This window comes from Lewinellaceae bacterium (genome assembly GCA_020636105.1).
Taxonomy (GTDB): domain Bacteria; phylum Bacteroidota; class Bacteroidia; order Chitinophagales; family Saprospiraceae; genus BCD1.
The window spans coordinates 1,445,344-1,676,029 of record JACJYL010000002.1; the positions used below are offsets into that span (position 1 = coordinate 1,445,344).

At 44.5% G+C, this 230,686-nt stretch carries 166 protein-coding genes, 1 tRNA gene and 1 pseudogene (1 of these 168 cut by a window edge); 100 read left to right on the forward strand and 68 right to left on the reverse strand.

Annotated features, from left to right (window positions below; genetic code table 11):
- Positions 1–223 precede the first annotated feature (223 nt).
- Positions 224–1,075, reverse strand: coding sequence for a mechanosensitive ion channel (locus H6571_22900; GenBank protein ID MCB9326595.1), 852 nt, complete (start codon positions 1,073–1,075; stop codon positions 224–226).
- Positions 1,076–1,709: 634 nt separating this feature from the next.
- Positions 1,710–3,491: an ABC transporter ATP-binding protein gene (locus tag H6571_22905; protein ID MCB9326596.1), complete on the reverse strand. Its 1,782-nt coding sequence runs from the start codon at positions 3,489–3,491 to the stop codon at positions 1,710–1,712.
- A 343-nt stretch (positions 3,492–3,834) separates the two neighbouring features.
- Between H6571_22905 and fbp the strand changes: the two genes are divergently transcribed.
- Together fbp and H6571_22915 are read left to right on the forward strand one after the other, a co-directional pair.
- A complete protein-coding gene (fbp, locus tag H6571_22910) occupies positions 3,835–4,833 on the forward strand; it encodes a class 1 fructose-bisphosphatase (GenBank protein ID MCB9326597.1) in 999 nt (332 codons plus the stop codon).
- A gap of 242 nt (positions 4,834–5,075) precedes the next feature.
- Positions 5,076–5,885 carry a carbonic anhydrase family protein gene (locus H6571_22915; GenBank protein ID MCB9326598.1) on the forward strand — a complete coding sequence of 270 codons (810 nt, stop codon included), beginning with the start codon at positions 5,076–5,078 and terminating at the stop codon, positions 5,883–5,885.
- A 352-nt stretch (positions 5,886–6,237) separates the two neighbouring features.
- Here the strand turns inward: H6571_22915 and H6571_22920 are convergent, their stop codons facing one another.
- From H6571_22920 to H6571_22930, 3 genes are all read right to left on the reverse strand, one after another.
- Positions 6,238–6,516 carry a hypothetical protein gene (locus tag H6571_22920; GenBank protein MCB9326599.1) on the reverse strand — a complete coding sequence of 93 codons (279 nt, stop codon included), beginning with the start codon at positions 6,514–6,516 and terminating at the stop codon, positions 6,238–6,240.
- A gap of 59 nt (positions 6,517–6,575) precedes the next feature.
- Positions 6,576–8,030: a GWxTD domain-containing protein gene (locus H6571_22925; GenBank protein ID MCB9326600.1), complete on the reverse strand. Its 1,455-nt coding sequence runs from the start codon at positions 8,028–8,030 to the stop codon at positions 6,576–6,578.
- A 271-nt stretch (positions 8,031–8,301) separates the two neighbouring features.
- Positions 8,302–8,688, reverse strand: coding sequence for a hypothetical protein (locus H6571_22930; GenBank protein ID MCB9326601.1), 387 nt, complete (start codon positions 8,686–8,688; stop codon positions 8,302–8,304).
- Positions 8,689–8,773: 85 nt separating this feature from the next.
- Between H6571_22930 and H6571_22935 the strand changes: the two genes are divergently transcribed.
- Positions 8,774–9,100 (forward strand): hypothetical protein, encoded by a 327-nt coding sequence (locus H6571_22935; GenBank protein ID MCB9326602.1) that lies wholly within the window; start codon positions 8,774–8,776, stop codon positions 9,098–9,100.
- Entirely contained in the window at positions 9,096–9,863 is a 768-nt protein-coding gene (locus H6571_22940; GenBank protein MCB9326603.1) for an MBL fold metallo-hydrolase, read from the forward strand. Before H6571_22935 ends, H6571_22940 begins: the two co-directional genes overlap by 5 nt.
- Positions 9,864–10,046: 183 nt before the next feature.
- Here the strand turns inward: H6571_22940 and H6571_22945 are convergent, their stop codons facing one another.
- The 4 genes from H6571_22945 to H6571_22960 all read right to left on the reverse strand — a co-directional run bounded on the left by H6571_22945 (position 10,047) and on the right by H6571_22960 (position 13,627).
- On the reverse strand, positions 10,047–11,840 hold the full coding sequence (locus H6571_22945) for a DUF4153 domain-containing protein (protein ID MCB9326604.1): 1,794 nt from the start codon (positions 11,838–11,840) through the stop codon (positions 10,047–10,049).
- A 76-nt stretch (positions 11,841–11,916) separates the two neighbouring features.
- A complete protein-coding gene (locus H6571_22950) occupies positions 11,917–12,402 on the reverse strand; it encodes a hypothetical protein (GenBank protein ID MCB9326605.1) in 486 nt (161 codons plus the stop codon).
- A gap of 122 nt (positions 12,403–12,524) precedes the next feature.
- On the reverse strand, positions 12,525–13,091 hold the full coding sequence (locus tag H6571_22955) for an NAD(P)H-dependent oxidoreductase (GenBank protein MCB9326606.1): 567 nt from the start codon (positions 13,089–13,091) through the stop codon (positions 12,525–12,527).
- 8 nt (positions 13,092–13,099) lie between these two features.
- Entirely contained in the window at positions 13,100–13,627 is a 528-nt protein-coding gene (locus tag H6571_22960; protein ID MCB9326607.1) for a class I SAM-dependent methyltransferase, read from the reverse strand.
- A 222-nt stretch (positions 13,628–13,849) separates the two neighbouring features.
- Here H6571_22960 and H6571_22965 point away from each other — a divergent pair, with 222 nt between their 5' ends.
- The 3 genes from H6571_22965 (at position 13,850) to fdhD (ending at position 15,810) form a co-directional block, all read left to right on the forward strand.
- Complete coding sequence (locus tag H6571_22965; protein ID MCB9326608.1) at positions 13,850–14,263, forward strand: DUF3276 family protein; 414 nt, start codon at positions 13,850–13,852, stop codon at positions 14,261–14,263.
- A gap of 120 nt (positions 14,264–14,383) precedes the next feature.
- Positions 14,384–14,878, forward strand: a complete 495-nt coding sequence (locus H6571_22970; protein ID MCB9326609.1) for a DUF1572 family protein — start codon at positions 14,384–14,386, stop codon at positions 14,876–14,878.
- Positions 14,879–14,955: 77 nt separating this feature from the next.
- Complete coding sequence (gene fdhD, locus H6571_22975; GenBank protein ID MCB9326610.1) at positions 14,956–15,810, forward strand: formate dehydrogenase accessory sulfurtransferase FdhD; 855 nt, start codon at positions 14,956–14,958, stop codon at positions 15,808–15,810.
- Here fdhD and H6571_22980 read toward each other — a convergent pair.
- A pseudogene (locus H6571_22980) lies at positions 15,805–16,313 on the reverse strand (GNAT family N-acetyltransferase). The gene fdhD and the pseudogene H6571_22980 sit on opposite strands and share 6 nt — an antisense overlap.
- 1,633 nt (positions 16,314–17,946) lie before the next feature.
- Here H6571_22980 and tnpA point away from each other — a divergent pair.
- The 6 genes from tnpA (at position 17,947) to H6571_23010 (ending at position 24,182) form a co-directional block, all read left to right on the forward strand.
- The gene (tnpA, locus tag H6571_22985; GenBank protein ID MCB9326611.1) at positions 17,947–18,426 is read left to right on the forward strand and encodes an IS200/IS605 family transposase; all 480 of its coding nucleotides are present in this window, start codon (positions 17,947–17,949) and stop codon (positions 18,424–18,426) included.
- 929 nt (positions 18,427–19,355) lie between these two features.
- Positions 19,356–21,062 (forward strand): Ig-like domain-containing protein, encoded by a 1,707-nt coding sequence (locus H6571_22990; GenBank protein ID MCB9326612.1) that lies wholly within the window; start codon positions 19,356–19,358, stop codon positions 21,060–21,062.
- A 195-nt stretch (positions 21,063–21,257) separates the two neighbouring features.
- Entirely contained in the window at positions 21,258–21,611 is a 354-nt protein-coding gene (locus tag H6571_22995) for a hypothetical protein (protein MCB9326613.1), read from the forward strand.
- 132 nt (positions 21,612–21,743) lie between these two features.
- A complete protein-coding gene (locus H6571_23000) occupies positions 21,744–22,388 on the forward strand; it encodes a peptidylprolyl isomerase (protein ID MCB9326614.1) in 645 nt (214 codons plus the stop codon).
- A 21-nt stretch (positions 22,389–22,409) separates the two neighbouring features.
- Entirely contained in the window at positions 22,410–23,306 is an 897-nt protein-coding gene (locus tag H6571_23005) for a peptidylprolyl isomerase (protein MCB9326615.1), read from the forward strand.
- Positions 23,307–23,429: 123 nt separating this feature from the next.
- On the forward strand, positions 23,430–24,182 hold the full coding sequence (locus H6571_23010) for an ROK family protein (protein ID MCB9326616.1): 753 nt from the start codon (positions 23,430–23,432) through the stop codon (positions 24,180–24,182).
- A gap of 11 nt (positions 24,183–24,193) precedes the next feature.
- Here H6571_23010 and H6571_23015 read toward each other — a convergent pair whose 3' ends face one another.
- The 4 genes from H6571_23015 to H6571_23030 all read right to left on the reverse strand — a co-directional run bounded on the left by H6571_23015 (position 24,194) and on the right by H6571_23030 (position 27,550).
- Positions 24,194–25,597: a tetratricopeptide repeat protein gene (locus tag H6571_23015; GenBank protein MCB9326617.1), complete on the reverse strand. Its 1,404-nt coding sequence runs from the start codon at positions 25,595–25,597 to the stop codon at positions 24,194–24,196.
- Between the two features lie 364 nt (positions 25,598–25,961).
- Positions 25,962–26,414, reverse strand: a complete 453-nt coding sequence (locus H6571_23020; protein MCB9326618.1) for a hypothetical protein — start codon at positions 26,412–26,414, stop codon at positions 25,962–25,964.
- Between the two features lie 53 nt (positions 26,415–26,467).
- On the reverse strand, positions 26,468–26,995 hold the full coding sequence (locus H6571_23025) for a hypothetical protein (GenBank protein ID MCB9326619.1): 528 nt from the start codon (positions 26,993–26,995) through the stop codon (positions 26,468–26,470).
- A gap of 15 nt (positions 26,996–27,010) precedes the next feature.
- The gene (locus H6571_23030; GenBank protein MCB9326620.1) at positions 27,011–27,550 is read right to left on the reverse strand and encodes an RNA polymerase sigma factor; all 540 of its coding nucleotides are present in this window, start codon (positions 27,548–27,550) and stop codon (positions 27,011–27,013) included.
- Positions 27,551–27,714: 164 nt separating this feature from the next.
- On the opposite strand from H6571_23030, the gene H6571_23035 reads away from it, so the two are divergent.
- The gene (locus tag H6571_23035) at positions 27,715–28,167 is read left to right on the forward strand and encodes a hypothetical protein (GenBank protein ID MCB9326621.1); all 453 of its coding nucleotides are present in this window, start codon (positions 27,715–27,717) and stop codon (positions 28,165–28,167) included.
- 4 nt (positions 28,168–28,171) lie between these two features.
- Here H6571_23035 and H6571_23040 read toward each other — a convergent pair whose 3' ends face one another.
- Positions 28,172–29,077 carry a hypothetical protein gene (locus H6571_23040; protein ID MCB9326622.1) on the reverse strand — a complete coding sequence of 302 codons (906 nt, stop codon included), beginning with the start codon at positions 29,075–29,077 and terminating at the stop codon, positions 28,172–28,174.
- 268 nt (positions 29,078–29,345) lie between these two features.
- Here H6571_23040 and H6571_23045 point away from each other — a divergent pair, with 268 nt between their 5' ends.
- Positions 29,346–29,942 (forward strand): transferase hexapeptide repeat family protein, encoded by a 597-nt coding sequence (locus tag H6571_23045; protein MCB9326623.1) that lies wholly within the window; start codon positions 29,346–29,348, stop codon positions 29,940–29,942.
- Between the two features lie 126 nt (positions 29,943–30,068).
- Here the strand turns inward: H6571_23045 and H6571_23050 are convergent, their stop codons facing one another.
- A complete protein-coding gene (locus H6571_23050; protein ID MCB9326624.1) occupies positions 30,069–31,127 on the reverse strand; it encodes a VOC family protein in 1,059 nt (352 codons plus the stop codon).
- Positions 31,128–31,318: 191 nt separating this feature from the next.
- Here H6571_23050 and H6571_23055 point away from each other — a divergent pair, with 191 nt between their 5' ends.
- The 10 genes from H6571_23055 (at position 31,319) to H6571_23100 (ending at position 40,865) form a co-directional block, all read left to right on the forward strand.
- Positions 31,319–31,786: a cytochrome c gene (locus tag H6571_23055; GenBank protein MCB9326625.1), complete on the forward strand. Its 468-nt coding sequence runs from the start codon at positions 31,319–31,321 to the stop codon at positions 31,784–31,786.
- Positions 31,787–32,058: 272 nt separating this feature from the next.
- The gene (locus H6571_23060; protein MCB9326626.1) at positions 32,059–32,637 is read left to right on the forward strand and encodes a fasciclin domain-containing protein; all 579 of its coding nucleotides are present in this window, start codon (positions 32,059–32,061) and stop codon (positions 32,635–32,637) included.
- Between the two features lie 43 nt (positions 32,638–32,680).
- Positions 32,681–34,648, forward strand: a complete 1,968-nt coding sequence (gene nosZ, locus H6571_23065; GenBank protein MCB9326627.1) for a Sec-dependent nitrous-oxide reductase — start codon at positions 32,681–32,683, stop codon at positions 34,646–34,648.
- Between the two features lie 111 nt (positions 34,649–34,759).
- The gene (locus H6571_23070; GenBank protein MCB9326628.1) at positions 34,760–35,356 is read left to right on the forward strand and encodes a hypothetical protein; all 597 of its coding nucleotides are present in this window, start codon (positions 34,760–34,762) and stop codon (positions 35,354–35,356) included.
- A gap of 123 nt (positions 35,357–35,479) precedes the next feature.
- Positions 35,480–35,929, forward strand: coding sequence for a nitrous oxide reductase accessory protein NosL (locus H6571_23075; GenBank protein MCB9326629.1), 450 nt, complete (start codon positions 35,480–35,482; stop codon positions 35,927–35,929).
- A gap of 292 nt (positions 35,930–36,221) precedes the next feature.
- Positions 36,222–37,457 carry a nitrous oxide reductase family maturation protein NosD gene (gene nosD / locus H6571_23080; protein MCB9326630.1) on the forward strand — a complete coding sequence of 412 codons (1,236 nt, stop codon included), beginning with the start codon at positions 36,222–36,224 and terminating at the stop codon, positions 37,455–37,457.
- Complete coding sequence (locus H6571_23085) at positions 37,451–38,158, forward strand: ABC transporter ATP-binding protein (GenBank protein MCB9326631.1); 708 nt, start codon at positions 37,451–37,453, stop codon at positions 38,156–38,158. The genes nosD and H6571_23085 overlap by 7 nt, the downstream gene beginning before the upstream one ends.
- Before the next feature lie 25 nt (positions 38,159–38,183).
- Complete coding sequence (locus tag H6571_23090) at positions 38,184–38,966, forward strand: ABC transporter permease (GenBank protein MCB9326632.1); 783 nt, start codon at positions 38,184–38,186, stop codon at positions 38,964–38,966.
- A 50-nt stretch (positions 38,967–39,016) separates the two neighbouring features.
- Positions 39,017–40,249 (forward strand): MFS transporter, encoded by a 1,233-nt coding sequence (locus tag H6571_23095; GenBank protein ID MCB9326633.1) that lies wholly within the window; start codon positions 39,017–39,019, stop codon positions 40,247–40,249.
- A 10-nt stretch (positions 40,250–40,259) separates the two neighbouring features.
- A complete protein-coding gene (locus tag H6571_23100; GenBank protein ID MCB9326634.1) occupies positions 40,260–40,865 on the forward strand; it encodes a TlpA family protein disulfide reductase in 606 nt (201 codons plus the stop codon).
- 17 nt (positions 40,866–40,882) lie between these two features.
- Here the strand turns inward: H6571_23100 and H6571_23105 are convergent, their stop codons facing one another.
- Positions 40,883–42,916 (reverse strand): gliding motility-associated C-terminal domain-containing protein, encoded by a 2,034-nt coding sequence (locus H6571_23105; protein ID MCB9326635.1) that lies wholly within the window; start codon positions 42,914–42,916, stop codon positions 40,883–40,885.
- 428 nt (positions 42,917–43,344) lie between these two features.
- Complete coding sequence (locus H6571_23110) at positions 43,345–46,038, reverse strand: hypothetical protein (GenBank protein ID MCB9326636.1); 2,694 nt, start codon at positions 46,036–46,038, stop codon at positions 43,345–43,347.
- Between the two features lie 270 nt (positions 46,039–46,308).
- Between H6571_23110 and H6571_23115 the strand changes: the two genes are divergently transcribed.
- A tRNA-Val gene (locus H6571_23115) sits at positions 46,309–46,383 on the forward strand.
- Positions 46,384–46,819: 436 nt separating this feature from the next.
- On the opposite strand, the gene H6571_23120 is transcribed toward H6571_23115, so the two are convergent.
- The 3 genes from H6571_23120 to H6571_23130 all read right to left on the reverse strand — a co-directional run bounded on the left by H6571_23120 (position 46,820) and on the right by H6571_23130 (position 49,662).
- A complete protein-coding gene (locus tag H6571_23120; protein MCB9326637.1) occupies positions 46,820–47,461 on the reverse strand; it encodes a YceI family protein in 642 nt (213 codons plus the stop codon).
- A gap of 74 nt (positions 47,462–47,535) precedes the next feature.
- Positions 47,536–48,870: a hypothetical protein gene (locus H6571_23125; GenBank protein MCB9326638.1), complete on the reverse strand. Its 1,335-nt coding sequence runs from the start codon at positions 48,868–48,870 to the stop codon at positions 47,536–47,538.
- A gap of 201 nt (positions 48,871–49,071) precedes the next feature.
- Positions 49,072–49,662 carry a YceI family protein gene (locus H6571_23130; protein ID MCB9326639.1) on the reverse strand — a complete coding sequence of 197 codons (591 nt, stop codon included), beginning with the start codon at positions 49,660–49,662 and terminating at the stop codon, positions 49,072–49,074.
- A gap of 675 nt (positions 49,663–50,337) precedes the next feature.
- On the opposite strand from H6571_23130, the gene H6571_23135 reads away from it, so the two are divergent.
- The 17 genes from H6571_23135 to H6571_23215 all read left to right on the forward strand — a co-directional run bounded on the left by H6571_23135 (position 50,338) and on the right by H6571_23215 (position 67,446).
- Positions 50,338–51,195, forward strand: coding sequence for an ATP phosphoribosyltransferase (locus H6571_23135; protein MCB9326640.1), 858 nt, complete (start codon positions 50,338–50,340; stop codon positions 51,193–51,195).
- A 10-nt stretch (positions 51,196–51,205) separates the two neighbouring features.
- Positions 51,206–52,483 (forward strand): histidinol dehydrogenase, encoded by a 1,278-nt coding sequence (hisD, locus tag H6571_23140; GenBank protein ID MCB9326641.1) that lies wholly within the window; start codon positions 51,206–51,208, stop codon positions 52,481–52,483.
- 35 nt (positions 52,484–52,518) lie between these two features.
- Positions 52,519–53,553, forward strand: a complete 1,035-nt coding sequence (gene hisC / locus H6571_23145) for a histidinol-phosphate transaminase (protein ID MCB9326642.1) — start codon at positions 52,519–52,521, stop codon at positions 53,551–53,553.
- The gene (hisB, locus tag H6571_23150) at positions 53,546–54,640 is read left to right on the forward strand and encodes a bifunctional histidinol-phosphatase/imidazoleglycerol-phosphate dehydratase HisB (protein MCB9326643.1); all 1,095 of its coding nucleotides are present in this window, start codon (positions 53,546–53,548) and stop codon (positions 54,638–54,640) included. The genes hisC and hisB overlap by 8 nt, the downstream gene beginning before the upstream one ends.
- Positions 54,637–55,215 carry an imidazole glycerol phosphate synthase subunit HisH gene (gene hisH / locus H6571_23155; protein ID MCB9326644.1) on the forward strand — a complete coding sequence of 193 codons (579 nt, stop codon included), beginning with the start codon at positions 54,637–54,639 and terminating at the stop codon, positions 55,213–55,215. Before hisB ends, hisH begins: the two co-directional genes overlap by 4 nt.
- Entirely contained in the window at positions 55,212–55,925 is a 714-nt protein-coding gene (gene hisA / locus H6571_23160; GenBank protein ID MCB9326645.1) for a 1-(5-phosphoribosyl)-5-[(5-phosphoribosylamino)methylideneamino]imidazole-4-carboxamide isomerase, read from the forward strand. The genes hisH and hisA overlap by 4 nt, the downstream gene beginning before the upstream one ends.
- Positions 55,926–55,971: 46 nt before the next feature.
- Complete coding sequence (gene hisF, locus H6571_23165) at positions 55,972–56,730, forward strand: imidazole glycerol phosphate synthase subunit HisF (protein MCB9326646.1); 759 nt, start codon at positions 55,972–55,974, stop codon at positions 56,728–56,730.
- Positions 56,721–57,308 (forward strand): bifunctional phosphoribosyl-AMP cyclohydrolase/phosphoribosyl-ATP diphosphatase HisIE, encoded by a 588-nt coding sequence (locus H6571_23170; protein ID MCB9326647.1) that lies wholly within the window; start codon positions 56,721–56,723, stop codon positions 57,306–57,308. The genes hisF and H6571_23170 overlap by 10 nt, the downstream gene beginning before the upstream one ends.
- Positions 57,309–57,391: 83 nt before the next feature.
- A complete protein-coding gene (gene kduI / locus H6571_23175) occupies positions 57,392–58,228 on the forward strand; it encodes a 5-dehydro-4-deoxy-D-glucuronate isomerase (GenBank protein ID MCB9326648.1) in 837 nt (278 codons plus the stop codon).
- A 59-nt stretch (positions 58,229–58,287) separates the two neighbouring features.
- Complete coding sequence (gene uxaC, locus H6571_23180; protein ID MCB9326649.1) at positions 58,288–59,694, forward strand: glucuronate isomerase; 1,407 nt, start codon at positions 58,288–58,290, stop codon at positions 59,692–59,694.
- 180 nt (positions 59,695–59,874) lie between these two features.
- Entirely contained in the window at positions 59,875–60,912 is a 1,038-nt protein-coding gene (locus tag H6571_23185) for a sugar kinase (protein ID MCB9326650.1), read from the forward strand.
- Between the two features lie 19 nt (positions 60,913–60,931).
- On the forward strand, positions 60,932–61,603 hold the full coding sequence (locus H6571_23190) for a bifunctional 4-hydroxy-2-oxoglutarate aldolase/2-dehydro-3-deoxy-phosphogluconate aldolase (GenBank protein ID MCB9326651.1): 672 nt from the start codon (positions 60,932–60,934) through the stop codon (positions 61,601–61,603).
- Between the two features lie 3 nt (positions 61,604–61,606).
- Positions 61,607–62,584, forward strand: coding sequence for a TRAP transporter substrate-binding protein (locus H6571_23195; GenBank protein MCB9326652.1), 978 nt, complete (start codon positions 61,607–61,609; stop codon positions 62,582–62,584).
- Position 62,585: 1 nt separating this feature from the next.
- Positions 62,586–63,050, forward strand: a complete 465-nt coding sequence (locus H6571_23200; GenBank protein ID MCB9326653.1) for a TRAP transporter small permease — start codon at positions 62,586–62,588, stop codon at positions 63,048–63,050.
- A complete protein-coding gene (locus H6571_23205; GenBank protein MCB9326654.1) occupies positions 63,047–64,345 on the forward strand; it encodes a TRAP transporter large permease in 1,299 nt (432 codons plus the stop codon). Before H6571_23200 ends, H6571_23205 begins: the two co-directional genes overlap by 4 nt.
- Before the next feature lie 24 nt (positions 64,346–64,369).
- On the forward strand, positions 64,370–65,815 hold the full coding sequence (locus H6571_23210) for a tagaturonate reductase (protein MCB9326655.1): 1,446 nt from the start codon (positions 64,370–64,372) through the stop codon (positions 65,813–65,815).
- Positions 65,816–65,835: 20 nt separating this feature from the next.
- Positions 65,836–67,446 carry an altronate dehydratase gene (locus H6571_23215; protein MCB9326656.1) on the forward strand — a complete coding sequence of 537 codons (1,611 nt, stop codon included), beginning with the start codon at positions 65,836–65,838 and terminating at the stop codon, positions 67,444–67,446.
- On the opposite strand, the gene H6571_23220 is transcribed toward H6571_23215, so the two are convergent.
- Entirely contained in the window at positions 67,447–68,475 is a 1,029-nt protein-coding gene (locus H6571_23220) for a LacI family DNA-binding transcriptional regulator (GenBank protein MCB9326657.1), read from the reverse strand.
- Between the two features lie 205 nt (positions 68,476–68,680).
- Between H6571_23220 and H6571_23225 the strand changes: the two genes are divergently transcribed.
- The 3 genes from H6571_23225 to H6571_23235 are packed head-to-tail and all read left to right on the forward strand — an operon-like array spanning position 68,681 to position 69,632.
- Positions 68,681–68,887, forward strand: a complete 207-nt coding sequence (locus tag H6571_23225) for a hypothetical protein (GenBank protein MCB9326658.1) — start codon at positions 68,681–68,683, stop codon at positions 68,885–68,887.
- Entirely contained in the window at positions 68,863–69,315 is a 453-nt protein-coding gene (locus H6571_23230) for a hypothetical protein (protein MCB9326659.1), read from the forward strand. Before H6571_23225 ends, H6571_23230 begins: the two co-directional genes overlap by 25 nt.
- Complete coding sequence (locus tag H6571_23235; GenBank protein MCB9326660.1) at positions 69,312–69,632, forward strand: hypothetical protein; 321 nt, start codon at positions 69,312–69,314, stop codon at positions 69,630–69,632. Before H6571_23230 ends, H6571_23235 begins: the two co-directional genes overlap by 4 nt.
- 111 nt (positions 69,633–69,743) lie before the next feature.
- Here H6571_23235 and H6571_23240 read toward each other — a convergent pair whose 3' ends face one another.
- From H6571_23240 to H6571_23265, 6 genes are all read right to left on the reverse strand, one after another.
- On the reverse strand, positions 69,744–84,368 hold the full coding sequence (locus tag H6571_23240) for a T9SS type A sorting domain-containing protein (protein MCB9326661.1): 14,625 nt from the start codon (positions 84,366–84,368) through the stop codon (positions 69,744–69,746).
- 619 nt (positions 84,369–84,987) lie between these two features.
- Positions 84,988–85,437, reverse strand: a complete 450-nt coding sequence (locus H6571_23245) for a hypothetical protein (GenBank protein MCB9326662.1) — start codon at positions 85,435–85,437, stop codon at positions 84,988–84,990.
- 804 nt (positions 85,438–86,241) lie between these two features.
- Complete coding sequence (locus H6571_23250) at positions 86,242–87,267, reverse strand: c-type cytochrome (GenBank protein MCB9326663.1); 1,026 nt, start codon at positions 87,265–87,267, stop codon at positions 86,242–86,244.
- 79 nt (positions 87,268–87,346) lie between these two features.
- Positions 87,347–88,381 carry a hypothetical protein gene (locus H6571_23255; GenBank protein MCB9326664.1) on the reverse strand — a complete coding sequence of 345 codons (1,035 nt, stop codon included), beginning with the start codon at positions 88,379–88,381 and terminating at the stop codon, positions 87,347–87,349.
- Between the two features lie 31 nt (positions 88,382–88,412).
- Positions 88,413–90,179: a hypothetical protein gene (locus H6571_23260; protein MCB9326665.1), complete on the reverse strand. Its 1,767-nt coding sequence runs from the start codon at positions 90,177–90,179 to the stop codon at positions 88,413–88,415.
- Positions 90,180–91,022: 843 nt separating this feature from the next.
- Positions 91,023–92,579, reverse strand: a complete 1,557-nt coding sequence (locus tag H6571_23265) for a hypothetical protein (GenBank protein MCB9326666.1) — start codon at positions 92,577–92,579, stop codon at positions 91,023–91,025.
- 458 nt (positions 92,580–93,037) lie between these two features.
- On the opposite strand from H6571_23265, the gene H6571_23270 reads away from it, so the two are divergent.
- From H6571_23270 to H6571_23290, 5 genes are all read left to right on the forward strand, one after another.
- Entirely contained in the window at positions 93,038–94,057 is a 1,020-nt protein-coding gene (locus H6571_23270) for a FecR domain-containing protein (GenBank protein ID MCB9326667.1), read from the forward strand.
- Between the two features lie 47 nt (positions 94,058–94,104).
- Positions 94,105–95,679, forward strand: a complete 1,575-nt coding sequence (locus H6571_23275) for a hypothetical protein (GenBank protein ID MCB9326668.1) — start codon at positions 94,105–94,107, stop codon at positions 95,677–95,679.
- A 215-nt stretch (positions 95,680–95,894) separates the two neighbouring features.
- Positions 95,895–96,485, forward strand: coding sequence for a hypothetical protein (locus H6571_23280; protein MCB9326669.1), 591 nt, complete (start codon positions 95,895–95,897; stop codon positions 96,483–96,485).
- 145 nt (positions 96,486–96,630) lie between these two features.
- Positions 96,631–97,371, forward strand: coding sequence for a DUF2807 domain-containing protein (locus tag H6571_23285; protein ID MCB9326670.1), 741 nt, complete (start codon positions 96,631–96,633; stop codon positions 97,369–97,371).
- Between the two features lie 202 nt (positions 97,372–97,573).
- Positions 97,574–98,305 carry a zinc-dependent peptidase gene (locus tag H6571_23290; protein MCB9326671.1) on the forward strand — a complete coding sequence of 244 codons (732 nt, stop codon included), beginning with the start codon at positions 97,574–97,576 and terminating at the stop codon, positions 98,303–98,305.
- A gap of 30 nt (positions 98,306–98,335) precedes the next feature.
- On the opposite strand, the gene H6571_23295 is transcribed toward H6571_23290, so the two are convergent.
- Together H6571_23295 and H6571_23300 are read right to left on the reverse strand one after the other, a co-directional pair.
- Complete coding sequence (locus tag H6571_23295; protein MCB9326672.1) at positions 98,336–98,920, reverse strand: phosphohydrolase; 585 nt, start codon at positions 98,918–98,920, stop codon at positions 98,336–98,338.
- Positions 98,921–99,006: 86 nt separating this feature from the next.
- Entirely contained in the window at positions 99,007–99,525 is a 519-nt protein-coding gene (locus H6571_23300) for a DUF4920 domain-containing protein (protein MCB9326673.1), read from the reverse strand.
- A gap of 561 nt (positions 99,526–100,086) precedes the next feature.
- Between H6571_23300 and H6571_23305 the strand changes: the two genes are divergently transcribed.
- Positions 100,087–101,727 carry a caspase family protein gene (locus tag H6571_23305; protein MCB9326674.1) on the forward strand — a complete coding sequence of 547 codons (1,641 nt, stop codon included), beginning with the start codon at positions 100,087–100,089 and terminating at the stop codon, positions 101,725–101,727.
- A 426-nt stretch (positions 101,728–102,153) separates the two neighbouring features.
- Here the strand turns inward: H6571_23305 and H6571_23310 are convergent, their stop codons facing one another.
- Positions 102,154–102,690, reverse strand: a complete 537-nt coding sequence (locus tag H6571_23310) for a hypothetical protein (protein ID MCB9326675.1) — start codon at positions 102,688–102,690, stop codon at positions 102,154–102,156.
- 113 nt (positions 102,691–102,803) lie between these two features.
- On the opposite strand from H6571_23310, the gene H6571_23315 reads away from it, so the two are divergent.
- Positions 102,804–105,395 carry a zinc carboxypeptidase gene (locus H6571_23315; protein MCB9326676.1) on the forward strand — a complete coding sequence of 864 codons (2,592 nt, stop codon included), beginning with the start codon at positions 102,804–102,806 and terminating at the stop codon, positions 105,393–105,395.
- A gap of 190 nt (positions 105,396–105,585) precedes the next feature.
- On the opposite strand, the gene H6571_23320 is transcribed toward H6571_23315, so the two are convergent.
- Positions 105,586–106,293, reverse strand: a complete 708-nt coding sequence (locus tag H6571_23320; protein MCB9326677.1) for a hypothetical protein — start codon at positions 106,291–106,293, stop codon at positions 105,586–105,588.
- Between the two features lie 273 nt (positions 106,294–106,566).
- Between H6571_23320 and H6571_23325 the strand changes: the two genes are divergently transcribed.
- Positions 106,567–108,018, forward strand: a complete 1,452-nt coding sequence (locus H6571_23325) for an aldehyde dehydrogenase (protein ID MCB9326678.1) — start codon at positions 106,567–106,569, stop codon at positions 108,016–108,018.
- Positions 108,019–108,080: 62 nt separating this feature from the next.
- Here the strand turns inward: H6571_23325 and H6571_23330 are convergent, their stop codons facing one another.
- The gene (locus H6571_23330) at positions 108,081–108,827 is read right to left on the reverse strand and encodes a response regulator transcription factor (GenBank protein MCB9326679.1); all 747 of its coding nucleotides are present in this window, start codon (positions 108,825–108,827) and stop codon (positions 108,081–108,083) included.
- A 252-nt stretch (positions 108,828–109,079) separates the two neighbouring features.
- Here H6571_23330 and H6571_23335 point away from each other — a divergent pair, with 252 nt between their 5' ends.
- The 3 genes from H6571_23335 (at position 109,080) to H6571_23345 (ending at position 119,052) form a co-directional block, all read left to right on the forward strand.
- Entirely contained in the window at positions 109,080–115,391 is a 6,312-nt protein-coding gene (locus tag H6571_23335; GenBank protein MCB9326680.1) for an HYR domain-containing protein, read from the forward strand.
- Between the two features lie 98 nt (positions 115,392–115,489).
- Positions 115,490–118,672 carry a T9SS type A sorting domain-containing protein gene (locus H6571_23340; GenBank protein ID MCB9326681.1) on the forward strand — a complete coding sequence of 1,061 codons (3,183 nt, stop codon included), beginning with the start codon at positions 115,490–115,492 and terminating at the stop codon, positions 118,670–118,672.
- Between the two features lie 53 nt (positions 118,673–118,725).
- The gene (locus tag H6571_23345) at positions 118,726–119,052 is read left to right on the forward strand and encodes a hypothetical protein (GenBank protein MCB9326682.1); all 327 of its coding nucleotides are present in this window, start codon (positions 118,726–118,728) and stop codon (positions 119,050–119,052) included.
- Here H6571_23345 and crcB read toward each other — a convergent pair.
- The 3 genes from crcB to H6571_23360 form a co-directional block, all read right to left on the reverse strand.
- Complete coding sequence (crcB, locus tag H6571_23350; GenBank protein ID MCB9326683.1) at positions 119,025–119,387, reverse strand: fluoride efflux transporter CrcB; 363 nt, start codon at positions 119,385–119,387, stop codon at positions 119,025–119,027. The two genes, H6571_23345 and crcB, sit on opposite strands and share 28 nt — an antisense overlap.
- A 10-nt stretch (positions 119,388–119,397) precedes the next feature.
- A complete protein-coding gene (locus tag H6571_23355; GenBank protein MCB9326684.1) occupies positions 119,398–120,549 on the reverse strand; it encodes an undecaprenyl/decaprenyl-phosphate alpha-N-acetylglucosaminyl 1-phosphate transferase in 1,152 nt (383 codons plus the stop codon).
- 64 nt (positions 120,550–120,613) lie between these two features.
- Positions 120,614–122,308 (reverse strand): M3 family oligoendopeptidase, encoded by a 1,695-nt coding sequence (locus tag H6571_23360; GenBank protein ID MCB9326685.1) that lies wholly within the window; start codon positions 122,306–122,308, stop codon positions 120,614–120,616.
- Between the two features lie 313 nt (positions 122,309–122,621).
- On the opposite strand from H6571_23360, the gene H6571_23365 reads away from it, so the two are divergent.
- The 5 genes from H6571_23365 (at position 122,622) to H6571_23385 (ending at position 127,567) form a co-directional block, all read left to right on the forward strand.
- Positions 122,622–123,203, forward strand: a complete 582-nt coding sequence (locus H6571_23365) for a sigma-70 family RNA polymerase sigma factor (protein ID MCB9326686.1) — start codon at positions 122,622–122,624, stop codon at positions 123,201–123,203.
- Between the two features lie 258 nt (positions 123,204–123,461).
- Positions 123,462–123,917: an excisionase family DNA-binding protein gene (locus tag H6571_23370; protein MCB9326687.1), complete on the forward strand. Its 456-nt coding sequence runs from the start codon at positions 123,462–123,464 to the stop codon at positions 123,915–123,917.
- Complete coding sequence (locus H6571_23375; protein MCB9326688.1) at positions 123,907–124,470, forward strand: PIN domain-containing protein; 564 nt, start codon at positions 123,907–123,909, stop codon at positions 124,468–124,470. The genes H6571_23370 and H6571_23375 overlap by 11 nt, the downstream gene beginning before the upstream one ends.
- A gap of 46 nt (positions 124,471–124,516) precedes the next feature.
- The gene (uvrA, locus tag H6571_23380; GenBank protein ID MCB9326689.1) at positions 124,517–127,339 is read left to right on the forward strand and encodes an excinuclease ABC subunit UvrA; all 2,823 of its coding nucleotides are present in this window, start codon (positions 124,517–124,519) and stop codon (positions 127,337–127,339) included.
- A 3-nt stretch (positions 127,340–127,342) separates the two neighbouring features.
- Positions 127,343–127,567, forward strand: a complete 225-nt coding sequence (locus H6571_23385) for a hypothetical protein (GenBank protein ID MCB9326690.1) — start codon at positions 127,343–127,345, stop codon at positions 127,565–127,567.
- Between the two features lie 1,190 nt (positions 127,568–128,757).
- Here the strand turns inward: H6571_23385 and H6571_23390 are convergent.
- The 3 genes from H6571_23390 to H6571_23400 form a co-directional block, all read right to left on the reverse strand.
- Positions 128,758–130,107, reverse strand: coding sequence for an FAD-dependent monooxygenase (locus H6571_23390; protein MCB9326691.1), 1,350 nt, complete (start codon positions 130,105–130,107; stop codon positions 128,758–128,760).
- 79 nt (positions 130,108–130,186) lie between these two features.
- Positions 130,187–130,705 (reverse strand): 3-hydroxyanthranilate 3,4-dioxygenase, encoded by a 519-nt coding sequence (locus tag H6571_23395; protein MCB9326692.1) that lies wholly within the window; start codon positions 130,703–130,705, stop codon positions 130,187–130,189.
- Between the two features lie 8 nt (positions 130,706–130,713).
- Positions 130,714–131,808, reverse strand: coding sequence for a hypothetical protein (locus H6571_23400; protein MCB9326693.1), 1,095 nt, complete (start codon positions 131,806–131,808; stop codon positions 130,714–130,716).
- A 291-nt stretch (positions 131,809–132,099) separates the two neighbouring features.
- Here H6571_23400 and H6571_23405 point away from each other — a divergent pair, with 291 nt between their 5' ends.
- Together H6571_23405 and H6571_23410 are read left to right on the forward strand one after the other, a co-directional pair.
- A complete protein-coding gene (locus H6571_23405; GenBank protein ID MCB9326694.1) occupies positions 132,100–134,652 on the forward strand; it encodes a PKD domain-containing protein in 2,553 nt (850 codons plus the stop codon).
- Between the two features lie 10 nt (positions 134,653–134,662).
- The gene (locus H6571_23410) at positions 134,663–135,331 is read left to right on the forward strand and encodes a rhomboid family intramembrane serine protease (protein ID MCB9326695.1); all 669 of its coding nucleotides are present in this window, start codon (positions 134,663–134,665) and stop codon (positions 135,329–135,331) included.
- A 223-nt stretch (positions 135,332–135,554) separates the two neighbouring features.
- On the opposite strand, the gene H6571_23415 is transcribed toward H6571_23410, so the two are convergent.
- Positions 135,555–136,790: an O-antigen ligase family protein gene (locus H6571_23415; GenBank protein MCB9326696.1), complete on the reverse strand. Its 1,236-nt coding sequence runs from the start codon at positions 136,788–136,790 to the stop codon at positions 135,555–135,557.
- Between the two features lie 344 nt (positions 136,791–137,134).
- Between H6571_23415 and pheS the strand changes: the two genes are divergently transcribed.
- The gene (gene pheS, locus H6571_23420; GenBank protein ID MCB9326697.1) at positions 137,135–138,172 is read left to right on the forward strand and encodes a phenylalanine--tRNA ligase subunit alpha; all 1,038 of its coding nucleotides are present in this window, start codon (positions 137,135–137,137) and stop codon (positions 138,170–138,172) included.
- Positions 138,173–138,263: 91 nt separating this feature from the next.
- Positions 138,264–139,604 (forward strand): histidine--tRNA ligase, encoded by a 1,341-nt coding sequence (locus H6571_23425; protein ID MCB9326698.1) that lies wholly within the window; start codon positions 138,264–138,266, stop codon positions 139,602–139,604.
- 275 nt (positions 139,605–139,879) lie between these two features.
- Here the strand turns inward: H6571_23425 and H6571_23430 are convergent, their stop codons facing one another.
- Together H6571_23430 and H6571_23435 are read right to left on the reverse strand one after the other, a co-directional pair.
- A complete protein-coding gene (locus H6571_23430; protein MCB9326699.1) occupies positions 139,880–140,530 on the reverse strand; it encodes a class I SAM-dependent methyltransferase in 651 nt (216 codons plus the stop codon).
- A gap of 44 nt (positions 140,531–140,574) precedes the next feature.
- The gene (locus H6571_23435) at positions 140,575–141,732 is read right to left on the reverse strand and encodes a BtaA family protein (GenBank protein ID MCB9326700.1); all 1,158 of its coding nucleotides are present in this window, start codon (positions 141,730–141,732) and stop codon (positions 140,575–140,577) included.
- A 433-nt stretch (positions 141,733–142,165) separates the two neighbouring features.
- On the opposite strand from H6571_23435, the gene H6571_23440 reads away from it, so the two are divergent.
- From H6571_23440 to H6571_23455, 4 genes are all read left to right on the forward strand, one after another.
- Entirely contained in the window at positions 142,166–145,903 is a 3,738-nt protein-coding gene (locus H6571_23440) for a T9SS-dependent M36 family metallopeptidase (protein ID MCB9326701.1), read from the forward strand.
- A gap of 122 nt (positions 145,904–146,025) precedes the next feature.
- Entirely contained in the window at positions 146,026–146,556 is a 531-nt protein-coding gene (locus H6571_23445) for a GNAT family N-acetyltransferase (GenBank protein ID MCB9326702.1), read from the forward strand.
- Positions 146,557–146,582: 26 nt separating this feature from the next.
- On the forward strand, positions 146,583–147,287 hold the full coding sequence (locus H6571_23450; protein MCB9326703.1) for a L,D-transpeptidase family protein: 705 nt from the start codon (positions 146,583–146,585) through the stop codon (positions 147,285–147,287).
- Positions 147,288–147,386: 99 nt separating this feature from the next.
- Positions 147,387–147,845 (forward strand): hemerythrin domain-containing protein, encoded by a 459-nt coding sequence (locus H6571_23455; GenBank protein MCB9326704.1) that lies wholly within the window; start codon positions 147,387–147,389, stop codon positions 147,843–147,845.
- A 186-nt stretch (positions 147,846–148,031) separates the two neighbouring features.
- Here H6571_23455 and H6571_23460 read toward each other — a convergent pair whose 3' ends face one another.
- A complete protein-coding gene (locus tag H6571_23460) occupies positions 148,032–148,409 on the reverse strand; it encodes a RidA family protein (GenBank protein ID MCB9326705.1) in 378 nt (125 codons plus the stop codon).
- 232 nt (positions 148,410–148,641) lie between these two features.
- Between H6571_23460 and H6571_23465 the strand changes: the two genes are divergently transcribed.
- Positions 148,642–150,210: an L-serine ammonia-lyase, iron-sulfur-dependent, subunit alpha gene (locus H6571_23465; GenBank protein MCB9326706.1), complete on the forward strand. Its 1,569-nt coding sequence runs from the start codon at positions 148,642–148,644 to the stop codon at positions 150,208–150,210.
- Between the two features lie 411 nt (positions 150,211–150,621).
- On the opposite strand, the gene H6571_23470 is transcribed toward H6571_23465, so the two are convergent.
- Together H6571_23470 and H6571_23475 are read right to left on the reverse strand one after the other, a co-directional pair.
- Positions 150,622–152,568, reverse strand: a complete 1,947-nt coding sequence (locus H6571_23470; GenBank protein MCB9326707.1) for a glycoside hydrolase family 97 protein — start codon at positions 152,566–152,568, stop codon at positions 150,622–150,624.
- Positions 152,569–152,651: 83 nt separating this feature from the next.
- Positions 152,652–154,148 (reverse strand): hypothetical protein, encoded by a 1,497-nt coding sequence (locus H6571_23475; GenBank protein ID MCB9326708.1) that lies wholly within the window; start codon positions 154,146–154,148, stop codon positions 152,652–152,654.
- A 210-nt stretch (positions 154,149–154,358) separates the two neighbouring features.
- Here H6571_23475 and H6571_23480 point away from each other — a divergent pair, with 210 nt between their 5' ends.
- The 3 genes from H6571_23480 to H6571_23490 all read left to right on the forward strand — a co-directional run bounded on the left by H6571_23480 (position 154,359) and on the right by H6571_23490 (position 167,095).
- Entirely contained in the window at positions 154,359–155,528 is a 1,170-nt protein-coding gene (locus tag H6571_23480) for an NAD-dependent epimerase/dehydratase family protein (protein ID MCB9326709.1), read from the forward strand.
- A gap of 352 nt (positions 155,529–155,880) precedes the next feature.
- Complete coding sequence (locus tag H6571_23485; protein ID MCB9326710.1) at positions 155,881–164,724, forward strand: PKD domain-containing protein; 8,844 nt, start codon at positions 155,881–155,883, stop codon at positions 164,722–164,724.
- 172 nt (positions 164,725–164,896) lie between these two features.
- On the forward strand, positions 164,897–167,095 hold the full coding sequence (locus H6571_23490) for a CotH kinase family protein (GenBank protein ID MCB9326711.1): 2,199 nt from the start codon (positions 164,897–164,899) through the stop codon (positions 167,093–167,095).
- Positions 167,096–167,218: 123 nt separating this feature from the next.
- Here the strand turns inward: H6571_23490 and H6571_23495 are convergent, their stop codons facing one another.
- From H6571_23495 to folE, 3 genes are read right to left on the reverse strand one after another with little or no spacing between them, the layout of a single operon-like run.
- On the reverse strand, positions 167,219–167,824 hold the full coding sequence (locus H6571_23495; protein ID MCB9326712.1) for a heme-binding protein: 606 nt from the start codon (positions 167,822–167,824) through the stop codon (positions 167,219–167,221).
- Positions 167,825–167,828: 4 nt separating this feature from the next.
- Positions 167,829–168,359 (reverse strand): glutathione peroxidase, encoded by a 531-nt coding sequence (locus H6571_23500; protein ID MCB9326713.1) that lies wholly within the window; start codon positions 168,357–168,359, stop codon positions 167,829–167,831.
- A 60-nt stretch (positions 168,360–168,419) separates the two neighbouring features.
- On the reverse strand, positions 168,420–169,109 hold the full coding sequence (gene folE / locus H6571_23505; protein MCB9326714.1) for a GTP cyclohydrolase I FolE: 690 nt from the start codon (positions 169,107–169,109) through the stop codon (positions 168,420–168,422).
- Positions 169,110–169,630: 521 nt separating this feature from the next.
- Between folE and gatA the strand changes: the two genes are divergently transcribed.
- The 4 genes from gatA (at position 169,631) to H6571_23525 (ending at position 176,640) form a co-directional block, all read left to right on the forward strand.
- Positions 169,631–171,067, forward strand: a complete 1,437-nt coding sequence (gatA, locus tag H6571_23510) for an Asp-tRNA(Asn)/Glu-tRNA(Gln) amidotransferase subunit GatA (protein MCB9326715.1) — start codon at positions 169,631–169,633, stop codon at positions 171,065–171,067.
- Positions 171,068–171,400: 333 nt separating this feature from the next.
- A complete protein-coding gene (locus H6571_23515) occupies positions 171,401–173,653 on the forward strand; it encodes a gliding motility-associated C-terminal domain-containing protein (protein MCB9326716.1) in 2,253 nt (750 codons plus the stop codon).
- A gap of 68 nt (positions 173,654–173,721) precedes the next feature.
- Entirely contained in the window at positions 173,722–174,261 is a 540-nt protein-coding gene (locus H6571_23520) for a biotin transporter BioY (GenBank protein ID MCB9326717.1), read from the forward strand.
- A 126-nt stretch (positions 174,262–174,387) separates the two neighbouring features.
- Entirely contained in the window at positions 174,388–176,640 is a 2,253-nt protein-coding gene (locus H6571_23525) for a PKD domain-containing protein (GenBank protein ID MCB9326718.1), read from the forward strand.
- Here the strand turns inward: H6571_23525 and H6571_23530 are convergent.
- The gene (locus H6571_23530) at positions 176,624–177,142 is read right to left on the reverse strand and encodes an N-acetyltransferase (GenBank protein ID MCB9326719.1); all 519 of its coding nucleotides are present in this window, start codon (positions 177,140–177,142) and stop codon (positions 176,624–176,626) included. The genes H6571_23525 and H6571_23530 overlap by 17 nt on opposite strands.
- 77 nt (positions 177,143–177,219) lie before the next feature.
- Here H6571_23530 and H6571_23535 point away from each other — a divergent pair, with 77 nt between their 5' ends.
- The gene (locus tag H6571_23535) at positions 177,220–178,971 is read left to right on the forward strand and encodes a DUF3536 domain-containing protein (protein MCB9326720.1); all 1,752 of its coding nucleotides are present in this window, start codon (positions 177,220–177,222) and stop codon (positions 178,969–178,971) included.
- A gap of 9 nt (positions 178,972–178,980) precedes the next feature.
- Here H6571_23535 and H6571_23540 read toward each other — a convergent pair whose 3' ends face one another.
- From H6571_23540 to H6571_23550, 3 genes are all read right to left on the reverse strand, one after another.
- Positions 178,981–179,916: a sugar kinase gene (locus tag H6571_23540; GenBank protein MCB9326721.1), complete on the reverse strand. Its 936-nt coding sequence runs from the start codon at positions 179,914–179,916 to the stop codon at positions 178,981–178,983.
- A 158-nt stretch (positions 179,917–180,074) separates the two neighbouring features.
- Entirely contained in the window at positions 180,075–181,079 is a 1,005-nt protein-coding gene (locus H6571_23545; protein ID MCB9326722.1) for a membrane protease subunit, stomatin/prohibitin, read from the reverse strand.
- A 776-nt stretch (positions 181,080–181,855) separates the two neighbouring features.
- A complete protein-coding gene (locus H6571_23550; protein MCB9326723.1) occupies positions 181,856–183,238 on the reverse strand; it encodes a hypothetical protein in 1,383 nt (460 codons plus the stop codon).
- Between the two features lie 455 nt (positions 183,239–183,693).
- Between H6571_23550 and H6571_23555 the strand changes: the two genes are divergently transcribed.
- On the forward strand, positions 183,694–183,993 hold the full coding sequence (locus H6571_23555; GenBank protein MCB9326724.1) for a hypothetical protein: 300 nt from the start codon (positions 183,694–183,696) through the stop codon (positions 183,991–183,993).
- Between the two features lie 190 nt (positions 183,994–184,183).
- Here H6571_23555 and H6571_23560 read toward each other — a convergent pair whose 3' ends face one another.
- Positions 184,184–185,062 (reverse strand): mechanosensitive ion channel family protein, encoded by an 879-nt coding sequence (locus H6571_23560; GenBank protein MCB9326725.1) that lies wholly within the window; start codon positions 185,060–185,062, stop codon positions 184,184–184,186.
- 191 nt (positions 185,063–185,253) lie between these two features.
- Entirely contained in the window at positions 185,254–188,178 is a 2,925-nt protein-coding gene (locus H6571_23565) for an FAD-binding oxidoreductase (GenBank protein ID MCB9326726.1), read from the reverse strand.
- A 506-nt stretch (positions 188,179–188,684) separates the two neighbouring features.
- Between H6571_23565 and H6571_23570 the strand changes: the two genes are divergently transcribed.
- Positions 188,685–188,963: a hypothetical protein gene (locus H6571_23570; GenBank protein MCB9326727.1), complete on the forward strand. Its 279-nt coding sequence runs from the start codon at positions 188,685–188,687 to the stop codon at positions 188,961–188,963.
- A complete protein-coding gene (locus H6571_23575; GenBank protein ID MCB9326728.1) occupies positions 188,960–189,262 on the forward strand; it encodes a type II toxin-antitoxin system RelE/ParE family toxin in 303 nt (100 codons plus the stop codon). The genes H6571_23570 and H6571_23575 overlap by 4 nt, the downstream gene beginning before the upstream one ends.
- A gap of 384 nt (positions 189,263–189,646) precedes the next feature.
- Here H6571_23575 and H6571_23580 read toward each other — a convergent pair whose 3' ends face one another.
- Positions 189,647–193,201, reverse strand: a complete 3,555-nt coding sequence (locus H6571_23580) for a tail fiber domain-containing protein (protein MCB9326729.1) — start codon at positions 193,199–193,201, stop codon at positions 189,647–189,649.
- Between the two features lie 737 nt (positions 193,202–193,938).
- Here H6571_23580 and H6571_23585 point away from each other — a divergent pair.
- From H6571_23585 to H6571_23605, 5 genes are all read left to right on the forward strand, one after another.
- Complete coding sequence (locus tag H6571_23585; protein MCB9326730.1) at positions 193,939–195,042, forward strand: hypothetical protein; 1,104 nt, start codon at positions 193,939–193,941, stop codon at positions 195,040–195,042.
- A gap of 12 nt (positions 195,043–195,054) precedes the next feature.
- Positions 195,055–195,900 carry a CPBP family intramembrane metalloprotease gene (locus H6571_23590; protein MCB9326731.1) on the forward strand — a complete coding sequence of 282 codons (846 nt, stop codon included), beginning with the start codon at positions 195,055–195,057 and terminating at the stop codon, positions 195,898–195,900.
- Between the two features lie 636 nt (positions 195,901–196,536).
- Positions 196,537–197,097, forward strand: coding sequence for a hypothetical protein (locus H6571_23595; protein ID MCB9326732.1), 561 nt, complete (start codon positions 196,537–196,539; stop codon positions 197,095–197,097).
- A gap of 200 nt (positions 197,098–197,297) precedes the next feature.
- Positions 197,298–197,456 (forward strand): hypothetical protein, encoded by a 159-nt coding sequence (locus tag H6571_23600; GenBank protein MCB9326733.1) that lies wholly within the window; start codon positions 197,298–197,300, stop codon positions 197,454–197,456.
- A 3-nt stretch (positions 197,457–197,459) separates the two neighbouring features.
- Positions 197,460–198,095, forward strand: coding sequence for a hypothetical protein (locus tag H6571_23605; GenBank protein ID MCB9326734.1), 636 nt, complete (start codon positions 197,460–197,462; stop codon positions 198,093–198,095).
- 203 nt (positions 198,096–198,298) lie between these two features.
- Here H6571_23605 and H6571_23610 read toward each other — a convergent pair whose 3' ends face one another.
- Positions 198,299–198,436, reverse strand: a complete 138-nt coding sequence (locus tag H6571_23610; GenBank protein ID MCB9326735.1) for a hypothetical protein — start codon at positions 198,434–198,436, stop codon at positions 198,299–198,301.
- Between H6571_23610 and H6571_23615 the strand changes: the two genes are divergently transcribed.
- Together H6571_23615 and H6571_23620 are read left to right on the forward strand one after the other, a co-directional pair.
- Positions 198,431–199,501, forward strand: coding sequence for an RHS repeat-associated core domain-containing protein (locus tag H6571_23615; GenBank protein MCB9326736.1), 1,071 nt, complete (start codon positions 198,431–198,433; stop codon positions 199,499–199,501). The genes H6571_23610 and H6571_23615 overlap by 6 nt on opposite strands.
- Entirely contained in the window at positions 199,486–200,127 is a 642-nt protein-coding gene (locus H6571_23620) for a hypothetical protein (protein MCB9326737.1), read from the forward strand. Before H6571_23615 ends, H6571_23620 begins: the two co-directional genes overlap by 16 nt.
- Before the next feature lie 251 nt (positions 200,128–200,378).
- Here the strand turns inward: H6571_23620 and H6571_23625 are convergent, their stop codons facing one another.
- The 3 genes from H6571_23625 to H6571_23635 form a co-directional block, all read right to left on the reverse strand.
- On the reverse strand, positions 200,379–200,960 hold the full coding sequence (locus H6571_23625) for a nitroreductase (protein MCB9326738.1): 582 nt from the start codon (positions 200,958–200,960) through the stop codon (positions 200,379–200,381).
- 527 nt (positions 200,961–201,487) lie between these two features.
- Complete coding sequence (locus H6571_23630) at positions 201,488–202,501, reverse strand: hypothetical protein (GenBank protein ID MCB9326739.1); 1,014 nt, start codon at positions 202,499–202,501, stop codon at positions 201,488–201,490.
- Positions 202,502–202,685: 184 nt separating this feature from the next.
- Positions 202,686–203,390, reverse strand: a complete 705-nt coding sequence (locus H6571_23635) for a hypothetical protein (GenBank protein MCB9326740.1) — start codon at positions 203,388–203,390, stop codon at positions 202,686–202,688.
- Positions 203,391–203,429: 39 nt separating this feature from the next.
- Here H6571_23635 and H6571_23640 point away from each other — a divergent pair, with 39 nt between their 5' ends.
- Together H6571_23640 and H6571_23645 are read left to right on the forward strand one after the other, a co-directional pair.
- On the forward strand, positions 203,430–206,489 hold the full coding sequence (locus H6571_23640) for a M1 family metallopeptidase (protein MCB9326741.1): 3,060 nt from the start codon (positions 203,430–203,432) through the stop codon (positions 206,487–206,489).
- 36 nt (positions 206,490–206,525) lie between these two features.
- Entirely contained in the window at positions 206,526–208,724 is a 2,199-nt protein-coding gene (locus H6571_23645) for a radical SAM protein (GenBank protein MCB9326742.1), read from the forward strand.
- A gap of 121 nt (positions 208,725–208,845) precedes the next feature.
- Here the strand turns inward: H6571_23645 and H6571_23650 are convergent, their stop codons facing one another.
- A complete protein-coding gene (locus tag H6571_23650) occupies positions 208,846–209,244 on the reverse strand; it encodes a DUF1761 domain-containing protein (GenBank protein MCB9326743.1) in 399 nt (132 codons plus the stop codon).
- Between the two features lie 446 nt (positions 209,245–209,690).
- Between H6571_23650 and H6571_23655 the strand changes: the two genes are divergently transcribed.
- Complete coding sequence (locus H6571_23655; GenBank protein ID MCB9326744.1) at positions 209,691–210,857, forward strand: glycerate kinase; 1,167 nt, start codon at positions 209,691–209,693, stop codon at positions 210,855–210,857.
- Positions 210,858–210,953: 96 nt separating this feature from the next.
- Complete coding sequence (locus H6571_23660) at positions 210,954–211,688, forward strand: response regulator transcription factor (protein MCB9326745.1); 735 nt, start codon at positions 210,954–210,956, stop codon at positions 211,686–211,688.
- Between the two features lie 138 nt (positions 211,689–211,826).
- Here the strand turns inward: H6571_23660 and H6571_23665 are convergent, their stop codons facing one another.
- Positions 211,827–212,576 (reverse strand): glycosyltransferase family 2 protein, encoded by a 750-nt coding sequence (locus H6571_23665; protein MCB9326746.1) that lies wholly within the window; start codon positions 212,574–212,576, stop codon positions 211,827–211,829.
- Positions 212,577–212,578: 2 nt separating this feature from the next.
- The gene (gene cysQ / locus H6571_23670; protein ID MCB9326747.1) at positions 212,579–213,367 is read right to left on the reverse strand and encodes a 3'(2'),5'-bisphosphate nucleotidase CysQ; all 789 of its coding nucleotides are present in this window, start codon (positions 213,365–213,367) and stop codon (positions 212,579–212,581) included.
- An 81-nt stretch (positions 213,368–213,448) separates the two neighbouring features.
- On the opposite strand from cysQ, the gene galE reads away from it, so the two are divergent.
- Together galE and H6571_23680 are read left to right on the forward strand one after the other, a co-directional pair.
- Positions 213,449–214,471, forward strand: a complete 1,023-nt coding sequence (galE, locus tag H6571_23675) for a UDP-glucose 4-epimerase GalE (GenBank protein MCB9326748.1) — start codon at positions 213,449–213,451, stop codon at positions 214,469–214,471.
- A gap of 300 nt (positions 214,472–214,771) precedes the next feature.
- Complete coding sequence (locus H6571_23680; protein ID MCB9326749.1) at positions 214,772–215,623, forward strand: outer membrane lipoprotein-sorting protein; 852 nt, start codon at positions 214,772–214,774, stop codon at positions 215,621–215,623.
- Positions 215,624–215,805: 182 nt separating this feature from the next.
- On the opposite strand, the gene H6571_23685 is transcribed toward H6571_23680, so the two are convergent.
- Positions 215,806–216,978 carry a C40 family peptidase gene (locus H6571_23685; protein MCB9326750.1) on the reverse strand — a complete coding sequence of 391 codons (1,173 nt, stop codon included), beginning with the start codon at positions 216,976–216,978 and terminating at the stop codon, positions 215,806–215,808.
- A gap of 180 nt (positions 216,979–217,158) precedes the next feature.
- Between H6571_23685 and H6571_23690 the strand changes: the two genes are divergently transcribed.
- Positions 217,159–217,575: a hypothetical protein gene (locus H6571_23690; GenBank protein ID MCB9326751.1), complete on the forward strand. Its 417-nt coding sequence runs from the start codon at positions 217,159–217,161 to the stop codon at positions 217,573–217,575.
- Between the two features lie 835 nt (positions 217,576–218,410).
- Here H6571_23690 and H6571_23695 read toward each other — a convergent pair.
- From H6571_23695 to H6571_23705, 3 genes are all read right to left on the reverse strand, one after another.
- Positions 218,411–219,481 carry an HlyC/CorC family transporter gene (locus H6571_23695; protein ID MCB9326752.1) on the reverse strand — a complete coding sequence of 357 codons (1,071 nt, stop codon included), beginning with the start codon at positions 219,479–219,481 and terminating at the stop codon, positions 218,411–218,413.
- Between the two features lie 85 nt (positions 219,482–219,566).
- Entirely contained in the window at positions 219,567–222,356 is a 2,790-nt protein-coding gene (locus H6571_23700; GenBank protein ID MCB9326753.1) for an outer membrane beta-barrel protein, read from the reverse strand.
- Positions 222,357–222,418: 62 nt separating this feature from the next.
- Positions 222,419–223,177 (reverse strand): GLPGLI family protein, encoded by a 759-nt coding sequence (locus H6571_23705; GenBank protein ID MCB9326754.1) that lies wholly within the window; start codon positions 223,175–223,177, stop codon positions 222,419–222,421.
- A gap of 171 nt (positions 223,178–223,348) precedes the next feature.
- Between H6571_23705 and H6571_23710 the strand changes: the two genes are divergently transcribed.
- Together H6571_23710 and H6571_23715 are read left to right on the forward strand one after the other, a co-directional pair.
- Complete coding sequence (locus tag H6571_23710; protein ID MCB9326755.1) at positions 223,349–224,893, forward strand: HAMP domain-containing histidine kinase; 1,545 nt, start codon at positions 223,349–223,351, stop codon at positions 224,891–224,893.
- 186 nt (positions 224,894–225,079) lie between these two features.
- Complete coding sequence (locus tag H6571_23715; GenBank protein ID MCB9326756.1) at positions 225,080–225,763, forward strand: response regulator transcription factor; 684 nt, start codon at positions 225,080–225,082, stop codon at positions 225,761–225,763.
- 568 nt (positions 225,764–226,331) lie between these two features.
- Here H6571_23715 and H6571_23720 read toward each other — a convergent pair.
- Both H6571_23720 and H6571_23725 read right to left on the reverse strand, forming a co-directional pair.
- Positions 226,332–227,279 (reverse strand): J domain-containing protein, encoded by a 948-nt coding sequence (locus H6571_23720; protein ID MCB9326757.1) that lies wholly within the window; start codon positions 227,277–227,279, stop codon positions 226,332–226,334.
- 115 nt (positions 227,280–227,394) lie between these two features.
- Positions 227,395–227,844 (reverse strand): Hsp20/alpha crystallin family protein, encoded by a 450-nt coding sequence (locus H6571_23725; protein ID MCB9326758.1) that lies wholly within the window; start codon positions 227,842–227,844, stop codon positions 227,395–227,397.
- Between the two features lie 572 nt (positions 227,845–228,416).
- Between H6571_23725 and pckA the strand changes: the two genes are divergently transcribed.
- Positions 228,417–229,997 carry a phosphoenolpyruvate carboxykinase (ATP) gene (gene pckA, locus H6571_23730; GenBank protein ID MCB9326759.1) on the forward strand — a complete coding sequence of 527 codons (1,581 nt, stop codon included), beginning with the start codon at positions 228,417–228,419 and terminating at the stop codon, positions 229,995–229,997.
- Between the two features lie 411 nt (positions 229,998–230,408).
- Positions 230,409–230,686, forward strand: partial view of an ATP-dependent DNA helicase RecG gene (recG, locus tag H6571_23735; protein ID MCB9326760.1) — the 5' portion only. It continues 1,840 nt past the right edge of the window; the window shows 278 of its 2,118 coding nt (coding positions 1–278); its start codon is at positions 230,409–230,411; its stop codon lies beyond the right edge, outside the window.

Genomic DNA, 230,686 nt, shown 5'->3' on the forward strand with positions numbered 1-230,686 from the left:
TTACCCATTGTTTTACTCAAAATTACAAGAAACAAAGAGTCTGTTTTTTGACTCTTTTTCTCTATTTCAAATTCAAACTTTAAGACCATTTTCTCAAAGCGATTGCAAAGGTAATTCTTTTTTTTAAAATCAAAAATACAATTTGAAAAATTTTGATTTTTTTTTTGATTCTATTTCTCCATTTGAACAGCATCACCCCTCATTAAGTTTCATCGCTTTTCAATTAGCCTTCCTTTCTGACCCAAACATCGCGTTGAGGAAACGGAATGACAATATTATTTTCATTGAACAAACGATATAACTCGAACCGAAGATCACTTTTTACATTTTCAATCCGCATGAGTTCTTTTGACCAAAAATGCAATTCAAAATTCAGGGAGGAATCACCAAAATCGGCAAAACGTACAAAAGGAGTTGGCCGCTGCATAATTTTTTCATGCCCGGCAGCTGCCTGCAACATCAATTGTTTCACCAATTCTACATCAGAACCGTAAGCAACCCCGACAAGCACCCTGAAACGCGACCGCTCCCGGTAATGACTCCAGTTGATGACATATTCCCCCACCAGTTTCGAATTGGGCACTATTACCGTAATATCATCACGGGTTTCTATGAGTGACGTTCTGACTCCTATTTTTTTGACTAGGCCGATCATGCCGTCAAACTCCACCACATCATCAATTTCAACGGTCCGTTCAAACAACAAAATGAACCCACAGGTAAGATCATTGAAGGTCTGCTGAAGTCCAAGCCCTATACCGACCAGCAAGGCTGCTGCCCCACCCCAGATCAGTGTCAGGTTGATGCCCGATGACTCAATAACAAAAAGCAGGGCGATAGTGAAAATAAAATATTTCAATAACTGGTTGGCTGCATACCTCGAACCTATATCTACCTTTTTTCTTTTATAATAATTGGCAAGCACTATCTCTGTAGCCCCCCACATGATCAGCCGGGCGATCAGGAATATCAATATGGCGCCAATGATATTGGAAAACCTGAAGGTTATCTGTTCTCCGTTCCTAGGAAATTTATATAATATGAAATTGAGCTGATCAATATTATGGACGACCATAAGGATCACCAAAGTATAAATGGTCGGACGGACGATATGTTTTGTCTTGCGGGGCCCCTCTGGATCTTCCGCGGATTCTCCTCTGAGATCCGTGTGCTTTTCTGAGGTTTCCCTAGGCAAAAAACTGGTAATTACCACATCCACGAGGTGAGCAAAAACTAGTAACATGCTCCCGGTAATAATGGTGGACGGCTTAATGTAAATCTGGCCCGCCTCGTACAAAACAGGATCCAGTGTTTCTCCTACCAGTAAAATAATGGCCAATACAGCCAACAGAACAAGGCTAATCCACGTCAACCATTGTACCTCAACTTTGGTTTTGTGGGTCAAAACGTCCTTATCCAGATAATTGTGAAGTATCCTGAACACTACCCTTCCTAATGAAAAAAACACGATAAGTATGACCAAAAGACCTATTAAGTCAACCATGTTGAATTCAATGCCTGCTATCGTGAAAAGGATGTTGTCTAAAAACTCACTAAAACTCATTTTTTTCTTTTCAGTATTATTTTTTTTATCTGATGATCTAAGAACAGAAGGAAACAAGGGCAGAAAGAGAATTGCCCCCCCCTTCAATCTCATTCAATCTGACTCAATCTCCTTCAATCTTTATCCCCTTCCCCCACTACAACCTTTACGAAATCAGGGAAGCGTCCTGTTTTTTGTGCAGCTCGGCATAATACCCGCCAAGCTCCAGCAAATCGGCATGTTTTCCTTCTTCCACGATCTCTCCGTCATCCAGGACAATGATCTTATCAAATTCCAGCTGGGAATAAATGCGGTGCGTAATGATAATGGCTGTTTTATCAGCAAGTGCCCCGGAAAAATATCCAAGAATCTGCTTTTCCGTATCTGTATCCACGGCCGAAAGGCAATCGTCAAGGATCAAAACATCCGGCCGTTTGATCAGGGCCCGGGCTATGGAAACCCGCTGTTTCTGTCCGCCGGAAAGGGTTACCCCTCTTTCTCCGACCATCGTATCAAAACCCTGGGGCAGGTCTTTTATATCGTTATAAATGGCTGCATGTTTTGCAAAGGTTTCAACTTCCTCCCGGGTAAATTCATCTTTACCGAATCCGATATTATTGGCGATGGTATCCGAGAAAAGGAAGACATCCTGAGGTACATAACCCAACTTTTGCCGTAAATTATCGAGGTCCATCTCCCGGATATCGGTTCCGTCGATGGTGATCTTTCCCTCCGTAACGTCATACAAACGAAGCATCAAATCACCGATAGAGGTTTTACCTGACCCGGTGCGACCGATGATGGCCATTTTCTCTCCGGGTTTAAGTTCAAAACTCACCTTTTTTAAAGCCTTAATACCCGTATCCGGGTAAGTGAAGGCCACCTTTTCAAACTTGATATGTCCCTTTATATCCACAGGATTATTTACCGGGGAAAGAATTTCCGGTTGAACCTGCAAAAACTCATTGATTCTCTTTTGTGAGGCCGCCGCCTGCTGGTACAGGGAGGCAATCCAGCCAATAGCCGTCACCGGCCAGGTAAGCATATTGACATAAATGACAAACTCAGCAATATTCCCTGCGGTTACCGTTCCTTTAGCCACCTGCAATCCTCCTATATAAACCGTAATTACGGTGCTTATTCCAATCAAAAGCGCCATAAGCGGATGAAAAAATGCTTCCACTTTTGCCAATTCAAGTGATTTTGCTTTGAAGGTTTCGCTTTGCCCTGCGAAAAAATTGCCTGTAGCTTTTTCCTGTACGTAAGACTTTACCACCCTAATGCCGGAATACACTTCCTGTGCCGTGCTGTTCAAACTGGCAATTTGCTGCTGGATGCTTTCACTTTTTTTATTGATGATGCTACTTATATAATAAATCGAAAAGGATAATATCGGGAGTGGCGCCAGGCTATACAAAGTCAGCTCCACATTCACCTTGAGCATGGAATAAATGACCAGTATAAAAAGGGAAACAAGATTGATGCCATACAAAATAGCAGGCCCCACGTACATCCTGACTTTCGACACGTCTTCAGAAATACGGGACATCAGGTCACCGGTATTGTTCCTTTTATAAAAAGCCGTGGTCAATTTTTCATAATGAGCGAAAATCTCCTTTCTCATATCGTATTCCACAAGCCGGGACATCACGATGATGGTCTGGCGCATGAAATACATGAATACCCCCATCAACAATGCAAGACCGAGTACCACTCCTCCGAAATACAATAATTTCTTTCCTATTTCACCGTACAAAGCCTGTTTTTCGGGACCATCCACCATTTTATTATAAGCTCCAAGGTTCTCTATCACAAGATCCAGAGCATCACGAATGATCTGCGGCTGTAAAGAGCGGAAATAATTGGAAGCAAACACAAAAAGAATCCCCAACAGCAGGTGTCTCCTGTATTTATAAAAGAATTTATTTAAGTAGGAAAGGTGGTTCATGCTGGTTACTGGTTGCTCGTTTGCTGGTTACTGGTTGCTGGTTTGCTTGCTGGCAGGCCATTTTAAGCGTTGACAGCATACGGAATGTCTGAAACCCAATTCACGGGCAGACAAAACCTTAACAGTTTTTTAATCTTTTTGTTCGCCCTAAAGATTGCGTTAATCTGAAGGACTTCAAAAGACTCCTGCAAAGATTAAAAAATCTTTTCAGAATGGCGAAATTCAATTTGGTTATCTAAAAAAGCCCCTTTTGATGATCAAAATTAGAATGTTTTAACAAAATAACCCGATATTTACCTTGAAGGAAACATTGATTCCTTCCATCATTGAAACCTAACGAATTATGAGCCAGATTACTACTTTAGATGAATTCATCATCCACCGACAAAAAGATTTTCCATTTGCTTCCGGGGAACTTACCGGATTATTGAGAGATATTGGGGTAGCCGCTAAAATAGTCAACCGCGAAGTCAACCGGGCGGGATTGGTCAATATCCTGGGGGTCGCCAATCACCAAAATACCTCAGGGGATACCGTCCAAAAACTGGATATGTATGCCAATGAAAAACTCATCGACTGTCTCAAAAACAGCGGGGAATGCTGTGGCATTGCCTCTGAAGAAAACGAAACTTTTATCCCCCTGCCTTCCGTTGACGGCAAGAATTCCAAGTATGTGGTTGTTTTTGACCCGCTCGACGGTTCCACCAATATTGATGTGAATGTTTCAGTGGGTACCATTTTTGGAATCTACCGACGATTAAGCGACCCGGCAAATGAATGTATTGAAGCTGATTTTTTGCAAAAGGGAACTGAACTGGTGGCGGCAGGTTATGTGCTTTACGGCACTTCCACTATGCTCGTCTATACCACCGGCCGGGGAGTAAACTGCTTTACCCTGGATCCTTCCATCGGTGAATTTTGCCTTTCTCACAAGGACATTAAAATTCCGGCTAACGGGAAACATTATTCCGTGAATCAGGGATATTACCTTAAATTCGATGTCGAAATGAGGCGTTATATCGACCATTGTTCAGATATGGGACTTGGCTTGAGGTATATAGGATCCATGGTAGCTGACATACACCGAATTTTGTTCCAGGGTGGAATATTCCTTTATCCCAATACCCGCGCCAATCCTTTAGGAAAACTAAGAATATTATATGAATGCAACCCCCTGGCTTTTGTCGTAGAACAAGCCGGAGGAAAAGCCATTACCACCCAACTTGAAAGGGTTTTGGAAGTGGAACTTCAGGAACTTCATCAAAAGGCTACCATCGCCGTTGGCTCCCCTGACATGGTGGATGAGATGAAATCTTTTGTTCGGAAATATAGTGCCCAGTGACTAGGTAGATGAGAGAATGCGTGGATATTACGATATTACGATACCATGATTTTATGATGCTATAATACTTTAGATGCAACGATACAAAGGTTTGCCAATTAACTGTACCAAGGAGTCTCTAATTTTTGATAATCAATAACTTCTAAAAATCCCAAATCATGCGAATCCTTCAATCCTCAAAATCCTGATCCTGACAAGGGAGTGAAAGAGAAATTATTATTTTTAAATAAAAAATAAAAGCAATGCGTAAAATTTCGTTTTTATCCAGCATGGTAATTCTGCTGCTGTTTTCTTGTAAGAATCAGCCGGTTGACAATAGTGGCTCAACAGGACATGATGCCACAGAGGCTGAAAGTCAACACCTGCACTGGAGCTACCAGGGAGAAACAGGTCCGGAACACTGGATGGAGATCGAAAAGGAATCGGACTGTGGTGGACAGCATCAATCTCCGATCAATATTATTGAGGTGGATGCCAGTGCGGTTTCCGGGGAAGAGCTTCTCCTTGAGTTCAGCTATGCAGACAGCACCAGAATCCATGACGTGACCAACAACGGGCACTCTATCCAATACAATTTTGAACTGGGCGATTCTATACGGTTTAAAGGAAAAAAGTACGCCCTTAAACAGATTCATTTCCATGAACCTTCCGAACATTTGATCAATGGTATCCGCTTCCCTATTGAAATGCACATGGTTCATGCCGGAGAAGATGGCGAATTGACGGTTTTGGGAATCATGGGAACAGAAGGGAAAAACAGCGCACCTTTTCAATTTTTGGAAAAATTCCTGCCTGTAGAAAAAGAAGAAAGCAAAATCGTCGATGAAGCGTTCAACCTGAATTTAAACCTGCCGGCCAACCACAAGGATTATTTTCATTACAGCGGCTCACTCACTACACCTCCTTGTTCAGAAAACGTCAACTGGATTGTCTTTAAAGAACCTATTACCTTATCCCTGGAACAAGTGAAGGTGTTACGCTCACTCATGCCCGTGAATAATTACCGGAACGAGCAACCTTTGAATGACCGGGTGGTATTGAGGAGTTTTTGATGGTTTGATTTTGCGAAAAATTTGAAACAGGTTACATTCAACTCTTTCAGAGTTGGTTTTTGTCCCTTTTTGGGCAGTATTTCATACTGCGTTATTGATATTTATCCCCATTCGGGGATAAATTTAATCTTCTTTTTAAAAATTAACTCTATTCTTAATCCATTTCCCGAAGGGAATTAAACAAAAACAATCTCAACTCTACCTGGCGTCGCCGGAAGACAGGTCTGAAGGAGTTGAATATATTGCAGATAAATATTGTTAATATATTTTCATCATCCATTTGAATTAAAAAATTCGGGATGAACTCATGTTTATCAGTGTTCAATGATCTGGCTCTTTAATCTTTTCTCCTTCATTCCAATACAAACCACTTGATCCCGCCCACGATACCGGAATAGATCACCGCAGCCATAATGGGGGCCAACACGGAAACCGCCAGGAAGGAATAATACCACTTGGGCACATTGGATTTTTCGATCCACTCCACAACCAGTGAGGTGAGCAGGATGAGCAGGCAAATGCCGCCCCAGACAAGGCTCAGCATAGTGGCCAGATATTCATCCCAAAGCCATATCAGGAAATAAATGATGATCTGAATGAGCAGTAATTCTACAGGTCTTATTCTTCGCATATCAGGTTACTGGTTCCTCTGGCGCCGGGTTAAAACGAGTAACCGGCACCGGCAGTCAGTTAATAATCCTCAAGGATTTTTTTTGCTTTACGGTTAATGTTTTCCTGTACGCCTGTATCTCCAAAATAATCATCCCCTTCAATCTGGGTAGGAGCATCTCGGTACAGATCGCGTTCCCAGTTGGGATTGTTGTATTCGCCAATGGCATTACTATGCAGGATGATAAAATCTTCCGCAGCAAGAGAAGGGTTGTAAAACAGGAAATGGACATTTCGCTGCCCCGTTTTGGGAAACTCGTAGTAAGACCAAATTTCATAGGGAGGGGCAGACTGTTCCGTTTCTTCCCGCACAATGTCGTTAGGTTGTCCGTATTTGAGATAGGTATATCCCCTGTCGGTTTCAAAACCGAAACGAAACCCTGATCGGAAAGTTTTATCGACCGCAGCAGCGACTTTGATGTAGTCTCCGTAAGCTAATTTTGGATTGATCGGGTTTTTCTTGGCCCAGAAACTAAAAAGATACATACGCTGAGCCTGCTGATTTTTATCTCTTAACATCAGGTTGACCACTTCCACGTCATTATCAGGCAAAATAGGAGTCATCGCCAACAGACTGTATCTCAATTGCTCATCGGTCAGTTCGGAAACAAACTCATCTTCGAGGTTGATATTTTCCAGAGAAATATCCTGTGCATCCAAAAACGGGTTGCTGCGTTGAAAAGGGAGGGAACGTTGGCTCAGCAATCCTTTATCACGATCGCGAACTTCCACCCTGAGCATATAATTTCCCGACCGCAATTTGGAGATATCCATTTGCATGAGCAATGGAATGATGTCTTCCGGGTGTTTTCGCTTATTGACCAAAATTTCGGTTTTTTCTTTTCCATCCTCCATCCTGCTGACGGTACAGCTGAGGATAAAATCTTCCCCGATCACTTTATCCGAATGATAAATTTCATTGTAAAACCAAAGCGTACCGGACTGTCTGGTATAAAAATTACCCGGGAGAGATTCCATAAAAAATCCGTTTTTGACAAAAGGATTAGAAGCATCTTCACTTTTTTCTACGGAGGCCAACAGTTGAATGTCCGATTGTTTGAGTTCATCCTCCGGGAAGTCCAGGGTAACCTTGCTGTTGTATTTTTTGATATTCTTTGCATCATTCAGATCCGTCATCAGGATTTCAAGGTCGTAGGTTCCATCGGGTAACGCATATCGCTGAATCCCTGAGAAATTGATTCTTTTCACCTCTGCCGGACTATTGAGGATAAATTTATCGTAATGGGCAATGGTCTCTCCTTGTTTAAACATCACCAGCACATCCAGTGAGGCCTGTTGCAGGGAATCGTCGATCACCTGATATTTCAATGACCCTCCGGTGATAAAAAAATAAACTTCAACATAGGAGGACTGACCCGGACTCTTAAACCCGGCATAACTCAGGCTGGCCTCCATGGCCTTCATGGTTAAAGCATTAAAAAAAAGTACTGTAAAAAAAAGAATTCTGATATTCATCTTGACGAAAATTAAGGTTAATGTCGCGGTTTTCTTTCACCGGAACGGAATGCTTAATGATGACACGACACTAGAATTTATAAAGCTACGCAAGAATTACAATAATAGCAAGCTATTCATCCCGTTTCCGGAGTTCAAATTATTGTAAAAGTCAGGTTTTAGACGAAAAGAAAAGCAGTTCTTTCCAGGAAGATTGTTGCCCCGGAAAGGAAACAAAAGAGGCATTATTCCACGAATTTAAGCCCGGATAAAAGTGATCTCGCAAAAGCGATCATTCATCTTCCTTCAAGGCCACCTTACTCAGGTTGAACTGGAAAACAGAATTTCTTATTTTTGTGGTAAGTACGAGTGTGGAATCACTCAGAGATTTGATTTCATAATCGACATCAATTCTTCCTTCCCGTTGTTCAATCTTTCCTTCCACAACGTTAAAATTGACGCTTTCCGGACTTCCGGTGACATTGGTTCTTAAGGATCCATCCTGGGAAAAATCAAAAAACAAGCCCGTGAGTAATTCGGTCGGCTTTCCGTTATTAGTTGCCGTTTCCAGCTCCCATCTTCCATAAATTGCATCATAATTTTCTTTGGGTTCTGACACACAAGCCGATTGGTAAAGGACCAAAAGCAATACCAGGCTCCTGAAAAGAAGTTTCTTCATGCTTTGTATTTTTTGTAAAAGTAATTAAATTTTCATTTTTTGATCTTCAGACTATTACTTTTGCTTGAGAAAAAGAAGGATTTTAATGAAATATACAAAAAACAATCTTAAAAAGCTCGAAACCCTTTTCGGTGAACTGGATTATACCATCCGTTATGAAAAGGGAAATTTCCAGTCGGGCTACTGTATTGTGGAGGATCGCAACATGGCAGTGGTGAACAAATTCTTTGATACGGAAGGACGAATGAATGTGCTTTTTGAAATTCTTTCAAATATCGAAGTCCATGAAGAGAAGTTGACAGAAGCTTCCGCTAAAGTGTTAAAAGATATCAGTAAACTCGCTGCTAAAAACGAGGATGAGGCAAACGAGACCGAAACAAACGAGACCGAAACAAACGAGGATGAAAATTAAAGTTACTTTTTTAGGAACGGGCACCTCTGTGGGGACACCGATGATCGGATGTAACTGTGAGGTATGCACTTCCTCCGACCCACGTGATTTCCGACTGCGTAATTCGGCACTTGTCAATATTGACGGCAAGAACATCCTCATTGATTGCGGGCCAGACTTCAGGCAACAGATGCTGAGGGAAAAGGTTACTTCCCTGGACGCCATCCTCATCACCCACCTCCACAACGATCACACCATCGGATTGGATGATATCCGGCCATTTAACTTTATGAGCCGCCAGGACATGCCCGTTTATACAGACGAGTTTACAGCAAATAATTTGATTTTACGCTTCGAATACGTCTTTGGCCCCAGCCCCTACCCCGGTGCCCCAAGTGCCAATCTTATCCTCATTGATAAGGATACGCCCTTCGAAGCTGCGGGAATTCCGATCATTCCTCTGGAAGTGATTCACGGCAAATTGCCCGTTCTTGGATTTCGCTTTGGAAATTTCGCCTACGTTACGGATGCAAAAACCATTGCCGAAGAGGAAATGAAAAAGCTGGAAGGAGTGGGGTATCTTGCATTAAACGCTTTGCAACAAACCCAGCACCACGCCCATCTGACCCTGGAGGAAGCGCTGGAGGTAATTGCGAAAATAAAGCCCCGAAAAGCTTATATCACCCACATCAGCCATAGAATGGGCAAACAATCAGCAGTAGAGCCGACCCTTCCGGAAGGAGTGTACTTTGCTTATGACGGGCTGCAGGTAGAGTGTGGGTAGAAAGAATGTAGTTGACCGGCTTTAAATTGACATTTTGAAAATTTAATCGCTGAAAATAAAAGCAGATGCAGCGCACCATAACTTTTGTTGTCCTGAAAAAATTATATATCCAGGGGCAGAGCACCGCAACCTAAATGCTCCAAAAACCACCTGAATATTTTAAATTGTTTCATTCCCGGTTAATCACTTCTCCTTCACCAACAGCCAAACGGTCCCTCCTAAGTTTTCCACTCCGCCGTTCGCATTAATATCAAAACGGATATCCTCAAAATACAACCGTACCACAAGTTCTTCATTTTCCAGATCCAGCCTGATCTCTTCCGCCTCCTTATATGGATCCAGAGGTCGGTTTTTTGCCAGGTTTTTAGCAAAACCTTCCAGGTCAACCGCTATTGATTTCCCGTTTTGATTCACAGAGAAACCTTCTTTCTTTTTAAATAACAGGCTGGGTTCATCATTTTCGTCACTACTTTCCACAGAAAAGTACTGTTTCCTCATCAGGTTGTATCCTTCAATATCAAATACCTGTAAGTAATTCCCGTAATAAGAGAACCGCTCCAGAGAGTCTTCTGCCGTGGGTTCCATGTTCCATTGGTAACGATAGGTCATACCAAGTTCACTCATCACACCTGCACCCAGCCGCTCCCGGGAATAAGCATTATTGTCTGCCGAATCCTTACGCAGGGTTTTCAGATCAAAAGAAAGATAAGGCTGTAGCCGATCCATATCTTCCCGGTCGTCCAAAAAATCCAAAAAGGAAGACAATTCTTTTTCCATTTCAAGGGTGGGTCTTTGCGTCCCCAGGGTTATCTTTCCATTTTGTAATAATCCATATTTTTCCAACACAAGTTCCATACGATTCAACTGACTGATTCGTGCCACGGGAAAAGCCGTAAAAACAGCAAGCATGGTTAGCAAAAACAAGGAAACAGGGATCACGCGGATATCGTCTTTTTTGCTCAGCAGGAAATAGGCGATAATACCAGTCAGCCAAATGGCCAACAGCAACACGAAGTAGCGCTCTTCAGTTATGCCATATTGTTGTAATCGCTTAAAAATAGCGACATACAACAAAACCGTCAAAGGGATGAGCGCAAAATAAAACCACCGGTTGAAAACGCCGATCCATTTGTCTTCAGGGTTATGCCGCAGGGGATAGATGAGTAAAAAAGAAAAAATTCCGGCTATGGAAAAGCACAATACGAGGATGGCCACCCAGCCTACCGGCCATTCGGCCAGGATGAATATCTTGGCCATATAAGCATATAAAATGACCAGGTAAATAAAAACCAGCGGCAGTAAAACATATTGAGTAAATATTTTCAAGCCTTTGGGATAACTTTCTTCCTTACTCAAAGCTTCGTAATCTTTCGGCACGCCCGAAAGAAAAAATATCGTATTAAACATCCCCGCAATAAAGAAAAACAATCTCAGGTAAGTTTCCTCACTGATATCTGCATTAAATAACTGATCCACCGCGAGGATAGCAATGGAAAGCCCTCCGAAAAGTACGCTTGAATAAATGAACGCAATCAATATCTGTAAAAAAAGCTGTTTATTGTAAGCCCAGAATCCTTCGCGTCGACCGCCCAGCCAGGGCGCAAAAGCAACCATCAAATGAGTGGCCAGAAACAGCAAAAGAAAAACCACCGGGTACTTATATCCCTCCAAGTGATCAAACCGAAAATAAAAAACAGCCACCAGCGCCAGCGCCAGCAGTTTAAGACCCCACAAGACGGCCCCAGGAAGACCTTTGGCTTCAGCAAAAGTTTTAACGGCGATTAGCGCCGGTAGTGCGATAAGGCAGGCCAGCATTCCGCGGATCATATCCTCCTGCACATCCATGCCATCCACATCGATGGTAATAATGACTAACGCCGTTCCTAAAGCAGCAACCAGTATGGATAAAGGAAACCGCAAAAAAGTTTTTGAAAACCGGTCAATTATGGTATTGACGGAAGCAATTTTGAAAGCCATGTGTCATTGTTTTCAGAGGAAAACCATGGGCGACCTGAACCGATTAGTCATTATTTTTTCACCAATACGATCTTTGTCAAAAATCGCCATTCCTCATCATGATTTTAATAATCTTAAAGATAATATAAAGTATAATGAGGTAGGGCCACCTGGAGCGCTTTTTTTCTTCCCTTTCCATGACTTCATAGACTTCTTCCTTTTTGGCATTCAGGATTATCCGGTGGGCATTCAATTTTGAGCTTATCCCCTCGTCTCTGGTAAAAATGGAGGATGCATGATCTACCACCGCTAAAGACAGCTTAAAATCATGCCCGACGATAATCTCCGCCAGTTGAGTCATCAAACGAATAATCTCGTCCCGCTCTTTTGAAAGAGAATCGGGAAGAGCATTCATCCAATTAATGTCGTAGTATTTGCGAAGAAAAAAAGTACCTCGGAGTTCTTTGGCTTCCCTGCCATTTTTATCCATGGTAATGGCCGAATTGAAGTCTTTCAGCCTTTCGATCATGGCTTCCAGATTTTGACGGGTAGGTTCCTGCGTTTCGTTTAAATTTGTTTTCATTTGTCCTTATTTAGTAAAATAATGGCCAAATTATAAAAATCCCCAAAAACTCCAAAGCAAACACTGCCAAGAGTCAAAAAAAGCAGCCCCAGGACATTAACCCCAAGTTTAATTTCGGTGCTTCACACGAGCTCTTTATGATGCTGGATCGCCGTCGCCAGCCAAAGCAGTTCAGCGGCAAAAGCAGGAGCCGATTTTTCAAAATGCTCATCCACCACCTCACCATTATCATCAAAAACACGACCTACATTGCTCACCATCAGCTTTTTGGGCATAGCGTAACCTCCGAGGGCAAGAATGAGTTTTTGGAGATCATGAGAAGCATTTACGCCCCCCAGTCTGCCGTCAGATACCGTTACTACCCCTATTGGTTTTCTTTCAAACTCCTTCCGAAAATAATCGATCGTATTTTTGAAAGCACCGGCATAACTGCCGTTGTATTCAGGGGAAATAAAAACAATGGCATCGGCCCGGTCGAGTGCCTCTCCGAATTCATCCAACCCCGCAGGCGGATTGTCCAGACGACCGCGTCTTTCCTCCATAACGGGGAAGTCGTAAGTTGCCACATCCAACAGGTTGACTTCCTGCACCTCCGGATGTTCTTTGAACAATTTTTCAAGGTAGGCTCCTACCTTGGGCGTCTTCCTTCCCAAACGTTTGGTGCCCGATACAATAGTAATTTTCAACATCAGTTTTTTTATTTTTTTGCTACAAACCTGATCACATCGGAAATACCCTGATGATAAAGGCCTTCTTCGACATGGAGGGTGGCATTTTCTAAAGAAAGTACTTCCAGTCTTTCAAAATCCATGCGCAACATTACTTCATCAAACAGCAGGCTTTCATGCTGAGGACCTCCTGTATTATTTTTCAATTGCTGCTTATTATAGCCTTCCAGCACCAATAGTCCGCCCTGTTTCAGCATGTCCGCCAACCGGGGGTGCAATGCCGACCGAACAGGCGGAGGGAAATGAGCATAGATGAGTACGATGGCGTCAAAGGTCCGGTCCGTAGAAAAAGATTCAGCATCCACCACTTCGTAATGAATAACCACCCCTTGTTTTTGGGCCAGCGCCAAGGCCTTTTTTTGTCCTGATTCGCTGTAATCAAACGCGTAAACTTCCCACCCCAACCGGGCAGCGTAAACAGCATTGCGACCTTCTCCCTCTCCGGGAAACAGTATTGTTCCGGGTGAACGACCGTCTATCCAGTTTTTAAAAAACATATTGGGCTCCACACCGTAGGCATATTCCTCCGCTGCATACCTTTCATTCCAGAATGTTTTCACTTTTTATTTTTTTTATTGCTTTTGTGAATAACAACATTTATCGGTAACATGTTTTTGAAATACAAACTTTCCATTTTGTCGCACTATTTTTTTGATATTTGAGGCAAATATTTACTTTTGTGTAGGACATCCTATTTTTTAACCAAAATGCAATAAAAAGTGGAGTACGAGAGTAATCAAAAGAAGTTTGAGAGTGTATTTTCCAACAAAGTGCGCGCCGGTAAGAGAAGAACCTATTTTTTTGACGTTCGCCGCACAAAAGGAGATGACTTTTATGTCACTTTAACGGAAAGTACCCGAAAGTTTGAGGATGGAGGTTATGAACGGCACAAAATCTTCCTCTACAAGGAAGATTTTAATCGTTTCCTCGAGTCTCTTCAGGAAACCATCGACTATGTCAAAAATGAGTTGATGCCGGATTACGATTACGATGAATTTACTCGCCGTCAGTTGGAATATGAGGAAAACCGTCTTTTAGAGGATGGTGAACATGATGCTCCAGCCAAGGATGCTCTAGCAAAAGATTCCTCAGAAAAAACGGAACCTGGATCAGAAGATGACATGAGTTGGTAGAAGTTGACTTCAGCGATGATCAATAATAAGGAACTCAACGTTCCATGAAAATACAGAGCGAAGTCCGGAAATATCCGGGTTTCGCTTTTTTATTCCCCTAACATTCAAAAAAATAAAGCTATGCGCACCTTTAAGGAAGCCATCATCAGAGAAACACAAAGACGAATCATTGGAGAAAGTATTCCCCGGATCAAACGTTGCCTGTCAGAACTCAATGAACAGGAAATTTGGTACAAACCCAACGAAAACAGCAACAGTGTGGGCAACCTGATCCTCCACCTCTGCGGTAATGTTACCCAATGGATCGGCAGCGGCCTCGGCAAACGGCCAGACCACAGGAGGCGGGATGGAGAATTTGAAGAAAAAGGAACTCTGCCTACCGCCATGCTGATCACCAAACTGGATCAACTCGTCTTACTGATAAACGACGTACTGAAAGATGTTTCAGAAGAAGACTTGTTGCGTTTACACCATGTACAGGTTTACCAGGAAACCGGATTGAGCATCCTCATTCACGTGATCGAACATTTTTCTTACCATACCGGGCAGATCACCTATTTTACCAAATGGAAAAAAGACATGGACATGGGGTATTACCCGGAAGATCTGGGATGAAGATTGGAATAGACCATAAATCTAAATAGCGGTCGATTTGTTATAGATAAGAACTTCCTAACCGAACACCTGATGACATGCACGAAGAACACATTCACAAAATAGCGATTCTTAAGGTCAATGGATTCTCTTCTGTTGAAAAAGAAGACCTGGTCGCCATAGAGGAACCCATGGAAATAAGGCTCATCCACGGTCCTCTTGAGCACAGGCAACGTAAAAGCCTTTCTGTAACCATGCGTACGCCGGGAAACGATTTTGAACTGGCTACGGGTTTCCTGTTCACCGAAGGCATTATCCGGCACCAAAGTGACCTGCTAAAGATAGAGCATTGCCCTAATAGTGAAGATGAAACCTCCGGGAATGTGGTCCGATTGAGCCTGCACCCCGAGCTGCCTCTCGACATCGATAAGTTCAGCCGGAATTTTTATACCAACTCCGCTTGCGGACTTTGCGGAAAGACGAGTATTGAAGCGGTCTTAAATGCCGGCACCCCGGTCTTTAAAAAAAGTATATTCAGGATAACGCCCGAATTGGTTTACTCCCTCACTCAAAAATCCAGGGCACAACAATTGACCTTTGATCATACGGGCGGACTGCATGCCGCAGCGCTTTTTAACAAAACAGGGAAATTACTCCTCATTCGCGAAGATATCGGCCGACACAATGCGGTGGATAAAGTCATCGGGGCTGCCCTTTTAAACGGTCTTGAGTTTCCGCTTACCGATCACATTTTACTCCTTAGCGGAAGAGCCGGTTTTGAACTCATTCAAAAAGCCACTATAGCCGGAATCCCTATTGTGGCAGCCGTTGGTGCGCCGTCAAGCCTGGCCATCAGCCTCGCCGAAGAATCTGAAATGACCCTGATAGGTTTTCTCCGAAACGAGCGGTTTAATATCTATTCCGGAGCCGGGCGCCTGGAGAAATTTTCATAATCCTCCGACATCATTTCGTATTGAATCCACCAGGCATCGTTCTCCCTGAATTCCAATGTCTTTTGCATCCCCAACTTTTGCAATACACGGTGTGAGGCAAGATTTTCTTTCATGGCCCTTCCCACCACTTTAAGAAGTTGATAGTCTTCATAACCAACCTTCAACGCCGCTTTTGCGGCTTCTGTGGCATACCCTTTGTTCCAGTATTTTTTGAAAAACCGAAACCCGAGGTCAGTTTCCTCTTTTTCCGGGGAATATTTCAGCCCACAAAATCCCAAATAAGACCCGTCGTCCTTGCGATAAACAGACCAGCGGCCATATCCCCATTTTTCGTAATGATCGTATTGTTCAATAAAATTTCGGGCCTCGGTTATGTCTCTGAAAGCCTGATCTCCGGTATATTTTATCACCTCGGGGTCTTCATTTAACCCATAAAAACCTTCTGCATCGGAAAGGGAAAATTTTCGCAATTCGAGCCTGTTGGTGGTGGCGATTATAGTCATTTGTGTTGTTTTTAATGAAAATAAACTACAATTTAGGAAAAAAGGTTGCGGTGCGCTGCACCTTGGCTGATTGGGGGATTTTTTTCAACAAAGGTTTCGGTGCGATGCACCTGTTCATCTGGAAAAAATGCAACTATGCAATAAAAGCCTCCGTGGCCGCATCTGCAAAGTTTTTTGATCAATAGGCTAAATATAATTCTTTCAGAGAAATTCCTATTTTCACTGGTGCAGCGCACCGAAACATGGTTTTTATCGAAAAAATGCAAATCAGCAATAAAAGCCTCCGTGACCGCATTCGCAAAGTTTTTTGATCAATAGGCTAAATATAATTCTTTCAGAGAAATTCCTATTTTCACTGGTGCAGCGCACCGAAACATGGTTTTTATCGAAAAAATGCAACTCAGCAATAAAAGCCTCATGGTAACATCCGCAGAGTTCTGGGTTCAATTGCCTAAATATATCCCTTCGGGACAATTCCAATTCAGATGGGTGCAGCGCACCAATATCTTTGTTGCCAAACAAAGATTAGAGGAATCAAGGTGCAGCGCACCGTAATCTCGTTTTTGCCGAAAAATTGCAGCTCAGCAAAAAAGCCTCATGGTAACATCCGCAGAGTTCTGGGTTCAATAACATAAATATATCCTTCCCGGGAAATTCCTATTATCACAGGTGCAGCGCACCGATATCTTTGTTGTCAAACAAAGATTAGAGGAATCAAGGTGCAGCGCACCGTAACCTCGTTTTTGCCGAAAAATTGCAGCTCAGCAATAAAGCCTCATGGTAACATCCGCAGAGTTCTGGGTTCAATAACATAAATATATCCTTTCGGGAGAATTCCAATTCAGATGGGTGCAGCCCACCAATATCTTTGTTGTCAAACAAAGATTAGAGGAATCAAGGTGCAGCGCACCGTAACCTCGTTTTATCGAAAAAATGCAAATCAGCAATAAAAGCCTCCGTGACCGCATTCGCAAAATGCTAAGATCAATTGCCTAAATATATCCTTCCCGGGAAATTCCTATTATCACAGGTGCAGCGCACCAATATCTTTGTTGCCAAACAAAGATTAGAGGAATCAAGGTGCAGCGCACCGTAATCTCGTTTTTGCCGAAAAATTGCAGCTCAGCAAAAAAGCCTCATGGTAACATCCGCAGAGTTCTGGGTTCAATAACATAAATATATCCTTCCCGGGAAATTCCTATTATCACAGGTGCAGCGCACCGATATCTTTGTTGTCAAACAAAGATTAGAGGAATCAAGGTGCAGCGCACCGTAACCTCGTTTTTGCCGAAAAATTGCAGCTCAGCAAAAAAGCCTCATGGTAACATCCGCAGAGTTCTGGGTTCAATAGCCTAAATATATCCTTTCGAGGGAATTCCAATTCAGATGGGTGCAGCGCACCAATATCTTTGTTGTCAAACAAAGATTAAAGGGAGTCAAGGTGCAGCGCACCGTAACATGGTTTTTGCCGAAAAAACCTTCAATTTTCAAAAATATGGCAGATATAGAAATTTTTTCCTTTCAAAAATGTCACATTTTCAAACCTCACGGCTTTTATAATTAAAAGGTTGTTCTTTTTTGAAAAATTCAAGAACAGCTCAATCTAAAACTGATTCAAAAAATCAAAAAAATCATGGCTAACTCCTATACACAATTCTATGTCCATCTAGTTTTTTGCCCAAAGCACAGGGCGGCGCTCATTCAAAAAAACTGGAGAGATAAATTGGAAAAATACATTACTGGTATCGTCCAAACTCAGGGCCACAAGATGCTGGCCATCTATGCTATGCCCGATCATATACATATCTTCATCGGCTACAATGTGAATCAGAAAATACCTGATTTAGTAAATGCTATAAAGACCTCAAGCAGTACCTGGATTAAGGATAATAATTTGTCCCGATTAAAATTCGATTGGCAAAGAGGCTATGGTGCTTTTTCTCATTCCAGATCAAAGGTGGATACTGTGGTAAGGTATGTGAAGAATCAGGAGGCACATCATGCCATAAAATCTTTTCGTCAGGAATATTTGGAAATTCTCAGGAAAAATGATGTTGAATTCAAAGAGGAATATCTGTTTGAATTTTTTGATGATGTTCGAGGTTGGGAATAGGTTTTTTTAAATTTGCAGGGTTAATTATTTCATTCAATGAAAAGGTTGCGGTGCGCTGCACCTTGGCTGATTGGGGGATTTTTTTTAACAAAGGTTTCGGTGCGATGCACCTGTTCATCTCAGGAAAAATGCAACTATGCAATAAAAGCCTCCGTGGCCGCATCTGCAAAGTTTTTTGATCAATAGGCTAAATATAATTCTTTCAGAGAAATTCCTATTTTCACTGGTGCAGCGCACCGAAACATGGTTTTTATCGAAAAAATGCAACTCAGCAATCCGCAGAGTTCTGGGTTCAATAACATAAATATATCCTTTCGGGAGAATTCCAATTCAGATGGGTGCAGCGCACCGATATCTTTGTTGTCAAACAAAGATTAAAGGAATCAAGGTGCAGCGCACCGTAACCTCGTTTTATCGAAAAAATGCAAATCAGCAATAAAAGCCTCCGTGCCGCATTCGCAAAATGCTAAGATCAATTGCTTAAATATATCCTTTCGAGGGAATTCCAATTCAGATGGGTGCAGCGCACCAATATCTTTGTTGCCAAACAAAGATTAGAGGAATCAAGGTGCAGCGCACCGTAATCTCGTTTTTGCCGAAAAATTGCAGCTCAGCAAAAAAGCCTCATGGTAACATCCGCAGAGTTCTGGGTTCAATTGCCTAAATATATCCTTCCTGGGAAATTCCTATTTTCACTGGTGCAGCGCACCAATATCTTTGTTGTCAAACAAAGATTAAAGGAATCAAGGTGCAGCGCACCGTAACCTCGTTTTTGCCGAAAAATTTTGCCATTTATGCAAAATTTTTCTTTATACGCCACCTTAACTACCGAGGGCAACATTCATATCTAAAAAGTTATTCTTTGTTAATATTTCGGTTGCCTTGAGGAAAAACAATATTTTCGCTCCTGTTGATTAACTTTGCCGGATATGCAAATAAATAAAATCCAATTGTTAAAAAAAGGGATTCGTATATTTTTATTGGTGTTCATGACTGCAAACCTATGGTATTGTGCCAATGTCGTGGCACCCAAAGGCGGACCGAAAGACGAAACGCCTCCTCGGCTGTTATTGGACAAATCCTCCCCCAATATGCAAACCAATTTTACCATTCAGGATATAAAATTGGAATTTGATGAATGGGTGGAACTCAATGACGTATTCAACCAGATCGTCATTTCCCCTCCTGTAGACCGAAAAGATTATGAAGTCAAAATCAAGGGTAGATCCATCGTATTCCATTTTAAAGAAACGGCCATTTTACGCGAGAACGCCACCTACACCATCAATTTTGGTGAAGCGGTTCGGGACATCACGGAACGGAACCCGGCAGAAAACCTGCGATATGTTTTTTCGACAGGCAGTGTAATTGATTCCCTCACGGTTAGCGGCCAGGTATTGGATGCCAGGACGAAGGAACCTGTGAAAGATGCCTTTTTTATGCTCTATGAAAACCTGGCCGATAGTGTAGTGCGTACCGAGAATCCGTTTTATTTCGGAAAAACCAATGAAGCAGGAAGTTTCCTCATTCAAAATGTACGGGCCGGAACGTTCAAAGGGTTTGCCATCAAAAGGGTGGACCAGAATTACAAATATGACAATCCAGCAGAGTTGATTGGATTTCCAGATGACTTTATCGTAGTAGGAGACACCACTAATATTGTTCCCGATTCTACCGGCAAACGTACTATGCCTCCCGTTAAGATACCTGCAATTCTTCTTTTCCAGGAAAGGTTACCACTCTACATTTCCAAAGTCGACTCTATGAAGTATGGTTATTTAAACCTAACCTTTAACGGGCCTCCGGGCAACATAACCCTGGAATACTCCGGTTTGAATACATTAAATGATTCCCCTCCCCAAACGAACTACGAAGTGGACAGCTTACATATTTGGTATGACCAATCAGGAGATAATACCTGGCAACTACTCGTTCGTAAAGACAGCCTTCTAAATGATACCATCCCGATTAAGGCACGCGACAGAAGTAACTTCCTGAATTCCGAAACCTTAAAATATATCCCCGGGATATCCACTAAACCCGGCAAGTTAAATCCTTCTTTTCCAATTGAAGCAGGGTTCTCCCGGCCTCTTTCAGCCTTCGATACGGCTTTTATCCGACTGTTAGCCGATACGGCGCTGCAAGTGATCCAACCAATCCTGATTATTGATTCGACAGATCGCAGAAAATTACTGATCAGCTTTCCATGGAAAGCTTCCCTTTCTTATTCACTCAATATTTTCCCAGGAGGGGTGGAAGATATGTTCGGGCTCAAAAACAAGGATACCCTACAAATAAAATACGTTACTGACCTGAAAAAGTCTTACGGTAACATAAAGATAAACATGGAAGGTCTGCAGGACAGCCTTTCTTATCTCGGAGAGCTTTTGGATAAAAATGAAAAGGTAATCCAGGCTTTTTCGGTTACGGGTAAAGAAAATTTTGTACTATCTGTCAACGCACTTCCCCCTGGGGATTATCATATCAAAATAGTCACCGACCTCAATAAAAACGGAATTTGGGATACCGGGAGTTATGATGACAAACGCCAGCCGGAACCTATTTACGAGAAGGTACTGGAAAAATTACGGGCCAACTGGGATGTTGAAACTTCAATTAATCTGGAAGAAGGTTAAATTTAATTGTTTTCCAAAGCAAACATGAGTCATTAATTCCCATAGGAATGCTCAAAATCGAGATTATTTTCATTAGTAAAACAGAAAATTACCCTGTACCGATTATATTTGTGTGTTCTTTAATGCTTAGCGGCCATTGGCGGCCCATTGACCACCTGAGGTCATCGTCGATATAAGAAGAGAAAAAAATTATCTATGGAAGTGTGGGAAAAAGATTTCGAGTGGCAACACTTGAGGCGATGGATCAAAGAAAGATTCAATAAAAAAGGAGTGCCTGATTTGAATAGCATTCTTTTCCTGATAGGGATTCAGGAGCTTGGAAAAATCCAGGAGGCTTTTTCGAAGGAAGAAAAACAAGATCTTATGCATATTGCCATTTGCAGGCTCCTGAGCAGTGACGGGCACTACAAATATCTTGGAAAGGATGTGGATGGATGGCCTCAGTGGGAGCTGTTAAAACCCATTGATCAATCAGGGGTTAAAAACCAGGAAGAGTTGCTCAAAACAAAAATTGTTGAATACTTTCGACCGTTCATCGTTGAAAAATAAACACATTACTAAACCATATTATCCCGTAAGGGTAAACAAAACGATTGGCCCTGTAAATGATTATCGTCAATGCTAACCGAAGTGACAAATTCATTTTTTCTTCCTGGGTTAAAATCAAAACAATCAGACAAAATGAAACGAATTTTTACTTTTTTCATTTTTGCTATTACACTTGCCGCTTGTCAAACAGGGACAAATAAAGGGGTCACTTATGCCGAGATTGATACTGATTTTGGAAAGATGAAAGTGATGCTTTACAATTCCACCCCGATTCATCGGGACAATTTCATCAAACTGGTCAAGGAAGGATATTATGACGGCCTGTTATTCCATCGTGTAAAAAATGCCTTTATGATCCAGGGCGGTGACCCGGACTCCAGAAATGCCGAGCCAGGACAGCGATTCGGTCTGGGGGGCCCAGGTTATGAACTCGACCCGGAAATCGGTGCTCCACACCTCAAAGGTGCCTTGGCGGCGGCCCGCACCCCAAACCCTCAAAAACGCTCTTCGGGATCACAGTTTTACATCGTGCAAGGCATGCCCATTACGGAGGAATACCTCGACCAGTTGGAACAGCAGAAAGGATTGAAATACAATCCTGAGCAGCGAAAACTTTACCAGGAACTGGGTGGAACCCCTTTCCTCGATGGTGATTACACTGTCTTCGGAGAAGTGGTGGAAGGAATGGAGGTTATCGACAAAATAGCCGCCGTAAAGACCGATAATGCTGACCGCCCCTTTGAAGATATTAAAATGAACATTCGAATTCTAAAGTAAATACAGCTTTTATAATTAACAATGATACACACAAAGTCGATCCTTCTTTTTTTATCCCTGTCTTTCTTCCTGCTGGTTTCCTGCGGACGTCCCATCGCCAAATTCACTTATGACGACTCACCCAAAGCTGCCACGCCCATACAATTTGAAAATGAATCCGAAAAAGCGGAACGTTTTGAATGGGATTTCGGAGACGGTAACACCTCTGAGGAGGTTGCCCCTTCACACCGTTATATGTCTTCGGGAAACTACCTTGTACGCATGAAGGCCATCAACAGCAAGAATAAAGTACAGGAAAAGAAAATGCGCATTGTGGTCGATGCCCCCGAATTGTGTCTCATTGAGTTAAAAACGCCCTACGGTAGTATTCTTATTCAGTTATACGATTCTACACCAAAACACCAGGACAATTTTGTCAAACTGGCCGAACAACATTTTTTTGACAGTCTTTTGTTCCATAGGGTCATCCAGGGTTTTATGGTACAGGGCGGTGATCCTCAGTCCAAAAATGCCAGGGAAGGAATGCCCCTGGGCATGGGAGGACCAGGTTATACCATTCCTGCTGAATTTGTAGATTCGCTGGTTCATATCAGAGGCGCTATCGCCGCAGCGCGTCTCCCGGATAATGTTAATCCCAAGAGAAATTCTTCCGGGTCACAGTTTTACATCGTTCAGGGACGGCCAGTTACTGAATCGGATCTGGATAAACTGGAAGCTCAAAAAGGTCAACGCTACAGCCAGGCCCAGAGAGATGCTTATCTAAAATACGGAGGCACTCCTTTCCTGGATCGCGACTACACCGTTTTTGGACGCGTGCTGGAAGGCATGGACATTATTGATAAAATTGCAGCAATCAAAACGGACGGTCGTGACCGGCCCATTGAAGATATATGGATGATCATAAGGCCCATCCACTAATTTTTTAACACCATTTTTTTGAAAGCAGCAAACGACAGTCAAGTTAAAATGACTATAGTATCAAATTATTAAAAGATTTATCAATTGACCTCGGGAACACTCCGGGGATAAAAAAAACAATCTATGGATCGGTATATTCTTGGTATTGATGTAGGCGGGACAGGAATCAAAGGAGGCGTTGTAGATATTGTAACAGGGCAATTACTGGCAGACCGGAAAAGGCTGCTCACTCCAAAGCCCGCCACCCCTGAAAGTGTAGCTTTGGCTTTCGCCGAATTAGTCAGAATGCATGACTGGAAGGGACCTGTCGCCGCAGGTTTCCCTGCTGTGGTCAAAAATGGAATATGCCTTACTGCTTCCAATATTGAAAAATCCTGGATTGGTACTTCTATTGAAAAAATATTCTCCGAGGCATGTGGTTGTCCTGTTACCGCAGTAAACGATGCTGATGCCGCAGGCCTTGCGATGATGAAACTGGATGTCGGAAAAGGAAAAAAGGGACTCGTCATCGTCCTGACTATTGGAACGGGGATTGGTTCTGCCTTGTTCTACGATGGAGAACTCATTGCCAATACGGAATTGGGACACCTGTTTTTTAAGGGAGATATTGCTGAGCGCTACTGTTCCAACATAGTCAGGGAAAGCCAGAATATGTCATGGGAAAAATGGGGTGGGCAGTTAAACGAATACCTGCTGCATCTCAATAAAATATTTTCGCCGAATTGTTTCATTCTGGGCGGTGGGGTGACAAAGGAGTTTGAGCAATTCTCATCATTCCTGGATGACAGTTTGGAAGTTTATGCCACTGAATTAAAAAACGCGGCAGGCACCATCGGTGCAGCACTATACGCAGCGGAAATAAATGCCAAAAAATAAATATTCGCTTATTAAGGTAAATAAGAACTGAGTATGGTCTGGATTTCCTCATCATACTCCAGTTCAGGTACCATATCAAAGATTACCGTATAGTCTTCTCCTCCTTCTTCCATAACCTGCCACAACAAAAGGCTGGCTTCTTTTCTGCGTCCCAGGCTAAACAAACAAGCCACCTGGCCAAATTGAAGGAGCGCGCTATCCGCCGTAATCTCTGCTACCGTCAGTAAGGACAAAGCATCTTCAGTACGGTCAAAACGCACCAAAAATGAGGCGTATTCCATCCAAAATCTGGTTTCATCCGGAGCGATTTCAACGGCTTTGCGAAAATGATCTTCCGCCTCTTCCAATGCCCCCAGTTCAGCTTTTGCCAGGGCGAGTCCTCCAAAATATTCTTCCCTCCCATCTTCAATTTCTACCGCTTTTTTATAAAACCTGGCGGCTTCTTTCCAGTGCCCCTGAAGCGCAAAACACTCGCCCATATGGTAATATACCTCATCATTAAGGGGGTCGAGTTTGAGGGCCTGACGGAAATATTCCACAGCTTTGGCTCCATTACCTAATTGCTGGTAGGATTCTCCTATTTTTTGAAAAAGATCACTATCTGCTTCAGCATCATCCAGCAACTCCATGTAATATTTGATGGCTTTTCTGAATTGATTGGTCTCAAAACAAAGATCTGCACAATCTCTTATGGCGTATTCAAAATTTTCATTGATGACAAAAGAAAATTCATAGGCTTCGATCGCCTCCTCATAGTTTCCCAGGTAAGCATAAGCATGACCAAGGTTATACCAGGCCATATAGGAATATGGATGCTCATTGATGATCTCTTTGTGTAAAGAAATACTTTCTTTATACTTTCGGGAAAGTTCTACGGCGAGCCAAAGGCGTTCAAGGGCCTCATCATTCTCCGGATCCAGTTTAATAGCACTTTTAAGTACCTGGAACATCAGTTCATAATCGTGATTAAACTCATGAACAAGAGATTCCATAAGATAAATCTCGCCAAAGGTGTTTTTGTTAGACAACAATTTTACATCCTCCAGCATTTCAAGGGCTTCTCCTCCTCTGTCCAGGTAAGTCAATGCCTCCGCTTTCAAGAGGGTAATCTCAAGCTGGCCAGGGGCAAAAGCTTCCGCCCGATCCAGGGTCTTGAGTGCTGCCTTTTCTTTGCCTGCATCTATGAGTAATTCTGCTTTCCGAAGATAAAAATCTACAGAAAAAAGATATCGCTCAATGGCCTGGTTGGCTACCTCGATGGCTTTATCCAATCGCTCTTCACGCTCGTAGAACTCTATGAGCTGGAGAAAGGAATTTTCATCAAAAAAAAGTGTTTGCCCACTTTTCGAACTGGATTCGTATTTGATCACCAAAGCATCAATTCCATCTCCATTATTGCCGTTTTTCGCATTCATAAAACCGCGTTTATATCTGTAAAGATATCTGCTAATCAATTGGTCCAAGAGGCAAAGCTACTCAAATTCACTTCCCACCATGGCATTTGCTTAACAAGATATACAATTTTTTTTCAAAAAAACCACTTTATTTTACAATCCTGCCCGATAATTTGAACCACATGGCACCCGTGAAGGTAAAGCAGAATCTCCTTCATTATTTACGCGGAAAATTATTTTTTGTTTGCTTTTCAGACACTTAGTTTTTGATGAAATTGATAGCAATTGACTTTCAAGTGAATAAATATTAAAAGAAATCAATATTCCGGATAAAAAAAGCCCCGACATGAAACCGGATCATGTCGGGACCGCGAAATATGTTCTTTTAATTTCCATTAGGTCGATTATTCGGGGCATTGGGGTTTCGTTTGTTTTGCATCCTGTTGAGCACCATTTTTTTGAACTCCCGCTCGGCTTTGGTTAACATGGCAATTTTACTCGGAGGAATTGCTTTTTTAAATTCCCAATAATAGGCGCGTTTCAGTTTGGTGAGGTCTTCCTCCATCTGCAGGCGGTCAAGCATGGCCTGCTCTGCTTGCGTGTCAGGCATCCAGTCCGGATCATCCTTAACGGAATACTTTTGGTTGATGGCCTTTTTCTCCTCCTCGAACCGATTGTAAATGGGCCAAAAAGCGGCAGATTCTTTTTCCGTAAATTTAAGGCGGTCCGTAATATAGGCCACCTTGGCCGCATTGATTCTCTGTTTTTTATTAGGCTGTGCCAAAAGGCCTGCCGTGGCTACAAAACTTAAAATAGCCAAAATCATCCACTTTTTCATGTGCTTAATTTTATAGTGTAAATCCTGATAATAAAATGTTCATTAAATTTTGATCAAAGTATCTCCTGAAGTTCATCCAGATTAAAGTCATCAATGATGTCATTTATGTATTCTTCAGGGAATTCATCAGAAGATCCGGCCACAGGGGAAAATGAGGAAGGGTCTATTTCTGACACTTCAATCATATCATCCAGCTCAAATTCATCGATATGCTGATTGACGTATTCTGTCACTTCAGCAGGCGTAATATTGGCCAGGTATTCTTTCTCGCTTGTCGCTGATTTTGGAAAAAAAAGATAGATACCCAGGGCAAGTACCAGTCCCAATCCGGCCACTCGCAAAACATATCGCGGTTGAAGCAGCCAATTGATGGTGTGCGCGCTATCCCGGAGCATTTTTTGTAAAAAGGAAGGTGCCGATATAGCCGCTTCCGGCACCGAATTTACACGATGCATGACATCATCCTGTAGTTGAGTGAAATAGTTCTCAGGAACCCGAAAACCATTTTTATCTATTTGTATATCCTTCAGCAATGGAGCTATTTCCTCCAATTCCTGCCTGATCTCATTCTTTTTGTCCATTATGGTATAGTGTAATTACTCTTTTTTTAAAAAGCTTTCAATTTTTTTTGCTGCATGGTGATAAGAAGCTTTTAGCGCTCCCACCGAAGTATCCAGCACTTCGGACATATTTTGGTAACTCATTTCTTCATAATACCTCATATTAAAAACCAACCGCTGCTTTTCCGGCAACTGATCCAGTGCACATTGGAGTTTCAACTGAATCTCATCCCCCTCAAAATAAGGGTCGGCCTTTAACTGGTTTTCCAGGCTATTTGATTCATCCCCAAGCGAATCTGTCCTGTTCTTTTTTTCTTTTTTCAGGAAAGTGATGGCTTCATTCGTCGCAATTCGATACAACCAGGTATAAAGGGATGATTTCCGCTGAAATCCTCCAATACTCCGGAAGACCTTTACAAAACTATTTTGAACCACATCATTGGCATTTTCGTGACTGACCACCATGCGGCGAACATGCCAATACAGGCGTTCCTGATATTTATCCATCAGCAAACGAAATCCTCGTTCCGCAAGTTGCTGGTCTACAAGCATATCCAGTATTTGTTCGTCCGACATAAGGTTTCGTAACGGCTGCAATGGGTAGTTTTTAGGTTCTGGCCTTTTGACTGCCCTGCAGTGAAATGGTTTAAAATGTTTTTTGAAAAATAAAAAATAACTGCTTAAGATGGTTTTTATAGAGATAAAAAATATTTTTGTCCTCAACTTAAACATCCATGCTAATGAAATACATTGTTTCTTTAACCGTTTTTATCCTTTTTTTATTTGGTTGTGAATTGGACCCCGGAGAAACAGGTGCCCTCCAAAAACAAGAGACCGCAGCGCTAAACCCCAATGGCGACAGCGAACTTGCCCTGCTCATGAGAGCGATGGCCGATGAATTTACGGCCGTAAAAAAAGTGATCGAGGAAGGAGGAGAAATAGGGCACATTTCCGACTTTAAGTCCATTTATACAGCGATTCCCACCAAAGAAAGTATGAAAGATAATGGATTCCAGGCTTTTGCGCAGGCTTTCCTGCAGTCAGTGGATGAACTTGAAAATAGCGAAAAAACACAAAGATCCGAAGCCTATAAGGGCGTAGTGAATGCCTGCATGAATTGCCACGAAGCCTCCTGTCACGGACCGATGAGAAGAATAGAAAAAATGTATATCCCTGAATTTGTAGGAGAATAGAATTTTATTCCAGCCCGGGAAGACAATATTGTTTGTATGCCGTTTGAAAGGGAATATCCCTGACCAGCCGTTTGTAGGTCAATTCATTGTGCCGGGGATTGGCTTCCGGTGAACGATCCTGGAAATAGACATCCGCCAGGCCCGGCAAACCGCCAACTCTATAGGCGCATTCCACCCGGCACAAAATTTCCCTTCCGGAAAGATGGGGATTGAATTTTTCTTCCACAATATAAGCCCTGCGCAGGTAATTTGACCACTGCAAACTCGTTGGCTCATTCAGCAAAAGTTTAGAGGAATTCCCCGAAGAATTGTATTCAACGAGAAATTCATCTCCCTTTTCAATGGGAAGGCCTTCCGAATAATAGGCCACCCCTGACCGTTCAAAATGAGTCTGACCATTGCTCAAAGCATCTCCCTCGGGAAAGGTGTAAAAAAAAATCCCCTGATCCCCAGACCACTTTATAGAATCAATGGTCGCAGTAGCCCTCGCCGTTTTACGGGCCATCAAAGTCTCCAATCTTTCCTGTTTTTCCTTTTCTCTTTTGCGTTTCTGATAACTGCCAAACACTAACCCCAAGGTGATAAAAAGGGCCAGTCCGACAAAAAGGGCGATAATCCGGTTACGGTTTACCCGGTTAAAAGCTTTGCGCCTCCTGTTGAGAGGGGTATCGGCATCTTTGTTCAATTTAAACTCATAAGAAAACCGCTCGCCTTTCTTTTCCACACTAACTTCACAAAGTTCTTCATCAATAAAAAAACTGTAAAGTTTATCCTCGAAAACCTTAAAATCTATCTGGACGACTTTAGAATTTACATAGATCATCAAATGGCCGGTACGCTCGCCATGAAATATGCCTACAATGTGACGCTTCCCCTGCGGGCTTAAATATGACCATCTGAATTGTGCCATTTTGCTGGTTGCTGGTTACTCGGTGCTGGTTGCTGGTTACTCGATACTGGTTATTGGGTGCTCTGTGAAAGATGCTTTTTTATAGGGATAACTTTGTTGGGCTACATATTATTTTATTGAACATTTTTTGCTCCTTTCGGGAAAAATTACAGCCCTTGCCGCATTCTCGCATTAAAAAATTCAACAATAAACCCTGCCCGATGTTAAAAAAAAGGATCAAGCCATTAATTTTATGATCCTAAACCATCACAGACCTAAATTTCTGAAAATGATCTACGAATTCAAAGGATTCCGGCCAATAGTTCACGAATCTTCATTCATTCATCCTCAGGCGACCGTCACGGGGAATGTAATCATCGGGAAAGACGTCTATGTGGGGCCGGGGGCTGCCATTCGCGGCGACTGGGGGGAAATCATTATCGAGGACGGCTGTAATGTCCAGGAAAACTGTACCATCCACATGTTTCCGGGCACCACCACCCGGCTGAAAAAAGGGGCCCATATCGGTCACGGCGCCATCATACACGGTGGCACTATCGGTGAAAATGTTTTGGTGGGAATGAACAGCGTCATCATGGATGAGGCAGAGATTGGGGACGAATGTATTATCGGCGCCCTGGCTTTTGTAAAATCCGGGGAAAAAATTCCGGCCAGGAGCCTGGTAGTCGGCAACCCGGCACGTATTATCAAACAGGTAAGCGATGAAATGATCGCCTGGAAAACCAAGGGCACCCAACTTTACCAACAACTACCCAAAGAATGTCATGAAACCTTGAAACCCTGTGAGCCGCTTCGGGAAGTGCCCGAAGACCGCCCTTCTCAGGAGAAGTTGTTTGAGGTATGGCGAAAAGCACAGAAAGACTGAGAAAAACAAGTCTTCCGGCAACCAGTAACCAGCGTTCAGAAACAAGTCTCCCAGTATCCAGCAACCAGTAACCAATATCAAGCAAAGCATCAAGCAACCAGCATCAAGCAACCAGCATCAAGCAATCTAATCCTTAATCCTCCCCCAGGACATGGTTTTTACCATCCAGTTGGGCAAACGTTTGCCAAGTTTACGCTTTTGAATATTCATATACCAACCGATCTTTTCAATAATAGGCAATTTGTGGGTCTCCACAAACTCGATCAGGGTACCGTCAGGATCTTCGATATAGGCAAAGTGACCGGCTGCCACGCCCATATCAAAACTATCCGCACTATCCACCGTAAAAGGAAATCCTTTCGCAGCACATCTTTTTCGGAGTCCGTCCATGCCCTGGATATCAAAACAGAGATGAATAAACCCGGGGTCTCCCCAAATTCTGCCTTCGTATATTTTTTGTGGCGTACGACTTTTTACGCAAATCAATTCAATTTGAGAGGGACCCAACAATTTGGAAAACGGCCCCATTCTTTCCTCCTTATGCCTCAATAAAACACGGCGTAAGGTTTCTTTTCCTCCGGGTAGGCCGGACAAATCATCAAAGACACCTTCCTTATCATAAACCACTTCGTCGTATCCCAAAATATCGCAATAAACAGTGCGGGCCTTTTCAAAATCAGTCACGCCGATCATGGCGCCGTATATGCCTCCGTTGACGGATTTATCCGCCATAAAAACGTGTTCCTCATTGACTACCTGGAAGATATTTCCGTATAAATCTCGGACAAAAAAGTGCATGTTACCTGAAGGATCGGTTACGACCTCACCCAACAGATCGAGTTCTTTTTCGGTAAAATCATGATAGGCGGCCCTGACATCCTTTGATTTCACCTTGGCGATATTGATACCGAGATCACCAATAAGAATGTCAAAACTACAGGGTTCCGGCGTTTTACCGGTATGTTGCCAAATCTCAAATCCGCCTCCTCCCTGCATATTCATGGCCAGGGCGGCATAACGTTTTCTTGGTTGGCCTGCTGTGTGTGGCAACATCAATTCAGCTACCGCCTCATCTTCAAAAACCCGGATATCCATACCAAAATTCTGACGGTACCATTTCCATGCTTCATGCAAATCGGTCACTCCGACCCCCATCTGCTGTATTCCACTGATTAAACTACTCATAAAAAAAAATTTGAGCGAAGATAATATCTTAAATTATAATTTGGAAGATCAAACAATATAAAGGCCATTAATAATCTCAAAATGACAAAAATCACCATACATCCCTGACTTTTGTCATATTTAGACACATTCTAAATAAGCTATCTTTGTTCTGTTCTTTTATCTTTTCAAACTAATAAATTTAATACACAATGAGAATTCAAGCCCTATCCATTTTTAGTCTTATCCTCCTTCTATTCTTTTCCTGCGGAGGAGAGACTCCTACAACCGACGGAACGCCTAAGCCCGCGCCGAAATCCATGATAGCGGATGAGGCGGATCCTATGGACAACTTAGGCATTGGGCCGATCACCGAAGCTATTACGCTTCCTGAAACCATTGACGAAGCCCTTGTCACCAAAGGAATTGAGGTTTACGAGGCCAAATGTACCGCCTGCCATAAACCTGACAAAAAATTCATCGGCCCTGCTCCTGCCGGTATCCTGCAAAGAAGAAATCCAACCTGGATCATGAATATGATCCTCGATCCGGAAAAAATGATCCAGGAAGATCCTATTGCAAAAAAATTGCTGATGGAATATAATGGAGCCCCTATGGCCAACCAGGGCCTTACACAGGAAGAAGCAAGAGCCATCCTGGAATATTTCAGGACTTTATAATACAATAGGAACAATGAAAAAATAAATTGACATCCTTAATCCTGTAAGTCGCTGTAAATCAGCACTTTTCAACCTGCATTCCTGCGTCTGCAGGTAGGTTTTAAATTTATCATTTTAAATTTTCCTTAGTTCCTCTTTCAAACGCTTTTCTGATGTTTTCCCCGAACGTTATATGAATTTCAAGAATGCTCAATTGACTAACCAATAACATACCCAAAAACCAAAATACGAGCCATTATTGCATATTTTAGAACGTTATAAATCAAACATCAATGAAATTCAAAATCCTATTCGTCCTGCTCGTTTCCGGGCTGGTAATTACTGCCTGTAATTCAGGAGGACCACAAAACACAGCCGCCGGAGACGCCTCTGGCAATTACGAAGCCAATACGCCGAAAGGACAGGCATCCGTTCAGGATGATGTCTCAGCCAAAAACATCTTACAAGTCGCTGCCGGCTCTCCGGACCACACCACTTTAGTGGCCGCAGTGCAGGCTGCATCAATCGAACACGTTTTGGTTAATGCAGGCCCGCTGACCGTTTTCGCACCTACAAATGCTGCCTTCGAAAAACTTCCTGAAGGAACAGTAGAAAACCTGTTGAAACCGGAAAACAAAGCTACGTTGGCAAACATTCTTACCCGCCATGCCGCTCCGGGCTCTTACGATCCTGAAGCCCTTAGAAAAGAAGCCCAAAAAGGCAGAAAACTCTACATGGCCACAGGAGATTACCTGGAGGTGACGACTGAAGGTGACGACGTTTTTGTCGATGGCAAAAAGATTCTTGGAACCATCTATACCTCAAACGGTGTCATCAATGTAATCGACGAGGTCATTTTGCCAAAAAAATAACAGAACGAAAAATTTAAAACCTAACAAAAAAAATCACTTTAATATGAGAGTAATATTAAAAACGATCACCTTCGCATTGCTATTTGCAAGTTTATGGACAATGACCAGTTGTTCAAATGGTGGTTCCAATTCCAATAGCGGTGCCATTGGCGGCAGCGCAGCTGAAAAAGCATTTGTTGCTCCTGGAGAGCTCGACGAATTTTATGCTTTTATTTCCGGTGGATTCAGCGGCCAATTAGCCGTTTATGGATTACCATCAGGAAGATTATTCAAAGTTATCCCTGTTTTCTCCGTTGACGGTGAAAAGGCTTATGGATTCAATGAAGAAACAAAACCATTGCTCGAAACTTCTCACGGTTTTGTTCCCTGGGATGATTCTCACCACCCTGACCTTTCCCAGACAGAAGGGGTCATTGACGGCAGATGGTGTTTCATTAATGGAAACAATACCCCTCGTATCGCCCGTATCAGTCTGAAGACTTTCGAAACGGAAGAGATCATCGAGATCCCTAACAGTGCGGGAAACCACAGCTCCTCTTTCGTTACTGAAAATACAGAATACGTGGTTGCCGGTACTCGTTTTGGCGTTCCCGTACCACAACGGGATATGCCTATCGACCAATACAAAGGCAACTTTAAAGGGGCTTTATCCTTCATTAAGGTAGATCCTGAATCCGGACATATGAACATTGCCTTCCAGGTACTGATGCCCGGTTTTAACTTTGACCTGGCCCACCCAGGCAGAGGAAAATCCCACGGCTGGATGTTCTTCTCTTCCTACAATACAGAAGAAGCCAACACCCTCCTCGAGGTGAATGCTTCACAAAACGATAAGGACTTTATTGCTGCCATTAACTGGAAAAAAGCAGAAGAGTATATTGCACAGGGCAAATTCACTACTATGCCTTCGAAATATGCTCACAACGTTTATGATGAAGGTACCCATTCCGCCACTTCCAGCATGATGACCGAAGTCAGAGTTTTAAATCCTGCCGATTTTACGGATTTGGTTTACTTCCTCCCCACCCCTAAATCTCCACACGGTTGTGATGTTGACCCTACAGGAGAATATATCGTGGGTAGCGGTAAATTGGCTGCAGCCCTGACCGTTCACTCTTTCACCAAAATGCTGAAGGCTATCGAAGACAAAGCTTTTGATGGTGATGCTTATGGCATTCCGATCTTAAACTTTGACGCCGTAAATGCCGGTACTGTTGAGCAACCGGGTCTCGGCCCTTTGCATACCGAATTCGATACCCGGGGCAATGCCTATACTACTTTCTTTATCTCTTCAGAGGTCGTGAAGTGGAAACTTGGCACCTGGGAAGTATTGGACAGAAAACCAACCTACTATTCTGTTGGTCACCTGATGATCCCCGGAGGTAACTCAAGAAAACCTTACGACAAGTACCTGGTTGCGATGAATAAGATCACCAAAGACCGTTACCTGCCCACAGGTCCTGAACTTTGCCAGTCTGCCCAGCTGTACGATATCAGTGGAGACAAAATGGAGCTGATCCTGGACTTTCCCACCATTGGGGAACCCCACTATGCAGCCGGTGCTCCTGCTGATTTAATCATACCTAATTCGCAGAAAATTTACAGGCTTGAAGACAACAATCACCCGTTCGCTACAAAATCTGAAAAGGAAGCCAAGGTGGTTCGTGATGGAAAAAATGTCCACGTTTATATGACCATGATCCGGAGTCACTTTGCTCCTGACAACATTGAAGGCGTTAAAGTGGGTGACCGGGTTTACTTCCACGTGACCAACCTGGAACAGGACTTTGACGTACCTCACGGCATTGCCATGATTGGTGCAAATACGTCTGAATTACTGATCATGCCCGGACAAACGGAAACCTTTACCTGGGAACCTAAAGAAGTGGGCGTATGGCCATTCTATTGCACGGATTTCTGTTCAGCCCTTCACCAGGAAATGCAGGGATATGTAAGAGTTTCTGCTCCGGGAGCAGATGTACCCATAAAATGGTCTCTTGACGGAGAATAATTTATAAAGTATTGTGTGAATCATGAGGAAGCAGGTGGGCAAGCTATAAACTAAGGTGGCTTGCCCACTGCTTTAATAACCAGCAAATACACAAACAACAGCACATAAAAAATGAAAAAATCAAAGATTTTAATGATTATCGGGACCTTGTTCCTCCTGGGATTATTTGTTTTTCCACTGTGGAATATTACCCTTGAAGCCCCTCAATATCCTGACCCTATCGGCATGGATATCTGGATCACGAAAATTACGGATCACCAACCCAATGATGTAAAAAATATCAACCTGATGAACCACTATGTGGGCATGAAGGAAATTCCAGAACACATGAAGGAGTTCGAAGTGTTTCCCTGGGTAGTGGGCGCAATGATCGCTTTGGGGTTGATCTTTGCGTTTACAGGAAATTACAAACTCTTCCTGGTATGGTTTATTCTCATGGTTATTTTAGGCATTGCAGGCATGTATGACTTCTACCTCTGGGAGTACGATTACGGACACAGCCTCAATCCTAAGGCAGCAATAAAGTTCACCACTCCGGACGGTTCGCCCATGGCCTACCAGCCGCCTTTGATAGGCTCAAAAGTTATTCTTAACTTTAGAGCGATTTCTTTACCTATGGCAGGGGCTTATCTACTGTTCACCGGAATGGTAATTTCATTGATCGCCTTCTTTGTCGGAAAAAAGGAAGCCTCAAAAGCCCAAGAATAAAGTCATTCATAATTCCGAAACGAATAAATTCAGGCGGCAGGAAACATTCAAACCAGGATCACCCCTCGGTTACTGCTGCCTGAATTTAATTAAAACCTAATGTTTAAAGCCAAAACATTGACCATGAAATTCGAATATTTAATTTATTTAACCGTCGGTTCGATCTTAACATTCTTTGTAAGTTCGTGTGCCGTGGAACCTGTTCCCATCGGTTATGGAAAAGATGCCTGCCATTTTTGCAAAATGACCATCGTAGACAATCAACATGCTGCTGAGATCGTCACAAAAAAAGGTAAAGCCTTTAAATATGATGCCATTGAATGTATGATGCAAAGCAGGTTTGACTGGCAGGAAGCAGAAATCGGCCTTTTCCTCCTGGCGGATTACGCCACTCCGGGGAAACTGGTGGACGCAACCAAAGCGACTTTCCTGATCAGCGAAAGCCTGCCCAGCCCGATGGGTGGCAATCTCTCGGGGTTTGAAAACGAAAGTGAAGCCCGGGAAATACTCCAGGAAAATGGAGGGGAAATTATCCCCTGGGAACAATTGAAGACCCGGTACAGTAAAAAATGATTGCTGCCCGGTTTCTTAGGGATGGTTCAAAAATAAATTTACATTTTTCGGCGATGACTCCACTTTTGGGCCGGGGCGGAGGTGTGGCAAAAGTGTAAATTTATGTTTACCGCGTTTCTTAAATGTTTTTTTTAATCTTTTGTGAAAATCAGATTTCACTGACTTTTGTTAGAATCTATTTTTGCTCCCGCACCTGTCTGCGTCCTTTTCAAGCATAAAGCATGCTTTTAGATTTTTTCAACCTGTACCGCATCAAAAATGAATTAAAAACAACCAAACACCTGATTGAATAATGACCAGAATTTTCCTCATAATCACCTTACAATGCATTGGCCTGCTTTCTTTTGGAAAAACCATCGAAGTTTGCCCCGCCTGCAAAGTCAAGTCAATAAAGGAAGCCATAAACCTGGCCAGCCCTTTCGACACCATCCTTGTCAAAAAAGGGCTTTACAAGGAACATGAGATCAGTATTGCCAAACCCCTGGTATTAATTGGCCTCCATCAGCCTGTTGTTGACGGAGAGGAAAAGGGGGCCATTTTTGAGATCGGAGCCGATAGCGTGACCTTATCCGGCTTTGTCATCAACAATGTGGCCCACAGCCATACGAAAGACTATGCAGCAGTCCATGCTTTTAAAATCGGACATTTCCTGTTCGAAAAAAATACTTTCAACAACCCGTTTTTTGCCTACCTGATCGAAAAGTCTCACGACGGGATCATTCGAAAAAATGTGATCAACGGCAATGCCATTGTAGAACACAACTCCGGCAACGGCATTCATCTATGGCACTGCAACAATATGGAAATACTGGAAAACGAGGTGTACCAGATGCGCGACGGCATTTATTTTGAGTTTGTCAAATCGAGTAAAGTGGCAAAAAACATCAGCAAGCGAAACATCCGTTACGGCCTCCATTTCATGTTCTCCAACAACGACGAATACCTCGACAACCTTTTTGAGAACAATGGCGCAGGAGTGGCCGTGATGTTCTCTAAATACATTTTCATGCGTAATAATACTTTCCGACTGAACTGGGGAACGGCCTCTTACGGACTATTGCTAAAAGAAATTTACGACGCCGAAATAAAACACAATACCTTTGAGGAAAACACCATAGGCGTAAATGCAGATGGCTCGACGAGGGTAAACTTTGAAGAAAACATTTTCCTCAATAACGGCTGGGCCATAAAATTCCTGGGAGCCTGCTACAGCAATAAATTAAAGCAAAATAATTTCCTGAACAATTCTTTTGGAATTGCCTACCAGGGAGGCATGAACGGTAATCTTTTCGACCGCAATTTTTGGAGCGGGTACACCGGTTACGACCTGGACAGGAACGGCATCGGAGATGTTCCCTACAGGCCAATAAACCTCTTTTCCTACGTCGTCAACAAAAACCCTGAAACCATTGTACTGCTGAGAAGTTTATTTGTTGACATCATCAATTTCTCTGAAAAAGTATCCCCCGTTTTCACCCCGGATCAACTGAAAGACGAAAATCCTTTAATGAAACCCGCAAAATGGTAGAAATAAAAAAACTTTACAAAAGCTTTGGTCCGGTCGATGTCCTACAGGGAATAAATCTCTCTATCGAAGATAAGGGAATAATCGCTATCCTCGGGCCCAACGGATCCGGGAAAACTACGCTCATCAAAAGTATCCTGGGCATGGTCATTCCTCAGAAAGGACAGATATTGATCGACGGTAAGGAAGTCATTGGCAAATGGGAATACAGGAATGAAATTTCCTATTTGCCGCAGATTGCCAATTTTCCACAAAACATCAAAGTCAGGGAATTGATCGATATGATCAAAAATTTACGCAGTGAGACCTCCCTGGATGAAGAGTTGATCCAGCTGTTCAAACTCGGTCCGTTCCTCGATAAAAAATTGGGCAACCTGTCGGGCGGAACCCGTCAAAAGGTGAATGTGGTCATGACTTTTATGTTCGACTCTCCCCTCATCATTTTAGATGAACCCACATCAGGGCTGGATCCTGTGGCGTTGATTTATTTAAAAGAATTAATCGCAAAGGAAAAAAAGAAAGGCAAAACGATTCTCATTACCACTCATATCATGAACCTGGTGGAAGAGATTGCCGACCGGGTTATTTTCCTGCTCGATGGCAATATTTATTTTGACGGCACGGTAGGCATGCTTAAACAACAAACGCAACAGTCGAACCTGGAACACGCCATTGCGGAAATTCTGAAGGGTACTTATGCTTAAACGAACCGATAAACTTTAGCAAGAAATGTTTAAAATATTAAAATACAGTTTTTTTGACCTGATGCGTAGCAGATGGAGTTATGTGTATTTCCTGTTTTACCTGGTATTGGGTTTTGTGTTATTTTTTCTGAACAGCGATGTGAACAAAGCGGTCATCACTTTACTGAACATCATCATCGTCCTGACCCCCTTGATCGGGACAATTTTCGGGGTGATGTATTATTACAGTTCAAGAGAATTCGTTGAATTACTGCTTTCGCAACCGCTTAAGCGAAGCACCATTTTTGTAGGGCAATACCTGGGGGTTTCCATTTCCCTTTCACTCAGTCTGATCATCGGGCTGGGAATTCCCTTTGTGGCCTACGGCGTTTTCAGGTCGGGTGATATCTGGGATTTCACCTCGCTGCTGATCACGGGAGGTTTTCTTACTTTTATCTTTGTTGCCCTGGCGTATAACATAGCCCTTTCCTTTAATGATAAGATAAAAGGATTTGGTTTTGCCATATTACTCTGGCTGTTTATGGCCGTCATTTACGATGGACTCATCATGATTATGATGATCAGTTTCCAGGATTATCCTTTGGATAAATTTGCCCTGGGGGCCATGATGTTCAACCCTATTGACCTGTCAAGGGTATTGATCCTCCTAAAGCTTGACATATCAGCGTTACTGGGTTATACAGGAGCTGTTTTTCAACAATTTTTCGGAACATCCAACGGGATGATCATTTCAATGACCGTTTTATTGATATGGATATTGATGCCCCTATGGCGCATGATAAGGGTCTCCAGGAAAAAAGACTTCTGATTGTGACTTAAAACACAAGTAATTCCATAAACAAAGGGTAATTTTGCCCAATGGAACTGAGCCGCAACATATCGAACAGGAATTTTAAATCCTACATATGGCACGCTATTTTTGCGGCGCTTGCGATCAACTTCATGGATGTGGATACGGTGCTGCCTGCTATGCTGATCCATTCGGGAGGGGGCACATTTCTGGTGGGACTGATGTCGGCCATCATGCTGGGTGGTTCCAGGATGTCTCAGCTTTTTTTTACACCTTTCCTGCAAAACAGGCAGCATAAAAAGATATTTTTACTGGTGGGAATTAATTCGAGGATATTTTCCCTACTGGGGCTGGCTCTTTTATTTTACCTGTCGCCTCAAATCACCCAGGAGTGGGTCATCATCTTCATATTTATGCTTATCATAACCTTTTCCATAGGCGGGGCTTTTGCAGAGATTCCCTATACCGATATCATAGGCAAGTCCATTTTCCCTGAAAGCAGGAAACGCTTTTTTTCCCTCAAGCAATTGCTCTCTGGAGTCAGCGTTTTCCTTTCGGCCCTGGCGGCTCAGCAACTGCTTCATCACTTCACCTTTCCTGACAATTACCTGGCCATGTTTTTGCTGGCGGCAGCCTTCCTGGGATTGGCCTCCATCGGGTTTTATTCCATCATCGAATTCATCAAGGAAGAGCACAAAACAGAACGTATTCCCAACCTGAAAGTTTTCGTTCAAAAAATTGTCAAAGAATTAAAAGAACACCAACAGCTCACTTTTTACATCCTTGTGGTGAATACACTGGGGGTCGGCCTGGCCATTTTGCCTTTTATCATCCTTTTTGCAAAAACTAAAATGGTGGTCAATGCTACGGTGGTGGGAGAACTTCTCGTTTTTAAAACCATCGGCCTGGTGTTGACGAGTTTCGTCATTTACCAATTTTCCAATAAATTCAAGTACAAGCAGTTGCTGTATTTTTCCATATCCCTCCTGATTCTCATGGTGATTACCGCCATAATATTCATGGAACACCCCTTTGTTTTTCGGTTGCTCTTTTTATGTGGCGGCATTTTTGTCTCCCTTTTTACCATCACCAAAGCCGGCCTTCTACTGGAAATTTCGACCGATCAAAACCGGGCATTTTATACCGGACTTACCGGTGCCAGCAATCTTTTACTCACTATTTTCCCTCTGATTTCAGGGATAATAATTGGCCTTTGGGGATTTGCCTATTTTTTTGGACTGACGCTATTCCTCCTTCTGTTGAGTGGCTATTTTGCCTACCATCTTAAATGTTATAGTTAAAAAATAAAACATGTTAACGGAAAAAATAAAAAACTACTGGCAAAATAAAAGCAACTGGAACAAAATTTCGGATGCCATTTTCCTTGCATTAATCATCACTTTACTGTTCCCGGGAGGGAGAATGGCCATTGGCGGTTTTGTCAATCGGCTAAAAGCAATGATCATTAGCCCTTCGGTTCAGGCAGATGGCCCTACCCTATCTTCCGACGAATACCAATGGCCACTCTCCAATTTGGAAGGTCAGCCCGTGAACCTGAAGGACTATAAAGGTAAAGTAGTGTTCCTGAACCTTTGGGCGACCTGGTGCCCCCCTTGCGTCGGAGAAATGCCGGAGATCCAAAAACTCTACGACCGTTTTAAGGACAACAATGAGATTGCTTTTTTAATGGTTTCGAATGAACCTCCTGCTAAAATAAAATCATTTATAGACAAACGGGGATTTACTTTCCCGGTCTATTCTACACAATACAATCCGCCCGCGCCTTTTTCCACGCAGAGCATTCCCACCACTTTTGTCCTTTCAAAAAACGGGCAAATAAAAATACGGGAAACGGGAGCCTACAACTGGGGAGGAAGTAAAACAGTTGACATTATTGTAGGCTTACTGGCGGAATAGATTATCCGGAAAGATGATTATCGCACCAAAATTACACTCCCCGTATATTGTTGAAACCAGCCGTCCAGAAATTCCACCTCAACCACATAGGCAAAAACACTTTCGTTTAGATTTTTGCGTCCTAATTTGCCATCCCAGCCAAAAGCAGGGTCATTGGGGGCAAATTCCCTGGTTTCATGCACCATACTTCCCCATCGGTCATAAACGGTAAAAGATCTGATCAGGGCCACATCTTTTCCGGCGTTGATGTAAAAAATGTCGTTTACGCCATCGCCGTTGGGTGAAAAAACATTAGGGATAAAAACGTTCCGGGTTCGGTCGAGGTAAATGGTAATGGCATCGGAAGCCCGGCATCCGTTCACATCCGTATAGGTAAAGTGAAAGGTCTGTGTATTTTCAAGTGGCCGAATGAGCTGATTGAAACAGGAATCACAGGAGAACAGATCTTCCGGTATCCAATTCCAGCCTGCCACCTGTGACTCGTCAATATTGATGAGGGGCACAAGTTCATACTCACACCCCAACGGTAAATAAAAATCTTCTCCAAGATCGGCGATCAGCTGGACTTCGCTTCCTACCGTTACAAGCGTATCCCACTCGCAACCTATGGCATCTTTGATCGTTACCCGGTATTGCCCGGAAGGCAGGTATTCCGCTCTGTTGGTATAAGACAAAATGGTGTCGCCAAACGAATACAAAAACGGAGGAGTCCCTCCAAAAACCGTATCAATGACAATTCGGCCGTTGATCATTTCAAAACAGGGAGCAAAGGCAGCAACTTCGGCACCGTAAGGCTTTTCCTCATTGAGGGTCACCAACACCTGGTCGGCTGCTATGCACCCATTGATGGTATTTAGAACTTCGAGCTGGTAAAGGCCTGGCGCATCCACCACCGGAAAAAGGGTTTGAGCCCCGGAGGTGATGTTCCCTCCGCTGGTCGTCCATTGATAGGTAAAATTATTGCCAAAGGATGAGCCGATCCCGTTGAGTTCAATTTGTGGCGTAACACAATTGAGTTCTCCACCCCCTCCGGTCTTGGCAAAAGGGGTATTGGCGTCGATAAAAACGACAACGGTATCCACTGCCGCACATTGAGTAACCTGGTCTGAGACGGTAAGAAAATAAGCTCCCGGTTCATTGATGGTCGGGGTGGGTGTATTGGCTCCGGAGACAATATTCCCGGAGGAAGTGGCCCATTGATAATTCAAAGCGTTAAATCCAAAGGAATGACTCCCATCCAGCATGATCATCGTATTGTTCAGGCAATTTAAGGTATCAGCGGTGCCTGCCTCCGCAATGGGCAAAGGGGCCTCCTCGACCATCACGAAAGTGGAATCAGTACAACCACTGGCATCCTCTATATATAACTGGTACGTTCCGGGCATATCAATGAGCGCCATGGTTGAATTTTCACCGGAAAGGATGTTCCCGTCAAGGGTTGACCATTCCTGGATCAGTCCTGGATTGCTAGACCATGTAGTGGCTTCAAGGGTAAGGGTTTGACCTTCACATAAATACCCTGGAGGATCGATAACAACTTCCGCCGGAGAAAGCGTTATGCCGTCGAGCAGGGCATAGGAGTAATCACAAACATCTCCCCCTTTGCCGTCCATCATGAGGTAATAAACCTGGCCAATAACGAGATTCGTTGCCAGCATGACCCCGGTTCCGTTGTTGGGCACGGGATCCAGGCAGTTGGATTTCGATATAAAAAAATTGCAATCATCCGTCTCAAAAACGTGGACCTGCAGTCCGTTGCCCTGGTTGCATCCGAAAACAGATACTTCAATTTCAAGTGAGGTTGACCCTGCAATAAAAGAGATCCAGTTGTTGTTTTCCACGACCCCGCAAAAGGCATTAGGCGTTCCTGAATTGGTGGCACCACTGTTATCCGAACAATACCCGTCCAGATCACAAAGTAAAGGTGCATTGGCGCAGGTATTGGCCGGCGGCAACGGGAAGTTGCAATTTTGAGCGAATGAAATGCTCAGGCCAAAGCATGAAAAACAAAAAGTGGCCAACCAAAATTTTAGCATAGCAATGCGGTGCATAGTTTAGGGTGTTTTTTAGTAACCTCAGAAAGATTACGCAAAGATTGGCGATAACGATCTGATTTACAAACGGAAGGTCGGAAAAGTTTGTCGTAAATACGCTGAAAAAAAAATGAATGGGAAGCGAGGATGGTTAGCAGTCGACCGAAAATTGTGCAAAAAACTTCCAGGTGGAGCATATTTCCTGAAATTGAAAGTTCATCCGCACAGCATTCGCAGATTTTCGCGGGTAATGATTCTGCGAAAATCTGCGGTTTCTGCGTGAATATTACGTAAGCTCCTGGAAGGAACATTTTAAAAATAAATTGACCTGTTTTTGGGGATGACTCCTTTTAGTGACTTGGGTGAAGCAGCGGCAAATTGGTCAATTCATTTTCATCAAATCACCAGAAAATGGCTAAAAATCCTGGCCGGGTTATGTCCAGAGATTACTTTCGGTTTCCACCACCACCACTGACTTCAAAATCAAGGAATTCTCCATCATCGTTGCCGCCCCCCTGGACATCAAAATCGAGAAATTCGTCTTTGTTTTTGTTTTTGGCGGAATCTGAGGCCGGCTTACCGAAAACCGGTTCGTCGGTTCCCTCGTCATACCATTCTGAAGGCGTTTGAACGAGATCGATCAGACCAAATTCCTTTTCCAGTTCGCGCTGAATGTCCTGTTTTCTCATTTCACTGAGCCTAAAATCCTCCTTTACCTGTTGTTTCGCTGTTTTGTAATTGAACTGGTCCAGAGTTCCCATGATGGTGTAATACAAATTAAAGAAACCGTTTTGCTTTGCCGGTTGAGCGCTAAGGGATGGATCATGTTTTTTAAACCGGTTGACCAGCACTTGCCCGGCATTAACTTTCAGGTTATACTTGATTTCGTTTTCAAAGGAATGATCCCCGCTGATCGTCAGGTTCATGGCATTACTCTGGATAAACATAGCAGGAATGATCAGCCTGCTTTTCCTGACCTCCATATAATTTTCGAGGTTGGTAAATTTGATGTGTTGAAGGTCTTTTACATTGACCAATGCCGAGAAAGTTTCCAACATTTTGAAATCCTTGATCTCCCCGTTTGTAATCCCTGTACCCACGAGAACATGCAATTTATCCATGAGAAAATTGCCTTCTTCATCCCAGAACACCTCAATGATCATTTTAGCATCCATGGTCCCCGAAATATTGTCCGCAGTAAGCACTTCCTGTGAAAAATTTTCCGACTGCCGGAAGAATTCTTTCAGGTCAATACTTTTACAAACGACCTTCGTCTTGAGCCAGGGTTTTTCTTCAAAGAACAATTTCCCATCGAGAGCAATATTTCCTCCCATAGCATTGGCGGAGCCGTCGATCTTGAGTTCACTATTATCAAAAACAAGTTTTCCGACAAATTCAGTGCCCTCGATTTTGTTGTAATTAAATTCATCAATACGCGCATCAAAGGTGCCTTTGAGGAAACTCGTGGTTTGTTCTCTCTTTTTTATTCTTGTTCCGGCAAGAGAATCCACTTTCACTCCGGCTTCTTCGGCTTCCTCTTCCGAAGCCAGTGACAGGTTGGCCAAACGATCAAGATCCATTTGGGGGGAAGTGAGTTGCATATTAAATTCGAGTTCTGCCCTGTTGCTGTTCAATGAATCCGCAAATAAAACAGGGATAATATTGTAGGCAAAACCTTTGAGATTTATTTCGCTTCCGGCACCATCCAGTTTGAGGTCATCGATGGTCAGTGTATTATTATCCAGGCTCACCCTTCCCCTATCCAGGATCATTTCTTCATTGTTTATGGTCAGGGAAGCATCGTCAAATTCGATATTACCCCCGAGCTCCACCTTCGAAATATTTCTGACACTCAACATATCCTTATAACGACCTTTGAGATGGAGGTTATCAATTTCAATTTCCCCGTCTCCGTTGGAGATCCGCGGGTCAGACATTAATCCATAGACCATTTTAAGAGGAATGACTCCGTCCATATTAAACACCAGCTGGGGGTCATCGAGATTATACAATTTAAAGTCCAATTCGAATAATTCCCGCTTAAAATAGGCCTTGAAATTTTTTATTTCAAACGTAGAGGTCTTACTCAAATGAGAACTCCCATTATCGAAACGTGCAGAAAAAGAAACATCCTTGAGCGCTCCATCCATTCGGGAGCTGGAAATTTTTCCATCAGTGAGGCTCAGCTCCGCAATGATCTCGGGTTCCGTATTTTTATTTGATTCGCCTTTAATGCCTGCCCTGAATTCGAAATTACCTTTGCTTTGCAGATTGCCCATGTTTTCCAGGTATTCCGCAGGTAATATTTCAGCCATTGAAGCCAGGCTAACATCATCTCCTTCAAATAAAAGATCGTAATAAGTCGTATTATTCTTCCGGCTTTCAAGGGCTCCCCTGACTTTAAATACATTGGTACCAATGCGCAATTCCACATCCTGGAATTTGTATTTTTCTTCCTTGAGGTCTACGAAAATGTCCGCATCATAAACGATGTCTTTTCCATTCAGGAAACGTCCCCCGTCCAGTTCAATGAAATGAGATTTGAGGTTGGCCTCACTTTTTAGAGAAAATTTGTCACTGGAGAACTGTCCTGAAAAAATGGCTTTATCTACGGTGAACATCACGTATTGCTGCTCCTTTTCATCCGAATAAATAAGTTCGATGTCGTTCAGTCGCGCCTGGGTTAAATTGATTCCGGGAGTGCTGCCGGGAGTGCTTTTTTCCTCCTCGGGGTCACTGGCTTTAAAAATGTCATAATTCGCTCTTCCTTTGCGGTCTATCTCGACTGTAAGCGCCCCATTGCTGATCACTACAGACTTAACCGAAATATTACTACTCAACAAACTGAATAAACCAAGCCGAAAAGAAACTTCTCCGGCCTCAAGTAAAACCCCGCCCCGATTGTCTTTAAGCAACACACCTTTCAGGTTGGCTCCGAAATTCGGAAAGGTTCGGATGACGGAAAGGTCAAAAGATTTTACGGAAAGCTCCGATTTTATTTGCTTATTGACTTCCGAAATAATTTTCGCTCCGATTTTATCTTCCAAAATACTTGCAAGGGCGGACATTACCGCCAGGGTCACGACAAAAAATATTCCCAGGATAAGGAAAATTCGTTTTAATAATTTTTTTGAATCCATGGATCAAAAGGTGTTGAATAAGATGCAGTTATGGAATAAAAATCTTTTTGGAGAATAATCAAAATCCCAAAAAATCATCCCGTTTAAAATAAAGGCCTGTATTATTATATTAACAAAAAGCTAATTTATAAAAAGCCTAACGATTTTTGATGAAAAAATATTTTTATAAAAAAAGCTAAAAAGGCTTGGACTATAATTTTAATGCATTTATATTTGCACTCGCTAAACAAAACAGCCATAAAGAAGGTTAGTTTTTAGCCAGTATTTCAGGGGCGATTAGCTCAGTTGGTTTAGAGCACCTCGTTTACACCGAGGGGGTCGGGAGTTCGAGTCTCTCATCGCCCACAGATTTAAAAAGGCCTTCCATTTTGGAAGGCCTTTTTTGTTTTACCAAATAAAAAAAACAAAGCTTGATTAGCTCAGTTGGTTTTGAGCATCCCGGCATATCCCGGCACTAACGTGCGCAGGATGATACGATGTATCATGCCCCAAAGGGTCGGGAGCCTGTCTGACTGGCGTCAGCCAGGTAGATTCAAGTCTCTCATCGCCACAAATAAAAAAGGCCTTCCATTTGGAAGGCTTTATTCTTTGTGATCATTGGAAAAACTTTTTATGGAATTCTTCCTTTACTGTCAGGATCAGGATGGTCCGGATGTTAAAATATTCAGGATATTGGGCAGGGAAGGAAGAATACTTTAAGATTAAAACCTGTTGCTCAAACAAGCAATCCTGTTAAACCAATAATCCAGTAAATCCTGATACAGTCAAAAATATTCTACTCTTAGATCAGCGTTGCATCCAGGTTGAAACTGATGGCGAGGTTGTCTTTTACTTTTATCAATCCCATCATAGCCGTAGGAGCCTCCAGATTAAAGTCCTTAAATTCCAATGAAGTAGAGCCTTTGATCTGAAATCCGGTTTCTGAGGTTTTTTTGATATAAACAGGAATATTGACCTTTCGAGTTACCTTGCAAAGGGTAATTTCAGTCACCGCCTGAAATTTGACCCAATTGTTATTTTTCAATTCTTTTGCGCCTTCGGAATTGGAGGCTTGCTTCAAAGTTATGGTGATATAGGGGTATTTATCTGACTGCAGGGTTTTTTGTAAATCCCGGTTCATGGCATTCAATCCACAATCCAGTCGCTGCGTATTTATTTTGAGTTTGGTATTGTCAAAGATGAAAGTAGCTTCATCCTTTCCCATTTCATACCCTACTTTTCCTTTGGGAAACTGCTGCTGGGAAGAGCAGCAAAAAGAATTGACGTTGGTTTCACCGTTGATGGAAAGTGTACTGGCAGGTCCCAGGACATAATCTCTATAGTCATGACTAACCCCTTGTTTATTCACACTGATAAAACTGGTGAGTAATGCGACGAGGACGAGTGTAATCGTAATTCTGAAATAAAAATGAAACCTTTTCATATGACAATAAACTTAGAAAAGGGAAATTGCGCAAAGTGCTGCGCAATTTCCCTCATATTATGAAAAAAGGACTATTAGAAACCTACAACTGCTTCGATCATAATTCCGCTCCATTCACCTCCTTCAAGAAGATCGCCGGCAGGAATATCTTTGTACTGTTGTTTAACGTATTCTGCTTTCAGCAATAAGTTTTTGGTTGGGAACCAACCTGCAGCTACTTCAATTCTATTGATAGAAGCATTAACATAATCACCAGGAGTACCCCATGATTTGTTCAACTCACCACCGATTTGGTTGAATTTACCACCGATGTAAAGCTGCTCGTTAGCCAGGAAGCGGTAAACCACTTCAGCACCCATTTGAGTAACACTTCTCTTTGTATTGTCAAGGAATACATATTCTCCCTTATCATCTACAGACAAGTTATTTCCTGAAGCCATTTCGTAGATACCGAAGATTTCCAATCCTTTGAATTTGATGAAAGGATTAAATTGGATGGCCAAAATTTTGTTAGAGAATCCAGGGTTGAAACGGCCTGAGAAAGCCTTGGAAGTAAGGTCTGCTCCTGTAGCTTCCATTACGGCTCCAAAACGTGAACCAGATCTGTCCCCACCATAAAGGGTATTTCTACCGGAATTGGAGTTAGCTACCATTGAAGCAGACAGTCTGAATCTGAAGTCGCTTGAAAAAGCTTTGTCATAAGCTGCTTTCAGGTAAAGAGATGGTTTCTTTTGTTTACCATCATTATAAGCGTTAATATCACCTTTGATCAATCCTGCAGTCAAACCAGCCATTAAAGTGATTCCATCAACAGGGAACACATAAACTTCACCACCAATTTCAGTGGCAAAAGCATCCATGATGTAATTGCCAACGAATGGGTTGTAGATCGCATTACCGTTGTCAGTACGACGGAATTGCTGGTCACCATAGTTAGGCTGGAAGTGTCCGATTTTTACTCTGAAGTTTTTGTCAAACCAGTCAGAATTGTTGAACATAGGCAGTTTGTCGATCTGGATGTATCCACCTTTTACCCAAAATTCATTGTGGTGGTGTGAAGACATATAGTTTTCCAGACAAACGCGGATACCATCATCCAATTGAACGTCAAAGTTCAGGTTAGCAGTGGCAGTCGTAAAGCCAGGAGACAAGTCATACAATCCACCATCTACTCCTTCACCAGCTGCATTTAAGTGGCTCAAAGATTGGAATTGTTGAGTAAACGCACCACCGACTCTTACTTTTAATCCGTTGAATGGAGTCTCCATATCCTTGGCAGGTTCAAAAACATTGATTCCTGTTTGATCTGTAGGGCGCCAGTTTTGAATTTCCTGTGCAAAAATGCTTGTTGTAAATAACAGTGTAAATAAGCAAGCAATAAGTTTTACAATTGAAAATGATTTTTTCATGATTTATAAGTTTTAAATTTGTTCGTCTGAATCACTGTCTGTTTTTAATTTTTTTGATCCAAACTTAATTAACCTTGTTTAAAAAATAAGTCTTTGTCACATGGCTGAAAAGCAGCCGCCTAGTTCGTTTTTTTCTTTATTTTTAATTTTGCATCGGTATATGATTTTATTTCTCAATAATAGTGTTCGTTTATTCAACCTTTATTTCTGAACCAAAACGGTACGGAAATTAATGGTTACTTCGTCACCGGTGGTCATAGCTCCCATCATAGCGGTTGGAGGATCAATACCATAGGTAGTCATTTTTAATTTTTCAGAACCGGTGATTTCGTAGCTGCCGTCAGCCGTCTCTTTGGCTGCGATATCCAGACCAATAACCTTGGTAACGCCCGCGATGGTCAGGTATCCGTAAACTTTGGCCTTGAAACCATTTGAAGTTTTACTCACCTCTCCCAGACTTTTCATTTTAAATGTAATGGTAGGATGAGCATCTGTATTTAAGGCTTTGTAAATCTTTCCATCCATAATGGATCCCTTGGTACTCTTAATTGATTTTGCATCAATGTTAATTTCGCAATTGTTGATTTTGATCATTCCATCATCACTGAAAGAAAAACTGGCATTTCCTGTCACTTTATTTGCATTGGCTATCCATTCATGTACGTTTGAAGTACCCTCTATGGTAAGGGTTGATTTTGAATCGACTTTATATTCGACTGATTTGAGTTCACTCAACAAAGTGAAAGAAGCAAGAAATGAGCTTAGTACGAAGATTGAAATTAAATATCTCATTATTATTTTAGTTTAGTATTTGTTAATAATTTAAGTTGTTAATCTCTAAGTATGACGCATACTTATACCACATCAATAGCGTCAAGTATGATATAAATCATTTTTTTTAGTGATCTTTATCACAACTCAAGCCTGAAAGATAGTCATTTTTTTAGTCTTAAATAATTTTTAAATTTTTAAAAGTATCCTTAAAATTATCTTTTATTTTGAATTTCGATTGGAATGAAGAAATATTGATGAATAATAAAATAAATTATTCCTCAATATTTTGGTAATAATTTTGAAGATACAGGGACATTTGGTGGTTGATATAAAATTATTTTTTTTGGAAAATATTTTATGTCATTTTTTTTTGCTGGAGCAGATTTTTGGCTCTGGAGAATTGCGAAAATTCGCAGGTAATAATCTGCTGGTTGTTTGCCATTTTATTGGTTAAAGAAAAAACAGGCAAAAAGCTCCGGTTAGTCAATAATCTTTTTACTTTTGTCCTATAAATATTTATTAAAATGAATTTCATTCAATTACATCACCATCATTTTCATCATTGCCCTCAGGCGAAATGGAAGTGATATGTGTAATGTCTAAATAAAATATCAAATCCCGTCTGAGTAACTCTGGCGGGATTTTTTATTTCCTTTCCCGCCGTTTACTCAGGCCATAAATATTATCTTTAAAATGAGTAAACTAAAAATTGCTATCCAAAAAAGTGGCCGCCTACACGAAGACTCTTTAAAATTACTAAAAGACTGTGGCATTTCCATCAATAATGGGAAGGACCAGCTTAAGGTCAGCGTTCCCAACTTTCCCATGGAGATACTCTATCTCAGGAATTCTGACATTCCTCAATACCTGGAAGACGGAGTAGCGGATATCGCCATTATTGGTGAAAACCTGCTGGTGGAACAACAAAAACAGGTGGAAGTGGTCGAAAAACTGGGGTTTTCAAAATGCCGGGTATCCCTTGCCGTGCCCAAAGAAATAGAAACCGATGACCTTTCTTACTTTGAAGGCAAAAAAATTGCCACCTCCTACCCCAATACCCTGCAGGCTTTCCTCCAAAAAAATAAGATCAATGCGGAAATCCACGTCATCTCCGGTTCGGTGGAAATCGCGCCCAACATTGGTCTGGCCGACGGCATCTGTGATATCGTAAGTTCAGGAAGTACCTTATTTAAAAACGGACTTCAGGAAACCCAGGTCATCCTCCAATCCGAGGCAGTACTCGCCAGGTCGCTGAAACTGGACGAGGCACAGGAAGCCATTTTATCCCGTTTGGTCTTTAGAATAAAATCCGTCCTGAGGGCAAAAAACACCAAATATATTTTGATGAATGTGCCGAACGACAAGATTGAAGCCGTCAGCGCCATACTCCCGGTTCTGAAAAGCCCTACCGTTCTGCCACTGGCGGAGGAAGGTTGGAGTTCTCTGCACTCGGTCATCGACGAAGATAAATTCTGGAACGTGATCGACGAACTGAAACAAGCGGGCGCGGAAGGTATTTTAATCATCCCTGTTGACAAAATGGTCCTTTAAAATAAACACAATGAATATTTATAAATACCCGGAAAGAAATGAATGGTCTGAATTGACACAACGTCCCGCCATAGAAAAAATGGCCCTGGAAGATACTGTCAAAGATATTCTGAAAGAAGTAAGATCTTCAGGCGACGAGGCGCTGATCCGCTTTACCGAACAGTTCGACAAAGCAAAACCCGATCAAATTTTCGTTTCGGATAAGGAAATAAAGACGGTAGAAACCAAGGTTTCCGAAGTATTAAAAGCCGCGATCGATATGGCCCGGAGCAATATTGAAAAATTCCACGCCGTACAAAGGGAGGCCATCACCGTTGTAGAAACAACACCAGGTGTCCAATGTTGGCGCAAAAGCGTGGCCATAGAAAAGGTGGGGCTTTATATTCCCGGCGGAACTGCTCCGCTATTTTCTACCATATTAATGCTCGCCATCCCCGCAAAACTGGCCGGATGCCGGGAAATAGTTCTTTGCACTCCGCCGGACAAGTCAGGGAATATCCACCCGGCCATCCTCTATACGGCCAACATTGTCGGCATCACCAAAATATTTAAGGTCGGCGGAGCCCAGGCGATCGCAGCCATGGCTTACGGTACAGAAACCGTGCCCCGGGTAAACAAAATATTCGGACCAGGTAATCAATTTGTCACCAAAGCCAAAGAAATCGTGCAGCAAAGTGGTGTGGCCATCGATATGCCCGCTGGCCCCAGTGAAGTCCTCGTTATTGCCGATGTAACCTGTAATCCAAAATTTGTCGCCGCCGATCTGCTCTCCCAGTCGGAACACGGTACCGACAGCCAGGTGATTTTACTTTCGGACGACCTTACCGTTTTGGAGCAAACCATGGCCGAAGTAAAAAAGCAGCTGCAAAAATTGCCACGAAAAGCCATCGCCACCGAAGCCTTATTATATGGTAGGGCCATTTTATTAAATTCTATGGAAGACTGCATTGACTTTAGCAATCTTTACGCCCCGGAACACCTTATTATTGCAGCCGAAAAAGCAGATGCCTATACGGAGCAGGTCATTAACGCAGGTTCTGTTTTTTTGGGCAACTACAGTTGTGAAAGTGCCGGCGACTACGCCAGCGGCACCAACCATACCCTGCCGACCAACGGATTTGCCAAAAGTTACAGCGGGGTTTCCCTCGACAGTTTTGTCAAAAAGATCACGTTTCAAAAACTGAGTAAGGAAGGATTGGAAAATATCGGCCCGGCTATTGAAATCATGGCCGAGGCAGAAGCATTATTCGCCCACAAAAATGCGGTGAGCATCAGGTTGGAAAAATAACCCGGAATCATTCATAGCATTACAAAACCGTCGATATGTTTAATTTAAATAAAATTGTCAGACCAAACATTCTCTCCTTGAAGCCCTATTCCAGCGCAAGGGATGAATTCAACGGCAGCACAGGCATTTTCCTGGATGCCAATGAGAACCCCTTTGGCACGCTCAACCGTTATCCGGATCCGCATCAAAAGGCATTAAAGCAAAAACTGGCAGCCCTTAAAAATGTTGATCATGCCAATATTTTCGTTGGAAACGGAAGCGATGAAATCATCGATCTGGCTTTCAGAATTTTTTGCGAGCCGGGAAAAGATGTGGCCATGACCTTCTCCCCTACTTACGGTATGTATGAAGTGTCGGCAGCCATTAATAATGTTGGGTTGATCAAATTGCCTTTGAGTACTGACTTTAGAATCGACAGGGCGGTAACGAGAAGACTCCTTGACCAGGAAGATCTAAAACTCATTTTTATTTGTTCCCCAAACAACCCCACCGGCAATACATTCGACCGGAAAGATATTGAAATGATCCTCACACATTTCAGCGGAATGGTCATCATCGACGAGGCCTATATTGACTTTAGTCCGGAGGCTTCCTGCCTTAATCTGATCGGTAAATATCCGAACCTTATGGTGAGCCAGACGTTCAGTAAAGCATGGGGATTGGCGGCTGCCAGGGTGGGTGTCGCTTATGCCCATGAGGCGATCATTGAATTGTTCCGAAAAGTAAAGCCTCCCTACAATGTAAGTGGCTTAAATCAGCAGGCAGCCATAACAGCGCTGGAAAACCAGGCAGAATTTGAAAGGAACAAAGAAATAATTCTTAAAGAAAAAGCAAAGCTGTCGAAAGTCTTGTCCGGGATGGAAATGGTCAAAAATATCTACCCGTCCGATGCCAACTTCATCCTCGTGGAGGTAGAAAATGCCGACAAAATTTATAAATCCCTGGTGGATCAACAAGTAATCACCCGCAACCGGAACAGCCAGGTAAAAAACTGTATCAGGATTTCTATCGGAACCCCTGAGGAGAATCTTCTTTTACTCAAAGCACTTAAAAACTTAAACCATGAATAAGAAAGTACTTTTCATAGACCGTGACGGCACCCTGATCATCGAACCGAAAACGGATTTCCAGGTGGACAGCCTGGAGAAGCTCGAATTTATCCCGGGCGTTTTTCAGTGGCTGGCCCGTATCTTTACCGAACTCGACTACGAGCTGGTCATGGTGACCAACCAGGACGGACTCGGGACCAAATCGTTTCCGGAAGACACTTTCTGGCCCGCCCACAACAAAATGATGCAGGCTTTTGAGAACGAAGGCATCGTTTTTGCCGATGTGCTCATCGACCGCACCTTTGCTGAAGAAAATGCTCCAACCCGAAAACCCGGGACCGGATTGCTCCAAAAATACATCCATGGCCCCTACGACCTGGAAAATTCCTTTGTCATTGGAGACAGAACGACAGATATTGAACTGGCCAAAAACCTCGGAAGCAAAGGCATCCTCATCCGAAACGAACCCTTTGCCGATGCGGCCCTGACCACCGTAAGCTGGGCAGATATTTACCAATTTCTCAAAAGGAAGCCAAGGCAGACAGTAGTGAGGAGAACCACCAAAGAAACGGACATATCCGTCGAACTAAACCTCGATGGCTCAGGTAAAAGCGACCTGGACACCGGGCTGGGATTTTTTGACCACATGCTCGAGCAAATTGCCAAACATGGCCAGATGGATCTATCCGTAAAAGTGAAAGGAGACCTGGAAATTGATGAGCACCATACCATAGAAGACGTCGCCCTGACCCTTGGCGAGGCCTTTCTCAAAGCACTTGGCTCCAAAAAAGGGATCGAACGTTACGGCTTTTTGTTGCCCATGGACGACTGCCTTGCGCAGGTAGCCATCGACTTCGGAGGAAGGCCCTGGCTGGTTTGGGAACCTGTGTTTAAACGGGAAAAGATCGGAGAAATGCCTACGGAAATGTTCATGCATTTCTTTAAGTCTTTCAGTGATGCCGCCAAATGCAATTTGAATATCAAAGCCGAAGGCGACAATGAGCACCACAAAATTGAATCCATTTTCAAGGCTTTCGCCAAAGCCATAAAAATGGCCGTTCGGCAAACCGATAATTTTTCCATCCCCAGTACAAAAGGTAGTTTATGATAGCGATCATTAAATACAATGCCGGCAATATTTCCTCGGTGCAAAATGCCCTCAACCGGCTGGGATATGAAGGCATCCTTACAGATGATCCCAGGGAAATACTACAGGCGGAAAAAGTCATTTTCCCCGGGGTCGGAGAGGCCGGATCCACCATGAAATACCTTAGGGAAAAAGGCCTGGATAAAGTCATCCGCTCCATTGAACGGCCTATGTTGGGCATTTGCCTGGGATTGCAGTTGATGTGTTCCCACAGCGAGGAGGGCGATACAGAGTGTTTGGGTATTTTTGATGCCAGGGTGAAGAAATTTACGGCTGCTGAAAAAGTGCCCCACATGGGTTGGAATAATTTCACCAGTATGGAAGGTCCACTGTTTGAAGGAATATCAATGGAGCAGGACATGTATTACGTTCACAGTTATTATGCAGAGGTCAGTGAAGAAACCATTGCCCGGTGTGATTACATCCTGCCTTTTAGCGCGGCTATGAACAAGGATAATTTTTACGCGACACAGTTCCACCCGGAAAAATCAGCAGATGTGGGGGAACAATTGTTGAAAAACTTTCTATCATTATGAGAATCATACCCGCCATAGACCTTATCGATGGAAAATGCGTCAGGCTTTCCAAAGGAGATTACGGTACCAAAAAGGTTTATAATGAAAACCCTCTGGAAATAGCAAAAGCTTTTGAAGACCATGGCATTGAATACCTTCACCTGGTCGATCTGGACGGAGCAAAGTCCCAACACATCGTCAATCACAAAATACTGGAAGCCATTGCCCTGAAAACCAATCTTAAAATTGATTTTGGCGGTGGACTTAAATCGGAAGAGGATCTAAGGATCGCCTTTGAGTGCGGTGCGGCTCAGGTCACCGGCGGGAGCATAGCGGCCAAAGACCCTGAATTGTTTTTACAATGGCTCGATACCTACGGAAAGGAAAAGATCATTTTAGGAGCAGACAGCCACAACAGGAAGATCGCCACCCACGGCTGGTTGGAAAGTTCTGAACTAGACGTGGTGGCATTCATCAAAAATTACGAATCAAAAGGCATTGCTTATGTCATCTGTACCGATATTGCAAAAGACGGCATGCTCCAGGGCGCTTCCCATGAATTGTATTCGGAAATACTCGAAACAACAAAGGTCAAACTGATCGCAAGCGGGGGAGTCACGACTTTAGATGAACTTTATGAATTAAAGGAAGCAGGCTGCGAAGGAGCCATTATTGGCAAAGCCATTTACGAAGGCCATATTACCTTAAAAGAATTGTCGAAGTGGGTTTGATTTAATTACGAATGAGGAATTAGGGCAGTTAGAAAAATTAAATAAAATGCTAAAAAGAAGAATCATTCCATGCCTGGATATCCGGGACGGCAGAACAGTAAAAGGCATCAACTTCATTGACATCAGGGATGCCGGAGACCCGGTTGAACTGGCTAAAAGTTATGTGGAGCAGGGCGCTGATGAACTGGTATTCCTCGACATTACCGCCACCGTGGAAAACAGGAAAACACTAATCGAACTGGTCAAAAAAATAGCCCGGGAGATCAATATTCCTTTTACCGTAGGTGGCGGCATCAATTCCATTGAAGATGTTTCAAAGATTATCACCGCCGGAGCCGATAAGGTGAGCGTGAATTCAGCAGCCGTGAAGAACCCTCAGCTGGTGGCACAGATCGCCGCACAATTCGGCAGCCAGTGTGCAGTGGTCGCCGTTGACACCAAGTACGTAAACGGCGAGTGGATCGTCTATGTTCATGGCGGCAGAACCTCTACCCCTCTGAAGACCATGGATTGGGTCAGGCAGGTGGAAAATCTGGGCGCCGGAGAGATTCTGCTCACTTCCATGAACAATGACGGTACCAAAGCGGGGTTTGCCATTGACATCACCCGTGAGGTGAGCCGGGCCGTCAACATCCCGGTGATTGCCAGCGGAGGCGCCGGAAGCATGGTACATTTCAAGGAAGTCTTCGAGAAAACAGAGGCCAGCGGGGGGCTGGCGGCCAGTATTTTTCATTTCGGGGAAATCCCTATCCCTGTACTCAAACAATATTTACAAAAAGAAAAAATTTCAGTCAGATGTATATAGATTTCGATAAAGGAAACGGCCTGGTTCCGGCCATCATCCAGGATGATAAGACCTTGCAAGTACTCATGCTCGGGTACATGAACAGTGAAGCTTTCGAAAAAACCAAAACAGAAGGCAAAGTCACTTTTTTCAGCCGCACCAAAAACCGGCTCTGGACCAAAGGAGAATCTTCCGGAAATTTTTTATCGGTAAAAGATATAAGGGTGGATTGTGACAACGATACCATTTTGATCAAAGTCGATCCGGCCGGCCCCACCTGCCATACCGGCTCAACCTCCTGTTTCAAAGAAGAAACTTCAAAGGGTTTTTTGTACCAACTCGAACAAACCATCCATGACCGGATAGACTATGGCGTGGAGGATTCCTATACGAACAAGCTCTTCAACCGGGGCATCAATAAGGTGGCCCAAAAAGTTGGAGAAGAAGCCGTTGAGCTGGTCATCGAAGCTAAAGATAATGACCCCGACCTGTTTAAAAACGAAGCCGCTGACCTGTTATACCATTTCCTGATCCTGCTTAAAGCGAAAGCATTCAAACTGTCTGATATCGAAACAGTGCTGTTGAACCGATCCAAATAAAAAATTACAAAATATCCACCACAGCATTGGAATTTATTTCAATTGTCCTATATTTGTGTAATCGATTACATTGATTTAATATTATGACTCATTCAGAATTTAGATACGCTTCCCATCCTGTTGATGCACGCAGTTATGGCACCGAAGAATTAAGAGCTCATTTTTTAATTGAAAACCTCCTTACAGAGGATCAGGTACAGCTTACCTACTCCATGTACGACCGCTATATCGTCGGTGGGGCCATTCCAGTAAAAAAGGCGTTGAAACTGGAAACCATCCCTTATCTCAAAGCCGAAAACTTTCTGGAAAGAAGGGAGTTGGGCGTCATCAACGTCAGTGGAAAAGGAACGGTTACAGTGGACGGAACCGTTTATGAATTGAGTAAGAAAGAAGCACTTTATGTTGGACAAGGGTGCAAAGAAGTGTTTTTTGCCGCAGCAGATGGGGAACAGCCATTGTTTTACCTGAACTCCGCTCCCGCCCACCGAAAAAATCCTACCAAAAAAGTGGGTCGGGAAGATGCTGAAGTTATCCAGCTGGGGGATGAGAAATACGCCAACAAAAGAATTCTGAACAAGCTTCTCGTAAATGGCATCGTGGAAACCTGCCAGTTGCAAATGGGCATCACAGAATTGCTGCCCGGCAATGTTTGGAATACCATGCCGGTGCATAACCATACCAGACGTATGGAAGCTTATTTTTACTTTGATCTGGAAGAAGGCCAAACGATATGCCACCTGATGGGAGAACCCCAGCATACCCGGCATATTTTCCTGCACAACAACCAGGCTATTCTGTCGCCGGAATGGTCCATTCACTCAGGATCAGGGACTTCAAATTACTCCTTTATCTGGGGTATGGCCGGAGAGAATTTAGATTATGGCGACATGGACGTTTGCCCTCCTGCTGACATGAAATAATTAGCCAATACACCTTAATTTTTATTCTTTTCCTATTTTAACGGTAATTTTTACTGGATATGACAAACCAAGCCAACTACATACACGACAATTTTCTGTTGGAAAACAAATTCGCGGAAAGGCTCTATCACGAGTATGCAGCCAAAATGCCGATCATTGATTACCACAATCATCTGCCCCCCGCAGAAATTGCCGGAAACAGAATCTTTGAGAACATCACCCAGGTATGGATTTATGGTGACCATTACAAATGGAGAGCCATGAGGGCTCTGGGTATCCAGGAAAAGTACATTACCGGGCCGGCCAGCGACGAGGAAAAATTCCGTATGTGGGCCAAAACCGTTCCGTACACCATGCGAAACCCTCTTTATCACTGGACCCACCTGGAGTTAAAAAGGTATTTTGACATCGACGTATTGCTCAACGAAGACAATGCGGCCGAGGTTTACCGGGCTGCCAGCGACAAGCTAAACACTCCCGGCTATAGTTGCCAGAATTTGTTGACCAAAATGAATGCGAAGGTGGTATGTACCACTGAAGATCCACTGGACAACCTGGAGCACCATCAAAAACTGGCGAAAAGCGATTTCAAAACAAAGATCAGCACTGCCTTCCGGCCCGACAAAGCCATCTTCATCCACGATATCGGTTTTAATAACTACGTTGATAACCTCGAAAAGGTTGTCGGTTTTAAGATACAAACCTATGATCATCTGCGGGATGCGCTCAAAAATCGCATTTCCTTTTTCCATGAGAACGGCTGCCGGATTTCAGACCATGGTCTGAACCACATTTTTTTTGAATCCTTTACAGATTCGGAAATAAAGGGCATTTTTCATAAAAAAAGAACACAACAGGAGGTCACCAAGGAGGAAGCGTCAAAATTCCAAAGTGCCGTTTTGCTGTTTTTTGCAGAATCCTACCATGAACTGGGATGGGTGCAACAGTACCACCTGGGAGCATTGAGAAACAACAACAGCCGCATGCTCAGTTTATTGGGCCCCGATACCGGCTGGGACTCTATCGGCGATTTCCAACAGGCAGAAAACCTGTCAAAATTCCTCAATGCCCTGGACAAAAAAGATAAGCTGGCCAAAACCATCCTGTACAACCTGAATCCTGCCGACAATGAGGTCATCGCTTCCATGATCGGCAACTTCAATGACGGTTCCGTAAAGGGAAAAATTCAATTTGGTTCCGGATGGTGGTTCCTCGATCAGAAAGACGGTATCATCAAACAACTGAATGCTCTGTCCAATATGGGTCTGATCAGCGTTTTTATTGGTATGCTCACCGATTCGCGGAGTTTTCTTTCCTTTCCAAGGCACGAGTATTTCAGGCGCGTATTGTGCAATTTATTCGGAACAGAGATCGAAAAAGGAGAATTGCCAAACGATATCGAATGGATCGGAAAACTGGTTTCGGATATCAGTTATAATAATGCGAAGGAGTATTTTGGGTTTTGAGGGAAGTCCAATGATTCAATGATACGATGATTCAATGATTCAATGATACGATGATTCAATGATTCAATGATTCAATGATTCAATGATACGATGATTCAATGTTTCATGGAGAGACTATTTTTAGAATTTTTACAGTAGATTTAGTTTCATAAAAAAACCAACACTTTAAATAATTTACCAATGCAAAAAGTAGTCACTTTCGGAGAAATAATGTTGAGGCTTTCGCCTCCTGGTTTTTTAAGATTCTCCCAGGCCTCGAGCTTTGATGTGGTGTATGGCGGAGGAGAATCCAATGTCGCTGTATCACTGGCCAACTATGGTATACCGGTGGATTTTGTCACAAGACTTCCCAAAAATGACATCGGAGATTGCGCTTTGATGGAAATGCGAAAAAGAGGCGTCAATACAGACCATATTGTATTCGGCGGCGAACGCCTGGGTATTTATTTCCTGGAGACGGGAGCCGTGTCCAGGGGCAGCAAGGTCGTTTACGACAGGGCCCATTCTTCCATCAGCGAGATCAAGCCGGGCATGATCGACTGGGATAAGGTTTTTGAAGGCGCCGACTGGTTCCACTGGACCGGTATCACACCGGCCATTTCCCAAAGTGCGGCAGATGTTTGCCTCGAAGCCCTGGAAGCCGCCAGTGCCAAAGGACTTACCATCTCCACCGATCTCAACTACCGGGCGAAACTTTGGAAATACGGTAAAAAACCCGGAGAAATCATGCCTAAGCTGGTCGACTTTTGCGATGTGATCCTCGGCAATGAAGAAGATGCGGAAAAACATTTCGGCATCCATCCGGAAGGACTTGATGTAACCCAGGGACATGATATTAGCGCCGAGGCGTTCCTCTCCGTTTGCCAGCAAATGATGGAAAAATTCCCAAAAGCCAAGAAAGTAATTACCACCCTCCGGGGTTCCATCAGTGCGTCTCACAATTCCTGGGCCGGTGTGTTGTACGATGGAAAAACCATGTACACCTCTCCTACTTACCAGATCACGGACATCGTTGACCGTGTCGGAGGCGGAGATTCCTTCATGGGAGGATTGATCTATGGTCTTAAGCAGTACGCCGGCGATGACCAGGCAGCATTGAATTTTGCGGTGGCGGCTTCTTGTCTGAAACATACCATCGTAGGCGATGCCAACCTGGTGACCGTTGACGAGGTGGAAAAATTACTGGGAGGCGATGCTTCAGGAAGGGTTTCAAGGTAAAAAATAAAAAATAAAAAAAATGGCACGATATTCAAGATTAGAGGTGGCCTCCGTGATGAAAGACACGGGCATGGTTCCTTTGTTTTTTCATCCAGATGTAGAACTCGGCAAAAAGGTAATCAAAGCCTGCTACGAAGGCGGCGCCCGCCTATTGGAGTTTACCAGCAGGGGCGATTTTGCCCATGAGATTTTCGGAGCATTGAACAAATATGCCCTGGCAGAACTTCCCGGAATGATCCTAGGCGTGGGTTCGGTCACCGATGCAGGTGCAGCCTCTCTTTATATGCAGTTGGGCGCTAATTTTGTCGTCACTCCCGTTCTCAGGGAAGACATTGCCCTGGTCTGTAACCGCCGAAAAGTATTATGGTCACCGGGCTGTGGATCGCTCACAGAAATCGCCAGAGCAGAGGAACTCGGATGCGAAATTGTAAAATTATTCCCAGGGGGAACCTATGGCCCCGGATTTATTAAAGACATCAAAGGACCAAGTCCCTGGACCAGCATCATGCCTACAGGCGGAGTATCGCCTACGGAAGAAAATTTACGGGCATGGTTTGAAGCCGGCGTGACTTGTGTAGGCATGGGATCTCAACTCATTTCAAAAGAAATTCTGGCCAGCCAGGACTTTGAGACTTTAAAAAATAACGTTCGTAAAGCACTGGACATCATCAAGCAAATCCAAAACAAATAAACCATGCGTAACCTGACCCTTTTCGGCTTTCTCACCTTTATTATCGGCCTTTCCGGGTGCGATCAACTGCGGCAAACCAGGCACATAAAACTCGCTCACGGGCTGGATGTGAATCATTCCGTACACAAAGCCATGGTTAAAATGGGAGAAGACCTGTCAGAAATGTCAGGCGGCAAACTACAACTGGATATCTATCCAAGCCAGCAATTGGGTACCGAGCGGGAATGCCTGGAATTGCTCCAGATCGGAAGTCTGGATATGACGAAAGTATCGTCAGGAGTGATGGAAAATTTTGCCCCAAAGATGAAGGTCTTTGGCCTTCCTTTTCTTTTCAGGGACCGGGAACATTCCTTCAAGGTATTGGACGGACCCATTGGCCAGAGTTTACTGGATGAAGGAGAGAAATTTTGGTTAAAAGGGCTCGGTTATTACGACGCCGGAAGCCGGAGTTTTTATACCAAGGACAAACCAATTAATACTCCTGACGACCTTAAAGGTTTGAAAATCAGGGTAATGGAAAGCGTGACCGCCATGGATATGGTCAGAAGCATGGGAGGATCGCCAACGCCCATTTCCTGGGGAGAATTATACACTTCCCTGCAACAAGGCGTGGTAGATGGTGCCGAGAATAACCCTCCAAGTTTTTATTTATCGCGGCATTATGAAGTTTGTAAATATTATTCACTGGATGAGCACACTGTTTTACCCGATGTACTCATCATTGGCACACATCTGTGGAATAAGTTGTCGGAGCAGGAACGTGGCTGGCTCCAAAAAGCTGTCGATAATTCTGTAAAATACCAGCGGAAATTATGGGCCGAAGCCGAAGCCTATGCTTTGGAACAGGTTCAGAAAGAAGGCGTAAAGGTTATCTATCCGGATAAGACATTGTTCTCACAGAAAGTTGGAGAAATTTACGACCAATACAAAAATGACAAAGCCATGTCCAGCATAATTCAGCAAATTCAAGAAACTAAATAATATGACACTTCGAGCAAAAGTAGATAAGGTACTCGGGAATATCCTGATCGTAATCATGGCCGTTATGGTGATCAATGTACTTTGGCAGGTTTTTACGCGCTATGTTGTCGGTACCCCCAGTTCATTCACCGATGAGCTTGCGCGATACCTTATGATATGGATAGGGGTGCTTGGCGCGGCCTACGTTTCCGGAAAAAACATGCATGTGGCCATTGATGTGCTGCCTAAAAGATTTAGCGCATCGACCCAGAAAAAAATATCTATCCTGGTCAGGGTACTCATCATCACCTTTGCCCTTGCGGCTATGGTGATCGGAGGATTCAGGCTGGTGTACATTTCTTATCTGCTGGGTCAACAATCTCCTGCGTTGCGCATTCACCTGGCGGTTGTGTATCTCGTCATCCCCATCAGCGGCATATTGATCATTTATTACAAAGTTTCTGACCTTTTAAACAAGCAACCATGAGTGAATATATCCCGGTAATCATATTGATCCTGAGTTTCATTTCCCTGCTGGCCATCGGTACGCCGGTGGCCTGGAGTATCGCCATTTCATCTGTTCTGACCATGTTGGTCAGCATTCCCGCCCTGCCGGCCTTCACCACGGTATCCCAGCGAATGGGCACCGGGCTGGATAGTTTTGCACTGCTGGCGATTCCATTTTTTGTGTTATCCGGACAGTTGATGAACCGGGGCGGCATTGCCCACCGGCTCATCGCTTTTGCCAAAACACTGGTAGGGGCTATGCCCGGTGGTCTGGCCCTGATCAACATCATCGGTGCCATGCTGATGGGGGCTATTGCAGGATCGGCCATGGCCTCCGCCTCCGCTATGGGAAGCATCCTGGGGCCGGAGATGGAAAAAGAAGGTTATTCCAAAGAATTCGGAGCTGCCGTGAACATTACATCCGCCACCACAGGGCTGGTCATTCCTCCCAGCAATGTACTCATCGTATATTCGCTGGCCAGCGGCGGCGTTTCCATTGCCGCTTTGTTCCTCGCGGGATACATTCCCGGCATCCTGACAGGACTGTTCCTGATGATCGTAGCATCGTTTTGGGCTAAAAAGAAAAATTACAAACTAGGAAAACGCAGTTCCCTAAAGGAAACATTTAAAGCTTTTATCGATGCTGTTCCGGCTCTATTTCTGCTCATTGTTGTAATCGGAGGTATCGTAACCGGGATTTTTACCGCAACCGAAGCTTCCGCTGTGGCTGTTTTATACACCCTGGTCCTCGGCTTTATCTACAAGGAAATTTCTTTTAAAACCCTGCCCGGCATTTTGTTGGAATCTTCTGAAACCACCGCTATCGTAATGTTGCTCATCGGAGCTTCAATGAGTATGTCCTGGGTCATGTCTTTCGAAAATATCCCCCAGGATATCAGTGCTGCACTTCTGGGGATCAGCGACAATAGAATCGTTATTTTTCTCATCATCAATGCTATTTTATTGTTCGTGGGAATTTTTATGGATATGACACCGGCGGTACTCATTTTCACCCCGATCTTCTTGCCTATTGTCACTAAACTGGGAATGGATCCGATTCAATTTGGCATTGTCATGGTGTTGAACCTGTGTATCGGATTGTGTACCCCTCCGGTGGGTTCTGTATTATTCGTCGGGGTTGGTATTGCCAAAACGACCATCGAAAAAGTGATCCGGCCATTGATTCCGTTGTTTGTAGCGATGATCATTGCTTTAATACTGGTCACTTATATTCCACAATTGAGCCTGTGGTTACCAGGTTTATTTGATCTTTAAAAATATCCATAACATTCATTCAAAATGAAACAGTTAAATCGAACCAATACAGGCCTTGAAAAACGAATGCCTGTCAAAATAGTGCAGTTTGGAGAAGGTAATTTCTTACGGGCCTTTGTAGACTATTCCATCCAGGAGCTTAACGACAAAGCTAATTTCAAGGCCGGCGTCGCTGTAGTTCAACCCATCGACAGAGGGTTGATCCAAATGCTCAATGATCAGGATGGTTTGTACACCCTTTTTATGAAAGGCATCCAAAAAGGAGAAGTCATCCAGGAAAAAATGCTTATTTCCAGCATCGTCAAAGGAGTTGACCCGTACGCCAATTTTGAGGATTACATGGCTTTAGCCGAGGGAGAAGACCTGGCCTTTATCATTTCCAATACGACCGAATCCGGCATCGCTTATGTGTCTTCGGATACACCGGATATGGCACCTCCTTCTTCTTTTCCTGCAAAATTGACGGTATTTCTAAATAAAAGATTTACTCATTTCAAGGGCGCACCGGATAAAGGCCTGACCATTATTCCTTGCGAACTGATCAATTATAATGCAGATACCCTAAAGGACATCATTTTAACCTATGCGGAGGACTGGAAACTGGGGGAAGATTTCAATTACTGGATCGAACACCACAATAGTTTTCACAATACCCTGGTGGATCGCATTGTACCGGGTTATCCCAGAGATGAAATTGAAGCCTACAATCAACAACTCGATTATAAAGACAATCTGATCGTCACCGCAGAAAAATTCTTCCTTTGGGTGATCGAAGGGGATGAAAAGCTGAAAGCCAAACTGCCGTTTCACCAGACGGATCTCGAGGTAGCCATTGTGGAGGATATGCAGCCTTACCGGACCCGAAAGGTTCGCATCCTGAATGGTGCCCATACGGCCATGGTGCCCTTTTCCATACTGTTTGGCAATGAGACCGTGGAAGAAACCGTGGATCATCCGTTTACCGGACCTTTTGTGCAAAAGGCCGTGTTCGATGAGATCATCGATACCCTGGATATGGATAAAGCTGAACTGGTGAAATTTGCAGAGGAAGTTTTTGACAGATTCCGAAATCCGTTCATCAAACATATGCTGTCAAGCATTGCCCTGAATTCGATTTCAAAATTTAAGGTCAGGGTATTGCCAAGTTTGTTGGGTTATATTGATTTACACGGAAAACTTCCCCTGCACCTGACATATGCTTTTGCCTGTTTGATCCGTTTTTATAAAGGAAGATGGCAGGGGAAAGTTTTGCCGGTGGATGATGACGGGGAGATCACCGCATTTTTCACCTCCTTATGGAATTCGGGTGATTATGACGAAATTGCCACGACAACCCTGGCCAGGGAAGACTACTGGGGCCAGGACCTTAACCAGGTACCGGGACTGACGGCGGCCATGGCTGCCGCGCTTCAGGAAATTGACGCCAACGGGATCCAGGAAGGATTTACCTGTTTTACAAATTATTTATAAACCACCCGAAAAAATTTACCATGTCAAAAAAATTAATCAAAGTCCATCCTGCCGATAACGTAGCCGTGGCACTGGTTAACCTGCAGGCAAACACCCATGTATCGCTCGAAGAGGAGGATATTTTGGTTTTGTCGGATACCAAAGCCAAACACAAGATAGCGTTGCAAACCTTTGCTCCCGGAGATCGGATCATCATGTACGGTGTCCTGGTAGGAAAAGCCAGCAGCCTCATTGAAAAAGGAAATGCCCTGACTACTGGCAATGTCAAACACGAAAGTGAGAAGGTGTTTCATAAAACCGAAACTTTTGAATGGACCCCGCCTCGGGTGGATCATTTAAAAGACAGAACTTTTTTGGGTTACCACAGGGAAGACGGACAGGTAGGCACTGCGAATGTATGGTTGTTTTTTCCGCTTGTCTTTTGCGAGAACAGGAATATAGAATTGCTGAAAGAAGTCTTTGAAAAAGAGTTGTTACACCAGGAGGTAAACCATCACCGGCTCCTCCTTCGATCTCTCGTATCCGGACAAAGCAATCCTGAACAGGAAGCTGAGGATTCAGTGCGCGTATTTGAAAATATAGAGGTGAAATTTATCACGCATCAGGGAGGGTGCGGGGGAATTCGCCAGGATTCCGAGAGCCTGGCCCGTTTATTGGCCGGGTATGTCAATAATCCCAATGTGGCCGGTGCTACCGTATTGAGTCTGGGTTGTCAGAATTTACAGATAGACATTTTCAAAAAAGCCCTCGATGCCATCAATCCCAACCTAAAAAAACCAGTACTCATTTACGAACAACAGCAAATGGGTACTGTGGATGAAATGCTGAAGGTCATCATCAAGGAATCTTATGAAGCCATCAAGGCGGCAAATGCCATCAAAAGACAACCTGCTCCTTTGTCTAAACTCCGTATCGGACTGGAATGCGGTGGTTCGGACGGATTCTCCGGCATTTCAGCCAATCCCACCCTGGGACACACTTCTGACCTCATCGTTGCCTTGAAAGGAACCGCCATCCTTTCGGAATTTCCCGAACTTTGCGGAGTGGAACAGGAACTGGTCAACCGCTGCGTGGACGAGGAAAAAGGAGTAAAATTCCTGGAATTGATGAAAGCCTATGAAAAATCTGTCGTGGATGCCGGTTCCGGTTTTGATATGAACCCCTCTCCCGGAAACATAAAGGACGGTTTGATCACCGATGCCATGAAATCCGCCGGTGCCGCCAAAAAGGGGGGGACTTCTCCGGTAGTGGATGTGCTGGATTACGGCGAATATATCTCCAAACCTGGGCTGAACCTTTTATGCACCCCGGGTAATGATGTGGAAAGCACTACCGTTATGGGCGGCGCGGGGGCCAATATTATCTTGTTTACTACCGGGTTAGGCACTCCTACCGGAAATCCTGTTGCCCCGGTGATCAAGGTTTCTTCGAATTCAGAACTGGCTGCAAAAATGCCGGATATCATCGATATAGACACAGGGGCTGTCATCAGGGGAGAGAAAAGCATTGAAGAGATGGCAGAGGAATTATTGGAATTTATCATCAAAGTGGCCAGTGGAGAGGTAAAAACCAAAGCCATGCTGCTGAACCAAAACGATTTTATCCCCTGGAAAAGAGGGGTTTCACTATAATCAGGAAAGCCCGGAGCGGGAAGTGGATTTCCGGATAAAAAGTTTAGGCTCCAAAATTACTTTTTGTTGTTGTTCCACGGGCTCCTCCAGCTTCACCTGTTCCAAAAATACCCTGGCGGCACACCGGCCCATTTCGGTCGGAAACTGGTCCACAGAAGTCATGGAGAGTTCCATGAATTTTGTAAAGGGTTCATTGCTGAAGCCGGCCACGCAAAAATCTTCAGGGATTCTGATCCCCCTGGATTTCAATTCCTGGATGGCCCCTAAGGCGGCAAAGTCCCCGGCGGCAAAAATGGCGTCGGGTGGATTGTCCAGTTCCATCAGCTGACGGGTAGAAATTTTTCCGGCTTCAACATCACTCTTCGTTTCAATAACATACCGTTCATCGGGTTCCATCCCGTGATCAACCAGGGCCTGGCGGTATCCTTCAAAACGATCCTGATAAATATCCAAAGACCGGTCGCCCGGCAGGTGGGCAATACGTTTGCAGCCCTCCTCAATGAGGTGTTGGGTAACTATATAGGCTCCTGCAAAATCATTGAGCGTAACCGAACTGACCCCTTTAATGTCCTTTTTTCGATCAAAAAACACTAACGGAACGGATTTCCCCAGCACTATATTAATCTCTTGAAGATCCAACACAGTATTACTCATCGACATCAAAATCCCGTCTACCTGAGCGTTGAGGAGGGTATGAATACTTTCGACCTCTTTCTTTTTTTCATCATGTGACTGGCAAATGATGACGTGATAACCAAAAGGGTATAATTCTTCCTCTATGCCCTGGATAATACTGGCAAAAAAACTCCTGTTGATATAAGGCACGATAACCCCCACATTATTGCTCCTTCCTTTTTTTAGCGCCAGGGCTACACGGTTTTGTTTGTAATTCATTTCGTCCGCAGTCTCCATGACCAATTTACGGGTAGCTTCACTGATCTTTGGGTTGTTGTTCAAAGCTCTGGAAACCGTTGCGGCAGTGATGTTCAGCTTTTTGGCAATATCGTATATAGTGGTCTTCTTATCCATCAGTGTTTACTATAATGATCTGTAAAGAAAATAAAATTTGCTTAAATGTAATGAAATTTCAGTTGGAAGACTTGCATAATCAAAGGTATTTGCCTGGTTTAATGCAATCGATTACATCTTAAGCGGATTTTACCTTATCCGTGGGTAACATTCTCCTAAAAAGGGAATCTATCAATTCAATTTCATAACAACATTTCTCCCGACGATGTATATCTTCCGGTATATTTTACCTTGCGTTCTTTTCTTTCACCCCGGGTTGTGGGGCCGGTTTATGGACCTGGAGGACAACACCCCATTTTTCTTCGACAGGAACAACATAAAAAAATCATCTTATTCCGAAATAGGGTACGAACGCAGAAATGGTTATGCCCGGGATTCGGACGCACCATTGAGCATTCTGGAACAATACTAGACTGGAAGAAAAAACCATCCGCAAATTATGATGTTTTGGTGGCTCTTGATGGCAGCGGGGATTATACGAGTATTCAAAAAGCCATTGATGGAACGAAATCCTTCCCTTATGAACGGATCACCATTTTTGTAAAAAACGGTGTATATAAAGAAAAGGTGGTCATTAATGCCTGGAACCCGAATATTTCGCTGGTCGGCGAAAGCAAAGAAAATACGATCAAAACCTTTGATGACCATTTTAAAAAAATCGATCGGGGTAGAAACAGCACTTTTTTTACCTATTCCCTACTGGTGGAAGGCAATGATTCAAAAGATAAAGACGCTACCCGGTTTACCAATCCGCATACCAGTTACCGGCACAACCTGATGCGTTTTGTCATTGAAAGCCGGGAAAAAGGGGCTTATCCATCCTGTTCACTTCCATTGTGAGAAGTAAATTAAACGAATACGGCGTGCTTATCGACACCCATGGCGATTATCCCGTGGTTACGAGGATGATTGCCCGGGAAATGGATGTACCCCTTATCGACCTTCAATATTATACAGAGCTCCTGGAAATTTCCTATGGCGTTGAAGGGTCAAAATCGCTCCACCTGCATTATGCTCCGGGATCACTTCCTTATTATCCTGATGGCAAGGAGGATGATACGCACCTCTCGGAGAAAGGAGCTACAGAAATTGCCCGATTGGCGGTGGAAGAAATCAGGAAAATGAATATCATGCCCCTGGCCGCAAAAATTAAATAATAAAAAAGGGCGAACATTGCTGCCCGCCCTTCTCTACATTTTCTTTGTAAATAAAACTTTCACCAAACTCATCCGGACGGGCCGAAACCCATCCGGATGATGCTCATTTCATTATTTGACTACGATCATTTTCTTCGTAGCAGTGTATTTGTCGGTCGCAACGGTGTAATAAAGTACACCTGATGCACCGAGTGTCTTAGCGTCAAGCATTACGTTATTGTATCCTTTGAAGCCATTCTGATTCATTACCTTAAGCGTCTTACCGGTCACATCCTGTATGGTGATCGTAACTGTTGCATCCTCAGGGAGATTGTAACCGATCTTCGTTTCACCATTGAATGGGTTCGGTGTATTCTGGTAAACTTCAAACACAGCCGCTGTGGCGTCATTTGTGAAACTGATCGTTACATCCAGCAATTCATTGCCGGTATTGTAAGCTTCGGCTCCTGTAATCCTTGAGCCTATGCTGATCAGATCACTCAGGTCCGCTTCAGTTTGTGCGGTGAAGGTTACGGTGAACAACACCTCATCTCCCGACAAGGAAGTTCCGCCAGGTAAATTCCAGCTGGTCGTGATCATGCCTTCTCCGACATAAACCAAACCAAAGTTTTCTTCCTTGGCCAGACCATACGTCATGCCCTCATAATTCAGCGCCGTTGGGTCGAAGTTAAGCGTAAACTGGTATCCCTGGATCTTCGCCAAATCTGCTGCCGTAAAGCTTACACTGTACTGACGGCCTGATTTGACCTTGATATCCTGAGTCTGAATCGTGAACAATCCATTCACATTACGCTCTTCAACACTCGTCAGGTTCGGCGTTGCCGTTCCGTTCACATCCCCGATCTTGGCAGCAATGAAATCCTCAGCCATCATGTTTGCTGACAAATCACTGATGTTCCTGGATTCAGGGAATTCCTCGTACCATGGATTGGAAGGATCAGGGAATACATAATCTGCATCCACAAATCTCCAGCTCGTATTGTTCGGGAAGTCTGTATAGATACCCAGGATCAACTTACGCAACTGTATCATATCCGCAGTGGTGATGGAGCCTGATGAGTTCACATCGGCTGCGATCATTTTGTACGGACTGTCGAGCAACTGTACGCCCAAAATATGTTTGGTTGCCAGCACCAGGTCAAAGGTAGTTACTCCATTCAAAGGATTGATATCCAAATGAGGAGTCACCGTATAATCATACCCATTTTCGACTACATCAAAGACATAGTTTCCAGTTGAGAGGGTTGTCTCAGAGAAAGAAGTATTTCCACTCAGGATCACTTCTGCTCCTTCCACGCCTTCGGATTCTTCCGTCTGTATCGTTCCTGCGATCATGGACAGTATTGGTGCGGCACAACTTTCGTGGGCCTGTACCAGTACATAAGTTTCGCAGTAATCATAATTCGGTCCGCCTATCGTTCCGTCTGGTTGCAGGGCATACGGGTTGTATGCACTATCCCATGAGTAGATGCGGATCAAAGTCGTTGCATCATCGTTACAATCGAGTACCAAACCGGTTTGGTCCGGAGTTGGAATGTCTGTGCCGTTGGCTACATCTTCCGCTCTGTGGATAGAATACTTGATCGGCTCTGAACAATCGGATACCGGACTTGCTATAAAGTCGGTAGCCCAGATTGCCATCGCACAACATCCGTTTGCCTGTGGCATCAATGTTACGGTAAGCCCGTTGATACATACAGGAGTCGGTGCTTTACAATCCACCACTTCGAATGGAATTTCCAGCCAGGTGATGTTATGACATCCATCTTCGATGTGTACTCCAAAGCTGTGTGCTCCCAGTGGATAATTACCACTGATGGTGTATAACTGATGGGTTGCATCAATGGCTACCGGTCCTGAGATGCTTGCAGATCCGTCCAAAATGCCGTCTGCAAAGGCATCAATGAATCCTTCAACAGTGACTACACTCAGATCGCAATCTTCTTCAACGATGAAGGTAATTTCCACATCTCCGTTACAATCTGCTGATTCACTGCAGAATGCGCCATAGTCAGAAACTACTGCCGTAGGAGCAACAAAGTCATAAACTTTGATCACCTGCGTGTACTGCCAGTGTCCCACACTCTGCAATTCATGGTTGATCGTGCTGTTGGCCCAGTGGCCCTGGGGAGGTGTTCCTCCCTGGCAACGGTTCTTACCTACATACGGATTCGTATTGGTCTCATTATTGTCTCTATCCAGGTAGGACGTAAAGATCGGATTGTTTCCGTTCCACGTCGTACGAACGATTACCCATACGTTTTCATCTCCAGGATTGTTGTCACAATCTTCGTCTCTTCCGATCACGATCGGGTCAGACTCACCGTCCCATTCGCACCAGTTGATGACTTTATAGGTACGTAAAATTTTGTAACATTCGTCGCTGGTAGCTGTGTAAGGAACATCCGTTACGTTAACAGTGATCAGATCACAACCAATCGTATTGTAAGCAATCGTATCAGGACTTGGCGTTCCACATTCTGCCGAAGCATCTTTAGGGAACTTGATCTCGTAATTATGAACTTCGTAAACCGTGATCACCTGAGTACAAGCGTTGGTTGAGGTCAGCCCCCAGTCATCCGTTGCACGGAAGGTACGTACTACAGTACCCCATCCACAATCGTTAAGGTTGTTGTTGACAGAAGTCTGTTCAGCAATGGCATTACAGTTATCTTCAGCCCAGGCTTCTCCGAATACTTCGTTGAGCTGAGCTACATCCGTCCAGTCTATGTGTAACAGTTCGTCGTCATCGCAATGCATACTCACACTGTGCGGAGCATGACAGAACGGTGTGATCTTGTCTTCGATCAATACATCTAACCAACACATATTGGTATTACCCGCTGCATCAGTTACCATCAACTCGATGGTTACGAAGTTGTGTACATCATCACAATCGAAGTCAACCCAAGGACCCCATTCACCTCCTGCGCGACGTACTTTGATCGTCACCTCACTACAGTTGTCATGGCTACCTTCGTCAACATCTTCTGCGTAAACGCGTGCGTAACCTTCACTGCCTATTGAGATGTGCAAATTATCGTCACATATGGCGACCGGCGCAATGTTGTCCACTACTGCAAATGCACAGTCGTAAGCGCTGCTATTGCCACAAACATCCGTTGCTGTATAGTGCAGGTAATGATTGCCGTAAATACTCATCGGTACTCCTGTGGCATAAGGTCCTGCCTGGTCTGCTCCGAATGGTCCGTAGGAAGCGATCGTCTGTTCTACGATCTGTGTTCCTGTGACCTGCCCCCACTGGTCATAAACATTGACCTGTGCATGGATCACCACATCAACTGTCCACGAATAAGTATTACAGTTATCTGTCACAATTGGTGCCGCTATCGGGAAAGTTGCTGCACAGTCGAATGGTCCTGTGGAATATACAGGCATATCGCCTGCGCCGTCCCAGTCCGTATCCGGCCAGTTACAACCGATCACCGGTGGTGTGGTATCTCCTACCTTGATAATCTGAGTATAGTTGGTTACCGGAACAGGATTACACCAGTCCACTACCGTCCATTCTCTGACTACTTTATAGCTGTTCTCACATACATTGATCGGATTGCTATCCACAAAGGCAGCTCCGAGGTTGCAGTAAGTTGCATCAAGATCGTAAGTTCCATAAGCAGTGGTCACGGATGGATAACCGGTCACACTTGGGTGTGGGTATCCGTCTGTTGTCAACACCACTTCATCGCTGCATTCCAGTTCTACTACTGCCAGAGGCATTGCTACATCACCAATATTTGGTTTGCGTACACGAATTTCCTGCGTACAGCTTGCCGTCATCGGTGCGCCGGTACAATCAGAATTGTAACGGTCAGCTACCTGGAAGTGTCTGGTGATCACATCGTAACCACAGCCGTCTTCACTTTCTGTCAAAACGTCCCATACAGAAACCCGTACCTGGCCACAGTTATCACCTACTTGTGGTATGCCTGTCTGGCTCAGTATCCAGCTTAGGGTAGCACTCATAGATCCTGCAACAGTTGTACCGTCTGCATAAGCTGTGTAGTACTGTGTGCCGCTGATCAGGATACTTTCAATATCCGTGCAGATGAACTCCGCACCGCTGGTCAATGACACATCGGTTGGTGCAGGGCATTCGATGGTCGGAGAAGTTTTATCTTCTGCCGTCACCTCTCCCCAGCATACCGTGAAGTTCGCTTCCACGCCGTCGGCGAGGGAAATCATATAACCGAAGGTGCCGCAACCGTCGATGGTCGCGCCGTTTTCAGTATTGTCATCTATTACAGTGATTACAAAGTCTTCTTCTGTCAGACAACCCCATGTACCGTTCAGTACCGTGGAAGCCAACAGTTCAACACTGCAATCTGTACCTAATGTTGCATTGACAAAGGCTTTACAAGCCAGGTTGTCTTCAGGAGCTTCCTCCTGGGTCACTACGATGTGGAAATCTTCAGTGCTTGAATTTCCTGAATCATCGGTGGAGACGATACCAATGGTATGGTCACCAGGACCTACTTCAACGCAGTATTCTCCATCCACACCATTGATCGGTGTTCCGTCGACGGTCACTACCGTTGTTACGTCGTCATCGCAATTATCCGTAGCAGAAACGTAGAAACATACTTCCGTCAGCGGATCATCACATGGATCCAGAGCAACGTTGATATCCTGTGAAGGATGAACGATGATCGGTGCCCAGGTATCGGGCTGTGAGGTCACGTTGATTTGGGCATCCACATAGGTTGTTGCTCCATTACTATCGGTGAACGTTGCGTAAAGCAGGTTGCCGTCATTCTCTGCGGAGAACATCGCTGTGATTTCGAGATAACCTTCCACATAGAACCACTGAAGGTTCAAATCCGGTGCAGGCCCGCCAAGGTAATCCTGGATACCTACCTCCCAATCAAGGGACTCAAGTAAAGTCAGATCATCACAGTCATCACTGATCTGGATGGAGAAGGTCGCCGTCAGTTTGTCTTCACATACAGGAACCGTAAAGTTCAGATTGCCAGGAAGAATTACCATTGGTGCCTGGTTCTGCTGCTGGTTGATCACCATCAGTGGCTCTACGATCTGTCCGTCATATTCTATCTGGAACACATAGGTTCCTGCTGTTACCACACCGCAGGCTTCGAAGAATCCTACATTGGTCTGGCTGTTCATATCTACATAAGTGATCTCAAGGCCTGATCCTCCTCCAAGGAAATGCACCAGGTCTGGGTTCACCGGCTGACAATCATCATAGATCTGGAAGGAGTAACATACTTCTGTTGCTTCTTCACAATATGGAATCGTCAGGTTTTCATCTGCGGCAAGGATCACTGCCGGCATATCGGCTACGGCCTGCTCTACAGAGATCTGTACATCGGCAAAACCTGTGTTTCCATTATCATCGGTGTAACTGGCGCTCCATATGGATCCGTCGTCTCCGGCAGATACCGTGACCAGGTATTCTATGTATCCGTCTCCTTCGAAGTTGACAACTTCCGTGCCGTTGGCATTAAAGTTGACATCAGCGGCGGTAATCGTTTGGTCACAAAGATCACTCACATAAACCGTTACAATGATGTCGCGGCTTTCTGCACAATGAGGAATAGTCACGTTGTTCGCTCCCACGATCGTTACTTCAGGATCGTTGAAATCCAATACTTCCACCACGTAGGTCATGGAGGTCACATTGCCATCAGGATCCTTTACGTTGATCGTCAGCTCTGTCGTTCCGGTGCTGAAGTTCACATCAACAAGGTACACCCCAAATCCGTCGTTGGTCACAATCACCTGCGTACCCGGATCGATGGTAGAAGGAATCATATTCACTTCTGCCCATACAGCTCCGTCAGCGGTGATATCGCCATAACATCCGTCGATGGCCTGAACATACAACTGCTGTTGGTAATGGCAGGCGCCTTCCGGCAAGAAGTATGGTCCCATTTGGGTCACTTCATTACCAAGAATATCGGTTACGAATTTGTCTGGTCCTTCGTTATCAATCGCATTGGGAACCTCCTGTACCATCACTACAGGATTTACCTTTGGACGACATGGACCTGTTTCCAGTACGGATACAGTATATTGTCCGGCATCCAGATCGGTATAAACATAAGTGCCTGCAGGGACATCAATATAAATATCTGTTGCTGCCACAGGAGTCGTTCCTCCTGGTGTACTGTTGTTTACAGGTGTTACGGTTATCGTAAAGGTGGATGGTCCACAACTTGGACTGTCCTCAATCGTTACGGTAAGGGTACCATTGGCTTCGTAATTCTGACTGCCCCATGGGCAATCAGGTGCCGTGGCACTCTTCGTGACGATATGTGGATAGTCAAACGTACACAGTCCGTCAGGATTCACATCTGTTGCCAACAGCGGGTTGCCCAGGATATCGCCGATTTGTGGCGTTCCGGGAGCATTCACCCAGCCTAAAGTTGCCTGTGGAGGAATTTGGCCATTGCAACCTTCCTGTACATATACATCATAACATGTTCCTGGCGCAAGGCCTTCTACCATGTAACTGACCTGGTCGCCGTTGATGACGATATTCGGATCATCAGAACATACCGTGATCAATTGTACGGCTTCGTTATTCCAAGGCTCGAATCCGTTGTTGCCAATGGCGATATTCCAGCAGTGTGCAAAAGTATTTACATCAAAGATCTCATTGTTTGAGGTCCAGTGGATTATCGCTGTGGTTTCCATCACCATATCCACCCAAATATCGGTTGGAGGAAGGCACGGTACCATGATACCACCATCAACGGTCAAATCCTGATCGCCGGAAAGCAGGGTATAGAATCCTGACATGCCTACCGGTGAATCGTAATTTCCTGGATCGACATCACTATCCTCAGGATCAATGGTATTGTCCGGGAAAGTGAACACCAGGTACTGGGCAAACCTTTCCAGCTCTGCTGGTCCTGTGATCATCGAAATATCAAACGTGATCTTATAGGTTCCCGGAGCAAGTCCTGTAAACAGGTATTCTCCGTTCGCATCCGTCATCAGCATCGTTGCAGGGATCGGTTGTCCGTCAGGAACCATCATACCGCCCGGAATGGATTCTCCAATATTATTGGTACCACTCAGGAACAATTTGGCGCCTTCAACAACAGGTTCTCCAGGATCCTGAGCTCCGTTTTCGTTCAGGTCGAGCCACACGAAGTTACCAATGGATACAGGTACATAAACACCCGCATCGATGGTTTCATTGCGCTCGCGGTCCATCATCATCACAGGTTCTGTCATACCATTCACATCCGCATCACTGTCGTTCTCATCCGTGGCATCTGCATTGGGTGAGTCCTTGAAAGTGAATACATAATCATTCGCATTACCATCCGTAGCAGTGGAGGTATTAAAATGCACACAGTATTTTTCCATCGGGATCAAACCGATGAATTCGTAAAATCCTGTGCCATCTGTTGTAGTCGTGGCAAGAAGTACAGGGTTGTTCGGATCGGTACAATCGTGCAACTCAACCGTCGCACCAGGTACACCACTTTCGTTTGCATCCTGCACCCCATCACCATCTACATCATGCCATACATAATCGCCCAATGCTGCCAGTGGCTGGTAAAAATCTTCGATCTCACCAAATGGATAAGAACCGTCAGCGTATGGGTTTTTGAAATCAAGTCCACCCAAATCACTGAAACGGAAACGCATGTGTGTTTCGCGGTTCGGGAAGGTAGCGGTAACAGGAACGGTGAAACAGATTTCTGTAATCACATTCGCTCCAGCAGGCATAGTGGCCTGTGTGGTTGGCGTTACCGTTACACCGCCTACTTTGTTCCACTCTATGGCCTCTCCGGCTCCGAAGTCAAGACTGCCGTCAAAGTCAATCCACGCCTGCATCACACCATCGGCAGGGCCGGTGGTCATCACATCAAAACAGGCTTGATAACCAGGAATCATCTCGGTCTTCAAAATTACACCATTCTCATCATCTTCGCAGGCAACACCAACAGGAAGGCTTGACAATCCCGCAAGATTATCATCTCCTTCATTGGCAGGCTCAGGATTCTGAGGATCCGTAGCACTGTAATATCCGGCGGTGTAATCAGGCTGACCATCCAGTTCAAGGTCCACACAGGCACCCATAAACCACAATGGTGTAAATAAGTGTTTTGGTCCTTCCATGCCCGGCATACCTGTATCCTCTAATGTGGTAAAGGTATTCGGTAAATCTCCATAATCAAATCCTCCATAACCAAAGTCAAACGTAAGGTTATCCTGATTGTCAGGGTAACTATTGCCTGGATTATCAGGGTTCGTCATGCCTGGCATATCGTTGATACCATTTTCTCCTAATGGCTGGTCGGTTACATCTACTATGGTAAACAATTCGCCATTTTCGTCATCACTGTCCACATTTTCATCCGTTCCTACGCCTAATAAAGTCGCAAAACGGTCTGTATTTACGGTCAGTTTATAATCGCCGGGAACAAGCCCTGAGAACATATAAAGTCCATCCTTACCGCCCATATTCGAACTCACGGTGGTATAAGTGACATCATCTAATGTACCCATAATTCCGTCCACTCCGGCCCACATCAACTCTACTTCAAAACCGTTGAGTCCTACATCAAGACCCGGATCCTGAATACCATTGTAATTGCGGTCTTCCCAGATCAGGTTACCTACTTTAGCATCAGGTAATTTGTAGTCTTCGACTTCTCCCTGTGGAATACTGCCGTCCGCGTTGATCCCTGTAGATTCAAGTCCACCATCCGGACTCAAGCGGAAACGCATGAAGCCGTCTCCCATGACGTACATCGCATCGGCTGGCACATCAAAACAGACTTCAAGGCCAGTGACTCCTCCATCAGGAATACTCACTCCGCCTCCTGCGAAATCACCGGTGGTCAATTCCTCCGCAGCCATTGAGCCGTTGCCATCAAAATCTAACCATCCCTGGAGAACAGCTGGTGCTCCTGTGGTGTTCACTACACTAATCTCAATACATGCCTGGTAACCAGGAACGATTGGAGTAGTGAAAGTAACACCATCTTCATCATCGCATCCATTACCGCCCGGGTGTCCGAAGCTACTGCCTGTATTATCATCTCCATCCATCATCAAACCGGCCATCATCTCATCCTGTCCGTCGAGTTCTGCATCAATACATGAACCCAAATAGAGTTGAGGAATAATGATGTGGTAAGGTCCGTCGGAGGCTTCAGTTGTTCCGTAAGAATCCGGAAGGTCTCCAAAGTCAACAGCATAGTATCCAGCGTCAACTGTCAGTACCGTATCCTGAGATTCGATAACATAAAATTCCGTCATGCCGCCCATGGCTGGATCTGCATCACTGTCTTTATCATCTGCAACGCCTGCTTCATTCGCTTTTGTTGGATTGAAGTCTGCAGGGGTGCCAAAAGTAATTTTGTAGGAACCTGGCCACAGGTCTCCGAACATATACATACCATCAGGGCCGGTAGTTTGTACCGGTGCGGTGTATGGATTACCCAATCCGTCGGTTCCACTGATCGTCGCGGTCGCTCCCATAAGTGGAGGTTCGCCGGCATCCTGCTGGCCGTTATGGTTCCAGTCTTCCCAAACAATGTCTCCCAATTTTCCAGGGACAAACATTCCCGCATCTACTGTTGGGATGGTATCTCCTGACATAATCGGATACATGCCTGTCATGCCGCCCATTGCAGCATTGGCATCACTGTCATTGGTATCGTCGCCATTGCTGCTCGGGTCATCTGATGCGGTAAACACATAGGTTGAACCCGCTGGCGTGGTAAACGTAATTTTATAACTGCCCGGAGGTAAGTCACCGAACATATACATGCCATCAGGGCCGGTAGTCTGTACCGGTGCGGTGTATGGATTACCCAATCCGTCCGTTCCGCTGATCGTCGCTGTGGCGCCGTTCACGGTAGGCTCACCCGGATCCTGGACACCGTTACCATTTACATCTTCCCAAACGATATCGCCGATTTTTCCAGGTATATACATTCCCGCATCTACAGTAAGATCCGTTTCACCAGACTCAATGGTGTAAAATGGTGTCATACCCCCCATTGCCGGATTCGCATCACTATCGTTGGTATCATCACCATTGTTGCTTGGGTCATCTGATGCGATAAACACATAATCAGAACCCGCTGGCGTAGTAAACGTAATTTTATAACTACCTGGGGTCAGGTTGCCAAACATATACATCCCATCAGGGCCGGTAGTTTGTACTGGTGCCGTGTATGGATTACCCAGTCCGTCGGTTCCGCTGATCGTCGCTGTCGCTCCGTTCACGGTAGGTTCACCCGGATCAAGGACACCGTTACCATTGGTATCTTCCCATACTATGTCGCCAATCTTTCCAGGTAAAAACATTCCAGCATCCACTGTAAGATCTACATCACCTGACTCGATGGTGTAGAATGGTGTCATGCCGCCCATTGCAGCATTGGCATCACTATCATTGGTATCATCGCCGTTGCCACTCGGATCATCTGGTGCAGTAAACGCATAGTTTGAACCCGCTGGCGTGGTAAACGTAATTTTATAACTGCCCGGAGGTAAGTCCCCGAACATATACATCCCATCAGGACCGGTAGTTTGTACCGGTGCGGTGTATGGATTACCCAACCCGTCGGTTCCACTGATGGTAGCAGTAGCTCCATTAATGGTAGGCTCGCCCTGATCAAATACTCCGTTGCCATTGGTATCTTCAAATACGATATCTCCCAATTTGCCGGGGAGGTACATTCCTGCATCTACCGTAAGGTCTACATCACCGGATTCGATGGTGTAGAATGGTGTCATGCCACCCATTCCGGCATTGGCATCACTATCGTTGGTATCATCGCCGTTGCCACTCGGATCATCTGATGCGGTAAACACATAGTTTGAACCCGCTGGCGTGGTAAATGTAATTTTATAACTGCCCGGAGGTAAGTCCCCGAACATATACATCCCATCAGGGCCGGTAGTTTGTACCGGTGCGGTGTATGGATTGCCAAGACCGTCAGTTCCACTGATCGTAGCGGTCGCACCATTAACGGTAGGCTCGCCCTGATCAAATACTCCGTTGCCATTGGTATCTTCAAATACGATATCTCCCAATTTGCCGGGAAGGTACATTCCTGCATCTACCGTAAGGTCTACATCACCGGATTCGATGGTGTAGAATGGTGTCATACCACCCATTGCAGGATTGGCATCACTATCGTTGGTATCATCGCCATTGTTGCTCGGGTCATCTGATGCGGTAAACACATAGTTTGAACCCGCTGGCGTGGTAAATGTAATTTTATAACTGCCGGGAGGTAAATCACCGAACATATACATCCCATCAGGACCGGTAGTCTGTACCGGTGCAGTGTATGGATTACCCAATCCGTCGGTTCCGCTGATTGTCGCTGTCGCTCCATTGATCATGGGTTCACCCGGATCCAATACGCCGTTACCGTTGGTATCTTCAAATACAATATCTCCGATTTTGCCGGGCACGTAAACACCGGCATCCAAATCTTCATAATTATCTCCTGCCGTCAGGGTAACACTTGGGGTGCAACCTGAGGTTTGATCGGCATCACTGTCATTTGTTTCATTGCCTTCACCCGGGGCAGTAAATTGCATAGTTGCTGCATTCGGATGATTCGCAGTTGCCAGGGCAAAACACACGCAGTACTCCCCGTCAATCAGACCGATAAATTTATAAAATCCGTTTACATCTGTTTGCAGGGTACCCAGGTCATTGCCTGGTGCTCCACTTGAACAATCGTGCAAGGTAGCGGTAACGCCCTCTACGGGTGTTTCACCATTATCCTGAATTCCATTGTAATTTTTATCAATCCAAACATAATCACCCAACATGGCGAGTGGCTGTTTGTAATCTTCTACTTCTCCAATAGGCACGCTGCCATTGGCATTAATACCGCCAAAGCCTAAACCACCATTTGGACTCAAACGGAATCGTGCATATAATTCCGTTGAACCGGTAGAGAAAGTTGCTCCCGCTGGCACATCAAAACAATATTGAACATTGGTCACGCCTCCGTCAGGGATCATCGCACCTCCGCCGGCAAAATCAACGGTATTTAATTCATCGTTACCGTTAAACATTCCATTGCCGTCGAAATCGATCCAGCCCTGAAGTTTAGCCATAGCACCGGTTGTATTGACAATGCTTACTTCAATACAAGCTTGCTGGCCGGGCACGAGAGACGTGGCAAAACTGACACCATCCTCATCATCGGAACAATTGGCACCGATAGGCAGGCTGGCGTTAATAGTGTTGTTATCGTCTCCTCCGGTCATCATTCCGGCCATCGCATCCGGTTGACCAACAATTTCAGCATCTACGCAGGAACCTATATATAATGTTGGATCCAGCTGATGTCTCGGGCCGCCCGCGCCATCAGTAGTGCTATAAGAATCCGGAAGGTCTCCGTAATCATTCACCAGCATACCAAAATCATAAGAGTGATCGTTCTGACCGGCCGCTCCTGTGGTTAACGAAATTAAAGCTTCACCACCCACTAAACCTGCATCATTATCACTTCGGTTTGCCAGGCCTGTTCCCACAGCGTCTGTTGAAGTCAAAACCATTTTATTCAAAGGTCCTGATCCTATACCACCACTGAATTGTGTGGGGGAAATTCTTACCTTATAATCTGTAAAAGGCAGCGGTCCAGAAGTAGTTGCCGGTCCCGCAGGATCCATAACATTAGTATGGTTGAAATAATATCCACCTTTGTTGTCTGTCATGGTTGTTGCAATGACATCCATATTGGCATTCAGCAACTCAATCACAACGCCCTCAATACCTGGTTCATTACCATCCTGGATTCCATCGGCATCCACATCCATCCACACAAGGTTTCCTATTTCAATAGGGGCAGCCACCCCTGCTAATTCTATATCTCCGAGTCCATTGGCCTTACTGGGTACAGCTTCAAAATCACCGCCGACGAGTGTTTCCCTGTCATCAAAAATCTCATAAGCAGATCCTGCAACAGGATCCCCGGTAGTGTTATTAAATCTTATAACTCCTCCGGATCTGATATAGATCGGATCCAGTACCACAGCAAGGGCATCTCCTCCTCCCGGTAAAACGGCCAGAGGACCTTGCAAAGATTCAGGGTGTGCAAAATTATCGTCATAATAATCCGCTGAATTCCCATTTGTTATTATGGTAAACATATCACAATTAGGATCTAAATTCGCCCGAAGCAATTCTCCTGCAGTGGCGTATTCCGTATGATCGATAACTCCGTTGTAATTATTATTGTTAATTCCGTATTGGTGTCCTTTTCTATCCAATATACCAATAAGCATATTTCCCTGATCATCAAATTCGATGTCAGAGATAATAGGTTCAGCATATTCTCTGTCAGCTGCTGAAAAATAGCGACTGGTGTGTCCCGGGCTATATCCCCATGGAATCCATGGGCGTTCCCGATTGTAATCAAAGTCAAAATCGAGTTTCAGGCTAAAAACCTGAGTAAAGGGATCAAAATCATAAACGTATCCCCGCAACTCATCCCCAATAGTGTTATAGCCCGATCCAGAAACAGGACTTACCACATTTCCTGCAGCATCTTGTCCTGAAAGCACCACTCCGACATAAAGTTTTCCCCGGTAGTATTTCAATCCCCAGGGCCGGTGTTCTCCCTGCTGGGCATTGGTGCCCGGGTCAGGAACGTCCCAGCTCCGTACGCGTGTGGCTTTATTGGCCATTGTTGGAGCCTCCGGATTGATAGGATCGACCAGGTCAATCTCGTATATTTTACGGTCGTATAAATTCAGAATGTACAGGTATCTGCCGTCATCGGAAATATCAATATCCCCAATGGATACCTTTCCTACCTGATCCCCTGCCGCAACATCGGTACTGGGGGTATTCAATCCGGCAGGTAATCCTCTTTCAGCATTCGTTCCTATATAATCACTTACCGGGCTGGTATTGTTCATTGGATTTGCAGGATAACTTCCTGAGTTATTATAGGTATAAATTCCAATCGCATCCAAATCCAGAAAGTCCGTGGTTTTATCCGTAGCGGGTGAATAAGGATCTATCAAATAGATTCCTCCCGGGCCCTGGGGACCGAAACCACAATGGCGGCGGATCACTGCAGAGGCAAAAACCTTTTGGGCCTGCCTGGAAAATGCTACTCCGTAAAGGGAGCCAACTTCGGCGTTGGTCGCCAGAACGGTAGGAGTCGGAACACCTGCATCACCACTTCCTGTACCACCACCTCCGGTAAAAGCCTGCGGAACACCTGATTCCAAAAACTCAAAGGTCACAAAACCAGGTTCAGTGGCTGCACTCCCCGGCAATAAAGGATCCCCAAAGGTATATAAAGGAACATACACGTCGGGGTTATTGGAAGCCACCCATTGCCCAGGATAATTTATTGCAAAATTAATATTGGATTGCTGCCCCTGGATAAACTGAACGCTGGTTCCATAGGTCTCCCCTCCCAGACCGACAAAATCGACATCATGATCGAGGTCGCACCCAAAGGATGTCGGAATTTCAAATTCAATTCTCAAAGGCTCGCCGGGATTTGCAGCCCGTCCGCTCACCAGGGAAACAGCAAAGTTATAGGTACCATTGGCACCGGTAACCGCTTCTCCGATCAGCTGGTCCTTTGCAGGAAAAGCAGCATCTCCGTACAACTTAACGATGATGCCCTGAACACCAGGTTCTGCCCCGGTTTTCAAACCGTCACCGTTAAAATCACGAAAGGCTGTTCCGGACTGTGCCTGAACTACCGTTGAAAAGAGGGTTAAGAAAAAAATCACCGACAAAGCGGTTGTTAAAAATTGTTTGAGCAGGCTGTCCCGCGATGAATTTAAAACTGCCTTATTTTTATTCGGCCGATGAAAATCATCATGTTTCAGAACAGCTGCTGGATTCCATCTGGCCTTCGTGTTTTTAAGGAAGTCCCGACAGAATCGATAGGTACATCTTTGATTCATGAGAACAATGAGTTTGGTGAAAAATTATGATTTTAAGCTTTTGTTTCCGTCGGCACTAAATGTCTTTGCCTTCCTTATTACTGAAAATCCAGCATCAGGGAAGGCAAACATTCATGACCGGTCAAATCACATTTCTTCCGGTTGGCTGAAAAACCGCCCTTAGAAATAATACCGGGGAAACACATTTTCGAAGGGTCTTTTCCCTCCTTGTTATAAATAGATTGTCTTTTTGAAAAAAAACAAAGCGGAACACCTCAATAAAATTGAGGGTTCCACTTGTGATCATATTTCATAAAACAACATTTACCGAATTTTACTAACTATTTGATTTTCAAATAAAAAGCACAAATTGGAGCGTAATTTCCATCCATTCATTGCCTCTATACGCTCCCATTTGTGAGATTTAAAAATTTGAAACACTAAATATTCATTTGAACAGCGTTCACTTTCGATCGCTGTGATTAATCTGGTTAAAAGTTACCCGCCAGAAGTGTTCTGATTCTTCCACCGGATACCTACCGCTTGGGATTTTACCTTGATTCAGGTCATAACGCCTGATAAATTTTCCGGGCAACCCAAAAGTTTCCCGAACGATAAACTCACCTCTGCGGAAGTGCTTTTTTTCTGCCTTAAGGCATACCGAGGCTTTCAAAAAATGAAACCTGATCTGTCCGAAATGTTCATACGTCAAATAAGCTATCGACCTGTCGCATGAACCTGTTAATTGGAACATCCTGGCGGTAGCTTCTACGCTGCAAATACCCAGCCCGGAACAATTCCTACTGGCCATTCCAAACCGTACTTCTGCTCTGAGCCCGCTTGTTACCGGAAATATTTCGCTTGTCGGAAATACAATTGGAACTGACCCCAACCTAAAATTCATATTGTTCATAAATTGTCAATCTTTCAATATTACCTTGCCTTATACGCTTTGCCTGATTTCAAATTCCTTCCTTAGGAAAAGGCAAAAGATTTAATGCTTAGGTATTTAGGCCTCCCTTTTGTATTTAAAAAACAACCTTTCGCATTCACCTTTGATCAAAGCCTTTTATAGGCTTGAGGGGGGATGATTGCGAGGATCCCAAATTCAGAAAAATGGTGAGTACTGAATTTCCGGGATGTTTGTTGTTTCCAGCAAGCTGGATTGGTGTGTAGTTAGCAGGTCAATATTTTTTTACAAATGAATTAATCGACCGCTTTCAAAGTTTTTATCTTGTCATGAATCTGGCTATTAAACTTTCGGAGCCAAAGTGTCTACAATTACTACTGAGCCTGATTTAAAATGTTTTTTTGAACGAAATTCGAGACTTGTTACAGTACCATGTGATTTCATGTTACGGTCGTTTTAGATGTTTGTAAATTTGTTTCGCATTACAAAAGTGGGGCAAAACGACTCCGCCAACAAGGACAGTTAACGGTACATTGTACTTAGGTCAATTTTGGGTAAAAAAAAATCAACAACCGATAAGTTGTTGATTTTTAAATACTTACAAAATCCATTTTTTTAACTGATTCGGGAAAAGTGTGACAGGATTTTAGAACATATATTAAAAAAAATAGCATAAAATCTTTTTAACATATACCAAAAACAAAAGAATCTCCCCTCTCAGGGGAAGAACAATAACATGAAAGGAAAAGATATTTCCCGAGGGAAAAAGGAGCAAAAAGATTAGATTACCGGGCTTCAAAGAAAACATCAAAGGGTTGGCAATTCGCCGGTAAGCGTATGGAGGAAAGCGACAATGTCGTCAATTTCTGCTTCGGATAAATCGGTATTAAGTTGGGCCTTTGCCATGATCCTTACAGCCTGGTGAAGTTCCTTTACACTCCCATCGTGAAAATAAGGAGCAGTTTGGGCAACATTCCTAAGGCTGGGAACTTTGAACAACCTTTTGTCACGGTGTTCATTGGTCACGGAATAACGCCCCTGGTCATCATTGGGAACCCCAGTGTAATCAGACATCTTTCCCACCTGTGGGAATCCCTGGTACATATTTCCTCCTGTGGCACTACCACTATGGCAGGGAATACATCCATTATCAATAAAAGCATTGAGGCCTCGTTTTTCCTGTTCGTTTAGGGCTTTTATATTGCCTTTTAAATAATCGTCAAAGCGGGAATAAGTCACGAGTCTTTCTTCGAAGGCTTCAATGGCCAAGGTGAGATTTTCCATCGACAAATGCTCATCGGAATCAGGGAAGGCCTTTGCAAAAAGTTGTTTATAGCCTTCATCCTTTTCTAACCTGCTGATAAGGGTAGCTTCATCGGGCATGCCCATTTCCAATTGATTAAAAATAGGGCTTTTCGCCTGCTCCTTAAGGTCTGGGGCACGACCATCCCAGAATTGAGCCAGGGCAAATGTGGCGTTGTAAACAGAAGGTGTATTTCTAACGCCTCTCACATTTAGCAATCCGGGAGAAGTCACTTCGTTGTCCACTCCAAAGTTTTCAAGCACATGACAGGAATTGCAACTTTTGGTGCCATTTTCAGAAAGCCGCTCATCCAAAAAAAGCTTTTTACCCAATTCGATTCTATGCTGTAAAACCTGGTCGCCCGAAACATCAGCCAAAGAAGGAAGGGAATCCAGGTAGATGCGGGCTTTGTTCAAAAGCTCAACTTCTACTGCTGTACAATCTATTTGTTTTTCTTCCGTCATTCTACTATTTTGAAAAATGCCAAAGGCAACCAGTAAAAGCAACGCAAAAAAGACAGTATAACGCATGATAAGTAATTTGGTAAAATGAATGAAAGCACAAAAATAAACAAATAGATTTTATTGGTTTTAATTAACTGATCATCGCTTACTGTTTATAAACTTCCAGGAATTTCCACTCGTCGGTAGATTCATCGTATTGAAAATTATAAATATTTCTCATCGGATCACTGGCCACCATGAGGCTGTAATTAAAATCAATCCCTTTAATCTCCATCCTGTTGTCTTTGAAAAAACGAATCCGGTGGCCTTTATCATAACTACCACCTTCCTGCTCTATCAAGGAAAGGACAAATTGTGGGGCTCCGGCAAAACTTCCATCCGGATTTAAGTCTATAGAATAAATATCAGGTTCACGGGCGGAGCCGCAAAACAACTTTTTCCCGGTTTTAGTGGTAAACACCCCTACCCCAATAGCATCTATGCCTTCCAGAATATCCACGATCTCAGCGGTCTTGATATCCACCTGAAAAATCCTCCCTACTTCGTCATTCCGCCCCGACCCGGCAATTGATGACACATAAAGGCTTTCCGTATCGCAATCATAGGTAACCCCCAAAGCACCGAAGGGATTATTGATGGAGGGTGGTTTGGCCCAGGGCAGATCGACAAAGACCTTCATGTCTCCCGTTCTGGAATCAATTTTATACACCTTGTTTTGCTCCTCCGGCGGATTCTCCAACAGGCTCACATGGGGAACAGGAGTGGTATAGACGTTCCCGTTACGATCCATGGCATACAATCCCAGATGACCGGCATCGTCCCAGGAAGGCAGTTGCAGCACCCGGCCGCTTCCATCCTGCCTCACTTCGATCAATCTCATTCCCGTAAATCCACGCTGACTGAAATCAAGGGCTACCGGTTGTTGCAGATTGTTGGTGGTGATCAGTGAAGGGCTATGTTCGCAGGTGTTGGCAGGCCCTGGAATGAAATGACTCCTTTTGGTTACAGGAGAGGAAGGTAAAAATTTCCAAACCAGTAAAACGGCAGCTACCAGGAACACCGTCAGGAGTATTATTTTAGAACCGGATAATCCTGCTCCCGTTTTTTTTAATGCTTTTCCAGGGGGTGGATTATGCTTATTGCCTTTTTTGTTTTGATATTTTTTTTTTGATCCAGCCATATTGATTACATCGTGAAATTAATGCTAGTGATTATTTAACGGGAACAAACATTGGTCCGACAATTCCAGGCCAGGCCAAATTGGTTCTTTGACCATCTTTAATAATCGTTTTAGCCCAACAATACTCATTACCCTCCCTATCATCATTCTCAATTTGCGGAACGTACCAAAATATAAGTTTTCCGTTCTCAAGCGATTCCGGTTCTGTCAGGTATTGTTCCGGCCCTTGTTTAAAATCGGTACTACAGCAATCCCCAAAGGTAGCAATGTCCTGTTCTCCTTCACCAGGATGTTTTACCACCACGTAGGTAAAAGCGTTATCGCCTCTGTCTCCAACCCCAAACTGCCCCTGCGCGGGTTCTATAAAATACCCCTTACCATCGTCATCTGTCATCTTAAACAAATAGCCTTCTGGAGAATAAGTTGTTTTGTTGTCCTGCAAATACCAGGCTTCCTTCGTCCAGCGATCCCAGTTCCCTGCATTCCATTGCTCAAATTTTTGAGAAGTTTCCAGGGCAATTCTGAATACAGGTCGGTACCACCCCCCGGTACCGCACCCCAGCCCAAGGTTGACCCCAGCGATCCTAAACCTTCCGTCCTGATAAAATTCGTAACGGTTTTGATAGCGGTAGTTACAGGCCATAGGCCATACAGGGCTGCGAAAATCCTGAACTATCGCAAATCCAACAACATTACCTTCTGAAAGAATCTCCTCTACCTCAGGGCCGCTAAAAGCCACAACAGCTGCCGCGCTGAACATGGGGCAGCCCATGGCATCGCTGTATCCAAATCCTTCCTTGAAGGCATAACTCACGTGCCAGTCGACCAGCTTGGCCGATTCAATCACTTGGCGATCCTGGAAAGAAACATTTTTAATTTCGAGGCCATCGGAACTGGTTAATTCATAGGAAATTTCCCACCCTTCCTTTTCCAGCCGGGTTTCCTGTCCGCAAAAGTTGTCTGAAACGTATTCATTTTGCAGGGTACGCTCGGTTAAAATTGATTTATTTTTCTGAGTGGAAACGGGTTGGCTACTGAGGCCAACCACCCTCATATCTGTCAGGTCGACGATCACCGTAACCAGTTTTCCATTCACCGTAAATACTGGAGCTGTGCACAGGTGCCGGCAACGCTCGCATTTTGTATTTTCGAATTCAGGGTAAAAATTATTTTTCAACTCGCTTTTTCCCACTCCGGTAGCTTCAATAACTTCAGGGGTATTAATGGCAATATCAACGGCAATTTCTTTCAACCGTGCATTAATAGTAGGAGGAGCAGAACTGGAATACTCTATATTCAGGACCTGTTGGGAATAAACATCCACATAAGCCACCGTAAGAGTATTGTGATAATAGTTGTATAATTCTACGCGATAGGGATTGTCCTTATTATTCAAAGGCGTGAGGCTGAGTTTTTCCATCTCAGCGGGGGTAAGCTGGCGTACGGATAAGATTTCCGTGTGTAATGGCTGCTTATTTTCAAACTTTACATCCCGGATAAAACCCGCGTTGGACAGTGCGATTTGTTGGGCCAGACGGTGATGTGCATCCTCCATTTCATCTTCCGGAATTACGACTACAGGTAACAGGCTTGAAAGGGATGCCTGCTTCATCTCATTATACATTTTTAAAAGTGGGATACCCGCTTCAAGCTGTTCTGCGGGAACATCATCCGCCAATAGATAGGTAACCGCCCCCCCGGAATTCCTTCCTCTTTTAAGGGGTTCATTATCAGAAATACCCGTGCACGAAGCATTGATCAGGACCAGGATCAAAAAATAAAAAGCAAATTTGTTCATTTCAACCAAATCAAGAGCCTTGGAAAAATTAATATTGCCCCAAAGGTAAATAAAAATATTATCCTCTTGGCATAATGGCTAAGGGTAAGACAATTTCCCTATTCCTATTATTCGAAATTAAAAAATCTGAACATTGTCCTTAAACCCAGCGATTCCACTCTCAAGCCCTTCGAATGTCAGGATGCAGGAAGTGGATAAAAAAATGGCCGTACACCGATTTTAGAAATTTCTCTTAAATTTTTATTACACGGTACTACTGATTATATTGAAAATAATTCGCAAAAAAAAGGGGGGGGATCGGGGCTCAAATTACAGGCCCCAATGTATCTGCTAAAACTATAGATACAGATTTCAGTGTATCGACCTTTGGGGTCGACACACCAGTGTCATAAAAGTGTTTCATAGTGAATAGTGTTTCAATTAATTATTTATGGCATCACCTGGACATTCCAGGATGTGTTATTTCATACTGAATGATTTTTGTTAAAAAATAGCAGGCACTTTTAATGAGGTCTTGATCACGAGGATCAAAACCCAATTTGAAAGCCTGCCTTGGTTAATACGGTTGCTGAGATATTGGGTTGCTAAACACCAAAAGGCATTTAGCATGTCATCTTCCCGGGAAATTCCCGGATTCAGATTTTTTTGGAACGAAGAAGTATTTAACTTTTCATGCTGTGCTGAAAAACAATACTTTTCTTTTGATAGGTAGAATAGCCTCTTTATAAATCTGGATCAGCATCCCGAAGTTGGGTGCCATCTTTTTAAAGTGATAATTTTTTTACGGAACAAACGCTCAAAAAGTTTCAAATACTGCATAATAAATTTTTAAAAACGACAAACTCAATCTGCAGGCTTGCCTTTCTTTTTAGTCCCACGAGGTCCTTTGTAAAATTGATTCTCCAGTGAGCTGATCAACATTTCCCAAAGATTATCGTAGGGAATAATTTCCAGTGTACTCGCCTGGTTGGCAATTTCTACGGGAATGGTTTCAAACTTTTTAACATAAGATGCGGCCTTTCTAATTACGCCTTCCTTATGAAACATACCCAATGGAATCTGAAGCAACATTTTAATAAAAATAAAACTTCTCAAATTGTCTTTTTTAGACAAGTAACGTCCCCTATATTTTTCAATGGCATCAATCCTTTCAACTGCCTCATTATAGTTGCGTTGGTGGATCAAAAACAAAATTTGAACGATAAGGATCGGGATATTCATACCGCTTTTATCCTTCGAAAAAATGACGGTTTCATTCAGGAACTTACCCAACCGGAATTTATCCAGAACAATTTTTTCTTTTTCAGGATGTAACGCCCCCATCTCAATGAGGTAATGGAGGTAAGCTTCGTAAATCTTCCACACTTCCTTGACCACCGTCGGCAAAAATTCAAACCGTTTGTGCTCCGTGGCTTCAAGGAAAATATGTGCCGCCTGCGCATATTTTTTGGTATGCATTGACAAAACAAAGGCAAGTTCCTTGAATTTAAACCAGTTGAAAGTACCATCATCGAGGTAACTGCGACATTTTTCTGCCGTGGCCATGCCTAACTCATAATCTCTGAGCTGGGCATGGCAGATAAGTTTCTGAAAATAATATATTTGAAGGGGAACTTTGGCAAAATAGGGCTTCTCCTCATAAAATTGAATGCTCTCGTCACAGACTCTTAAGATATTTTTATAGTCGTTTACACTGCTATAGATCATTAACCGGATCAGGCTGGTATATAAATTGGCTCGATAGGATTGATACCCTTTAATTCTCTCTTCAAGCTTCTTATAAGACTCCAGCGCTCTGACCGATACCTCTTCCTTGATGGTTTTGTTATTAACATATTCAATAACCAAATCAGTGTACAACTCTTCCGCCATATTTTCCACCTGGCATATTTCATTGTACAAGGCACATTTTTCTTTGTATTCCTCGTATTTTTTGGCATTGCCTTCCCGAGCCCCATAATGTAGCCTGAGGACACGGCTTGCTTCAAGACTCAGGTTTGAAAATTCATACTTTTCAGCGTAGCGCAATACATCATGGGTCAGGGAAATTCCCGCCTTACGAGCATTCTTACCCAATAGGACGTTTGCGGCAGCCCAGTCTTTATGACTTTGGTAATACGCTTTTTCCCTGTCGCTATAGTTGGATTGGCTGGTATCAATCAAAAACAACATGTCTTTGAGTTGATTCTTTAAACGGGCTTTGAGTTTACGGTAACTCGCTGTACTGTCGCTCGAAGGATAAAAATGTGCCGCTGCTTCCTCATCGTTCTGAAAACGGTCTTCAAGTATCATATCGAAGAATTCCGTTAACATGGAAGAAGGCCCGGCCTCGCTGGTCATCCAGCTAAGGGCACATTTATCATTACCGACAATTTGCACAATTTCTTTTAATACGTTCATAACTGAACAAGGGGTTTAAATAATACTTAATCTATCCGTAATTTATATCGGTCAGGGAATAGATTACTCTCAAATGTTAAGGCAAATTTTGGATTGTGCAGCTTTCCTGATGATGATAATTTTTAAACTAAAATCATTAGATTACAAATATACCCCAACAAAAGCAAATAAAAAAAGACATTATTTAATTTAAGAATACCTTTAAAATAAACAATTAAATTGTAAAAAAATGATTAAATAATTAATTATCAGTATTTTACGAAATTTGATTATTCATAAAAATAAAAAATTTAACCATAAAATTATCCGGCAACAGTAAAAAAAAATCCAAAAGACATGATTGTGCCACGCTGACTAAAGATTTAAACCTTTCCTAAATAGCAAAAAATAAAAAAAAAGTACCTTCGCGTAGGGGGACTCAATGGGGGGATACATCTAATAATCGAAAGTAATCTAAAATGGATCAAAAACTACATGCAGAAGGATTGATGGCAAAGTATTTTTCCGGCAATATCAACAGCACGGAAAAAGAAGCATTGCTCAAATGGGTGGACAGCCATGAAGATCATCGCATGTATTTTGATGAGATGCTACAGCTATGGACTACTGCGGAAGAGTACGATAATGATTTTCAGGCAGACATAAGCCAGGCGTGGAACAAAGTCTCCCAATCGATCACAGAAAAACCAGCTCTTCGTATTAAAAATTCCAACCTTAATAAAAAAAAGGTGTCTTTTTTAAATACAAGAATCTTCCTTCGGGTGGCCGCTGCGGTGCTATTCATCGTCATGGCAGCTTACTGGTGGAACTCAAACCGGCAAATTGTTGTGTTCGAGACAGCTTTTAATGAAACCAACCAGGTTGAATTGCCTGACGGTACAACTGTATGGCTTAACCACAACAGCCGGATCACCTACCACAAAGCCTTCAAAAAAAGGGATGTGGATCTGAAAGGAGAAGCGTTCTTTGATGTATATCGTGATGAATCCAGGCCGTTTACCATCAGCAGTGGAACGAGTAAAACGAGGGTTTTGGGTACTTCCTTTAATGTAAGAGCATACCCCGAAGAGGAAGAAATCATCGTGACCGTCAGCAGTGGCAGCGTCGAACTGAGTTCGCAAGAAGATCCAAAGCAAAAAGTGACCCTTAAGGCCAGGGAAGAAGGTATTTTGAGTAAAAAAGAACAACAGGTGGCCAAAACCATCGTGGAAAACGAAAACTCCATTGCCTGGAAAACGCAAAAACTCAGTTTTAACAACACCCCGATGAGGGAGGTGTTCAGCACCCTTGAAAGACATTTTGGAGTGGAGTTTACCATTTATAATAAAGCAATCCTGGACTGTGAATTTTTTGGAACTTACGACCAGCCCAAGCTGCAAGACCTGATCGAGGCCATGAAGTTTGCGATGGGCCTTGAATTTGAATACGATGGAAAAGGTTATTCCGTCATTGGTGGTAAAGGATGTGACAGAAAATAAATTGAAAGTAATCCCAAATACAGCAGTAATAAATCACCTATAAAAAAATGAAATTCTCAAAGCTGTTTTTCCTGTTTTTCCTATTCAACGTATGGTGTTTCACCATAACGGCCCAGGATATGGACCAGCTGGTTACCCTTGCCTGCGACAATCAACCATTGGGAAATGTACTGAATGACATCAGTACGAACTATCAGGTCAAATTTACTTACAGCAGAGATTTCATTCCCATGGATCACCCGGTAACCGTAGCGGTTCAAAAGTACCCCCTGCATAATGTACTGGATCTGATCTTTGCCCCAACCCCGATCGTCTACAAAAATATTGGCGGCAATATCGCTCTGAGAGTGGATGAAACTAAACTCCAGCAATTGACGCAACTGCAGAAATTGCCTTTGCCCGATGAGGTACACCGCCAAAAAAGGCTTAAGGAAAGCAAAGCCCCTAAAAAGCTGCCGATTAGAAACACACAGGTGGAACAGGCTCCTGGAGGCGACAGGATGGTGGATTTCGACCCTTCACGGTTTATCATTCCGGAGATCAGCCATGAACCTTACCAGGAAGAAGCCCCTATTATCCAGGTTTCCCTTTTTTCTATGAAGCAGGATTGGGATCTATTGGAAAATGTGGAAGAGGCAAGGGTTTTAATTGACGTATTAGGCGGAAATCATAAAAAAATTAATGGAGTAAACATAGGGGGGGGCGTCAATAATATTCATCATGATGTTAAAGGCGTTCAGATAGGAGGATTGGGCAACAAAGTGAGCGAAGAGGTGAAAGGCGTACAGGCCGCCGGGTTGTTCAACGAGGTGAACGGCAATTTTACAGGGTTGCAGGCAGCTGGTATTTACAACCGTTCCCGTGGCAATTTCCTGGGACTTCAGATAGCCGGAGGAGTCAATATTGCCAATCAAAAAGCTGAAGCCATACAGATCGCAGGGTTGGTCAATTATGCCGGCAGTGGCACCAAAACCCAGCTATCCGGACTGGCTAATATTGCAGGAGATGTAGACTGGTCACAAACCAGCAGTTTATTCAACAAAGCAAAGGAAGTAAAAGGCTTCCAGGTAGGACTGATCAATGTAGCAGATACGGTAGCCCTCGGGGCTTACGGACTGCTAAATATCATCCGCAGAGGATACAACCGGATCGAACTTTCCGGAAGCGAAGTGTTGTACACCAATCTGGCCTTTAAATTTGGTACCAAACAGTTTTACAACATCTTCCATTTCGGAGCCCGATGGGATCAGTTTACCGGAGGAGATCAGCAGGGATCTTTTATGAGCTGGGGATTGGGTTACGGATTAGGAACATGTTTAACAATCAGTCCACGGGAACTCTTAAACATCGAAGTGGTAGCCATCCATCTCAATGAACTGGAAGCCTGGACCAATGAATTGAATTTACTGAACCAACTGCGGGTCACCTATGATGTCAGGGTAGGCAGGAAACTCAGTTTGTTTGGCGGGCCGGTCGCCAACATATATATTTCCAGACCAAAACCGGACTCAGACCCTGCAGGCAAGACCGCCAGATTTGCTCCCTACACCTTTTATGAAGGAGCCGATGCTGATGCAAACTTGAAGGTCTGGGTAGGGATACAGGCAGGCATTAGGTTTTGAAGGAGATTGAAGGAGATTGGAACCCTCCCGACCTGTGGTACGGGATTTCGCTGCGCTCAATTGGAACTCTTGGAAAAACCTCTTAAAACAATATAATTAAACCGCCTTCATCCGGCGCGAACAGTAACGTAAATTATCACCATTTTTTATAGACAACGCTTCCTCATTTCACAACGGGATGGGGTAGGAATTTTATGCAAAAAAAATCACTCAACATGAAAAAGTTATTATTGGTATTGGTATTAAACGCAGTAGCTCTTTGGGGATTCGGACAACACGAAACCTTGTTCAACCATGTCAAGGTACGCGGCGCTTTTGGGGGCCCTATCATTGAATCCGGTTTTAAAAACTCACTTGGGAATTCCGTCGGCGGCGGCGGTGGACTTGTATTCAACAATATGTTTATTGGGGGATATGGCATGGGAAGTGTTGATTTTGAGAAGCTCATCAACGACGAATTAGAAGTATTGGATATTGGTCACGGCGGTTTATGGATTGGAGGTTCTTTGCCTACTTACAAAATGCTCCACTTTTACGGAAGTACCCGAATTGGATGGGGAGCGGTAAATGTTCAATTTGACAATGTCCACCATTACAACGACCTGGATAAGATTTTTGTCCTGACCCCAGAGATCGGGCTGGAAATGAATATCACCCATTGGTTTCGCATTGCCGCTTCAGCCGGTTATCGCTGGGTGGATGGCACCAACGAAACCCTCGGGTACAACGACGATGACTTTTCCGGTTATATTGGCGCATTGACCTTCCGTTTCGGCTGGTTTGGCTGGAAACGCGGCAATTGGTAAGCCACCTGCTAAAGAATAAATGGACTTTTTTAGGATAAAGCTCCGCTTTGGTACGGGGTGAAGCGGCGGTAAATATGTCCATTTATTTTTATCAAATCTCTAAAACGGAAAGTCAACATTTTGCTAACCATAAAAATATAAAACAATGAACTATTTAAAAGCTATGATCCTCGCCCTCTTGTTTGGAATATTTTCCTGGAGCGGATGTTTTATCGACATTAATGATAACGGAGGTATTTTTAACTGCCTAAACGGAGACGGTGTATGGGAAACCAGAACACTGGATATGGATACCTTTAGCGGCATAAAGCTGAATATGGCCATCGATGTGTATATCACCCAGGGAGACGACTTTCTGGTGGAAGTAGAAGGTAAAGAGGATATCATCGATGAATTGGATCTTGATGTTCACAACGATATCTGGGAAATAGAAACAGGAAGATGCGTACGCGATATCGGCAATATGAAAATTTACATTACCATGCCAAATATTAAGAGTCTGAAAATTTCAGGTTCAGGAAAGATCATCGGTGAAAATGAGTTTACTGTTGATGATATTGATTTAATCATTTCAGGCTCCGGGGACATGGACCTTTTGCTGGACGCGCAAAATATAGATGCCAATATTTCAGGATCCGGAGAAATGTGGCTTGAAGGCAATGCCGATCTGCTGGATTTCAACATCAGCGGTTCCGGGGATCTCAATGCCTTCAACCTGTTCTGCAACGATGTAAAAATTCGCATCAGCGGTTCCGGCGACGCTCGTGTTAATGCACTCGACACCCTTTACGTAAATATTTCCGGCAGCGGAGATGTTTTTTACAAAGGACATCCATCCATCGATGTACACATCTCCGGGTCTGGTGATCTGATTGATGCCAACTAAAAGAAAAAATCCTTCGTTTTGTTTAAAGCTATGAAAATGACGGGGCGCCCAACTTATTGGGTAGCCCCTTTTTATTTTTCACTATCAAGGCAAGGTACTTTAACAAAAGATTATCTTTTAAGCCAAAATTTCATAACTTGAAGCAAAGAAAGCCAGTGGAATGACAAAAAATGTATTTTTAGCTATTATCATTATCAGCCTGATGATATGGATCACCTGGCGGATGTTTTTCAAAAAACAGAACCGAGCCCATCGGCCATTCCCGGAAGCCTGGAAAGTGATCCTAAAAAACGAAGTACGCTTTTATCGGCTCCTGTCGCCCAGGGATAAGGATCGGTTCGAGCAAATGGTCCTGAACTTCCTGGATAAAATCACCATCACCGGCGTGGAAACTGAAATTGACGATACGGACAAGCTGCTCGTCGCCTCGAGCGCGATCATCCCTTTATTTGAATTCCCGGACTGGGAGTACAGGAACCTGAATGAAGTTTTACTTTACGATAACTATTTCAACCAGGAGTATGAAACCCGGGGAGAAGAACGCAATATTTCGGGGATGGTAGGCAGTGGCGCCATGAACCGAATGATGATTTTATCGAAGCCGGCCCTTCACCAGGGTTTTGAAAATACGAACTCGAAAAGCAACGTGGGCATCCATGAATTCATCCACCTCCTGGACAAATCCGATGGTGAAACAGATGGCATTCCCGAGGTCATCATGGAACAACAATACGTGATTCCGTGGTTAAAAATGATGCATAATGAAATCCGCGAAATCAAATCAGGTCATTCGGACATCAATCCTTACGGGGCAACCAATGAGGCAGAATTTTTCAGCGTCATAAGTGAATATTTCTTTAAACGACCATTACTGCTGAAAAAAAATCACCCGGAATTATTCGAAATATTAGAAAAAGTTTTCAGAATTGATTGACACTGAAATTTAAAAATTCACATCCGCGAATCAATAAGCCGCGACAATAGATTCGATTTCTTCCAGATACAACCGTTCCTTTGGAGCCCTGCGACGTTGATTAGTAGAGGTAAAATAGGAATGTTTGCCAATAAATTTGAGCTGGATACGATTCCATTCTTCTTCCGTTTCCAAGATGCCAAAAAATTTCAATTCCTCAAATAAGGTAGCACTAATCGAATAAAAATCATCCCGGCCAAGATAATCAAGATCGGCATCACAAATAATTTCTTCCAGTTTGTTTTTGGGACTCTGAGGAATTCGGGTCGCCATGATCATCCCGCAAATTCTCTCGATCTCTTCATCGGTATAATCATATTTAGGCAGTACTTTCCGGGCAAGGTCACATCCCCGTGCTTCATGTTCCATAGCGGCTTGAATGAATCCGGAATCGTGAAATAAAACTGCCGTTTTCAGCAACATACTTTCATATACGGAAATCCTTTCTGACTGACACAGTTGATCAGTCACTTCGAGAACGTCGAAAGTATGGTGAAGGCCATGATAGGTAAGCTTTGGCGACAGCTCCCGATTGAGTTTGTCGACAATAAAGGCTTTGGCAGCGTGATAATTCATTTGTTTAAGTTTTCTCTTTTTTGAGTGGTCAGGCAATTTAGCCGCCCTTTTCGGAAGACGGGTTGATCACCTGACCAGCCTAAATATTATTTGCCCTCTTCATCCAGCAATAAAACGCCGGTAGCCATAAATTTTAGCTCTTCCAACGGCTCGGTAATGGCGGCTATTTCTTTTGCAGATTTTCCTTCATCTTCTGCAAAATGTTTTAATTCTTCAACGGTGGTCACCTCCCGGTAAGCCTTTCCTTCCATCACCACTTTACGTCCGGCGATATCTTTTGGCATAAAGAAACCGTAATCTTCAAATTGTACGAAAAGATTTTCCTGCCCTTCTCCCCCTGCGATATTCATCCAACAACCTTTGGTCTGGCAAACGGCGTCGACAAGGCCTTCAACCTTAACTTCAACTGATTCTTGTCCTTCCATTTTTGACAACAAGGCGGCATAGGTAATTGCTCCGTCACTGTTGATTTCTTTGCCAAAGTGTTTTCCGTCGCCGGCGGCAGCGTTTTCGGCTCCTTCTTCTCCCTCTTCATGGTTGGCATGAGCTTCATGAGCTTCACCTTCATGGTCATGAGTGGCTGCTTCGTTACCGCAAGCCCACATCCCCAAAGCGGCAATCAATAAAATTAATACTTTCTTCATTTTTTGAAATTTTGTGTTTTGTTTTAAACTACAAAGTTAAGGAGAATTTATATTTTACAAATATTCCATTTTTTTTCATTCTTTTCAATTACCTTTTTTTTAAAAAAAACAACCGCTTCCTAATTAAACCATATCAACTGTACAGAAAATTTCACATTTCACAATATTTAACACCGTCTAAAGAAAACATTAAATATCTATTTACAGGCAATAATGATTTTTTCATAAAGTTTATTGTTTTATAACTTCGACAACGGGTATCAACCTCATCCTTTAGGTGAAAAAATATCGGTTTGAGGGTTTCCGGTTCTAAAAAAGGGGTGAAAATCCCCGGAAAGGCCACAACACACTAAACAGGACTTAAAAAAATTCACTAAACATTCTTCATGATATAAACCATTACAATTGATTTTTTTTATTGCAATGGAGGATTTTCCTCAATGACAGGAAACAGGAATCAGTGTGCCGGAAATGAACTGTCATAGTATATAGCAACACGTACATCCAAATCCGAATTTTATCATGAAAGAGTTCATTTTTCTATGCCTTTTCTTGCCATTAACAGTCAATTTACACGCTCAATCAGAGTGTATCAAGGGCAATTGCAACAACGGTTATGGAACCTGCGTCTTTCCCAGCGGGGCCAAATATGTCGGTGATTTTAAAAATGGAAAGCTGCACGGCAAAGGCATCTTCTATTTTAGCGACGGGAATAAATATCTCGGCAATTGGGTCGACCAATACCGGGAAGGAAAAGGTCGTATGGTATTCGTAAGCGGCGATGAATATTTCGGTGATTTCAAAAGAAACAAATTCTCCGGGGAAGGCGTAATGATTTATGCTAACGGTAACCGATATGAAGGCAACTGGCTCGAAAACAAACCCGGTGGTTACGGGGTCTTCGTCTTTGTTTCAGGGGATCGGTATGAAGGTAATTTTACCGGAGGGCAATACGAAGGGCAGGGAACCATGTATTATTCCGATGGCTCAAGATACGAAGGCGAATGGCAACTCAACAAAAGACACGGACAGGGACTTATGCATTATCCTGACGGAGAAACGGTTTTCGGACAATGGGAAAACGACCAGTATATTGCGGATTGGAGCACCATGACTTTCAACGGAGATACGACCAATATGCGCAACTGTAATGAAGTTTACTGTGATACCGGCGTAGGCAAATTTACCTATAAGGACGGTTCCCGTTTTATCGGTGAATTCAACAAAGGCAATCCTGAAGGTAACGGCACTCTATTTTATGCCAATGGAGATCTCTACGAAGGAGGCTGGAAACAACATGCCCCACACGGGCGCGGCGTGATGCATTACACCAGCGGGAAAGTGGTAGGGGCCATCTGGGACTTCGGCAAGCCCGTAAAAAAACTTTTCAGCGAATCGGCCAGCGATAACCCCGCAATGGTAGAAATTGAAAAAGATAAAGATGTAAAGATCTGGGCCGTAATCATTGGTGCGGCTCGTTATACGCATATGCCTGTTTTGCGTTATACCGACGACGATGCCTATCAGGTTTATGCTTTTCTGAAAAGCCCCGAAGGCGGTGCGCTGCCCGATAATCAGGTGCGGCTGTTGATCGACGAGGACGCCACCCATGAAAATATCATTACTGCCATGCGTTCCACCTTTCTGCGCGCCGATGAAAATGACGTCATCATGTTCTATTTTTCAGGTCACGGAGTGGAAGGCGCTTTCCTTTCCATCGATTATGACGGCTACAACAACAAACTCGAACATACTGAAATTACCCAGTTGCTGAAAGCCAGCCGGGCCAAACACAAAATCGTTTTTGCCGATGCCTGCCACTCCGGTAGTATCCTGGCCGCCAAAACCAATATGTCAGAAGCATTAAGACGTTACTATGAAGCCTTCGAGGCCACAAGGGGAGGCACCGCTTTACTGATGTCCTCCAAAGGAGAAGAATACTCCCTTGAAGACGGCGGACTCCGTTCCGGAATATTCAGCCATTTCCTCGTAAGAGGCTTAAAAGGCGAAGCCGACAGCGACGGCGACAGCATTATTACCATTGATGAACTATTCAAATTTATCCATACTAATGTTCGCCGTTACACCGGCAATATTCAAACGCCTACCCTGACAGGGGACTTCGATAAAAGAATGCCCGTGGGTATTGTGAGGGAAGAGTAAAGAAAGGTTAAAGGTTAAAGACTAAAGGTTAAAGTATTGAATTCGGGATACTGGCAACTATCCTTTTTGGTATTGGAAGGGAAGGGAAAGCGGCAGAAAACAATGTTCTGTCGAAATTTAACATAATATGGTAGAACCGTTTTTACTTCCCCGCTGTTCTCCTTTACATTGTATTCAATTCGTTCCATGAGGACGTACCATGAACATTTTTAAAAACACTCCGACCCAATTGGGCATTGGACAAACTAATTGATCGTAATGATTACTGCTATTATTCTGTTTTTATTTTTTAGAAGTATTTTTAGTAAAAAAGGAGGTAAAAAACCTTCTTTGAACTTTCCTAAAATCAACCCGGTATTTCGATTTTTGAGCAAGGCGCTTAAAGGAGTGAAGGTTAAGGCTTGAAGCCATAAACCAAAATCAACGTTAGGAATTTGTAATTCCTCTATTCAATTTTTCTAACGATTTGAGAATCTTCCGCCCACGGCTGGAGAATCCTGCTGAGTTAAATTCCATTTGATCTTTGAGCACAATAGCCAGCTCTTCCCGCAATTCAGGGATAGGCATTGCGATATTAAAAGCCAGTGTCATACAATGCGCTTTAATCGCCACCGCTTTGGCTGGATCCAGCATCCAGTCGATAGCCAGGTCAAAAAGGATGCCCTGGTATTTTTCAGGAATTTCCCTTTGAGAAAGGATTTTAGTGATATTACGGTAAAAAGCATCGTGATGCCCCCCGGGCAAAAGGGTGATGGCTTCTTCCATAATATGATCAAACAATCCGGGGTGTCTGCTTACACATTCCTCCAGAGCCCATACAGCCCGTTGCGGCAAAGGTTCCTCGCCGGATTTAATTACCTTCCATAACGCCATAAACAACTCTTTTGAATCTCCTACATAATCGGCAATGATATTTTTTTGAGCCCTTGAATGTTCTGCCAATAAAGCTTCTCGCAAATCCATTTTTAAAAATTATTAGTCACTAAAACCTAAATTTAAAGATATACTTTTCATAAACCATCAAAATTCCCTCCGAAAATGATATTTTTGGAGCCACACAATATTTTGAGAAAATCATGCAAAGAAACTTACTGCACCTGGTTGCGACGACGACCCTATTATTCCTGTCCTTTTTTTTCGTTAAGGCCCAGGAAAACGGCTTGAATTATTATTTACCTGATCTCAATTACGATAAAGATATTCCCACACCTGAATCCATCCTGGGTTTTCAGGTCGGGGATTGGCACATCAGTCACGATCAGCAATTGATGTATATGAGAGCCCTGGCCGCTGTCTCTCCTCGTATCGAACTAACCGAATACGGCCGTACTCATGAGGGCCGCCCGTTGGTTTACCTCACCATCACCTCTCCCAAAAACCACAAAAAACTCGAAGAACTGAAATCCGAGCACCGCAAACTCAGCGACCCTACCGTCTCCGACCGAGTGGATATTTCGAAATTACCTGCGGTATTGTACCAGGGATACAGCATCCACGGCAACGAACCCAGCGGAGGTAATGCCGCCGTTCTGGTCGCCTACTACCTCGCTGCCGGAAAAAGCAAGGACATCGACAGGCTCCTGGACGATGTCATCATCCTGCTGGATCCTTGTTACAATCCAGATGGTTTCAACCGCTTTGCCTCCTGGGCCAATACCCATAAAAATAAAAACCTGACTGCCGATCCCCAGGATATCGAATACCACGAACCCTGGCCGGGAGGACGCACCAACCATTATTGGTTTGACCTGAACCGCGACTGGCTGCCCGCTCAACACCCGGAGAGCCAGGGACGGCTCAATACGTTTCACGAATGGAAACCCAACGTGCTCACCGATCATCATGAAATGGGCACCAATTCGACCTTTTTCTTTATGCCCGGTTCCCAGTCACGCATCAACCCGAATACTCCCAAACGAAATCAGGAACTCACCCGGGAAATAGGTAATTTCCATTCCGCAGCACTTGATGCCATTGGATCTTTGTATTATTCCGAGGAAGATTATGATGATTTTTATATCGGTAAAGGATCTACCTATCCTGATGTGAACGGAAGTATCGGCATATTATTTGAACAGGCCAGTTCCCGCGGCCATATCCAGGAAACAGAAAACGGGCTCATGCCTTTTTCTTTCACCATCCGCAACCAGGTTACCACGGCCCTTTCCACCTTCGAAGCTACAAGAAGTCTAAGAAAAGAGCTCCTGGAATATCAAAGAGAATTTTATACCGATGCCTTACAACAGGCCCAACTGGAAGAAGAAAAGGCTTATGTTTTTGCCACGCCTGGTGACCCTTCCAGATCGAATCATCTGCTGGAAATACTGGGACGCCACCAAATTCAGGTTTATGGGCTTGCCCGTGACATCAGTGTACAAGGCACCCCATTTTCTAAAGACAATGGTTTCATCATTCCTCTCGAACAACCTCAATACAGGCTCATCAAAGCCTTATTCGACACCAGCACCTCCTTTGATGACAGCATTTTTTACGACATCTCAGCATGGTCCCTGCAATATGCCTTCAATCTCAATTTTGTAAAATTGAAAAAAAAGGAGTTCAACCCGGATCTTCAGGGAAAAGCCATCGAAGGGTGGAAGGTCTTCGCCCCTGTGCCTGATCCGGAATTCAGCGATTACTCTTACCTCATGCCCTGGGATGACTTTTATGCTCCAAAGGCATTGAATTATATTTTGAACAAAGGACTTCGGGCTAAAGTGGCTACACAGTCGTTCACCACTTCAACCCAAAAATTTGATATGGGAACCATTATGATCCCCGTCCAAAACCAGGAAGGAAAAACCCCTGAAGAAATCCACAACATCATTATGGAAGCCTCGAAGTCCTCCGGTGTTGCTTTTTTCGACCAGGATTCAGGACTTACGCCAACCGGACTGGACATGGGTTCAAGAAACTTCAGAGCCATCGAAAAAGCAAAAGTGCTACTCCTCACCGGAGCAGGAACTTCTTCCTATAATGTAGGTTTCATCTGGCATTTACTGGATCAGCGTTATGACATTACGGTATCCATGATCAATTCGGAAGATATCGACGGTGCCGGCCTCGAACGATACAATGTCATTATTCTCGCCAATGGAAACTATAGAAACGTCAGCGCCAACGGGATCGCCAAACTAAAATCCTGGATCAGTGAAGGAGGCACCCTCATTACCGTAGCTGATGCCTCAGGCTGGGCCATACAGAAGGGCCTGTCCGGAGCGAGAAAAAAGATCGCTCCTAAAAACGATATGGAGCGACGGCCTTACTCCAGTCTTCAGCTCGACAGCGGGGGGGATGAAATCGGCGGAGCCATCATAGAACAACAAGCCGACCTAAGCCACCCCTTGTTGTACGGTTACCATAACCCGACCCTTCCCGTTTTTCGGAAGGGAACCTTTTTTATGGAACCTGCCAAAAACCCTTACGCTACGCCACTCATCAATGGAGACACTCCGCTTAAAGCAGGCTTCATCAATGCCAAAAACCAGGCGCAACTCGCCAAAACAGCCGGGATCGTCGTCAGCGGTCACGGTAAAGGAAAAGTGATCACCATGGCCGAAGATCCTACGTTCCGGGCTTTTTGGTATGGCACAGCCAAGTTGATGGCCAATGCCATTTTCTTCAGTAACATCATTGATAATGATAGTGTGGAAAAATTTGGGGAATAGAAAAGAACCCAGTAAAAAAATGGATGGATTTTATTTATTTTTATAGCGTGAGGCTCTAATTTAAGTACCCCTGAAGAGTGTTCAAAGTTCCAGATTCAATATTTAGTACACTTTTGATAATCAATGTGTTATCATTCTTTGGACACTCTCACACTTTTTTAAAAAATCTCTACTCCTGCTCCATTTTTTTTCAATTACTGCCCAACAAGTCCCAACCTGTACCTGTTTGCCCCCACCAGCTATAACTTGTGGTTCTTACCAACCCATCGGTGTTCGAGTAAACAAAAGTTGTGCCATCCCCATCAACAGCCATAAAAAAGTCTCTGACAGAAACGTTTAAATAGTCGTAGGTCATTCCAAATAATTCATAATTTTGAACGTATCCGAAATGATCGCACTCACAATATTCAAGGGAGGTTTTCCATCCCTTGATTTGGATTTCCTGATTTGTAAAAGGGGTAAGGTCAAGGGAATCAACAGAATGCCAAAAAAGATAACTCAGGATTCCATATTGGGCATCCGGATGATATACCTTTAACAAGTCATTTTCCACTTTGAGATAATACTGGTAAGTGGTATCTGACATATTATAAAGAGGCACAGAGCCAGGTGTTGTATACTCCTCCACTAAGAAACCATTTTCATCTTCGGAAATTATTTCTACGATCAAAGTATCATTAAAATAATAGAAATCATCAAAATTTAAACTGTCAGAGTAGTTACTTCCTATCAACATTACATAAGCACTCTTTTGCCCCACCTCCAATGCTGAAAATCTTATTGGATTCTCATTATAAACCTGGTTTTGATTTTCCGGTTCGGGTGTATCGGTCGTTAAATTGGTACACGAAAACAGTGATATGAGCATAAAAAATAACAGGAAGTGAGATGTTTTCATTTTTCTTGGTTTTATTTTTAAAACATAAAATTACTCATTTTTGTAAAATAAACATCCTTTTTTAGGTAAAATACCGATAATGACAAAGAAAATATCAGTTGGTTTTTAAGCAGTATATCTAAGCCTCATGCCCTCCATCTGCCATTTGACCACCGCATTAAACAGGGTGAAATCAAAACTAAAGTCGTGCCACAATTTGTCCCTACCATTATTCCGACCTAACTTTGGCACCAAGAAACCAGCTAACCAAAATCCAGTAACCAGCAAACAGCTATGCAAATAGATACGCATCTTCAAAATTATATCAACGGTGAACTGCTCCATCCGGTTTCCGGGGAGTACCTCAACAATTACCAGCCCGCCACCGGCGAAATTTACAGCCATATTCCCGATTCGGATGACCGGGACATCGAATTGGCCGTAGAGGCCGCAAAAAAGGCATTCCCGGAATGGTCTTCCTGTGGCGTGGAAACACGGTTTAAGGTAATGATGAAAATTGCCCAGGGCATTGAAGACAACCTGGAAGCTTTTGCTGAAGCCGAAAGCATGGATAACGGGAAGCCCGTCTGGCTCTCCAGGTCGGTTGACATCCCGCGTGCCATTCAGAATTTCAGGTTTTTTGCCACGGGCATATTGCATTTTGCCTCAGAATCGCATTATATGGAAGGAGTAGCCGTGAATTACACTTTGCGTCAGCCCATAGGCATTACCGGCTGCATCTCTCCATGGAATCTGCCCTTGTACCTTTTCACATGGAAGATCGCACCGGCTTTGGCGACGGGTAATTGTGTGGTGGCCAAACCATCTGAAATAACGCCTATGACGGCCTACCTGCTGTCCAAAATATGCATCGAAGCCGGGTTACCTGCCGGCGTTTTGAATATCGTTCATGGACTGGGAAGCAAAGCAGGTCAGCCGATCATTGAACACCCGGAGATCAAGGCCATCTCTTTTACCGGAGGCACTGCAACAGGAAAAACCATTGCTGCCACAGCAGCCCCCATGTTCAAAAAATTGTCTCTTGAACTGGGCGGCAAAAACCCAAATATTGTTTTTGCCGACTGCGACTTCGACGAAATGATAAAAACAACAGTCGCTTCCTCCTTTTCCAATAACGGACAGATTTGCCTGTGCGGCTCCAGGGTTTATGTGGAAAGACCCATCTATGAAAAATTCCGCGATGCATTGGTCGAAAGAGTTTCCAATCTGAAGGTAGGTGATCCTTTCGATCAGGACACCAAACTGGGCGCCCTGGTTTCCAAACAACACCTGGACAAAGTGCAATCCTACCTGGAAGTAGCTCGGGAAGAAGGAGGTAAAATCCTGTGCGGCGGGGATTTGATCGAGATGGATGGTAAACTAAAAAACGGATACTATATGCGCCCGGCGGTCATCGAAGGGCTTTCGATCGGATGCCGTACCAACCAGGAAGAAATTTTCGGGCCGGTAGTCACCATCCAGCCTTTCGACACAGAAGAAGAAGCCCTTGAATTGGCAAACGGCACCGTTTACGGCCTGGCCTCAACTTTATGGACCAATGACCTCAAAAGAGCCACGCGCATGGCCGAAAAAATCCAGGCCGGCATTGTATGGATCAATTGCTGGATGCTCCGTGACCTGAGGACTCCTTTTGGAGGCGTTAAAAATTCAGGAGTGGGAAGAGAAGGCGGTTGGGAAGCGTTAAGATTTTTTACCGAGGCCAAGAATGTTTGTGTTAAATTTTAAAGAAGTAAAGCATCAATACCCAACATCCTATTCTCAAACTTTTTAGAAATTATGGAAAGTCTTTATCCTAGAATCCTACTATGCAGGAACTCTACAAAAGAATCCTTTTTCCTTCTCGATACGGGAATCTCAGCGCCCCCATACATCAGGGCAAAATGCCCGTCCTTGCTGGTAATTTCTTCTACCCATTCCGCATTGACCATAAAAGACTGATGCGTCCTGAAAAAATGATTGCAGGGCAGGCCTCCCCCATCAAAATTTTTCAACCCTTTACAGACCGTTAAATTTTTCCCATCCCTCATATAGAAAGTAGTATAACTTCCTTCCGATCGAAGGTAGATCACCTGATTAAGTTTCACGAACGCCAGGCCGTTTGAGGTGGAGAGTGCAATCTTATCCGTGTAGGTGGGAGTTACCTCCTTTTTAAAAAGACCGGGTAAAAACGTATGACGGCCCGAACGCCTGATCTTGTTTACTGCCCTGACAAGGTCGTGAAGGTCAACTGGTTTTAACAGATAATCGACCACATTATATTGGAAGGCATTCATGGCGAATTGACCGCAAGTGGCCGTAAAAACAACCTGAAATGTAGGGTTGTCCAGTTTATTTAGCAGGTCAAATCCTGTCCCATCTTTAAAATTTATATCCATAAAAATCGTATCGGGAGGATTCTGTTTGATTAGTTGCAAGGCAGAAGCTACATCAACAGCTTCTCCGGTGACCATGAAATCAGGACAGGAATCTGCTAGCATTTGTTTCAGGTTCATTCTGGCCTTTTGGTTTTGGTCAATGATAATCAAACTTTTCATTTTTTTAGATTTTGGTCAACAATGGTAGATCAGGAAGATAAAAGGCTTCTGTTTTTTGAGATTGGAGCCACTGGGTGAAAACGCCCCTTTAAAAATCCCTCTTCCAGAATCAAATCGAAAAAACCTAAAATTCTTACCCCCATTTACCGAATTTATATTCATTTCCACCAAATACCTCTCCAACCTCCCCAAATTTATAATAGCCAGGAAGCTGGTCAACACACCCTTTATTTTTGGAAAAAATCCTCCGTTATGAAAACCATTTTTACCCTGTTACTTCCATTGGCTGCCCTTGTGTTCTTTCACCCAGGATATTTGTTTCAACCTAAAATATCCGACCGGCCATCTCCCGGTTTCGTGACCAGCGGGCATATTAAAAATGATTACGGAGCTTCTTTCCCGCATGTCACAGGAATGCTGACTGGCATCGAAAACAATACTCCAATTACTTTTATTGCTCTAATTAACCAAGGGGTTTGTCAGGGAGATCAAATTTGTTTTCCAATAACAACGACCGGTTTTGAAGATATCGAGGCCTTTCAATTTAGCCTTAACTACGATCCCGACGTACTCCATTTTAATCAAACAATGAATTTCAACCTGCCAGGAATGACGGCCGCTAATTTTGGCACACCGCAGGAAGGATACATTACGGCTGCCTGGTTTGACGATAATGTACAAGGCATCACTGTGCCTGATGGCAGCACGCTCTTTGAAATTTGCCTTGAAATCGTCGGTTCCCCGGGGGCAAGTTCGGCGATTATTATCAGTTCAATGCCTACCAGCATCGAAGTGGTCAACAATCAAATGGAAATTGTAGATTTTAGCACTGTGGACGGTCAAATAAGTGTTTCAGGTCCTTCCTGTCCTGCCGATATCGAAGTGTCGGCCCAACCGGGCATGTGTGGGGCCAATGTGATGTGGGTGGTCCCTGATTCTTTGGACAATTGCGGAAACAGCTGGACGCTTTCTTCCTCTTACCAGCCAGGAGATTATTTCCCTCCCGGAACAACCGAAGTGAGTTATACCGGATCGGGTAGCAACGGACTCTCTTTCATCTGTTCTTTCACGATAATCGTGACCGGCGAAAATTCCTTTTTTATAAATGATTGCCCTGACAATATAACAATTGCCACTACCCCCGGGATGTGCAATGCTATAATGCCCGAGCTGACGGATTCCATTTCTGTCGACAGTTGTTTTTATTTAAAAAAATGGAAGGACATTGGAGGGGGATACAGGTTTTCTGCAGGAATTCAGGAGGATGGCAGCCTTTGGACCTGGGGCGACAATGAATTCGGGCAACTCGGAGATGGCACCTTCTCGGACCATAATTCCCCGCAACAAATGGGGAATGACGACTGGAAGGAAGTTTCCTGCGGGTTAAATTTTACCGTAGCGCTAAAAACGGATGGCACCCTCTGGAGCTGGGGAGTCAATAACTTTGGCCAGCTCGGACTTGGTAACTTTAATGACAGCAATACCCCTCAACAGATAGGAACAAGCGATCAATGGAAGGACATCAAAACCGGACAGAACCATTGTCTGGGGTTACAAAACGATGGCACCCTCTGGGCCTGGGGGGAGAATATGGCAGGGCAGCTAGGTCTGGGTGATGCGATATCAAGAACCTTGCCTCAGCAAATAGGCTCCGACAATGATTGGAATGTGATTGCAGCGGGGGAACAAGCTTCCATGGCCTCTAAAACCAACGGTACACTGTGGGGTGCCGGAACAAATTACGCCAACCTTATGCTTGCCGGCCCAGGGATCACCTCTCAAAACACATTTAACCAGGTTGGGAATGATTCCGACTGGGCGACTTTTGATGTAGGGGGCCATTTTCTAGGGATAAAAACCGGTGGCACTCTCTGGGCCTGGGGCAACAATTTTTACCAGGAAATTGGGAATGGAACTGTCATAAACCAGGAGTTTCCTATCCAAATCGGAACCGACACCCAATGGGAAAAGGTTTACGCAAAATCCGACGGATCCTTTGCCATTAAAACCGACAAAACCCTTTTCGCCTGGGGGCAAAACCTGGCAGGAGAACTGGGACTGGGAACCTCCGGAAGTAATCAGGGCTTCCCCGTTCAGGTTAACAACGCCCAATGGGAAATGGCGGAATTCGGGTATGAACATTCTTTTGGCATCCAAACAGACAAAAGCCTGTGGACCACCGGGCCTAATACACAAGGAGAGCTGGGTCTTGGTTTCCAGGATTTCAACATTCTGACGACATTCACCCCCTCTATCCCGGTGATAACTTATACGGTCTCGCAACTTCCAGTAGCAGGCACCCCTGTGTCAGTAGGCATTAATTCCGTTACCATTACATTGACGGATAGCAACGGAAATCAATCCGATTGTACTTTTGACCTTATCGTGACAGACCAGGATGACCCTGTCCTTGTTTGTAAAAGTACACTCCAGGTCGCTTTACCTGCAATCGGATTCATTGATTTAAACCCAGAGGATCTTCTGGATTTTTATGAAGATAACTGCAGCGCTTTAAACCTGTCAGTCGATCCCGTTTTTTTGGATTGTCAATCCATCGGCATCCCCATTCCAGTAACCGTCACGGCTACGGATCTCAGTGGAAACAGCAGTTTTTGCTGGTCCGAAATAACCATAGTTGATCAATTACCCCCCGTGATCATTTGTCCTGAAGACATCACTGTTCTGATTTCCTGTGAAGAGACTGAGGGTTTCGCAGATTTTGCCCCTCCTGTGGTTACAGATAATTGCACCGTGGGCTACAGCTGCAGCCATAACCCGGGATTTTTTCCTTTGGGTAACACAACCGTCACCTGTACTGCTACGGATAACGCAGGCAACCTGTCTTCCTGTTCATTTGCTGTAGAAGTTATACCGGATCCCGATCAACCACTATCTATCGTATGTCCTGGGGAAATTCATATTCCCCTCGACGACATGTGCCAGGGCGTGGTGCCGGACCTTTTTCAATTTCTCGTGGATATTTCAGGAGGTTGTTCGGCATTGATACTAACCCAATTTCCTCCTGAAGGTACGATCCTTAATCCCGGGGAGGTGGTGGTAGCACAGTTATCCGTCATCGACGAAATCGGTCAAAATGATTTCTGTCAGTTCCTGCTGACCGTGGCCCCTGACCTACCGCCCGTTTTTGTCACCCTGCCGGATCCCATTGATGACATCCAATGTCAGGATGCCCTTCCAGAGGTGCAAAACCTTGAAGCAACGGACGACTGTTCCGTTCCTTCAGTAACTTACGAAGTCACCTTTTTACCTGATTTTACAGATTATTGCTCTCCTTACACCGTTACCTATACCTGGACGGCCACTGACTGGCTTACAGCGGACTTCATTTCAGTAAGCCAGTCCTTTCAGATTTTACCAGATACCCAACCCCCAGTTTTCGATCAACTTCCCGGCCTGATTGGAGATGTACATTGCAATGAACCGCTTCCTGCTCAGGAAATCCTCACTGCAACGGATAATTGCAGTAATGCCAATGTCACATCCTCCGTGGATCCCTATACGGTAGATAACCTGAATCCCTATACGATCATTTACCGCTGGAGAGCAGAAGACGATTGCGGAAACGCCACGGAAGAAATCAGAAGTTTCCAGGTCATCCCGGACAATACCCCGCCGGAGATCATCTGTCCCGATGACATGGTTATCAACGCTGGACCAGGCGAAACAGGAATGATCATTCTCTTTGCTGCCCCGGTGGTCAACGACAACTGCCTCACCTCATGGGATTGCGATCATGCCAGCGGAGATTTTTTCGAATGTGGTCTGACCATGGTGAATTGCACAGGCTATGACCTTTCAGGAAACACCAATGAATGCAGTTTTTCCATACAAGTTATTTGCAATATGGATTGTGAACCAAAACTGGCCTGCCCGGAAGACATTGAAGTAATATGCCCCGGAGTTTTGGATCTACCGCCGCCCCTGCTTATCGACAGTTGCGGAATGGATGAGATCCGCTGCACCCGCGGGGACGGACTTGAATTTGAGGATCCTTTTGATTTAGGAACCACCGTGATCAATTGTACCGTCACGACTACCGAAGGAATAACGGACAGTTGTAATTACCTGGTTACCGTTTTAACACCTGACGATGTCCTGACAATCATCTGTCCTGATGATCAAACGATTTCCGTTCCTTTTGGGGTTCAAAATACAGTGGTCAACAATCTGTCACCATTGGCGATCTTCGGAGGCGTGCCTCCCTATTCGGTCTTTTATACGCTTAATGGAGCCACCAGTGACAATGGTGTTATTGACGCCAGCGGATCGATCCTGAATGTCGGAGAAACCATCCTGACTTACCTTGTTGAAGACGCTTGCGGAACCACTCGATCATGCCAATCAACCATCGCGGTTGATGTAACGGAAACAGGCTGTGAAAACCTAACCATGGAAGCCGTCAATCTTCAGGAAGAGACAGAAAATTGTTGCTGGCAACTCAATTACAATAATCAATCCGTGCCAGATCTGGCCGGTATAAGGATTACGGCGCTCAACGGAACAGACCTGTTATACGACCCTGCTGATATCCATCCCGGCTTATTTGACATTGTCAATTCTCCTGGTTCGGTTACCCTCGTGTCTTCCAGTGGACCAGGTAACCCGATTCCGACAGGTCAGGTGGATGATTTTTTTCGTTTCTGCCTGACGGGGATGAGTTCCGAATCCCAGCAGATCCTGATCGAATGGCTTGATACTGATTACCAGGTAGCCTGTGACACTCTTTTTGAAGCCCATTGTCTTCCTGAACCGGATGACTGCCTATACATCATTCAGGACAGCGTTTATTGTGTCGGAGATCTGATCCACTATGCTGCGACTTTTAAAAACCCTTTGAGCTGCAACTTCGCGGTCAGTAAAATCGTAATAGACGTAACAGTGCCCAGTACGGGAGCACCCATCACCCAGGTCATTTTTCCTGTTCCGGCCATACAACCGGGAGATACGTACGATTATATTTTTGTGATCAATGACCCTTCTTTTGGAGGCGAAGAGATCTGTTTCAACATCGTTGCCCACGATGCGCTGGATCCACTCAATTGCTGCTCTCCTGATTTACCCCATTGCATCACACTCCCGAAATGTGAACCCTGTGAATTCGTGAGCATCGATTATGAACTACAGGATTCCACGGCTTTGGACAGTTGTTGTTATACATTAAGCATTTCGAATAATTATCAAACTAATTTTTTCGAATCTATCATGGTTGAGATACTGAACCCCGGGGTTTCCTTCTCCAATGTAACTTACCCGCTTTCGACTGGATTCCTCAATACCCACAATGCTGCTTTTTCTAAACTTACCTGGACCCATCCCAATGGATTCATCCCCATTTATACGGGAAAATTGATGGATTTTTGTCTCAACAACATAACCACCACGGCCCCTGTCCTGGTGAGTGTTCATTGGATGCAGGGTGATTCCGTGGTCTGTGCCGATACCATCCGAATTGTTTGCCATGATTGTTTTATCCTGGATCCGGAAACGGAAGTCAATTGTGATGCGAATAAGGACTATGTGTTCACCTTGAATTTTCAAAATATTTCCGGCAACCCTATTAACAAAATCAAAATCGTGGAAGATCCATCCCATAATTTTATTTCGGATGACATCATCGACCTTGGAGGCATTTTCAATCCCGGAGATCACGTTGGTCCTGTCAACATCCCGATCAATGGAGATGCAGGTCCCGGTGAGTATTGTTTCAAAATAAGCCTCAAACTCGAGATCGAAGATTCATTGAGCATGGATTGCTGTTACCTCGAGCATTGTGAATGGCTACCGGATTGTGATTCACTATGTTGTTTTTACCCCCTTGATTATCAAATCGCCCTGGACAGCGGTTTTGATTACGAGGTCAACTGCCAGGAACATTCCGTTACCGCAGTTCCCAATGGCACCAATTTTTGCGACCAGGTAGAGTGGACTTTCAGAAAACTGGGCCAGAATCAAAGCATAGGAGGTATAACGTTCGGCACCTCCCCAGTCACTTTTAACCTGCCTGAGATCGGCGTATATCGATTATGCATGAACATTATCCGTCAAGGCCCCGAGGGTGAGGAATGTTTCCCCGACGAAGGGTTTCAGGTTTGCCGGCTGATCTTCGTAAGCTGTCCGGAATTATGCATCAATGAAAACCTGATCGACCCGGATTATTCATGCCCTAACCTGAATTTCAAGGTGTGCGGATGTGACGGGATCACCTACCAGAATGCTTGTGTGGCGGAACATTACTACGGGGTAACCACCTGGACGCCCGGCGTATGCAACGTGATCTCGTTTGCCATTCCTGAAATTCCCGGGGAACCCCTTTTACTGACAAACCCGGTGGAGGAGATCCTGAAAATAAGCTGGGAAGGAACGCGCCTTTCCACAATACATATATACAATTTACATGGACAATTGATGGAGACCCCGCCCCCAGACCCCGACAATGACGGCTTCGCTCAAACAGACGTGAGCCACCTGCCTCCTGGCCTGTATTTGCTACAGGTCAGGAACGAGAATGGAAATATACGAACTGAAAAATTTGTAAAGATGTAATGGGGTCGGAAATAAGTTTATTGTCAAAACAACAAACCCTTTAGGCGGATACCGAAAAGCCTTTTTAAACAGAGTAGGTATTATCAATAAAAAATATTATGAAAACAATTAATCACGTTTGCCTTGGTATCTTCCTTTTTTTTGCAAACATTTCTTACAGTCAATTTTGCCCCGGCAACTACTTTGACAATGGAGACTTCGAATTAGGTCTTGCCCCTCCCAATACCAGCAATACCATTGGTGATGCCCAGGGATGGGATAAAATATGGAGTGGAGACAGCGAAGCGGATTATTATGATCAAAACCATTTTGCCATCGGGTCCATCCCTACCCCCCCACAGGGAGATTATGGCAGCATGTGGATCGACAACCGTTTTTATACCAATATTGCCACTTGGCGGGAAGGGATGTTAAACGAGTTAGCTACACAAATCCCTTTAAATTCAGGGTGGTATAGTTTCACTTTTGACATCGCCTGTTTGTTTGGAAACGGCGATCCGGTAATCGGAATTTATGGAATTCATGCGGTGGGGACCTATTCCTATCCTGGCCAACCCATCAGTTCTCATAACCCGACCAATTTAAATTTATTCTCCAATAGTGGGCTACCCCATGAAATTGTCCTACTTGGAACCGTCCCTGTTCCTCAAAACTGTGATGGAGCATGGCAAAATCAAACCTTCAATTTCAACACTGCAGGCCTTGGGCTCACAGGAGACATTACCCATATCGCCATAACGAGGAGTGCGGACCAAATTGATGGGGCCAGCAAATATGTCGGCGTTGACAACTTCTGCCTACAGGTGGCCGCCCCTCCCGTCAACTGCGACGGCCTCTCCGTTTCCAGCTCAAGTGCCGGTGAAGCGGAGGGCGATTGTTGCTGGAGTCTCTCTTTTGATAATCAACAGGGGGAGGTTTACGGCATCAGCTTTACTGCACAGGATGGCGTGGCTTTGTCTTACGATCCTTCATCCATTGCTCCAGGTTTGCTTGACGTCATCTTCACGAATAACAGCGTAACCCTGGTGCCTGCCATCGGAGGCCCTCTTGCCACGGGGCAGGTCAATGATTTTATCCAGTTTTGTCTGGCGAATATCGAGAATACGCCACAGCATGTTCTTGTGGAATGGTATGACGAGGCCTTTGAGGTGGTTTGCGACACTTTACTCGAATTCAGCTGCGACCCAATCCCTGAATGTCTTTATACCCAGATTGATTCGATTTATTGCAACGGGGCCGATGTGATTTATGAATTTACGGTCAGGAATCCGCCAACCAGTTCGGTAAGTGTTGGCTGGGTGAAGTTTGACGTCGTCAGCCCCGGACCATTTGCCGGAATCATTACCCAACAGCCTCCAGGGCCGATTCCCCCGGGGGGCACCTGGTCCGGGCAAATCACCCTCCAGGAAGGATATCAATATGCCGGGCAGGATTTCTGTTACAACTTATACGCCCATGAGGGGCCAGAGGAACTATGGTGCTGCTATGACAGTACGCTGTATTGCATCCCCATTCCCAACTGCCCGCCCTGTGATAGTGCCTGGGTGGATATAACGCCCTGGAACCTTGAAGACAGTACCGATTGTTGCTTCAGGCTAGAAGCAACTAACCACTTTGACGATATGTATTTCACCAATATACAAACGACCATCAACACCCCTGGAGTTACCTTTAGTGATATTGATTTTCCATTACCTCACCAATGGTCTTATACCAATCTTGTCTATCACCAGGACCTGATGTGGTCTTATGTCGGAGGCGCGTTCATCCCGGAAATCACAGGTGATTTTTTGATGAACTTCTGCCTGGAAGGCATTACAACCACCGACCCGGTTGAAATTGTGGTCAACTGGTTCGCCAGTGATTCTATTGTATGCTCGGATACCCTGCTCATAAAATGTAATGATTGTTTATGGATCGAAAGTGAAGAAATTGTTTGTGATCCGATTGATGGATATAATTACTATTTTTCATTTTATAATCATTCCGGTTTTAAGGTTAACGCCGTTAAATTTATTGAATTCGCAGGAGCCCCGGATTTCATCGTCGAAGATCTGGTTTTCCTGGGGCAGGACTATCCAAGCGATGATGGACAACTCATAACGGTCGGCCCCATTCAAATACTCCAGGGAGCAACACCGGTACCACCGGATTCTCTCTATTGTTTCAACCTGAGCCTAAGGTACGAGCGGCCGGAGGATTCATTGAGTATGGAATGCTGTCATTTGATCCATTGCATAAAACTCCCTGATTGCGGAGATCCCCCGGGATGCAGTTGTGAAACCTTGCAGCAGGATGTAGAAGGGCCCAACTGCGGGTTTGATGTCAACATTGATTGTTTCGACATTACCCTGACGCCCAGATGTCTCCTTGAGGGATGTGACGATGTTACCTGGTTTAATGAAGCGGGCAATGCCTTCAATACAACCGGAAACCAACCGGTGCAGTTCACCGTTGCCGGGCCGGGGGGGTATACTTTTACCCAGTTGGTCTTTCGAATGGACGACACGGGCATCGTTTGTGAATACCAGACCCAAATTACGATCGATGTTCCGGATTGCGTTAGTCCCAGCTGTATCGATACTTCCCTGATCAGCAGTGATCCATGCCCACTGGTTTTTGATCCTGTATGCGGATGCGACGGAGTAAGTTACAGCAACGATTGTTTTGCGATGCGTGCCGGAAATACAGCCTGGCTCCCGGGACCATGTCTGCCGGTACTCACTGATGATGTCATTATCCTGACGGGAACGCCCATCGATCCATTTCCTTCCATTGGATTAAACTGGGACGCCTTAACAACCGAGTATGCCTTTTTCTCTGTCAGGAAAAGATTAATCGGCACGGAAGACTGGACGGTCCTTGATGTGGTTGACGGCAATGTTTTTAGTTTCACCGACGACAATCCTAATGGCAGCAGCAGCATTGAATTTCAAATCATTGGCACAGCCATTGGCGGGTATGCTGTTTACAGCAATATTCTTATCATAGACCTTCCTGAACCTCCAGGCGGCGTGGTAAACGTTTACCCGGTTCCGGCCATTCAGGACATTATAATCAAAGTGCCGGTTGAGGGTATTTACGAATTGGAAATATTGGATACCAGCGGACGGCTGCTCCGTAAATTCAAAAAGACTATTCCGGCAGCAAGCCCTGTATCGGTGAATATCAACAACTTGAAGAATGGTGTATACCTGTTAAGGCTGCGTCATAATGACGGGACGCTTTATATCAAACGGTTTATAAAAATAAATTCCGGCAAAAACGCTTTCTCCTATTAAACCTTTGGCAGGCGGATATATTCATCCGCCTGCCTATTTTTATTCCTCATAATATGCAACACCAAATAAACACGACAGCATGGCTCTGGAACGGCCATCAATGCCTTAAAGGCAGACTTTGCCTTAGAGAAAAAACCTTGTTATTCAGACTACAACATTTTTTTTCAAGTCATCTCAGCCTGACCATTCCCCTCTCGGAAATTGAAAATATAGAAAAAGTGCTCGTTTGGGAATTCCACTCCTATGCCATGCTAGTCACAAGTAGCGCCGGTAAAAAGGATCTTTTTATCATGAAAAAAGTAGAGTTGAACATTAAAAATCTGGCGAAGAAAGCCCAGGAATGGCAGGATAATCACTCCCCCAGCCTCAATCCGAGGTAAATACAGATCAAACACACGATGATATTCAGTCCAATATTTAAAAAGCCGTAAAACAGGCTCCCGTCATTAAAAAGTGAAAAAGTCTCTCCGGAGAAAGTGGAGAAAGTACTGAATCCACCGCAAAATCCGGTGATCAGCAAAAGCCTGTATTCCGGCGAAAGCGTTTCTTTAAAACTCAAACTCATCAAAAAACCAAGGACAATACAACTTAAAGCATTAGCGACAAGTGTCGCCAAAGGGAAATCGAGATGCAAAGAAAGCAAAGCCCGCGCCACCCCGTAACGAGACAAACTACCAAGCCCTCCTCCCACAAAAACGTATATCAATGATGCCATTTATTTATTTTCACTGCTCTACCAATTCAGGGAATACCTGGTCGAAGTGTATGCCCTCTTCTCGTTTTACCACATCATCCTGCTGAGTTTCCTGTTGTTGTTCGAGGATTTTTTTGTTTTTTGCCACGACAGCCTTATGTAAAACATAGGTCAATGCGGCCGCTACAAAGCCAATGATCCCCAACATGGTATGCATCCCTAACTTGTCGTGGCCCCACAAAACAAAACAAATAAAAACCATATTGACGAAAAACAGGATCATGGTGGCTGTCGTATGCCCCAGGCCATAATCGATCAAAAGATGGTGAATGTGTCTTCGGTCAGGATGAAAGGGGGAATGGCCTCTGATGATCCGGGTCACAAAGACTCTTAAAGTATCAAAAAGCGGGATGATCAGAATGCCGATGGCCACCACGGGAGAGGCATTGAATTTATAAGGATTGGAAGCTTCCAGATCCGTGTTAATGTCGATAAATTCTATTACCAAAATAGAAGAAGCCAGCCCGATTAGCAGTGCGCCGGTATCTCCCATAAATATTTTTGCGGGGGTGAAATTGTACCTTAAAAACCCGGTAATAGCCCCGACGGTAGCAAAGGCAATGGCCGTATATCCCCAATTGCCCGTAAGGAAAAACCATGCTCCGAGGGTTCCGATGATCAGTACCCCAATACTGCCCGCCAACCCGTCGATACCGTCAATCAGGTTGAAAGCATTGATAATGACGAGCATGGTGAACAAAGTGATGACCACGGAAATCCAATAGGGCATATCTGCCGTGATGCCAAAAAGCCCGTAAAAGCCATGGAGAATGATGTCGGATTTAAAGATCAGGATCAAAGCGGCAAGGATTTGACCAGCCAGTTTGTATTTTGGTGACAAAGGAGCAATGTCATCCCTGGCGCCTACCAGGAATAAAATAATGAAAGCACAAAGGATGTATTGGAGGTTGGCAAATTCCTGAAAAGGAGTCCACATGATAAATGAAAAAATAGCCCCGGAAAAGATGGCGATTCCCCCCAGGGAAGGAGTACTGACCGTATGCGAACTCCTTCCACCAGGCACATCAAACAATTTCTTTTGATGGGCCACCTTAATGATGGAAGGTATGGCAAAATAGGTCAAAGCAAATGCCGTAAGGAAGTTTAACAATAGGATAAACATGTTTGTGGGATTTCGGTTTCTGGAAATATGTTCAGTTGCTAAGAATATTATTTTTTTTAGGTTTTCAGAAAGTCGAGTCATCTACCCCGTTCAGCCAGTCCCTGATTGAATAAACAACCGACCTGATGCCACCTTCTTCGAAGGGAGATTGCAAATTGGCTTCCTCCACCAGCTCCAAAAAAGGTTTACTACCGCCCAATTTACACAAATTCAGGTAATCTTTCCATGCTTTTTTATGATCCTGTCGGTCTTTTTGCCAAAACTGGAATGCGCATACCTGTGCCAGGGTATAATCAATATAATAAAACGGCGATACATAAATGTGACTTTGTTTCTGCCAGAACCCTCCTTCTTTCAGAAAAGTATTATCATCGTAATCACGATGGGGCAGGTATTTTGCTTCAATGGCTTTCCAGGCAGCATTTCTTTCCGCAGGAGTTACCTCCGGATTTTCGTAAACAAAATGCTGAAATTCATCCACGGCTACTCCATAAGGCAAAAAAGTCATGGAGGCGGCCAAATGTGCAAATTTGTATTTATCGGAGTCTTCCTTAAAAAACAAATCCATCCAGGGCCATGTAAAAAACTCCATGCTCATGGAGTGAATTTCACAAGCCTCATAAGTCGGCCAGTTGTATTCATTCAACCCGATATCTCTACTCGAAAACACCTGGAAGGCATGGCCCGCTTCATGAGTCAAGACATCGATATCTGCACTGGTGCCCGTAAAGTTGGAAAAAATATAGGGCGCTTTATATTTTCCGATATATGTACAATACCCCCCTGTAGCTTTCCCCGGCCTCGTGACCAGGTCCATCAGGTTATTCTGACGCATGAATTTGAAAAAAGTATCTGTTTCCGGTGCCAGGGCAGCATACATTTTTCCGGCATTGTCTAAAATCCATTCCGGGGTACCTTTCGGTTCAGGATTCCCGGAAGTGAATTTATAATCTTCATCGAAATGGCAGAAACTGTCCAGGCCGAGTCGTTTCACCTGCCTTTCGTACAAGGCACTGGCAATCGGCACAATATACTCTTTTACCTGGTCCCGGAACTTCGCCACCATTTCAGGAGTATAATCAGTACGCTGCATGCGGGCATACCCCAGCTCCACAAAGTTTTTATAACCCAGTTTCTTTGCGATGCGATGTCGGGTTTTTACCAGCTTGTCAAAAATATCATCAAACTGCTCCTTATGTGTTTCAAAAAATTGCCATTTGCTTTCTGAAGCCGCCTTCCTGATCGACCTGTCTTTAGATGTTTCCGGAATATGAATGGAGGAAAGATTGTATTCCTGTCCGTTAAACCGGATCTTGGCGCTGGCTTTTAATCTCGTATATTCACTGCTAAGCAGGTTTTCCTCCACAAGATCCTCTAATATTTCAGGCTTGAAAGTCTTTAACTGCTGTTCTGCAAGAACGAACAATTGTTGCCCCCATTTTTCTTTCAAACGTTCTTTGAAACCCGAGTGGATAAGGGATTGATAAAACTGACTCGTCAGATTCTCATACTGCGGCATCTGGGTATCAAAGAAAGCATTTTCTTCTTCATAAAATTTATCGTTGGTATCCATGGTATGCCTGATATGACAAATATTGTACATCGACATAAACTCCATTCTCAACTCGTTAAGCCGCATGAAAGCGGATTCATGGCTTTCAAAATCGGAAGCTTTTTCAAACTCAACAAGATAATTTTGAAATTTTTCGGTAAACGAATCAATGTCCGGTCTTTGGTATGTAAATTCCTCGAAAAGCATTTTCCTCTAGTTTTCGGAATAAATAAAGCTGCAAAATACGGTGCTTATTTTAGTTTTACAATTAAAGCCCCTAATTTAGAATGGTGACCGGGCCGTTCGCACGGCTAAAATCGGATCGCCAAGTATTAAAATCTTGTTAATTTTTTAAAAAAAAGTAAAAAAATTGGGTTTTATTGTGGGATGCTACTATCTTTGGCAGGTGTTTAGGCACAAAATATCATTTTTAAATCTATTCTTTAAACAAAATTGCGGTATATCGAAAGTAACTTATACACTAAATAAATTATCCCATAATCTCAACAATTATTTAGTTATGCAAGTTACACCGCTTAATGACCAGCAGTTAATTAATTTATATTTGGAAGGTGACGAACGTAGTTTCGAAACCCTGCTGGAACGACACAAACAAAAAATCTTCACCTCTATATATCTTTTCGTTAAAGATCAGAGTCTTGCTGAAGATATTTTCCAGGAAGTATTTATTAAAATTATTGATACACTCCGTAAGGGCAAATACAACCATGAGGGTAAGTTCCTTCAGTGGGCTATGCGTATCTCTTACAATATGTGCGTCGATTATTTCCGTCGCAACAAACGTCGCCCAAAAGTTTCTCCAACAGAGACTTTTGATATCTTCGACGTTCTGAAGATTTCCGATGATAATGCAGAACAGCGCATCATTCGCAGCCAGACGCACGATAAGGTTCGCATGCTCGTAGATTTGCTCCCTCCTGAGCAACGCGAAGTGGTCATCTTACGCCACTATGCCGATATGAGTTTTAAAGAAATTGCGAAATTGACCCGCGTGAGCATCAATACAGCTTTGGGCCGCATGAGATATGCGCTCATCAATATCCGCAAGATGGTGGAAGAAAACGAGGTGGTTCTTCAATAAAAAAATAGCAAAAACTAAATGAATACCCGTAAGCGGTATTTGCTTAGCCGTGAATGTCCAAAAAAGCATTAGCAATTTTGGATATTCACGGCTTTTTTTATTCCTATCTATTATAAAATAAAGTAAGAAAGAGGACAAATTAAAACGGATAATTGATAAAAACGAAAGCAGTGGATTGAAAGAAAAATTTCGATTATTTTGCTTATTTCGTTTATTTCGTTTATTTTCGTGTCGGATTAAAATAATAATTCAACTATTATGGAATATTTAGAGAATATAAGCAAACCCTCCAAAGAGGAACAAAGGGTTGCAATGGAATCATATAGCGCTCTTGCTGAGGCTCTTGAGCAATTACATACTGAAAATCCTGAAATCGAAATTGAGGAGACACAGGATAAAATAAAAATTCCTTTAAAAGCTTTAAAGCTTTTAGCAAAAATATTACAAGTAACAAGCCAGGGGAAACCCATATCAATTGTTCCAATTGCCACAGAAATGACCACTCAGGCGGCCGCCGATTTAATTGGTTGTTCCCGCCCTCATTTAGTGAAATTGCTGGAGGAAGGAGAAATTGACTATACAAAAGTAGGGAAACATCGGAGAGTCAAATTTGAGGATGTAATCGAATATAAAAACCGCATGAAAGCCAAACAACAGGAATTGCTTATAAACATCATGAGAGCAGACGAGGAAACAGGTTTATATGATACATAGTATTCGTTTCACATGTGTCTTGGACACAAATGTCATATATCCAATTGAGATTCGAGATTTACTTTTTTGGTTTGCCCATGATGATTTATTTACCCCAAAATGGAGCAAACATATTTTCGATGAATGGGAGGAAGTAATGAGAAGGAAAGCAGTAAGCGAAGAAGAAATAAAGAAACGGATTAATTGGGCTAACTTAGCGTTTCCTGATGCAATGGTTGAAAATTATGAATATCTGATTGATGGATTGGAATTACCAGACCCAAAAGATTGCCATGTTCTTGCAGCAGCAATTAAAATAAATGCGAATATCATTGTTACCAACAATTTAAAGGATTTCCCCAAAAAACTTCTTAATAATCATGGGTTATCTGCTAAAAGTGCAGATGATTTTTTAACTGACACTATTGATTTGAATCAGGAAGTGGCCGTTAATTCGTTTAGAAAATTAGTCTTAAATAGAAGAAATCCTGATTTAGATGAATTTCAGGTTTTAGACTCCTTAAGAAAAAGTGGCTTAATAGACACAGCAAATTATTTACATTCCTTATTGTAAATGATTCAAAAAAACTCATTTTTGCATTCAAAAATATAGATTTACCTTGTCAGCAACAACCAAAGATCTCGATATTAAAAACTCCATTTTCATCAAGGGAGCCCGGTCCAACAACCTCAAAAATGTGGATCTGGTGATTCCTAAAAATAAACTGGTCGTCGTCACCGGCGTTTCCGGTTCAGGCAAATCCACCCTGACCATGGAAACGCTCTTCGCCGAAGGGCAGCGTCGTTATGTGGAAAGTTTGTCTTCCTACGCCCGGCAATTCCTGATGAGGATGAAAAAACCCGAAGTGGATTACATCAAAGGCATCTGCCCGGCCATCGCTATCGAGCAAAAGGTGAGCACCACCAACGCGCGTTCAACAGTAGGTACGCTGACCGAAATCTACGATTACCTGCGTTTGCTTTACGCAAGGATCGGAAAAACCTTTTCTCCTGTTTCCGGGGAGGAAGTCAAAAAACACGAAGTCGCCGACGTAACGGACTATATCCACTCTTTTGAAGAGGGCACCAAAATATTGTTGCTCGCCCCGTTTCCGGGAAAATACGCCAACCGGTTGATGAAGCAGGAACTCGAACTGCTGTTGCAAAAAGGGTACACACGGATTAAACAAGGAGAAGAACTGCTTCAAATAGAGGACGTATTGCGGGAAGAGCCCGATTTTCTTTCCAAATCATTGTCTGAATTAGTCGGGGAGCCCCTGTGGATTCTCATCGACCGGTTTGTGGTAAAACACGACGATGAAGACAACAAAAACCGTATTGCCGATTCCGTGCAGACGGGATTTTTGGAAAGCGAAGGCAGCTGCATCGTAGAAATCGTGGACGGTGAACAAAAGGATTTCAACAACCGGTTTGAACTGGATGGCATTCTTTTTCCCGAACCGACTCCGCATCTTTTTAACTTTAACAACCCTTACGGCGCCTGCCCGGCCTGTGAAGGATTCAGCAAGGTCATGGGCATCGACAAGGACAAAGTCATTCCCGATCCGTCTCTTTCCGTTTATGACGGGGCCATTGCCTGCTGGAAGGGAGAAAAACTGGGTAACTGGCTCACGGAATTCCTGAGTGTTGCCCACCTGTTCGACTTCCCGGTTCATCGCCCCTGGCAGGATCTTTCCCCGGAACAGCAAAAACTGATGTGGACGGGCAATAAACATTTTTACGGTATCAATGCTTTTTTTGATGAATTGCAGGAAAAGCTTTACAAAATACAAAACCGGGTGATGCTCGCCCGTTACCGTGGCAAAACCGACTGCCCTACCTGCGACGGGGGGCGGTTGAGAAAAGAAGCGAATTATGTAAAAATCGGAGGCAAGGCCATCACCGAATTGACCAAATTGCCCGTCGATGAATTACTGGCCTTTTTCAACCAGCTCGAACTGACCGAATTTGACCAAAAAATTGCCAAACGCCTCCTCCTGGAAATTTCCAACCGGTTGCGATTCATGAATGAAGTAGGATTGAGTTACCTGGACATCAACCGCTTGTCTTCTTCCCTGAGCGGAGGAGAAACGCAACGCATCAACCTGACGAGAACACTGGGCAGCAACCTGACCAGCTCCATGTACATCCTGGACGAGCCCAGTATTGGCCTCCACCCAAGAGATACCGGCCGACTGGTCAAGGTGCTTAAATCATTACGCGACCTGGGCAATACCGTCATCGTGGTGGAACACGAAGAGGACATCATCAAAAATGCGGATTACCTGATCGATGTGGGCCCCAGGGCGGGCATCCATGGAGGGGAAATTGTCTTTGCCGGCGATTACGCCTCTATCCACAAGGATGCCGGTGACAGCCTGACGGCCCTGTACATGAGCGGGAGAAAAACCATTCCACTGCCCGAGGTGCGTCGAAAAAGTTCGAATTTTATTCAAATAAAAGGGAGCCGACAGCATAACCTGAAAAATATAGATGTCAGTATTCCCCTCAATGTAATGAGTGTGGTGACGGGTGTTTCCGGCTCCGGGAAAACCACCCTGGTCAAGCAGATCCTGTATCCTGCCCTCTGTAAACACCTGGGACAAAATCATCGTACCGGGGCAGGCCTGCATCTCGGGCTGGAAGGGGATCTTCATGGGATCACACAGGTCGAGATCGTCGACCAGAATCCAATCGGGAAATCGTCCCGTTCGAATCCCGTGACTTACGTCAAAGCCTACGATGCCATCAGAAACCTCATGGCCGCCCAGCAGACCTCGAAGATCCGTGGGTACAAACCCTCGCATTTTTCTTTTAATGTGGACGGCGGCCGTTGCCCGGCCTGCAAAGGAGAAGGAGAGCAGGTCGTAGAAATGCAGTTCCTCGCCGATGTGCGCCTGGAATGTGAAGAATGTAAAGGACAGCGCTTTAAAAAAGAGGTGCTGGATGTTACTTATAAGGGAAAAAATATCTATGATATTCTCAGCATGAGCATAGAGGAAGGGCTGGAGTTTTTTGGGAATGTGAAAGAGATCCAAAAGAAACTGCAACCGCTCTTTGATGTAGGGCTGGGATACGTGCAGTTGGGCCAGTCTTCGAGTACTTTGTCCGGCGGGGAAGCCCAAAGGGTGAAGCTCGCCTCCTTCCTGACCAGGGAAAAAGTGAGTGAAAAGATCATGTTTATCTTTGATGAGCCCACCACGGGCCTTCATTTTGAAGATATTGTCAAATTATTGACCGCCATGAATGCTTTGGTAGAAAACGGCCATACCGTCCTGGTGGTGGAACACAATATGGAAGTCATCAAGTCGGCGGACTGGATCATCGATCTGGGGCCGGAAGGCGGAAAAGAGGGCGGATACCTCGTGTTCCAGGGACCTCCTGAAGCATTGATCAAAGTAAAAGACTCCTATACCGGGCAATTTTTAAAAGAAAAACTCTAAAACATGTACAAAACAGTATTCATAGAATCCGATAGAATTAATCCTTCGAAGCTCTCCGCTGATTTCAGAATCAACGGCGATCACCTGGCCCGGGATATACAGGGAGCCATTGTGGAATATACCGAAAAAGGCTATGTCCTGGAGCAGATGGAAAATATCAATTCCAGTTATTCCGGCATGACTTTTACGCAGGGGATGATGCTGGTTTTTAAAAAGGTTAAAGACTAAAGATTAAAGACTAAATTGAGCGTAGCGAAATCCCCCGATCTCCGAAGCACATCCCCAAAAAACAAAAAAGTCGATGGTCGCAACCTGTCTGCTGACGCCAAAGACAGGCTTTTAGCTTCGACCCAATACGCTCATCAAATCACCCGACCAAAAATAACCAATTCCCAATCACATATCAATATATCCAATATTATTCCGAAAATCCAAAATTTCCACATCATCTGCCAATACCTATCCTGGTAAACACACTGTAACGAAAGTTTATTTATATAGTTTAAATGTTCTATTCCGATACTTTTTTGTCACGCTGATTTCGCAGATTATCGCTGAAATATTTAGGAAAAATCCTTTTATTCTGCGCTTTGCCCCGACTGTTGGTACGGGGTGTTCCAACTCCGGAATACCGACCAGAGGTAAGGTATGTCACTTTGTTCCACCTGCGCGAAAAAATTTCTGTTGGGGGACTTATTAAAAAATAAAAAAACATTTGTTACACGGTAGTAAATTGGTTTTAAACATTTAACCGCCGAATATAATCAGGTGCAGAGCACCTTAATCTTTGTCACCAAACAAGGAGGAAGAGGATTCAAGGTGCAGCGCACCGCAACCTAAATCTCCAACCAAGAAAAAATGTTGCGGCCTTGCCTGGCGGCCAGACAGGTGCGCTGCACCTATTGTAAATTTCTGCGATTATTTTATAAATTTCAATTAGACAGGCTGCAAGACTTACAGGCATATTCCGGTCAAAGCTTTAAGCCTTGACCATCGAATTCTTTTTTTGTGTCATGCTTCGACCATCAAGGGGTGCAGAGCACCTTAACCTTTGTCACCAAACAAGGAGGAAGAGGATTCAAGGTGCAGCGCACCGCAACCTAAATCTCCAACCATAGAAAAAATGTTGCGGTGCGCTGCACCTTAGATTGATTTTAGAATCTTTTTACAACAAATTTTTAGGTGCTCTGCACCTGTTATAAATTTCGGCGGTTATTAAATTAAATTCAATAAGCCATGTAAAGCCCTCCATCGGTGCCACCCCCGATCTCCGAAGCATATTCAAAAAAAAACAAAAAAGTCGATGGTCGCAGATAGACCTTTGCGGTTAAATTCTTTCGATAAAATCGACATTCTGTGTGAGTTTTCAAGCATCACGACCTCCTGTCCGCAAAGGCTCAATCATTCTTACCCTTTTTTCAAACCCTTTGCAATTGCCTCAGCACATCCTCCATATCCAGCTCGTCCACACTATCCACTTCGGAGCAAATCTTCATCAGCAAATCATCCTGTGCGCGGCCTTTTTTCATCGCCACGGAATACGGAATATCTTCCCGGAAAGTCACCATGGAATATTTTGAAAAATACCCGGGATAGGTTTGTTCCAGGGTGGTCTCCAGCTGGCGTTTTAATACAAAAACAGGGTCGGCCACATGAGCGCGCATCTCAAAATAATTTTCCTCCGCCAGGTCGCCGATGGCATCGGCATCCTTTTTTCTGAATTTCTGATAATTTTCAAATACCCGCTTCCAGTCGGTCCCGTAGGCTTCGATGTATTTATCCAGCTCGTGGCAATCCTCAAAAGAAGCATTCATCCCCTGACCGTAAAAAGGCACTACGGCATGGGCAGAATCCCCGACCAGCAAGGTCTTTCCATTCACCTGCCACGGATAACATTTGATGGTGGCCAAAGAACTGGAAGGATTATCAAAAAAGTCTTCCACCAGATCTGGCATGAGCGGCACCACGTCGGGAAATTTCGCTTCAAAGAAAGCCATCACTTTAGCTTCAGTATCCAGGTTATTGAACCCGGGCTCTCCTTCAAAAGGCATAAAAAGCGTAACGGTAAAACTTCCGTCAAAATTGGGCAGCGCGATCAGCATATAGGTACCGCGTGGCCAGATGTGGAGCGCATTTTTTTCCATGCGGAATCCATTTTTTCCCTTGGAAGGAATACTGAGTTCCTTGTACCCGTGATCCAGGTAATGTTGGGAAAAGCTAAACCTGAGCTTCGGAGCGATATGCATCATTTCATTGCGTACGGCTGAATTGGCGCCATCCGTTCCGATGATCACATCGCCGGTGGCAGTGGTGGACTCCCCAGTAATCTCATCATGGAAAACAGCCTCCGCACGATCAAAATCTACGGTTTCACAACGTTTATTGAAAAATATTTTTACGTTGCCCAAAGCCTCCGCTTTGTCCATCAAGGCTCTGTTCAGGCCTCCTCTTGAAATGGAATTGATATTCTCTCCTTCCCTGCCGCTATAAGGCTGGAAGTTGGTTTCTCCCGAAAGGCCGTGAATCAGCCTTCCCGGCATGGGCACCGCCTCGGCCATGATATAGTCGTCCATCCCCACCCTTTTCAGGGCGGCAATGCCCCGGTCTGACAAAGCTAGGTTTATGGATCGCCCGGCAGAAATATCTACGGTTCTCATATCCGGCCGGCGTTCGTACAATGCAACTTCAAAACCTCGATTAGCCATTTGGATGGCCAATAACGAGCCCGCCAGTCCGGCTCCAACGATGATTATTTTTTGTTGTGACATATGTGCCCTTGTTTTAATTTTATTCGACCCCGACAAAAGGCAGGGTTACTGTTTTGCACCCCGACTAAAGGCAGGGTTACTATTTCGGTGGTTGCATTTCGTGCCCGCAGTTGTCGCAGGTACGTAACTTTTCATCGCTGTAATACCGATCAAAAATAACAGGCATCTGGGTGACGATATTTTCCAAAGGAAACGGCTCGCGGTACAATTGGTGACCACAGCTTTCACAATACCATTCCAGGGCATCCATCACGCCTTCAGGGCGTTTGGATTCGATGACCAGGCCTACCGTATTGGGAAATCTTTGCGGAGAATGTGGCACCTTGGGTGGCAAGGTAAAGATCTCTCCTTCCCTGATGTGAACATCCCTGAATTCACCATCATCGATCACTTTCAGCACCATATCGCCCTCGACCTGGTAAAAGAACTCCGGAGTTTCATTGTAATGGTAATCCTTGCGGGAATTGGGGCCACCGACGACCATGGCGATGTAATCCGTATTTTCCCATACCACCTCGTTACAAACGGGGGGTTTGAGTTTATCTCTGTTTTCATCAATCCACTTCATGAAATTGACGGGTGTTACTAATTGACTCATGGCATAAATTATTTTGATGAATAATAAAATCCCAGCTGGTGCTTCAACGCTTCCGGCAGTTCCGGCAGGTCAGACCGTGGAATCATTAGGGTGGAAATATTTTGCAGATCGAGAAAAATGGTATGTTTCTCGGCAGTTTCTTTCAGGTATTGGTGACCGGAAGACCCTCCCGTTCCCATTTTGCGGCCCAACATTCTCATGACCATTTGCGCATGTCTGTATCTCCAGGAAGTAAACAACTCGTCGATCTCCACCAGGCGGGTCAACAACAGGTAGGGCATTCGCAGGATGGGTTCATCCCGGTACAGGTTGATCAGTAAAGCGGCCATAGTCGCCTTGTAAGAAAGTGACAGTTCTCCTTTTTCGACCTTCTCATTATGAAATTGTTCATCGAGTACCGATTGAAAATAGGTGTCCGTATCACCAACCATTTTCAAACGGAGTTCTTTTTCTTTTTCAGAAAGATAATCGGTGGAAAGCACGGCCTGCTTCTCCCGATCGATCATACTTTTAACGGCTGTTTTGTATTTTTTTTGAAAATCAAACCCCTCGAACTGCAGGAAAGGCGTCCGTTCCAGCCAGGCTTCGACCAGCTCCAGCATGGATTTTCCGTTTTCCAGGGCATCCAGTTGTTTTTGCTGGTCTTCGGCAAATACACTTGAATAAACCGTTTTATTGTAAGTCATTCTTCCCTGCTTTTTTAACCCGAGAGCCACTTCCACTACCCTGAACTGGAAACTCTGAAAACCGGAAGCAGGCAACAGGTAATTCCGAAAATCGAGGAAGTCCAGTGGCGTCATGGTTTCCAGCACCTTGATCTGGTCGATGAGGATCTTCTGGATTTCGATGATCCGCTCAAAACGAGCCACGGCAATGCCTACATTTCTTTCATCCAACGTGCCGCTTTCAAACATCCGCATCACGGAAGTAAGGTCATGGATAATTTCTTTGAACCAAAGTTCGTAAACCTGGTGAATGATGATAAACAACATCTCGTCGTGAGCCTCTTCCCCAAACTCGGCACTCCTCGGATTTTGGCTGCCAAGCACTTTCCCGAGTTGCAAATAATCATTATAGTGAATGGATGAATACTTCTTACTCATTGAATAGGTTTTATCAGACAGTCTGAAGAATGGATGGATTTGAAATGGATTCCTGAATTTTAATTTTCAGTCAATCAAATTTTTTATATGCCCCATTTACATTTTCACCGTTTTCTTAAATGCTGTCAATGGTTAGTAGTGGTTAAGAAATAAGAAGGGTACTCCCGTAATGTCCTCTGTTTCTTCAACTTCCGCTACAAAACGATTTTTCCGGACAGCAACCTTTGTCGTAAAGATAAGCAATGTGTCCTAAAAAACTTACCTTTGGATAGAATTCCAAAACTTAAACCTATGCGTCTGATCGTTACATTGATCTTCCTGACATTTTCGTCTGTTTCGGCTTTTTGCCAAACCCAGATCTCCGGCATCATCAACCAATATGCAGCTGTCACGGCTTATGATGCATGCAACAATGAATTTTCACTCAGCTCCACTTCCGGGTTTACACCAGGAATGAAGGTCATCATCATCCAGATGCAGGGGGCCCAAATCAATACTTCAAACGATGCTACTTTCGGCAACATTACCTCCATCGGACAAGCCGGGAAATACGAAACGGCTGAAATCCTGACGGTTTCCCCGGGAGGCATTGTGCTAAAACATTTTCCGGTAAACACTTATGATTTTAACGGAAAGGTTCAGGTGGTTTCCTTGCCGGAATATGATGCTGCTCATGTAAACGGCACGTTAACCTGTGCTTCCTGGAATGGCCTGACCGGGGGCGTACTCGCTTTGAAGGTTTCCGGCCAATTAATCACTGATGCCAATATCGATGTCAGCGGGAAGGGGTTTCGTGGCGGCATTTCTGATGTTGCCGGCACAAACAACTGCTCCTTTATTACCAATGCCAATGATTATTCCTATGAACAAAGTAATTGGCGTGGCGCTCCTAAAGGAGAAGGCATCGCTTTGATCAGTGCCAACCATGAAAACGGCCGTGGCGCCCAGGCCAATGGCGGTGGCGGCGGCAACGACCATAACTCCGGTGGCGGTGGCGGGAGTAATCTCACCGCAGGAGGCCAGGGAGGCGAGAACAACGAACCTTCCACTTTCGGCTGTGACGGTGCTTTTCCCGGACGTGGCGGCAAGGCCATACCTACTGCTTCTGACCGCATTTATATGGGCGGCGGCGGCGGCGCGGGTCATGAAAACAACGGCGTTGGCACGAATGGGGGAAATGGCGGCGGTATTGTTTTTATCATCGCCGATGAATTCATGGGAAGCGAATACACCATCAAAGCGAATGGAAACCATGCCGCAACAGCTGCCGGAGACGGAGCCGGCGGTGGCGGCGGTGGCGGAACCATCATTTTTAACGTACTCTCTGCCAGCGGTTACCACTTCGAAGCGACGGGCGGCAATGGCGGTGATGCCAACAATGGCAATGCAGATCGCTGCCTTGGACCCGGAGGCGGAGGAAGCGGAGGGCGTATTATGGCTTCTTCTGTCATCACGGTTCCTCCTACGGGCATTAGTGGCGGAGTAGCCGGCACTAGCCTCAATTCAACGGCCTGCAGCAACAGCAATAATGGCGCCACCAGCGGCACAACGGGCATTATTGAAACGCTCGACAACCTGGTTTCCGGCAATGAGCCCTTTGCACCGACAGCCATCATCGACCAACCCGAAGTGATCTTTGCCTGCGCAGGAGAAAATCTTTTAATTGCGGTAGACGCGGAAGGTGTTTCCTTGACCTACCAATGGCAGCTGGATGACGGCAACGGTTTTGAAAACGTACCAAATAATGCTCCTTTTTCCGGAGCCAATACCGCTTCATTGCAAGTCAATACAATCGATGCAAGTTTCAATAATTACCAATTCAGGCTGATCGTTTCCAGCGAATGTTTCGACGATGTGGTCTCCTCCCCTATTCCTGTAGTCGTTGCCCCGCTTCCTGAGGCTCAATTTACTTTTATGGCCGAAGATCTGACGGTAAATTTTGAGAATCTTTCGACTAATGCCGATACTTTTTCCTGGAATTTCGGCGACAGCCAGCAGTCGGCCGAAAACGATCCGGAACATACTTTCCCGGGATATGGCACTTACGTCGTAATGTTGACCGCTTCCAACGATTGTGGCCAGGATATTTTTATGATGGAAATATCGTTATTGGTTCCAATCGTGGCGGGTTTCAATTATAGCGATGCCGGCGGTTGCGCCCCCTTTGAAGTGCAGTTTACCAATGCCACTACAGGCACCTATGACCAACTGGAATGGAATTTCCCCGGTGGAACGCCTGTTTCGTCGAATGACGAAAACCCGGTGGTGATATATGCCACTCCCGGAATTTATGATGTTTCCCTGACGGCCACCGGATCCGCAGGAGAAAATGTTTTCACCTCTGAAAACCTGGTGGAAATTCTTCCACCGCCGACCCCTGCCTTTACCTGGGAGATGCTGGATGATTTGACGGTCAGTTTTACCAACAATTCCCAGAATGCATTGAATTACAACTGGGTCTTTGGGGACGGCAGTACCAGTACAGCCACCGATCCCATCCATGAATACACAGCTCCCGGAGACTATGAGGTGACCCTAAATGCCCAGAATAATTACTGTGGCGTGTCGCTCAGCCAGGGAATTTTGCTGGTAACAGGCATAGAAACTCCGGAATTACACCCTCTCAATCTATTCCCGAACCCAGTGGAGCATTACCTGAACCTGGAATGGGAATTTACCCAAAAAATAAAGGTTCAAATAACCACTATTCAAGGCAAAGTCATTTATAAAGATGATGATTTACATAATAACAGCATTGATGTTTCCCGTTTAGCTTCCGGGTTGTATTTTTTTAAATTCGAACACGAAGGCGGATCAGGGCAAATAAAATTTAATAAGCTTTAAACGCAGACGCATGATTTTTCCCATTGGAGACGATCAAGTCAGGAACGGACACTTTCCCTATTTAAGTTATGGTTTTATTGCCTTGAATGTACTTATTTACATTTGGCAATCCTCCATGCCTTATGAAGTTTATGATCAATTTATTTACCATTATGGAGCCATCCCGGGAGAAATTACTCAGGGGGTTGACTTGTACACTTTACTGACCAGTGCTTTTTTGCATGCCAGCTGGATGCACCTCATTGGCAACATGGTCTTTTTGTGGGTCTTTGCCGATAATATCGAAGCGACCATCGGCAGTCGGAGGTTTTTGGTTTTTTACCTGATCGGCATCCTGGCTGCCCACGCCGGCCACATTTACTTCAATTGGTACAGCAACATCCCAACCGTGGGAGCCAGCGGAGCCATTGCTGCCGTTATGGGGGCCTACCTGGTCATGTATCCAAAATCAAGGATCCGCACCCTGGTCTTTTTCTTTTTCATCAGAATACCCGCCTTTCTGTTTCTGGGATTCTGGATCATCCAGCAATCCTACAGCGGGGTGCAAAACCTGAGCAATATGTCAGGAAGCGGCGTGGCCTGGTGGGCGCATATCGGCGGATTTGCTTTTGGAGCACTGGCCGGATTGTTTTTTAGACGAATGATTCCGGAGGTGGAGCCGGTGGAGGATTATGCTTGATGCTTTAATGATTTAATGCTGCGATGATTTGATGCTACGATGATTTGATGCTGTGACACTGTGATGCAGCGAGAGAGTGTTCAATCAACTGTGTCTGATAGATTCTTAATAATCAATAACAACCCCGACCTGCGCGTTACGGGAACCTGTCCTCGGCATATAATGCCGGGATTTCGCTTCGCTCCATTTGAACAGTCCCTATCTGACATAGAACAAGTACACCTCATTCCTCCATTATTCTGTCTTTTGTTTGATAATTTAGGCTCAGCAACAGGAAAAAGAGGTAAAAGGCGATTCCGATGGAATTCTCGATGGTGTTTTCGACCATAAAAGACAGGAATACGATGATATGAAAGCTTAAAAACAAGGTATGCCGGTAAGCTTTTTTGTAAAAAAGAGGAAAGAAAAAAGCGAAAAGAAAAAGGCCCAGACCAACAAAGCCTGTCCCCGCATAAATGGAAACCAATTGATTGTGTGGCATTTTGGGCTCCATATCCTCCTGGAATTTTTGAGCATAGCGGTTGATGACTTCCTGTCTGAGATTTCCGGCCCCGACGCCTAATAATGGGTAGTCGTTGCCGATCTCGAGTCCCATTTTTATAGAAACCACACGCCCCCCATCGGAATAATCATTCTGGGAAAGATCATGCTGCCTGATCCAGCGGTCATAGAGGCTATAATCCACCTTGGCTTTGAAACTGGGAATGGCCCTGTACGCAATCACAGGGATCGCTGCCATCAGGGCAACCAGCGCCAGGCCCTGGAAATACTTTTTCGACACCCAGGCCCGTCGAAGAATGAGCACCACCGCTGTCATATAAAAGGCCACCAGACCACTTCTTACCGACAATAAATGCAGGAACAAAAAGAGAAAACCGGTAATGCCCAACATCAGGGGGCGTTCCCATTCATATTTAAGGGTGAACTTTTTTTTGAATAAATAAAAAGCCGTAAAAATGCTATAAGCCAGCAACAGGCTGAATCGTATATGGTTTCGTGGTGTGGGCATGGGTTGCCCCTGGTGAATCAAATGATTGATCTCTTCGAAATGTATGATATAATGAATGCCGATGCCCAGACAGGTAAAAAACATCACCCCGACAAAAAAATACATGACGCCTTTAAAAGCCTTGTCGGTAATAGGAGGAAGTGAGGCAAATGCAAAGGGAAAAAGTAAAAAAGCTATTTTAAGCCTGATGCGTTCTCCCCAGTATGCAAAGTTGCCGGATTCCGTCAAAATGCCACTGAACAAAACAAGAAAAAAAATGAGTGAAATAACCCAATAAGCTTTGTCGGAAAGATAAAACCGGAAATGTTTTGTCAAATCGGGGTTTAAAACCGGTCGTCCTCCTTCAAGTGAAAAAAATGCCAATACGCCATAACCGATCATTGCCACAGACAGCAGGAAAGGCGAATATACCATTCCCAAAATGACAAACCAGGCCAAAAACACGGCCAAATCCCGGATTTTGATTTTTTTTATGTTAGCAGTCAGTTTTTCCACCCATACAAAACGCAGGAGTGAAAATGGTATTGTTTAGGAAGACGACACCTTTTTGCCCGCATTTCGATAATTCCACAGAAGATGCCTCCTCAACAACAACTTATCGAACACCAAGAATCCAACAACCGGCAACAAGATTTGTTTTTTTTAAATAAAAGGAACCGGCGGATTTTAAGTAAAGTAATAATACCTTACCTTTGCAGGCAATTATTTTCAGGCGAGGGAACTCAACCGACTTTTTGGAAGTTTTACCCTGGAAACGGTATCATCAATAATACAGATTCTGAAATTTAAGTGTAATGGCTACAGAAGCATTTGAGAAGATCAAACAAATCATCGGAGAGATCAGGGAATCCGCTCCTAAATCCGCTGAAGAGCTGGAACAGTTCAGACGGACCTACCTGGGATCGAAGAATATTTTGAAAGGGTTGATGGGAGAAATCCGCAACATTCCCAATGAGTTAAAAAAGGATTTTGGACAACTCATCAACGAGGCTAAAACGGCTGCTGAAGCGACTTTCAATCATCTGCAGCTTCACCTTGGATCCGAAGCAGCACATTCCGATGCAGGGGAGTTTGATCTCACCGCTCCCGGGGAACCTATCCCCCTTGGGTCTCGCCATCCTATTGCCATCACCATGAACCGCGTCATTAATATTTTTGAGCGCATCGGTTTTGTAGTGGCTGAAGAGAGGGAAATCGAAGATGACTGGCACAATTTTACGGCGATGAATACGCCCGAAGATCACCCGGCCCGAGACATGCAGGATACGTTCTACCTGATGAATGACCCTTCCATGCTGCTGCGTACCCATACCTCTTCCGTTCAGGCACGTACGATGATGGCGGAAAAGCCTCCCATCCGGATCATAGCCCCGGGAAGGGTGTACCGCAACGAGACCATCTCCGCCCGTTCTCATTGCCAGTTCCACCAGGTGGAGGGGCTTTACATTGATGAGAATGTCTCTTTTGCAGACCTTAAGCAGACCCTTTCCTATTTCACCCGTGAAATGTATGGCCCGGACAAAGAAATTCGCCTGCGTCCTTCCTACTTCCCGTTCACAGAGCCCAGTGCCGAAATGGATGTTTACTGGGGACTACAGGATGAAAATGCGCATCGCATCACCAAAGGTACCGGCTGGCTCGAGATCCTGGGCTGCGGTATGGTGGATCCCAATGTATTGGAAAATTGTGGCATTGATCCCGATAAATACTCAGGTTTTGCCTTTGGCATGGGTATCGAACGCCAGGCCATGCTGAAATACCAGATAGAAGATATCCGTCTTATGTTCGAAAACGATGTCCGGTTCCTGAAACAATTCAGTTCGGCATTTTAGATGCTTATGACTTGATGCTGGTTGCTGGTTAGAAAAAAGGACTGATAAAAAGATTCCGGCAATCAATTATTAAAATTAAAAAACATAGTACTTGAAACCATCAACTCCAAAAGGTGTTCGTGATTTTTCACCACAACAGGTCAATCGTCGCAATTATATTTTTGATACGATCAGAAAAATATTCGTCAAATACGGTTACCAGCCTATTGAAACTCCCGCAATGGAAAACCTTTCCACGCTGACTGGTAAATACGGTGAAGAAGGGGATCGACTTGTGTTTAAAGTACTGAATAACGGGGACTTTTTGGCGAAAGCCGATACAGAAGCCCTGGCCAACCTGGATTCCACCAAAGCAGTGGCTTCCCTCTCCAAACGCGGATTGCGCTACGATCTGACGGTTCCTTTTGCCCGCTTCGTGGTGATGAACCAAACGGCGCTGACCTTTCCTTTCAAACGTTACCAGATCCAACCCGTCTGGCGGGCTGACCGTCCCCAAAAAGGCCGCTACCAGGAATTTTTTCAATGCGATGTAGATGTCGTTGGGTCGGATTCCCTTATGTATGAGGCCGAACTGATCCAGATTTATGACGAAGTGTTTGCTGCCCTGGGCATGGACGTCACCATTAAATTCAACAACCGCAAGATACTGGCCGGGATTGCTGAAGCGGCAGGCATCACGGATAAGTTTACCGATCTTACCGTTGCCATCGACAAGCTGGATAAAATCGGGCCAGAGGGTATCCGTAAGGAAATGCTTGAACGTGGCATTTCCAATGAGGCAGTCGACCGCGTCAATGCCATCCTGGAAACCAAATCGCTGCAGGGCCTCAAAGCCATTTTCAGCGAAAGCGAAACGGGCAGAAAAGGGGTGGAGGAAATTGAAAAAGTCATGCAATATCTCAATGTAGATACTGCTAAAAATGAAGTTAAATTCGACATCACTCTCGCCAGGGGGTTAAGTTATTATACAGGATGCATCTTTGAAGTGAGTGCCCACAATGTGGAAATGGGAAGCATTGGCGGCGGCGGCCGTTATGATGACCTTACCGGAATTTTCGGACTTAAAGACGTTTCCGGGGTGGGCGTTTCTTTTGGCGCTGAACGCATCTACGATGTGATGGAAGAACTCAACCTCTTTCCCAAAGAAGATGCTGCGGCCCTGAAGGTCCTGCTCATCGCCTTTGACGACGAAACCCACCGCTACGCTTTCAAAACGCTCGGAAGCCTCCGCGCTGCGGGCATCAATGCCGACCTGTATCCGGAACCTGCCAAGATGAAAAAGCAGATGAAATATGCCAACGACAGGAATGTTCCATACACCCTACTCATCGGAAGCAACGAAATGGAGAGCGGAAAACTCACCCTCAAGAATATGTCGGAAGGAAGCCAGGAGCAATTGACGATCGATGAAATTGTAAGGCAGTTGTCTTAGGGGTTTCAAGTTGAGCGCGGCGAAATCCCGTACCGCAGTTCGGGAGGGTTTCACATATTTCTTGCGATGCAAGTGAAATATTACCCCGCTCCGCTCTTTTATTCCCTATAGAGAGGCCACCCCATATGGTTCCCTTTTTAACTTTCCCCTGAGCAACGATGCCTTTTAGAACCAGGGCGTTCGCAGAACGCTAAAATCCAATCCTTCAGCGATTCTCGCATTTTCACATTCTCGCATTCTTGCATTCAGCCATTCTCGCATTCAGGCATTATTCCTCAAACCTTCCTTCCAATGTACATAAAATATTGCCAGACCCCGCCATAGGCATTGCTTACCTGCTCGTATTCGGTTTGAAAATGCCTTTTGAGCACCGGATTGAGGTGGCCATCCATACGAACGTGGTTGTTGCCCATATGACTCTTAAACCACTGGAATGGAGAATTGTAAAAATCCACCACGCCGATGAGTCCTCCCGGTTTCAGGTCATAGGCTGCCTGGGCGATCAATTCTTCCCACTGCGGGTTGATCATGGTGAGCGAGTATGAAAAAAGGATCACATCCATTTTATCATTAAACTTCATATCCCCAAAGGAGTACGGTTGTTCAATCAGTTGGATACGATCCTCGAAAACATTGGTATTCTTGCGTGCTTTATGGAGCATTTTGGCCGACACATCCATGCCGATCACCTGGGTCAGGGGAAACTGGCGGCCCAGTTGCCTTAGGTTGAATCCCGTTCCGCAGCCTATTTCCATGATGCGATGGGGAATGGGATTTTGCTTTGCCAGTAATCGTACGATCTTCCTGCGACCGAAAAGAAAGGTCCATCGGGTCAGGTCATAAATCGCAGCGTGGAGCCGGTAATAAGCTTTCATGGCTTCGGCCTGTTGTTCTTTCGTATGTTGGGGGACGGTTGTGGTGTTCATATCAGAATTTTGAAGTGTCTTGGATTCAAACAAGGCAAGTAATTTCAATTTACGATCCCAAGGTAAGTGCTGGCATAGGTACCCACCCGGTCCAGTTGATGTTGAATATTGACGTTTGTTGTTTCAAACGTCAGGCGCTCCCTGACAAAATCAGGAAAGAAATCGACCTTTTCGGCCGCGGAACGCAGCAGTATCCTGGTGCCGGGTCGGCTGTTCGCGAGGATTAGTGCCCACTCCTCCTCCAGGGCTCTCCTGTCATTGGCCGCCAGCCAGTCCTGGTGATCCAGCAGAATGAAATGAGAATACTTTCCCGGATTTGTTTTCAAAAAATCAGAAATGGTGGTGTTGTAAGTGTGTATTTTATCGACCTGTTGATGAAGCAGATCATAATTTTCTTTTTTCAGGTAGTCCGGGCTGCACGCTTCCGTATACTCCCCATTGATGTAAACCCGGTAAAAATAGTTGTCATGGATAGGCAATTGGGTAAAAACATGACGCAACCGTTCCTGGATAAATCCCAGGGCACCCCGGTAATAATCATTCACAAAAAGCTCCTGCTGGCTCTCGGGCACGCCCAGCATGCACATGATAAAATGCCGGTTGACCACCGCCTCCACCATACGGTTCATCAGTTTTTTCTCCACGCGAAGATAAATGTCGTGCTGTGTTTCAAGGTCGGTGGCGTTCAGCAGTTTTTGCACCTCGTTGTACAATCGTTTGCGGGCCCGGATGTATCCCGAAAAAAACCATGCCACCATACCGGAAGTACCGTAATGGTAAAAATTTTTACGAACGCCCTTGTCAGAAAAATAACGGATATTCTTATCCCAAAACATCCGGGCATAAGGGCCCAGGTCGCTTCTGACCTTTTCCCGGTAAATGGCTTCGTGGTCAGGGTGGGTGCCCTTTCCGAAAAACCCGAAAAGGGTTTCGTGATCGGTATGCCTGATGAGGGCTTGTTTGAATTGAAGCAGGGCGTTTTGACGCGGATTCACGTCAATGCAATGAATGTTTTTGGGATGATCGGCCAGATAGGCCAATGCATTGCAGCCGGCGCTGGTGATCATAACGATCTCGCTGTCCGTATCGAACTCCATGAGATTCCTGTCGCAACGGGGGTCTTCCCAACAGGCATTATAAACAAGGTTCCCGGAATGCACGCGGTCAAAAACCCAGTGCCGTATTTTTTCTCCAACCATCATAGGAATAATGTCTTTGATATTCGGGCAAAGTTATCCATTCGTACTGCCAGGCCAGTATTTTGCAAATTATCTTTCCTTTAAGTTTGTATTAATTGAAAGTAAATTTCATAAAAAAACAGGTTTGATTTCAGGTTGAGCGGAGCGACATCACGAACCGTAGGTCAGGAGGGTTCAAAGGGTTCAAAGGGTTCAAATTGTTGTTTTTAACCTGGTAAAACCAACACATTCCCTCATTCTTGCATTCTTGCATTCTTGCATTCAACCACTAACGCCCGTCCATATTTTCGTCATTCAAAAGACCATACCTCCATTCCCAACAATTTCGGGCATGGTGAAATTAATTAATTCCTATTTTTACTGAAGTTTTCCAGGACGCCAAAATCTACGGGAATTTCAATTACCAATTCACTCAAACAAAATCATTGGGTCTATTATGAAAAAAACAATACTCTTTCTGCTGTTCTCCATGAGCAGTTTTCTCACTTTCGCACAAAACCCCGAACAATTCATTCGTCAATACCTTGATGAACACCGACGCGAGCTCAATTTATCGGCTACCGACATTAAGGATTGGACCGTTACCGACCAGCATACCTCCCGCCAAAGCGGAGCGACCTACGTTTACATCCGGCAGCAATTCCAGGGCATTCCCGTTTTTAACGGACTGGCCAATTTTGCCCTTAAAAACGGTAAGGTGGTCAGCATGGGGAACCGCCTGATCAGCGGGTTGAATGAAAAAGCAGGGTATGCCCTACCTTCCATCGATCCAAAGGAGGCGATCGCCGCGGCAGCGGAACAACTAAACCTGCCCTCTCCAACTAATCTTAGACTCCTGGAGCCGGTCAGTACCCATGAATTCATTTACGACAAAGGCAATATTTCAAAAGAAAATATCCCGGTAGAGCTGATGTATTACGCCCTTTCGGAAAAAGAAGTCCGGCTGGCGTGGAACCTTTCCATTTATACCCTGGATGCCAATCACTGGTGGTCGGTACGCATTGATGCCCAAACCGGAGCCTTGCTGGATAAAAACGACTGGGTGGCGCATTGCGATGTGGATCATACCGTTTTTACCCACGAACACACTACCCGGAAGAAGGCATCTGTTCAAAAAGAACATAATTCGGCGGCTACCTTTGCGCCTGATTCCTACAATATATTTCCGCTGCCTCTCGAAAGTCCCGGCCACGGCGACCGCTCCATTGTGACCAACCCCGCAGACCCTATTGCCTCTCCTTTGGGCTGGCATGATACCGATGGCATTCCGGGTGCTGAATTTACCACAACCCGGGGCAACAATGTATTTGCTTATGAAGATACCGGCGACAATGATGATCCGGCTCTTGGCTTCAGTCCGGATGGCGGTCCCATGCTGGAATTCAATTTCGATTACAACAATGCTGATGATCCGTTAAATTATCAGCCGGCAGCCATCACCAACCTGTTTTACATGAACAACATGATGCACGACATCTGGTATCATTATGGTTTTGATGAGGCCAGCGGCAATTTCCAGTTGAGCAACTATGGCCATGAGGGCAATGGAGGGGATTATGTGCAGGCTGAAGCCCAGGATGGCAGCGGCACCAACAACGCCAATTTCGGTACTCCTCCGGACGGACAGAACCCCAGGATGCAAATGTACCTTTGGTACGGCGGTCTTGGTGACTTCCTGGTGATCAATTCCCCTGCCGGAATTGCAGGGACTTACCAGGCCAGTGGCGCAGGTTTCGGTCCAGGTTTACCGGAAACACCTATTACCGCAGATATTGTTTTGATGGAAGATGACGTGGATCCGATAAGCAATGGCTGCGAAACCATCGTCAACGGGAATGCCCTTTCTGGCAAGATCGCACTGGTTGACCGTGGCGATTGCAATTTTACAGTAAAGGTTCTCAGCGCACAAAACCAGGGTGCCCTGGCCGTCATCGTGATCAACAACAACGACGGCAATCCAACCACTATGGGCGGCACCGACAATGAAATCACTATTCCTTCCATTATGGTCTATAAAGTGGATGGAGAGAGCTTCAAGGCGGAACTCGCCAATGGGGCCATCAACGGGTCGATTAGCAATGCAGGATTTGATGAAATCATCCAGGATGCGGATTTTGACAACGGCATCATTGCCCATGAATATGGACACGGCATTTCCAACCGCCTGACAGGTGGAGGAAGCAATACGGGATGCCTTTCCAATGACGAACAGATGGGTGAAGGATGGAGCGACTGGTTTGCCATCATGCTCACCATCGAACCCGGCGACCTCGGGACCGATGCTCGTGGCATGGGAACCTGGTCCAACGGAGAGCCCATCACCGGAAACGGGATACGTCCGGCTCCCTATTCCACTGACTTCGAAGTCAACCCATTTACCTACGGGGATTCCAATAATGAAAACCAGATCTCCCTGCCGCATGGCGTTGGATTCATTTTCGCCACGGCCCTTTGGGATCTTACCTGGGCACTTATCGACGAATATGGCGGCACCCCTGACCCGGATGTTTACCATGGTACAGGAGGGAACAATATCGCCATGCAACTGGTAATTGAAGCCCTGAAAATACAACCCTGCAACCCGGGGATGATAGATGGCCGCGATGCCATTTTGGAAGCCGACCAATTGCTATATGAAGGTGCCCATCAATGCCTTATATGGGAGGTTTTTGCCAAAAGAGGTTTTGGATACAGCGCCAGCCAGGGAAGCACCAACAGCAGAACCGACCAAAATGAGGCATTCGACCTTCCGCCTTTATGCTTTGTAGCTACAGAAGCTCCTGTGGCTGCTTTTACCCCCGGCAGCCTCAACAGTTGTAACAAAACAGTCGATTTTAGTGATAACAGCTATGAGATCGTACACAGCTGGCTTTGGAATTTCGGGGACGGCACTTCGACAAACATTCAAAACCCAATCCACACTTTCCCCGGAAGTGGAATTTACGCCGTGCAACTCGTCGTAAACAACAATATAGGCAGCGACACTACCACCCAGGACATCATTATTGAGCAGCCCCCGGTGGCACAGGTTGAGAACGTAGAAGTGTGTCTGGGAGATGACGCTTATGTTTTTCCTGTTTTGACGGGACATCCCCAGTGGCGGGATGCGGAAAATAATATCATTTCAGGGGAAGAGTCCCTCATTGTTCCTGATGTTACGAGCACACGAACCTTTTATGTGGAAAACCTGGAAGGAGGTCCTTCATTTGAAGCAGGCGCTCTGAATCCGAATTTTGGAAGTGGAGGATACCATGTTTCCGGCTACCATGGAGCCCTCAATTTTACGGCGGAACAACCTTTTGAGATCGTTTCTGTCTGGGTGGATGCCCAGGGCGCCGGCCCACGGACTTTCAGCCTTGCCAACGGTTTTAACAACGATGGCTCCTTTCCTTCTGCAAGCAATACCGTGGCAGAAGTCACAGTGGATCTGGTCAATGGGCCACAAGTCGTTTACCTGAACATGATGGTGCCCGAAGCCGGGGATTACAATATCGGCGGCCACAATGTCAACCTTTACCGAAATAACAGCGGGCCGAGTTTCCCCTATGTGCTCCAAGATTACCTGACCATCCATAGTTCCTCCGCCAATACGGGACCTTTGGACTATTACTATTACTTTTATGATATTGTAGTGAGAGAACCGCAATGCATTTCCGAACCGGTAATGTTTACGGTAAGTCCGGTAGTGAGTGCCTTCGACTACGTGGATGACGGCAACGGAACGGTGACCTTTACCGATGCCTCCACCGGAGCCACCAGTTGGCTCTGGGACTTTGGTGACGGAAATGCTTCCACCGAGGACTCTCCGGTACATTTATATGAATTCCCGGGCAACTACGTTGTAACCCTGACCATTAACGACGGAGCCTGTACCAGCACCCAGGACTTCACTTTTGTCGTCGGAGTGGAAGATATCCTGTCAGATGTGCCTGCGATAACTTTACAGCCCAACCCGGCCAGTAGCAGCGCCCGTGTGGTTTTGGGTAAACCGCTGACGGAGGATCTGCATCTTCAGCTCACAGACATCAGTGGTAGGTTTCTGTTTGAAACGACGCTTTTTAGTGGACAAACTTTTACGACGCTGGACATAGAAAAGCTGCCGGCTTCGGTTTATTTTGTCAGAATAAAAGGAAGCCATTTATCTGAATTGAGAAAACTGATGATCGAGCGTTAGAAACTATTTTTTTTGCAAACCTAATTTTCCGGACCTCCCGATACTTAAACCCATTTGAGGTCGTCAGGTTCGGAAAATTACGCCTTTTATTCGCTGCCATTTAACCATTTTAAGAAACCACCATGCCTGTCCCCTTTCCTGCCTTAACCACTCCCCGGCTCCGGCTCAGACCAATCACCGATCAGGATCTGCCACATATATTCAAAGGGTTATCCCATCCCGATATTACCAAATACTATGCGGTCAGTTTTGATAGTCTTGAGGCCACCAGGGCACAAATGACTTGGTTTGCCAATCTCGAAAAAACCGGGACGGGCATCTGGTGGGCGGTTTGTGACCGTAACAATGGAGATTTCCTGGGAGCCGGTGGATTCAATAACCTCAGTCGGGAACATCAAAAAGCAGAGATCGGATTTTGGCTGCTGCCCGCACACTGGGGAAAAGGCATCATGAAAGAAACTTTACCTTTGATCTGTGATTACGGTATTGAAATGCTCGCACTTCACAGGATAGAAGGTTTTGTGGAAGCTGAAAATCTGAATTGCAAAAGAGCCATGGCCAAACTGGATTTTGTGCATGAAGGTTGCATGAAGGATTGTGAGGTCAAAAACGGAAAATTTATTAGTTTGGATATTTATGCCCTGGTAAGGTAGGTTCAATTGGAATCAAAAATCGCTTTATGAAAAAACTACGCTCCATATTATTATTCTCTTCCGCTGCCATTTTGGTTTATTTTTATAACAGATTCACACGTCGTGACTCTGATTATCCGCAACCAAATGGAAATGAAACAGTAGCTTCCATCCAACAGAAATTCGATACCATCGTTTGGAACAGAATCGCCGGCGACCTTAAAACGGCAGGATTTGAGACCTTCCCTAAAAACATTTCCTTGCTCGTTTTTAAGGAAGAGCAACTACTCGAATTGTATGGTCGCCAGGAAGAAAAGTGGCAGCTGATAAAAACCTACCCTTTTACGGCTTTCAGCGGGAAAATAGGCCCCAAACTAAAAGATGGAGACCGTCAAATTCCCGAGGGCATTTACCATATAGAGTATCTGAACCCCAACAGCAGCTACCATCTTTCAGCAAAAGTGAGCTATCCCAATGATTTTGACCGAAAGAAGGCTACATACGAGAACCGAACCCACCTGGGAGGCGACATTTTTATCCACGGTAAAAACAAAACCATTGGATGCATCCCCCTTGGAGACAAAGGCATTGAAGAGCTTTTTATAATCATGAGCCATGCCCTTCCCGGTAAAATTGACGTGGTCATTAGTCCTTGGGATTTTAGAAAAAGGGAGGATTTTCCTGAAATATCGTATATTGGTTGGGGCCGGGAGCTGTATGAACAAATCCAAAGGGCTTTGGTGGATTATTAAATACAGTTATGCAAACAAACACAATAGGGTTTCCATTTGCCTACCTGAAGATTTTGAGCCGGGCGGGAAAAGCCAACGAAGCAGAAAAACAATTAAACTATGCCAAAACCAATTAAACGACATCATGCTTTGCAACCCTTGAGCCGGGATCACCATCGCGGCCTTTTATTATGTTGGAAAATACGCGAAGGCTTAAAGCGAAATATCGAAATCGACCGAATCAAGGCCTACACCGATTGGTTTTGGGAAAACCACCTTCAGCCTCATTTTGAATTGGAGGAGCAATATATCTTCCCCATCATGGAAGAAAGCGATCCTAATGTTAAACAAGCCATAGATGAGCATGTTCGGTTGGAAAATCTCTTTAGGCAGGACCATGATTTAACATCCGCCCTCCGGCAGATCGAAACAGAACTGGCCGATCATATTCGCTTTGAAGAAAGGATTTTGTTCAACGAAATCCAGCGAACTGCATCGGAATCCCAATGGCAAACAATAGAAAAAATGCATACTGATTCGTCCAGTTGCGACATCTGGCCCGACCGTTTTTGGGAATGATCTTGTCAGCTTAAATTTTTATTCTCAGCCGGTTTTTATTGACTCCTTCTCTTGTCTGGATCAGGATTTTTGGGATTTGTGGATTTGCAGGATTTGAATCTGATCCTGAAATTTTGATAAATGCCTGCCCAGAACTTTTGGTAATTCGTTCTGATTATTATTCCCTTAAAAAAACCAGGCTATTTTTTATTCTGGCAACTCCGCCACGGCCTCAATTTCAATCAAACAACCAAAATGCAATTCACGGGTAGGCAGAATACTTCTTACCGGTTTATGATCCCCGAAGAATTTCGCATATCGCTCATTCACCTTACCCCAGAGATCGATATCTGAAATATAAAGTCTCATCTGCACCACGTCCGTTTTGGAGCAACCGGCTTCTTCCAGGATCAATTCGACATGCTGCAAACACAGATCCGTTTGCGCCTCAATACCGGCCGGGACCTTCCGGGTTGCCGGATCAATGGGAAGTTGGCCGGAAAGGTACAACATGCCATTGCTTTTTATACATGGCGAATAATGGCCGTTTGCAGGCGGGATTTTTGATGATTTTACAATCTCCATGACTTAAAATTTTGGATTTGAAATGATACTCTGAAATTACAAAGTTAGGCTAAGACTGTTTAAAAATGTAAATTGTGAATCAGGCGATCATTAATTTATGTTCATTTTAAAAAAAAACAAACTGCCATCCTTTCAAAAATTCCTGACCCTGATTTTTTTTAATATATTACGATGCCGAAGAATAACCATCCATGCATAAACCTGAATACCTTACTTATTAACTAACAAAAACATGAAAAACGCACCCGGAATATTTAATGATGTGATTGGCCCCGTTATGCGCGGTCCCTCAAGTTCTCATACCGCCGCTTCCTGGCGCATTGCCAAAATGGGAATGGATATTTTAAATGAACCTCTGAAAAAAGCCATCGTTGATTTTGACAAGGATGGCGCCTGGGCTCCCAATTACCGGGAACAGGGAACGACCGTTGGAATCGACGGCGGGCTTTTGGGGCTGGAAATGACAGATGACCGGATGAAACAAACCGAAAAACTGGCCAGAGAAAAAAATATTTCCATCCTTTATGAAATCAACTCCTTTCCTACCAATCATGTCAATACCGTCCGTTTAACCCTGGAAGGTATTCACGGAAAAACCACCCGTATCCTCGGGGTTTCCCTGGGAGGTGGCTCCATGGAAATCAGGGAAGTCAACGGCTTTAAGGTGAAAATGCCCGGCAGCTTTTACGAATTACTGCTGTTCATTAAAGACCAGTCCGATATTATGGATCAAATCAAATCCATACTTCCTGCATACCAATCGCTTTCGCGCGCCATAAATGGGGAAACCGTTTTGCTCAACCTTAAATTTTCTAAAATCATACCTGATGAGGTGCAACAGCAATTATGGCAAATTCCATCCATTGATGCAGTTGTTTTAATCAACCCGGTGATGCCCATCATTGCGGGCAATGAAACCGAATTACCTTTTTCTACAATTGAATCTCTCCTAAAATATTCCGAGGAAGAGCACCTTGACCTGGGAGATATCGGTTTGATCTATGAAAAATGCAAAAGCGGACTTGGAGAAGATATCGTTTTGGATAAAATGAAAAATATCGTTGGCATCATTGAAAACAGTATCAGGATCGGTTTAGCAGGCACGGTTTACAAAGATCGAATCCTCCCTCAGCAATCCCACCTGATCCGTGAAGCCCAGCAAAAGGGGAGAATTACCATGAATCCACTGGTCAATGACATTATAGCCAATGTTGCTGCCATCATGGAATCCAAAAGTGCCATGGAGGTGGTGGTTGCCAACCCGACTGCCGGTTCCTGTGGAGCAGTTGGAGGCGTCTTAAGGGCCGTAGCTGATGACCTCGGTGCAACACACGAGGAAGTCATCAAAGCCTATTTTGCGGCAGGCATGGTGGGTGTTTATTTTGCCGAAGGCCCGGGATTCTCGGCAGAAGAACACGGTTGCCAGGTGGAGTGCGGTGCTTCGGCAGGCATGGCCGCCGCAGGCATCGCACAGTTATTTGGAGGGTCCGCCAGACAGGCTCTAGGTGCCGCCTCCATGGCCATCCAGAATATGATCGGACTGGTATGCGATCCCGTTGCCGACAGGGTGGAAGTACCATGCCTTGGTAAAAATATCAGCGCCGCCATGAATGCCCTTTCCTCTGCAACCATGGCCGTTGCCGGCTTCAACGCCGTCATCCCATTGGGCGAGGTCATTGAAACCGTTTCCAGGGTGAGCGCACAAATGCCTACCTGCGTGAAATGCACAGGCAAAGGCGGACTGGCCATCACAAAAACTGCCTTTGACCTGAAAGTAATTTTAGCTAAAAACAATGCGTGATGTTTTTTTGTCTGGATCAGGATTCGCGGGATTCTTGGATTTACAGGATTTGAAACTCGTTCTGGAATTTTGATAAACGACTGTCGCAATACTTTTGCTAATGGGTTCGGAATACTATTTCCATAAAAGCCCATCGCTCGTTACGACATCATGTCGTCCACGGACCAAAGTTGCGGACTCCCGTCCGTTGGCTTTTAATATGCTCCTTCATTTGCCAGGATCAGGATTTTCGGGATTTGTGGATTTGCAGGATTTGAAGCTCGTTATGGAATTTTGATAAACGCCTGTCGCTGGACTTTTGCTATTGGATTTGGAATACTATTTCCATAAAAAACCTATCGCTCGTTACGACTTCCTGTCGTACACGGACCAAAGTTGCGGACTCCTGTCCGCCGATGCCTGAAATATTTCTTACCGTAGCCTCGCCACCCAACCGCCACCAGGGGCCAGGTGCATTTTCAGCAAATCACCTTTTTCCACCACTTTTTCTTCCACTGCATAATCGCTGCCGTGGCGATGGGCATTTTTTCCGTCTTTGTAAATGGTAACTTTATATTTTTTACCTGCTTCAAGAAAATCCAGCCGAATCTCCAGGTCGCGGGGATCCCAGTCGGTCATGGCACCGATGTACCATTCCGATCCTTTGCGGCGGGCAGTCACCACATAATCGGCTACCCTGGCATCCAGTATTTTGGTGTCATCCCAGGTAGTGGGAACAGGGCCCAGGAACTGCATGATTTCAGGTTCACGCCTGTAGTTCGTGGGATTGTCGGCCAGCATTTGTAACGGACTTTCGTAGACCACGTACATCGCCAGTTGGTGGCAACGCGTACCCTGGCTCATCGGTTGGTTGAAAACAGGGGCGTAGTTCCCTTTTGCCGCATTGATCATGGCTCCGGGCGTATAATCCATGGGGCCGGCCACCATACGGATGAACGGCAGGGTGACATTGTGTTCCGGGGTTTCTTTCTCCGTCCATTTGCTTTGTTCCAATCCACAGACACCTTCACGGGTAAGCACGTTCGGATACTTGCGATGCAGTCCCGCCGGTTTGTAGGAACCGTGGAAATCGACCAGCATTTTTCTTTTGGCGGCTTCTTTAGCAATCCTTTCGTAATAATTCACCATCCACTGATCGTCGCGCTGCATGAAATCCACTTTAATGCCTTTGATGCCCCATTTTTCAAACTGGTCCAAGGCCACTTCCAACTGGTCATCCAGCGTTTTCCAGACCACCCAAAGGATGAGTCCTACATTTTTTTCCTTGCCGTAACGGACCAACTCCTCCATATCGATTTCCGGTACAATACTCATCAGGTCGCCAAGTTTGTACCAGCCTTCATCGAGGATGATGTATTCGATGCCGTTTTCGGAAGCAAAATCGATGTAGTATTTATACGTTTCTGTATTGACCCCGGCCTCAAAATCGACGCCGTAAATATTGTTGTAGTTCCACCAGTCCCAGGCCACTTTCCCGGGGCGAATCCAATCGGTTTCCTCCAGTTGATTCTCTCCGGATAGAATCCAGCTCAGCTGGTTGGTCAAAAGACCGGCATCGCTTTCGGCAATGGCAAAAATGCGCCATGGAAATGTTCGGCTGCCATCGGTTTTGGCTATAAATTCTTCCCTTTCTTTCACGGGTACGTCACGGTCAGTGGTCTGTTCCACTTTTTGAGGATAGTTAGGAAAAACGGCTTCGAGCGTGCCCTTTTCCTTTTTTAACCACATACCCGCATAATCCGTCAGGTCACTCTCGGTGACCAGCACATTTACCCCATCTGCCACCGCCAGCATGGGCAGGCTGCAAAAGGCTCCAGAGACGATTTCCTCTAATTTTTCATACTGATAATATCGCTCGTTGTGGGAATAGAAACTCTGCTCTTCCGGGAAATAGGCCATACTTCCGCCGGCAAAACCGAGTTGCAGATTTTCCGTTAAAATGGTAATTGACCCTGCCTTTTTTCCTGTAAACCGGTAGGCCAGCCCCTCGTCATAAGCACGGCATTCAAAGGTATAATTTCCAAAATCCAGCGACAAGCCGTTGTATTTGTCCGACACTTCGGATGATTTCACGGGCGCCACCGGATGAAGGACCTGGTTGACGGAACTTCTTTGAGCTTTCAATACTTTCCCGCCCCGAAACATATTGGCATCCCCGGCAACTGCCATGCCAATGTGTTTGGCTTCAAAAAGGGATTTTTTACCGGAAGAAACGACCAGTTCGATATCTTCTCCCACCTTGATCTCGGCCTTTATGTTTCCCGAAGGTGATTCGAGTTTGTAGGATTGGGCCTTAAGGTTGACGGTCAAAAAAGCTAAAATGACAAACAAAAAAGTTGGTTGTTGACTGATCTTCATGGTTCTTGTTTTATTCTAAAAAAATGAATTTAATGGCCTAAAAAAGGATCTTGTTGTTGAATCAAAAATCAAAGCGATAACCCTTATTCCACCCCTACTACTCTCACTGTTTGTCCCGGTTCCACCCCTACTACTACTCCACTCAGTTCCTGTCCGGAAAGATCATTCGCATACAGGATTTTTTGCGCTGTTCCATCGACCGCTATTTTTTCAAAATGTCCCGGAAAAAAGGCTTTCCAGGTTATTTTTTGTCCTTGTTTATTGGTGAATATCGATTCTGTATGACCGCTATGGCGAAGGTTGATTTTATTTTGCAGTACGGGAATATTTTCCAGCTCCGCCCATGCCGTCTGATCACTTAACCGGGACTGGGTCATCACCGTGTAAGTCCTCGCATCTGGTTTTATGCCAAACATCCCGGTAGCTATGGAACCCACCACGGCGAACGAAACCTCTGGATAGTCGCGCCTTTCCGTCTGTTCATCACACAAGTACAAAAGAGTCTCGTAAGCTGTCTTCAAAGCTCCGTATTGGTAAAAAACTTCCGGCAGGTGGGAAGCAGATTCAATATTGAGATCTTTGACCCTGCCATTGAGGTCTTTCATTGTGGCCTGCCATTTTACCGGGTCATCCGTCAGGCGATAAAACAACACCGCCTTGTTTTCGGAGAACTTATAGCTGCCGTCATCCATCAAAAAAGTTTTAAAAGCCTGTTTTTCTTCGTCCCACCATTGGGTGTTGATCATAGTTTTTATGGCTTCAAACTGGCGATTCCTGGATTTGGCTCCTTCCAGGTTTCCGTTCCGGTATTCCATAGCTCCTGCAGCTCTGAAAGCCGCGCCCATAATCACCAGTTGATCGAGTCCCATGATCATGTGGCCGCCCTGGCCTTCATCGTACCCGGGAATGCCCCGGCACATGTGGAAGTAATCATTGGAATCGACCTTTTCCACCATGTTCATAAATCGTTTACGCGTGTAAATTTTATCCAGCGATAAGTCCCAGCGGTCGATATAATCTGTCAGGGTTTTTTGATAAAAATGCAAAAATATAGAATCCTTTATCATTTGTTGATCGCCCGTCCAGAGGTAGTGGCTCCAGGCGGCGTTGAGCACATCAAAATTGGCGGGCAGGTTGTACCAGAATTCTTTATCATTCCGGTAATCCACCGGGGCGGGGACGTTGTCTTTATTGATCTCCCAATACGAGCACCAGTCTTTGTATTCGGAAATATTGGCGGCGAATTTGCAGAGCATGTTGGCATTGTGCTCATAAAGTCCCAATACATTCGCCCCTGTTACCTGGTGGGAAACGTCGCGCATACAAAAAGCCTGGCGGTTGGGCAGTGCGGCTTCATACCACTTCCCCACCGGATCTTCCCCATCATGAACATAAGCCATTGCCTGATTTTTGGCCCAGTTAAAAGCCTGCACAAGAGTCTCGTCAGAGGACAGCAGATTCAATCCGTCCTCCTTTGCTATGGATGCATCATTTTCGGCCTTTTTAGGCTCAGGACTGCAACCTGAACCGATTAAAATGAAAGAAAAAAGCAACGCTAAACCAATCCGTTTTTTTTGCATTATTTCGGGATCTTTCGTTTAAATGTAAGAGGAATAAAGTTAGTAAATTTTATCAAAATAATGTTTTAAAAAAAAAATGCTTAAGTTTACTTAGGTATTGTCGGATTCATTTCGCCATGATCCAACCACTGGATTTATTCGCCACGGTTCGTCCACCGAATGAATTCGGTTGTACTGTTGTTAATTATTTCAAATAAAAATCACCTGACCATGAGAAAAAAATCTTCCAGGGAAAAAACCAGACGCGAATTTTTAAGCACAAGTCTAAAAGCAGGCCTTGGCCTTTCAGCAATGAGCACCCCCTTATTTGCACGTGGAAGCATGGTAGAACCTGACATTTCCCATAGTCCATGGAAAACACCACATCCCCTCAACATCCTGATCCTGGGAGGCACCAGCTTCCTCGGACCCCACCAGATCGCTTATGCCCTGCAACGGGGCCACTCCGTTAGCATTTTCACCAGGGGAAAGACAGTGTCCTCCATCCATAAGGAAGTATTCAAACAGGTTGAGCACCTGACCGGGAACCGCGAAAATGACCTGGAAGCCCTGAAAGGCAGAAAATGGGATGCGGTGATCGACAATTCAGGGCAAAAAGCCCAATGGACCAAAGATTCCGCAGCATTACTGAAAGACAACGTTGACGTTTACCTTTATACCTCTTCCACCGGGGTGTATTATCCTTATCTCGGGTCTGACATTAAGGAAGATACCAAACTCGTGTTGGAGATTCCTGTAGGGATTACTGAAATACAATCCTATGAGTACGAATATGGTGTCATGAAGGCCCATTCCGAATTAGAAGCCCAAAAGGCCTTCGGAATAGATCGCACGATCATCGTACGTCCGACCTACATGATGGGCCCGGGGGATCGCACTGACCGGTTTACCTTCTGGCCCATAAGGCTCAGTCAGGGCGGAGAAGTTATGGTGCCCGGAAAAAGTGATGACCCGGTTCAATACATCGATGTCAGGGATGTAGCTCAATGGATGATCCGGCTGATTGAAAACCGGACTACAGGAACTTTCAATGCCGTAGGACCAGCCTCTCCTAAAGGTATGCATGCTTTTGTTTACGGAGTTCAGGCTGCTTTCAGTGCCCCCGTTTCCTATACAATGATTCCCGACTACGAATTCCTGGAGGCTAAGGGTATCCTCGACCGTATCCCGTGGATTATGCCTACTGGGGACAATTACGGTTCTGCCCGGGTAAATAATCAATTCGGCATCACCAATGGTCTCTCCTTTACTCCCCTGGCCAAAAGCGCACGGGACATCTACGACTGGTGGTATTCAGATGCCGTAAGTCAAGAACGTCAGCACAAATGGGATGAAACCAATGAGAAAGCGATTATTAAAGCATGGAGATTGCGAAAATAAAGGCTTTTTCTTCTCCCTACACCCCTAAAACAGCCCCTGCAGCTTTCAAAACAGGTATTAATACGTATAAATGCCACAGATATTGTTCCTAATTTTGAACTCAAATGGCCTCAATGTCTGAATAGAACTTCATGACAATGATCCATCCTTGTTTTTTTCTCAAACAAAATTCACACCAGGGTTGAAATATACCTTGACAAGTTTACGCTCTCTTTCCCTCCTTTAATTCATGTAAAATAGCCATGACTTCAATGGCTCTCCTGTGGAACAGATCCGCGAAAGAGCCTGATAATTTTTTAACAAACGGCCGGCCCATTTTGTCTGCCAAAATAACCAAAACTGTACACCTATTATGAAAAGACTTTTCTACCTTTTAATTTTTATGTCGCTTGGCATCTTTGCCCATGGGCAGATCACAGTGACCAACAACAATGACAGCGGTGCCGGCTCCCTCAGGGACGCGGTGGCTTCCGCCGCACCGGGTCAAACGATAACTTTCAGTACGGCGGGGCCTATCGTATTGACGACAGGAGAGATACTTATAGATAAAAATCTAAGTATTGACGGAGGCGCCGGAGGGATGACAATCAACGCGAATGGTTCCAGCCGGATTTTTAATATTACAGGAGCTGCCAATACTATTACCCTAAAAAATTTAGAATTAATTAATGGAAACGCGGGCGGAGGATTTGGAGGAGCTATAGCCTGTGGAGCCAATTTAAATGCCTCTTATTGTACTTTTTTTGGAAATATCGCCGAAAATGATGGCGCTATTCAGATTTACGGGAGTATAACTGCCAACTTTGTAAGCTGTAATTTCATTAACAATACTGCTACTTCCCAGGCAGGAGCACTTGAATTAGGTACGGGAACCTATACTTTAGTGAATTGCTTATTTAAGGGCAACTCGTCTGGCACTTTAGGAGGTGCCATTTTAGCAGGAGCTAACACCACGATCATCAATTCAACCATAACAGAAAACAGTGCTACTTCAGAAGGAGGTGGAATTTGGGTAGATGGTCTTGGCACTAATGTAAGTTTATATAATAATATTATTGCCAACAATACAGCAAGCACTAATCCTGACATGGTAGCTGATGTTCCTTTGACAGCTGCTAACAATAATTTGATCACCAATGCAGCTGGTTCAGGGATTACCCTTGGTAGTAACGGTAATATTTCAGGAAATCCAATGTTTGTTAGTCCGGGTTTAGATTATCATTTACAAGATAATTCTCCAGCTGTCAATGCGGGTAATTCAGCCTGGCTTCCTGCCGATATTCTTGATGTGAATAATAATGGAAATTTTGGCGAAACATTGCCTGTTGATATAGATAATCAGCCCCGTATTTGGGCCTGTACTCCTGATATGGGCGCATTTGAAAACCTTTCTACGACCATCCAGGTGACCAACACCAACGACTCCGGCGACGGATCATTGCGGGCGGCTATTGATTGTGCCAACAACACTCCCGGACCGAATACCATCACCTTTAATATTCCCGGAGGTGGATTGCAGACTATTTCTCCCCAGAGCGAACTTCCTTTTCTTAATGATCCAGGAACTCATATTGATGGTACTTCACAGCCTGGTTATAATGGTACACCATTAATTTATTTAAATGGAAATAATGCCGGCGGCGCTGTTGGTTTGGTAGTTTTTGGAGATAATTGCCAGGTATCAGGGTTAATGATCAAGAATTTTCAGGGTCAGGCATTTCAAATTTTAGCTAATACAGGAATGACCATATCCAATAACATACTCACTGACAACTCAGGCCAACAAATTCTCGGAGACAATGCTAACGGTTTTAATATCTCCAATAACATTTTCAATATCGATGAAAACGGGAATGCAACCAATAGCGATATTTATGCAATTCATCTTCAAAATGGTTGTAACGACGTGAGTATTGACAATAATACCATGGGTGGATTGAATAATGTTAATGCACAAATTGTTGCTATCGTAGGTGGCAGCAATGATATTTCCATTACCAATAACTATATAGGCACCGACCAAAACAACAATGACTACGGCGGGAACACAGGTATTTATATTGCAAATGGTTGTGATAATAATTACGTACACAGTAACACCATCGCCTATAATCAAACGGGCGTTTCGGTTCTGTCTGACTTAAACCGCGTTGATGAAAATGACTTCTTTTGTAATAGCATAAAAGCCATCGACCTGAATGAAGGTCAGGGCAACAACGGGCTGCAGCCACCAGTCATTACTTCCGCTGCCCCTGACCTGATAGAAGGTACCGCGCCTTTTGACGGGTTTGTTTGTATATACATTCAAAATGACATTGGAGGCTGCAATGCCGCCTGTCAGGGTATTTTCCAGGGTTATGCGTCCATTGACAGTGGTACCCTGACCTGGTCCTGGACACCTCCGGCGCCATTGGCTGATGGCGAAATAGTGGCCGTCACGCTTTATGCCAACCCTACCGGTAATGGATTCGAATCCTCTGAATATACCTGTGCCGCCGTTTCGAGCTTTTGTGTGCCCGGCCAGCCCATCGTGGTCACCAATACCGATGACTCCGGCCCGGGGTCTTTGCGGGAAGCGATCAATTGTGCCAATGATACCCCGGGAGCCAATACCATTCTGTTCGACATTCCGGGAGGCGGAGTGCATACGATCTCGCCTTTGAGTTTACTTCCCACCCTTAATGACGATGGAACAATTATCGACGGTACTTCTCAGCCAGGTTATGCCGGCACGCCGCTTATCTATATCAACGGTAGCCTCGCCGGGCCGGGCAACTGTTTGACAATTTTTGGGAGTGATTGCCAGGTAAATGGTTTGATGATCAAACATTTCGACGGTGACGGCATCAGCATCCTTGGGAACAATAATGCTATTATTAACAATAATATCATTACAGAGAATACATTCTCGCAAATAAGCTTTGCCGATGCAACCAATGCAACCGTTGACAACAACATCCTGAATATTGATGAAAATGGTGTGGGCTCCACCTCCAATTCCGTTGGGGTCTGGCTGCAAAACGATGCCGAATTCATTGCTATCACCAACAATACCATCGGTGGTATCGGCCTTACCGGGGAATCAATGATCGTCATCCTGGACGGCGTCAACAACCTGACCATTACAGGCAATTACCTTGGAACGGATCAGGCCAATAATAATTACGGAGGATTTAGAGCCATTGTAATTTCAAACACCAGCACAGGTTATCACCTCATCAGGGAAAACACCATTGCCTATAATCAGGTAGGTATAACAAACGGTTCCAATTACACCCGTATTCTTGAAAATGACTTTTTCTGTAATTCCGATATAGCTATTGACCAGTTTGGCGTTGGCAATAACGGTCTTCAGCCTCCGGTCATCACTTCCGCCGCCCCTGAACTGATCACGGGTACAGCTCCGGGTATGGGGGAAGTTTGTATTTACCTTCAGAATGATATAGGTGGCTGTACTGCGGCATGTCAGGGATTTTTTGAAGCTTTCGTAGCTACCGATGGAGCCGGAAACTGGTCATGGGCTCCTCCTGTTCCACTTTCCGGTGGCCAGGTAGTGGCAGCAACATTTTTAGCGAATCTTACCGGAAATGGCACCGAATCCTCGGAATACTCCTGTGGAACAGTTGTCGATCCATGTGATCCTGATCTCGATATGCCTGTCATGTCTATCACCGAACCGGAACCTACGGTTGAATGCAGCGCAGGTTTACCGCCGTTATTAGAAGGCGGTGTGAATATTTTTGCGACCGATGAATGTGATGGCGATATCTCCGGCGACATTAGCTGGAGTTTTTCCGATTTCAATCCCATGGATTGTTCCAATGGCGGCCCGGTTCAAACGGTAGTTGATCATTACATCGTCACCGATGCCAACGGCAATACGGCAGAGATCACCTGGACCATTACCGTTGTGGACACCGAACCTCCTGTATGGGACGATCCGGGATTATCGCTCACCTTGAATGCTGAGTGTGGTGATGATATCGATGCCCTTATTGCAGCTAATATTCCTACAGCAACCGATGGTTGTGGCGTTAACCCTGATCCTGATGTTTATGTGGCCTCAGCGACCAGTGGCACCACCTGTGGGAATGCTTTCACCCAACACATCAACTATGCCACCGCAGATGTTTGCGGAAACCAAAACCCTGATCTGTATACCGTTACGATCATCGTTTCTGACAATATAGCTCCGACTTTCACGTCAACACCGCCGCCAACCATTACGACCCTGACAGATCCGGGGTCCTGCGATGCAACGCTTTCTCTTTCCGTAACGGCTGAAGATATTTGCGATACCAATGTAAGCATCACCAATGATTCTCAGTACGCCAATAGTAATGGCGCTGACGCCTCAGGCACTTACCCGCCAGGGGTGCATGTTGTCACTTTTACGGCTACGGACGGTTGTCTGAATTCAGATACCTATACGGTCACCGTTACTGTAAATGAACCCGGGGCTCCAACAATTACAGGTGTTCAGAGTAGCGCCACAGTCGAATGCGGCGATGCGCTGCCACCGGATCCTATTCCGGGTATTAACCTGTTTGCCACCGATGGCAATGGCATTGATATCACCGGCAGCATCATCGTTGATCTGGCTATGGCCACTCAGGATTGTTCCGTTAACGGAATCATCGAAGAACGCTTTTACACCATTTCAGTAATGGATATTTGTGGCACCACCACTTCGGAAAGTTACACCATTACCATAGTGGATACACAGGCTCCGGTTTGGGATAACCCGGCAGGTTCCATCACGCTGAACCTTGAATGTGGGGATGATGTTGACGCAGCCCTGGCGGCCAACTTACCAACGGCAACGGACGCTTGCGGTGTCGCCGACATCGTACCTACAACAGCTACCAGCGGGATTATCTGCGGGAATGCTTCTTCTGCTACATATAATTATGCTGCGGTGGATAATTGCGGAAACACCAATCCTGTTTTCTTTCAAATTTTCGTCAACCTTAATGATACTCAGGATCCTGTAATTTCAGGAATTCCCAACGATATCACCATCAACTGCGGCGATCCATATCCTAATGTGGCCCAATTATTGGAAAACCTCACAGCAACAGATGTTTGTGAGGGAGACCTTACCGGCCAGATTACTTTACTTGGACCACCGGCCGTAACAGGATGCAGCCCGGTACCGGGGATCATAGAAGATGTGTACACCATTTCGGTAATGGACGGATGTGGCAATTCAGCCACTGAATATTTCACCATAGAGATTATCAATGACCTGGTGGTTGACCTTGGAGATGACCAGGTGCTTTGCGACGGGAACCCTGTCGTGCTGGATGCCGGCAACCCCGGAGCCTCTTACGAATGGTCCACTGGAGCGACCACCCAGACAATTTCCGTTGCTTCTCCTGGAACCTACAGCGTCACCGTTTACAATGGCAATGGTTGTTGTAATGTAGACCAGGTCAATGTTACCATTGGATCGGATCCAGATATAAGTGCAGCAGGCGGAACACTGGATTGTAATAACAACAGTATCCAGCTGATGTCTTTCTCCAATACATCCGGTGTCACTTTCAGCTGGACGGGACCGAACAACTTCTCGTCTAACCAGCAAAATCCGGTTATTACTGTACCGGGAACCTATACCGTGACAGCCACATCCCCGCAAGGATGTACGGCCACGGCAGAGGCTGTTGTCGATCAGAACGGTGACCTGCCTGATGCTTCGGCTACCGGCGGAACACTCGATTGTAATAACAGCAGTGTACAACTTTCCGGAAATTCGAGTACTGCCGGCGTCTCTTACAGCTGGTCAGGACCTAACAATTATATGTCGACGGAACAGAACCCAACCGTTTCCACCGCAGGTAGTTATACCTTATCTGTTACAGCATCCAATGGATGTGTGAGTCTCGCCACCGCAACAGTAGTCCTGGACGAAACAGCTCCGGATGCCTCCGCTACCGGCGGAACACTTGATTGTGCAGTCACTTCAGTTCAGCTCATGGGTAGTTCAACTACACAAGGGGCAAGTTATAGCTGGTCAGGTCCGAACAACTTTATGTCTTCGGTTCAGAATCCAACGGCATCGGAAGCAGGAACTTATACACTTACGGTTACCGGTCCAAACGGATGTACGTCAACAGCCACAGCAACGGTTGATGCCAATGCTGATCTGCCCAATGCTTCCGCAAGTGGTGGAACCATCGACTGTAACAATACTTCCGTTCAGCTACCCGGAAATTCAACCACTCCAGGCGTGACTTACGGCTGGACAGGCCCGGACAATTTCGTGTCCTCAGAACAAAACCCAACGGTTACCGGGGCCGGTACTTATACACTTACCGTTACAGCAGCCAACGGTTGTGCAAGCACGGCAACCGCTGTAGTGATAGAAGATACCGATGTACCCGATGTTACAGCAACAGGTGGAACACTCGATTGCAATGCGAGCAATATCCAGCTGATGTCCGGTTCCTCGGTTACGGGATGCACCTTCTCCTGGACGGGGCCTAATAATTTCATATCCAGTGAACAGAATCCTTCCGTGACAACAGCGGGAACCTATACGGTAACCTGCACCGCGCCCAATGGCTGTTCAAATACAGCTACTGCCACGGTTGAAGCCAATGCTGACCAGCCGGATGCTTCCGCAACGGGTGGAACGCTCGATTGTGACAATGCTTCCGTACAGTTAACGGGTAGCTCCACAACGACAGGCGTAACTTACAGCTGGACAGGCCCAAATAATTTCATGTCCACGGAGCAAAATCCTTCGGTTTCAGAACCTGGTAATTATTTGCTTACGGTAACGGCTTCCAACGGATGTACCACAGCTATCACAGCCGTGGTCGATGAAGATGTCGAGGTGCCTAATGTTTCCGCTACCGGCGGCACCATTGATTGCAGCACCAGTAATACCCAACTGACAGCCAGTTCGGATGCTGAAGATTGTTCCTTCTCCTGGACAGGGCCTAATAATTTCATGTCGAGTGAGCAAAATCCTTTTGTCACCGTTCCCGGAACTTACACGGTCACCTGTACTACGCCAAACGGTTGTTCAGCAACCGCTACTGCCACGGTTCAGGCCAACGCAGACCTTCCGGATGCTACCGCAACAGGCGGAACGATCGATTGTAACAATAGTGTCGTCCAGTTAATGGGAAGTTCATCCACACCCGGCGTTACTTACAGTTGGGTCGGGCCGAACAACTTTACTTCCACTTCGCAAAACCCGGTCGTTACAGCTCCCGGGACATACACACTGACCGTTCAGGGGCCTAACGGATGTTCTGCCATTACCACTGCCTCGGTTGTCATAGACAATACTTTCCCAACCATCAGCGCGACGGGCGGAACATTGAATTGTAATACAAGCAATGTCCAGTTAATGGCTACTTCAAGTATCATGGGAACTACTTACTCCTGGACCGGACCTAATAACTTCATGTCCAGTGAATCCAGTCCTTTTGTCACTACTCCGGGAGTATATTCCGTAACGGGTACAGCACCTAATGGTTGTTCTTCCGTATCGACGACCCAGGTTATTCAGGATAATACACCGCCGGTGGCAACGGCAACGGGCGGCACGCTTAATTGTAATGGGACACCTGTTCAACTGGCCGGAAGCTCTTCTATTTCAGGCAGCACTTTCAGCTGGACCGGACCGGACAACTTCATGTCCAGTGAACAGAATCCGACTGTTTCGGCGGCTGGTAACTATATACTTACCGTAACCGCTCCAAATGGGTGTACAGGTGTCGCAACTGCAACGGTAGTACTTGACAACAATGTGCCTACTGTATCGGCAACAGGAGGAATGCTCGATTGCAATGCCAACGACATTCAATTAATGGCAACCTCCAGTATTCCCGGAAGCACTTTCAGCTGGTCAGGGCCGAATAACTTCATGTCCAGCGAACAGAATCCTTTTGTAACCACAGCCGGCACCTACAATCTTTCTGCCACGGCACCCAATGGCTGTACGGCAACCGCCTCCGCTATCGTTTCTGCCAATGCAAACCAGCCTGACATTACTACCGCCGGAGGCAACCTTGATTGCAACAATACTCCTGTTCAGTTGATGGGAAGTTCCAACACCCCGGGTGTCACATACAGCTGGACCGGACCGGGGAATTTTATGTCTACCCAGCAGAATCCAAGTGTTTCGCTGACAGGGGTTTACACCCTGACCATCACGGCACCCAACGGATGTACGGCCATTGACATCGCAATCGTTGGGGTGGACAATACTGCACCGGTAGCTACGGCTACGAGCGGAACCATCAATTGTAACAACAACAATGTCCATTTAATGGCCACTTCCAGCGTTGCGGGGAGCAGCTTCTTATGGACCGGACCGAATAACTTTATGTCCAGTGAAGCCAGTCCTTTTGTCACGGCAATTGGTACTTATACCGTTACCGTAACAGGACCCAACGGTTGTACAGCAACTGCATCGACTTCTGTCAACCTCGACAACGCTGCCCCTGCCATCACGGCAGCGGGAGGAACACTCGATTGTAATACTCCAAGCGTTCAGCTGGCAGCAACCTCCAATCCTGCAGGCAGTTCATTCTCCTGGACCGGGCCAAACAATTTCATGTCCAGTGAGCAAAATCCTACAGTATTTGGAGTAGGTACCTACAACCTGACGGTCACCGGATCGAACGGATGTACAGCGACGGCAAGCGCTGTGGTAGATATGGACGACACAGTAACTCCGGTAGCCGGGTTTACATTTACTTCGGATCAGTTGAGTGTTACCTTCAGCGATAACTCAACCAACAATCCCACTTCATGGTCGTGGGATTTTGGAGACGGACAATTGAGTACCCAGCAGTCTCCGGCCCATACCTATAATGCTCCCGGAGAATATCAGGTCACTTTAGTCGCGACCAATGATTGCGGATCCAATACTTACCAGGAAACCATTACTGTGATCGTGGACGGGGTGAATGAAGTGCTATGGTTCAATGAATTTACCCTGGCACCGAATCCAAACAACGGACGGTTTACGCTGAACATCAAAGGTCAGCCGGTGAACGCCCTGGACTTCAAATTGCTGAATGTTTTGGGGCAGATCGAATATTCGGAAACCCTTGACATGCGCACCGGAAACCTGAACAGAGTCTTTGAATTCAATCGTTTGCCTTCGGGAATCTATTTTGTCAGGCTCGCCGCCGAAGGAAAAGCTTATTACCATAAAGTGATTATTGAATAAAAAATAATCAATTGGATTTCTTTAGGGCAAATTCCTGCTTCGGGAATTTGCCCTTATTTTTGGAATATTCCAGACACCTAAATGCCGGTTTGGACCCTGATATTTTCCTGCTCGACAGGTTCCCGTGTAAAAACATAACCCTACTTCTGTTTAAAGTTGTATTTTGTGGCCTATGAAAGGAATGCTGGTATTCATTATGCTTTTCGCCTGCACTTTTTTGATCGCACAGGTCAATCATTGGGAATCTATCGTGAGAGAAGACGATAGCTGGCATTATTTCCCGGGCTTTTCCGCACCGCCTTCAGACTGGAAAAGTACAGGTTTCAGTGAGGCATCCTGGAACCAGGGGCCTGGCGGATTCGGCTATGGCGATGGAGATGATAATACGGTTATCCCTCCCGTAACCTCCTTATTCATTCGCCGGACTTTTTACATTGCCGATATTTCCTCTATAGTCAGTGCCGTTTTGGACATAGATTATGATGATGGTTTTGTGGCTTATCTCAACGGAACGGAAATTGCCCGGGCAAATATGGAAGGTACCGCTCCTGCTTATTCCGCCACAGCTGAAGCCCAGCATGAAGCGTTATTATACCAGGGAGGCGTCCCCGATAGGTTTATGATTCCGAACAACTTACTTTTCGACCATCTCTACCCGGGGCAAAATGTATTGGCGATCCAGGTCCATAACATAAATTTGTCTTCCTCTGACCTTACCATACGTCCATTTTTTTCAGTGGGTATTAACGACGGTTCATTTACTTATTATTCAACCCCGGACTGGTTTACCGCTCCTGTCGATTTGGCCTCCTCTGAATTACCCATTGTGGTGATTGAGACCAATGGGCAGCAGATTGTCGATGATCCTGATGTATTGTGTGAATTCGGTATTATTTACAATGGCCCCGGAGCCGTCAATTATCTCTCCGACCCAAAAAACGAGTATGACGGCTACGCTAAAATCGAATTAAGGGGAGAATCCTCCCTTTTTTTTGAAAAAAAGTCCTATTCCGTAGAAACCAGTGATGCTTCCGGGGCTGATGTTGACGCTTCTTTCCTCAATTTTCCGGAAGAAGAAGACTGGGTGCTTTACGGGCCGTATTCCGACAAATCGCTTTTGCGAAATGTCCTGATCATGAAGATCGGGCGGGAAATGGGCCGATACAACAGTCGGACAAGGATGTGTGAAGTATTCCTCAATGGGAACTACGAGGGCGTTTATGTCCTCATGGAAAAAATAAAGCGGGATGAAAACAGGGTGGATATTGCCAAGCTCAAAGCCACAGATATCGAAGGAGAAGAATTGACCGGTGGTTATCTTTTCAGGATAGATAAAGGAGATCTCCCGGGATGGTCTTCCAATTTCGGGGTGGTGTCTGCCCCGTGGATGCCCATCCGGTTTCAATACAGGTACCCTGATCCGGACAGCATTCAACAGGAGCAGGAAGTATACATCCAATCATATGTGGACAGCTTCGAAAGAGCCATTGCCCACACGCCCACTTTTATCAATAATTACGGTTACCATTATACTCACTATATCGACCTGGAGTCCTTTGTCGATAATTTCATCGTTAATGAAATGACCAGGAACCTGGACGGATACCGATTGAGCACATATTTCTACAAAGACAAAAACAGCAAAATCATCGCTGGCCCTTTATGGGATTTTAATATTTCTTTGGGTAATGGTGATTATTGTAACGGAGATAGTTATACGGGATGGATGTACGAGGAGTATTGTGGAAACGGCAATCCGTTCTGGTGGAAGAACATGCTGACCGACAGCCTTTTCCTAAAAACATTAACATGCCGCTGGAGCGAACTTCGGGAAACCACCCTGGATGAAGACAACCTCCTTGAATTCATCGATTCCATGTCCCTGGTGCTGCAACAGCCAGCCCAGCGCAATTTCACCCGGTGGCCTATTCTTGGCACCTATGTCTGGCCCAATGCCTGGCCTTACCCGGAGACTTACGTGGGAGAAATTGACCGGCTAAAATGGTGGCTCATAAACCGTTTGATCTGGATGGATAACACCATTAATGCCATTGAGGCCGATTGTGAATCTCTTATACCAACCTACACCTTCTCCCCTTCTGAAGCACCTTCCCCTCTTCTTATTTACCCCAATCCCAACCAGGGCAGGTTCATCCTTGAATTAAATCCAGGATTCCAGGAGAATGGAAATACCTCGCTGCTTGTAAAAGATTTGACCGGGCGGGTGGTTTTTGAGCAATCATGGATGCTCCCGTTACCGCAAAGCCTGATTTTGGATATGCCGGACGCATTATCTTCAGGCCTTTATATCATTCAGGTGATCCAACAACAAAAAGTGGTACAACAAGGCAGGATGGTCGTACTTCCTTAAGATCACAGAATTTTCTTATTATACAGTTGTAAAGGCCTGGCTGATAGCCATTAGACAGGAAAAAATGCAGGAAGGCCGAATATTTTAAATTCGGACCTTCCCTTAATTGTTCGGGTGTTCAATTTACGGGTGATTTACACTATTGATGTCTATTTCTACTATAATTTCATTACGCCTTCCGATCAATGCAAAAGGCGGATTATAACCGAGGTAGCTAAAATGGCTTAAATATTGGATATCATTGGATTGCAAGAGCGATTTAAGCCGCTCAGTATACTTTTTAATTTTCCGGTCATTGGTCCATCCCCCAAAACGGATGGCCGCAACGTATTTCTCAGGCTCCTGTTTGAATTTAACGCCGGAATCATTTGGCTTCGGTAAATCTTCCAGCTTGTACGCTGCAGGTACCATAAACATCATGGTCACTGAATCTTCCATGGTCATCGCTACCGGAGAAGTCATGGCGATCTTTTGCTGTTGGGCATTGTTGCCAAAAATATAACCCGCCAGCATTCTGAACCCGTTCCTGGAAGTTTCTTCATAAGAAGCCTGGTCCATGGTCACGTAGGTAAAATTGGCCGGCTCGTACGCCCGGACCTCAAAGGCATCAAATGATTTGACCACCTTGTATGGGTACATTTCTATGTTACTGGTGGCTCTTGAACTTAATATCTGTGCCAGAATAAATATCCCTGCCAAAGAGACCAAAACGATCAGAATAATTTTCATTGAATTATAATAACTTGGTGATTTTGTCGCTCATGGGGGTCGTTATGCTATAGTAGTAATCCATGAAATTTCCTTCTTCATCGATCAGATACTTCTGGAAATTCCATTTCACCGTACTGTTTTTAACCCCGTTTAATTCCTTGCTGGTCAGCCATGCATACAAAGGATGCTGGTTTTCCCCTTTGACATCCACCTTTTCGGTGATCAGGAAAGTAACCCCGTAGTTTACGGAACAGAAATGCTGGATTTCATCCGCACTTCCGGGTTCCTGGCCACCAAATTGATTACAAGGTACCCCTATGATCATCAGTTTATCCTGATATGTTTCATAGAGTTTCTCCAGGTCCGCATACTGTGGTGTAAATCCACACTCGGAGGCTACATTTACGAAAAGGATTTTTTTGCCTTTATAATCAGATAAATTAACAGGTTCCCCCGTTAAGCTATTGATCTGGATGTCATAAATCGAAGCGGACATAAGATTTTTGTTTGTGTTTTTGGCTTTGCTTTCAAAAAAGCCGGTAAAAAAGCTCATAAATAGCATTGATGTTAATAAAATAATTCCGGTTAATTTCCAGGTTGACATGGTATGCAATTAATTGTGTTGAATATAATGCTGAAGTTCAGCCATTTTTTCATGATTTTGAAATGCCCCGCCGTAATAAGTAGTGATCGTTGTTGAGGTATCATCTTTTACACCCCGCGAAGATACACATAGATGCTTTGCATCAATAATGACTGCAATATCTTCTGTATTCAACGCATTTTTCAATTCCATGGCGATCTGGTTGGTCAGTCTTTCCTGAACTTGTGGCCGTTTGGCGTAATATTGAACAATCCTGTTGAGTTTAGACAAACCAATCACCTTGCCCGATGAAATGTAAGCTACGTGCGCCTTTCCTATGATCGGAACAAAATGGTGTTCACAATTGGAATAAAAAGTAATATTCTTTTCTACGAGCATTTGATTGTACTGATACTTATTATCAAACAACGCCACTCGTGGTTTGTTCGCCGGATTCAGGCCTGAGAAAATTTCATCGATGTACATCTTTGCTACCCTGTCCGGGGTACCTTTCAGCGAATCATCGCTTAGGTCAAGCCCCATTACTTCCATAATCTCGGCAAAGAGAACGGCAATTTTTTCTTTTTTTACTTCATCGGAAAGATCAAAAGCATTTTTTCTCATGGGGGTTTCTAATCCTGTAAACAGATGATCGTCCCCAATTTCTTCAAAAGTAAATTGTTTAAGAGGACTTCTATCTTTTAAATGAATGACTGCCATGGTTCGTATTTTTTAGTGTAATTGAGTTGTTTATTGAAATAAAAATATTTTTGTTTATTATTTACAGTATAAAGTTAAACAAAAATAAATGACAATTGCAAATAATAGAGCATTAATTTTCAATAAAAATTGAAACAAATCAATAAATCTACCATTTACAATTGTTTAAATTTTGATAAAAATCGTAAAACAAAAACACCGTATACTCAAAACCAGTCATTTATATAAGGAAGAAAAATACAAATCATCATTTGCATTGACGGAAGTCATTTTTTTGTTTTTCGCGACTTCGTAAAATGCATCCAAATTTTTAATCATTAAAACCCAAACGTTATGTATTTAGTAAATTGGTTCCAGGCAAATGCGATGCTACTTGCTATGACTGTGGTATTGGTCGGTCTTCCTATCGTGCTGCTCATTTATGTCTTCGGGAAAAAACCGGGAAATCAGGACAGCGAGGAAGAATAACTTTTCGGCAACAGAAAAAAATTTAACTTTACGGCACAAAAAATTCCAAAGTCGTGTCGAAATACCATTCTTTAGAAGCTGTCCAGGCAGAAATTCAGTTCGGACTCTCTACCTGTGAAAAGGTGGTGAAGTATTATCTTGCCCAGATCGAAGCTACGAGTTACCTCAATATCTATATCGAAGTTTACGCCGAAGAAGCTTTAAAAAGAGCGAGAGAACTGGATAAGCGATATAAAGAGGATCGGGACAGTTTGGGCAGCCTTTACGGAATGGTACTTTCCATCAAAGATAATTTGTGCCACAAGGATCACAAAGTTACCGCAGGGTCAAAAATTCTATCTGGTTTTACTTCCCTGTTTTCAGCTACGGCTATAGACCGACTGCTGGCCGAAGATGTCATTATCCTGGGCAGGGTAAATTGTGATGAATTTGGCATGGGCTCTTCGACCGAAAACTCCTGTTACAAACCCACCCTCAATGCAGACAACCCCGCCCGGGTACCCGGGGGCTCTTCGGGTGGATCTGCGGTTTCCGTGCAGGCCGACACCTGTCTGGCTTCTCTGGGAACAGATACAGGAGGTTCCGTGCGACAACCGGCTGCCTTTTGCGGCATCATCGGTATGAAGCCTACCTACGGACGTATTTCCCGCTACGGCCTGCTGGCTTATGGGTCTTCCTTTGATCAGATCGGCGTATTGACAAAATGTGTGGATGATGCTGCACGGCTACTGGAGATCATGTCGGGTCCCGACGAATTTGACAGCACTGCCAGCAAAAAACCAGTACCTGATTATTTCAGGAACCTCGATTTTAAAGGCGAAGCGCGTATCGCCTACTTCAATTCGGCACTGGATCATAATAGCCTTGACCCGGAAATGAGGAAAGCCTCAGCAAAAATGTTTTTTCAACTGCGGGAAAAAGGACATACCGTGGAAGCCGTGGATTTTGAATACCTGGACTACATCATCCCTGCATATTACGTGCTCACTACCGCAGAAGCCAGTTCGAACCTCTCCCGTTATGACGGTATCCGTTTCGGTCATCGCAGCGAACATCCGCATGATCTTCCGGAAACCTACAAACAATCGAGAACCGAAGGATTCGGCACAGAGGTCAAGCGGCGTATCATGCTGGGTACCTTTGTTCTCAGCTCAGGTTATTACGATGCTTACTACACCAAAGCCCAAAAGGTACGACGCCTCATCCAGGAAAAAACACTGGAGATTTTAAAAGACTACGATTTTATTTTCATGCCGGCCGCTCCCTCCACCGCCTGGAAAATCGGTGAAAAAATTGACGACCCTGTTGAAACCTACCTCGCCGACATTTTCACCGTGCAGGCAAACATGGTAGGCATTCCTGCCATTGCCATCCCCGCCGGACGACACACTAATGGAATGGCCATGGGGGTCCAGTTCATGGCCAATAAATTTGAAGAACAAAAATTACTGGCTTTTGCCAAACAGGTGAATTTATTTCCCGAGATATGAAAGGGGAAAATTGAAGATGGAGAAATCGCACCACATGTCGGGAGGGTTGGGGCACTTTAACAACAATGTCTCAAAAATTGTCGCCTTAGGCGCAAAATCAAAAAGATAAACCCGAAATCAACACATTTGTCGTTCAAATTTCGTTATTTTAGGAACGATTCATCAACCAGACTTTAATTTGAAAGTTTTCTTAAAGATGATGGTTAAAATGCTTGAAAACTAAATTTTTTGCAAAAGCTACACAGAAATGTCCTTAATTCATCCTGTTAAAGGGAATATCCTTCGCTAAGGACCGTTAAATTAGTCTTTTGTAATTCGAAAATTACAGATGAAATGATCCGATCAATAATTAAAATTTTCATTTTTGCCTTCGGTTTGCTCTTTTTAGCTCCTTTACAGGCACGCCACATAATCGGAGGCGTGATGACTTATGAATGTCTGGGCAATGATGACTACCGTTTTACCCTAAAAGTTTACCGTGACTGCAACTGCCAGAACTGTGCTTATTTTGACACACCGGCGGCTATTGGCATTTATCGGTGCGGAACAAATATTGATTGCAATTCACTCGGTCAAAACTCTACTTATGCTACGATTTATGTGCCACTGGGGCCGGTTTCCCAGGTAGAAATGCCTGATTATCCGTGCCTGATTCCCCCCAATGTATGTGTGCAGGAAGGCGTATACACTTTCACCGTTCACCTGCCCCAAAGCCTCGAAAGTTACCACATTTCCTATCAGCGTTGTTGTCGCAATGAAACCATTAACAACATCATAGCGCCTGATGAGACAGGAGCCACCTATACCATTGAGATTACTCCTGAAGCCCAGTCTTCATGCAATAACAGTCCTGTTTTCAATTCTTTTCCTCCAATCGTTATTTGTGCCGGGCAACCACTGGAATACGACCACTCGGCTACCGATCCTGAAGGAGATTTGTTGCTTTATAAATTTTGCTCCCCACTGAAAGGTGGTGGTAACCTTTTAGATAACAGCAATTATGAAACCTGCGCAGGTGCCGCCCCGAACCCGGCATGTCCTCCGCCTTATGATGATGTGTTTTTTAATGCCCCTGCCTTTACCCCCCTGGCACCCATGGGGGGGAACCCGGTGGTCAGCATTGACCCCCTTACGGGAATCATTACCGGCACGCCTGAACTGATCGGTCAGTACGTAGTGGGCGTTTGCGTGGAAGAATACCGAAACGGGGTACTCCTGAGTACCGTTTTTCGTGATTTCCAATTCAACGTAGCCAATTGTGATCCACTGGTCGTCGCCGACATCCAGGAAGATGAGATCATTTCCCAGCAGGAATTCCTGATCAACTCCTGTGGTAATACCGTGATTAATTTCGTCAATCAAAGTTACCAGCAACAATACATAGATCAATGGGAATGGACTTTTGACGTGGGAGGGTCTTCTGTAAGCTCATCCCAATGGAGCCCGACCATCAATTTTCCGGGAGTGGGCGTTTATAACGGTACGCTTATCCTCAACCCTGGAACAGAATGTGGCGATACAGCACTGATCAAGGTAAATATATTCCCGGCCATCGATGCGGATTTTACTTTTGCCTACGATACCTGTGTGGCTGGTCCTGTCAACTTCACCGATCTGTCAACCACGGGAAGTTGCTGCCTGACAGGCTGGAACTGGGAGTTTGGCGACGGCGATTATAGCCTCACCAAAAACCCATCTCACATTTACATGGAGCCCGGAGATATTCCTGTACGGTTGACGGTTAGGGATACCAATCAATGCGAGGATGTCATTATTAAATCCATCCCTTATTTTCCGGCACCGGCGCTCATTGTCATTGCCCCGAATTCATTTTTCGGATGTGAACCGGCAGATATTTTCTTTGACAACCTCTCTTTTCCCATTGATACAACCTACGATATTGTATGGAACTTTGGTGACGGAGAATCAGGATACGATATAAGCCCCTGGCATACCTATAATATGCCCGGAATTTTCACGGTGGATGTTTCCATTACCTCCCCCATTGGCTGTGAGATCAGCGAGATCTTTCCTAATCTTATCCAAATCGAGCCTTCCCCTGAAGCAGGATTCAGCTTTTTCCCCAAGGATATCAGTATCCTGGAGCCGGAGGTGTCCTTTACCGACGAGTCAATGGGAGCGGCAGGGATTTACTGGACCTTCGGCGACGGAGATTTTTCTTCGATATGGAATCCCGTTCACCTTTATAGTGATACCGGAACGGTGGCCGTCACCCAAATCGTTACCCATATCAGCGGTTGTAAAGATACCCTGGTTCAATACCTTGACATTAAACCGGAGGTAAGGTATTTTCTACCCAATGCCTTCACGCCTAACAATGATTCGGTCAATGAATACTACAAAGGGGTAGGCATACTGGACGGAGCGAAGAACTTCAAGTTCTCCGTGTGGAACAGATGGGGCGAACTGGTTTTTGAAACCAATGACCCGCTGGAAGGCTGGAACGGAACGAAATTCAATAATGGCAAGCCTTCTCCCTCCGGGGTGTATGTCGTCCTGGCCAGTTTTACCGGGCCGAGGGGAAAACATTTTGAATATAAAGGGTTCGCTACCCTCATCAGGTAACTTTGAATGCGGTCAATATAGGGTCTAATTTTAAAGTTAGACCCTATATTGACCGAAATCCACCACAATTGAATCCAACCTTAAAAAGAATTTTCCGGGCCATTGTTGGCATCCTTTTTATCGCCCTTTTCGCCCGGATCAATATAGATCTGCCCGGTGGCATTCCCATTAGCGGGCAGAGTTTCGCGGTATTGGTGACCGCCATTTTATTGGGTCGAAAATGGGGAACATTATCCGTTTTGGGATATGTGATTATCGGAATATTGGGATGGCCCGTTTTCGCTGAAGGGGCTGCCGGCATCAAAGTGCTTTATTCGGGAAGTGGAGGATTCATCATCGGGTTCATCGTAGCGGCTTTTTTCACCGGATGGCTTGGAGACAGGGGCTGGAAGTTTACCTTTTGGAAAAGTCTAACAGCCATGAGCCTTGGCACCTTTATCATTTTACTTTTCGGTGTAGGCAAACTTACTTACGATTACAACCTTTTGCAGGCCCTCCAATGGGGTTTTTACCCATTTCTTTGGGGAGCTTTAGCCAAGATAATTTTAGGAGCAATCCTTTCTGCAGCCCTCCACTCAAAACAGCATGAATCAGCCTCCAAAGGATAATCACCTTTTGTTTTGGCCTTTAATCTTGTAAAATTCAAAGTTCGTCCTACAATCCTGTCATTTTTCCTTTGAAATTCCTTATTTTAACCATCAATTGACCACCCGCTTTCCAAAACCACACCCGAAATGATCCGACTATTTTCAAAAACAATAATATTATGGCTTGCCATTTCTTATTTCTCCCCCCTTTCGGCCAACCACATCATCGGCGGCGTAATGACATACAAATGCCTGGGAAATGATGATTATGAAATCACGACAAAGATATATCGCGACTGCAATTGCCAAAGTTGTGCGTTCTTTGATCCGGAGCTGCCCATTGGCATTTATAAATGTGGTACGAATATCAATTGTTCGAGCCTGGATCAGACGTCAACTTTTGCCACTGCTTTTCCTATAGTGGACTCTATCACCCTGGTAGACATTCCTGATTACCCTTGTCTCATACCACCCGATGTTTGCGTTCAACAGGCCACTTATATCTTTACGGTCAATCTTCCATTGAGTACCGAAAGTTACCACCTGACTTATCAAAGATGTTGCAGAAATGCGACGATCAATAATATTTTGTTACCCAATGAGACTGGCGCCACTTTTACCATTGAAATCACCCCGGAAGCCCAGGCAGTATGCAATAACAGTCCTGTTTTCAACAGTTTTCCTCCCATAGTCATCTGTGCGGACCAACCGCTGGAATACGACCATTCAGCCACCGATCCGGATGGAGATCTTTTGCTCTACAAATTCTGCCCACCGCTTGAAGGGGCAGGATATATACTTGACGGAAGCCTCGTCGAAACCTGCCAGGGGGTATTTCCCAATCCAGGATGCCCACCTCCTTACGGCGGTGTTTCTTTTACGCTTCCCTCCTATTCGACCCTAACACCCATGGGAGGGAATCCGGTCATTTCTATTGACCCTTTGACCGGATTAATAACGGGAACGCCCAATTTGACAGGTCAATTCGTGGTTGGCGTTTGTGTTGAGGAATACAGAAATGGCGTTTTGCTGGGCAAAGTTTTTCGTGATTTTCAATTTAATGTGACCCCTTGTGACCCCCTTGTTGTGGCTGATGTTTTAGAAGATGAGGAGATCACTCCTCAGGAATTTGTCCTCAATTCCTGTGGCAACACCACCGTAAATATTCCCAACCAAAGCTACCAGCAGCAATTTATTGACGACTGGCAGTGGGATTTTGAAATCGACGGTTCTTTAACGTCTTTTACGGAATGGAGCCCCACTATTGATTTCCAGGAAGCCGGGCAATATAATGGCCTGCTCATTCTCAACCCCAATACAGCCTGTGGAGATACAGCAATCATCCATGTCAATATTTTTCCGACAGTGGAAGCTGATTTTTCCTTTGATTATGATACCTGCGTGGCAGGACCTGTTGTTTTCACCGATCTGTCGACCACGGGTAGTTGCTGCCTGACCAGCTGGAGTTGGGAGTTTGGGGACGGAGGTTATTCCATTTCCCAAAATCCGGAACATGAATACCTGGATCCGGGAGATTATGAGGTCCGGCTAACCGCCCGAGACACCAACCAATGCGAATCTATTACCAAAAATTACCTGGCTTACTATCCGCTTCCTGAAATAATCCTGATTGCTCCCGACACCTATTCCGGTTGCGAGCCGGCGGAAATTTACTTTGATAATTTGTCTTCTCCCATCAATGCATCTTATGATATCCTGTGGCACTTTGGAGATGGCCAAAGTTCCTCTGATTTGAGTCCCCTTCACACCTATATAAATGCTGGTTTATTTACGGTAGATGTTTTTATTGCTTCCCCCGTTGGGTGTGAGGTTAGCAATACTTTTTCCGACCTGATCAACATTGAAGCATCTCCTTTAGCCGGATTCAGCTTTACACCTCAAGAAACCAGCATACTGGAACCTGAAGTCACTTTTACGGATGAATCCCTTGACGCCGCAAGCATTTACTGGACTTTCGGGGATGGGTTTTCTTCCTCCCTCCCAAATCCAGTGCATACTTACCGGGATACTGGCTTTTTGGCCATTTCACAAATCGTTACTCACTTGGATGGCTGTAAGGATACTTTAATTCAATATTTGGATATTCGTCCGGAAGTGCGGTATTTTTTACCCAATGCTTTTACGCCTAACAATGATTCGGTCAACGAAAACTACAAAGGGGTAGGAATCCTGGAAGGGGTGAAAAATTTCAATTTTTCGATATGGAATCGCTGGGGAGAACTGGTCTTTGAAACACAGGATCCAGATCAAGGGTGGAACGGATTGAAATTCAATACAGGGAGGCCGGCTCCACAAGGTGAGTATGTGGTGAAAGTAAGTTATATCGACCCCAGGGGGCATCGCGTTGAGCATAAAGGTTTTGCTACTTTGATCCGATAACCCCTTCCCCTAAACCCTGATCGAGCAGGAGTTGCCAATATCCCACATCGCGCCAACCACCGAATTTAAACCCAACTGCTTTGAAATGGGCCACCTTTTCAAAACCAAACTTCTCATGTAAAATGATGCTGGCTTCATTCGGCAGAGCAATACCTCCCATAATTGCATGTATGCCTGCCTTTTTTAAAATTTCAAAAAGTTTTTCATAAAGCGCCTTTCCAATGCCCTGTCCTTGATAACCGTTTCGAATATAAACTGATACTTCAACCGAATGCTTGTAGGCAGCTCTTGCCTTCCAGGGTTTCGCATAGGCATACCCCACCAATTCATTCTTTTCTAAACAGACTAACCATGGCAAAATATTATTGTGAAGCTTTATTCTTTCTTCCATAGCCACCGTATCAAGCGCCTCGATTTCAAAGGTGGCCGTGGAATTTAAAATATAGTAATTGTAAATGTCCACAATTTTTGGAGCATCACTTAAAGCAACCGTTCGGATCATTTTTGTTTTTATTTCAAATATAATACACAAAGACAATTTCACAACATTTCCTATATTCGCCAATCAAATACCAGACAATGACAAAAAATTACCTCTGTATACACGGCCACTTTTACCAGCCTCCCCGGGAAAACCCGTGGTTGGACAGGATAGAAAAAGAACCTTCTGCAGCACCTTTTGACAACTGGAACCAGCGCATCAATGCAGAATGCTACCATACCAATGCCTTTGCCCGTATCCTCAATGACGAAGGGCGCATTCGACATCTTTTGAATAATTACGAATACATAAGTTTCAATTTCGGCCCTACCCTGCTTTCCTGGATGGAAAAAATGGACATGGAAACTTACGAGGCTATCCTCAATGCCGATCGGAGAAGTCGGGAAAGACTGGGGCACGGCAATGCACTGGCCCAGGTTTACAATCACATTATCATGCCCCTGGCCAATGAACGCGACAAACATACCCAGGTTATTTGGGGTATCCGGGATTTTGAATTTCGCTTTGGGAGGAAGCCTGAAGGCATGTGGCTGGCCGAAACGGCAGTAGACCTCCCTACCCTGGAAGTCCTGGCAGAGCATGGTATTCAATTTACCATTCTTGCGCCGGGGCAGGCAAAAGCTTTTCGTCAATTGGGTAAAAAAGATTGGGAGGAAATTATTGGTACCGGGATCAATACCCGCCGGCCCTATTTGTGCAAATTACCTTCAGGTAAGACCATAAACCTCTTCTTTTACGACGGAGGTCTTTCACAGGCCGTTGCCTTCGAAGGGCTCCTGAATTACGGGAAATTTTTTGCCGAAAGGTTAACGAAGGATTTTAATGATGATGTGGTAGAACTCATCCATATCGCCACTGACGGAGAATCTTACGGCCATCACCACAGACATGGTGAAATGGCCCTGGCTCATGCGCTCCATCACGTTCAAAAGCACGAACTGGCCACTTTGACGAATTATGCGACTTTCCTCGAAGATTTTCCACCTACTTTTGAAGTGCAACTCCACGAAAACAGTTCATGGAGTTGTTATCATGGGGTAGAACGATGGCGATCCAATTGCGGTTGCCATATGGGAGGGAATAATGGCTGGACCCAGGAATGGAGAAAAAACCTAAGAGAAATACTCGACTGGCTTCGTGACGAACTGGCGGTAATCTATGAGCGGGAAGCTTCAAAGCTGACAAAATCTCCATGGGATATGAGAAACAATTACATCCACTGGATATTGAAAAACAGAAACATTTCCCCAGTAATGTTGTCTGCACCTGATGAAATCAACACGGAAGTACATGACCTGTCCGATCCTTATTATCTCGACCCCACACTCCTACAGTTGCTTGAAATGCAGCACAATGCTTTACTCATGTTTACCAGCTGTGCCTGGTTTTTTGATGAAATTTCAGGTATTGAATCGACGCAGGTATTAAAATACGCCAAGCGGGCCATGGAGATAGCCCAGGATCTTACAGGAATTGATCTTCATGATACGTTTGTGAGAAAACTGGAAATTGCCCATTCGAACGTCTATGAGAACGGCGCCACCATTTATAAGGAACATATAATCCCCGCAAGGCTTAAAGCCATGGGAAAAGTTTTCTTCCAAGGCTTTTTAAACATCAATGAAGAAACGGATCTCAAAACGATCCAGGAGCTTACACAAATGCTCGTGAATCTCCGGGAGGCTCATATTACGGTAGACCATCTCAATAAATGCCAGAACCATTATCATCGCATGGAAAGACAATTTGTTAATAACCAATTAACCTTTCCCAGTAACGAATGGGAAGATGCTTTTGAAGATTTGGGTGAAGCGCTTGGCTTCGACTGAACTTATTTATTAAGGAACAATCAGTTTTGCCTGTTGGTCGGCCAGTCCGATTTTAACAAAAGTACCGGCATTGAAACGTAGAAAATCTTTTTCGATGCCGTCACTAAAAATTACACCGTTTTCCGGCATTAGGGATTCAATGGTGAGTGGGCGGGCATTGTCCACCACGCCGGAAACCAGGTCAATGCCGGTAGCATGGCTCAGGTAAGGTTCACGAACGACGTACAACAAATATTCTGCGTTCCATTCAATGGTATGTCTGCCCGACTGTTGCTGCCGTTGCTGACCGGTAAGCCCGTTGATCGCATGTTGCATATTGTAAACCGAACTCAGCCAACCCGTAGAACCCGCTCCTGTGGAAATCAGGATTCCGCTGGAAGACTGGGCTTCTTCCCTGTTTTGATAATGCACTTTGTACCGGGCTGAAACGTGAGTGGCTGCTCCTATAAAAAGATCATTAAAAGCGATAAGGCTTTGCCCGTCACTGGTCGATGCTTTGGCCATCGTCACGGATTTAAAATTTCCCTTCCCGGACAGCACTTGTTCCAGTCCCGGGTTAAAGGTTTTCGAGCGGAAAGGTAGCAGTACACCATTGTACTGTTCCGGATCGGGATTGACCGCAATGATGGGCTGGCTTCCAACATATTTTGCAGTGTTGGCCACCAACCCGTCCTGCCCGATCACGATGATCAAATGGTTTTCTGAAAAGATGAAAGAGGGCAGGAATTCCCGGGCCACGATCTTGTATTTTATCACGAACGACAGTTCCTGCTCAATACTTTCAAGACACCTGTAGAAATTATCGTGCTCCTTTTGGAAAAGGTCAAAGTTCCCTCCGGCATTTTCAATATAAAACTTAGCCTGCATTTTGGTGTTGTACCGCTCCACCAACCGTTCCAATCTCGTTTTATCCCGAATGATGAGTGCGTATTCCAGTGCTTTCATTTAACCTGTTATTATTTTTATGGTTTTTTAATACTTAGAACGTCAATACTTTCGAACATTAATTATCCAGGCAATCGAAACCTGCCTTTGTCGTCGGCAGGCTCCTGTTGCAGAAGTTTCTGCACTAATTAATGTTCCGGGGTATAAAAAGCTTTGCACTACTTTTGCATGATACTTTCCAAAAGATCTGGTGTAATGTTGAGGTTACCGATTTTACCGACGTTTTCTGCCAGGGAGCGGAAAGCCAGGGCGATATTTTGTTTGGCATCTCCATTCCCCACAAGCGCCTGAACGGTCTTCCAATCCATTTCTTTGTAAGGCTTGAGGCTTGCTTCTGCCACCAGTCCTTTAATTTCGGCTTCCTTCCTTTCATTTTCCACCTTTATGCCAACGAGTTCCTCTCTTTGCTTTTCTATGGAAATATCCGCTGCCACATTCATCTCTCTTAAAGTGCGTGTGTTTTGTGCCTGCATCACCTGGCTTTCCATTTTCTTTTCGGAGATCTGTTTCTTCTTTTCTTCCACGGCAATTTCGGTGCTCAACTCGGTTTCCTTGATCTTTCTTTCCTGCTCCACAGCAAAGTTTCTTCGCTCATAAACCGCTTCATCTGCTTGCTGCTGAAGGCGCTCGCGTGTTTCGGTCTCCAGGGCACGTTCCATTTCAGGATTCGCTTTCACCGCCAGGACGTTTGCCGCAAGAATATCTACGCCCATCAATTGCAGGGCGGCGGAAATTTTGAGCCCTTCTTTGATCCTGCTTTCAATTTCCTTGGAAGAACTGATCGCATTTTTTAACCCGATACTCTGAATAAAGGAAGCGGTGGCCGTCTGGGCTTCGTTGATGATGCGTTGGGATAATTTTTCAATGTCGTCTTTTTTGTACTTGCCTTGTTGATTGACCGTAAAGTCAAGTACTTCTGCCAGTTTCACGGGCTCACTTATCTTAAAAGTAATTTGCCCCTGGATCGTCACGGCCTGGTAATCTGATGTGGTTTCCCTGAAAATAAAAGGCAGGTCATTACTGCCAATGGGGATGGCCACGATGGAACTGTTGGGCGCAAAATAAAAAAATGACAACCCTTTTCCCTGTTTCTTTATGACGCCGTTCTGGTAGTGTATAACGTGTGCCATTGGGTCAAATTTGATATAATTGAAACCGAACATAATGTTGATTTTTGAAGTGAAAAAATACTTAGTTTCATTTTTAAACTAAGTCAAAAATAAAGGCTTTCCATTTAAAAGTCAAGAGCCCTGGAATTTTTTTTTAAAAGAATGGAACAAAAGATGGAAGGAGGATGGAATTTTTTTTTGAATTATGGTGTTGGAAGGAGTGAATAACAAAACTAAATAAACCCAAATACGATGAAAAATATAACAAATCTAAAAGGTGAAGCCCGTTTCTGTGGCAATTCATTTTTCCATTAGGAATCTCCTGAACGGAACGGAAAATAAGTAAAAAACAAAAGCGGCGACCACTGCTTTCAGAGCCATTGGCTTGCCCTTTTCGAACATTTTGATCAGGTTTCGAGCCTTGCATTGCGTGTCTTTCCCGGAAGACAAAGGCCCTTTCCATGCCCGCAAGAGAAATAACCCGGTATGCCTCCCTCCTGCTTACCGGCTTGCAGTTCACCATATTTCTTAACCACTAAAATTGAATGATTATGAACTTTTTAATGATGTTTTTGGCAGGAATCGGTATCGAAGATATTATTACCTAGGGGATACCGAGCAGCTTCCCTGTTTTTTGGTTTTGATGTAGTAACCACCGATTTTTCAGCAGGTACAGCACACAAGCATTTTTTCTTGAAGAAAGGAGCATTTAGGTCGCAGTAGCCTGTCCCCGGCACATCGTGCCCTGACGTTGCTCAAATTTTATTTTCGGTGATTAAATTTTTAAAACCAATTAGCAGGGAGCTGCTAATTATTGATCAAGACCGTACTCACTTTAAATCATTTAGCTTTTCGATCAACCAGGCTTTATTAAAAAGGTAGGGAGCTTTTTCTAATTCTTCCAGCATTTTTTGAGAATTTCCTTCAGGTCTGGTCAACAGTCTCGTATATTTAATCATATTCAGGGTAGCTTCCTGGTTGGGCAACCCCAATTTTTTAACATTCCGCCTGATCCAATGCTCGAAAGCATTCAAATGATACTCTAATACATCAAATGACCTGATTTCAAATAAACACTGTGATTTTATGATTCGGTAGCGAAGCCCCAGGTCAGGAGAAAAAAATTCTCCCGTGTTTAAAAACTCCAGCGCCTTATCGTATTGAGCTTCTTCAATCGCTATAATAGCCTCTGCTATTTTTACGGCATCCGCTCGTAATTTATCCTCCAGGTTTCCGGCAAGTTTTTCAATGACTTCCCTGGCAAAGGCGATATCCTTTGCCCTGCAGGCGGTGGTTATTATATTATTGAAGGCGACGGAGGATATTTTGCCATCTTCAAGAACGATACCGCTGTATAACCCAAACCTGTAAATATCCAATGGCTCCTCACCATACAACAGGATCTGCCCCCGTTTCATTTTTTGCGATACGTAATTGAGTAAAAATCCGTAAAAAAGAGATTTGTCATTGGGCTCCGCCAATTGATAGTTGTTGAAAATCAATTGCTTTAATTCCAGGTAAGCTTCAAAATCTTCCTCCTCCAAAAGCCTTAACATCAGCAAATAAATCTTGTTGAAAATGTTGCCACTATAAGGTGGTTCAAGGCACATGCTTTTAGCTTCCTCCAGTAAAGGGTAATTCATTTTTTCCTTTTGCATCCCAGTAATAAAGGACAATTCACAGGCATATTTTAAAGTGCCGCTTATCCATAGGGCATTGAGGTGCCGTATCGTTTCGTTAAGAGTCTGGGTTCTTCCTTCAAAACCATCGGTATTGCGATAAAAATATCTATCGTGTTTTAATCGCAATCGCCTGGATTCGTTCCACATATCGAGGTTATCATTCTGTTCAAGCCGTTGCCAGGCCTTGTCGAAATACTTTTTGTAAAAATCATAAATATTCCTTTCCCGGTAAATCTCCAGCAAGGTTTCGTCTCTTCTGAAGGTATCTTTTTGCATTTCGCCCCACAACAGGTAATCCTCCAGGTAATTTTTGATCTCTCCCAGGGTATTGAAAAGGTTAGAACGATGGCTTTTAGTTTTCAACGGACGGGCAAATATCTTTTGATGGGCGTACCCGGCTTCCAATTTATTTTCAAACCTATAGTCGGGATGGTATTTGTGTAGGTAATCAAAAACATGGTGCAGCACCGTTTTTTGGGGATAAAGTCCCTTCAGGTAGGACTTGAAGCCTTTCATCTCAGCAGGAGACATATTTTTTAAGAGAATAAATACTTTACTGCTTAACAAAATGCAAAAAATTGTGGTGAAAATTAAGCATAAATACTGCAGCCATTCGAAGCGACCGAAGAAATATCTATGCATACCTCCTGTGCAATAAATACACTGCCAAATTTACACATATAATTTTGAAAATTAAGGTTTTATAATAAATAAAAATCAATTCAGATACGAATACGGCAGGGCATAAACCAGACGATACTGCAAAAATAATTGACCGGTAAAAACCAAAAAATACATGGTGAAAGCGGTGAAAATTGTAGGTGATTTTTTATAAAAAACCCTGCATTTTTGAATTGAATTAAAAAAGCCGGAAAAAACCAAATACCTGCAATTTGAAAAGGGGATGTTTCCTTCGAACCTGATCTTCAGGAGCTATTCGGCGGAATCATCCCCGGAGTGCATAGCCATAAAACATCCGACCAGCAATGAGTGAAAATAGAAAATACATTCTGGATAAATTCGAGGAATACCTGTACGAAAACTATAAATCCTTTTGCGAAAGGCATAAACTGGAAGAAAGCCTGACCGGGTTCATCACTTTCCTGATCGACCAGGAGCTGGTACCCACCACAAACATCAAAAAATACACAGTGTTACACGAATATGAAAACCTGCACCAAAAACTCCCGGCCCAAAAAACCAGAGCGGTCCATACCCTAGCCGAGCGGTTCAACATTTCAGAACGTTCGGTTTGGGGTATCCTGCAGGGAAACAAAAACAGCTAAAATCCTATGTTGTCAAAACACGCTCGCTCCAAAACCACCTATCCAAAAAAAAGAGCAACCCCTCATCATAGGCGCAATGATGGGCACCAGCGGGTCCGCTCCCGATCTGATCGGACGGGCCTGCGCTCGCTTATCCCAACAGACGGCAATGAAATTTGCCCCCTGGTGTCCCCCCATATGATGTTTTAGCTTAAGATTTATTCACCTTCAGCTCCATCGGGCCGGAATAATTTTTGTGTTCGATGATTTGTGATGGCAGGTTAAAGCCATGGGCGAGCAACAGGTCCTTCACTTCCTGTATGACCCTGCTGCGAATGGTGATGCCCAGGTAAGAAGGGGAGACTGTTTTGTTCTTTAAAATATCTACCCAAAACAGTACCTTCAGGTTTACGGTAAATTCCGCAATTTCCATGACAATGACGTTAGCCTCGGGTTGTTTGAGCACCTCGGGTTGTTGCGAAAGATAATCCCTGATCAGCCGGGTGGCTTCGGCAATATCCGATGGTATATCCAGGCCTACCATAAACTCAAGCCTCAGCAATCCGTCCAAAGTATAGTTGATGACCACATTTTTCACGATCATGGAGTTGGGAATAAAAATATCTTTTCCTTCAATATTCCGCAAATGGATGGTTCTCATATCCATTTCCTTCACCACTCCTTTATGCCCATCCACTTCAATAACATGCCCAATTCGGAAGGGCCTTTTGGCCACCAGCAAGGCACCTGCCAGGAAATTTTCGCCAATATCTTTAAAGGCAAACCCCAGGATGATGGCGGTGATTCCTGCCCCGGCCATAATGCTGCTGACAATTCCTGTCATGTTCAGAATATCCAGTGCAGCGAGCAGGCCGATCAGGTATAAAAGCCATTTGATGCTGTTGGTTATGAATTTCGTCACAATGGTTCCTTCCCACTTAGATAAAAATCGTTTATTGACAAATTTGTAAAGGAAATGGCCCATCAAAAAAAAGATGAGCATAACGATAATAGCTACCAGGATATTGGGCGCCATTTCGATCAAATGATCCCAAAATTCGAGAAAAGTCTGCCGCAATTTTTCATTCATGGTAAAACATTTTTGAAAGAACCTAAAAGCTAAAACCACTTTACCAACCTACTTTTAATAAAACACCAACTTCTTCTCCTAAGTTGTACAAATCCACAAACAGATAAGGTTTATCGCCCCCCTTCACCTTAAACTTTAGCCTTTAATCTTTAATCTTTAGCCTTTAATCTTTAGCCTTTAATCTTTAGCCTTTAATCTTTTAAAACCGCTTCCCAAAGCACCTCCACCGGATGAAGAGCCTTTTTTTTCGTCCCATCGGCAATTTGTTGCCGACAACTCGCGCCCGGGGCGGCAATGACCGTCCCCCCGGCAGCCCCTTTCACCGCAGGAAACAATACCATCTCCCCGATTTTCATACTGAGGCCGTAATGTTCTTTTTCATAACCAAAAGAACCGGCCATACCGCAACAGCCGGAAGGGATAATCTCTACCGAATAATTTTTAGGCAGACTCATAATCCAGGCCGATTTTTCCTGGGCCGATAAAGATTTCTGATGGCAATGACCATGCAATAATATATGGCGGGAAGCCTGCGTAAAAGAAGTCGCAACAATATTTTCTTTTTCGATCTCCCGATGCAAAAATTCCTCAATGGTCAGCGTAAAAGGAGCGAGGGCTGTGGCTTTTTCCTGCCATTCCCCACGCAACAAGGAAGGATATTCATCGCGAAAACCCAATATGCCCGAAGGTTCTATCCCCACAAGCGGCACGGCTTCGGAGATCAAAGGAAAAAATAATTTTACATTCTTCCGGGCAATTTTTTGTGCCTCTTCCATTAATCCTTTGGAAATTTGCACCCTAGCACTATCTGTCCAGGGCAACATTTTGACTTCATACCCAAGACTGGTTAGCAATTCAATGGCCTTTATGCCGATAGCCGTATCATTAAAATTAACGACTTCATCGCAGAACAGGTAGAGTTTTCCTTTCAATGGATTTTGTACCCTGGGAGGATTGGCTTTGTACCATTTATCCAAAGTCGTTTTGTACAAGAGCGGCAAGGGTCGCTGGTGGGCAATACCGAGCACGTTTTTCAACAGGCCACTGCTCAGCGCATGCTTCAGGAAGAAATTCGTCACCGTCGGGAAAAGGCTTCCCAGGTTATTCAGCTGGGCTGATCGGGCAAAAAACCGGCTGCGGAAAGGGACTTTTTGGGTTTTGTAATATTGGTGCAGGAACTCGGCCTTTAATTTCGGCATATCCACATTCGACGGGCATTCGGCAGTGCAGCCTTTACACGACAAACAAAGGTCGAGCACCCGGTAAAGTTCTTCCTGGTCAAAAGGGTTGGCTTCCTCATTACGACTCAGCAATTCACGCAGGGCATTGGCACGGCCGCGGGTAGAGTCCTTCTCATCCATGGTAGCCCTGAAACTGGGACACATGGTCCCGCCGGCAATATTGGGTTTGCGGCAATCGCCCGATCCCGTACATTTTTCTACTGCTCCAATATAACCGGAGGTATCGGAAAAATCAAAGATGGTCTCAAACCTGCGGTTGACCTGCCCTTCGTCAAAGCGAAGGGAAGTATTCATCACGGGGGCATCCACGATCTTCCCGGGATTGAATATTCCTCGGGGATCCCATTGCTGTTTGATCCGTTTGAGCAAAGCATAGTTGTCCGCCCCCAACATCATGGGCAAAAACTGGGCCCTCAATCTCCCGTCACCATGTTCCCCGCTTAAGGCGCCTCTGTATTTTTTGACCAGTTTTGCGGAAGCTTCAGTCAAGTCAAAAAGCAATTGTCTGTCCTCCCTGTCCTTGAGGTTTAAAATGGGCCGCAGGTGAATCTCCCCGGCTCCGGCATGGGCGTAATAGATCGGTTCCTGACCGTAGGAAGTCAATAATTGATCAAATTCATCGATATAGTCAGGAAGATCCTTTATGTCCACTGCGGTATCCTCTATACAAGCAACCGCTTTGGCATCGCCGGGAATATTCGCGAGAATGCCGAGTCCTGCTTTTCTAAGATCCCATACGGCTTTCGTCCGGGCACCACTGACTTTGGGGTAATCATATCCCAATCCTGCCCGCCTAAAAGCTTCAGCAAGTTTATTGGCTTTCGCCTCAGCAGCTTCCTCCCTATTTTCTCGAAATTCAATGGTAAGAATAGCTTTGGGATCACCATTGACAAAAAAACGATTTTTTTGCTGTTCAATGTTTTCTTTACTCAACCTGAGAATGGTATCGTCCATCAGTTCACAAGCCGTCGGCTGGTGTTCCATCGCCAGCACTACCGCCCTCATGGCTTCGTTCATACTCCGGAAATGGGCACAAAGCACCACATCATGGGCAGGAGGCAGCGGATCGACGTGCAGCTTAATGGCCGTGGTAAAGGCCAGGGTTCCTTCCGATCCACACAGCAGTTTACACATATTGAACACCTCCCCTCCCCCGGTAAAGACTTCTGACTCCAGCAAATAGTCCACCGCATAACCCGTGTTCCGACGGTGGATGCTTGGTCGTGGATACTCCTTCCTGATGGATTCCTGCAGACCGGGAGTGGCGAGTTCGGATTGAAGCTGGCGGTAAATATCTCCTTCCAGGGTATTCTCCTTCGCCTTAGCGGCAAAATCAGATCGACCCATCGGCCCGAAGGTAACGGTCGAGCCATCACTCAATATCACTTCCAGTTCGAGCGTATGATCGCGGGTGGAGCCGTAAACGATAGAGGTGGTTCCACAGGAATTGTTCCCCACCATTCCTCCCATCATGCAGCGGTTGGCCGTGGACGTATTGGGCCCGAAAAACATGCCATAGTGTTGAAGAAATTCATTGAGTTCATCGCGCACTACCCCCGGTTGTACCTTTACCCATCGTTCTTTCACATTGATTTCCAGAATGCGGTTCATTTTTGAAATATCCACCACGATCCCCTGGCCCACGCACTGCCCCGCCAGGGAGGTTCCGGCGGCGCGCGGGATAATGGACAGGCCGTTTTCCCGCACAAAATCAATGATAAGTTTAATATCTTCGATCGTTTCGGGCATACAAACCGCTAGGGGATATTCCCGGTAAATGGAAGCATCGGTAGCATACAGAGCCTGCATGAGCTTGTCGGTATAAAAAGCTCCCTGCAGCCGGGAGGTGAGGATAGAGAAGTCAGGTGTATTCATAAAACCGGTTGACTTATTTAAAAAAGTCAAATTACAAATCCATCCTCACAATAACAATAGATGCCATTGGAAATAGTTTATCATTATGAATGGAGGCTTGTTTTCTAGACTTTTATGCCCGGAAGGGTGAAGCTGAAAGCCGGGGTTATCGGACTTTTTTGTTTTTTTGGATATGCTTCGGAGATCGGGGAGGAATTACTTAGCTATATCAAAATCGTACATTCATATTAAAAAAAAATCTTAAAAAAATGTCACGTTTGCCTTGTTCATGGCTTTTATAGGTAAAAGCCACATTACTATACATCATGGCAGGACACAGGATTTCCAATCAAAATAGCTTACATTTTCTCACTATCACAGCGGTGGTATGGGTAGGTGTTTTTACAAGGGAAAATATCATATTAAAACGGTCATTGGAAAATTTCATCCTTTGAAATAGAAATCTTTTTATCATAAAAATCGTTAACTTTATGCAACAACAATCAATTTATCAAATCAGGCAAGTCATGAGTACAGAGCAAATCAAGGAAGTATTACATCTTCGAATTGAACAAGCGGACGAAAGGCTGCTAAGTGTATTGTCCGAGGTAACCGAAAGCCTTTTTAAAAGTTACCAACCGGAAGCTTTGGAAGAAAGCCGTCAACAACGCATAGCGGCTTACGAAGCCAGCTTAAAGCCTATGACGAAAGAAGAGCTGGTAGCCAGAGCAATCGATTCAGAGGAAGATATTAAAGCCGGACGTATTCATGACATAGAAGAGGTAAAGGCTAAGTTGGGCTTATGAAACTTCGTTTTACGGCCAATGCACTTCGACGGATTACCCAAATATCAGATTATTACAACGATACTGGAAATCCTAAAAAAGGTCGCCATATTACCCGTCAAATCCTTGCTCGTTCCGAAGAACTGGAAGAGTATCCTGAGTTGGGACCGGAAGAAGAAAACCTGCGTGAAGTGGAATCTGGTCACCGTTCCCTATTTGTTGGGGCAGCATACAAGATAATTTACCTGATTGCCACACCTTTCATTATTATTACCGATATTTTTGATACCCGGCAAGATCCGAATAAGATGAAGTCATAGGCCTGCCCAGCAAAGCTAAACGTCTAGCTCACGATGTCCGAAGCTAGACGGACAAATAAAATAAAAAAAGATCGATGGTTTAGGCCTGCCTGCTCCGCCGGAAGGCTGCGACCATCGGGTATGATGAGCGTATAGGATCGAAGCAAAAAGCCTGTCTGCCTCTTGCTGACGCCGAAGGCAGGCAGGTTTTTAGCTTCGACCATCGCCTGGTCGTTCGATGTTGAAAGCCTGGAACAACATCACCCGCTATTTTAAGCATTTTTCTTAAAATATATTTTCCCGGTTATCTTCAGACTAAGGAGATCATGAAGAATATCATCTTGTTTATCCCTTCGAAGTAAAACACTTACAGGAACATAGGCCTATTGAAAGTCCTGTCGATCATTATTGATTGACCATCGCTTTAAGAATCTCTATTTCTCTTTTGGTAAATGGTTGCTGCTCCAGTTGTTCTTTGAGCCTTGCATTCTCTTCTTTTAACTGATTCAATTGCTCAAGTTGTTGTTCGATCTTATTATTCAGCTCGCGGATGGCTTCTACAAACATAGCATCATAAGTGCCGTATGCCGTTTGCAGGAACCCGAGATTGTCTTCCTCCACCAATTCAGGGAATACGGCCTGGATATTTTGAGCGGTAAAACCGTATTGGACACCTTCAGGCCGTCTGCTACCCGTTTGAGTATCGTTCCATTCGTAATTGATACCCTGTAAGGCGAGTAATTTTTCCAGCATTTTATCAGATGGTAATGGTTGAAGATTCTTTTTAAGCCGTGCATCGGAGTTTGCTATCCAGTCCCCGGGGCTGGTTTTGGAAGCTTCGCCCTCAACTTCCAGGGTATTGGTTACTGGAGTTCTGCCTACGCCCGTATTTCCGTTTTTCAGTACAACAAGAGCATTGGAAAAGGTATTAGTATTCGGCTCCCCGTTCCCCACCACGAAAATGGGATCTGTTTCTACCCATTCGACAGGATTTCCTGCGCTTGGAACATTCATCAGTCCCACAACCGTTTCTCCAAAAGAATTTGCTCTCAATGATAATCCGCCGCCTATGGTAGCGTAAGCCCCATCTGCACTATTAAAGGCTCCGCCACCTATGGTTGAATAATCCCCATCGACATATTGATCCACGCCACCGCCTATGGTAGCATAAAGCCCCCTTGCTCTGTTACCGTACCCGCCGCCTATGGTTGTATAAGCCTCATCTGCTCCGTTACCGGACCCGCCGCCTATGGTTGAATAATCACCATAGGTATATTGATCCTCGCCACCCCCTATGGTAGCATAAAGCCCATCTGCTGTGTTAATGAACCCGCCGCTTATGGTTGTATAATCATCATTTGCTTCATTACCGGACCCGCCGCCTATGGTTGTATAAGCCCCATTTGCTACGTTAGCGCCCCCCCCGCCTATGGTAGCATAAGCCCCATCTGCTCCGTTATCGGCCCCCCCGCCTATGGTAGCATAAGCCCATGCTCCGTTACCGGCTCCGCCGCCTATGGTAGCGTAAGCCCCATCTGCACCATTAAAGGCTCCACCGCCTATGGTTGTATAATCTTCATAGGCATCATTATCAACTCCACCGCCTATGGTTGTATAATAACCAGAAGCATAGTTATTCTCGCCACCGCCTACAGTAGCATAATCCCCTAGTGCACCATTTTTAGCTCCTCCGCTTATAGTTGATTTTTCACCTGAAGCCACCTGAATACCAATTGATCTTGAGGACTGCAGATCAACACTATGCTCTCCTCTGGCGTTACCGGGAACTGCCCCTTCATTTTTTGCCCTGATATTAAAATTGTTACCATCTGTACCTTGGATGGTCCCGCCGCCAGCCAAACTGCTTAGGTCGGTGGTTAATGTTCCGCCATTATCCGTTATCTGAAGTTCACTACCTGCTAAAATGAAGCTGGTATTGTATTCATTACCCGGATCATAGTCCGCATCATTCACCTGGTCGCCGTCAGCTATATCAGCTGGTATGCCCGGAAGCGTACTCCAGCTCTGTAACTCATTCGTAGGGTCAGAATCCGCGTCATTCACCTGGTCGCCGTCAGCTATATCCGCGGGTATGCCCGGAAGCGTACTCCAGCTCTGTAACTCATTCGTAGGGTCTGAATCCGCGTCATTCACCTGGTCGCCGTCAGCTATATCCGCGGGTATGCCCGGAAGCGTACTCCAGCTCTGTAACTCATTCGTAGGGTCTGAATCCGCGTCATTTACCTGGTCGCCATCCGCTATATCAGCGGGTATGCCCGGAAGCGTATTCCAATCCTGAAGCTCATTCGTCGGGTCTGCATCCGCGTCATTAACCTGGTCGCCGTCAGCTATATCTGCTGGTATGCCCGGAAGCGTACTCCAATCCTGAAGCTCATTCGTAGGGTCTGAATCCGCGTCATTCACCTGGTCGCCGTCAGCTATATCCAAAGGTATGCCCGGAAGTGTACTCCAATCCTGAAGCTCATTCGTAGGGTCTGAATCCGCGTCATTCACCTGGTCGCCGTCAGCTATATCTGCTGGTATGCCCGGAAGCGTACTCCAATCCTGAAGCTCATTCGTAGGGTCTGAATCTGCGTCATTCACCTGGTCGCCGTCAGCTATATCCGCTGGTATGCCCGGAAGCGTACTCCAATCCTGAAGCTCATTCGTAGGGTCTGAATCTGCGTCATTCACCTGGTCGCCGTCAGCTATATCCGCTGGTATGCCCGGAAGCGTACTCCAATCCTGAAGCTCATTCGTAGGGTCTGAATCTGCGTCATTCACCTGGTCGCCGTCGGCTATATCAGCTGGTATGCCCGGAAGCGTATTCCAATCCTGAAGCTCATTCGTAGGGTCTGAATCTGCGTCATTCACCTGGTCGCCGTCAGCTATATCAGCGGGTATGCCCGGAAGCGTACTCCAATCCTGAAGCTCATTCGTAGGGTCTGAATCTGCGTCATTCACCTGGTCGCCGTCGGCTATATCAGCTGGTATGCCCGGAAGCGTATTCCAATCCTGTAGCTCATTCGTAGGGTCTGAATCCGCGTCATTCACCTGGTCTCCATCCGCTATATCCGCGGGGATGCCCGGAAGCGTATTCCAATCCTGAAGCTCGTTCGTAGGGTCTGAATCCGCGTCATTCACCTGGTCGCCGTCAGCTATATCCGAAGGTATGCCTGGAAGCGTACTCCAATCCTGAAGTTCATTCGTAGGGTCTGAATCCGCGTCATTCACCTGGTCGCCATCAGCTATATCCGAAGGTATGCCGGATATATCACTCCAATTAAACGATATTGCTTCAACTACCCCTTCCAGAAATTTTTTTGTTACAGCATCCTGCGCATCTACAGGATCTGCCAGATTTTTAATATTATTATTACTCATCTGCAAATGACCGTTTGCCAACAAACGCATTCGTTCCAGACTATTCGTTTTGAAGACAAGTGCTTTTGCATCGGTAGTGCCCAGGAACTGGTATTGGTCCAAAACACCACTATTGCCATTAACCTTCCAAAAGGGGGCGCCTGATTTTTCAGAAGAACTTGCACCAATGACCTCTCCTGCAGTGCCTGCATGAAACGCATAAGGAACGGTTAACAATCGGGTGGTAGCAATCGAAATGAAATCACCATCAAGTCCAAGGGCGATATCCATCCACATCGTTGTACTGCTCCAGGGAATTTTCTCAAATTCACCAATACGGGCAGATCCCTCTCCTATCACTACGTTAAAAAGTCCCAAGGTGCTGGTGGTCACCTCGTGTATTTCGCTGTAGACCATTTTTCCATCGGGACCTTCCGCCAGCAGGCTGATTCTTAAACTAATATCCTGGTTGGTCAAAACCTGACCATGTTCATCACGTGCAACAGCCTGGTAATTCATGCCCTGGGGCACATGTTGGGCAAACATTACTGTAGCAATAATAAGTAACACAAAGGTCAAAAGGTGAGATTTTTTCATAAGGGCTAAGGTTTAATTTAAATGATGAAATAAGGATCCTGATTTAACCTCAAGAATAATAAAAAGAACCCCGAAAAATTAAGTATACAAATCCCCAACTTCACCGTTCCTTATGAAGTCGTTAAAAAAAATGCGTATGGAGTTTTGAAAAATAAATTGAGAGAAAACAGTTTTTTCCTTTCTTTTTTGCCCTGCTCCTAAAAAATGAAGACATGAAATTCATGATCTACATTCACGCTAAAGGCAAAATCCCGTTTGTTTTCAAATCTTAATTTACATACATTATAAAAATACGAATAAACAAGGAAAATGTTTCATTCTGGAAAGACAGTAAAAATAAGTTCGGGGCAATAATCAATTTCCCTTCTGCAAAAAAGAAGAATTTACATATTGACCTTCTCTTCATTCCTCTTATAGCCGAAGCTTGCCGACAAAAAATAAAAAAAGGCAATCGTAGAGCTTCCAGCCTGTCTAAAGCCAGGTAAACATGAGCGGTTTGAATTACTTTTATTCTGAAACAAAACATAAGGCTGACCACCTTGGGCGTTGGATTTTTGTGCTTTGGTAGGGTGTGAAAATTTTGGATTTTCGGAATAATATTGGATATATTGATTTGTGAAAAGGAATGGGTTATTTTTGATCGGGTGATATGATGAGCGTATAGGGTCGAAGCTGAAAGCCTGTCTCCGGCGTCACCAGGTGAGCTGCGACCATCGGGGGGGTATAATTTCTTAAATTTGCCAAAGAGCATTGGTACAAACACAACTATTGTTTACGATGCCAATGGAACGAAATGGAAAAAGATCACCAATGGAAAAGTACATGAATATGTAAATGGTATTGAATACATTGATGGTGAGCTTCTCCAGATCATGCATGCTGAAGGTTGTTTTATTCCAGCAGAAAATGCAGGAGAAGATGGCAGAGTAGAATACTGGCTCAAAGATCATCTGGGTAACACAAGAGTTGCCATAGCAGATTTGAATCAAAACGGGTATGTGGACCTGGATAATCCTGACACGCCAGAGGACGAAAGTGAACTGATACAGGAAAACCACTATTATCCTTTTGGTATGGATCAATTGGGTAATTGGGTGGCTACTGTCGGCCCAAAGAATGATTACCTGTATAATGGCAAGGAGTATAATGAGGATATTGGTTGGTATGATTATGGGGCAAGGTATTATGATCCGGCTATTGGGAGATGGAATGCCATTGATCCGCTGGCGGAAGAATTTTACTCCCATTCCCCTTATAGTTACACATTCAATAATCCTGTCTTATTTATTGACCCTACAGGTATGGCTCCTGAACAAAATGATTGGATTGATAATGGAGATGGGACCTATACAGCAGAAGATGGTGATAGTGCTTGGTCTTTACATCTTGAGACGGGCATTTCGGCTGAAAGAGCTAATGAAACGGTCCAATGCCAATATGGTCAAAATTATATTGGTGAAGATGGGGAGGAAAAGTCGAATATTGACCCGGGTGATGTTGTCAATGTGTTTGGGGATGAAATTGTGGAAAGAGTATCAAATGAGATTGATCTAAAAAATGAGAAGGCTGAGGTTAAAGAAGAATTTGAGGAAAATCAGAAGACAATTTCTAAAAATAATAAATCCATTGATAGCTTGACAAGGGAGATAGCCAATCATAGAGAAAATATAATTGATGCACGAAAAAATCCAGAGGACAATGGAAAACCCAACCTTGGATTAATTACCCATGAGTTAATAAAAATTGGAATTGAATCTAATCGAAAAGGATATTTAAAGCATAAAAATGATAGTTTAAAAAGGGTTAATGTCAAACTTAAAAAAGCCATAGACGAAAAATAAAATACTTATATCGTGAAAAATATTTTTCAAAGGTTATTTATTAGGGTAATAGGATTGTTTTTGATCTTATATATACCAATGTATGTAATAACATTTTCAGCATATTTTTTAGGTGTAAATGATTATAATAAATTAAACATCAACTATGATAGTTATTTATTATTATTAAATATATTGACTTGGTTTCCTTTTGTCATTTTTACTGTTTTTACACTTATGTATATAAGTATTAGAAACAATAAAATAGCATTTGTAATTAGAAAAGGAGGAGAAGTAAAAAAAGTAATAATTTCTTTTGTGCTTGCATATTTCATTTTATCCATAATGGATCCATTTTACCATAACTTTAATTTGGAAGATGCCCCTATTTTCAAATTTAATAGCATTTCTTTTGAAGATATCTTTTTAGATCTGTTATTAGTTTTGATTATTGCGCCAATTTTTGAAGAATTATTCTTTAGGGATTTACTTCTTGTTCCTTTTTTAAAAAAGAACCAAATGCTATTAGGTGCTTTTGTCACATCCATGCTGTATTCTGTTAGTCACTTTTATGTGACAAATGACAATTATGATTTAGATTATTTATCTCTGATGAATTATTTTTTAATTGGCATTATATTTTCAATTTTACGAATTAAGTATGGAATATTGTTTGCCTTTTTAGCCCACTTTTTTTACAACTCTTTACTTTTATTAGACAATCTAGGAGTTGTAGATCTTCACTTGTTTCATTACATAGTTAATCATCAAGTCTATTGGTTAACTTATATTATTTGTGTCTCATTGGTTCTTTTTATTTGTGTCAAATTATTGTCCTCAGTAAAGTTTGATGCCAGAAATTTATCGACGAAAAAATAAAAAAGTCGATAGTCAGGAATTACACAGACACCCCTGATGGCCGAAGCATGTCGACAAAAAAATAAAAAAAGGTCGATGGTCAAGGCTTAAAGCTTTGACCGGAATATGCCTGTAAGGCTTGCAGCCTGGGCGTAAAAAATACACAGACAATGAAGAAAACAAAAAGCCTGGCCTTGCGCCGGGCTTTTTGCGTTAAAGCGCCTTGCGCATGCGCGATAATGGCCAAGCTACCCGCCGTGAGACTAACAGGCGCATGGTCGAGGTAGCGCCCCCCCTGATGGCCGAAGCATGCCTCCTGATGTCCAAAGCATGTCGACAAAAAAATAAAAAAAGATCGATGGTCAAGGCTTAAAGCTTTGACCGGAATATGCCTGTAAGGCTTGCAGCCTGGGCATTAGAAAATACACAGACAATGAAACAAAAAGCCTGGCCTGGTATGATCCGGCAATCGGAAGGGCCCGGACTGAAAGTCCAACAAGCGTAGCCCGCTTAAGCGAAAACGCTTAACCGATCGACAGTAACACAAGAGTTGCCATAGCAGATTTGAATCAAAACGGGTATGTGGACCTGGATAATCCTGACACGCCAGAGGACGAAAGTGAACTGACACAGGAAAACCACTATTATCCTTTTGGAATGGATCAATTGGGTAATTGGGTGGCTACTGTCGGACCTAAGAATGATTACTTGTATAATGGTAAGGAGTTTAATGAGGAGATTGGGTGGTACGATTATGGAGCGAGGTGGTATGATCCGGCGATCGGGAGATTCAACAAAATTGACAGATTTGCTGAAAAATACGTTTCTATGTCTCCCTATGGATATGCTGCAAATAATCCGATTTCTATTATTGATATTAATGGTGATAGTATTAAATATGCAAATTCAAGTATTGAGGCTTATGTGAAAAGCTTTACCTCTAAGACAATTACAACAAGAAGAGGTAAAGTCAAAGAAAACACGAATTATAATGCTGATTTTGGAGCTAAAATAAATGCCTTAGAAAAGTCTAAAGATATCTTCGTCTTTTCTGATGATGCGTCTAAATTAAAAGATAATCCAAATCAATTAGGGGAGTTTAATATTGAGAAGGATGGAAGTCAATTCAATGTTGTTGTGCCAAACCCTACGATGTCCGAAGCATGCCGCACTAGTCGATGGTCAAGGCTTAAAGCTTTGACCGGAATATGCCTGTAAGGCTTGCAGCCTGGGCCTTAGGAAAATACACAGAAAATGAAAAAACAAAAAGCCTGGCCGCGCCGGGCTTTTTCCCTTTCGGATATATTGATTTGTGAAAAGGAATGGGTTATTTTTGATCGGGTGATATGATGAGCGTATAGGGTCGAAGCTGAAAGCTGCGACCATCGGGGGGAATTCCTGGGACTACTATAGAACCTATGATAACGAGTGATGGTAGGAAAATTGGACGTTATGAGACAACAACAGAATTAAGGAAGAATTTTGGTAGAGGTGGTACCGGAAAATCAATTGATTATAAAAAACCTGTGGGAGATTTGCTTAGGGAAGGTGCTAAAAATGTAAAAATAAAATTTTAAATCATGAAATATATCATATTTTCAATTTTTCTATTTTTCAATTTTTCGTGTGAACAAACTGACATTGATAGGGATAGATTTAAAAAGGAATTAGAATTCTTTAATCACGATTTTGTTAACCATTTTCCAGATATTTCAGATGGAAAATTTTCTACATATATAAGCAAAGATGGAAAATTTGATGTTACAGAAGTTTTTTTATTAAACAATTTTAATAGGAAAAATTACTCTGAGAATGATTTTTTTAACATGTTTAATTCACTAAAAAATTCTACGAAAACAATCTATAGCGCAGGAGATACGTGTTTGCTTGTCGTAAATATGTTTACAACTGCAACAAATATTTCTGATAGAACAAAAGCAAGTTCAAAAGAATTAAAGATTTTTGAGACTAAGTGTTTGTTAGGTAAATTACCTGTACCGAATTTTTGGCCGTTAAAAAAAAATGATACTACAAGGTGCAAATTGCCTAATAAATTTGTACTATTTGTTTTAGATGCTAAGAGTGGAGTTTATTGGGACAAGAGATATTTAACAGATGGTAAATATATGCCAGATGAGTGGAAGCATGGTTACTCTAAAGGCATAGCAATGAACAATGAGACTTTTGAAGTAATATACTGGTTTGTAATTTGGTAGTATACAACCCCCTGATGGGCGAAGCATATCGACCAAAAAATAAAAAAGGTCGATCGGTTAAGCGTTTTCGCTTAAGCGGGCTATGCTTGCAGGACTTGCAGTCCGGGCGTTAGAAAATACACAGACAATGAAACGAAGACAAAAAGCTTGGCCGCGCCGGGCTTTTTCCCTATCGGATATATTGATTTGTGAAAAGGAATGGGTTATTTTTGATCGGGTGATATGATGAACGTATAGGGTCGAAGCCGAAAGCCTGTCTCCTGCGTCACCAGGTGAGCTGCGACCATCGGGGGGTAAATGGTATTGAATACATTGATGGTGAGCTTCTCCAGATCATGCATGCTGAAGGTCGTTTTATTCCAGCAGAAAATGCAGGAGAAGATGGCAGAGTAGAATACTGGCTCAAAGATCATCTGGGTAACACAAGAGTTGCCATAGCAGATTTGAATCAAAACGGGTATGTGGACCTGGATAATCCTGACACGCCAGAGGACGAAAGTGAACTGATACAGGAAAACCACTATTATCCTTTTGGTATGGATCAATTGGGTAATTGGGTGGCTACTGTCGGCCCAAAGAATGATTACTTGTATAATGGGAAGGAGTGGAATGAGGATATTGGGTGGTATGATTATGGAAAAAGGTATTATGATCCGGCGATCGGGAGATGGAATGCTGTAGACCCGTTGGCGGAAAAGTATTATGCTTATTCGCCTTATAATTATGTCTTGGGAAATCCGATTTTACTGATTGATCCTGACGGAAGAAGTGTTGAAACAGACTTTTTAAATATTGAAACTGGACAAACTAAGCATATTGAAGATGGGCAGGATCAAATTGCCCTCGTAAACAGCGACCAATTTGGAGAAATTAGCAGTTTAGCAAATCTTGATAGTTGGACTATTGATGATTCTGAGCGATATGAGCAAGTATTGAATATTGCGGAAGTTCACGGAATGGACAGTGATTTGGGAGTTCTTTCAAGGTTGACCTATGCGGAAATGAGTATAGGTGATGAAAATGCAAAAGCTATAGTTGCTGAATCTGCTGTTAATCGTACCTCATTACCATTTGGAAGTTTCGAAAACCCTGAAGGAACTTTGGCTGGAGCTATAAATGTAGGTGGCGCATATGATGTTACTTCTTCAACGAGCCATAGAAATGATGAATTTCAAAATCCGTTTACTGCTAAAGAAAAGGGTGGTACAAGATCAAGTTTTAACGAAAATGCATGGGGTGCGAGTATAAATGCTGCTTATGGGGCTATTTGTGGAAGTAATATAGGAAATGGAGTTCATGTTTACCATTCTTCAAATTCATCTTTTAGAGATGGCCAATCAGGTTACAAAAAAATAAATTTAAATGTTAATCATCAAGGAATTAAAGGATTATGGAAGTTCGATTAATAATAATTTTTGTGGTTATTTTAGGAAGCTGTGGGAATAAATCAACCCAAAAACTTGAAGCTGATTTCAATAATCCAGTGGAACAATTAGAAGGAACTAATTTTTCCCCAGTTGATACAATAAAATTAGATTCGGCCTACTATTATTTTGAATATTTGAATAGCGAAAGGTTTTTAGTGAAATGGGGAAATTCTTTTTTTGAAAATTGTTCTCAAGACACTTTTGATATATTTTCAAATGGGTATTTGTCACATTTAGAATATAATAATAAATGGATCTTGCTTCAACAATCCTGTGGCACAAATTGTGTATTGAATGTAATATTGCCTTTGGTGCCAAATACAAAGGAGTTAAGCTTTATGCCCGTTGTTTATAATAATATTAACCGTGAAATTATTATTACCACGAAGAATCCTAGCAAGGGTGTTTTTGAAATTATTGATTTTGGTTCTAATACGCGAAAGGATGTTTTATTAAATAACTTATGTCCTGCTATAGACAAGTCAAGCTGTATTGACTCAATATCTATAAATGGGAATACATTGATATTTTTCTATGAAGGAAGTAAATGGAATGTTAGTAATCCAGACAAAAGATCTGAAGCTATTCGTTTAGGGTTTAAATAATAATTTTTTTATTTTCCCCCGATGGCATGAGAGTCATTATTGGAGATTTAGAATGGTCTCTCTGATGGGCGAAGCATGTCGACCAAAAAATAAAAAAGTCCGATCGGTTAAGCGTTTTCGCTTAAGCGGGCTATGCTTGCAGAGCTTTCAGCTCGGGCGTTATCAAATACATAAACAAAGAAACAAAAAGCCTGGCTGGTGCACCTCTGATTGCAGTAACTAAAAACTACCACCACCCGAGATCAAAATAATCAATCTTCCACCCAACGGGTTTTATTTTCAATTGGTTTCCGGCGTGGGTTGAAGGTCTCCTGTTCATGATATCCCATGTAGAACATTCCCAGGCAGCGCTGCCCCGGCCCGAGTTCCAGGAACTCATCCGCTTCAATAATCGCCTTTGGGGTACTCCAATAACAACCGATACCATAAGCCGAACAGGTGAGGTACATATTTTGCACGGCACAGGCCGTGGCGGCGATCTCTTCCCATTCCGGCAACCTTTCCGCTTCATCCCGCTGTATACAGATGGCAATAACGCAGGAAGACTGGAGTGGTTTCTCCATCGACTTAAGATATGCGGCTTCCAGGAATTTACTTGCTTCGGTATTGGCTTTGTAATGTTCTCCCAGATAATCGGAAAGTCTTTTCAACCCATCTTCCCTGAAAACGACAAAACGCCAGGGTTCCGTTTGTTTGTGATTGGGTGCCCAATTGGCATTCTCCAAAACCTGCTCGATGATCTCCCTGGGAATGGGTTTATCAATATAGGAGATTGGGAAAACCGACCTGCGGTTCCTGAGCAATTCATTTACTTTTTCCGGTGATAAAGGCATGGCTTGTATTGATTAATCTACATGAACAAATGTTCAATGTAAATACCCCATTGAAAAAAAAGTTCAATTTTTTTTAAACATTTGTGACTTTCCAAAATATGTCCGTCTGAATAAGCAACAACACAAACAAACACACACACATTTCTACAACAACATTTATATAGGGGGCAAATAACTTACTATGAGAATCCCCGGCCGGCAGTTTTTGCGGCCATAATCCCACGAACGTTTTTCGAGCATTGCTCACCCATTACATTTTTAATTTTTGTTCAAAAGATCATCCCTTAAACCGTTAATCCCAATCCCTCCTGCCAACCCAAAGACGGCAGGTACCGAAAACTGGTGGAGGAAATTCCTCCACCCTTTTGCCTGGACGACCATAGTCAACATACATGTCCTAATTTAGCCGGGTAGGGCTCCTCCCTACCCGGTTTTTTTATGCCCGTAATAAGCCATTGAATTTTTCCAAAATTGTAAAAAGAGCTATCAGACAAAAAACATGAGTCATCTTACCTTATCTTTCTCCGTTAATCTTCAATAATAGCGTCATCGATGATCTCATCGCCATCGCCGTCCAGATCATCAAACCCGGTAGCTTTTCCTTCTGCTTTTTTCGGCTTAAAATCCGGATTTTTTTCGATTTTCATATCACCCGTTTTTCCGCCTTCATTATGATAATCTCCTTTTGCAAAACGTTCGGCCTTTTCAAAAAAGCTGTCCTTTCCCTTGAGCAGGCTGTCTTTTACATCCGGTGCTTTTTTAACGGGATCAGCATCCTGAACCTTATCGGCAAGGTCGCTTTCCATTTTCTTCGCATCTTCAATGACATCATCCATGGATTCTTTTTTAGCTTCCTCCTGGGCTTTATTGACCAGGTCCTCTGCTTTGTCCATCATGGAACTACCGGCTTCTTTGGCTCGTTTCCATAGCTCACCTCCTTTTTCGAGTACCTTTTCTCCCACGTCTTCGGCCACATCCAAAACTTTACCTCCTACTTTTTCAGAAGCATCCAGGACTTTGCTGCCTACCTCGTCTGAAACTTCCATCACTTTTTCACGCACGCCGCTGGTTTTGTCCATAAACTTATCGCCCAGCTCTCCCGCTGCATCTTTTATCTTTTTGCCCGCTTCGATGGCTGAATCTTTGAAAGTACTCCCGGCCTTTTCAGGATCTCCTTCCATCGGAGCTTCAAAATTTAGTGGGCCGTCCTCTTTTGGCGGATCATTTTTAGCGGCGATCTTTTCCGTCACGTCTTCCACGAAACCTTTTGCCTTTTCGCTCATCCGAGAAGCTTCTTCATAAATTTTTTCGACCACATCCTCTGATTTGTCCATTGCTTTCTGGTAGATTTCGCCGGCTTTTTCCACTGCATCACCGGATACTTCCTCGGCTTTATCTTTTACTTTCTTAAAAGCTTCCCCGGTTTTTTCGACCAGTTCATCCCCGGTTTCTTTGGCCTTGTCTACAGCTTTATCAGCGGCTGATTTCGAAACGGATTTGGCAGCAAAAAATAGTTTTTTGAATTCATCTAAAACTCCCATGGTTTATTTTTTTTATTTACAATTACCGGCCCTGCCTTTCTCTGGAGAAGCGAGACCAAAAAATATTTTTCAACACTTTGGATACAATCCAAAATAACTCAGACAAGTTAAGCATTTTTGCAGGCAGATGGCAATTTTTTCGATGAAATGCCCTAGAAAAACTATTTTTGAAAAAATAGGCTTTCTACAGCCATTCGCCTTCCATGGTTTTATCCTCGATATGGAGAAATTTTTCAATCTCCTGTTCGATGAATCGACCTTGCTCCATGGTTTTCAACCCTCTCATTATTTTGATAGGTTTTTCCATTCCTTCCTGTTTTACCAACACGGCAAAAGCATAATCCGGCCGGCCATTGGTCTTACTGGCTTCATAGCGCTCCACATATACCTGTTCAATGGATTTGGATGGAATATCCTTCGTTTTATAAAAAGGCATAGGCAGGGGTTTATGCTCAACGGTCAGTGACCATTGCGAAACTCCAATATAGGTTTTATTTAAAAGGACTGCAACAAGGTAGTAGATCAGTCCAACCCCGATCACGATATGGAACCCCATAGGCAGTAAAAATCCATAACTCCCGGAAGCCAGGGCAACAACGAGAAATATCGAAATAAAGCCGTTCCAGAAAATCGTAAAAAACAGGAAGAATTTAAAATTCGAAGAAGACTTCCTCCAACTGATCTCCAGGTCAAAACCGGAAATCATGTAAAAGGCTTCCATACTGTCCGGCAACTGGACTTTTTCTTTCGGATACCGGGCATTTACGTCTTTTTTCTCAAAATCGAATACCGTACCACAGTTTTGGCATTTCGCAATCGCTTTAAAGATATTGATGTCCTGATATGCTATGCCCTCATTACATTCCGGGCAATTTAATCTGAGTTTCATCTATTTTGCATAAATTCACCTCAAAATAATGAATAACGTATGAAAACCATCCTTTTAACCCTCTTTTTTGCATTGATGTTTTTTAATATCCAAGCGCAAAAGTCTTATTTTCAACAAACGGTCGATTATACGATCAACGTGACCCTCGACGATCAAAATCACACCCTGAAAGGGACCATCGAAATGGTTTACACCAATAATTCCCCGGATGCCCTTGGTTTCCTGTACATGCACCTTTGGCCCAATGCCTTTAAAGACACCGAAACGGCATTTTCCCGCCAGCAGGTTCGCACGGGGAACACGCGTTTTTATTTTTCCGATGAAAAAGAAAGGGGCTTCATAACAGGCCTGGATTTCACCACAGACGAAGTCCCTGCCTCCTTTACCCTTGAGCCCTCCAACCCGGACATTGCCATTTTAACGCTTGGCCAACCCCTGGCCAGTGGCGCATCCGTACGCATAAAAACCCCGTTTGAAGTAAAAATTCCGGCCTCTTTCTCCCGCCTCGGACACGTGGGCCAATCCTACCAGATGACCCAGTGGTTCCCCAAACCGGCCGTTTATGACCGCAATGGCTGGCATCAGATGCCTTACCTCGACATGGGAGAGTTTTACTCGGAATTCGGCTCTTTTGATGTCACCATTACCTTACCCGAAAATTATGTGGTTGGCGCTACCGGCACCCTTGAAACCGCTTCAGAAAGGGCATTTCTGGAAGAGCAGGTTAAGTCAACCAATATGTATTTTGACACCCTTAAAAATCCGGTGCAGGGATTTGACCGGGAAGCGTTCCCTCCTTCCTCAGCCACCATGAAAACCATTCGTTATACCGCAGAAAATGTGCACGATTTTGCCTGGTTTGCCGACAAAAGATTTAAAGTGCGCAAAAGCGAAGTCACCCTGGCTTCCGGAAAAAAGGTGGACACCTGGGTGATGTTCACCAAAACGAATGAAGCCTACTGGGAAAAAGCGGTGGATTATGTCAGCCGCTCTGTCCGCTTTTATTCCGACCAGGTGGGCGAATACCCTTACCCTCATGCCACAGCCATCCAGAGTGCCCTGAGTGCCGGCGGAGGCATGGAATACCCCATGATCACCGTCATCGGCCAAACGGGTAGTGCCGAAAGCCTGGACGAGGTGATCACCCATGAGGTGGGACACAACTGGTTTTACGGCATTCTCGGCTCCAATGAGCGCGACCATGCCTGGATGGACGAAGGGTTCAACAGTTTTTATGAACAACGTTACATGACTGAATATTACGGCCATGCGGAGGATGCCAATTACATTCCAGCGTTCCTGATGAAAGATTCCGATATGGGTCTTTCTGAACTGGCCTACGACTTTTTCAAACGCAAAGGAAAAAGCCAGGCTTGCGACACGCCCAGTGATGATTTTTATGCTCCAAATTACCTGATCGGAGCGTATTTAAAACCACCCATGGTGCTAAAGTATCTTGAAAATTATGTTGGGCTCGAGGCCTTTGACAAAGCCATGCAGTCCTATTTCACCCAATGGAAATTCAAACACCCGCAGCCCGAAGATTTTCAGGCCGTGATGGAATCCTCCCTGGGGCAATCGCTCGACTGGGTCGTCAAAGACCTGTTTCTTACAGATAAAACCCTTGATTATGCGCTGACCGGCATCCGGGAGGAAGGAGACCAATACCAATTGACCGTAAAAAATAAAGGCGAAACCTCCGGACCGTTCAGCATTTCTGCTAAAAAAGACACTGGGCTGGTGACCACCCAATGGTATGAAGGTATTGAAAATAAAGCCACCGTAAATTTTCCCAAAGGAGATTACGACCTTCTTGTGCTGGATGAAACCCGGTCGATGCCCGATCTTTACCGCAATAACAATAACCTGAAAACATCCGGTATTTTCAAAAAGGCAGAACCGCTGCATCTCAAATTTTTAGGCGGAGTAGAAAACGATAAGCGATCGACTTTGTATTATTTGCCCCTTCCTGCCCGGAATGCTTATGACGGTTTCATGCTTGGGGTTGCCCTTTACAATACCGCCCTGCCCTCGAAAAAATTGGAATTCCGGGTACTTCCACTGTACGGTTTCAAAAGCAAATCGCTGGCAGGAACAGGGGATATTCATTACAATTTCATGCCCGACAATGTTTTTCGCAACATACGCCTTGGACTCAATGTGCGTCGCTTCCATTTTTTTGACAATGAAACCGATGCCTATAACCTCGCTTATAACAGGTTTAAGCCCTATCTTGATTTTACGTTTAAAACAAAACTGGCCTTCCCGGTAACAAAAAAATTATCCTTGAGTGCCACGATTGTTGACAAGGAGGAGGCTATTTATGATTATGACGGAACTTTTTATGGCTTAAGCGATGGCAACACTGCCTACTACATCCGTTTGATATACGATTATCAAAACAAAAGGGTCGTCAATCCTAATAGTTTTCAAATAGGGATTGAAACCAATCAATTGGATTATTACGGCTGGGCTCTCTCGGGATTCACCAGTCATATCAAAGCATGGATAGAGCTCAACACTGCTTACACCTACGCATCAAAGAGGAATATCGACCTACGATTTTTTGCCGGCGGTTTTCTTAAAAACCCAGAATCTTCCGCATTCCCGGTTTTCCCAGATGCCTTCAATCTGTCGGCACAGGGATACAATGACTACCGGTTCGATGATTTTTATTTCGGACGTAGTGAAAACAAAGGTTTAAGGGCCAACCAGATCGGTGGCGGCGAGGGCGGAATGAAGTTCCCTATTGGCAATGCATTTTCACTCGGCAGGAGTGGCAGTTACATCGCAGCGTTGAATTTGCGGGCTGACTTGCCTAAAAAACTTACGGGAAAGATACCTTTAAAACCCTATTTTGATATCGGCTATTTCCATAGCGAAGTACCCTTTATTGACAAACATAATTTTTTATGGAGCGGCGGGTTGTTGCTGGAGATTCTTGGAGGAAGGGCAGAAATTTATTTCCCTGTGATCAGTTCAAAAGAGATCCAGGACCGGTTTAAGGAACGCGGGAATTATTTTCAACGAATCGGCTTTAAGATTGATTTAAATAATTTGAACCCGTGGGAACTATTGGAAGATATTCTGGTCCCTTAGAAATTTGTTTAAATTCATTCAAAACACTGAATCAAATTGAGTCAAAAAATCTTACTCATCACGCCTCCCTTCACGCAGCTGAATACGCCCTACCCTGCTACGGCGTACCTGAAAGGCTTTTTGAATACTCAACACATTGAATCCTACCAGGCAGACCTCGGAATTGAAGTCATCCTGGACCTCTTTTCCAGCAAGGGGCTGGAGGAGCTTTTTGAAACCATCGACCTTCAAAAGGTCTCTCTCTCCGATAACGCCCGCCGCATCCTTCACCTGAAAAAATACTACCTGCAGACCATCGACGAGGTCATTGCCTTTTTGCAGGACAAAAACCCGACGCTTGCTCATATCATTTGCGACGGCACCTATTTGCCCGAGGCTTTTCGCTTCCAACAGCTCGATGATATAGAATGGGCCTTTGGCACCATGGGCATCCGCGATAAAGCCCGGCACCTGGCCACCTTATACCTCGAAGATATTTCTGACCTGATCCGAGAGGTCGTCGACCCTCATTTTGGCTTTAGCCGATATGCGGAACAGCTGGGTCTGGCTATGGTTTCTTTTGACGACATGCATACAGCCTTGCAGGAGCCGGACACGCAGGTCAGCCGGATTTTGGTCGAACGGCTTGAGGCAAAAATAACTCAATACCAGCCCGATGTCGTGTGTCTTTCCATTCCCTTTCCGGGAAATTTATTCGGCGGCCTGAAATGCGGCCAATACATCAAAGCCAATCACCCGCATATCAAGGTGGTGATGGGCGGCGGATTTGCCAACACTGAGCTAAGGTCTCTTGGGGAAGAACGGGTTTTTGAATATATCGATTTCATCTCCCTTGACGATGGTGAAGCCCCCCTGTTATGCTTATTGGAATACCTCGATGGAAAGCGGGACATCAGCCAGTTGAAAAGAATGTTTACGCTGACCAATGGTGTCGTTTGTTATTATAACGGTGCCCCGGAAAAAGACGTGGCCCAACGGGACGTCGGCACCCCCGATTATGCTGGTTTGCCTACCCGGTCCTACTTATCGGTTATTGAGGTGGCCAATCCCATGCACCGGTTGTGGAACGATGGCCGATGGAACAAACTCACGCTGGCCCACGGCTGCTACTGGGGCAAATGCACCTTTTGTGACATCTCCCTCGACTACATCAAAAACTACGAACCTATCACCGCTGAAATCCTCTGTGACAGGATTGAAGCCATCATAGAGCAAACAGGAGAAAACGGGTTTCATTTTGTCGATGAAGCTGCCCCCCCAAAACTATTGAGAGACCTGGCCATTGAATTGCTGCGCCGAGGCATTACGATCTCCTGGTGGACCAATATCAGGTTTGAGAAAAATTTTACCGCCGATCTTTGCCAGTTGCTCAAAGCTTCCGGGTGTATTGCCGTATCAGGAGGACTTGAAGTGGCTTCGGACCGTTTGCTCGAAATGATTCAGAAAGGCGTAACGGTAAGCCAGGTGGCCAAAGTGGCTGACAATTTCACCCAGGCAGGCATCATGGTGCATGCTTACCTCATGTATGGATTTCCGACCCAAACGGCTCAGGAAACCATTGACTCCCTGGAGATGGTTCGCCAGTTGTTCGAAATAGGCGCCATACAATCGGGGTTCTGGCACCGGTTTTGCATGACGGCCCATAGTCCTGTCGGGTTAAATCCCGAAGCTTTCGGCGTGCACAAAATTGACCCGGAAACAAAAAAATTCGCCAACAACGACCTGCGGCACGATGACCCTAAAGGCGGGGACCATGAGCTTTTCGGGGAAGGGTTGCGCAAGTCCCTGTTCAATTACATGCATGACGCAGGACTTGATTTTAACCTTCAGGAGTGGTTTGATTTCAAAATACCCCGTACAACGGTGTCTCCTCTTTTTATTGAATATGCCATCCTTTCTCAGGAAGAAAAAAAGGAAGCCCCAAGTGCAAAAGTGATTTGGCTGGGCAATGCTCCCGTCCTGAGTTTTTATGAAAAACAAAAAAAAGGGCAAAGTAAACCCATGGCACGATTGATATTTCACAACAAAAAAGAAGATCTCGAAATTCGATTGGAGGCAGCACCTGGTAAATGGCTGGCAATGATCCTGGAACGTCTGATCCCGGGAGCCGGCCCTGTATTAACATTGCAGGAAGTGAAATTGAGTTATGAGCAGGAAAAACCAGGAGCGTTCGAGGCCTTTACAAAAAGTAGTGCCTGGAGGCAACTCAGGAGCCGTGGCCTTATAAGTGTTTAAAGGTAACACCCAAAATCATTTCTTTCAAAAGAAAAGGAAATTTCGTGAAAACAGAAGCCCGGATATAGGAATCTCCAGACTCCTGTGTTTCAACATTTTATTCGAAACTTTGGTACAATGGTCAGTGCCAGGCACCAAGAATAGTCCCGATGATACCCATGAATATTACTTGATAACCTGTATCGATGAGCCACAATTTAAGGGACTTTTGTTGATACAGGTAATTTATGCCCATAGAAGCAGCGGCAAAAAACACCCCCAAAAGCAGCCCGCTTTGTAAGCCGGACATCCAGTCTTTAAGATCGCCAAAAAGGGCAATTCCCAAAGCCATAATAAAGGTAAGCACCAGCGTCATCCCTAAAATCCGGCCCATGTTCGCTCCTTTTATATCGTCCTCCTTTAGCCCTACTTCTTTCTGCCAGGTTTTTCCAAAAACGGGCCCATACCATACGGCACCCAGCCCATAACTCGCTACTGTAGCGACGATTACCGCCAAAAAATTTATCCCCGATAAATCCATTATTTTTTATGTTTTGTTCTGAAACTAGCATAAATAAACGATATATGTAACTGCAATATACGAATTTTACCATATTAAAACACGACAAACATTAAGAATTTCGAAATTTTATAGATTTTTCACGCCTCAGGGATCGAGGGAAATAAGCCTGGTCTAAATTTGAACAACTTTTGGCTCGCAACCAGGTGTTCAAATTGCGATTAAATATACCGCGTTTTTCAACAATAAAATTAAAAAAAGCGTCCCCTCACCTTATGAATAATCGCCTGATTATCATAGATCAGCTGGCTAAATTCCCGTTCCGTTTTGGAAACTTCCATTTGTGGCCCTTATTACTTTTGACTTTTCCTAAATTTAACCTATTAGACACGGCTTATGGAAAAAAACTACAATATTTGTGTGAAAAATTTCCAGAAAACCAAACGGCATCAAGTAAAGAAAGACAAATGGATCAAAAACCAATGGCAAACATCAGGATCATCATCGCATGTGATTCATTCAAAGACGGAGCTTCTTCCCTGGAAGTATGCACGGCCATCGCTTCTGGTGTTTCGCATGTCAGCCCCAATATCATAACCAAAATATTCCCAATGGCTGACGGAGGGGAAGGGACTGCTTCCGTATTGACGTATTACACTTCGGGCACCATGGTTGCTGTCGAAACGGTAGATCCTTTGGAACGACACATTTGGGCAGAATACGGCCTTTCGGCAGATGGGCAAACCGCATTCATAGATATGGCCTCGGCTTCCGGCATTCAATTACTGGATCCAGAAGAAAGAAATCCGCTGAACACTTCAACCTATGGCACCGGTCTGATGATCAGGGATGCCATAAAGCGGAACGTAAAAAAGATAATACTGGGCATCGGCGGCAGTGCCACCAATGATGCCGGCGTCGGGATGGCCATGGCCCTTGGATATCGTTTTTATGACGAATCCGGTAATTCCGTAAAGGGTACAGGCAGTGAACTCAGTAAAATTACTTCCTACGACTGGGACCAAAAGCTGTTGGACAAAATACCTGAAGTGGAAGTCCTGGCGGATGTCAACAACCCATTGTATGGTCACTACGGAGCGGCTTTTGTTTACGGCAAACAAAAAGGAGCTACGGGTCGTTCCATCAAACTTTTGAATGAAGGATTACAGTCCATTGCCGGGGTCGTCTCCCGACAAACTGACCAGGCTTTTGACCAAATACCGGGGGCAGGAGCAGCCGGAGGAATGGGGTTTGGCGCAAAGGCTTTTCTGCAAGCAACACTTGTGCCGGGCACGGCCACCGTCATTCAGGCCAGTGGCCTTGAGAAAGCACTGCATGAGGCGGACTATGTCTTCACGGGAGAAGGCTCCATTGACGAGCAGACAAAAAATGGTAAATTGGTTTCTGGCATCTGTCAATTGGCGACCAGGTACAACGTTCCTGTCATTGGCCTTTGCGGAAGCCTCAGGGCCTCTTCAGAAGATCTTAGGCAAATCGGATTACAGGCCGCCTTTTCCATTGTCAATGAACCTTTGGATTTACCAACGGCCCTCCTCAAAACAGAATTTCTGCTGAAAAAAATGTCCGAAAATGTAACGAGGCTGATTTATTCAGCACATAAAAGGCATTCCTGACGACAATAAAACACCTTATTCCTTAAATTAGCTGTTATAAAAAAGTGTTCCTGGCTTTCAGTTTAAATAAATAATCGTTTCACCTTAAGCAAAGATATGATACTCAACGCCATCATCGTAGAAGACGAAAAAATCAGCCAGGAAATTCTCCGGAATTACCTCGGAAAATACTGCCCCAAAGTCAACGTCACGGCTATTGCTTCCAACATATCCGAAGCCTTGGCTGCTATTGAGGAAAACGAATGCGATCTCCTTTTCCTCGATGTCGAAATGCCCTATGGTAATGCTTTTGACCTTCTGGACCAAATAGAAACTCCCGGTTTCCAAACGGTTTTCGTCACCGCCTATCAGCAATACGCCATCGATGCCCTGAATGCCCATGCTGCTTATTATCTTTTAAAACCTATCTCTATCGATGAACTCATCAAGGCGGTGCATTATGTAGAAGAAATCATGATGAAAGAACTTGCTTTACAGGAACAGGTGGCTACGCCCAAAATAAAAAGCCTCGAAGGTAAAATAACCATCGGCACCCAGGACGGCTTCGAAATCCTGGAAACACAACAAATTCTTTTCTGTAAAGCCGATGACAATTACACCGAAATCTGCCTCCCAAATGAAATAAAAATCGCCAGTAAAACACTCAAACATTTTGAAGATGCTCTGGCCGGGTACGGCTTTGCCCGAATCCACAAATCCTACCTCGTCAATGTCAGTCACATTCAAAAATATAAAAAAGGAAAAGGCGGCAGCGTCATCCTTTCCAACGGCACCGAAATACTGGTGGCTCCGGCGAGGAAAAAAGAACTGCTGGATTATTTTAAAATTTGATTGGGGGCTGGTTGCTCGTTGCTCGTTGCTTGTTGCTCGTTGCTTGTTGCTCGTTGCTGGTTTTTTAAAACAACTTGAACAACTTGGAACACTTGGAACAATTTGAACCATTGAAACGAAATCCACCAAGTTGTCCTATCATCCCTTCCGTTTTTCGATCATTTTGACATAGCGCAAAAACACCCCCCAAGCCATGATCGCGCTCACGATCAACCCTTCTTTCCCGTCGAGGAAGCCTTTTTGCAAAACGTAGTGTTTAAAAAAACGAAACGCCGGTTTTAGGTACAAATGAAAAAAAGTCACTTTGGGCGTTTTAGCAGCATGATCATCGGCAGACCAATCGGCATAGCGGCGCATTTTATCCAAAAAATGATCTACATCTTTATAGGTAAAATGATCCATTTTATGCCGGAGATAGCCCACCCTAATGCCCTTGGTGATAATTTCTTCGTGTACCTGCTTATCATCATAACGGCAACTGTTTCGAAAAAAACGCACTACTTTGTCGCCCTGCCAGCCACTGTAACGGATCTTTTTACCCAGGAAATAATTTTGCCTGCCGATCCAGAAAGCATCCATATTGATCTCATCTCGGGACAGCCATGATTGAATTTCAGCGGTAAGTTCAGGGGTCAGCCTTTCATCGGCATCGAGCAGTAGAATCCATTCATTCCGGGCTTGCGGGATGACCCAGTTTTTTTGTTTAGCGGGGCCTTCGTAAACATGTTCCAAAACCGTAGCTCCTTTTGAACGGGCAATGGCCACCGTTTCATCCGTGCTGAATGAATCCACCACGATGATCTCATTGGCCCACTGAACACTTTCCAGTAAAGAACCGATGTGATGAGCTTCGTTGTAGGTTGGAATAATGACGGTTAAGGATTGCATGGTTATTCCTTCTTTGCGTAGGCAATAAAATAATGGTTCAACAAATTTTCTTTATTATAACGCATGGGGCACCTGGTCACCTCATCAATGACACTCCCCCCCGCTTCTTCCAGAACGATCTGAGCGGGAGCAATATCCCATTCCATCGTCGGCCCCATTCGCGGGTAAAGTTGTGCCTCGCCTTTGGCCATTATCAAAAATTTCAGGGCACTTCCAACAGGAATCAGGTTAGGGTCTTTCAACTGGTCGATATAATCCTGGGTGGGTTTGGTGATATGGGAACGGCTGCACACCACATTGAGGCCGGTATCCGACAAGTCGAAATCTGACTTCACCTGTAACCGGTGAACCTGTTTTTCTTTTTCCATAAAAGCTCCATGGCCTTTAAGCGCCCAATACATCTCTCCCAATGCCGGCGCCCCGACTACCCCGAGGATGGCTTCCTTTTTATGAATCAAGGCAATCTGAACGGTAAAATCGCCATTTCTTTTGATAAACTCTTTGGTGCCGTCCAAGGGATCCACCAGCCAGTAATATTCATAGTTTATACGTTCCTCATAAGAAACCGTTTTGTTCTCTTCGGAAACGATGGGCCATTTGACTTCCAGGGCCTCCAGCTCCCGGCAAATGATCTCATTGGATGCTTTGTCCGCCCTGGTCACTGGAGAATCATCCAGCTTCATTTCCACCTGGAAATCAGCTTCATCGTTATAAATTTCCATGATCCGCGCTCCCGCTTCGTTCGCAATCTTAAGAATGGAAGGAATGAGCTCATTGAGTCGATCGTACATTATGGTCTTTTATTTTAAGGTAAAGATAGTTTACTTTAAGATTAAATTATCTTTGCAGTCACGCTAAACGCAATTTCAATTATGGCAAAAATACTGGTTACCGGAGGATGCGGATACATTGGTAGTCACACAATCGTCGACCTGATCAACAACGGTTTCGAGGTGATTTCTGTGGACAATTTATCAAACGCCACGGAAGATGCTTTGACTGGAATCCAAAAAATAACAGGAGTAAGCGTTCAAAATTATCGTACCAACCTGGTAGATCTGCAAGCGACCCGGCAAATTTTCACAGATCACCCTGACATTACTGGGATCATCCATTTTGCCGCCCTGAAACTGGTAGGCGAATCGGTGGAACAACCTTTAAAATATTTTAATAACAATTTAAACAGCCTGCTCAGTATCCTCAGTTGTATGGAAGAATTTAAGGTGTCCAACCTGATTTTTTCTTCTTCCTGTTCGGTTTATGGCAATGCCTCGGAGCTTCCTGTGACAGAAGATACACCGCTCCAGGAAGCAGAAAGTCCTTACGCACGGACCAAACAGATGGGCGAGCAAATCATCCGTGATTACCTGGTCAGCCAACCCGATCAGCGGTCTATTTTGTTGCGTTATTTCAATCCTGCAGGGGCACATGACAGCATTCTCCTTGGAGAATCACCGGCAGTGGCGCCATCCAACCTCGTCCCTGTCATTACAGAGACGGCCATCGGCAAACGTGAAAAAGTGGTCATATTTGGAGATGATTACGATACCCGCGACGGAAGCTGTATCCGGGATTACATCCACATCATGGATCTGGCCAATGCTCACACCAAAGCCTTGCAATACCTCCTGGAAAACAGGAATACGGATCATTGCGAAATTTTCAACCTTGGCATCGGTCAGGGTGTTTCTGTGCTGGAAGCGGTGAATGCTTTTTTAAATATCACAGGGCAACCGTTGAATTACGAGATCGGCTCCCGGCGGGCTGGTGACGTAATGGCCATCTATGCCGATAACACGAAAGCTTCTGCCTTACTGCATTGGCAACCTACCCGGGATATCAATGACATCATGCGTACCGCCTGGGAATGGGAGAAGAGAAAGGGAAAAGGCTAACTAAAGGCTAAAGGTTAAAGGCTAAAGGTTAAAGGCTAAAGGTTAAAGGTTAAAGTTACTTATATAATCACCCTGAAATAGACCGAAGTAAGATCCACGTGTACGCAGTGCCGGGGCAAGCTGAAACCATTTGAAACAAGCCGAAACCATTTGAAACCATAAAGATATTGTGCAATTAGGTTTTATTAAATAACGGACGAAAGAATATCTGATCATCTATTTTTTTTATCCTTTTATCGAGTTATTCAATCATATTTGGCAACAAAACGCGTTATTCGTACTAAAATAAATCAGAAAATTATGTTCAAAAAATTATTATTCCTACTCGTTTTGACGAGTACCACATTCTTTATGAATGCTCAGACCGTTGACGGAATCATTGAAAACTATTTCGAAAATTCAGGCGGTCTGCAAAAATGGAAAGACCTGAAGTCGCAAAAGATGGAAGGAAAGGTTCTTGTACAAGGCATGGAACTTCCCGGCACCATTTCTGCCGCTTATCCTAACAAGCAGCGCATGGATTTTTCTGTTCAGGGCATGACCATTGTCCAGGCTTATGACGGGACCACTGCATGGGGCATCAATCCTTTCCAGTCAGGTCCTGAGCCACAAAAAATGCCTGAAGAAATGGCAGAAGAAATGGATCAGGAATTTCCCAACATCTACCTCCACTACAAGGATAATGGCCACACGCTGGAACTCGAAGGCAAAGAGGAGATCGAAGGAACGGAATGTTACAAAATTAAAGTGACCAAAAAAGACGGTAAAACTGAGTACCACTTTTTCGACACAGAGTACTATATTCCTGTGATGGTCAGAACAATTGCTTCATCCGGTCCTGCTGCAGGACAAGCTTCCGAAACGTTCCTGAGTGAATATGAGGAAGTGGATGGGTTGATGATGCCTTTTTCCATCGAGACCAAGATGAACGGTCAGAGTGTGATGAAGTTAGCCATTTCCTCCATCGAGATTAATCCTGAACTTGAGGATAGTGTTTTTGCTTTCCCGGGTGGAACTGAAGAAGAAGCCGTGGAAGAAGCGCCGGCTGAAGCGATGGAAGAAATGATAGAAGAAGCGCCACAGAAGGTTGAAAAAATGGAAAAGATGGAGAAAATGGAAAAGCCAAAAAAAGCGAAAAAGGATAAGAATTAAAATTTTAGCTTTTGTAAAACAAGGAACCTCCCGGATTCATTTTTTAATCGTTTGCTAAAAAACCGGTGTCTTTGTTTTTTATAAAAAGATTCGGGTTACAAGTCAATTGACCTGTAACCCGAATCTTTTTTATTTTTGATAATAAGAGGATTATAGCTTAATATTTTTTAACGCTGATTCCGTTAATAAGCTTCTGACTGTCTGATCCACTGCACCCCGTTTTCACCCGGAGTATTCAGCACCCTTTTCGCGCACACCAGGGTATTCAGCCGGTCCTCCGCAAAATGTTCATCTCCGGGCCGCAGGCTCTCCATCTTTACCCTGCCCGTTGCATGAATGATCTTGCCATTGCCCCGGTAAATGGCCACATGGGTGATTTTTTCTTTTTGATCTGCCGTGGCTTTTTTTCCAAAAAACAGGAGATCTCCCGGCAGCAATCCTTCAAGAGAAGTATCCACAGCAATATCAGTGCCTATATGAACCTGCTGAGAAGCATCACGCGGCAGGATGATACCGTTGAGAAAAAATACGGTTTTGGTAAACCCGCTGCAGTCCATAGCCTTTCCCGAAGTACCCCCCCACAGGTAAGGTCGGCCGATGAATTCGTCGGCAGTGGAGAGGATATTGTCAGCAACGGGATTCCTCGAATCGAGCCACTCGGCATAATCTTTGGTCGTTCCTGCAGGTACAAAAGCCTTTCGACCGTCAGGAAAAGACAGTTCCGTCAGATTCTTTTCCGTTTCGCCAATATATCGAAGGATATTGCCGGCGAGCAGGTCACTCACCACTTGGGAGGTCATGTCCGGCAGGGCGTAAGCAAACCCGAATTGCGGGAGATAAACGACTTTCCTGGCATTTTTCCAGGCTTTCATTTCTGCTTCGTTCATCGGCGTAAAACCGCCTTCATCCAGCCACCCCAGGTAGCCGTCGGGCGTTTGCACGAGGTACCAGTCATTTTGCCGGGTCAGTAATTTGAGCGGGGTGCCGAGTGTAGCTTGTGTGGCCAGCTCAGAGGAATGCGCCGGATGGGAACGGATGTTGCAGGCAGAAAGATTGACCACTCCGAACAGACTGCCTTCAAGCGTGGTATCCGGGTATAAATGGATACGATTCTCGACATTGAGCCCGGCATCTTCGCACTTTTCCATCAACGCTGCCACGGCATCGGGCAGGTTTGAAGTTCCTTCCAACAGGTATTTCCCGCCTTTTTTGATACCTCTGATGTCAAATAAGGCCACCCGTTTGTCCGGGGCGAAATCCTGTTTGGCATCATCCATCAGGATGTTGAGGGATTCTCCTCCTCTTCCACAACCTGTTAAACAAACCAGCAAAAATAACATCGTTGTTATCCTCATATTAGAATTAAATTTTAATTTTGGCCTCCAAAATGTTTCACTTGTGGCCAAGATAAGTTTATTTGGGCAAACAATAAACAATGGCAACCAACAGTTCATCCTTTCCCACCTACCAAAAGAACACGGCAATTGAATCGAATAAAAATCACTTTTTTAAATCCTTTAATATTTTTTCAAACCATGGAGAAGTTTAGAATTCATTTTGGAATAATGGCAATGTTTGTTGCTGTTTTGTTTTTAAGCTCCTGCGGCAATAGCGCATCAACGGAAAACGGGGAAGCTGAATCTACCGAAGCACCAGAAGGAGCAGGTACGGAAACTACGGAAGCTACCGAATCTACCGAAAGCGATGACGATACCCCCGGACCGGAAATTACTTCTGTTTACATCTGCCCCATGAATTGTGACGGCAGCGGCTCCCCTGAGCCGGGCAACTGTCCTGCATGCGGCATGGATTACGTTTTCAATGCCCCTTATCATTCAGCCTTCATTTGCCCGATGCACTGTGAGGGCAGCGGATCAGATGCGGAAGGCCAGTGCCCTAAATGTGGTATGGATTATGTAAAGAACGAACATGCGGGACATAACCACGGGTAATGGTTGAGGTGCTTTTTGAAACTTACCGATTCAGGAAAAACCTGAGGGGTCGTATGGTTTCAAATTGTCCCGGCACTGCGTGCACGAGGATCTCCCTTCGGTCGATTTCAGGTTGAGCGAAGCGAAATACCGAGACATTTCATGTGCATCAGAGGTTCCCTCGGGGGATTCACGTCCTTTGATCTTTAACCGATCATCCTGCACCGGATTTTTCCTTTTGGGGAATTTTTAATCATTTCAAGATACGGAATCCCGAATCCTGGTTGACACAGGGTTCGGGATTTTTTTATTGTCTTTACTGGAATTACTGGACTGTTAGTTGGCCGGAGTTAAAGCTTTTCAAGTGTAGCCAGTAAGCAAATTTGGCATTGAAAATTAAATCCCGAAAAAGAAAAAATGCGGGCCTCCCTTTAGTGAATACAAGGGCGCGGGAGGGTAAACCAACCTTGATAACTCCCACTAAAACTCCTGACTATCACCTTTTTGACGACGAGCTTCGGCCACCCGGGGGAACATTAAGTGCTTTATTAACAATCTCCATTGTTTCTTCATTCCAAATCTTTGAGCACCGTTGGTGAATTTCAGTAATTTTTCCTTCAAATTGTATTCTTATTTTTAATGAAAAGCAACTTTTCAAACCAGGTTAAATCCCTGCTGAAACCTTTGATAAAGGAAGAATGAGTAGCTGAATATAATTCAATATTTGTTTTATCATGTCCAAGCACTAAGCACTGGGCAATCGAAATTTTATTTAAAGCGATTATTTTGGTACACAGTAATAAGGTCGCCCAACTGAGTGTTTAGGTTTTAGAAATGGCCATTTTGTGATGATTGTTCACTCTTTGACCCCCAGGCGCCGGGCGCGTTCTTCCCATTTTTCGCGTGCATACTTCCTCAGATCCTCTACGGCATCGGACTCATCCGTAATTTCCACACCAATGAGAGTTTCCAGAAGGTCTTCCATGGTCACCAATCCAACGGTGCTGCCAAACTCATCTACCACCAGGGCCATGTGGGCATTGTTGGAAGTGAGTTCTTCGAAAAAACGGGGGAGGGGCGCGCTATCCTTTACATAGAGCAAGGGCTTTGAAATATCTTTCAGTTTCTTATCATTATGGCCCTCTACCAATTGCTGCAGGAGCTCATCTTTGAGGATCATGCCTGAAAAATCATCCATATCCTCGTAAACGGGAATCCTGGAAAAAGGAAGCGGCTTGTGGCTCTTATAGAACCCCTCCAATGTAGCATTGGCATCCGCAATGGTCATCACGGTGCGCGGAGTCATAATATCCCTTACGGTGAGTTTGTCCAGCCCCAAAAGGTTCGTAATGATGGTATACTCGTTATGGGCCAGCGTGCCATCTTCTTTGACTTCATGAGCCATAGCGGCAAAATCACGCCTGCTAAAAACGCTTTTTTCCTTTTCCTTTTTGAGATTCCGGGTGATCAACTGGCTCAGCCAGACCAGGGGAGACAAAATAAACATCAGGATACGCAATGTGCGAACCGTGAAAGGCGCAAGTGCCTCCCAGTTGTTGGCTCCTATGGTTTTTGGAATGATTTCCGACAGGATTAATATGGCCAATGTCATCAGTACGGCAATGAGGGATTCATAGGATATTTCCCATGGTCCGACAGGCAGAAAGTGGGTGCCGAATAATTTACCCGCCTGCACTCCCACGCCCATGGCTCCTGCTGTGTGCGCAATAGTGTTCAGGGTAAGAATGGCGGACAAAGGCCTATCGATATCCTTTTTATATTCTTCGAGGATTTCACCCAAATTTCCCGGCCTGTTTTTCATCTGTCGGATAAATCGGGGCGTAATACTCAGCAGGACGGCTTCGAGCACCGAACACAAAAAGGAAAAACTTATTGATATCAAAAAAAACGCTAACAATGATCCCATAGGTCAAAAATAACAAATTTGATCATTTTTTGAGATGAAGAAGCCGAAATTAGTTTTTGCCCGGGGAAAGAGCCATGGGCTAAAACTATCTCCTGCGGCTCATTTTGACATCGATGCCGGCATGATCCTCTCCAAAACCAGAGATCGAATAGGCAAAACTGAGCATAAAATACCTGCCCAGCGATTGAATGCGTTCTTCCTGGGTGTAATTCAGGCGGCTCACCCGATTGATGCCCTCATTTTTATTGAGCAGATCAAAAACAGAAAATTTGATTTCCCCTTTTTTCTTCATTACAAAACGCGACACTTCTGCCGTCCACAGCGGGATGCCCAGCTGTTTGCCAAACGCCTCGTTCGAATAAACCTGGTAATCAAAGGACGAGTTGACTTGCCACTTTTCGACCAGATCCAGCGCCACATCCACATAATAAGTCTGACTTGAAAAGGCCTGGTTAAATTGCTCACTTACGGAATAGGTGGTGTGATTGAATTTAAAATTTGCTCCTATGGTGGCGTCCACCACTTTTTTATTGCGGTTGTCCAGACTTATGTCAAAAGCGGCGGTTCTGTACTTTGCATTATTGCGTAAATCATTGACAAATACAATGCTCCGGTTGTAACTCCAGTCAGTGCTTAGACTGATCCGCGTTTTTATCGGTCGGATGGGCGTAGTGAACGATACCGTACCCTGTACCCCAAAATCCTCCTCCACATTCACCGGGGTGGCATACCTTACGAAATATTCGTCAATACTTTGTGCCGTAGTGATCTTATCTCTGGTGTAGGTGGTCATGGCATTGATAAAGAAATTAGTGAAGCTGAACTGGTCGTAATTCATGAAAAAAGCATTCAACGAGTGAGTGTATTCCGGCCTGAGGTCCGGATTGCCTTCGTAAATACTCAATGGATTGCTGTTGTCTACAACGGGTTGCAACTCCTGGATGGTCGGCTCTCTCACTTCGGTACGGTATTCCAGGGAAAGATTTCTGGTGGTTTTAAAGTCATACCGCAAGGTCATTTCCGGCAAAAGATAGAGGTATTCCCCTTTAACGGGATCTTCCTGTGAGAAAATTTTGCCGTCCAGCAAAGCCTGTTGCAAACTGACCCCACCGCTAAAATTCATCTTTTTAGTGTTATACTTAAAAACGGACCCCGCCCGGTGATAAATATAATCGACGATATAGTGATTATTCAGGGCTTCAAGCGAAACTTCCTCATCGGAAAAAAGGTCGTAAAACTGTTTTTCCTGTTCATTTTCATACTGCTGACGGGAAGCGTTGATTTCGAGGTATTTCCCTTTCCCCAGTGGTTCGGTGTAGGACAACCTGAATCCGAAACCTTCTTTACGGGAATCATAAAGCTGGCGCTGACGGAGGGTGTCTGAAAATGAAGGCACCGTCAATCCTTCATAAAAATCATTGATGGAATAAACCTGGCCGGTTTGATTACCTCCATCATGTTGGTAAGAAACATTTCCGGAGAAAATTCGCCCCGCTTTCCCGAATTTTCGCCGGTAAACAAGACTGCTGCTGTACTGAAAACCGTCCTGGTTCGTAAAATAATCCCGGAAACTTCCATTGGCCAGTCCATTATTGGCAAAAGTATTACTGGTTCCAACTTCATCCAATCTTGAGTTGTTAATCGAACCGTTGCCCCGGAAAGTCAGGTTTTGCATCGAATCGATCTCGTGTTTAAGGGTGAAGTTGAGGCGATGGTTGGCTTTCGTGGTTGCTTTTTCACTTTCTTCGCGGGTGGCAAAACTTTGATCCCCAAAAAGAGTTTCACGATCTATGGTGCGATGGAGGGCGTTTTGGGAATTATTGTAAAAATAACTGGCATTCAATTCGGTATTGTCGGTGAAATCCGTATTAAAATTGAGCCCGCCGGCACGGGTGGTGGTGATCCCATCCTGGCCGTTCAGGTTGAGGGGCAACCCCGCTCCGTCACCGTCCATAGTAATCCGGAATCCGCCACCGCCGCCCGACATGAAATTACCCAGACCGCCCATAAAATTGATATAATCATTGAAAGAAAAACCCTGGTCATTGACGTTATTGGCCATTCCTATGGCCGAAAGCTGCGTTTTTTTACCGAAACGATTGAGATTGAACTTGCCGGTATAACGGTCATCCGTCCCGTAACCGGCACTGGCATTCCCAAAATATCCTTTTTTCTTATCGTCTTTCAGTTCCAGGTTGATCGTTTTTTGTTCCATACCGTCGTCAATGCCTGAAAATTCTGCCATCTCGGATTTTTTATCAAAAACCTGGACCTTATTGATGGCATCGGCCGGCAGGTTTCTGGTGGCAATGGTAGGGTCGTTGCCAAAAAACTCCTTCCCATCGACCATGACTTTGTCGACTTTTTCACCTTGTGCCTTGATGCTTCCGTCCCGGGCCACTTCAATACCAGGAAGCTTTTTCAGCAGATCTTCCACCGCATCGTTGGGAGCTACTTTGAAGGCTGCCGCATTGTACTCCAGGGTGTCGCCATTGACCACCATGGGCACATGCTCTGCTTTGATGACCACCTCATCCAATACCGCTGAGGCAGGCAACATCAAAATGCTGCCTATGTCGTTGACGGATTGCTGTCCGTCAAGGGTTAAGGGCTTACTGTAATTGCCAAAACCCAGGTAGGAGACCTGTAAAATATAGTCTCCCCCCGGAATTTTGGTGAGTTTGAATCCTCCCGCCTCATTCGTAATGTTGAATTTTGCAAGAACGGAATCGGCTTGTTGCAATAAAACGACGGTTGCCCCCATAAGCGGATGCAGTTGGTCGTCAACAACCTTTCCCTGCAAGGCAGTGGTACTCTTTTGGCCCAAAGCCGCGAAGGAAAGAAGGAGAAAAAAAAGGGTAGTCAGGTGATTCATGTTGCTGGTTGCTGGTTTGCTGGTTGCTGGTTGCTGGTTTACCCGGCAATCGGGAAAGAATTTTAGTTTTTAATTCTTATTCTCATGCCGCCACCGCTGCCGCCCATTTCTTCCTCCATCTCCTTCATCTTGGCCTCGCGGATGACTTCAAATTCGTCAGCTGTTACTTTTTTACCTTTTTGTGGAGCGGCGATCACCCCTTTGTCGAGAGACTTAAAAACAACCTCATCGGCTACCAGTTTTCGCTGGCCATCGTCAATGATTACTTCCAGGATCATGCCGGGCAGTTGGCCATATTCACCAGGACCTGTTGTGACGGGGATTTCCGGGGTAAACCAGGCTTCCACTTTTTTCTCATCGTCACTAAAAACCGCCTGCTGGCAATTGAAATCGAGTACTTTTTTTTGCTCTCCGGTAAGTTTCCATGGATATTTATCCAGGTCGCCGGAGATGAGGAACAGCTTTCCGAAAAAGTCTTCCTTTTGGATCTTTTGAGCACTTTCAAGATTTTTGTAAAGCTTATTTTCCATGGGACGGGCAATGATCATTTTGATCCGCACTTCTCCATCACCGCCTTCTACCACATCCTGGCCGTCGTCATCCTTATTTTCTTCATTCTGATAAAGTGATTCAGATGCGTTAAACAACAAAACCTTCCGGGATTTTTGCTCTGATGGCAAGGAAGCCGCCATATCTTCATGTCCTTCCGGCAAATTGAACACAAACTTTACGGTTTCTGTAAAATGAATTTCACCCTCGCTATTTTGGGCGAAAGACAAAAAGGGAAGCAATAACCCGATCATGAATAATAATTTTTGCATTTGTTTAATTTTTATCAAAGTTTTAAAATGGATGGAATTCTTATTTTAACTGTCGGTGCAAAAGTAGAGCCATCGCCCCCATATTAAGGTTAATCAAACTTGATTTAAGGTTAATAAAGGTTAATGGAAATTGATTATGGTTTTTTATTGCTTTAGCTTTGGGCTAAGTTTATGATAAAATTCAAAAACATATCCTTTCCCGTTTACCTCATGAGCGGGAGCTTGCTGTTGCTGCTGACCTTTGTGTTCCTGTGGCTCAACCGCGTATATATAGACGAATATGAAGCCTTACAGCGGGAGACGGACTTTCTTTTTGTCAATTCCATTCGTGATGTGGAGGACGCGTTGTTCCGAAAATCCGGCAATAAGCCCGTAGTGCTCAACCTTAGGGATACCGTGGGGCTCTCTTCCATTGAAAGTACAGGAAAAGCCATTACCCTGATCGATTCTATCATTGTATCCAATTCCAGGGAGGAGGGAACCCCGGAAATTCCAGAAACCGTGCACCGTTTCCGGAACAAACACATGACCTTCACCATGGTAAAACAATTGGACACCCTACATGAAAGGAGTGCCGATAGTACCCTTTCCATCACCGTAAAAACAATGAAAGGCCTTGGTGCAGATCCTAGTGAATTTAACGGAACACTTTCTTTTTATATGGAATTGGATGCCGACTCAATCCAATCCGATTCTGCCAAGCAACTCGCTACCCTGGAGATGCTGAACCGGCAATTTTGGAAATCGAAGGAAAACAATAAATTCAAACTGCCCGGAAATTACAGCATCATCCTGTTTACCGATTCTACAGGACATTCTAACCGGTTTCAACCCCTGACGTCCAAACAATACAAAGATATTTTTTCAGGCGAATCCTTTGCCGTGGAATTACCGGATTACCGGATGTTCCTCTTTAAAAAGATGATCCCTGAAATACTGTTTTCCCTACTCCTGCTGGGTAGCATTGGGCTGGCTTTTTTCATGACTTACCGCAGCCTCAGACAGCAGCAAAAGCTGACAGCCCTGAAAAACGATCTCATCAGCAATATTACCCATGAGTTGAAGACTCCCATCACCACCGTAGGGGTAGCCATTGAGGCGTTGAGTAATTTTGAGGCCAAAAACGATCCGGAGCGTACCAAAGAATACCTTGACATTTCAAAACTAGAATTGAACAGACTGTCCATCCTGGTTGATAAAGTCCTTAAAATGTCTTTGTTTGAACGAAAGGAGCCTTCTTTAACCCTTGAAGTTGTGGACCTTTCCGACATCGTACAAAGTGTACTCAACTCTATGAAACTCCAGTTTGAAAAAATGTCAGCCACTGTAAATTTACAGGCCAAAACACCGGCATGCCTGGTCAGGGGAGACCGGGTACATCTGACCAATGTCGTGTACAACCTGATCGAAAATGCTTTGAAATATACACAGGCCGCCCCGGAAATCGATATAGAACTTTTTATAGAAGCCCATGAGATCATCCTTAAGGTATCCGATAACGGTATAGGCATCCCCGAGCCTTATCTGGAAAAAATTTTCGACAAATTTTTCCGGGTTCCTTCGGGTGAATTACATAATGTAAAAGGGCATGGACTCGGACTTAGTTATGTGGGCAGTGTCATGAAACAGCACGGAGGGCGGATCAAGGTTAAAAACAGAAAAGCAGGTGGCGTTTGTTTTGAATTGGTGTTGCCTGGAATAGACAGTAAAGGGTAAAGGTCTTGGTTTTGAAAATTTTCCCTGGAGAACAATTAGCATCAAAAAGTCATTAGCTATCCTGTGAAATTATGCAAAACAAGGGCTGAACAATTTGGAATAAAATTTTCTACCGAACACTTGAGGGGGAAGTCCCGAAAAGTGTTCGGTAGAAAATAATAAAACAACCAGCAAGTGTCGAAAAAAATAAAAATACTGTATGTAGAAGACGAGCCATTCCTTGGCAAGATTGTTAAGGAAAGCCTTGAGAGCCGACAGTTTACCGTCAACATGGTAACCGACGGGCTGCATGCGGTGCCGGCTTTTCAGCAATTTTGTCCGGACATTTGTATTCTCGATGTAATGCTTCCCAATAAGGACGGATTCTCCATTGGGGAGGAAATCCGGCGCCTTGATCCAAATATTCCTATCATCTTCCTTACAGCAAAAACGCAAACGGAAGACCTGCTCAAGGGCTTTGAATCTGGCGGAAATGACTACATCCGTAAACCTTTCAGCATGGAAGAACTGATCATTCGCATCCAAAACCTGATCAGCCTTACCGGCGGAAAAAGCCCTGAACTTCAAAACGGACACACCATCACTTTTGGTTCCTTCATTTTCCATCTCGGTAAACACGAACTGATGTTGGGCAATACGATTCAGAAACTCTCCCACCGCGAGGCACAACTCCTGAAGATCCTGCATGAAAACCGCAACCAGGCCCTCGACAGGAAAGTCATTCTCAAAGCATTATGGGGAGATGACTCCTTTTTCAATTCCAGGAACCTGGATGTGTACATCACCAAACTACGTGGTTACCTCAAAGCGGATCCTGGCGTGCAAATCATCACACTGAAGGGCGTAGGGTATCATTTTTTAGTAGAATAAAGTCAAAACATGACAACAATCACCCATTTTGTATGACATTCGTCATTGCCACATGATCACTATTTCCTATACATTGCGTGTTACCAGGTAAGAGATAGATAAGACAGACTGGAGACGGTTAGACTGAGTTAGCAGACAAACCTGAAATCTTTTCTTCTTCGGAAGTTAAAACCGGGATGATTGAGCCACTAATTCAGCCAGATTCCAAAAAGCAACACCTAACGGTTATGCAAATGAGGATGAAGTCTATTCGACCGTAGCCTGGCAAGCCGAAGTATCCTTGTGATCATTTCGGACTGGAGTGGGAGTTCACGTAACTATGTGGATTCCCACTTGTGGTTTTTGGAGGTATCCTTTCTGAAAAAGAATGTTCCATTCAAAAGTGTTCAGAAAAATTTAAACGCTAAGTCCGTCAGGGATTCGCTAGGTGTGCAAAGAACCCTCCCGACCTACGCTACGGGATATCGCTGCGCTCCATTGAAACCACTTGAAACATCTGAAACTATTTGAAACACCTTGAACAATACAAACCAGTCCTGAAACAAAAAAAAGCCCGGGGAACATCTCCCTAGGCTTTTCTGATTTGCCGGAGTTTTTCAAACAGCCGGACTTCTTCTTCACTTAAATTTTTCGGTAGGACGACCATTAATTTCACGATGAGGTCGCCGTGGCCGGAGGCGCCGTATATTGGCATCCCCTTTCCTTTGAGGCGCAGCATTTTACCGCTGTTTGAGCCTTGAGGAATATTTATGGATAGACTTCCGTTCAAAGTCGGAAGGTTGATTTTGCCGCCCAGAACTGCAGTGTACAGGTCAACTTCCTTTTCGATAATCAGATCGTCGGCTCTCCTTTCAAACGTCGGATGGGGTAATAACCTGAACCGAATATATAAATCGCCGTTTGCCCCGCCATTGATGCCGGGCTGTCCCTTGCCTTTGATTTTGAGCTGGAGGCCGTCGTATGCCCCGGGCTTGATCTTTATCCTCATTTTCTGACCATTCAACTCAAAAGACCTCATACCGCCAAGGTAAGCCTGTTCGAAGGTGATCTCCATTTCAGCTTCAATGTCGCGCCCTTTCATCGTAGAAGCACGCCGTCTTCCGTTGGTGGCGTCACCAAATTTATCCTGTGCACGGGTGCCGCCGCCGCCAAAAAACATCTCAAAAAAGTCTGAAAAACCACTGCCGCCACCGCCGAAGAAATCAGCTGGGTCGCCTTCAAAATGAAAGGTTTGTCCACCTTTGCTCCTCGAACGCTGAAACTGGGTGGGATCGTAACCCGTATTCTGGTATGCTTCCCAGTTGGCACCCAGTTCCTCGTATTTCTTGCGCTTCTGATCATCGCTGAGTACCTGGTTGGCTTCATTGACTGCTTTGAACCGTTCTTCGGCCTCCTTATCGCCCGGATTCTTATCCGGATGGTATTTCGCAGCGAGTTTGCGATAGGCCTTTTTGATGGTGGCCTTGTCCGCATCCTTACTCACGCCTAATATTTTATAATAATCTTTATAATTCATTGATTCTTTTTGTGAGGATAACATCCATGAGCCTAAAAAAAGGAGGCTGAGGTAAAGACAATACTCCAATGGCCCTATGTCTAAACCTCAGCCCGCGCGCGGAAACCATAAGGTCTTATGAGATCTTGATGGTCTTAGCCGGTTTTGGTTGTGCTTCAGGCTTTTTTGGAAGACTTACATGCAGCACTCCATCTTTGTATTTCGCCGTTACCTTGTCCGCCTCAATGCTTTCAGGAAGGTTAAACCTGCGCTGGAAAGAGGAATAGGAAAATTCTCTCCTGTTGTAATTGTCTTTTTTATCTTCTTTGGAGAATTCCTTTTCCGCAGAAATAGTGAGTACGTCGTCTTCTACGGCAACCTTGAAGTCTTCTTTACTCATACCTGGTGCAGCAAGTTCCAAACCAAATTCCTTATCCGTTTCCTTAATATTTACGGCAGGAAGCGTTGCGCCTTCAGCCGCAAAATTGTTGTGGGACCATACAGGGAATTCAGTTTTGAAAAAATCGTCGAACATTGAAGAGAAAGTAGGAAAATTACTTTCGTTCCATTTAACTAGAGCTCCCATAATTTATCTGTTTTTGGTGAAAAAATAGTTTTTCAAATACATTAATAATCCTGCAAGAAAAATGCCATACGCCCGTTTCGGAAATTTTGTCAAAAAAACATTCATTTTTAAGATTTAAGAATGACATAATTTCCTGACAAACAGCTTTTAACATGACATTTTTTCATTTTTTGTCTGTTCGGAAAACCGATAAAAGAGCGTCTGGATTCCCGTTCTGGCAGGAAGAATTTCATCTTTGTTTTTTACGATTTAATGAACCCTCGCAGTATGTCGGAAATACCGGCAACACCTTAGATTATTTAACTTATTTTACTCAAAGAACATCATTGTATATACAACAAATATGACATGGGGAATGGATCAAAAATGTTGTCATCAGATTGTCATTTTTTGGGTGCATTTCTTCAAAAATTCCTGCCTGACCCAGGCGTTTCCAACGGTTCATTAATAAATATCAATAAAAAAAATGCCCTTGGGTGGAAGATAATCAACCTCCCGGCATTATCTCTGGAAATAAAAAATTGTACCTTTGACGCTTAATTATTTTTCTCCTAACTAAAAATAAAAAATCCATGACTTTTAATCTTCATCAGTATGGAATTGAAGTTGAAAATATTCATCGCAATACCAGTGTCCCCGGTTTGTACGAAATTGCTCTTCGCGCGGAAAAAGGAACGGCAATTTCAGACGTAGGGGCTTTATTGGTTTTTTCAGGCAAAAAAACAGGCCGCAGTCCTAAGGATAAAAGAGTCGTTGTCCACCCGGAATCAGAACATAATATTGACTGGGGTGACGTCAACATCGGGATTGACCAAAATATCTATGCCATTAACAGGGAAAGAGCGATTGATTATCTCAACACAAGAGAAAGACTGTTTGTAGTAGATGCTTTTGCAGGTTGGGACGAAAAGTACAGGATCAAAGTACGGATCATTTGTACCCGGGCCTACCATGCCTTGTTTATGCAAAACATGCTTATTATGCCTACTTTAGAAGAATTGGAAGACTTTGGAAAACCTGATTATGTTATTTTTAATGGAGGGGGCTTCCCCGCAAATGCCCATACCCCAAGTATGACCTCCAAAACCAGTATTGACGTAAATCTCGAAGAGAAAGAAATCGTCATCCTGGGAACGGAATATGCAGGAGAGATGAAAAAAGGGATATTCTCCGTCATGAATTACCTGATGCCACTGCAGGGAGTATTGCCTATGCACTGTTCAGCGAACGTAGGCGAAAAAGGAGACGTCTCTGTTTTATTTGGTCTTTCAGGTACCGGAAAAACCACCCTCAGCGCCGACCCTAAACGCAAGCTCATCGGTGACGACGAACATTGCTGGACGGATGAAGGTACTTTCAACATTGAAGGCGGATGTTACGCAAAAGCCATCGACCTCTCTTTTGAAAAGGAACCCGATATCTTCAATGCCATCCGTTTTGGAACCGTACTCGAAAATGTAGTTTATGACAAGTTAACGAGAACCGTTGACTTTCACGATATTTCCATCACCGAAAATACAAGGGCTTCTTATCCGATTCACTTTATCGATAATATCCAGCTCCCATGTGTTGCCGGGGAACCTAAAAATGTTATTTTCCTTACTTGTGATGCTTTTGGGGTATTGCCTCCGGTGGCCAAATTAACGCCTGAGCAGGCAAGTTATCACTTCATCTCCGGATATACGGCCAAAGTAGCCGGTACCGAAATGGGAATAACAGAACCTGAAGCTACCTTTTCTGCCTGTTTTGGTGCTGCTTTCATGATGTGGCATCCTAATAAATATGCAGAATTATTAGCTAAACGACTTAAAAATTCAAATGCTCAGGCCTGGTTGGTCAATACCGGCTGGACCGGTGGAGCTTATGGCGTTGGGGCAAGATTCAAGCTGAAATATACCCGTGCCATCATAGACGCTATTCACAGTGGCGATTTCGACAATGTGGAAAGCATGGTGGATGACAATTTCGGATTTGAAATCCCATTGGAGTGCCCTGGTGTTCCTTCCAAGAAACTGGTACCCAAGAAAACATGGGAGGAGCCGCTTAAATACGAACAGGTTAAGGCTAAACTGATCAAACTGTTCCAGAAAAATTTTAAAAAATTTGAAGCAGATGTCAATCCGGCTATCGTGGCAGCAGGGCCAAAGTTATAAAGGCGGGAAAAGGCTCTAGGCCAAAAAAACTTTTTAAAAATTGTTCGTCCCGGATTTTGGTTAAAACCAAAATTCGGGATTTTTTTATCCAGGGATTTTTTTAACGGTAATAAGCAGCACAGGTAACTGCAAATGGAACAAAGTTGAGCTCAGCGAAATCCCGCCCATGAAATGTCCGGGAGACATCTTCGACCAAGGAATGGCAGGAATTTGACCCTACCAGAATTATGGGTTGGAATTTGAAGTGTGTTTTTGCTTCGTAGGGTCACCCCGCTTTTACCCCTTCAGCGATTTTGAACTTCCCCTCTATTTGGACAATTCCTTTATGAAAGCAAAAAATAAAATGGAAATCGATGCTTTTGGGTGAATCTTCGATTTCGCAGGTACAAAAATTCTCGGTACTTTTGTGAAATGTCTTCACGAGATCACATATTGGATACGCCGATCGAATACCTTAAGGGCATAGGCCCCAAAAAAGGTGAAATGTTGCGCAAGGAGCTCAACATTCACACCTTTGGCGATCTGCTCCATCAATATCCTTTTCGGTATGTGGATAAGACTCAATTCCACAAGATCAGCGAATTGAATATTGATAGCGGCACCGTGCAATTAAGGGGCATCCTTCGGCGACTCACCGTTTCCGGTGAAGGGCGGCGAAAAAGACTGCAAGGACGGTTCAGGGATGAAAC

Bases quoted from the DNA above. Each gene is read 5' to 3' on its own strand.
- H6571_23285 (MCB9326670.1), top strand. From the start codon at position 96,631: ATGAACTATTTAAAAGCTATGATCCTCGCCCTCTTGTTTGGAATATTT.
- H6571_23605 (MCB9326734.1), top strand. From the start codon at position 197,460: ATGAAATATATCATATTTTCAATTTTTCTATTTTTCAATTTTTCGTGT.
- H6571_22970 (MCB9326609.1), top strand. From the start codon at position 14,384: ATGCGCACCTTTAAGGAAGCCATCATCAGAGAAACACAAAGACGAATC.
- H6571_23055 (MCB9326625.1), top strand. From the start codon at position 31,319: ATGAGAATTCAAGCCCTATCCATTTTTAGTCTTATCCTCCTTCTATTC.
- uxaC (MCB9326649.1), top strand. From the start codon at position 58,288: ATGACAAACCAAGCCAACTACATACACGACAATTTTCTGTTGGAAAAC.
- H6571_22915 (MCB9326598.1), top strand. From the start codon at position 5,076: ATGCGTAAAATTTCGTTTTTATCCAGCATGGTAATTCTGCTGCTGTTT.
- H6571_23125 (MCB9326638.1), bottom strand. From the start codon at position 48,870: ATGAAAAAATCATTTTCAATTGTAAAACTTATTGCTTGCTTATTTACA.
- H6571_23030 (MCB9326620.1), bottom strand. From the start codon at position 27,550: ATGTCGGACGAACAAATACTGGATATGCTTGTAGACCAGCAACTTGCG.
- H6571_23490 (MCB9326711.1), top strand. From the start codon at position 164,897: ATGAAAGGAATGCTGGTATTCATTATGCTTTTCGCCTGCACTTTTTTG.
- H6571_23025 (MCB9326619.1), bottom strand. From the start codon at position 26,995: ATGGACAAAAAGAATGAGATCAGGCAGGAATTGGAGGAAATAGCTCCA.
- H6571_23620 (MCB9326737.1), top strand. From the start codon at position 199,486: ATGGAAGTTCGATTAATAATAATTTTTGTGGTTATTTTAGGAAGCTGT.
- H6571_23225 (MCB9326658.1), top strand. From the start codon at position 68,681: ATGTATATCTTCCGGTATATTTTACCTTGCGTTCTTTTCTTTCACCCC.
- H6571_22905 (MCB9326596.1), bottom strand. From the start codon at position 3,491: ATGAACCACCTTTCCTACTTAAATAAATTCTTTTATAAATACAGGAGA.
- H6571_23120 (MCB9326637.1), bottom strand. From the start codon at position 47,461: ATGAAAAGGTTTCATTTTTATTTCAGAATTACGATTACACTCGTCCTC.
- H6571_23045 (MCB9326623.1), top strand. From the start codon at position 29,346: ATGATCTACGAATTCAAAGGATTCCGGCCAATAGTTCACGAATCTTCA.
- H6571_23565 (MCB9326726.1), bottom strand. From the start codon at position 188,178: ATGAATACACCTGACTTCTCTATCCTCACCTCCCGGCTGCAGGGAGCT.
- H6571_23630 (MCB9326739.1), bottom strand. From the start codon at position 202,501: ATGGGAGTTTTAGATGAATTCAAAAAACTATTTTTTGCTGCCAAATCC.
- H6571_23720 (MCB9326757.1), bottom strand. From the start codon at position 227,279: ATGAATTATAAAGATTATTATAAAATATTAGGCGTGAGTAAGGATGCG.
- H6571_23345 (MCB9326682.1), top strand. From the start codon at position 118,726: ATGCAACACCAAATAAACACGACAGCATGGCTCTGGAACGGCCATCAA.
- H6571_23680 (MCB9326749.1), top strand. From the start codon at position 214,772: ATGTTCAAAAAATTATTATTCCTACTCGTTTTGACGAGTACCACATTC.
- H6571_23050 (MCB9326624.1), bottom strand. From the start codon at position 31,127: ATGAGTAGTTTAATCAGTGGAATACAGCAGATGGGGGTCGGAGTGACC.
- H6571_23615 (MCB9326736.1), top strand. From the start codon at position 198,431: ATGCATGCTGAAGGTCGTTTTATTCCAGCAGAAAATGCAGGAGAAGAT.
- H6571_23290 (MCB9326671.1), top strand. From the start codon at position 97,574: ATGATATGGATCACCTGGCGGATGTTTTTCAAAAAACAGAACCGAGCC.
- H6571_23610 (MCB9326735.1), bottom strand. From the start codon at position 198,436: ATGCATGATCTGGAGAAGCTCACCATCAATGTATTCAATACCATTTAC.
- H6571_23200 (MCB9326653.1), top strand. From the start codon at position 62,586: ATGACACTTCGAGCAAAAGTAGATAAGGTACTCGGGAATATCCTGATC.
- H6571_23535 (MCB9326720.1), top strand. From the start codon at position 177,220: ATGACAAAAAATTACCTCTGTATACACGGCCACTTTTACCAGCCTCCC.
- H6571_22920 (MCB9326599.1), bottom strand. From the start codon at position 6,516: ATGCGAAGAATAAGACCTGTAGAATTACTGCTCATTCAGATCATCATT.
- hisD (MCB9326641.1), top strand. From the start codon at position 51,206: ATGAATATTTATAAATACCCGGAAAGAAATGAATGGTCTGAATTGACA.
- H6571_23515 (MCB9326716.1), top strand. From the start codon at position 171,401: ATGATCCGATCAATAATTAAAATTTTCATTTTTGCCTTCGGTTTGCTC.
- H6571_23545 (MCB9326722.1), bottom strand. From the start codon at position 181,079: ATGTTCGGTTTCAATTATATCAAATTTGACCCAATGGCACACGTTATA.
- H6571_23105 (MCB9326635.1), bottom strand. From the start codon at position 42,916: ATGCACCGCATTGCTATGCTAAAATTTTGGTTGGCCACTTTTTGTTTT.
- H6571_23020 (MCB9326618.1), bottom strand. From the start codon at position 26,414: ATGAAAAAGTGGATGATTTTGGCTATTTTAAGTTTTGTAGCCACGGCA.
- H6571_22995 (MCB9326613.1), top strand. From the start codon at position 21,258: ATGGAAGTGTGGGAAAAAGATTTCGAGTGGCAACACTTGAGGCGATGG.
- H6571_23660 (MCB9326745.1), top strand. From the start codon at position 210,954: ATGATACTCAACGCCATCATCGTAGAAGACGAAAAAATCAGCCAGGAA.
- H6571_23210 (MCB9326655.1), top strand. From the start codon at position 64,370: ATGAAACAGTTAAATCGAACCAATACAGGCCTTGAAAAACGAATGCCT.
- H6571_23085 (MCB9326631.1), top strand. From the start codon at position 37,451: ATGGTAGAAATAAAAAAACTTTACAAAAGCTTTGGTCCGGTCGATGTC.
- H6571_23130 (MCB9326639.1), bottom strand. From the start codon at position 49,662: ATGAGATATTTAATTTCAATCTTCGTACTAAGCTCATTTCTTGCTTCT.
- H6571_23400 (MCB9326693.1), bottom strand. From the start codon at position 131,808: ATGAGTAAGAAGTATTCATCCATTCACTATAATGATTATTTGCAACTC.
- H6571_23060 (MCB9326626.1), top strand. From the start codon at position 32,059: ATGAAATTCAAAATCCTATTCGTCCTGCTCGTTTCCGGGCTGGTAATT.
- crcB (MCB9326683.1), bottom strand. From the start codon at position 119,387: ATGGCATCATTGATATACGTTTTTGTGGGAGGAGGGCTTGGTAGTTTG.
- H6571_23095 (MCB9326633.1), top strand. From the start codon at position 39,017: ATGGAACTGAGCCGCAACATATCGAACAGGAATTTTAAATCCTACATA.
- H6571_23275 (MCB9326668.1), top strand. From the start codon at position 94,105: ATGAAATTCTCAAAGCTGTTTTTCCTGTTTTTCCTATTCAACGTATGG.
- H6571_22955 (MCB9326606.1), bottom strand. From the start codon at position 13,091: ATGTTGAAAATTACTATTGTATCGGGCACCAAACGTTTGGGAAGGAAG.
- H6571_23465 (MCB9326706.1), top strand. From the start codon at position 148,642: ATGAAAAACGCACCCGGAATATTTAATGATGTGATTGGCCCCGTTATG.
- H6571_23295 (MCB9326672.1), bottom strand. From the start codon at position 98,920: ATGAATTATCACGCTGCCAAAGCCTTTATTGTCGACAAACTCAATCGG.
- H6571_23445 (MCB9326702.1), top strand. From the start codon at position 146,026: ATGCCTGTCCCCTTTCCTGCCTTAACCACTCCCCGGCTCCGGCTCAGA.
- H6571_23405 (MCB9326694.1), top strand. From the start codon at position 132,100: ATGCGTCTGATCGTTACATTGATCTTCCTGACATTTTCGTCTGTTTCG.
- H6571_22925 (MCB9326600.1), bottom strand. From the start codon at position 8,030: ATGAATATCAGAATTCTTTTTTTTACAGTACTTTTTTTTAATGCTTTA.
- H6571_23435 (MCB9326700.1), bottom strand. From the start codon at position 141,732: ATGATGGTTGGAGAAAAAATACGGCACTGGGTTTTTGACCGCGTGCAT.
- folE (MCB9326714.1), bottom strand. From the start codon at position 169,109: ATGGCAGTCATTCATTTAAAAGATAGAAGTCCTCTTAAACAATTTACT.
- H6571_23575 (MCB9326728.1), top strand. From the start codon at position 188,960: ATGAAACTTCGTTTTACGGCCAATGCACTTCGACGGATTACCCAAATA.
- H6571_23365 (MCB9326686.1), top strand. From the start codon at position 122,622: ATGCAAGTTACACCGCTTAATGACCAGCAGTTAATTAATTTATATTTG.
- H6571_23640 (MCB9326741.1), top strand. From the start codon at position 203,430: ATGAAAACCATCCTTTTAACCCTCTTTTTTGCATTGATGTTTTTTAAT.
- H6571_23705 (MCB9326754.1), bottom strand. From the start codon at position 223,177: ATGCAAAAATTATTATTCATGATCGGGTTATTGCTTCCCTTTTTGTCT.
- H6571_23625 (MCB9326738.1), bottom strand. From the start codon at position 200,960: ATGCCTTTATCACCGGAAAAAGTAAATGAATTGCTCAGGAACCGCAGG.
- H6571_23485 (MCB9326710.1), top strand. From the start codon at position 155,881: ATGAAAAGACTTTTCTACCTTTTAATTTTTATGTCGCTTGGCATCTTT.
- H6571_23305 (MCB9326674.1), top strand. From the start codon at position 100,087: ATGAAAGAGTTCATTTTTCTATGCCTTTTCTTGCCATTAACAGTCAAT.
- H6571_23375 (MCB9326688.1), top strand. From the start codon at position 123,907: ATGATACATAGTATTCGTTTCACATGTGTCTTGGACACAAATGTCATA.
- pckA (MCB9326759.1), top strand. From the start codon at position 228,417: ATGACTTTTAATCTTCATCAGTATGGAATTGAAGTTGAAAATATTCAT.
- H6571_23635 (MCB9326740.1), bottom strand. From the start codon at position 203,390: ATGAAACTCAGATTAAATTGCCCGGAATGTAATGAGGGCATAGCATAT.
- H6571_23690 (MCB9326751.1), top strand. From the start codon at position 217,159: ATGGAGAAGTTTAGAATTCATTTTGGAATAATGGCAATGTTTGTTGCT.
- H6571_23185 (MCB9326650.1), top strand. From the start codon at position 59,875: ATGCAAAAAGTAGTCACTTTCGGAGAAATAATGTTGAGGCTTTCGCCT.
- H6571_23370 (MCB9326687.1), top strand. From the start codon at position 123,462: ATGGAATATTTAGAGAATATAAGCAAACCCTCCAAAGAGGAACAAAGG.
- H6571_23650 (MCB9326743.1), bottom strand. From the start codon at position 209,244: ATGGATTTATCGGGGATAAATTTTTTGGCGGTAATCGTCGCTACAGTA.
- H6571_23580 (MCB9326729.1), bottom strand. From the start codon at position 193,201: ATGAAAAAATCTCACCTTTTGACCTTTGTGTTACTTATTATTGCTACA.
- H6571_22950 (MCB9326605.1), bottom strand. From the start codon at position 12,402: ATGAAAACAAATTTAAACGAAACGCAGGAACCTACCCGTCAAAATCTG.
- H6571_23525 (MCB9326718.1), top strand. From the start codon at position 174,388: ATGATCCGACTATTTTCAAAAACAATAATATTATGGCTTGCCATTTCT.
- kduI (MCB9326648.1), top strand. From the start codon at position 57,392: ATGACTCATTCAGAATTTAGATACGCTTCCCATCCTGTTGATGCACGC.
- hisF (MCB9326646.1), top strand. From the start codon at position 55,972: ATGCTAAAAAGAAGAATCATTCCATGCCTGGATATCCGGGACGGCAGA.
- H6571_23220 (MCB9326657.1), bottom strand. From the start codon at position 68,475: ATGGATAAGAAGACCACTATATACGATATTGCCAAAAAGCTGAACATC.
- H6571_23170 (MCB9326647.1), top strand. From the start codon at position 56,721: ATGTATATAGATTTCGATAAAGGAAACGGCCTGGTTCCGGCCATCATC.
- H6571_23280 (MCB9326669.1), top strand. From the start codon at position 95,895: ATGAAAAAGTTATTATTGGTATTGGTATTAAACGCAGTAGCTCTTTGG.
- H6571_23555 (MCB9326724.1), top strand. From the start codon at position 183,694: ATGAGTGAAAATAGAAAATACATTCTGGATAAATTCGAGGAATACCTG.
- H6571_22930 (MCB9326601.1), bottom strand. From the start codon at position 8,688: ATGAAGAAACTTCTTTTCAGGAGCCTGGTATTGCTTTTGGTCCTTTAC.
- H6571_23440 (MCB9326701.1), top strand. From the start codon at position 142,166: ATGAAAAAAACAATACTCTTTCTGCTGTTCTCCATGAGCAGTTTTCTC.
- H6571_23075 (MCB9326629.1), top strand. From the start codon at position 35,480: ATGAAATTCGAATATTTAATTTATTTAACCGTCGGTTCGATCTTAACA.
- H6571_23530 (MCB9326719.1), bottom strand. From the start codon at position 177,142: ATGATCCGAACGGTTGCTTTAAGTGATGCTCCAAAAATTGTGGACATT.
- fdhD (MCB9326610.1), top strand. From the start codon at position 14,956: ATGCACGAAGAACACATTCACAAAATAGCGATTCTTAAGGTCAATGGA.
- H6571_23035 (MCB9326621.1), top strand. From the start codon at position 27,715: ATGAAATACATTGTTTCTTTAACCGTTTTTATCCTTTTTTTATTTGGT.
- H6571_23725 (MCB9326758.1), bottom strand. From the start codon at position 227,844: ATGGGAGCTCTAGTTAAATGGAACGAAAGTAATTTTCCTACTTTCTCT.
- H6571_23480 (MCB9326709.1), top strand. From the start codon at position 154,359: ATGAGAAAAAAATCTTCCAGGGAAAAAACCAGACGCGAATTTTTAAGC.
- pheS (MCB9326697.1), top strand. From the start codon at position 137,135: ATGGCTACAGAAGCATTTGAGAAGATCAAACAAATCATCGGAGAGATC.
- H6571_23110 (MCB9326636.1), bottom strand. From the start codon at position 46,038: ATGGATTCAAAAAAATTATTAAAACGAATTTTCCTTATCCTGGGAATA.
- H6571_23215 (MCB9326656.1), top strand. From the start codon at position 65,836: ATGTCAAAAAAATTAATCAAAGTCCATCCTGCCGATAACGTAGCCGTG.
- H6571_22990 (MCB9326612.1), top strand. From the start codon at position 19,356: ATGCAAATAAATAAAATCCAATTGTTAAAAAAAGGGATTCGTATATTT.
- H6571_22960 (MCB9326607.1), bottom strand. From the start codon at position 13,627: ATGTTTTTTAAAAACTGGATAGACGGTCGTTCACCCGGAACAATACTG.
- H6571_22935 (MCB9326602.1), top strand. From the start codon at position 8,774: ATGAAATATACAAAAAACAATCTTAAAAAGCTCGAAACCCTTTTCGGT.
- H6571_23315 (MCB9326676.1), top strand. From the start codon at position 102,804: ATGCAAAGAAACTTACTGCACCTGGTTGCGACGACGACCCTATTATTC.
- galE (MCB9326748.1), top strand. From the start codon at position 213,449: ATGGCAAAAATACTGGTTACCGGAGGATGCGGATACATTGGTAGTCAC.
- H6571_23540 (MCB9326721.1), bottom strand. From the start codon at position 179,916: ATGAAAGCACTGGAATACGCACTCATCATTCGGGATAAAACGAGATTG.
- H6571_23455 (MCB9326704.1), top strand. From the start codon at position 147,387: ATGCCAAAACCAATTAAACGACATCATGCTTTGCAACCCTTGAGCCGG.
- H6571_23015 (MCB9326617.1), bottom strand. From the start codon at position 25,597: ATGAATGCGAAAAACGGCAATAATGGAGATGGAATTGATGCTTTGGTG.
- H6571_23470 (MCB9326707.1), bottom strand. From the start codon at position 152,568: ATGAAGATCAGTCAACAACCAACTTTTTTGTTTGTCATTTTAGCTTTT.
- H6571_23070 (MCB9326628.1), top strand. From the start codon at position 34,760: ATGAAAAAATCAAAGATTTTAATGATTATCGGGACCTTGTTCCTCCTG.
- nosZ (MCB9326627.1), top strand. From the start codon at position 32,681: ATGAGAGTAATATTAAAAACGATCACCTTCGCATTGCTATTTGCAAGT.
- H6571_23685 (MCB9326750.1), bottom strand. From the start codon at position 216,978: ATGAGGATAACAACGATGTTATTTTTGCTGGTTTGTTTAACAGGTTGT.
- H6571_23570 (MCB9326727.1), top strand. From the start codon at position 188,685: ATGAGTACAGAGCAAATCAAGGAAGTATTACATCTTCGAATTGAACAA.
- H6571_23595 (MCB9326732.1), top strand. From the start codon at position 196,537: ATGGATCAATTGGGTAATTGGGTGGCTACTGTCGGACCTAAGAATGAT.
- H6571_23385 (MCB9326690.1), top strand. From the start codon at position 127,343: ATGTACAAAACAGTATTCATAGAATCCGATAGAATTAATCCTTCGAAG.
- H6571_23135 (MCB9326640.1), top strand. From the start codon at position 50,338: ATGAGTAAACTAAAAATTGCTATCCAAAAAAGTGGCCGCCTACACGAA.
- H6571_23395 (MCB9326692.1), bottom strand. From the start codon at position 130,705: ATGAGTCAATTAGTAACACCCGTCAATTTCATGAAGTGGATTGATGAA.
- H6571_23450 (MCB9326703.1), top strand. From the start codon at position 146,583: ATGAAAAAACTACGCTCCATATTATTATTCTCTTCCGCTGCCATTTTG.
- H6571_23190 (MCB9326651.1), top strand. From the start codon at position 60,932: ATGGCACGATATTCAAGATTAGAGGTGGCCTCCGTGATGAAAGACACG.
- H6571_23270 (MCB9326667.1), top strand. From the start codon at position 93,038: ATGGATCAAAAACTACATGCAGAAGGATTGATGGCAAAGTATTTTTCC.
- fbp (MCB9326597.1), top strand. From the start codon at position 3,835: ATGAGCCAGATTACTACTTTAGATGAATTCATCATCCACCGACAAAAA.
- tnpA (MCB9326611.1), top strand. From the start codon at position 17,947: ATGGCTAACTCCTATACACAATTCTATGTCCATCTAGTTTTTTGCCCA.
- H6571_23410 (MCB9326695.1), top strand. From the start codon at position 134,663: ATGATTTTTCCCATTGGAGACGATCAAGTCAGGAACGGACACTTTCCC.
- H6571_23100 (MCB9326634.1), top strand. From the start codon at position 40,260: ATGTTAACGGAAAAAATAAAAAACTACTGGCAAAATAAAAGCAACTGG.
- H6571_23460 (MCB9326705.1), bottom strand. From the start codon at position 148,409: ATGGAGATTGTAAAATCATCAAAAATCCCGCCTGCAAACGGCCATTAT.
- hisH (MCB9326644.1), top strand. From the start codon at position 54,637: ATGATAGCGATCATTAAATACAATGCCGGCAATATTTCCTCGGTGCAA.
- H6571_23265 (MCB9326666.1), bottom strand. From the start codon at position 92,579: ATGAACGTATTAAAAGAAATTGTGCAAATTGTCGGTAATGATAAATGT.
- H6571_23355 (MCB9326684.1), bottom strand. From the start codon at position 120,549: ATGTTTATCCTATTGTTAAACTTCCTTACGGCATTTGCTTTGACCTAT.
- hisA (MCB9326645.1), top strand. From the start codon at position 55,212: ATGAGAATCATACCCGCCATAGACCTTATCGATGGAAAATGCGTCAGG.
- cysQ (MCB9326747.1), bottom strand. From the start codon at position 213,367: ATGTACGATCGACTCAATGAGCTCATTCCTTCCATTCTTAAGATTGCG.
- H6571_23000 (MCB9326614.1), top strand. From the start codon at position 21,744: ATGAAACGAATTTTTACTTTTTTCATTTTTGCTATTACACTTGCCGCT.
- H6571_23310 (MCB9326675.1), bottom strand. From the start codon at position 102,690: ATGGATTTGCGAGAAGCTTTATTGGCAGAACATTCAAGGGCTCAAAAA.
- H6571_23550 (MCB9326723.1), bottom strand. From the start codon at position 183,238: ATGTCTCCTGCTGAGATGAAAGGCTTCAAGTCCTACCTGAAGGGACTT.
- H6571_23340 (MCB9326681.1), top strand. From the start codon at position 115,490: ATGAAAACAATTAATCACGTTTGCCTTGGTATCTTCCTTTTTTTTGCA.
- H6571_22945 (MCB9326604.1), bottom strand. From the start codon at position 11,840: ATGGCTTTCAAAATTGCTTCCGTCAATACCATAATTGACCGGTTTTCA.
- H6571_23040 (MCB9326622.1), bottom strand. From the start codon at position 29,077: ATGGCACAATTCAGATGGTCATATTTAAGCCCGCAGGGGAAGCGTCAC.
- H6571_23195 (MCB9326652.1), top strand. From the start codon at position 61,607: ATGCGTAACCTGACCCTTTTCGGCTTTCTCACCTTTATTATCGGCCTT.
- H6571_23260 (MCB9326665.1), bottom strand. From the start codon at position 90,179: ATGAACAAATTTGCTTTTTATTTTTTGATCCTGGTCCTGATCAATGCT.
- H6571_23330 (MCB9326679.1), bottom strand. From the start codon at position 108,827: ATGAAAAGTTTGATTATCATTGACCAAAACCAAAAGGCCAGAATGAAC.
- H6571_23495 (MCB9326712.1), bottom strand. From the start codon at position 167,824: ATGAAAATTATTCTGATCGTTTTGGTCTCTTTGGCAGGGATATTTATT.
- H6571_23245 (MCB9326662.1), bottom strand. From the start codon at position 85,437: ATGAACAATATGAATTTTAGGTTGGGGTCAGTTCCAATTGTATTTCCG.
- hisB (MCB9326643.1), top strand. From the start codon at position 53,546: ATGAATAAGAAAGTACTTTTCATAGACCGTGACGGCACCCTGATCATC.
- H6571_23475 (MCB9326708.1), bottom strand. From the start codon at position 154,148: ATGCAAAAAAAACGGATTGGTTTAGCGTTGCTTTTTTCTTTCATTTTA.
- H6571_23655 (MCB9326744.1), top strand. From the start codon at position 209,691: ATGGATCAAAAACCAATGGCAAACATCAGGATCATCATCGCATGTGAT.
- H6571_22900 (MCB9326595.1), bottom strand. From the start codon at position 1,075: ATGGTCGTCCATAATATTGATCAGCTCAATTTCATATTATATAAATTT.
- H6571_23390 (MCB9326691.1), bottom strand. From the start codon at position 130,107: ATGTCACAACAAAAAATAATCATCGTTGGAGCCGGACTGGCGGGCTCG.
- H6571_23250 (MCB9326663.1), bottom strand. From the start codon at position 87,267: ATGCGTTATACTGTCTTTTTTGCGTTGCTTTTACTGGTTGCCTTTGGC.
- H6571_23665 (MCB9326746.1), bottom strand. From the start codon at position 212,576: ATGCAATCCTTAACCGTCATTATTCCAACCTACAACGAAGCTCATCAC.
- H6571_23090 (MCB9326632.1), top strand. From the start codon at position 38,184: ATGTTTAAAATATTAAAATACAGTTTTTTTGACCTGATGCGTAGCAGA.
- H6571_23255 (MCB9326664.1), bottom strand. From the start codon at position 88,381: ATGGCTGGATCAAAAAAAAAATATCAAAACAAAAAAGGCAATAAGCAT.
- nosD (MCB9326630.1), top strand. From the start codon at position 36,222: ATGACCAGAATTTTCCTCATAATCACCTTACAATGCATTGGCCTGCTT.
- H6571_23335 (MCB9326680.1), top strand. From the start codon at position 109,080: ATGAAAACCATTTTTACCCTGTTACTTCCATTGGCTGCCCTTGTGTTC.
- H6571_23700 (MCB9326753.1), bottom strand. From the start codon at position 222,356: ATGAATCACCTGACTACCCTTTTTTTTCTCCTTCTTTCCTTCGCGGCT.
- H6571_23360 (MCB9326685.1), bottom strand. From the start codon at position 122,308: ATGCTTTTCGAGGAATTTACATACCAAAGACCGGACATTGATTCGTTT.
- H6571_23010 (MCB9326616.1), top strand. From the start codon at position 23,430: ATGGATCGGTATATTCTTGGTATTGATGTAGGCGGGACAGGAATCAAA.
- H6571_23710 (MCB9326755.1), top strand. From the start codon at position 223,349: ATGATAAAATTCAAAAACATATCCTTTCCCGTTTACCTCATGAGCGGG.
- H6571_23695 (MCB9326752.1), bottom strand. From the start codon at position 219,481: ATGGGATCATTGTTAGCGTTTTTTTTGATATCAATAAGTTTTTCCTTT.
- H6571_23005 (MCB9326615.1), top strand. From the start codon at position 22,410: ATGATACACACAAAGTCGATCCTTCTTTTTTTATCCCTGTCTTTCTTC.
- H6571_23320 (MCB9326677.1), bottom strand. From the start codon at position 106,293: ATGAAAACATCTCACTTCCTGTTATTTTTTATGCTCATATCACTGTTT.
- H6571_23560 (MCB9326725.1), bottom strand. From the start codon at position 185,062: ATGAATGAAAAATTGCGGCAGACTTTTCTCGAATTTTGGGATCATTTG.
- H6571_23430 (MCB9326699.1), bottom strand. From the start codon at position 140,530: ATGAACACCACAACCGTCCCCCAACATACGAAAGAACAACAGGCCGAA.
- hisC (MCB9326642.1), top strand. From the start codon at position 52,519: ATGTTTAATTTAAATAAAATTGTCAGACCAAACATTCTCTCCTTGAAG.
- H6571_23300 (MCB9326673.1), bottom strand. From the start codon at position 99,525: ATGTGGGCTTGCGGTAACGAAGCAGCCACTCATGACCATGAAGGTGAA.
- H6571_23600 (MCB9326733.1), top strand. From the start codon at position 197,298: ATGATAACGAGTGATGGTAGGAAAATTGGACGTTATGAGACAACAACA.
- H6571_23325 (MCB9326678.1), top strand. From the start codon at position 106,567: ATGCAAATAGATACGCATCTTCAAAATTATATCAACGGTGAACTGCTC.
- H6571_23205 (MCB9326654.1), top strand. From the start codon at position 63,047: ATGAGTGAATATATCCCGGTAATCATATTGATCCTGAGTTTCATTTCC.
- H6571_23500 (MCB9326713.1), bottom strand. From the start codon at position 168,359: ATGAGCTTTTTTACCGGCTTTTTTGAAAGCAAAGCCAAAAACACAAAC.